At 61.5% G+C, this 230,686-nt stretch carries 207 protein-coding genes and 10 pseudogenes (2 of these 217 only partly in view); 109 read left to right on the top strand and 108 right to left on the bottom strand.

Going from position 1 to position 230,686, the window contains the following annotated elements; all coding sequences use genetic code 11:
• Positions 1-853, bottom strand: partial view of a ferritin-like domain-containing protein gene (locus GRX01_RS04275; protein WP_233740855.1) — the 5' portion only. 89 nt of this gene lie to the left of the window's left edge; the window shows 853 of its 942 coding nt (coding positions 1-853); the start codon lies at positions 851-853; its stop codon lies off the left edge, out of view.
• Between the two features lie 352 nt (positions 854-1,205).
• On the opposite strand from GRX01_RS04275, the gene GRX01_RS04270 reads away from it, so the two are divergent.
• The gene (locus tag GRX01_RS04270) at positions 1,206-2,831 is read left to right on the top strand and encodes a SufS family cysteine desulfurase (protein WP_159663756.1); all 1,626 of its coding nucleotides are present in this window, start codon (positions 1,206-1,208) and stop codon (positions 2,829-2,831) included.
• A gap of 177 nt (positions 2,832-3,008) precedes the next feature.
• On the opposite strand, the gene GRX01_RS04265 is transcribed toward GRX01_RS04270, so the two are convergent.
• The 7 genes from GRX01_RS04265 to GRX01_RS04235 form a co-directional block, all read right to left on the bottom strand.
• On the bottom strand, positions 3,009-3,536 hold the full coding sequence (locus GRX01_RS04265) for a hypothetical protein (RefSeq protein WP_159663754.1): 528 nt from the start codon (positions 3,534-3,536) through the stop codon (positions 3,009-3,011).
• Positions 3,537-3,681: 145 nt separating this feature from the next.
• A complete protein-coding gene (locus GRX01_RS04260; RefSeq protein WP_159663752.1) occupies positions 3,682-4,035 on the bottom strand; it encodes a hypothetical protein in 354 nt (117 codons plus the stop codon).
• 223 nt (positions 4,036-4,258) lie between these two features.
• Positions 4,259-5,257 carry a hypothetical protein gene (locus tag GRX01_RS04255; RefSeq protein WP_201289501.1) on the bottom strand — a complete coding sequence of 333 codons (999 nt, stop codon included), beginning with the start codon at positions 5,255-5,257 and terminating at the stop codon, positions 4,259-4,261.
• A 174-nt stretch (positions 5,258-5,431) separates the two neighbouring features.
• Complete coding sequence (locus GRX01_RS04250) at positions 5,432-5,689, bottom strand: hypothetical protein (RefSeq protein WP_159663750.1); 258 nt, start codon at positions 5,687-5,689, stop codon at positions 5,432-5,434.
• A 12-nt stretch (positions 5,690-5,701) separates the two neighbouring features.
• Complete coding sequence (locus tag GRX01_RS04245; RefSeq protein ID WP_159663748.1) at positions 5,702-6,448, bottom strand: GNAT family N-acetyltransferase; 747 nt, start codon at positions 6,446-6,448, stop codon at positions 5,702-5,704.
• A gap of 108 nt (positions 6,449-6,556) precedes the next feature.
• Entirely contained in the window at positions 6,557-6,799 is a 243-nt protein-coding gene (locus GRX01_RS04240; protein WP_159663746.1) for a PRC-barrel domain containing protein, read from the bottom strand.
• Positions 6,800-6,965: 166 nt separating this feature from the next.
• A complete protein-coding gene (locus GRX01_RS04235) occupies positions 6,966-7,289 on the bottom strand; it encodes a DUF5789 family protein (RefSeq protein WP_159663744.1) in 324 nt (107 codons plus the stop codon).
• Positions 7,290-7,526: 237 nt separating this feature from the next.
• Here GRX01_RS04235 and GRX01_RS04230 point away from each other — a divergent pair, with 237 nt between their 5' ends.
• From GRX01_RS04230 to GRX01_RS04215, 4 genes are all read left to right on the top strand, one after another.
• On the top strand, positions 7,527-7,826 hold the full coding sequence (locus GRX01_RS04230; protein WP_159663742.1) for a DUF7130 family rubredoxin-like protein: 300 nt from the start codon (positions 7,527-7,529) through the stop codon (positions 7,824-7,826).
• Positions 7,827-7,985: 159 nt separating this feature from the next.
• Complete coding sequence (locus GRX01_RS04225) at positions 7,986-8,975, top strand: hypothetical protein (protein ID WP_159663740.1); 990 nt, start codon at positions 7,986-7,988, stop codon at positions 8,973-8,975.
• A 191-nt stretch (positions 8,976-9,166) separates the two neighbouring features.
• Positions 9,167-9,835 carry a helix-turn-helix domain-containing protein gene (locus GRX01_RS04220; protein ID WP_159663738.1) on the top strand — a complete coding sequence of 223 codons (669 nt, stop codon included), beginning with the start codon at positions 9,167-9,169 and terminating at the stop codon, positions 9,833-9,835.
• Positions 9,836-10,057: 222 nt separating this feature from the next.
• Positions 10,058-10,333 carry a hypothetical protein gene (locus GRX01_RS04215; RefSeq protein WP_159663736.1) on the top strand — a complete coding sequence of 92 codons (276 nt, stop codon included), beginning with the start codon at positions 10,058-10,060 and terminating at the stop codon, positions 10,331-10,333.
• Positions 10,334-10,569: 236 nt separating this feature from the next.
• Here the strand turns inward: GRX01_RS04215 and GRX01_RS04210 are convergent, their stop codons facing one another.
• Complete coding sequence (locus GRX01_RS04210; RefSeq protein ID WP_159663734.1) at positions 10,570-11,676, bottom strand: sensor histidine kinase; 1,107 nt, start codon at positions 11,674-11,676, stop codon at positions 10,570-10,572.
• A gap of 250 nt (positions 11,677-11,926) precedes the next feature.
• Here GRX01_RS04210 and GRX01_RS04205 point away from each other — a divergent pair, with 250 nt between their 5' ends.
• Both GRX01_RS04205 and GRX01_RS04200 read left to right on the top strand, forming a co-directional pair.
• Complete coding sequence (locus GRX01_RS04205) at positions 11,927-12,226, top strand: Htur_1727 family rSAM-partnered candidate RiPP (protein WP_159663733.1); 300 nt, start codon at positions 11,927-11,929, stop codon at positions 12,224-12,226.
• Entirely contained in the window at positions 12,223-13,431 is a 1,209-nt protein-coding gene (locus GRX01_RS04200; protein ID WP_159663731.1) for a TIGR04347 family pseudo-SAM/SPASM protein, read from the top strand. Before GRX01_RS04205 ends, GRX01_RS04200 begins: the two co-directional genes overlap by 4 nt.
• 182 nt (positions 13,432-13,613) lie before the next feature.
• On the opposite strand, the gene nirK is transcribed toward GRX01_RS04200, so the two are convergent.
• Positions 13,614-14,702: a copper-containing nitrite reductase gene (gene nirK, locus GRX01_RS04195; protein ID WP_159663729.1), complete on the bottom strand. Its 1,089-nt coding sequence runs from the start codon at positions 14,700-14,702 to the stop codon at positions 13,614-13,616.
• A 114-nt stretch (positions 14,703-14,816) separates the two neighbouring features.
• Here nirK and GRX01_RS04190 point away from each other — a divergent pair, with 114 nt between their 5' ends.
• Positions 14,817-15,845, top strand: coding sequence for a halocyanin domain-containing protein (locus tag GRX01_RS04190; RefSeq protein WP_159663727.1), 1,029 nt, complete (start codon positions 14,817-14,819; stop codon positions 15,843-15,845).
• A gap of 110 nt (positions 15,846-15,955) precedes the next feature.
• Here GRX01_RS04190 and GRX01_RS04185 read toward each other — a convergent pair whose 3' ends face one another.
• Positions 15,956-16,279 (bottom strand): hypothetical protein, encoded by a 324-nt coding sequence (locus GRX01_RS04185; RefSeq protein WP_201289500.1) that lies wholly within the window; start codon positions 16,277-16,279, stop codon positions 15,956-15,958.
• Positions 16,280-16,398: 119 nt separating this feature from the next.
• Complete coding sequence (locus GRX01_RS04180; protein WP_159663725.1) at positions 16,399-18,177, bottom strand: cytochrome c oxidase subunit I; 1,779 nt, start codon at positions 18,175-18,177, stop codon at positions 16,399-16,401.
• Between the two features lie 22 nt (positions 18,178-18,199).
• Between GRX01_RS04180 and GRX01_RS04175 the strand changes: the two genes are divergently transcribed.
• Complete coding sequence (locus GRX01_RS04175; protein ID WP_159663723.1) at positions 18,200-18,562, top strand: hypothetical protein; 363 nt, start codon at positions 18,200-18,202, stop codon at positions 18,560-18,562.
• A 137-nt stretch (positions 18,563-18,699) separates the two neighbouring features.
• On the opposite strand, the gene GRX01_RS04170 is transcribed toward GRX01_RS04175, so the two are convergent.
• Complete coding sequence (locus GRX01_RS04170; RefSeq protein ID WP_159663721.1) at positions 18,700-20,676, bottom strand: S9 family peptidase; 1,977 nt, start codon at positions 20,674-20,676, stop codon at positions 18,700-18,702.
• Positions 20,677-20,812: 136 nt separating this feature from the next.
• Here GRX01_RS04170 and GRX01_RS04165 point away from each other — a divergent pair, with 136 nt between their 5' ends.
• From GRX01_RS04165 to GRX01_RS04140, 6 genes are all read left to right on the top strand, one after another.
• A complete protein-coding gene (locus GRX01_RS04165; protein ID WP_159663719.1) occupies positions 20,813-21,757 on the top strand; it encodes a PfkB family carbohydrate kinase in 945 nt (314 codons plus the stop codon).
• Positions 21,758-22,104: 347 nt separating this feature from the next.
• Entirely contained in the window at positions 22,105-22,314 is a 210-nt protein-coding gene (locus GRX01_RS04160; RefSeq protein ID WP_159663717.1) for a DUF1328 domain-containing protein, read from the top strand.
• 42 nt (positions 22,315-22,356) lie between these two features.
• Complete coding sequence (locus GRX01_RS04155) at positions 22,357-22,911, top strand: metal-dependent hydrolase (protein WP_159663715.1); 555 nt, start codon at positions 22,357-22,359, stop codon at positions 22,909-22,911.
• Between the two features lie 177 nt (positions 22,912-23,088).
• Positions 23,089-24,261: an AI-2E family transporter gene (locus tag GRX01_RS04150; protein ID WP_159663713.1), complete on the top strand. Its 1,173-nt coding sequence runs from the start codon at positions 23,089-23,091 to the stop codon at positions 24,259-24,261.
• 285 nt (positions 24,262-24,546) lie between these two features.
• On the top strand, positions 24,547-25,653 hold the full coding sequence (locus GRX01_RS04145) for a hypothetical protein (protein ID WP_159663711.1): 1,107 nt from the start codon (positions 24,547-24,549) through the stop codon (positions 25,651-25,653).
• Positions 25,654-26,086: 433 nt separating this feature from the next.
• On the top strand, positions 26,087-27,016 hold the full coding sequence (locus GRX01_RS04140) for a methyl-accepting chemotaxis protein (RefSeq protein ID WP_159663709.1): 930 nt from the start codon (positions 26,087-26,089) through the stop codon (positions 27,014-27,016).
• 161 nt (positions 27,017-27,177) lie between these two features.
• Here the strand turns inward: GRX01_RS04140 and GRX01_RS04135 are convergent, their stop codons facing one another.
• Positions 27,178-28,629 (bottom strand): response regulator, encoded by a 1,452-nt coding sequence (locus GRX01_RS04135; RefSeq protein WP_159663707.1) that lies wholly within the window; start codon positions 28,627-28,629, stop codon positions 27,178-27,180.
• Between the two features lie 405 nt (positions 28,630-29,034).
• On the opposite strand from GRX01_RS04135, the gene GRX01_RS04130 reads away from it, so the two are divergent.
• Positions 29,035-29,454 carry a type IV pilin gene (locus GRX01_RS04130; RefSeq protein WP_159663705.1) on the top strand — a complete coding sequence of 140 codons (420 nt, stop codon included), beginning with the start codon at positions 29,035-29,037 and terminating at the stop codon, positions 29,452-29,454.
• Between the two features lie 45 nt (positions 29,455-29,499).
• Here GRX01_RS04130 and GRX01_RS19695 read toward each other — a convergent pair whose 3' ends face one another.
• Positions 29,500-29,646 carry a DUF7563 family protein gene (locus tag GRX01_RS19695; protein ID WP_449271448.1) on the bottom strand — a complete coding sequence of 49 codons (147 nt, stop codon included), beginning with the start codon at positions 29,644-29,646 and terminating at the stop codon, positions 29,500-29,502.
• 167 nt (positions 29,647-29,813) lie between these two features.
• On the opposite strand from GRX01_RS19695, the gene GRX01_RS04125 reads away from it, so the two are divergent.
• The gene (locus GRX01_RS04125; RefSeq protein ID WP_159663703.1) at positions 29,814-31,355 is read left to right on the top strand and encodes a sensor histidine kinase; all 1,542 of its coding nucleotides are present in this window, start codon (positions 29,814-29,816) and stop codon (positions 31,353-31,355) included.
• Positions 31,356-31,463: 108 nt separating this feature from the next.
• Here the strand turns inward: GRX01_RS04125 and GRX01_RS04120 are convergent, their stop codons facing one another.
• From GRX01_RS04120 to GRX01_RS04105, 4 genes are all read right to left on the bottom strand, one after another.
• Entirely contained in the window at positions 31,464-32,705 is a 1,242-nt protein-coding gene (locus GRX01_RS04120) for a glycosyltransferase (RefSeq protein WP_159663701.1), read from the bottom strand.
• A 520-nt stretch (positions 32,706-33,225) separates the two neighbouring features.
• Positions 33,226-34,110 (bottom strand): CPBP family intramembrane glutamic endopeptidase, encoded by an 885-nt coding sequence (locus GRX01_RS04115; RefSeq protein WP_159663699.1) that lies wholly within the window; start codon positions 34,108-34,110, stop codon positions 33,226-33,228.
• Between the two features lie 243 nt (positions 34,111-34,353).
• Positions 34,354-34,704 carry a type II toxin-antitoxin system PemK/MazF family toxin gene (locus tag GRX01_RS04110; protein ID WP_321167900.1) on the bottom strand — a complete coding sequence of 117 codons (351 nt, stop codon included), beginning with the start codon at positions 34,702-34,704 and terminating at the stop codon, positions 34,354-34,356.
• Positions 34,701-35,072 (bottom strand): MarR family transcriptional regulator, encoded by a 372-nt coding sequence (locus tag GRX01_RS04105; protein ID WP_159663697.1) that lies wholly within the window; start codon positions 35,070-35,072, stop codon positions 34,701-34,703. Before GRX01_RS04105 ends, GRX01_RS04110 begins: the two co-directional genes overlap by 4 nt.
• 361 nt (positions 35,073-35,433) lie before the next feature.
• Between GRX01_RS04105 and GRX01_RS04100 the strand changes: the two genes are divergently transcribed.
• The gene (locus GRX01_RS04100) at positions 35,434-35,829 is read left to right on the top strand and encodes a GNAT family N-acetyltransferase (RefSeq protein ID WP_159663695.1); all 396 of its coding nucleotides are present in this window, start codon (positions 35,434-35,436) and stop codon (positions 35,827-35,829) included.
• Between the two features lie 292 nt (positions 35,830-36,121).
• Here GRX01_RS04100 and GRX01_RS19090 read toward each other — a convergent pair.
• Positions 36,122-36,307 (bottom strand): annotated as a pseudogene (locus GRX01_RS19090) (RNA-guided endonuclease TnpB family protein); the annotation flags it as partial.
• A gap of 63 nt (positions 36,308-36,370) precedes the next feature.
• Here GRX01_RS19090 and GRX01_RS18750 point away from each other — a divergent pair.
• The 6 genes from GRX01_RS18750 (at position 36,371) to GRX01_RS04070 (ending at position 46,954) form a co-directional block, all read left to right on the top strand.
• Positions 36,371-36,697 carry a hypothetical protein gene (locus GRX01_RS18750; RefSeq protein WP_201289499.1) on the top strand — a complete coding sequence of 109 codons (327 nt, stop codon included), beginning with the start codon at positions 36,371-36,373 and terminating at the stop codon, positions 36,695-36,697.
• Between the two features lie 68 nt (positions 36,698-36,765).
• Positions 36,766-42,861 (top strand): type IV secretion system DNA-binding domain-containing protein, encoded by a 6,096-nt coding sequence (locus tag GRX01_RS04090; protein ID WP_159663693.1) that lies wholly within the window; start codon positions 36,766-36,768, stop codon positions 42,859-42,861.
• 1,541 nt (positions 42,862-44,402) lie between these two features.
• Positions 44,403-44,636 carry a hypothetical protein gene (locus GRX01_RS04085; protein ID WP_159663691.1) on the top strand — a complete coding sequence of 78 codons (234 nt, stop codon included), beginning with the start codon at positions 44,403-44,405 and terminating at the stop codon, positions 44,634-44,636.
• A gap of 815 nt (positions 44,637-45,451) precedes the next feature.
• Positions 45,452-46,204 (top strand): hypothetical protein, encoded by a 753-nt coding sequence (locus tag GRX01_RS04080; RefSeq protein ID WP_201289498.1) that lies wholly within the window; start codon positions 45,452-45,454, stop codon positions 46,202-46,204.
• Between the two features lie 2 nt (positions 46,205-46,206).
• Positions 46,207-46,479 (top strand): hypothetical protein, encoded by a 273-nt coding sequence (locus GRX01_RS04075; RefSeq protein WP_159663689.1) that lies wholly within the window; start codon positions 46,207-46,209, stop codon positions 46,477-46,479.
• A 115-nt stretch (positions 46,480-46,594) separates the two neighbouring features.
• Entirely contained in the window at positions 46,595-46,954 is a 360-nt protein-coding gene (locus tag GRX01_RS04070) for a MarR family transcriptional regulator (protein WP_159663687.1), read from the top strand.
• 69 nt (positions 46,955-47,023) lie between these two features.
• Here the strand turns inward: GRX01_RS04070 and GRX01_RS04065 are convergent, their stop codons facing one another.
• Positions 47,024-47,518 carry a DUF3368 domain-containing protein gene (locus tag GRX01_RS04065; protein WP_159663685.1) on the bottom strand — a complete coding sequence of 165 codons (495 nt, stop codon included), beginning with the start codon at positions 47,516-47,518 and terminating at the stop codon, positions 47,024-47,026.
• On the bottom strand, positions 47,508-47,753 hold the full coding sequence (locus GRX01_RS04060) for a UPF0175 family protein (protein WP_159663683.1): 246 nt from the start codon (positions 47,751-47,753) through the stop codon (positions 47,508-47,510). The genes GRX01_RS04065 and GRX01_RS04060 overlap by 11 nt, the downstream gene beginning before the upstream one ends.
• A gap of 404 nt (positions 47,754-48,157) precedes the next feature.
• Here GRX01_RS04060 and GRX01_RS04055 point away from each other — a divergent pair, with 404 nt between their 5' ends.
• Positions 48,158-50,365: a type B DNA-directed DNA polymerase gene (locus tag GRX01_RS04055; protein WP_159663681.1), complete on the top strand. Its 2,208-nt coding sequence runs from the start codon at positions 48,158-48,160 to the stop codon at positions 50,363-50,365.
• A gap of 576 nt (positions 50,366-50,941) precedes the next feature.
• Here the strand turns inward: GRX01_RS04055 and GRX01_RS04050 are convergent.
• The 7 genes from GRX01_RS04050 to GRX01_RS04020 all read right to left on the bottom strand — a co-directional run bounded on the left by GRX01_RS04050 (position 50,942) and on the right by GRX01_RS04020 (position 58,753).
• A complete protein-coding gene (locus tag GRX01_RS04050; protein WP_159663679.1) occupies positions 50,942-51,259 on the bottom strand; it encodes an antibiotic biosynthesis monooxygenase family protein in 318 nt (105 codons plus the stop codon).
• A gap of 177 nt (positions 51,260-51,436) precedes the next feature.
• Positions 51,437-52,747 carry an OFA family MFS transporter gene (locus GRX01_RS04045; RefSeq protein ID WP_159664045.1) on the bottom strand — a complete coding sequence of 437 codons (1,311 nt, stop codon included), beginning with the start codon at positions 52,745-52,747 and terminating at the stop codon, positions 51,437-51,439.
• Positions 52,731-53,849: an ABC transporter ATP-binding protein gene (locus GRX01_RS04040; protein WP_321167899.1), complete on the bottom strand. Its 1,119-nt coding sequence runs from the start codon at positions 53,847-53,849 to the stop codon at positions 52,731-52,733. Before GRX01_RS04040 ends, GRX01_RS04045 begins: the two co-directional genes overlap by 17 nt.
• The gene (locus tag GRX01_RS04035; protein WP_233740854.1) at positions 53,846-54,979 is read right to left on the bottom strand and encodes an ABC transporter ATP-binding protein; all 1,134 of its coding nucleotides are present in this window, start codon (positions 54,977-54,979) and stop codon (positions 53,846-53,848) included. The genes GRX01_RS04040 and GRX01_RS04035 overlap by 4 nt, the downstream gene beginning before the upstream one ends.
• An 88-nt stretch (positions 54,980-55,067) precedes the next feature.
• Positions 55,068-55,988, bottom strand: coding sequence for an ABC transporter permease (locus GRX01_RS04030; protein WP_159663675.1), 921 nt, complete (start codon positions 55,986-55,988; stop codon positions 55,068-55,070).
• Positions 55,988-56,941, bottom strand: a complete 954-nt coding sequence (locus tag GRX01_RS04025; protein ID WP_159663673.1) for an ABC transporter permease — start codon at positions 56,939-56,941, stop codon at positions 55,988-55,990. Before GRX01_RS04025 ends, GRX01_RS04030 begins: the two co-directional genes overlap by 1 nt.
• A 63-nt stretch (positions 56,942-57,004) precedes the next feature.
• Entirely contained in the window at positions 57,005-58,753 is a 1,749-nt protein-coding gene (locus GRX01_RS04020) for an ABC transporter substrate-binding protein (protein ID WP_159663671.1), read from the bottom strand.
• 121 nt (positions 58,754-58,874) lie between these two features.
• Between GRX01_RS04020 and GRX01_RS04015 the strand changes: the two genes are divergently transcribed.
• From GRX01_RS04015 to GRX01_RS04000, 4 genes are all read left to right on the top strand, one after another.
• The gene (locus GRX01_RS04015) at positions 58,875-59,633 is read left to right on the top strand and encodes a helix-turn-helix domain-containing protein (protein ID WP_159663669.1); all 759 of its coding nucleotides are present in this window, start codon (positions 58,875-58,877) and stop codon (positions 59,631-59,633) included.
• Positions 59,634-60,077: 444 nt separating this feature from the next.
• A complete protein-coding gene (locus GRX01_RS04010; protein ID WP_159663667.1) occupies positions 60,078-60,587 on the top strand; it encodes a hypothetical protein in 510 nt (169 codons plus the stop codon).
• Between the two features lie 52 nt (positions 60,588-60,639).
• The gene (locus tag GRX01_RS04005) at positions 60,640-60,948 is read left to right on the top strand and encodes a CopG family transcriptional regulator (RefSeq protein WP_159663665.1); all 309 of its coding nucleotides are present in this window, start codon (positions 60,640-60,642) and stop codon (positions 60,946-60,948) included.
• Positions 60,948-61,436, top strand: a complete 489-nt coding sequence (locus tag GRX01_RS04000) for a PIN domain-containing protein (RefSeq protein WP_159663663.1) — start codon at positions 60,948-60,950, stop codon at positions 61,434-61,436. The genes GRX01_RS04005 and GRX01_RS04000 overlap by 1 nt, the downstream gene beginning before the upstream one ends.
• Before the next feature lie 73 nt (positions 61,437-61,509).
• On the opposite strand, the gene GRX01_RS03995 is transcribed toward GRX01_RS04000, so the two are convergent.
• Both GRX01_RS03995 and GRX01_RS19440 read right to left on the bottom strand, forming a co-directional pair.
• Complete coding sequence (locus tag GRX01_RS03995; RefSeq protein ID WP_159663661.1) at positions 61,510-64,404, bottom strand: UvrD-helicase domain-containing protein; 2,895 nt, start codon at positions 64,402-64,404, stop codon at positions 61,510-61,512.
• A complete protein-coding gene (locus tag GRX01_RS19440; protein WP_159663659.1) occupies positions 64,397-66,976 on the bottom strand; it encodes a PD-(D/E)XK nuclease family protein in 2,580 nt (859 codons plus the stop codon). Before GRX01_RS19440 ends, GRX01_RS03995 begins: the two co-directional genes overlap by 8 nt.
• Before the next feature lie 297 nt (positions 66,977-67,273).
• Between GRX01_RS19440 and GRX01_RS03985 the strand changes: the two genes are divergently transcribed.
• Positions 67,274-67,525, top strand: coding sequence for an AbrB/MazE/SpoVT family DNA-binding domain-containing protein (locus GRX01_RS03985; RefSeq protein ID WP_159663657.1), 252 nt, complete (start codon positions 67,274-67,276; stop codon positions 67,523-67,525).
• On the top strand, positions 67,526-67,960 hold the full coding sequence (locus GRX01_RS03980) for a PIN domain-containing protein (protein ID WP_159663655.1): 435 nt from the start codon (positions 67,526-67,528) through the stop codon (positions 67,958-67,960). It abuts the gene before it with no gap.
• Positions 67,961-67,997: 37 nt separating this feature from the next.
• Here the strand turns inward: GRX01_RS03980 and GRX01_RS03975 are convergent.
• Positions 67,998-68,108: pseudogene (locus GRX01_RS03975) on the bottom strand (transcriptional regulator TrmB); the annotation flags it as partial.
• A 318-nt stretch (positions 68,109-68,426) separates the two neighbouring features.
• Between GRX01_RS03975 and GRX01_RS03965 the strand changes: the two are divergent.
• Together GRX01_RS03965 and GRX01_RS03960 are read left to right on the top strand one after the other, a co-directional pair.
• Positions 68,427-68,696, top strand: coding sequence for an AbrB/MazE/SpoVT family DNA-binding domain-containing protein (locus tag GRX01_RS03965; RefSeq protein WP_159663651.1), 270 nt, complete (start codon positions 68,427-68,429; stop codon positions 68,694-68,696).
• A 6-nt stretch (positions 68,697-68,702) separates the two neighbouring features.
• The gene (locus GRX01_RS03960; RefSeq protein ID WP_159663649.1) at positions 68,703-69,101 is read left to right on the top strand and encodes a PIN domain-containing protein; all 399 of its coding nucleotides are present in this window, start codon (positions 68,703-68,705) and stop codon (positions 69,099-69,101) included.
• A gap of 103 nt (positions 69,102-69,204) precedes the next feature.
• Here the strand turns inward: GRX01_RS03960 and GRX01_RS03955 are convergent, their stop codons facing one another.
• The 5 genes and pseudogenes from GRX01_RS03955 to GRX01_RS19080 all read right to left on the bottom strand — a co-directional run.
• The gene (locus GRX01_RS03955) at positions 69,205-69,657 is read right to left on the bottom strand and encodes a hypothetical protein (RefSeq protein WP_159663647.1); all 453 of its coding nucleotides are present in this window, start codon (positions 69,655-69,657) and stop codon (positions 69,205-69,207) included.
• A complete protein-coding gene (locus GRX01_RS03950; RefSeq protein WP_159663645.1) occupies positions 69,654-70,166 on the bottom strand; it encodes a winged helix-turn-helix domain-containing protein in 513 nt (170 codons plus the stop codon). The genes GRX01_RS03955 and GRX01_RS03950 overlap by 4 nt, the downstream gene beginning before the upstream one ends.
• Before the next feature lie 71 nt (positions 70,167-70,237).
• Positions 70,238-70,354, bottom strand: a pseudogene (locus tag GRX01_RS19580) (transcription initiation factor IIB family protein); the annotation flags it as partial.
• Positions 70,355-70,521: 167 nt separating this feature from the next.
• Positions 70,522-70,659: a hypothetical protein gene (locus tag GRX01_RS18745; protein ID WP_201289497.1), complete on the bottom strand. Its 138-nt coding sequence runs from the start codon at positions 70,657-70,659 to the stop codon at positions 70,522-70,524.
• A 119-nt stretch (positions 70,660-70,778) separates the two neighbouring features.
• Positions 70,779-70,892: pseudogene (locus GRX01_RS19080) on the bottom strand (DNA-binding protein); the annotation flags it as partial.
• A 119-nt stretch (positions 70,893-71,011) separates the two neighbouring features.
• On the opposite strand from GRX01_RS19080, the gene GRX01_RS03935 reads away from it, so the two are divergent.
• The 4 genes from GRX01_RS03935 to GRX01_RS03920 all read left to right on the top strand — a co-directional run bounded on the left by GRX01_RS03935 (position 71,012) and on the right by GRX01_RS03920 (position 75,055).
• A complete protein-coding gene (locus tag GRX01_RS03935) occupies positions 71,012-72,304 on the top strand; it encodes an outer membrane protein assembly factor BamB family protein (RefSeq protein WP_159663643.1) in 1,293 nt (430 codons plus the stop codon).
• A 320-nt stretch (positions 72,305-72,624) separates the two neighbouring features.
• Positions 72,625-72,840, top strand: coding sequence for a hypothetical protein (locus tag GRX01_RS03930; protein WP_159663641.1), 216 nt, complete (start codon positions 72,625-72,627; stop codon positions 72,838-72,840).
• A gap of 373 nt (positions 72,841-73,213) precedes the next feature.
• Complete coding sequence (locus tag GRX01_RS03925; RefSeq protein WP_159663639.1) at positions 73,214-73,840, top strand: hypothetical protein; 627 nt, start codon at positions 73,214-73,216, stop codon at positions 73,838-73,840.
• Between the two features lie 213 nt (positions 73,841-74,053).
• Positions 74,054-75,055 (top strand): hypothetical protein, encoded by a 1,002-nt coding sequence (locus tag GRX01_RS03920; protein ID WP_159663637.1) that lies wholly within the window; start codon positions 74,054-74,056, stop codon positions 75,053-75,055.
• A gap of 159 nt (positions 75,056-75,214) precedes the next feature.
• On the opposite strand, the gene GRX01_RS03915 is transcribed toward GRX01_RS03920, so the two are convergent.
• The 5 genes from GRX01_RS03915 to GRX01_RS03895 all read right to left on the bottom strand — a co-directional run bounded on the left by GRX01_RS03915 (position 75,215) and on the right by GRX01_RS03895 (position 80,965).
• Positions 75,215-75,757, bottom strand: a complete 543-nt coding sequence (locus GRX01_RS03915) for an SLATT domain-containing protein (RefSeq protein WP_159663635.1) — start codon at positions 75,755-75,757, stop codon at positions 75,215-75,217.
• Positions 75,754-76,812: a CBASS oligonucleotide cyclase gene (locus GRX01_RS03910; RefSeq protein WP_159663633.1), complete on the bottom strand. Its 1,059-nt coding sequence runs from the start codon at positions 76,810-76,812 to the stop codon at positions 75,754-75,756. The genes GRX01_RS03915 and GRX01_RS03910 overlap by 4 nt, the downstream gene beginning before the upstream one ends.
• Positions 76,809-77,645 carry a hypothetical protein gene (locus GRX01_RS03905; RefSeq protein ID WP_159663631.1) on the bottom strand — a complete coding sequence of 279 codons (837 nt, stop codon included), beginning with the start codon at positions 77,643-77,645 and terminating at the stop codon, positions 76,809-76,811. The genes GRX01_RS03910 and GRX01_RS03905 overlap by 4 nt, the downstream gene beginning before the upstream one ends.
• A gap of 421 nt (positions 77,646-78,066) precedes the next feature.
• The gene (locus GRX01_RS03900) at positions 78,067-79,218 is read right to left on the bottom strand and encodes a hypothetical protein (RefSeq protein ID WP_159663629.1); all 1,152 of its coding nucleotides are present in this window, start codon (positions 79,216-79,218) and stop codon (positions 78,067-78,069) included.
• Complete coding sequence (locus GRX01_RS03895) at positions 79,211-80,965, bottom strand: DEAD/DEAH box helicase (RefSeq protein WP_159663627.1); 1,755 nt, start codon at positions 80,963-80,965, stop codon at positions 79,211-79,213. Before GRX01_RS03895 ends, GRX01_RS03900 begins: the two co-directional genes overlap by 8 nt.
• A gap of 145 nt (positions 80,966-81,110) precedes the next feature.
• Between GRX01_RS03895 and GRX01_RS03890 the strand changes: the two genes are divergently transcribed.
• A complete protein-coding gene (locus tag GRX01_RS03890; RefSeq protein ID WP_159663625.1) occupies positions 81,111-84,326 on the top strand; it encodes a DUF499 domain-containing protein in 3,216 nt (1,071 codons plus the stop codon).
• A 9-nt stretch (positions 84,327-84,335) separates the two neighbouring features.
• On the opposite strand, the gene GRX01_RS03885 is transcribed toward GRX01_RS03890, so the two are convergent.
• Positions 84,336-84,548 carry a hypothetical protein gene (locus tag GRX01_RS03885; RefSeq protein ID WP_159663623.1) on the bottom strand — a complete coding sequence of 71 codons (213 nt, stop codon included), beginning with the start codon at positions 84,546-84,548 and terminating at the stop codon, positions 84,336-84,338.
• An 83-nt stretch (positions 84,549-84,631) separates the two neighbouring features.
• Positions 84,632-86,470, bottom strand: coding sequence for a DUF262 domain-containing protein (locus GRX01_RS03880; protein ID WP_159663621.1), 1,839 nt, complete (start codon positions 86,468-86,470; stop codon positions 84,632-84,634).
• A gap of 442 nt (positions 86,471-86,912) precedes the next feature.
• Between GRX01_RS03880 and GRX01_RS03875 the strand changes: the two genes are divergently transcribed.
• The 3 genes from GRX01_RS03875 (at position 86,913) to GRX01_RS03865 (ending at position 90,936) form a co-directional block, all read left to right on the top strand.
• Complete coding sequence (locus GRX01_RS03875; protein ID WP_233740849.1) at positions 86,913-87,182, top strand: hypothetical protein; 270 nt, start codon at positions 86,913-86,915, stop codon at positions 87,180-87,182.
• A gap of 120 nt (positions 87,183-87,302) precedes the next feature.
• Entirely contained in the window at positions 87,303-89,984 is a 2,682-nt protein-coding gene (locus GRX01_RS03870) for a DUF1156 domain-containing protein (protein ID WP_159663617.1), read from the top strand.
• Positions 89,985-90,363: 379 nt separating this feature from the next.
• The gene (locus GRX01_RS03865) at positions 90,364-90,936 is read left to right on the top strand and encodes a hypothetical protein (protein ID WP_159663615.1); all 573 of its coding nucleotides are present in this window, start codon (positions 90,364-90,366) and stop codon (positions 90,934-90,936) included.
• A 248-nt stretch (positions 90,937-91,184) separates the two neighbouring features.
• Here GRX01_RS03865 and GRX01_RS03860 read toward each other — a convergent pair whose 3' ends face one another.
• Entirely contained in the window at positions 91,185-91,382 is a 198-nt protein-coding gene (locus GRX01_RS03860) for a hypothetical protein (protein ID WP_159663613.1), read from the bottom strand.
• Positions 91,383-91,482: 100 nt separating this feature from the next.
• Between GRX01_RS03860 and GRX01_RS03855 the strand changes: the two genes are divergently transcribed.
• From GRX01_RS03855 to GRX01_RS03845, 3 genes are all read left to right on the top strand, one after another.
• The gene (locus tag GRX01_RS03855) at positions 91,483-91,866 is read left to right on the top strand and encodes a hypothetical protein (protein ID WP_159663611.1); all 384 of its coding nucleotides are present in this window, start codon (positions 91,483-91,485) and stop codon (positions 91,864-91,866) included.
• Positions 91,867-91,940: 74 nt separating this feature from the next.
• Positions 91,941-93,008 (top strand): hypothetical protein, encoded by a 1,068-nt coding sequence (locus tag GRX01_RS03850; RefSeq protein WP_159663609.1) that lies wholly within the window; start codon positions 91,941-91,943, stop codon positions 93,006-93,008.
• 3 nt (positions 93,009-93,011) lie between these two features.
• Positions 93,012-94,157, top strand: coding sequence for a hypothetical protein (locus tag GRX01_RS03845; protein ID WP_159663607.1), 1,146 nt, complete (start codon positions 93,012-93,014; stop codon positions 94,155-94,157).
• 14 nt (positions 94,158-94,171) lie between these two features.
• Here GRX01_RS03845 and GRX01_RS03840 read toward each other — a convergent pair whose 3' ends face one another.
• The 4 genes from GRX01_RS03840 to GRX01_RS19575 form a co-directional block, all read right to left on the bottom strand.
• Positions 94,172-95,932 carry a 5-methylcytosine restriction system specificity protein McrC gene (locus GRX01_RS03840; protein WP_159663605.1) on the bottom strand — a complete coding sequence of 587 codons (1,761 nt, stop codon included), beginning with the start codon at positions 95,930-95,932 and terminating at the stop codon, positions 94,172-94,174.
• Entirely contained in the window at positions 95,932-97,161 is a 1,230-nt protein-coding gene (locus GRX01_RS03835; RefSeq protein WP_159663604.1) for an AAA family ATPase, read from the bottom strand. The genes GRX01_RS03840 and GRX01_RS03835 overlap by 1 nt, the downstream gene beginning before the upstream one ends.
• A 246-nt stretch (positions 97,162-97,407) precedes the next feature.
• Positions 97,408-97,662: a hypothetical protein gene (locus tag GRX01_RS03830; RefSeq protein ID WP_159663602.1), complete on the bottom strand. Its 255-nt coding sequence runs from the start codon at positions 97,660-97,662 to the stop codon at positions 97,408-97,410.
• 562 nt (positions 97,663-98,224) lie between these two features.
• Positions 98,225-98,470: a MarR family transcriptional regulator gene (locus GRX01_RS19575; RefSeq protein WP_394351365.1), complete on the bottom strand. Its 246-nt coding sequence runs from the start codon at positions 98,468-98,470 to the stop codon at positions 98,225-98,227.
• Positions 98,471-98,817: 347 nt separating this feature from the next.
• Between GRX01_RS19575 and GRX01_RS03820 the strand changes: the two genes are divergently transcribed.
• The 5 genes and pseudogenes from GRX01_RS03820 to GRX01_RS19690 form a co-directional block, all read left to right on the top strand.
• Positions 98,818-99,384, top strand: coding sequence for a hypothetical protein (locus tag GRX01_RS03820; RefSeq protein WP_159663598.1), 567 nt, complete (start codon positions 98,818-98,820; stop codon positions 99,382-99,384).
• Positions 99,381-100,067, top strand: a complete 687-nt coding sequence (locus tag GRX01_RS03815; protein WP_159663596.1) for a hypothetical protein — start codon at positions 99,381-99,383, stop codon at positions 100,065-100,067. The genes GRX01_RS03820 and GRX01_RS03815 overlap by 4 nt, the downstream gene beginning before the upstream one ends.
• 143 nt (positions 100,068-100,210) lie before the next feature.
• Positions 100,211-100,963, top strand: coding sequence for a hypothetical protein (locus GRX01_RS03810; protein WP_159663594.1), 753 nt, complete (start codon positions 100,211-100,213; stop codon positions 100,961-100,963).
• A 244-nt stretch (positions 100,964-101,207) separates the two neighbouring features.
• Positions 101,208-101,477, top strand: a complete 270-nt coding sequence (locus GRX01_RS03805; RefSeq protein ID WP_159663592.1) for a hypothetical protein — start codon at positions 101,208-101,210, stop codon at positions 101,475-101,477.
• A pseudogene (locus GRX01_RS19690) lies at positions 101,477-101,616 on the top strand (DUF7558 family protein); the annotation flags it as partial. The gene GRX01_RS03805 and the pseudogene GRX01_RS19690, both read left to right, overlap by 1 nt.
• A 121-nt stretch (positions 101,617-101,737) precedes the next feature.
• On the opposite strand, the gene GRX01_RS03800 reads toward GRX01_RS19690, so the two are convergent.
• The 3 genes from GRX01_RS03800 to GRX01_RS03790 are packed head-to-tail and all read right to left on the bottom strand — an operon-like array spanning position 101,738 to position 104,337.
• Positions 101,738-102,508, bottom strand: coding sequence for an ABC transporter ATP-binding protein (locus GRX01_RS03800; RefSeq protein WP_321167898.1), 771 nt, complete (start codon positions 102,506-102,508; stop codon positions 101,738-101,740).
• A complete protein-coding gene (locus tag GRX01_RS03795; protein ID WP_159663590.1) occupies positions 102,499-103,302 on the bottom strand; it encodes an ABC transporter permease in 804 nt (267 codons plus the stop codon). Before GRX01_RS03795 ends, GRX01_RS03800 begins: the two co-directional genes overlap by 10 nt.
• Positions 103,303-103,326: 24 nt before the next feature.
• Positions 103,327-104,337 carry an ABC transporter substrate-binding protein gene (locus GRX01_RS03790; RefSeq protein ID WP_159663588.1) on the bottom strand — a complete coding sequence of 337 codons (1,011 nt, stop codon included), beginning with the start codon at positions 104,335-104,337 and terminating at the stop codon, positions 103,327-103,329.
• Positions 104,338-104,858: 521 nt separating this feature from the next.
• Between GRX01_RS03790 and GRX01_RS03785 the strand changes: the two genes are divergently transcribed.
• Positions 104,859-105,119 carry a glutathione S-transferase N-terminal domain-containing protein gene (locus tag GRX01_RS03785; RefSeq protein ID WP_159663586.1) on the top strand — a complete coding sequence of 87 codons (261 nt, stop codon included), beginning with the start codon at positions 104,859-104,861 and terminating at the stop codon, positions 105,117-105,119.
• A 412-nt stretch (positions 105,120-105,531) separates the two neighbouring features.
• Here the strand turns inward: GRX01_RS03785 and GRX01_RS19570 are convergent, their stop codons facing one another.
• The 6 genes from GRX01_RS19570 to GRX01_RS18740 all read right to left on the bottom strand — a co-directional run bounded on the left by GRX01_RS19570 (position 105,532) and on the right by GRX01_RS18740 (position 109,238).
• The gene (locus GRX01_RS19570) at positions 105,532-105,744 is read right to left on the bottom strand and encodes an SHOCT domain-containing protein (RefSeq protein WP_394351368.1); all 213 of its coding nucleotides are present in this window, start codon (positions 105,742-105,744) and stop codon (positions 105,532-105,534) included.
• Positions 105,745-105,872: 128 nt separating this feature from the next.
• Positions 105,873-106,919 (bottom strand): NAD(P)/FAD-dependent oxidoreductase, encoded by a 1,047-nt coding sequence (locus GRX01_RS03775; RefSeq protein ID WP_159663582.1) that lies wholly within the window; start codon positions 106,917-106,919, stop codon positions 105,873-105,875.
• Complete coding sequence (gene trxA / locus GRX01_RS03770) at positions 106,920-107,279, bottom strand: thioredoxin (protein WP_159663580.1); 360 nt, start codon at positions 107,277-107,279, stop codon at positions 106,920-106,922.
• Positions 107,280-107,439: 160 nt separating this feature from the next.
• Positions 107,440-107,844, bottom strand: coding sequence for a helix-turn-helix domain-containing protein (locus GRX01_RS03765; protein ID WP_159663578.1), 405 nt, complete (start codon positions 107,842-107,844; stop codon positions 107,440-107,442).
• A 181-nt stretch (positions 107,845-108,025) separates the two neighbouring features.
• Positions 108,026-109,084 carry a sulfite exporter TauE/SafE family protein gene (locus GRX01_RS03760; RefSeq protein WP_159663576.1) on the bottom strand — a complete coding sequence of 353 codons (1,059 nt, stop codon included), beginning with the start codon at positions 109,082-109,084 and terminating at the stop codon, positions 108,026-108,028.
• Entirely contained in the window at positions 109,074-109,238 is a 165-nt protein-coding gene (locus GRX01_RS18740) for a DUF7512 family protein (protein WP_201289496.1), read from the bottom strand. Before GRX01_RS18740 ends, GRX01_RS03760 begins: the two co-directional genes overlap by 11 nt.
• A 261-nt stretch (positions 109,239-109,499) precedes the next feature.
• Here GRX01_RS18740 and GRX01_RS03755 point away from each other — a divergent pair, with 261 nt between their 5' ends.
• Positions 109,500-110,345 carry a universal stress protein gene (locus tag GRX01_RS03755; RefSeq protein WP_159663574.1) on the top strand — a complete coding sequence of 282 codons (846 nt, stop codon included), beginning with the start codon at positions 109,500-109,502 and terminating at the stop codon, positions 110,343-110,345.
• Between the two features lie 98 nt (positions 110,346-110,443).
• On the opposite strand, the gene GRX01_RS03750 is transcribed toward GRX01_RS03755, so the two are convergent.
• Positions 110,444-111,730: an MFS transporter gene (locus GRX01_RS03750; protein WP_159663572.1), complete on the bottom strand. Its 1,287-nt coding sequence runs from the start codon at positions 111,728-111,730 to the stop codon at positions 110,444-110,446.
• A 3-nt stretch (positions 111,731-111,733) separates the two neighbouring features.
• The gene (locus GRX01_RS03745) at positions 111,734-112,849 is read right to left on the bottom strand and encodes an MBL fold metallo-hydrolase (protein ID WP_159663570.1); all 1,116 of its coding nucleotides are present in this window, start codon (positions 112,847-112,849) and stop codon (positions 111,734-111,736) included.
• A gap of 89 nt (positions 112,850-112,938) precedes the next feature.
• On the opposite strand from GRX01_RS03745, the gene GRX01_RS03740 reads away from it, so the two are divergent.
• On the top strand, positions 112,939-113,673 hold the full coding sequence (locus tag GRX01_RS03740) for a helix-turn-helix domain-containing protein (protein ID WP_159664039.1): 735 nt from the start codon (positions 112,939-112,941) through the stop codon (positions 113,671-113,673).
• A gap of 17 nt (positions 113,674-113,690) precedes the next feature.
• On the opposite strand, the gene GRX01_RS03735 is transcribed toward GRX01_RS03740, so the two are convergent.
• The 4 genes from GRX01_RS03735 to GRX01_RS03720 are packed head-to-tail and all read right to left on the bottom strand — an operon-like array spanning position 113,691 to position 117,090.
• Positions 113,691-114,866 (bottom strand): inorganic phosphate transporter, encoded by a 1,176-nt coding sequence (locus GRX01_RS03735; RefSeq protein ID WP_159663568.1) that lies wholly within the window; start codon positions 114,864-114,866, stop codon positions 113,691-113,693.
• A gap of 9 nt (positions 114,867-114,875) precedes the next feature.
• The gene (locus tag GRX01_RS03730) at positions 114,876-115,334 is read right to left on the bottom strand and encodes a YeeE/YedE family protein (RefSeq protein ID WP_159663566.1); all 459 of its coding nucleotides are present in this window, start codon (positions 115,332-115,334) and stop codon (positions 114,876-114,878) included.
• The gene (locus tag GRX01_RS03725) at positions 115,331-115,888 is read right to left on the bottom strand and encodes a YeeE/YedE family protein (RefSeq protein ID WP_159663564.1); all 558 of its coding nucleotides are present in this window, start codon (positions 115,886-115,888) and stop codon (positions 115,331-115,333) included. The genes GRX01_RS03730 and GRX01_RS03725 overlap by 4 nt, the downstream gene beginning before the upstream one ends.
• Positions 115,889-115,896: 8 nt before the next feature.
• Entirely contained in the window at positions 115,897-117,090 is a 1,194-nt protein-coding gene (locus GRX01_RS03720; protein ID WP_159663562.1) for an MBL fold metallo-hydrolase, read from the bottom strand.
• Between the two features lie 248 nt (positions 117,091-117,338).
• Here GRX01_RS03720 and GRX01_RS03715 point away from each other — a divergent pair, with 248 nt between their 5' ends.
• From GRX01_RS03715 to GRX01_RS03705, 3 genes are read left to right on the top strand one after another with little or no spacing between them, the layout of a single operon-like run.
• Positions 117,339-117,584: a sulfurtransferase TusA family protein gene (locus GRX01_RS03715; RefSeq protein WP_159663560.1), complete on the top strand. Its 246-nt coding sequence runs from the start codon at positions 117,339-117,341 to the stop codon at positions 117,582-117,584.
• A gap of 2 nt (positions 117,585-117,586) precedes the next feature.
• Positions 117,587-118,159, top strand: coding sequence for a DsrE/DsrF/DrsH-like family protein (locus GRX01_RS03710; RefSeq protein ID WP_159663558.1), 573 nt, complete (start codon positions 117,587-117,589; stop codon positions 118,157-118,159).
• 6 nt (positions 118,160-118,165) lie between these two features.
• The gene (locus GRX01_RS03705) at positions 118,166-118,387 is read left to right on the top strand and encodes a HalOD1 output domain-containing protein (RefSeq protein ID WP_159663556.1); all 222 of its coding nucleotides are present in this window, start codon (positions 118,166-118,168) and stop codon (positions 118,385-118,387) included.
• 125 nt (positions 118,388-118,512) lie between these two features.
• On the opposite strand, the gene GRX01_RS03700 is transcribed toward GRX01_RS03705, so the two are convergent.
• From GRX01_RS03700 to GRX01_RS03655, 10 genes and pseudogenes are all read right to left on the bottom strand, one after another.
• Positions 118,513-119,631 (bottom strand): aminotransferase class V-fold PLP-dependent enzyme, encoded by a 1,119-nt coding sequence (locus tag GRX01_RS03700; RefSeq protein WP_159663554.1) that lies wholly within the window; start codon positions 119,629-119,631, stop codon positions 118,513-118,515.
• A 15-nt stretch (positions 119,632-119,646) separates the two neighbouring features.
• Positions 119,647-119,985 carry a thioredoxin family protein gene (locus tag GRX01_RS03695; protein WP_159663552.1) on the bottom strand — a complete coding sequence of 113 codons (339 nt, stop codon included), beginning with the start codon at positions 119,983-119,985 and terminating at the stop codon, positions 119,647-119,649.
• 117 nt (positions 119,986-120,102) lie between these two features.
• The gene (locus GRX01_RS03690; RefSeq protein WP_159663550.1) at positions 120,103-120,729 is read right to left on the bottom strand and encodes a DUF1641 domain-containing protein; all 627 of its coding nucleotides are present in this window, start codon (positions 120,727-120,729) and stop codon (positions 120,103-120,105) included.
• Positions 120,730-120,731: 2 nt separating this feature from the next.
• Positions 120,732-121,877 carry an NAD(P)/FAD-dependent oxidoreductase gene (locus GRX01_RS03685; protein WP_159663548.1) on the bottom strand — a complete coding sequence of 382 codons (1,146 nt, stop codon included), beginning with the start codon at positions 121,875-121,877 and terminating at the stop codon, positions 120,732-120,734.
• A complete protein-coding gene (locus GRX01_RS03680) occupies positions 121,874-122,110 on the bottom strand; it encodes a sulfurtransferase TusA family protein (protein ID WP_159663546.1) in 237 nt (78 codons plus the stop codon). The genes GRX01_RS03685 and GRX01_RS03680 overlap by 4 nt, the downstream gene beginning before the upstream one ends.
• A gap of 130 nt (positions 122,111-122,240) precedes the next feature.
• Positions 122,241-122,776 (bottom strand): annotated as a pseudogene (locus tag GRX01_RS03675) (class I SAM-dependent methyltransferase).
• Between the two features lie 58 nt (positions 122,777-122,834).
• Positions 122,835-123,059: a YgaP-like transmembrane domain gene (locus GRX01_RS03670; RefSeq protein WP_159663544.1), complete on the bottom strand. Its 225-nt coding sequence runs from the start codon at positions 123,057-123,059 to the stop codon at positions 122,835-122,837.
• A gap of 89 nt (positions 123,060-123,148) precedes the next feature.
• On the bottom strand, positions 123,149-124,399 hold the full coding sequence (locus GRX01_RS03665) for a M20 family metallopeptidase (protein WP_159663542.1): 1,251 nt from the start codon (positions 124,397-124,399) through the stop codon (positions 123,149-123,151).
• Positions 124,400-124,515: 116 nt separating this feature from the next.
• Positions 124,516-124,860: pseudogene (locus GRX01_RS03660) on the bottom strand (FAD-dependent oxidoreductase); the annotation flags it as partial.
• A gap of 84 nt (positions 124,861-124,944) precedes the next feature.
• Positions 124,945-126,270 carry a hypothetical protein gene (locus GRX01_RS03655; RefSeq protein WP_201289495.1) on the bottom strand — a complete coding sequence of 442 codons (1,326 nt, stop codon included), beginning with the start codon at positions 126,268-126,270 and terminating at the stop codon, positions 124,945-124,947.
• Between the two features lie 61 nt (positions 126,271-126,331).
• On the opposite strand from GRX01_RS03655, the gene GRX01_RS03650 reads away from it, so the two are divergent.
• A complete protein-coding gene (locus tag GRX01_RS03650) occupies positions 126,332-126,976 on the top strand; it encodes a helix-turn-helix domain-containing protein (RefSeq protein WP_159663538.1) in 645 nt (214 codons plus the stop codon).
• Between the two features lie 100 nt (positions 126,977-127,076).
• On the opposite strand, the gene GRX01_RS03645 is transcribed toward GRX01_RS03650, so the two are convergent.
• Positions 127,077-127,493 carry a helix-turn-helix domain-containing protein gene (locus GRX01_RS03645; protein WP_159664035.1) on the bottom strand — a complete coding sequence of 139 codons (417 nt, stop codon included), beginning with the start codon at positions 127,491-127,493 and terminating at the stop codon, positions 127,077-127,079.
• A 161-nt stretch (positions 127,494-127,654) separates the two neighbouring features.
• Between GRX01_RS03645 and GRX01_RS03640 the strand changes: the two genes are divergently transcribed.
• On the top strand, positions 127,655-128,095 hold the full coding sequence (locus GRX01_RS03640; RefSeq protein ID WP_159663536.1) for a DUF302 domain-containing protein: 441 nt from the start codon (positions 127,655-127,657) through the stop codon (positions 128,093-128,095).
• A 1-nt stretch (position 128,096) separates the two neighbouring features.
• Positions 128,097-128,663, top strand: coding sequence for a class I SAM-dependent methyltransferase (locus tag GRX01_RS03635; protein ID WP_159663534.1), 567 nt, complete (start codon positions 128,097-128,099; stop codon positions 128,661-128,663).
• 5 nt (positions 128,664-128,668) lie between these two features.
• Here the strand turns inward: GRX01_RS03635 and GRX01_RS19685 are convergent, their stop codons facing one another.
• Positions 128,669-128,815, bottom strand: coding sequence for a DUF7563 family protein (locus tag GRX01_RS19685; protein ID WP_449271447.1), 147 nt, complete (start codon positions 128,813-128,815; stop codon positions 128,669-128,671).
• Between the two features lie 169 nt (positions 128,816-128,984).
• On the opposite strand from GRX01_RS19685, the gene GRX01_RS03630 reads away from it, so the two are divergent.
• From GRX01_RS03630 to GRX01_RS03605, 6 genes and pseudogenes are all read left to right on the top strand, one after another.
• Positions 128,985-129,950 (top strand): ABC transporter substrate-binding protein, encoded by a 966-nt coding sequence (locus GRX01_RS03630; protein ID WP_159663532.1) that lies wholly within the window; start codon positions 128,985-128,987, stop codon positions 129,948-129,950.
• The gene (locus GRX01_RS03625) at positions 129,943-131,781 is read left to right on the top strand and encodes a HAMP domain-containing protein (protein ID WP_159663530.1); all 1,839 of its coding nucleotides are present in this window, start codon (positions 129,943-129,945) and stop codon (positions 131,779-131,781) included. Before GRX01_RS03630 ends, GRX01_RS03625 begins: the two co-directional genes overlap by 8 nt.
• A 176-nt stretch (positions 131,782-131,957) precedes the next feature.
• A pseudogene (locus GRX01_RS19075) lies at positions 131,958-132,410 on the top strand (hypothetical protein); the annotation flags it as partial.
• A 226-nt stretch (positions 132,411-132,636) separates the two neighbouring features.
• Entirely contained in the window at positions 132,637-137,643 is a 5,007-nt protein-coding gene (locus GRX01_RS03615) for a sacsin N-terminal ATP-binding-like domain-containing protein (RefSeq protein WP_159663528.1), read from the top strand.
• 363 nt (positions 137,644-138,006) lie between these two features.
• On the top strand, positions 138,007-138,258 hold the full coding sequence (locus GRX01_RS03610) for an AbrB/MazE/SpoVT family DNA-binding domain-containing protein (RefSeq protein ID WP_159663526.1): 252 nt from the start codon (positions 138,007-138,009) through the stop codon (positions 138,256-138,258).
• Positions 138,259-138,693 (top strand): PIN domain-containing protein, encoded by a 435-nt coding sequence (locus GRX01_RS03605; protein WP_159663524.1) that lies wholly within the window; start codon positions 138,259-138,261, stop codon positions 138,691-138,693.
• Positions 138,694-138,730: 37 nt separating this feature from the next.
• Here GRX01_RS03605 and GRX01_RS03600 read toward each other — a convergent pair.
• Positions 138,731-138,889: pseudogene (locus tag GRX01_RS03600) on the bottom strand (transcriptional regulator TrmB); the annotation flags it as partial.
• 473 nt (positions 138,890-139,362) lie between these two features.
• On the opposite strand from GRX01_RS03600, the gene GRX01_RS03595 reads away from it, so the two are divergent.
• The 7 genes from GRX01_RS03595 to GRX01_RS03550 all read left to right on the top strand — a co-directional run bounded on the left by GRX01_RS03595 (position 139,363) and on the right by GRX01_RS03550 (position 147,712).
• Positions 139,363-139,731: a hypothetical protein gene (locus GRX01_RS03595; protein WP_159663522.1), complete on the top strand. Its 369-nt coding sequence runs from the start codon at positions 139,363-139,365 to the stop codon at positions 139,729-139,731.
• A complete protein-coding gene (locus tag GRX01_RS03590) occupies positions 139,728-140,297 on the top strand; it encodes a hypothetical protein (RefSeq protein WP_159663520.1) in 570 nt (189 codons plus the stop codon). Before GRX01_RS03595 ends, GRX01_RS03590 begins: the two co-directional genes overlap by 4 nt.
• 605 nt (positions 140,298-140,902) lie before the next feature.
• The gene (locus GRX01_RS19070) at positions 140,903-143,734 is read left to right on the top strand and encodes a PAS domain-containing protein (RefSeq protein ID WP_233740841.1); all 2,832 of its coding nucleotides are present in this window, start codon (positions 140,903-140,905) and stop codon (positions 143,732-143,734) included.
• Between the two features lie 215 nt (positions 143,735-143,949).
• Positions 143,950-145,182, top strand: coding sequence for a glycosyltransferase (locus GRX01_RS03565; RefSeq protein WP_159663518.1), 1,233 nt, complete (start codon positions 143,950-143,952; stop codon positions 145,180-145,182).
• A 380-nt stretch (positions 145,183-145,562) separates the two neighbouring features.
• Positions 145,563-145,955: a cupin domain-containing protein gene (locus GRX01_RS03560; RefSeq protein WP_159663516.1), complete on the top strand. Its 393-nt coding sequence runs from the start codon at positions 145,563-145,565 to the stop codon at positions 145,953-145,955.
• A 106-nt stretch (positions 145,956-146,061) separates the two neighbouring features.
• Entirely contained in the window at positions 146,062-146,946 is an 885-nt protein-coding gene (locus GRX01_RS03555) for an aldo/keto reductase (RefSeq protein ID WP_159663514.1), read from the top strand.
• Positions 146,947-146,953: 7 nt separating this feature from the next.
• Positions 146,954-147,712, top strand: coding sequence for a class I SAM-dependent methyltransferase (locus tag GRX01_RS03550; RefSeq protein ID WP_159663512.1), 759 nt, complete (start codon positions 146,954-146,956; stop codon positions 147,710-147,712).
• A gap of 456 nt (positions 147,713-148,168) precedes the next feature.
• Here GRX01_RS03550 and gdhB read toward each other — a convergent pair whose 3' ends face one another.
• From gdhB to GRX01_RS03530, 4 genes are all read right to left on the bottom strand, one after another.
• The gene (gene gdhB / locus GRX01_RS03545) at positions 148,169-149,464 is read right to left on the bottom strand and encodes a glutamate dehydrogenase GdhB (RefSeq protein ID WP_159664031.1); all 1,296 of its coding nucleotides are present in this window, start codon (positions 149,462-149,464) and stop codon (positions 148,169-148,171) included.
• Positions 149,465-149,466: 2 nt separating this feature from the next.
• Positions 149,467-149,610: a rubrerythrin-like domain-containing protein gene (locus GRX01_RS03540; RefSeq protein WP_159663510.1), complete on the bottom strand. Its 144-nt coding sequence runs from the start codon at positions 149,608-149,610 to the stop codon at positions 149,467-149,469.
• 200 nt (positions 149,611-149,810) lie between these two features.
• Entirely contained in the window at positions 149,811-152,684 is a 2,874-nt protein-coding gene (locus GRX01_RS03535; protein WP_159663508.1) for a bacterio-opsin activator domain-containing protein, read from the bottom strand.
• 203 nt (positions 152,685-152,887) lie between these two features.
• Positions 152,888-153,595 carry a hypothetical protein gene (locus GRX01_RS03530; RefSeq protein WP_233740840.1) on the bottom strand — a complete coding sequence of 236 codons (708 nt, stop codon included), beginning with the start codon at positions 153,593-153,595 and terminating at the stop codon, positions 152,888-152,890.
• Between GRX01_RS03530 and GRX01_RS03525 the strand changes: the two genes are divergently transcribed.
• From GRX01_RS03525 to GRX01_RS03520, 3 genes and pseudogenes are all read left to right on the top strand, one after another.
• Positions 153,594-154,223: a hypothetical protein gene (locus GRX01_RS03525; RefSeq protein WP_159663506.1), complete on the top strand. Its 630-nt coding sequence runs from the start codon at positions 153,594-153,596 to the stop codon at positions 154,221-154,223. The genes GRX01_RS03530 and GRX01_RS03525 overlap by 2 nt on opposite strands.
• A 773-nt stretch (positions 154,224-154,996) precedes the next feature.
• Positions 154,997-155,161 (top strand): annotated as a pseudogene (locus tag GRX01_RS19565) (toxin-antitoxin system TumE family protein); the annotation flags it as partial.
• Positions 155,142-155,579 carry an HVO_A0114 family putative DNA-binding protein gene (locus tag GRX01_RS03520; RefSeq protein ID WP_159663504.1) on the top strand — a complete coding sequence of 146 codons (438 nt, stop codon included), beginning with the start codon at positions 155,142-155,144 and terminating at the stop codon, positions 155,577-155,579. The pseudogene GRX01_RS19565 and the gene GRX01_RS03520, both read left to right, overlap by 20 nt.
• Before the next feature lie 118 nt (positions 155,580-155,697).
• Here GRX01_RS03520 and GRX01_RS03515 read toward each other — a convergent pair whose 3' ends face one another.
• The gene (locus GRX01_RS03515; RefSeq protein ID WP_159663502.1) at positions 155,698-157,452 is read right to left on the bottom strand and encodes a PAS domain-containing protein; all 1,755 of its coding nucleotides are present in this window, start codon (positions 157,450-157,452) and stop codon (positions 155,698-155,700) included.
• A 498-nt stretch (positions 157,453-157,950) separates the two neighbouring features.
• On the opposite strand from GRX01_RS03515, the gene GRX01_RS19065 reads away from it, so the two are divergent.
• On the top strand, positions 157,951-161,820 hold the full coding sequence (locus GRX01_RS19065) for a PAS domain S-box protein (protein ID WP_321167897.1): 3,870 nt from the start codon (positions 157,951-157,953) through the stop codon (positions 161,818-161,820).
• Between the two features lie 193 nt (positions 161,821-162,013).
• On the top strand, positions 162,014-163,417 hold the full coding sequence (locus tag GRX01_RS03495; RefSeq protein ID WP_159663500.1) for a hypothetical protein: 1,404 nt from the start codon (positions 162,014-162,016) through the stop codon (positions 163,415-163,417).
• A 277-nt stretch (positions 163,418-163,694) separates the two neighbouring features.
• On the opposite strand, the gene GRX01_RS03490 is transcribed toward GRX01_RS03495, so the two are convergent.
• The gene (locus GRX01_RS03490) at positions 163,695-164,204 is read right to left on the bottom strand and encodes a GNAT family N-acetyltransferase (protein ID WP_159663498.1); all 510 of its coding nucleotides are present in this window, start codon (positions 164,202-164,204) and stop codon (positions 163,695-163,697) included.
• A 242-nt stretch (positions 164,205-164,446) separates the two neighbouring features.
• On the opposite strand from GRX01_RS03490, the gene GRX01_RS19060 reads away from it, so the two are divergent.
• Positions 164,447-164,905: a HalOD1 output domain-containing protein gene (locus GRX01_RS19060; RefSeq protein WP_233740839.1), complete on the top strand. Its 459-nt coding sequence runs from the start codon at positions 164,447-164,449 to the stop codon at positions 164,903-164,905.
• Here GRX01_RS19060 and GRX01_RS03480 read toward each other — a convergent pair.
• The 3 genes from GRX01_RS03480 to GRX01_RS03470 form a co-directional block, all read right to left on the bottom strand.
• A complete protein-coding gene (locus GRX01_RS03480; RefSeq protein WP_159663496.1) occupies positions 164,864-165,649 on the bottom strand; it encodes an SDR family oxidoreductase in 786 nt (261 codons plus the stop codon). The genes GRX01_RS19060 and GRX01_RS03480 overlap by 42 nt on opposite strands.
• A 287-nt stretch (positions 165,650-165,936) precedes the next feature.
• A complete protein-coding gene (locus tag GRX01_RS03475) occupies positions 165,937-166,743 on the bottom strand; it encodes a hypothetical protein (protein WP_159663494.1) in 807 nt (268 codons plus the stop codon).
• 449 nt (positions 166,744-167,192) lie between these two features.
• Positions 167,193-167,459 (bottom strand): hypothetical protein, encoded by a 267-nt coding sequence (locus GRX01_RS03470; RefSeq protein WP_159663492.1) that lies wholly within the window; start codon positions 167,457-167,459, stop codon positions 167,193-167,195.
• A 146-nt stretch (positions 167,460-167,605) separates the two neighbouring features.
• Between GRX01_RS03470 and GRX01_RS03465 the strand changes: the two genes are divergently transcribed.
• Both GRX01_RS03465 and GRX01_RS03460 read left to right on the top strand, forming a co-directional pair.
• Positions 167,606-168,361, top strand: a complete 756-nt coding sequence (locus GRX01_RS03465) for a class I SAM-dependent DNA methyltransferase (protein WP_159663490.1) — start codon at positions 167,606-167,608, stop codon at positions 168,359-168,361.
• Positions 168,362-168,533: 172 nt separating this feature from the next.
• On the top strand, positions 168,534-169,745 hold the full coding sequence (locus GRX01_RS03460) for an outer membrane protein assembly factor BamB family protein (protein WP_159663489.1): 1,212 nt from the start codon (positions 168,534-168,536) through the stop codon (positions 169,743-169,745).
• 394 nt (positions 169,746-170,139) lie between these two features.
• Here GRX01_RS03460 and GRX01_RS03455 read toward each other — a convergent pair whose 3' ends face one another.
• Complete coding sequence (locus tag GRX01_RS03455) at positions 170,140-170,796, bottom strand: helix-turn-helix domain-containing protein (RefSeq protein WP_159663488.1); 657 nt, start codon at positions 170,794-170,796, stop codon at positions 170,140-170,142.
• Between the two features lie 280 nt (positions 170,797-171,076).
• On the opposite strand from GRX01_RS03455, the gene GRX01_RS03450 reads away from it, so the two are divergent.
• The gene (locus tag GRX01_RS03450; RefSeq protein WP_159663487.1) at positions 171,077-171,319 is read left to right on the top strand and encodes a hypothetical protein; all 243 of its coding nucleotides are present in this window, start codon (positions 171,077-171,079) and stop codon (positions 171,317-171,319) included.
• Positions 171,320-171,429: 110 nt separating this feature from the next.
• Here GRX01_RS03450 and GRX01_RS03445 read toward each other — a convergent pair whose 3' ends face one another.
• The 4 genes from GRX01_RS03445 to GRX01_RS03430 all read right to left on the bottom strand — a co-directional run bounded on the left by GRX01_RS03445 (position 171,430) and on the right by GRX01_RS03430 (position 173,974).
• Positions 171,430-171,768 carry a hypothetical protein gene (locus GRX01_RS03445; RefSeq protein WP_159663486.1) on the bottom strand — a complete coding sequence of 113 codons (339 nt, stop codon included), beginning with the start codon at positions 171,766-171,768 and terminating at the stop codon, positions 171,430-171,432.
• Positions 171,769-171,894: 126 nt separating this feature from the next.
• Positions 171,895-172,671 carry a hypothetical protein gene (locus tag GRX01_RS03440; RefSeq protein WP_159663485.1) on the bottom strand — a complete coding sequence of 259 codons (777 nt, stop codon included), beginning with the start codon at positions 172,669-172,671 and terminating at the stop codon, positions 171,895-171,897.
• 128 nt (positions 172,672-172,799) lie between these two features.
• Positions 172,800-173,432 (bottom strand): phosphoribosyltransferase, encoded by a 633-nt coding sequence (locus tag GRX01_RS03435; protein ID WP_159663484.1) that lies wholly within the window; start codon positions 173,430-173,432, stop codon positions 172,800-172,802.
• Positions 173,433-173,575: 143 nt separating this feature from the next.
• The gene (locus GRX01_RS03430; RefSeq protein WP_159663483.1) at positions 173,576-173,974 is read right to left on the bottom strand and encodes a MaoC family dehydratase; all 399 of its coding nucleotides are present in this window, start codon (positions 173,972-173,974) and stop codon (positions 173,576-173,578) included.
• An 88-nt stretch (positions 173,975-174,062) separates the two neighbouring features.
• On the opposite strand from GRX01_RS03430, the gene GRX01_RS03425 reads away from it, so the two are divergent.
• From GRX01_RS03425 to GRX01_RS03415, 3 genes are all read left to right on the top strand, one after another.
• Positions 174,063-174,872: an alpha/beta fold hydrolase gene (locus GRX01_RS03425; RefSeq protein WP_159663482.1), complete on the top strand. Its 810-nt coding sequence runs from the start codon at positions 174,063-174,065 to the stop codon at positions 174,870-174,872.
• On the top strand, positions 174,865-176,535 hold the full coding sequence (locus tag GRX01_RS03420; protein ID WP_159663481.1) for an AMP-binding protein: 1,671 nt from the start codon (positions 174,865-174,867) through the stop codon (positions 176,533-176,535). Before GRX01_RS03425 ends, GRX01_RS03420 begins: the two co-directional genes overlap by 8 nt.
• Positions 176,536-176,691: 156 nt before the next feature.
• Entirely contained in the window at positions 176,692-177,396 is a 705-nt protein-coding gene (locus tag GRX01_RS03415) for a helix-turn-helix domain-containing protein (protein ID WP_159663480.1), read from the top strand.
• Between the two features lie 72 nt (positions 177,397-177,468).
• Here GRX01_RS03415 and GRX01_RS03410 read toward each other — a convergent pair whose 3' ends face one another.
• Positions 177,469-178,104, bottom strand: a complete 636-nt coding sequence (locus tag GRX01_RS03410) for a type 1 glutamine amidotransferase (protein ID WP_159663479.1) — start codon at positions 178,102-178,104, stop codon at positions 177,469-177,471.
• Positions 178,105-178,324: 220 nt separating this feature from the next.
• Between GRX01_RS03410 and GRX01_RS03405 the strand changes: the two genes are divergently transcribed.
• The 7 genes from GRX01_RS03405 to GRX01_RS03375 all read left to right on the top strand — a co-directional run bounded on the left by GRX01_RS03405 (position 178,325) and on the right by GRX01_RS03375 (position 186,295).
• The gene (locus tag GRX01_RS03405; protein ID WP_159663478.1) at positions 178,325-179,755 is read left to right on the top strand and encodes an ABC transporter substrate-binding protein; all 1,431 of its coding nucleotides are present in this window, start codon (positions 178,325-178,327) and stop codon (positions 179,753-179,755) included.
• A complete protein-coding gene (locus tag GRX01_RS03400; RefSeq protein WP_159663477.1) occupies positions 179,756-180,640 on the top strand; it encodes an ABC transporter ATP-binding protein in 885 nt (294 codons plus the stop codon).
• Between the two features lie 122 nt (positions 180,641-180,762).
• On the top strand, positions 180,763-181,455 hold the full coding sequence (locus GRX01_RS03395; RefSeq protein ID WP_159664023.1) for an ABC transporter ATP-binding protein: 693 nt from the start codon (positions 180,763-180,765) through the stop codon (positions 181,453-181,455).
• Positions 181,452-182,507 (top strand): branched-chain amino acid ABC transporter permease, encoded by a 1,056-nt coding sequence (locus tag GRX01_RS03390; RefSeq protein WP_159663476.1) that lies wholly within the window; start codon positions 181,452-181,454, stop codon positions 182,505-182,507. The genes GRX01_RS03395 and GRX01_RS03390 overlap by 4 nt, the downstream gene beginning before the upstream one ends.
• A gap of 193 nt (positions 182,508-182,700) precedes the next feature.
• On the top strand, positions 182,701-183,900 hold the full coding sequence (locus GRX01_RS03385; RefSeq protein ID WP_321167896.1) for a branched-chain amino acid ABC transporter permease: 1,200 nt from the start codon (positions 182,701-182,703) through the stop codon (positions 183,898-183,900).
• Positions 183,893-184,927, top strand: a complete 1,035-nt coding sequence (locus tag GRX01_RS03380) for a 3-oxoacyl-ACP synthase (protein WP_159663475.1) — start codon at positions 183,893-183,895, stop codon at positions 184,925-184,927. The genes GRX01_RS03385 and GRX01_RS03380 overlap by 8 nt, the downstream gene beginning before the upstream one ends.
• A 207-nt stretch (positions 184,928-185,134) precedes the next feature.
• Positions 185,135-186,295, top strand: a complete 1,161-nt coding sequence (locus tag GRX01_RS03375; protein ID WP_159663474.1) for a hypothetical protein — start codon at positions 185,135-185,137, stop codon at positions 186,293-186,295.
• Positions 186,296-187,174: 879 nt separating this feature from the next.
• Here GRX01_RS03375 and GRX01_RS03370 read toward each other — a convergent pair.
• Positions 187,175-188,170: a hypothetical protein gene (locus GRX01_RS03370; RefSeq protein WP_159663473.1), complete on the bottom strand. Its 996-nt coding sequence runs from the start codon at positions 188,168-188,170 to the stop codon at positions 187,175-187,177.
• A 224-nt stretch (positions 188,171-188,394) separates the two neighbouring features.
• On the opposite strand from GRX01_RS03370, the gene GRX01_RS03365 reads away from it, so the two are divergent.
• The 13 genes from GRX01_RS03365 to fer all read left to right on the top strand — a co-directional run bounded on the left by GRX01_RS03365 (position 188,395) and on the right by fer (position 204,663).
• Positions 188,395-189,600: a PstS family phosphate ABC transporter substrate-binding protein gene (locus GRX01_RS03365; protein ID WP_159663472.1), complete on the top strand. Its 1,206-nt coding sequence runs from the start codon at positions 188,395-188,397 to the stop codon at positions 189,598-189,600.
• Between the two features lie 64 nt (positions 189,601-189,664).
• Positions 189,665-190,798, top strand: coding sequence for a phosphate ABC transporter permease subunit PstC (gene pstC, locus GRX01_RS03360; RefSeq protein WP_159663470.1), 1,134 nt, complete (start codon positions 189,665-189,667; stop codon positions 190,796-190,798).
• Positions 190,798-192,426 carry a phosphate ABC transporter permease PstA gene (gene pstA, locus GRX01_RS03355; RefSeq protein WP_159663468.1) on the top strand — a complete coding sequence of 543 codons (1,629 nt, stop codon included), beginning with the start codon at positions 190,798-190,800 and terminating at the stop codon, positions 192,424-192,426. Before pstC ends, pstA begins: the two co-directional genes overlap by 1 nt.
• A gap of 2 nt (positions 192,427-192,428) precedes the next feature.
• A complete protein-coding gene (gene pstB, locus GRX01_RS03350) occupies positions 192,429-193,370 on the top strand; it encodes a phosphate ABC transporter ATP-binding protein PstB (protein ID WP_159663466.1) in 942 nt (313 codons plus the stop codon).
• Positions 193,371-193,428: 58 nt separating this feature from the next.
• Positions 193,429-194,487: a phosphate signaling complex PhoU family protein gene (locus GRX01_RS03345; protein WP_159663464.1), complete on the top strand. Its 1,059-nt coding sequence runs from the start codon at positions 193,429-193,431 to the stop codon at positions 194,485-194,487.
• A gap of 360 nt (positions 194,488-194,847) precedes the next feature.
• On the top strand, positions 194,848-195,141 hold the full coding sequence (locus tag GRX01_RS19560; protein ID WP_159663462.1) for a UPF0058 family protein: 294 nt from the start codon (positions 194,848-194,850) through the stop codon (positions 195,139-195,141).
• A gap of 358 nt (positions 195,142-195,499) precedes the next feature.
• On the top strand, positions 195,500-195,844 hold the full coding sequence (locus GRX01_RS03335) for a HalOD1 output domain-containing protein (RefSeq protein WP_159663460.1): 345 nt from the start codon (positions 195,500-195,502) through the stop codon (positions 195,842-195,844).
• Between the two features lie 427 nt (positions 195,845-196,271).
• Positions 196,272-198,593, top strand: coding sequence for a hypothetical protein (locus GRX01_RS03330; protein WP_159663458.1), 2,322 nt, complete (start codon positions 196,272-196,274; stop codon positions 198,591-198,593).
• A gap of 436 nt (positions 198,594-199,029) precedes the next feature.
• A complete protein-coding gene (locus GRX01_RS03325; RefSeq protein WP_159663456.1) occupies positions 199,030-200,298 on the top strand; it encodes an acyl-CoA dehydrogenase family protein in 1,269 nt (422 codons plus the stop codon).
• Entirely contained in the window at positions 200,298-201,593 is a 1,296-nt protein-coding gene (locus GRX01_RS03320) for a hypothetical protein (protein ID WP_159663454.1), read from the top strand. Before GRX01_RS03325 ends, GRX01_RS03320 begins: the two co-directional genes overlap by 1 nt.
• On the top strand, positions 201,575-203,017 hold the full coding sequence (locus GRX01_RS03315; RefSeq protein ID WP_159663452.1) for a hypothetical protein: 1,443 nt from the start codon (positions 201,575-201,577) through the stop codon (positions 203,015-203,017). Before GRX01_RS03320 ends, GRX01_RS03315 begins: the two co-directional genes overlap by 19 nt.
• Complete coding sequence (locus tag GRX01_RS03310; protein WP_159663450.1) at positions 203,014-203,622, top strand: adenylyltransferase/cytidyltransferase family protein; 609 nt, start codon at positions 203,014-203,016, stop codon at positions 203,620-203,622. The genes GRX01_RS03315 and GRX01_RS03310 overlap by 4 nt, the downstream gene beginning before the upstream one ends.
• 309 nt (positions 203,623-203,931) lie before the next feature.
• Entirely contained in the window at positions 203,932-204,663 is a 732-nt protein-coding gene (gene fer, locus GRX01_RS03305; RefSeq protein WP_321167895.1) for a ferredoxin Fer, read from the top strand.
• Positions 204,664-204,685: 22 nt separating this feature from the next.
• Here fer and GRX01_RS19315 read toward each other — a convergent pair whose 3' ends face one another.
• The 6 genes from GRX01_RS19315 to glmS form a co-directional block, all read right to left on the bottom strand.
• A complete protein-coding gene (locus GRX01_RS19315; protein ID WP_159663448.1) occupies positions 204,686-205,057 on the bottom strand; it encodes a helix-turn-helix domain-containing protein in 372 nt (123 codons plus the stop codon).
• Between the two features lie 406 nt (positions 205,058-205,463).
• Complete coding sequence (locus GRX01_RS03295; RefSeq protein WP_159663446.1) at positions 205,464-205,607, bottom strand: hypothetical protein; 144 nt, start codon at positions 205,605-205,607, stop codon at positions 205,464-205,466.
• 455 nt (positions 205,608-206,062) lie between these two features.
• Complete coding sequence (locus tag GRX01_RS18735; protein WP_201289494.1) at positions 206,063-206,221, bottom strand: DUF7837 family putative zinc-binding protein; 159 nt, start codon at positions 206,219-206,221, stop codon at positions 206,063-206,065.
• A gap of 364 nt (positions 206,222-206,585) precedes the next feature.
• Complete coding sequence (locus GRX01_RS03290) at positions 206,586-206,864, bottom strand: winged helix-turn-helix domain-containing protein (RefSeq protein WP_321167894.1); 279 nt, start codon at positions 206,862-206,864, stop codon at positions 206,586-206,588.
• 129 nt (positions 206,865-206,993) lie between these two features.
• Entirely contained in the window at positions 206,994-207,512 is a 519-nt protein-coding gene (locus tag GRX01_RS03285; protein ID WP_159663444.1) for a DUF7344 domain-containing protein, read from the bottom strand.
• A 173-nt stretch (positions 207,513-207,685) separates the two neighbouring features.
• Positions 207,686-209,500, bottom strand: coding sequence for a glutamine--fructose-6-phosphate transaminase (isomerizing) (glmS, locus tag GRX01_RS03280; RefSeq protein WP_159663442.1), 1,815 nt, complete (start codon positions 209,498-209,500; stop codon positions 207,686-207,688).
• A 419-nt stretch (positions 209,501-209,919) separates the two neighbouring features.
• On the opposite strand from glmS, the gene GRX01_RS19435 reads away from it, so the two are divergent.
• Together GRX01_RS19435 and GRX01_RS03270 are read left to right on the top strand one after the other, a co-directional pair.
• A complete protein-coding gene (locus GRX01_RS19435; protein ID WP_159663440.1) occupies positions 209,920-210,945 on the top strand; it encodes a glucose-1-phosphate thymidylyltransferase in 1,026 nt (341 codons plus the stop codon).
• Positions 210,946-211,069: 124 nt separating this feature from the next.
• Positions 211,070-211,651, top strand: coding sequence for a DUF7344 domain-containing protein (locus tag GRX01_RS03270; protein ID WP_159663438.1), 582 nt, complete (start codon positions 211,070-211,072; stop codon positions 211,649-211,651).
• 178 nt (positions 211,652-211,829) lie between these two features.
• Here the strand turns inward: GRX01_RS03270 and GRX01_RS03265 are convergent, their stop codons facing one another.
• The 3 genes from GRX01_RS03265 to GRX01_RS03255 all read right to left on the bottom strand — a co-directional run bounded on the left by GRX01_RS03265 (position 211,830) and on the right by GRX01_RS03255 (position 215,897).
• Positions 211,830-212,888: a sugar phosphate nucleotidyltransferase gene (locus tag GRX01_RS03265; RefSeq protein WP_159663436.1), complete on the bottom strand. Its 1,059-nt coding sequence runs from the start codon at positions 212,886-212,888 to the stop codon at positions 211,830-211,832.
• A gap of 312 nt (positions 212,889-213,200) precedes the next feature.
• Positions 213,201-214,541, bottom strand: coding sequence for a phosphoglucosamine mutase (glmM, locus tag GRX01_RS03260; protein WP_159663434.1), 1,341 nt, complete (start codon positions 214,539-214,541; stop codon positions 213,201-213,203).
• Between the two features lie 72 nt (positions 214,542-214,613).
• Complete coding sequence (locus GRX01_RS03255) at positions 214,614-215,897, bottom strand: glycosyltransferase family 2 protein (RefSeq protein WP_159663432.1); 1,284 nt, start codon at positions 215,895-215,897, stop codon at positions 214,614-214,616.
• 164 nt (positions 215,898-216,061) lie between these two features.
• On the opposite strand from GRX01_RS03255, the gene GRX01_RS03250 reads away from it, so the two are divergent.
• Positions 216,062-219,808 (top strand): PKD domain-containing protein, encoded by a 3,747-nt coding sequence (locus GRX01_RS03250; protein WP_159663431.1) that lies wholly within the window; start codon positions 216,062-216,064, stop codon positions 219,806-219,808.
• 316 nt (positions 219,809-220,124) lie between these two features.
• On the opposite strand, the gene GRX01_RS03245 is transcribed toward GRX01_RS03250, so the two are convergent.
• Together GRX01_RS03245 and GRX01_RS03240 are read right to left on the bottom strand one after the other, a co-directional pair.
• Entirely contained in the window at positions 220,125-220,454 is a 330-nt protein-coding gene (locus GRX01_RS03245) for a DUF7344 domain-containing protein (RefSeq protein ID WP_159663429.1), read from the bottom strand.
• A 573-nt stretch (positions 220,455-221,027) separates the two neighbouring features.
• A complete protein-coding gene (locus tag GRX01_RS03240; RefSeq protein ID WP_159663427.1) occupies positions 221,028-222,386 on the bottom strand; it encodes a right-handed parallel beta-helix repeat-containing protein in 1,359 nt (452 codons plus the stop codon).
• Positions 222,387-222,654: 268 nt separating this feature from the next.
• On the opposite strand from GRX01_RS03240, the gene GRX01_RS03235 reads away from it, so the two are divergent.
• The 3 genes from GRX01_RS03235 to GRX01_RS03225 all read left to right on the top strand — a co-directional run bounded on the left by GRX01_RS03235 (position 222,655) and on the right by GRX01_RS03225 (position 225,461).
• The gene (locus GRX01_RS03235; RefSeq protein ID WP_159663425.1) at positions 222,655-223,230 is read left to right on the top strand and encodes a metal-dependent hydrolase; all 576 of its coding nucleotides are present in this window, start codon (positions 222,655-222,657) and stop codon (positions 223,228-223,230) included.
• A gap of 202 nt (positions 223,231-223,432) precedes the next feature.
• Positions 223,433-224,452 (top strand): DUF1616 domain-containing protein, encoded by a 1,020-nt coding sequence (locus GRX01_RS03230; RefSeq protein ID WP_159663423.1) that lies wholly within the window; start codon positions 223,433-223,435, stop codon positions 224,450-224,452.
• A 70-nt stretch (positions 224,453-224,522) separates the two neighbouring features.
• Positions 224,523-225,461, top strand: a complete 939-nt coding sequence (locus GRX01_RS03225) for a hypothetical protein (RefSeq protein WP_159663421.1) — start codon at positions 224,523-224,525, stop codon at positions 225,459-225,461.
• Here the strand turns inward: GRX01_RS03225 and GRX01_RS03220 are convergent.
• The 4 genes from GRX01_RS03220 to GRX01_RS03205 form a co-directional block, all read right to left on the bottom strand.
• The gene (locus tag GRX01_RS03220; RefSeq protein WP_159663419.1) at positions 225,432-226,403 is read right to left on the bottom strand and encodes an NAD-dependent epimerase/dehydratase family protein; all 972 of its coding nucleotides are present in this window, start codon (positions 226,401-226,403) and stop codon (positions 225,432-225,434) included. The genes GRX01_RS03225 and GRX01_RS03220 overlap by 30 nt on opposite strands.
• A 76-nt stretch (positions 226,404-226,479) precedes the next feature.
• A complete protein-coding gene (locus GRX01_RS03215; protein WP_159663417.1) occupies positions 226,480-227,949 on the bottom strand; it encodes a flippase in 1,470 nt (489 codons plus the stop codon).
• Positions 227,950-229,806, bottom strand: coding sequence for a hypothetical protein (locus GRX01_RS03210; protein WP_159663415.1), 1,857 nt, complete (start codon positions 229,804-229,806; stop codon positions 227,950-227,952). It lies immediately after the preceding gene.
• 145 nt (positions 229,807-229,951) lie between these two features.
• Positions 229,952-230,686, bottom strand: partial view of a glycosyltransferase gene (locus GRX01_RS03205; protein WP_159663413.1) — the 3' portion only. 198 nt of this gene lie beyond the right edge of the window; only the last 735 of its 933 coding nucleotides appear in the window; its start codon lies off the right edge, out of view — the gene reads right to left on this strand; the stop codon is at positions 229,952-229,954.

Below are 230,686 nucleotides of genomic sequence, written 5' to 3'. Positions count from 1 at the left end.
CGGAGCCGTTCTCCGTCCCGTTCGGGGTCCCGGTGGGGGTACCGTTCTCCCCCTCGTCGCCGTTCTCGCTGCCCTCGCCTTCCTCCTCCTCTTCCTCTTCCTCCTCTTCCTCTTCCTCCATGTCCTCGCTGACGATGAGCGGGCCGACGGCGGCGAGAACGTCCGATTGGGCGGCCGGATCGTCGACCACGTTCGGGTACGGATCGCCGCCGCCGGCGGCGGCCACGACGGCCGCGTGCCGGGCCTCGACGCTGTGGACGCCCAGGGCGGTCCGCAGGAGGTCCGGACTCTCGATGGCGGGAGCGGCCCCCGCGTACGCGGCGACGCCCGTGTTCTCCAGCGTCGACGCGAGCGACATGAACCCCGCGACGTCCTCGACGCCGAAGTCGTACTCGGCCTCCTCGACGGGTGTTCCGCCGAGTAGCTCGACAACCTGGGTGAGCAGGCTGACGTGGGCCGCCTCGTGTTCGCCGATCGTCTCCAGGTTCTCGTACAGCACCTCCGCGTCCTCCTCGGTGGAGATGATCGTCGCGTCCGACTCGAGGAAGTCCTCCGCGTCGAAGGTCTCGAGCCCCATCCGGTAGAACGCGTTCTCCAGGTGTTCGAGCGTGAGCGCGTAGTTGAGCACGTCCACGTCGGTTCCCTCCTCGTCGTCGAACAGCGGACTCTCCTCCTCGTCGGCGTCCTCGCCGTCCTCCTGTGCCATCGACAGGCCCGCACCGCTGCCCAGCGTCAACAGCGCGCCGCCGGCGATCGCCGACCGACTGAGGAAGCGCCTCCGCGAGCCGTCGTCGTTCTCCGCCACATCGATACTCTCCAACCGCTCGTCCATGTCGTATTCGTCTTCTGTCATTGTGTTTCCTGTCGGAAGTGCCCGACGGATGGGACTACTGACCCCCGACGGTTTGTTACGCACAACGGTGGCGTTCGTAGACCGATCGTACGGATCCGGCTCGAACGGCACCGATCTCGAACGGCCACCATACATCGGGTACGGCGGGTCTACGACGAGTCGACCCGAGGGGACCGGGGACGTCCGGTCCCACGGTGGTGTCCGCCCTCCACGCATCCAGAATGAATGGGAGGCGCTACCCGGGGAATCGACCCTCCATACCGCTGATTCGTCGGCCTCGCCATCCACTTCGGTGTCGAGTACCGATCTCGCAGTCGGTCCATTTATTGGAGAATAATATATCTTTACCAACATGAACCTGGACGCAGCGTCGATACGCGAGGACTTTCCCGTGCTCGATCGGCGTGTGAACGGCCACCCGCTCACCTACCTCGACAACGCCGCCACCACGCACACGCCCGCACAGGTGTACGACGTCTTCGAGGAGTTCTATACGAGGTACAACGCGAACGTCCACCGTGGGATCCACGAACTCAGCCACGAGGCCTCGCTCGCGTACGAGGAGGCACACGACCGTGTCGCTGCGTTCCTCGGAGCGGAGGGCCGCGAGGAGATCGTCTTCACGAAGAACACCACCGAGAGCATCAATCTCGTCGCGTACGGCCTCGGTCGACGCCTCGACGCCGGCGACGAGATCGTCACGACGGAGATGGACCACCACGCCTCGCTGGTGACCTGGCAGCAGATCGCGAAGCGTTCGGGGGCGACCGTCCGCCACGTCCCCGTCACGTCCGATGGACACCTCGATATGGAGGTCGCACACGACCTCGTCACCGACGACACCGCGGTTCTCAGCGTTCCCCACGTCTCGAACGTGCTCGGGACCGTCAACCCGGTCGAGGACCTCGTGGATCTCGCGCACGACCACGACGCATACGCGGTCGTCGACGGGGCTCAGTCCGCGCCCACCCGCCCCGTCGACGTCGGAGCGATGGACGCGGACTTCTTCGCGTTCAGCGGACACAAGCTCGCAGGCCCCACCGGTATCGGCGGGCTGTACGGGAAACGCGAGATACTCGAGGACCTCGATCCGTTCCTGTTCGGGGGAGAGATGATCCGGAACGTCACTCTCAGGAACTCCACGTGGAACGAACTGCCGTGGAAGTTCGAGGCGGGCACCCCGCCCATCGCGGAGGGGATCGCGCTCGGCGCCGCCGTCGACTACCTCGACGACCTCGGCATGGAGAACGTCCGCGCCCACGAGAACGACCTCGCCCAGTACCTCCTCCGCGAACTCGAAGCGCGGGACTTCGTCGAGACGTACGGCCCCGGCGTCGGCGAGGAACGCACCGGACTCGTCTCGTTCAACGTCGAGGGCGTCCACGGCCACGACCTCTCCAGCCTCCTCAACGACCGCGGGATCGCCATCCGCGCGGGGGACCACTGCACTCAGCCCCTCCACGACCGACTGGAGATCCCGGGCTCCGCCCGCGCCTCCGTCTACGTCTACAACACCCGGACGGACGTCGACCGCCTCCTCGAGGTCGTGGACGCCGCCCGCGATGACCTCGACGACTACATCGCCTCGGAGCGCTACCACGACCTCATCAGCGAACACTACCACTCCCCGCGAAATCGGGGGGGTCTCGCGGATCCGACGTTCGTGAAGTCCTCCGAGGAGACGACGTGTGGCGACGACGGCGAGTTCCACGTCGACATCACCGACGGCCGTATCGCGGAGATCGCCTTCGAGAGTCGCAGTTGCGCGGTCAGCCGAGCCGTCGCCAGTCTGCTCTCGGAGCACCTCGAGGGGATGCCGGTCGCCGAGGTCGCCGAGCTCGACGGCTACGTCGCCGACGTCCTCGACGGCCACTATCCGGACCTCCGACGCGAGTGCGTCGAGGGCCCCGAGGACGTCATCCGAGAGGCCGCCATCGAGTACGTCAGGGAGGAACGGCGGGCCGAGTCGTCCGCGTAACCACGGCGGGATGTCTCTGACGGGCGGTCTCACAGCGACGGTTCGGTCCGGTACCGCCCGATCGAGTAGCCTCTCCCACGTGTCGACGATCACCTCGGCGTCGCCGCGTCGCCTGCGAGCCGACGTCGAAGTCCCAGTCCGGGGGATGGGGAACGATCCCCGACGCCCGCCGTGTCCTCACTCGTACACTTCGCCGCTCCGTTCCCCGGAGGTCATCCACGTCCCGAGGGTCAGCCCGAAGACGGCGTGTCCGACATGGAATATCGCAGCCTCGTCCGACTCGAGATCCTCGTCGAGGAGGTATCGGAACAGGACCCGAGTTCCGAAGACGGAGAGCCCGAGCCCGTAGACGAGGGCGAGTCCGATCGTGGCGAGCCGATGTCGCCGTTCGTTCCGGAAGTCCAGCAGATGGACTCCGGCACCAAACAGGCCCCCCGCGGCGCCACCGTACAGGAAGTGGAGGAGGAGTCCCGCCCCGAAATACGATTCGGGGTCGCCGTCCCCGACGTACTTCGCCCAGAACTCGGCGGTCGGCGGCAGCGCGCGAAAGACCGGGTATCGGTACAGGGTCATGAGCACCGTGGCGATCAGGCCACCGACCACGCCCCGACCCGCCCCACGGAGGACGCGTCGCCCGGTGTTGGTGGTGGCATCGCGGCGGGTGTCGGTCCGCCGGTCGATCGAGTCAGATGGCTGATCGGTCATGTCTGGATGTGCGTCCTACGTGGGGATAACCGTGTTCCGGATCGGCGATGGTGGGAACACCCCCGTCGGAACCGGATGTGTCCCGCCGCCGTTCGAACGGTCACCGTGGAAACAGTGGCCGCTCGGTGCCATCACAGCCCCACCGTCACACGCCCGGGACTCCGAAGGCGCCGATGCCCAGTCCGAGGACCGCGTTCAAGACGAAGAGGATGACGAGCGCCGACACCCAAGCGACCAGCCCGACGAGCACGGCCTCGACCCAGCCGCCCGGGTACCGCCAGTTGATGACCGCTATCCACACGATCAGGGCGATGATGGGACCGATAAGCGGGATCCAGGACGTCAGTGCCCAGGCGATCGCCCCGATCAACGCGGTGACGACGGCGTGGCCGTAGTCGTCGACGTCCGCGATCACCCGTGCGCTGACATAGATCGCGAGTCCCCCGATCAGGAGGGCGACGACGAACGTGATCACCGAACCGACGAGTCCTGTTACCATGCGTCCTGTCTGTCGGCTGTCCTTACTATGGTCCCGACGACTTATATTCGGATACCACCGTGTACGGTTCAGGTACCTGTGATAACGCTGTTCTCGAACCGGACTGTCGCTTGTGAATCTCCGATCGGGCTCCCGGATACCTCCGAAGCTCCTCCTGTATCACCTGAGTACCACTCTTCTCCGAACCTCACCACACAGGTGACGAGACGGGGCCCGAGGTCCGCTATTTCAACGAGAAGATCCCGCCGGAGGCAGTCACACGCGAGACGGTCGAGAGCCGAAGCATGTAGGCGGTCAACACGAGGTAGGGAGCGATCGAGACCGTGAACGCGACGGCCACGAACGTCTGAAGCGGGGGGATACCGAGGATCACTCCGTCGGGGAGCACCTGCCCGTTGATCGCGATGATCGTCGAGGCGTTGTAGAGGATCGCGGGGAGCGCGACGAACAGGAGCGTCTGTGACAGCTTCGATACCTCCCGCGTGTAGTACAGCGTCTTGAAGTACTCCTTTCCGACGGCGAACAGTTCGAACGCGTCGACGAGGTCCTCGAACCGCTCGTGGGAGGTGCCGCTCGAGGAGGCTATCGTCCGCGACTGCTCGATGTGTCGGCCGTAGTCGAAGCCGAGCGCCTTCCAGAGGAGGGCGAACTCGGCGCCGGACGTCTCATCGACCTCGCCGAGCTGGTCGGCGGCGGCCGATACCGACTCGGAGAACTCGTCGAGATCCTCCACGAGTTCCTCCTCGACACCGTCCAGATCGTCCGTGAGAGTCTGTGCCCGGATCGAGATGATACGAGACATGACTCCGAGAAACGCGGAGAGGTCCGACGGGTTCTCGCCGCCCTCGGTCAGTTCGCCGAGCTCTCGGCGGAACCGGATCGCGCCCTGAACCCGATTCTCCTGGTTCTGGACGGACGTCATATCGTGTGAGAGAACGATCGAGTTGATCGAGACGACGATGGACACCAGGAGGATCATTCCGCTCAGCAGCGTGTTGAGGATCGTCTGAACGGTGGAGGTGTCCGTCAACAGCGTCTGCATCTCGAAGGTCCACAGCGTCGAGATAGCCATGAACGTACCGAATACCAGGGTGAGCAACGCCCCGGTCACCGCCAGCCGATCCGCCTCCAGTAGTACCCACCGAGTCAGGGCGAACCCCTCGCTCCGGCTCGGAACCGGGAACCAGTTGCGTACGGCTCTGAATCGGTTACTGATGCTCATGTCACGGTCACCCCCGCGGCACGAGTGGTACTCTCGTCCGCGAATCCATCCACTGATCCGACAGCGACTCCATAGCGACAGGACCCTGTAGGCGTGATAGCATATCGCTCGCGCCCCCGATGCGATCGGAGCGTCGGACGCCGCGATCGCGGAACGCGCGGCGTCGGCAGCGAGCTACGGTCGATCACGGAAGATTCCGAGGTGGCGGAGCGCCATTCGGTTCTCGATACCCCCAGCCAGCGTGCCCGACAGCACGCCGAGCGTGCTGATGAAGCCCCAGACGGCGATCTCAGACGCGACGGCGTCGCCGACGCTGTCGCCGCTGGCCGATGAGTCCGACGCTCCGTTCCAGGCACCCCCACGGGCGGCGACCGCTTCGAGGTTCCGGTCGGGGTCGGGATGACCGGAATCGGACGGTCGAGCGTCGGTCATCGCGTGCGGGTATCAGAGGTACGCATCGTCCCACTCGTCGGCCAGGTGCACGTTCCCACAGTTCCCGCACTCGAGGCGGTCGAGGCTGTCGGCGGAGACGTTCGTACTGCCGCACTCCGAACAGAAGTACCCGTACGGCTCCTCCTCGTTCTCCGCGGAGTACACCGTAAAGAACGGGGCGTCCCTCCCCGGAACGCTGTCGTCCTTGTCGAGGAATCGGTCCGCACCGTCGACGGTGACGGACTCGGGGACCGCGACCGTGGGCTCGGTCGCGGTCTCCGTTCCCTCACCCTCGGTGAACACGGTGACACCGAACTCCTCCCCGCCGACCTCCAGTTCCTCGTGGTCGCTCTGTTCGAGGCCGAACTCCTCGAGGAACTCGCCGCCCTCGACGGCGTCCTCGAGGATACGCGCCGTGATCGGCACCCCGGCCTCCTCGCGGACGTGTTCGATCAGCGCCGTGGCGATGCCCTCGCCCCGTGCCTGTGGATCCACGTGGAGCCATCGGATCGTCGCTCCCGTCTCGACCTCGACGGTGACGAACCCGAAGACCTCCCTCCTGTCATCGACCGTCCGCTCGACGACATAGACCGTCGTGTCCGGATCATCGAGCAGGTCGGTCAGCGCGTCGTCGTCGAACTCCTCCTCGAGTATCGTCTCGATCTGTCCCGGACTGAGCGAGTACGACGACCGCAGCGAGTCGTGGGCGATCGCCTCGATCCGTTCCCGGTCGTCCGACTCCGCGGAGCGAACGTTCATACTAGTGAGTATCGTGATGTCGCAGTTCGTTATCCGCGTTCTTCTGCGATCGCAACGGAGCCCACAGGGACGACTGTCGGGCCGAACCGGGGAGTCCGGCGGACGATATCACCTGTTCAGGTGGATCTCGTCGTCGGAGACGCGCTTGATGTTCGAGCTGTCGAGACGGTAGTTCTCCACGTCGTTCTCGCCCCAACCGAGTTTGGACCGGATGGTGTCCGTCAGGCTCGGGTCGGGGTCGACGTGTGCGTTCCCGTGTTCCACCTTGACGACTCGGCCGATCTGGTCGCCGTCGGCGTTCAGTACGGTCTTTCCCTCGTCCTCCTCCGTCAGCGTGATGTTGTCGCGCATGGCGGTCCATTCAACGACGCCTCCCCGACTGAGGCTTCTGCTTGCCTGTGCCGGGTGTATTTCACTGCCCCACGAGATCGACACGTTCGGGCGTCGGGAACCCCGTATCCGGTTGAAACAGCCGATTGATCGGCGCGCACCCGGGGCGCCGGCACGTGGCGGCCGTTCAGACTGACTCGGACTCGCTCGGATCGGTACCGTCGGAGCCGCTCCCCCCGCGGTCGCTGTACCCCTCTCTGCCGACCGCGTCGTCGCTGACCATCGTGAACACCGCCTGTCGGACGCTCTCCACGTCCTCGTACTCCTGTTCCAAATCCGGGGAGAGTACCTCACGCAGCGCGACTTGGTCGTCGCCGAGGCCGAGTTCGTGGTCACCGTACCGGTCCAGGAGGGCCTCGTGGGACAGCGGATACGACTCCCCCTCGAGGTCGGCTGTCAACCCACCGAACTCGATCCCCTGTTCTCGGGTGTCGCCGGGGTCGTTCGCCATGGTACCGCTCGCCGTGACGGGAGCTAATGCCTTCTGCAGGCATATGCAAGTGGGTATGCTCGGGCCGCGAACACGAAAGCCATCCACCGAGCGTCGACCGTCGACCCTGTGGGCGGGCGATATCCGATACTGAACAGCCCCATTCGATCTCGGTATCCGGTCGCATTGTGACATCGAGTTGGGTTCGAAACGGACACTCACATCAAATTGATTATGTGTGAGGGAGAATGCCACATCATGGGAGAACAGAACCCAGTCCACAGTGCGTCGATCGAACCGGGCGAGCTCGTGTACGACAGCGACGGACGATTGGTCGGGCGCGTGAGCGGCATCACCGACGACGGGTTCGAGGCGGAGGAGGTGGAACCGGGCGAAACCGAGGTCGGGGAGTTGCCGGGCAAGGAGTTCGGCGAGGGGTACCTGATGTGGGAGTGTACCGAATGCGGAAAGATGGGCGAACTGGACGGGGGGCTACCCGGATCGTGTCCGAACTGTGACGCTCCTCGCGAGGCGGTCTCCGCTGTACGGGAGGACTGAACGTCGTCCGCCCGCGTTCCGGAATGCGGACTGACATCCACCGGGAGGATGACGCGTCAGCGGAAACGACGCGGAGAAGTGTGCTGACGATCCGTCCGCCGATGTCCGAACGTTGGGACCGTCCCGGGAGTTTATCGGTGCTCTCGTCATGTCATCTGTATGGCATCCGAGCCGCAGACGGCGAGCACCGTCCGCGAACCCGACGGAGTCCTGGAGCGGGTGGCGGAGTGGCTCCTGTTCGGCGGCGACCGACGGGCGGTCGCGGCCTGTCTCGTCGTGGCAGCCGCGGGGACCGTGTGGGCGCTCGTGTCGGTCGGCCTCCTGGCGGTCGGACCCGACAGCTCCGTGGCGGGGGTCTTCGGGAGCGGGCTCACGGCGGGGGTCGTCACGCTCCTGACCATCGCCCTCTCGATCAACCAGCTCGTTCTCTCGCGTGTGTTCGGGTCGATCAACGTCCTGGTCGATCGGCTCGACGGGTCGCGGGAACTCAGGGCGACCGTCGAGTCGATCGCCGGGGTACCGTCGAGTCCCAACGACCCGGGCGAGTTCCTCTCGCTGATCGCAACGACCCTGAGTGAGAGGGCCGCCGGATTGAGAGCGCCCGGCGGCGACGCCGACTGGGATCCCCCGGCGAGAGCCGCGAACACGTTGGACGACATCGCCGCGTACGGGGACAGTATCGACGACCACCTCGAGGCGAACCAGCGCATGAACGACGTCCTCAGCGTCGTCCTCGGGCCCGAGTACGCGCTGAACACGGCCGCGATCCGCCACCTCCGAAACGAGCACGCCGCGACGATCCCCGAGGGAGTCGAGGCGGAGTTCCGAGCCGTCGATGAGCTTCTCGAGTCGATCGCGGTCGTCCGACAGTTCTACAAGACGATCGCCATCCAGCAGGACCTCGCGACGCTCTCTCGGCTGCTGGTCTACACGGGTATCGCGGCGCTGGCGAGCGCGGTCGCGGTGACGCTCGTCTATCGGACGGGATCCGTCACGGTACCGGTGTCGACGCTCCCTCTCGTCGTCAGCGTCGGGATCGGCGTCGTCGTCGCTCCCCTGGCACTGTTCGTCGCCTACATCCTCCGGGCGGCGACAGTCGCCCGAAAGACCGTCTCCGTCGGTCCGTTCGTCCCGCCCAAGGACCGGTGATGTTCGTCACGGACGCGGACGAGGCCGTCGAGCCACCGACACCGAGTTACGATGGGATGATGTCGAAATAGGGCGACAGTATTCGGGTGTACACAGCGGATAGAGCGGCGCTCGGCCGCATATAGTGATCGAAGGGGCCAGAGGCCCCTACGCTGGCTATACCAAAGTCCCCGTGTGGTCACCTGCGGGGCATGGAGACAGTCGTGGACGCCACTATCCCGGACAACAGGTTCGTCCTCGCGGAGACCATCGAACGGGTCCCGGACGTCGAGTTCGAGTTCGTCCGGTTCGCCATCCACAGTTCGTCCCGCACGTCGCCGTTCCTCTGGGGATCGGCCGATCGTCCCGACAGACTGGACGCCGCCCTACGGAGTGACCCCTCGACGGAGCACGTGAGTCGGCTGTCCGAACGTGACGGTCGGGGCCTGTATTCGATCACGTGGAACGCGCGCGCGGCACGTCTCATCGACGGTGTCGCCGAGATCGAGGGCTCGGTTCTCGACGTCCGCAGAACGACCGATCGGTGGGCGCTCCGGTTCCTCTTCCCGGACCGTGCGACGGCGTCGGAGACGTTTCAGGCGTGGCGTGACGAGGGGGTCGACGCGACGCTGTCCCGGATAAGCACGCTCTCCTGCCGCGAGGACACCGCGCTGGGACTGTCGGCGACACAGCACAACACCATCGCCAAGGCGTTCCGAACCGATTACTACAGCGTCCCACGCGGGACGACGCTGGAGGAGTTGGCGAGGGACTTCGACGTCTCACACCAGGCCCTGTCGGAGCGCCTCCGTCGAGGACACTCCCGTCTCGTCGAACGGATGCTCTCCGAGTCGGCGCCCCCGGTGGAACGTCGCCAGTAAGCGTTCCAGTTTCCCGAGAGCGGTCTCGTCGCCGTTGTCACCGATCCGCCCTCGGTTCGTCGAGTGTCCGCTTCGTTGGTTCCGGAGCTATGCGTCATCGAACACGAGGGGTTGATCCGGACCATCTGCACGTCCTCATGGAAACCGGCACCGACCGAGAGTTCCTTGCATTCGAAAGGTCAAACACCATACGTGTTTGACACGTACCTGTGTAGCCCCGTGATGAAGACTCTCGATCAGATCAGCCTCGTTTCCGACGATCACCGGACGAACTTGACCGACGGGAAACTCAAGATCGGCCCCGATTACGCATGCATCTACGTGCCGGAGCTACCCGCACCCGTCCTCCCGGACGGGGACCTCCGTGGGTATACGGTCGTCGGCTCCAGTTCCGGGACTGTCCAGTACACGGGAGAGATCGTGGAGATCTCGGCATACGATACCGCTGACCGGTCCAGAACGACGTTCCGCTGTACGCCGGCCGAATCGTCCGGATGACACGCCCCGCGACCGCCGGTTCAGTCCTCGGCGGGGCTCTCGCGGGGTCACGCTGCGAGCGGTCGTGGTTCGGATGGGGGACCAGCCCGGCGTTTCGGGACAGCGGCATCGAATCGACAGCTCGGTCGCCCCTCCATGAAGCGGAGCGACCTTCCCCCACGGAGTCCGGACGGTCCACCGATTCCGTCGCTCTCAGTGGGGACCTGTTCTGTTCGGTCGAGGCGATCGTCTCGCGGTCACGATTCGGGTGCTGCGACACCGGCGACCTCGAACCGAGCACCGCCAGCAGCGCTCTCCGTGACTGTGAGATCCCAGTCGTGAGCCTCGACGATCTGCACAACGATCGATAGCCCGAAGCCCGTTCCGTCCTCCGCGGACGTGAAACCGGCCGTAAGCACGTCTTCGCTCACATCGGCAGGGATCCCCGGACCGTCGTCGGCCACGTAGAACCCGTCCGCCAGTTCACCGACCGTCACGGTGACGCCGGCGCCACCGTGGTCGACCGCGTTCTTCAGCAGGTTCTCGAGCAGTTGGCGGAGGCGGTCGCGGTCGGCGTGAATCGTCCGTTCGGTGTCCACATCGAGCGTCGCGTCTGTGGGTGCGAGCGGCTCCCAGCACTCCTCAGCCAGCGCGCCGATGTCGACCTCGGTCAGCGTAAGCGTCGCGGCGCCCGCCTGTGCGAACAACAGGAGATCGTCGATGAGGCGCCTCATGCGGCCGTGGGCATCGGCGATCGCATCGACGTGCTCGTTCGAGCACTCCTCCGCGAGCAGGTCCAATCGTCCGGTCGCGACGTTCAGCGGGTTCCGGAGATCGTGACTCACCACGGACGCGAACTGGTCGAGCCGCTCGTTCTGTTGCCGGAGCTCCTGCTCTCGGTCGAGCCGGTCGAGCGCTGTCGCGGTGTGACTGACGAGTAGTTCCGCCAACTCGATGTCGTCGTCGTCGAACGCGTTCGGCGTCGTCTCCACCGCCTGGAAGACACCGTGTTCGCCGACGGGGACGCTGATCCCGGATCGATACGAGGCATCGGCCGGACTGGTCTCGTCCGTCGGAGTGACCTCGTCGACCGTGTAGGACTCGCCGGTGCGGTAGGTTTTCCCGGCCAGTCCCTCGTCGATCCGCATCCGTCGGCTGCCGCCGGGCGGCGCCTCCGCGGACGTGGCGTACGGGACGAGCCACTCGCCCTCGCGGATGACGACGGTACACTGGGTGAAATCGAGGAGGTCCGCCGCCGCTGAGACGGTCCGCTCACAGACACCCGTCGCCGTCTCCTCGGTTTGGATCGTCGTGGCGACGTCATGAAGGGTCTCGATGACGGCTGCTCGTCGACGACGCCCCATGATAGTTTATCACATCCCGACTGTAATGAAGGTCCACACATCGGCCGTTTTTGATCGCACCGCGGCCTCGGCGTGTCAACTGAACCCTCCACCGATGGGTTCAATCCCCCGGACCACCATCCGGACCACTCACGATCTCACATTGGCGGCGATACCACAGCTCTCGACTCGACTCGGATCGCGTGACAGCGGGGGTTCGACTGAACATCATCGGGAGAAGGGTGTTGCGTTCGTCCGTCGTGTTCCGTACATGGTCGAAAAACCGGATCGCTATCGCGTCGGAGAGCACCCGCGAGAGGCGGTCGAACACGAATGGGAGATCTTCGTAAGGGAGGAGGAACGGGACCCGCTCCGTCATGTCGGAAGCGTCTCGGCGCCGTCCGCCGACGTGGCCTACGAACAGGCCACGAAGCTCTTCGCATGGTACGCGAACGATCTCTGGGTCTGTCCGGCGAGGGCAGTGCACCGGTACACGACGGACACGCTCGACGACGACGCCGAGTTGGTCGAACTGGGCTCCGGCGACGAGAAGCGAACGCACGAGCCATGATATCGGTCAGCAAGCTCCTCTGTGATCTGGACGCGGAAGGTGACGGACTCCGCTATGACGCCGCAGACGGGTCCTCGAAACCGCAGATATCTCGCGTGAAGCAACGCCGGCCGGTCGTCGTGTGGAACCTCACCAAGCGGTGTAACCTCCACTGTTCCCACTGTTATGCCGCCGCAGACACGGAGGTCGCACCCGGCGAACTCAGTACGGCCGAGGGAAAGCGTCTCCTCGATGACCTCTCCGACTACGGCGTGCCGGTGGTCCTTTTCTCGGGGGGTGAGCCACTGGTTCGTGACGACCTCTTCGAACTCATCAGGTACGCCGACGACCGCGGCATCCGCCCGGTGCTCTCGACGAATGGGACGTTGATCACGGACGAGAGCGCGGAACGACTCCGTGATGCGGGTCTCAGGTACGCCGGCATCTCGGTCGACGGGCTCCCGGAACGCAACGACGAGTTCCGCGGGAAGTCGGGAGCGTTCGACGCAGCCGTCCGTGGGATCCGAGCCTGTCTGGACGCCGGTCTCAAGACCGGCCTTCGGTATACCATCACCGAGCGGAACGCGAGCGACCTCCGCGGCGTCGTCGAACTCCTCCGAAACGAGGGTGTCGATCGCTTCTGTTTCTACCACCTAGACTACGGTGGACGTGGGGCGGACATCACCGATCTCGATCTCTCGCCCGAGGCGAAACGAGCCGCAGTGAAGGAACTCTGCGATCTCACTCGAACGTATCACCGGCGGGGCGAGGAGATCGAAACACTCCTGGTCGGAAACTATGCGGACGCCGCATATCTTATCGAGTATGCCCGTCGGTACATCGGTTCGGATGCGGCCGACCGCGTACACAGCTACCTCCGTCGGAACGGTGGCGATCCGACCGGTGAGCGGGTCGCGGACGTCGATTACCAAGGAAACGTCCATCTCACGCAGTTCTGGCAGGGGTACAGCCTCGGCAACGTGCGAGATCGGCCGTTCAGCGCGATCTGGGACGCCGAGTCGAACCCGGTACTTCGTCGACTCCGTGAGCGCACGGACCACCTGACCGGTCGGTGTGCGGACTGTCGGTACCAAGATATCTGTCGGGGAGGATCGCGACTCCGGGCACTCACTGTCCATGATGACCTGTTCGCCCCGGACCCTCAGTGCTACCTCCGAGACGAGGAGATCGCGCCGTCCTCACCGCCGGAAACGAGCGCCGACTGAGTGAACGACCCCGTCGAACCCCCGTCGGTTGGACACGGCCCTCCGTGAACCCGTCGCCACGTGAACCGCCTCGGGATCAAAGCCCGAAGCACTCGACGTGATTATCCGTCGAACGGCCGCTGTTCCGTTCGACCGCTGTCCCCGTGTCTCAGCACCCGGCGAACAGCTGACGATCGAACCGACTACGAGCTCGGATTGTAGATCGAGGTGTCCTCGGGTCCGTCGACGGAGACGACCGCGAGCGCACCCTTCCGGGCGACGCGTGAGAGCGCGTGGTCGACGAGTTTGATGTCGCCGGGGACGGGGAACGACATCGTCGCGACGCAGGTGCTCCCCGGAAGGACCGGGGTCGTTTGCACGAACCGGTCGGGCTCGCTGGCGAGGGCGCCCTGCCGCCAGACCTCGTCCCAGACGCTTCCGATGGGGTGGAAGCTCGAGAACAGGTTCGGCCCCCCGACGCCGAAGAACACCCTGGCGGTCTCGTCCGTAGCGACGCTCATCTCGGCGTAGTTGTCCGGCGTGATCGCGTACTTCTCACCGTTCATCAGCACGTACGTCGGATCCTCGAGGGCCATTCGTCCGAAGTCGAACTCATGGTGGCCCTCCTGGCCCGTCGTCCCGCTCGTGTACAGCTCGTGTTGGCCGAGGTAGAACTCGTGATCGACCGCCGGGAGCCCCTCCTCGGGTTCCACGAGAATGATGCCGAACATCCCCGCGGAGATGTGGTAATCGACGTTCGCGACCGCACAGTGGTAGATGAACGCCCCGGGGTAGGTCACCTTGAACTGCAGGCGTTTCTCCTCGCCGGGAGCCACGTTCGTGTCCTCAGCACCCCCGCCGGGCCCGCGGCAGGCGTGGAAGTCGACGTTGTGGACCATCGAACTGCTCTCGTGGTTTCGGATCGTCAGGTCGACCGTGTCGCCGACACGCGTCCGGACGAACGGGCCGGGTACCTGACCGTTGAACGTCATGTACGTGAACGTCACGCCGGGTTCGACTTCCGCGACGAGCTCTCGCGTCTCGAGTTCCACCTCGACGGTCGCGGGCTGTGATCGCGTGATAGGCGCGGGAACGTCGCGTGGGTCCGCGGCGATGCGGTCGACGTCGACCGCCTTGGCGTCGTCGAGAGCGGGCTCCTCCGTCCGAAGGGGTACCGGGCTCGTTTCGACGCTGTCGGTCGTCGGTGCGCCGACCGTGCACCCGGCGAGTGCCATCGCTCCGCCGATCCCGGCCGCCTGCAGTACGTGTCGTCGCGTCGTGTTGTAGGTCATACTCTCGGTCTCCACCTACACGGAGGACGGACTGTACGAACTAGAGGCAATATGGTTCTCAGATTCGAAGACTCAGCGTTTCGGGCTATCTCGTCGTGTCTCCTACACACTACTATGACCACCACACCTTCCACCCCGACGATCGGGCGACGACGGTTCATACAGGCCTCGGCGGCGGTCGCCGTGGGAGGGGCCGCACTATCGACCCCACACCCCGTCAGCGCGCAGTCCGACACCGACTTCGAGGCGTGGTTCGGGAACGTCTCCAACTACGATGGCGTCGTCGACAAACGCGGCATGAATACGGTAACCGTCACGGTCGGTGCGCCAGGTAACGGCGGCGGCTTCGCGTTCGGTCCCGCCGCCGTTCGCGTCGACCCCGGGACCACGGTCGTGTGGGAGTGGACCGGCGAGGGCGGTATGCACAACGTCGCGGCGACCGACGGCGCCTACGAGAGCGCGTTGTCGTCCGATGCGGGAGACACGTTCGAGCGGACCTTCGACGCCGAGGGCATCTCACGATACGTCTGTACCCCCCACGAGCCGATGGGAATGAAGGGTGCCGTCGTCGTCGGCGACATCGAGGTCGGGGCGGAGACGGCGGCACCCGAATTCGTAAGCCGTGAACCCGACTACGACGGGTGGTTCGACGGCGTCGGGGCGTTCGACGGGACGGTCGATATGCGCGGCCGTGAGGAGGTTCGTATCGGGGTCACCACCGACGACGACGCACCCGGTTTCTCGCCGGCAGCGGTCCACGTCGACCCCGGAACACGAGTCATCTGGGAGTGGTCCGGTCACGTCGAACACCGGCTATCAGCCGAGGACGGAGCGTACGAGAGCCCCGAGCAGGCGACCGGGACGTGGGGACTCGTCTTCGACGGTACCGGCATCAGCAAGTACGCGAGTTCCGCGGACGGGGCGACGATGCGCGGCGCGGTCGTCGTCGGCGACGTGTTCGGAAGCGTCCACGAGATCTCGACTGCCCAACTCACCGTGGCGGGAGGGGTCGGACTGGCACTGGTGTCGCCGCTCGCGTTCGGCGCCTTCCTCTGGTCGCGTGGTCGAGAGCACCCCCCGAACGCGGACGCCGCTCTCGAGAGGGAGCCTGTTGACGCTCTACAGTCGAAGCCACGGATGTGACTACGACTGCGAACTTCCTGCTCCTTCTCGCTGGGGAGTGGTTGGATCGGCGCCGTACTCCGTACCTACTGTACAGCGGTTGCTGACAGCCGGTACTGTCCACTCCCGGTCTACTCGACTTCGACGACGTACGATTGGTGCGCCCCTCGCGTCCGCATGTCGAGAAAGTGATGGCGTGTGGTATCGCCGACGCTCCCCGCGAACGACTGCCCCTCGCCGTCCGAATAGACGCCCTCAGCACCGCGGAGATCGTGATCGGCGAGGTGCTCGATCACATCGGCCGGAACCTCGTCGCGCCCCTCGATGTCCACGATCACGAGCCGGTCGGTGAAGCTCTTCGCGATGAACGCGTCCGCGATCGCGTCGCGAGCCCGCAGATCGGAAACCACGTCCTCGAGTTCGTCCCTCCTGTCGCCCATCGGGTCGACGGTCACAACCGACGAGGAAGTCTCTGACCGCGAACGTGTTCGGGCGCTTCCTGATCGATCCAGCTCGGCTTCCCCACCGAAACCAGAAGGACGTCCTGAACGGCGTCGGTGGCGGTCTCCCGGCGTCAGTCGTCAGTGCTTGGCGTCCTGTCGGACGATTCCGCCTCTACCTCCGTCCCGCCATCGACGAGCGCAGTCTCTCGATGCCGCTGGAGCCACCCCCACTCGTTGGTGAGCAGTCCGTGATCGTCCAAGTCCCAGGGGTCGCTGCCCTCGATCGGCCGTCCCTCGATCCACGAGGAGACGAGGTTCCACACGAAGATCAGTTGGCCGATCGCGAGCACGAAGGCGCCGAGCGTGGCGAGTTGGTGGAGGTCGGCGAAGTAGCCGACCGGGCCGACGGTCAGATCGTAGCCGGCGTACCGACGTGGCATGCCGCCGTAGCCGAGCAGGACCATCGGGAAGAACGTGAGGTTCGTCCCGACCATGGTGAGCCAGAAGTGCCACTTCCCGAGCGACCGCTGGTACCATCTCCCGGTCACCAGTGGGAACCAGTAGTAGATCCCGGCGAAGATCGCGAACGCGATCCCGCCCATGATGACGTAGTGGAAGTGGGCGATCACGTGGTACGTGTCGTGGAGTACGAGGTCGACGGGGATCGCCGCCTCGAAGACGCCCGTGACGCCGCCGATGATGAAGTTCGCGATGAACCCGATGCAGAACAGCATCGGCGTCACCAACCGGATCTTCCCGTTCCACATCGTCGCGATCCAGTTGAACGTCTTGACCGCGCTGGGGATCGCGATCGCGATCGAGACCGCCATGAACGACGCGCGGAGTCGCGGGTCGATCCCCGTCGCGAACATGTGGTGTGCCCACACGCCGAAGCTCAACACCCCGAGCGCGAGCGTCGAGTAGACGACGAACTTGAACCCGAAGAGTCGCCGGCTGGCGAACCGGGGGAGGATGTAGCTGATGAGTCCCATCGGAGGAAGCACGAGGATGTACACCTCGGGGTGACCGAAGAACCAGAACAGGTGCTGCCAGAGGATCGGGCCGCCGCCCTCGACCGCGAAGAACGTCGTTCCGAAGTTCCGGTCCAACAGCAGCATCACGAGCGCGCTCCCCAACAGCGGGAACGCGAAGAGGATCTGTCCGGACTGGACGAGGACCGTCCACGAGAAGATATCCAGATTCGCCCAGGTGACGTCCTCACCGCGCTCGGTGAAGATGGTCGCGATGAAGTTGATCGCGCCCATCGTCGCGCTCACGCCCGTCAGATGGAGGCCGAGGATCATCAGGTCGACACCGGCGTTCGTTTGCTGGACCGACAGCGGAGCGTAGAGCGTCCACGCGGTCTGGGCCCCCTCGACGCCGACCGAGAACGGTTCGAGGATCAGTCCACCCCAGATGAGTAGCGCGCCGGGCGGCAACAGCCAGAACGCGATAGCGTTGATCCGTGGGAACGCCATGTCGTCGGCGCCGATCAGCAGCGGGATCAGATAGTTCGAGAACGCGGCCAGTATCGGCGTCCCGAACAGGAACAACATCGTGATCCCGTGGGTCGTCATTAGTGCGTTGTACAGCGGTGCGCTGAGCAGATCGACCGGCGGCGTCGTCAGTTCCGCCCGCATGAGCAGGACGGCGATCCCGCCCCACGCGAACGAGAGCACCCCGAAGACCCCGTACATGAGCCCGATGTCCTTGTGGTCGACAGTGGTGATCCACCGAAGGAGTCCGCTCGGTTTCTCCACGTGCTCCGGTCCGTGATGGCCGGACTCGGATCCACCGGCGGAGACGGAATACGACCGCCAGTTCTCGACGCGGACCAACCATCGAACCACAAGAAGCAGTAGCACGCTCATTACCCCGGTGAGAGCGAGCTGCGTGGTCCCTACGTTCATGAAACGCGGATCCAGGTACTACATGGTAAACGCCACCGCGAACATCTTCGATCGGGGCGGAAAAGGGGACAGTACGGACCCGATCCGGTGTCGTCCGACACTTGTCGGACAGAATACGGCGGGAGAGCTCAATTCGTCTCCGCTCGCCCACACAAACGAAGATGTTCGGGTGAAGGTTCTCCCTGTTATGTACGGGAGCAATGATGTGCCATCACCGCCGTTCGTGCCACGCTATCTCGGACTCGAGCTGGGGATCCTCTCTGCCGTCGTCGGACACTCGCTTCTCGGACTGGAAGGCAGTGTCCTATCAGCTCTCGTCGGGTACTTCGGTGGGAAGACGCTCCAGAGCATGACTCGGGTGTTCAGTGGCGACCACACCTCGTGAACAGACGATCCGTACCGTCGCGCGGATGAAAGCGTTCGAGGAGGCATCTCCCAGGCCCACAGATGCACGGTCGGGACGCGGCTGTAATCCTACAGCTCTCGCCACTTCCCTGTTCGGCAGTACGCCTCCGATATCGATCACTCGCGTTCCGACTCCGTCACGTCGGGGCTCGCGATCGTATCGTCCGGTTCGAACCCGAACACCTCACCGTAGAACGCGAGTTCCAGTTCGTGGGCCATCCGTCGGGTGTCCGCTTGTCGGAACCCGTGTCGTTCGTCCTCGAACACGTGGAGGTCGTGTGGCACGTCGTTCACGGCGAGCGCATCCACCATCGCCTCCGCCTGCGCGATGGGGACGACCCGGTCTGCTTCGCCCTGCAGCAGGAGAACCGGTGCGTCGATGGCCTCCGCATGGTGCACGGGAGACCGTTCCTCGTACGTCTCTGCGGCCTCCGGGTACGGTCCAACGAGTGTATCGAGATACCGGGATTCGAACTTGTGGGTGAGTTCGGCGAGTCGTGCGAGGTCGGCGACACCGAAGAAACTCGTTCCGGCCTCCATCTCGTCGTGGAACGCGAGCGCGGAGAGCGTCGCGAACCCTCCGGCACTGCCGCCGCGGATCGCCATGCGATCGCCGTCGACCCGGTCACCCTCCGCGAGATAGCGAGCGACGTCGAGACAGTCCTGCACGTCGAGTACACCCCATTCGCTGTCGAGCGCGTCCCGATAGGCACGTCCGTATCCGGTCGACCCGCGATAGTTCACGTCCGCGACGGCGAACCCACGGGTGGTGAAGAACTGCTTGCTGAGGTCAAAAGTCGACGACGTCGCGCTCGTGGGGCCACCATGGACGAACACGATGAGGGGTGGACGTTCGCTGGCGGGCGCGGTCACGTCCGGATTGGTCGGCGGATACACGAAGGCATGCGTTTCCGCGCCGTCTCGGGTCGGGATAGTGACGTGCTCAGGTGTCGACGTGTAGGCGGGATCGAGATCGGTTTCGTCGCTCTTGCGGAGAACACTATATCCGACTCCGGGCGTCCATCGAACCAATCGGGACGGTGTCGCCGGGCCGCTTGCGATGAACGAGAGCGCTCTCCCGTCGGACCGTAGCTGCGGGGACCCGCGGACTCCGAACACCGAAAACGGCACCTCGACCTGCTCTCGTGACCCTTCGGGGCAGAGCAACTCGAGGGTTTGTTCACCGTCCCGGGTGACGACTGTCGCGACGCGGCCGTCATCGAGGAACGCGTACGTCGCGAGGCCGAACACCCACTGCGGAACGCCGTACTCGGCTTCCTCCTCCCTGTATGCGATCCACTCGTCGCTCTCTCGACGATAGAGGTTCCACCAGCCGGTCCGATCCGAAACGGCGTGCAGCGTCCCGTCGTCCCGCCAGGCTGGCTGAAACACCGACTCCTCGGACCCACCCAGAACGACGCGGTCGTCGGAGAGCGTCCCATCGTCATCGACGTCTGCGACGTGCAACTCGGTCCCGTCCCACGGCATTCGTGGATGGTCCCACGTGAGCCACGCGATACGGTCGCCGTCGGGAGAGAGAGTGGGAGCTGCGTAGAAGTCGTACCCCGAGGCTACTACTCGTGGATCAGCGCTTCCGTCGGCTGCGAGTTTCACGAGTGTAGTCTCCGGTTCGCCCGTACCGTCGTCGCCGGCGGCGTCATGATCCTCCCGGACACAGTAGATCGATGCTCCGTCCGCCGAGGGTTCGAAGTCGGCGTACCTGAGCCCGCGTTCGGACTCGGGTTCGGGAGTGATGGGGACCGGTTCCTCGCTCGGCGACTGCCGGTAGACTCGTTGGTCGTCGAACCGCGAGAAGATGACGGTACCGTCGATCACGGCGAAGTCACCGCCGCCGTACTGGTGGACGAGGGTCCGGACGTCGAAGTCGTCGCCGGTCACGTCCGTGACGGTGTCGCCGTCGTGGCGAACAACGACACCGCGGCCGTCGTCGTCCGGTCGTTGTTCGCGCCAGTAGACCGTATCATCAGCGACCACCGTATGGCCGAAGTCGATCCCCGAACGAGCAACCGTCTCTGACGAGATCGGGGACGGCCACGTTCCGTACGGGGCGGTCGTCTCGCTGGAGTCGTCCATCGAAACGGGGAACCCCTCAGACTCCGTCGTCTTAAGCATATCCGTGCTGTCGTGACCAGTCCTCCATCGTGACCTTCCATCCGGTAGAAGCATCAAACGAGCTTTGTAGAACGCGGCCGGTTGGAACCGATATCCGATGACGGAGATAGTCAGTCTGGGCAGCATCAACCTCGATCGCGTCCATCGCGTCACGGAGGAGACTCTGACCGAACTCCGCCGGGAGTTCGATCGGTTTCCGGAGTCCGGAGACACGGTTGTTGTCGATGAGATCCCGTCGGCGTTTGCCGATCTCGCTACGACAGTCACACACGGCGGCAAGGGCGCCAATCAAGCTGTCGCCGCAGCAGCAGCGGAGGCGGACGTTACACTCCTCGGAAAGGTCGGTTCCGAACACACTGACCATGATGTGCTCGATAGGCTCCGGCGCTCCGGGGTCCGAGTCGATAGCGTCGGTGTCGCCTCCACGCAGACAGGCACGGCCCATGTCTTCGTCACGGAGGACGGAGAGAACCGGATCGTCGTTCATGCCGGAGCCAACGCCGCTGTCGACGGCGCATACATCGCTGATCAGTATGAAACCGTACGTGCGTCCGACATCCTCCTCCTCCAAAACGAGATCCCCGTCGATCCCGTGTGCGAACTCCTCCAACGGCTCGCGTCAGCTGCCTCACGACCGACCGTGATCGTCGACCCGGCGCCTGTTGCCGGAGCGGAGCGATTGTTGGACTGTCCTGTGGTGGATATCGTGACGCCCAACGAGCGTGAGTACTCGCAGGTGGGCTCCTCGCTCGAGGAGTTCGATGGGACGGTCGTTCGTACGCGAGGCGGACAGCCGGTCCACATCGACGACGGGACGGGATTCAGGGTCGCGCCGCCGGATCGCCAGCCTATCGACACCACTGGTGCAGGTGACGTGTTCGCCGGCTTCCTCGGTGGCCGACTCGCCGCGGGAGACTCGCTCCGGGAGGCAGTCCAGGCGGCGACGGTAGCCGGGACGCTGTCGACACAGGCCGAGGGGGCTCGAGGCGCGGTCCCGTCGTACGCCGCAGTGGAGACATGGCGAACGACTGACCGACACTGAAGGCGCGAGATGCGGCGAGATACGGCGATGTACGGTTTTCAGATGAGACCCCCAGGCGTCCGAGCCTGTCGAACTATCGTGGGAGCTCCCACGGGTGCTCGAACCGCCGAACCGGGTACCAGCGTCGCGACCGCCTCCGACAGAGGGGTCGTCGTTCCGGAACGCTGAGCACTGAGCTCTGGAGCTATGATACGCCGGAGGCGACGTGAATCCCGAGCAGGTCGATCCCGACTGCGGCGGCGGATTCCGAAGGAAGGCGACGGTGGACAGTTCTCCAGACGGCTATAGGTTGGACGTCCATGGAGTATCAGTCGGCTAACTAACTATTCAGCGCCCCTACAGGACGTATGGTATCCGCACAGGTCGTACTCGACAACGTCGCGCTCAGTCTTCTCCAGTTCGGAGGCGACCTCATCGGTCTCGCGATCGTCTTCCTCGTGCTGGCCGTGATCGCGGCCGTGGTGGGAGCAAGCGGCGTGGCCGGGGTCAGTATGGATATCGCGAAATGGCTGGTCATCATCTTCATCGTACTCGCCATTGTCACGTACATCCTGTAGGCTCACGACGATCGCTACCGAGTCCGGTCGGGATCGGGGCCAATGGTAGACATAACGGGCCATGTCGCGTTCGGATTGCTGTTCGCGCTTCCGGCGTGGCAGTTCTGGACCGGCAGGACGAGCGTCGCGTTCGTCGCCATCGCGGCAGTCGCCTCGCTGCTCCCGGATATCGATCTGTGGCTCGCAGTTCTGTTCCCCGGGGTGATCCATCACCACGGGGTGACCCACACAGTGGTGTTCGTGACCTGTGCGGCGCTGGTCGGCGGGGCGATCATCGCGGCGCTGGTCGCCGAGCGATTCGACGACTGGACCGGCGGCGAGCAGTTCGGTCGGCGTCGACTGTTCCTGTTCTCGTTCCTCGGGTTCCTTGCCGGGGGGCTCGCTCACGTGTTCGCGGATATGCTCTCCGCGCCGGACATCTCGACGCCCATCGAACCGCTGTGGCCGTTCCTCGACGGGTCGTGGGGTATCGACCTCGTCTGGTACAACGCCGGATGGATCAACGTCGGCTTTCTCGCGGTGATGGTGGTCGTTCACGTCGCGGTGGCGTATCTCACTACAACGGCTGCCCAACGGCGCCGGCTCTTCCCACGATGATCGTATCACGAGTCAGTACCACGTGTCGGAGTGGGACTGGTCAAGTGCCGGAGGTCCTCGTCGCTCAAAGAGTCCTCGCCCGGCGCTCGTGGAACCGTTGGATCCCGACCTGGGGGCGATCCTCGTGCCGAGCGGCCGCCTCCACCGTGAACGGAAGCGGTCGGAGGTGACTGTCCGATGACGCTATCAGTCCGCAACGACGTGTTCTGGTGGATCTACGTGGCGGCTCTCGCGGCAGCCGCCGTGTTCATCGGGCACTCCTTCGTCGGCGTACTCGTCCTCGGGCTGTTCGGGTACTACGCGACTCGTCCGATATGTAACCGCTTCACGGCGGCCTTCGGGTCCAAGCGGCTCGCGGCGGGAGCGACTGCGCTCGCCGTCCTCCTCCCGATCGTTCTGCTCTCGCTGTACGCGGGGGTTCGAATGGTTCAGCAGATCCGGCGACAGTTCGACGAGACCGTCTTCTCGATGCTCGGCTCGCGTGTCTCGGGGGTCGATATCGAGGGGGACGGTCCGGGTTCGTTGCTCAGAGATCCGCCATCGATCGACCAACTGACCGACCTACTGTTCGGGTCCGCCCTTCAGCAGGGATTGAACGTCCTCGATGCCTTGTTCGGGACGATCCTCCTGTTGTCTCTCGCGGTAACGCTGTCGTATGCCCTGCTCGTACACGACGAGGCGCTCTCGGGGGTGTTCGCGGAACTGGTCGGGGGTCCCGACGAGACGGTTTACTCCTACACGAAGGCCGTCGACGTCGACCTCCAGTCGATCTTCTTCGGCAACTTCCTGTTCGCGCTCATGATGTCCGTGATAGCGATGGCAGCCTACGCGATTACCAACCTCGTCGCGCCGCCCGGGGCGCGGATCCCGATGGTGTTCACGCTCGGGGTACTGACAGGCTTCGCCAGCCTCATCCCGATCATCGTCGGCAAGGTCGTGTACGTCCCCGTCGTCGCGTACCTCGCGGTCGCAACGACACGTGGAGGGGACGGGCAGTACGTCTTCGTCGGGGCCGTCCTCGTCGCGTACGTTCTCGTGCTCGATATCCTCCCCCAGTCGGTGATCCAGCCGTACATCTCGGGCCAGAAACTCGACCCGATCATCCTCCTCTTCGCATACATCCTCGGTCCCATCCTGTTCGGCTGGTACGGGTTCTTCCTCCTCCCGATCGTGTTCGTCCTCATGCTCGAGGCGGCCCGGATCGTCCTTCCCGAGCTCCTACACGGCGACCCCGTCGAGTCGGACCCCGAACTCGCCGAGGGGACCGGCGCCGACGTTGATGAGATACAGGAGGACGATGCCGACACGGCTTCGTCGGATAGCGATACCACGAGCACGGACGAACAGTGACCTCGTATTCAGGGGTCTGGAGCTGGTTGTGAGGAGTTCATTCCATGACGCTGCCCGCCACGATGTCCGGAGGAACCACGTTCGGGAATCCGTCCATGATGGGTTCGGGTGTCGACTCGACTGCCGATCTCACGATCACGACCTCGACCGTGATGACCGGCCTGCCTGTCACGATCGCGGCTCCGACGTGACCCGCTGGAGCGTCGGATACCCGTGAGATCGGCCACTACCTGTCGCGATCGCCGAGCCGAAACGTTATATATTACATTCATTTTAGGGCCGGGTATGCCAGGACGGAGGCGACGATCCCGAGCCGGTGGTGGGGGATCGAGTCGCCGCCGGTTCCTCTATTTGCTCGGCGGTGCGGCCGTTTCGGGCGCGCTCATCTCGTCGTCCGGGGCCTTCTCCACGTCTCGACTCTCGCGGCCGGTCGACGTTCAGTCGGCGTCGGATCCCAACGCGCTGCTGGGTCTCTCAATACCGCCGTTCGTTGACGCGGGTCAGAGCGGTCAGGAACTCGTCACGGTGACGAACAACGCGAGCACACCGCTCACCGTCTCCGTCGAACTCCCGGGAGCCTCGGGCACGGTGTCGCCGGCCAGTCGAACGATACAACCGGAGGAGTCCCGAGCGTTCACCGTCACCCTCTCCGCGGACGCTGCGGGCGGCGAGAACGCCCTCACGTTCGATGTCACCGCGACGGCTGGATCGTCAACGAAGATCTCCCTCAGTCGAAGCCTCGGGGTCCGAAACTTCCTCCGCAACCTGGAGGACCGCACGACGAACAACAACGCGTTCTTCTACCTCTCCTACCGGCTCCAGAACGTCGATACGTTCCAGTCGTTCGAGGTGGTCGTCAGGAACCTCGACCGGGGGTGGATCCCGACGCGGACGTACACGAGCACCGACGTCGAACACGTCTTTCGGATCCCGGAGTCCGGCTCCGACGGCGGAACAGCCGGGTCGACCTACGAGTTCGAGATGCGGGTCTACGACGCGGACGGCCTCGCACTGCAGCGGGTCCTGACGGACGTCGCGGACGGGAATAACCCGCAGGACAACGACGCTATCGGCGGTGGCCCGAACGACCCCGTCGTCGTCGGCTTCACGATCACGGACAACGAGCAGTACACCAACGCCCACTACGTCGTCGATTACGAGGTAGGGAACACGAGCAGTCTGCAGGAGGTCCGCGTCACCTTCGACAACCGATCGAACAGTTGGGCCGACGAGACCGAGACGAGTACCGACACGCCAACTGGAACGGTTACCTACGATCAGGGCGGAGTCGGCGGCGATACGTACGACATCACGGTCGAGGTCGTCAACGAAAACGGTATCGTCACGGACTCACTGACGAAGACCGATGTCGCCGACGGGGCCGATCCCTGAACGGTGAGTACTCTCGGTCAACGACATCTCGAACGCCCCCGCCGAAGAGAAACGGACGAATCTCTCGGGTCGTCCTTCACTCGCTCGCTGTCCCCGGTCACGTTCGAAGCCCCCGTCACTGCGCGACGACGCCTCAAAGAGCCAGATACTGCCTCGGGGGAGCGAACGCGGCCTGTCCGTCATTCTCGATGTGAGCACCATGGCTCACCTGAGGGCTTGGGGTCGCCACATACCACTTTTGCTTACTGGACTAAGCCAAAGTGGTTGTTGGGCCGCAGTGTATTGTCCCGTTTCGTCGTTTGGAGGGAGCCTGACCGGCGTTTTGTGGCGTACATACTCCGGGTAAACTGCATAATGATATATCGAACTGACCGAATGGGCTGTTGAGAACATTCAGGAGATCGTCGAGACCCTGACCGACAACGCCGACGAATTGAGTAGCACAAGCAAATCACTCAGTGCGAATAGTGAGGAGGTTACTGCCTCGATTCAGCAGATCGATGCCTCTTCGGTCGAACTTGCAGGGGGAGCTGAGAATCTCGCTGAGGAAACCCAACAGGCGAACGAGAACGTCGATAATCTCTCCGCGTCAATCGAGGAGATCACCGCGTCTATCCAGCAGATCGACTCACAGTCGGAGGAGGTTGCTGACATCGCCTCAAATGGTGTTGATGATGCGATGGAGACAGTCGATCAGATTCGTGATGCCACCGATGCGACTTCGATGGTTGCACAACGAATTGACTCTCTCGAGGAGAGCATGGAGGAAGTCGGCGAGATTATCGACATGATTGCAGAGATTGCCGACCAGACGAATATGCTAGCGTTAAACGCCAACATCGAAGCGGCTCGTGCTGGCGAAGCTGGCGAGGGATTCGCAGTCGTTGCCAACGAAGTCAAAAACCTCGCCGAGGAGTCACAGAAATCGGCTGACGAGATCGACGGGATCATAACGAACGTACAAGAGCAAACAGCAGATCTCGTCGAGAGTATTACTGAGGCCAACAGTGAGGTCGCAGATGGCGCCGACGAAGTGGAGAGTCTCGTCGAACGCCTCGAACGGATCGATGAACGGGCAAATGAGACGAGTACGGGACTCAAAGAGATCACTGACGCCGTCGAGTCTCAGGCCGAGAATGCCGAAGCGATCAGCGGCGTGATCGATGATACAGCGAGTATGAATGAAGAAATAACAACGTCAATCCAGCAAATCTCTGCTGGGATCGATGAACAGTCTGATGCAATGGAAGAGGTTGCGGCAAACGCCCAGCAACTTAGCATGATGAGCGATCAGATGTATAACCTTGTCGACGTGTTCAAGCTCGCTACTGACGAGAACGCCAATCTGGCAGATGCGAAGTGAAACCGTTACTCATGGGATGATACTTATTTGAATTCCAGTAGTTTCTATCAGATTTTGTTAATGTTTTCTCGGTTCTACTGTATCTGTCGCTCTGAAAGAATGTGAACTATCTGCTGCATATCTTGAACAGGGTTGTCAAATGCCCACCCGGCGTGTGTTTTTTATCCAGACGCCGGTCGCTCTACGTTCGTAAATTCAAATCGCGCCCCACCGTCTGTTCCCTCAATGGCCCGCACTTTCCATCCGTGGGCGAGGGCAATTTGGTGGACGCTCGTAAGACCAGTTCCCGTGCCGCTCTCCTTGGTGGTATATCCTGCCTCAAACACTGTTTGTCGGTCATCTTCGGCGATTCCCGGGCCATCGTCTTCAACGTAGAATCCGTTTGGGAGAACACCAAGGCGGATGGTAACCGTCTCTGTTCCGTGTTCCAAGCTGTTGCGGATCAGGTTCTCGAACAGTCGTACCAACGCGGTTTTGTTTGCGGTGATGTGGATAGGCCCCTGAACGTCTTTTGTAGCCTGTTTCGTCTCTTGTGACTCCCACGCATCAGCGAAGACTGCCGAAGCATCAACCGCGTTCACCTCATCGACGAGTGTGCCTGCTTTGATAGCGGTCGTCAATTCCTTTAACATCGCCACTGCTCTCGTCAGCGACCTCTCTGCCGGTTCGAAGTGTTCATCCTCACCCGTTTCACGTGCTAATGCAAGCCGCCCCTGCGCAATGTTCAGGATATTTCCGAGGTCGTGAGAGAGAACGTCCCCGAAACTTTCCAACTGCCGAATAGTCTGCGCCTGCGCCCGCTCGTGATCCAGTTTTGCCGACTCGTCCGAGAGGACTGCAATCACATGCTCAATGGAATCTGCGTCCTCCCAGAGTGGGGCTGCATTAATTGAGAGCCAGACTATCTCTCCATCGGGGCGACGAATTCCGTGTTCGACGTCATAGACTGGTTCACCAGTGTCTAGCACTTGTTGGAAGGGGAGTGCATCGTCGGGAACTGGATTCCCGTCTGCATCCACGATTTCCCAGTCTGCATCTTTGAAATTGCGGGTCGTGATTATGGCTTCCGAGAGGCCGAGCGTCGTCTCGGCCAATTCGTTCGCACGGATAATGCCCCCATTTCCGTCAAGCACGACGACAGCAGCAGGACTCAGACTCAACACTCGATCGAGGAACTGTCGGCTTCGTTCGAGTTCGTGCTGGGTTCGAAACTGATCGACGCTGTTGCGAATCCGGTTGGCTAACACGTCGTACTGGTCTGTCCCACCACCTTTCTGCAGGTAGTCAGTGACGCCTTTACTGATAGCCTCACTAGCGACCTCTTCGCTACCTTTGCCAGTAAAGAGGATGAACGGTATCTCTGGATATGGCCCTCGAACCGAGTTCAAGAACTCCAACCCGTTCATTTCTGGCATATCATGGTCGCTCACGATACAATCGATGCTATCGGATTGCAGACGGGCAAGCCCATCACGCGCACTTGTCTCGGTGATTACCTCGAAGTCGTCATCTTCGCGTTGGAGAAACGTCTGAACGAGATCGCCAAATTCTGGCTCGTCATCTACGTGTAAAATGCGGATAGCGCTATCCCTACCGCCATCGATGACACTCATACATCGTCACAGGACTCAATTCAGATTAATGATGGTGCTGAATACACCGCCTATCAACTTCCATAAGAGTCCTTATATACTTGAGTTGACTGTAGGATACTGGCGAATAAATTTCGCCTACCCAACACATGATGTGTACCGGACTTCTCCGGTACATCTCGTGGTTAGTATTTCTAATTGACATCCTCTCCGCCCTGAAGGGCAGAGCCTTCTCCTTGAATTTCCGCAATCCACTCAATGAGATGCTGAATCATCTTTTACCAGTACTACCCAGATTGGTATCACTTGTCACTATGGATTTATATACTTACTTCGCATATATCTATATAACATACAAGTCACTGTGAGGCATTATTTGCAGCACTAACGCAGTCTCACTAGGATGTCGTGTGTTGGGTACACAAAATGAACATCAAACAAGTCTTTACAGATGATCGTGCAGTCTCGCCAGTTATTGGTGTGATTCTAATGGTTGCAATTACGGTTATCCTCGCAGCCGTCATCGGATCGTTCGTCCTTGGGTTAGGGAACAGCGTCCAACAGACAGCACCAAATGCGAACTTCCAATTCGACTTCGAAGAGAATAGCGGCGTCTACAACGTCACGGCTACGCATACGGGTGGCAACACGATCGCAGGTGGGTCGACAGTGACATTAAACACCACTGATACCGCTGCCGTCGTAGTCACGCAGTTCGATTCATCGGTTTCAGCAGGCGACTCTGCTGAACTTGGGAATGTCTCCAGTGGATCTACTGTCCGTGTGATCTGGTCTTCGGGATCTGGAGAAACCACTCAGACTCTCGCGGAAAGAACTACGCCCTGACCTGATTAATACTCTGTATTCTTCTAACAGAGCGTTTCAGCCAGATTACGTTCGCTTCTCTCGAATCCCATGTTTTCCGCGTGTCTTGTCCTCGCAACTTGGACAAATCCGTGGCTCAGTGATTCCTTCGGGAGTGAATACCCGGGCATATCGCTCGGTTACGTGAGCCCCACAGTTTTGACATTCAGGCATGGAAACAACCGCGTGGGAACCAGTAATAGATTCTCCGGTCATATCTAAACAATTGATAGAATAATATTGTAGGTGCCTCATGCACTCTATTTCCGACTAGCCCAGAGCTGAATCTCTGAGAAGTATTCGATTACGAGGTCTTATATTTGCCACTACGTAGTTCCCGTATGGTCTCCTCTCCAAGTGCTGATCTTCTAATAACCGCCTTGGATGTATTCCCAGCAGAAGCAGCTGTTCTGGCTTCTGATGGAACGATTCTTTACACAAACGACCAGTGGCGTGCGTTCGGTTTGGAGAATGGGCTCGTTGGTGAGGACGCCGCCATGATCGATGAAAACTATCTCTCAGTGACGACTGGTGCAGATGAAGCACCTGCCCAAGAGGCTGCCGATGGGGTAGAAAAAGTGCTCGCTAACGAGCAGGCCCAGTTCACTCTCGAATATCCGTGTCACTCTCCCTCTGAACGTCGGTGGTTCCTGATGACAGTACAGGGATTTGAGTATCAGGGAAATCGCTTCGCCGTGATGGGCCATCTCAATATCACAAGCCGCAAGCTCGCCGAACTCGAGGTTCACCAGCAGAACACGTACCTCGAAGGACTCCACAGAGCAGTCAAAGACCTGTTACAAACCGACTCGCAGGAGGAGGCCGCTGAGCTTGCCATCCAGTATCTCGACCGTATCCTCGACTTTCCCATCGTCGGGCTTTGGCTCTACGATGACGCCCGCAACGCTCTAACGCCCGCGGCGGCCTCAGAGCAGAGTGACGCCCTCCTCGGTACGATCCCAACGTATCAGGAGGGCGAGGGCCTCTCGTGGGAGGTGTTCACCACGAAGGAATCTCGCGTGATCGATGACCTGACGGACGTTCCGGAGCGGTACAATCCTGAGACACCGCTCCGGAGCGAACTCGTCCTGCCGCTGGGCGAGTATGGCGTGCTCAACATCGCGGCGACCGAACCCAACTCGTTCGACGAGACGGACGTCACGCTGGCTGAAATCTGGGCCGGTACCGTCACGCAGGTGCTCGCCCGAGTTGACCGTGAAGCGCAACTTCGCGAGCGGGAACGGGAGTTAACCCGGGAGCGCGACCGCTTGGAGGAGTTCGCAGGGTTGGTGTCCCACGACCTCAGGAACCCGCTCAACATCGCGACTGGCCACCTCGAACTTGCCGGAGAGGACTGCGAGAGCGACCACCTCGAAACCGCTGCCCGGGCACTGACCCGGATGGAGCGGCTGATCGAGGACATGCTCGTGCTCTCCCGGCAGGGCGAGGTCGTCGGCAGCCGTGACGCGATCCATCTCCCGTCACTTGTCGAGGACTGTTGGGCGGCCGTCGAGACGGGTGCTGCGAGCCTTACCGTGACGACCGACGGCACGGTGGTGGCCGACGAGAGTCGGTTGCAACAGGTGTTCGAGAACCTGTTTCGTAACGCGATCGAACATGGGGGCCCGAGCGTGAGTATCACGGTGGGAGACCTCGCTAACGGATCGGGGTTCTTTGTGGCGGACGACGGTGACGGCATCCCGGATGCCGAACGCGAGGACGTGTTCCAAGCTGGCTACTCAACGACAGCCGAGGGCACGGGCTTCGGGCTCAAAATCGTCCATGACATCGTGACAGGGCACGGCTGGGAAATGTCCATCACCGACAGCACAGAAGGGGGCGCCCGATTTGAGATCACAGATGTTGAATTCCTTGAAATGTAGGTGCTCTACTCAGCGACTTGTGGATCGTTACCGATTAACGCCTCGTAATCTCCTCACTGAGCCACAGATGCATGGCGGCATCAAGACGGAGAAGGCGGTAGTAGGCTGTCAGTCATCAGCTTCTACCTCAGCTTCCGGATCGACTTCGGCATTTTCACCGGGACGGTTCTGACCGCGTCGTTGTCCGGTTTTGGTGTGTTCCGATACATTGTACTCTCGGAGTCGTTCATCGGCTATCTCGAGTGGAGAGACCTTCTTTGTGACTCTGAACGTCTCTGTTGGACTAAGTACGGCCCAGAACGCTCCTGCCGAGTGGATCAGCGCAACGACGGGAATGGTAATAAACAATAGAGCAAGTATCCAAACCCGCTCGGCGAAGTACCAGTACCCGAGAAATGCCCAACCAAACAGCCCCACCAACTGGAAGACGATGATGTACCAATAGTATGTGGGAAAGAACAAGTTCTCGATCGGCGTCACCAGTGGTAATGCGAGGGCGGGCGAGACAAACACGAGCGCCCATGCGGCGTTTCGCATCAACGAGAGAAGTCTATAGCGCAGCGGTAGCAAGTGGGAGTCGCGTGCGGCCCCCGAAATCCAGCGGCGACGCTGGTGAATCATTTCGCGTATTGACGGCGGCGCCTGATTCATCGCTTTCACGTCGAGATACTGAAGGTCGTAGTCGCCTGATCGTGCTGCCCGCCACACGAAATTCGTGTCCTCAGTTACCGTCTCTACGTCCCACGTCAGTACATCCTCAAGTTGCTTCCGAACGGCAAAGCCGCCGCCCCACGCATACAGCGGGTAGCGGAACTTCGGAAACGTCGCCTGCTCCAGTTGGAATCCCATCCGAAACATTTCGGCCAGATACGTGAGCCACGACGCGCTGCGGATCGGCCGCTCCGCCAATTGGATCATATCAGCGTCGGGGAGTCCGTGGAAGTCCCCCAACAGCGTATCCTCGTCGATGTACAAAACGAACTCACCCACACACTCCACCTCACGACGTGCCCACTCCACAGCCCGCGCTTTCCGTATGGCTTCACAAGTGAAGTCATCGGGGACGATGTGGACGCTCGCACCGAGGATGTCGATGTCAGTTTCGGCGACTACCCTTGTCGCCGCGAGGTTGTCGGGGAGTGAATTGACTGTGCCTTGGACGACTGCCTCGGCATCACGAGTCAGAACTCGCACCTCGACTGCAGAAGGGGGGTGCTCGATGGGGCCCTGAGGTGCGCGGCCGACAATCAACATTTCCCCGAGCCAGAAGAGTGTAGCACCGAAAAAAATCAACAGTATCGTCCAGCCAAAGACGGAGAAACCGAGACTGGCATACCAGATCGGCTCCATATAACACCAGAGCGAGGGATGAACGTATAATGGTAACTATCTGGACATAGTAGGTTGAGAATTGATTAAAATATAGTAATATTCTTCGGATAACAATTGTTCAAATAGTGAATTATAGTGGAAGATGTGTACTCAACTCAATCTAAGCACCGAGTTGAACCGTTCCAAAAGAAAGAGGAAAGTCACCGAATTCGTTTTTGTCTCTGTGGTGAGAGCTGTCTTTGCAGTTGCGTTCACTAGGTCAGGGGATTGCGAGTGAAGTCGCTCACCTGTACCTCTCGGAGATGCCTGTTTTTGCGGAACGTTGACCATCTTCGCCTCGGTGTACGCGTTCGAGAGGAATCGCTATCGAACTGGTCTTCCGCGGCTACGAGTTAGTAGGTACAACAGACCGAGAGGCCTAGTTGTGAAACGCGTAGCTCCGTTGAACTCCTCGGCAGCTGATATATTCTGCTCTGGTTCCGATCAATACTGTACATGCATCGAACTTGTTGCTTACTGTAGTTTTCGACAGGCACACTCACTCGAATATCCCCGAATATCCGACTTCCACCCGCTCAACGTTCGGTGTCCGGTCGGGCCCGGACGCCCAATACCGGTATCCGAGCGTCACACCGATGTAAATACACGCGGCGCCGACCCAGAAGGCCACGAGCGCAGTTCCCGCCCAAGACGTCCAGTCGATCACCAATGGCCACGTATTCCCAAGCCCGTGAAATAGGGCCACAAGATACAGGTTGTGGGTCAATTCGTAGAGGACGCCGAACAGAACGGCGGTGATAGCGGGTAACGCTGCGGCCCCGAGAGCTCCCTCGACACCGGCGCCGGCGACCAACGCACCCGGCGTGTGAAGGGCGCCGAACACGACACTGGTGAGCAGAATCCCGAACGCGACGTGGAGGCGAGTATCGTCACCGAGGAGAGCGATCATCTTCGACTGGAAGTACCCCCGAAAGGCAGCCTCCTCGACGAGTCCGATGACAAGGAAATTGAGGAGGACAAAAATCAGCCACGGCGTCGGCAGCGTCCCGAACTCCCGAGTGACTACCTCGGGGAGGTACCAGATCAGAGAGATGTCCCACTGATTGCCGACGACAACAGCGAGCCCGATTCCCAACACGTTCAATGCCACCCAGAGAACCCCGAAGGTGAAGACTGCCGGCACAAACTGGCGACGCGACAACCCCAGCTCGGGCACGCTGACGTTGTCGATATGGAGGAGTACCAGAACGGCAGCTCCGAGAACTGCGAACTTGGCGATCTCGGACACCAGTCCAATCCACGCCGGGGCATCGGAGACGGCCGCAGTGAGCGGCACCCATACCGCAGTGACGACAGCAAACGCGACTGCGAAGCCGAGGATCGTCCGAACACCTCCCCGGAATATGATTTTATTTTGACGCATGACTGCCGCGTGTGATCACAATTATATAAACATCTCGGTGATGCCTAGGCCTTCATATACCCTATCTTGACCGATCCAGTTTGTTCGCGTCTGTAGCGGTTCCGTGCATGATACGCACGGTGGATCTCGGGGGGTACTGGAACATCCACTTGAACCGATAGAACCCTCGATGGTCAATACGCACCAGCTATCTAACGGCTGTTTCATTTAGACAGCAGCCGAACAAAATACCAGAGTCAACCGCTACTGAAGTTCCTCAACCAGTGAGGCAACAGCCTCGTCAACGAGATCGCTGTCAAGGCGACCCTGCCAGAAGTCGATATCCTCGTGGTCAATCGATTGGACTCCCCACGGAGCGATCCGACTCTTGCTCGGAGTCCCACCACGTCGCCAGCTCTCCTCCGGTATCTCGATTAGCCCGTCCATCCAGGATTTCGTTGTCAGTGTCACTGCGATATACTGGTCGCCGTGGAACGGACGCCCTTCGTGATTCGAGAGAATGAGCCAGGGCCGAGCGTCTTCCTCGCTTTTGAACGGATCATCTCCGTAGACGACGTCGCCACGCTCGAAAATCAGGGTCTCTTCGTCGGTCACTGGTCGTCCCCGACACTCGGGTGGGGTTCCTCGGGTGCGTGCTCGCGCCACGCTTCCTTGTCTTCCTCCCCGAATCGTTCGTTGAGCAGAGTGGTCACTCGCTCGTAACCACTATATCTTTCGAGGCGATTGACGTCGTCGGTCACCGCCCAGTACGTCGCCTTGTGCTCGACGAGGTCGCGGTGCTTCAATCGCGAGAGAGCGGTGCTAACCGCGCCCTCGTCGACGCCAATCTGGGAGGCGATTTCGCGGGCTTTGAACGCCCGATCCTCCTTGGCGACGAGGAATCCCAGAACCTGATCTGGGACAGAAAGATCTGCGAGCTCGTCCTCACTTGTGTTATCGAAGGTGTCTCGGTCGATAGACATCGTTGAATGGAGATACGGTATGTACTGTAAAGAGTGTTAGGAGTGAAAGCTACGAAAATACTGGAGTTTAATTCTCTGTTGACCATGAGGCGGTTCGAGGATCGCATGCATTGAGAAGGCCAGCCTCAACTTCTGGACCGAACTCTACACTTGAGACTCGACCAATTCGTAGATCTACTCAACGACAGTTCCACTCCGAGTCCGACCGCGAGAACTCGGCTCAACGTGGTGGACAGCTTCTGTAAGTACGGGACAAGAGCTAATCAGTATGAGATTCAGTGATAATATGAAATTCCGTCAAGCCAGAAGCGACGACGCTACTGCCAGCGTCGATGAGCTCTGAATGCCGTTTGCCAAAGAGATGGAGAATCTGGATGACTACAACACACTCGCGTCTGACATCAGAACGGATGCTATCGATCACCGAGGGAAGAATCTCTCTCAAGCGAACTACTGTGCTCAACTCGCCGTCGAACATGATTCCTTTGTCGGATTCACAACAGGAGTGGTTCGACCCTCAGCACCGGTATTCGAGCGTGGGGCGACCCTCGCTATCAGTGAAGCATATGTTCGGCCAAACTGGCGTCAGCAAGGTATCGCATCCGCGCTCTTGAGGACACTCGAAGCGTGGGCGGATGAACGAGGATATGAAACGGTGTATCTTTCGGTTAACAAGAACAATCACGCCGCGAAAGCCCTCTACGAGCCCTTCGGCTTCGAAGCCAAACGTCTTCAGATGGTGAAAGCCTCCAACTGATGGATCCGCAGTTCTACTGACCGGCTGATTCATCCGAATCGGTGTGAAATTACCGATGGCCCAATGCTGAGTTCACAGCAGTAGAATGTCATCCCTTATCTGAACCCTATGAATGCCGAGGCCTTTCGAAATGGTACCGTCACATTAGAGGGGTTTGAACTACGTTGCGTTCTTTTATTTTATCATCCGTCATGAATTTGAGTAATTAATACCTTTGCTGGTCTGATGGGTCCACTGGATATTCACCAGCAGTACTCATATCAGATCGGCGTCGTAACAGCTTCTTAAATTTGGGTTTGCACCCTCCCTGCTCTCTCGTGTTGAACATCCCGCTCTCGCGGTTGCACAGAAAGACTACGGGTATGCCAACCTGCCGATATTCAATCTCCTAACGGAGGACTCTGAGTTATTTTCGGCGGATATTCACCGCACCGTTCACGTCTGCGTTCATTGTCGTCTCGCACGATAAATCTACGAAGCAATACAACAACGAGCCAAAATCGGGAAAACAACTTATACCAGCGTCAAGCACGAATCGAATATGCTTCCCCTCTCCACGAGTGCCGGTTTTCTTCTCCAGATCGTGACCTCTGGCTTCGGGTGTGACTACTACATCCCGATGGCTTACTCGATCACCACCAACGCGATGGTCACGTTCTTTCCGATGTTCGTGGGCACGCCGTTTCTGTTCCTCATATTCCTTCACAAAGCGAAGATCCCGAAGTGGAAACTTACGTCGTATCGGGTGCTCAAGTGGGGAATCCGAGTAACGGGCTCGCTAAGTGTGGTCTCTGTCATTGCTTTCGCCCTCATTCATCTCTTCGTTGGTCCAACCTGTCGCGGAACATTCTGGATATTCCATTTCTGACAACCGGGCCACCTTTGAAATCGGCGAAGTTTTACAAATGATAGCAGACTCCCTCTGACCAGTCACAGATGAACCTCCCATTTCTAAACAGCGGAGGGTACCAGCCCCTTCAGGTTGACGAGGAGCTCTATAGGTCGCTTCAGGATCGGACTCGCGATGAAGGAAATATCCTCATGCAGACTCGGCCCTACAAGGAAGGGCCCGGTCACGAGTACGCCGTCGAGGTGATCAAAACGTTCCAGCGTGGGGAAATTGATCGAGGGTTCCTGTCGCGGCTCTTGGGCAACGAGGAGTACCCCGGACCATTCTCCTTCGAAATCTGGTACGACGAAGGCCACATCAAGTTCGTCTGGTCCGTTCCCAACGACTACTGGTACAACACCCACCGAGAGATGATGGCCGCGAACTACCCGCGGATCCACATCCAGCGAACCGACAAAGCATTCCCCGGATTCACACCCGGCGACTACGTGAGTGGCGGCTACCTCACTCCTGACCGGAATATCTACCATCCGTTCAAAGGTATGGGACAGGGCGCACACGGGCAATTCGAGGACGACAAGAGCCCGTTCCGTAATATCACCTCGGCACTCATCGGACGGTCGGGAACATCGGCTGTCGCTCAGGTCATCTTCACCCCGGCAAACAGCGACTGGAGAGAGCGTCGTCCCGGATGGAGAAACGCCGGGAAGGTCTCCAGACACCTCAAAGAAGGCAACTTTGTTCACTCGTGGTTCAACCCGAAGATCGAAGATCCCACTCAGAAACAGCTGCGGACGGCCAACGCCATCGAAGATATGGCCGGAGAACCAGCGTTCTACGTCAACATTCGCTACTTCGTCTTTGGGGAAAACGAAGAATTCGTCTCACAGGCAGCAGGGCAAATCGGCAACGCCTACGTCGGCACCTATCACAACCCCGACTACGATCAGCAGTTCAGAGACGTCCCCGTCTCAGGGAAGTCGCTCAAATGGCTTCTCGAGCAAGCGGTCGGCCGCGAGTGGGAACGGGAAACCGGCCGTCCACAAGACGACTTCCAGAACTTCCCCCTTACGCCTCCGGAGCTCGGCGCGATCGCTCACCTCCCGAACAACGCTGTCGAGACACCCAACGTCCAGTTCACTCGGCGTGGGCTTGGCTCGCAGGCGCCAGCGGACGCCCCCCGAAAGGTGAAAGCGGTCGATGCGCTCCCCTTCGAAGACTACACTGTCGGTCAAACTGCCGCCAATGGAGGCCTCTCAGCAACCCGTACTGGACTCCAATCCGGCGATTCAGTTGACCCAGCTCCGGAGGACGCCCCTGCCCTCGACGGCGACGTCGACGAGTCCATTCCAGAACCCGAACAGGGGGCGTGGGAAGAAGGTGGAGCCGCTCAGCGCGTGATGGGCGAAGCCACGTTCGACAAGACCCTACAAGAACCGGCCGAGCAGTTTGAGGGCGAGCGGCGTGAGGGGTTCCTGAAACTCCACGACCGCTATGAGTCGGACAACCTCACAGTCGAAGACCTCCGAGAACACGCTGAAACCGACGAACAGGCAAAGCAGTACATCCGTCTCCTCGAAGCTCAGAGCGAGTATGAGCGACGGTATGACCCGGACAACCCGTATCAGGGAGGGCCGGACAACCTCCCTGCCCCCGCTCGCGAGATGGACGAGTCCGCGATCACGCCTGATAGCGTGGAACGGGAGTGGTGCTTCGACCCTCACACGAACGAGGATCGCGCCTACGAGGTGAAGGTCCACGACGAAGACGGGAACGTCTACATGGGCCAGGACGTGAAGAACGAACTCATCGACGTCCACGAGGAACACCCGGACTCCCCAATCTGGTTGGGCTACCTGAAGGACAACCGCGTCGGCTTCCACGAGATCGGGATCGAGAAGAGCTCCTGGTTCCGCCACATGACGATGTTCGGCATGACGGGGAACGGGAAGTCCACCGCTCAGAAGAACATCCTCAACCAGATCGCCCGGAAGGGCTACGGCTTCTGTTACATCGACCCGAAAGGGGACACCGTCGACGAGTTGATCACGGAGATTCCCGAGAACCGGATGGACGACGTCATCTGGATCGAGCCCGGGTCCGAAGACTTCGATCAGGTCGTCGGGATCAACTTCCTCGAGGCGACGAAGGAGCCGGGCACAGTCGCCTACAACAAGGAGGTATCGTCCATCGTCGACGACCTCGTGGCGATCCTGAAAGGCGGCGACTACTGGGGCCCGAAGATGCAGGGGATCACCACCAACATCGCTCGGGCGATGATCCGGTCGCCGAAGCCCTTCACGCTGACCGACATGTACCACGTCATCATGTCTAAGCAGTCCCGGCGGGCGTTCGCGGACATGATCAAGCGGGAGGGCCGCCGCCTCATGGACGAGGAGGGCCTCGACGAGGACAACAAGGAGGCGATGATGAACATCCACTCCTACACCGAGAAGATCGCGGAGATGGATGACGCCGAAGTGGACGCCGTCGTTCGGCGTATCCAGTCGTGGGTTGAGGACCCGCTGGCCCGCGGCATCGTTGCCCACCGCGAGGGGACGGTTGACCTCGCGGAATCGGTTGAGGAAGGCAAGATCATCCTCGTGAAGATCCCCATCGAGAGTGAAGACCTGAAGCGGGTCGTCTCTACCGCGGTGATGCGCCGGATTTGGTCGGCAATCCAATCCCGCCGCGAGGAAGAGGAGCTTCGCGAGCCCTACTTCACGTTCATCGACGAGTTCGATTGGGTCGAGAGCGAGGAGATGGACGTCGAGGCCATGCTGTCGAAGGCCCGCTCCAAGAAGATGGGTGTTGGGCTGGCGAACCAGAATCCCGGTCAGATCACCGAGGAGACCCGCGACCAGATGTTCGCTAACAGCCGGACAATGGGCACCTTCGGGATCGGCCTCCCGGAAGACGCACGCCTGCTCGCCGAACGACTCGGTGAGCAGGTCGACGGCCCCGATATCGAGGACATCCCGCGGTTCGTGATGTACCTCCGCATCCTCCTGCAAGGAGAACACGAGGAGTACCTCTCGGATCCGATACCCGTCAACACGTTCGCGGACTACCCACCCGAACGGAGTCGTGACGAGGCGAAAGCCAAGCTGGTGAACTCGTTGGACGAGTACGGCGTCCCGCCGCTGGAGGCCAACATCAACGAGACGGCGATGCTCATCCACAACCTCGGGAACGACGAAGCAACCCAACGCCACTTCCTCCAAGCGATCCGGGAAGTGCAGTTGGAACGCGGAGCTGAGGCCGTCGCCCTCCGCCGGGTCGCGGAAGTGTTCGAGGAACGTACCGGCCGCTCCATCGACGACTACCCGAACGGTCTGAAAATCAACCCCGACCACTTCAACCGCTACGTCCAGATCAGCGAGGATGTCCAAGGAGAAGAGCCGGACGACGGCGTCTCCGTTCCGAAGGACGAACTACTCGAGAAGGAGACTCCCCCCGGCACCATCGCCTACACCGACGTGACGGAAGGCGAGGACGAACACCTGATCGCTGACACCGAGGGTGCTGTGACCATCACCGAGGAGGGAATGGCGTTCGTCCTTGCAGCCGACGAAGGCTCATTTGAGATGACGGACGTCCACCGGACGATACTCTCCCACGGGTTCGATTGGTTCTCCCGGGCCGGCTTCCAAGTCTCGATCCTCGCCCAGTCCAAGAAAGACGATATCAGTGACGCCGAGGGTGAGCTGCCCGGTGAACTGGACGAGTCCTCGCCGCGTGCGCTGAAGCAGTCCATCGAGCGGCTTGAAGAAGAGCACGAATTGGCGTACGACCTCGGAGACAGCAAGGACATCACCATCGAGGCGGAGGCATCGCTAACGAAGCCTGCGGGTCCGCTGCATAACCTCCAACGCGGAGTGAATCAGGGCAAGAAAGTGTTCTTCCTCACGCAGGACGGCCGCGTGAACAACCGCAAGCGGGAGCACGACGCAAGTACACTCCACGGGTATCTGACCGATCCGCCGCTCGCCAGCCGTGAGAACGTCTGGGAAGATAACGAGGGCAATGTTCACGAAAGCCTGATCCTCTACAACCGCACCGAATTCCTCGACTTCTCCGACGAAGACGAGGCCGACAAGTTCGCTCTCATCCGCAAGGGGAACCAGACCGTGTGGGAGTGGGACGGGAGCCAACTACGGCTCTACGACGGTAGTGGACCGGAATCCGCCGAGCGTGGTCGCATGGGAGCCGGCAAACTCGATGATCCATCAGTCAATACCGTCGACTCCTGGTGTCGCTACGACACCTACGAGGACGAGTGGGAGGTCTACAGCCACGACAACCGCGAACTCCTCTACGACTCGCTTGAGGAATTGGAAGAAGAGTGGCAGCGCGTCCGCAAGCCGTTCCTCCCCGAGTACGAGTTCGACGACCTGCCCACCGAAGACGACTGGGAGATCGTCATCATGCCGACCGACCCCGAACAGATCGAGAAGCCCGTCGACGCGATGCCGCGTGTCTACGACGGCGAAGAAACGAAGCCCCTCATCGACGAGGACTACTGGGAGCAATCCTTCGGGCAGACGTTCGAGACCGCCTTGCTCAGGGGCTTCGGGGAGTCATCCAGCAGCAACGGCCAGATAGCCAGCAGTCACCACCAGCAACTCTACGACACGGTGTCTCGCAAGTTCATCACCGCAGAGAAAATGCGTGATGAAGACGCCAGTCTTCCGTCGATCGAACGCAACCACACCGCCAGCGTCGATTACGGTGGGAAAGAACCACTGACTCGTCTCTTCTGGGAACAGGTCTGGAAGCGTCACGGCGAGGGTGTCGACCTTGACGCTCCCATGGACGCCAGCACGCTCAAAACCGCGATGAAGGGTGCCCACGCCATGACCAACAACCGCGAGGAGGCCATACAGGATGCTGTTCTCGCGGGTCACTTGATCTACACCGACATCGGATTCTTCCTTGCCCCACCGCGCGGAGACCGTGTGTCGCTGGTCCTCCGTAACAACACCGACGAGTACGTCCAGCGTGAGGCGTGGCGTGCCGTGTGGGAGGCGAATAACATCTCGCCCGGCGAGACGATCACTAGTACAGGCTTTGCCGCGAACGCGCTGAACCGTGGCCCCTTCACTGGCGACGACGCTGTCAGACCCCGCGTCCGAGCAGCGGTCAAAGCGTCACTCTCCAGGGGCACACTCGAAGAAGTCGAGGATGAAGGCCCCGGTGGCAAGACGATCGTGTCGTACCGGCTCCCAGCGCGGGACCCGCCCGAAGAATGGGTCCACGTCTGGAACTTCGCCCGCGTCGATCAGGAGGAAATCTTCCCCCGCCACGAGCTCCCCGGACTCGTCGAAAACGCTCACGATATCCCGCAGGATGTTGCCGAGGAACACATCGAGACAGCTATCCGAGCCAACGTGCTCCTCGAGGCAGAAGGGTTCGTCTCCTTGAACGACCCGCACGACTCGTCGACGTCGTCGATCGATTGGGACCTCTATCTCGAAGAGATGGGGGACGGCAACGATGACTCAGATGGCGGATCTGGTGGTGGACCAGACACCACTACACACGAGGACAGCACCACCGGCCAGCAGGAACAGGCTGGAGAAGCGACCGCCCCGACTGCCGACGAGGCAACTACTGGGCAAGCGTCAGCCAGTGGAGTGTCTGCAAGCGGAGACGCCACAGACTCGTCCACCGAAGCGCCGGCCACCGTGTCAGATGATGGCGACAATCAACAACCTGCCGCAGGTGCGAAGCAGGAAGAGACCGAGGAAGCAGTCGCACCACTCGATGTGGATACCGTAATTGATGCGTCAAGTTCTGTCGGAGCACACGATAACTCGCCCGGTGAGGATGAAGACGTCCAACTGACCGTCGATGACCTTACTCAGGAGGAGTCGATGGAGCGGTTCGCAGACTATCACATTACAGATAGTGCGGAGGTTGCTCCCGAACAAAATGTCGACTACCTACAAGTCCCATCGAGGACTGCGTACCATGCCTACGAGATGTTCTGTGAGAAGAACGACGTGGAGCCGCGAAACGTGCAGAACATCGGAGACATGGTCGATTACCTCGGCTGTAAGAAGGAAGTCCAACGGGTGAATGGAACGGCTGCCACTCGTCTAATCGGGGTAACTCTTGCACAGACTGGTGAAGAGTTAGCCGAGATGCACCCTGACTCAGACGACCAGCTAGAAATCTAAATCGGTCAGAAAATCAGAAACCTATCTGGATTCTGGTATAGTAGTTCGGCTCAATGTGTAGTGGAGCAAACGCTGTTATCGAGAGAGACTGATACTGATTCACTCTGTCCGATCTACACTCGATAATCATGCAGCGACTCAAGCGAAGTCAGCGGTCACTCTCGCCATACGATTCATCGTCGACAGGTTGGATCCTTTTCAATTTGGGTCGTTTGTGAGACTCGAACGACCAGAGATATTGGAATATTAATCATCATAATTTTACTCGAAATATAATATACATCTTTTGAATATGACACAGTAAAACATACTCGAGATTTCTCATTACGCATGACCACTTCGCTGTAGAGATATGACCCGGGTAGAGTCGACGATGTTGGTCCCACAGACTGAATGCTGGGCTGTGAATCTATTTCTGAAAGGTGATATGTGATATTACTAACCAGCGTGGATCGGGGCTTTGAGTCTACTCAGCCCGCCCGTTGTTCACCTCCAAGTCCGGCTCATACTGCCCCGCTAGTGGATAGGGGGTCAGGCCCATCGAGATCCAAGTTGCTCTCACTCTCCTACGTGTTGGGGACAAGGGAATGACTCGACATCACTCTCTGACCCAGCGTGTTAACCCACATATTGGAATGTTATCTCAAACCCAGTATCGCCGCCGGTTGAGAATAGCATCCTCTCAGTCCACATTGAACTACCAATTCTCGTATGAGTGTTAAGGGGTGCCCTGTACTGGTGGTAAGGGTGCTGTTAAAGGGTGGCCGAGGTTCCGAAAACCTGCAAAAAACCATAGTGCGGCGGGTTAAGATGATATTCTGGACCCCTTAACACTGCCATCGAGGCAAAATGTATTATTAATTGCTATACTGATTCTCAAATGGGACCTAGAATTACTGTACGTAGTCGTGTTAGAGGGTGCTGTTAAGGGGTGCTATCAAGGGGTTCACGTCAGACGATATAGCTAGATTTCGAGATTGCTTATTAACTCTCAAATTCTACTCTTAGAGGGCTTCTATCATGCGAAAACCGACGAACAATGGCTATCTGTTAAGGGATAGTTTATTTCAAGATTTGCGCCGAGGGGAGGGGTACATAAAGTCCGTATTGAATAACCCCCTATAAGACGTTACGGAGCACAGCTCCTGTCTCCAAGGCCGACAGGCCAAGTAGAATCGAAGACACCGCCAAGCGGCCAGTGGGGCCTTCGAACTCTCAGGGAGCTGATATAGGAATGAGCGGGTGTGGGTTGGCTATGACGGCAGCCGAAGATGGACGACTGGCCGATCGACTAGCAGGGGAGTGGCCCCGCCACAGCGGATCGGCAGTCGCCGATTGCGACTGAAGATGGAGGGTGAGGGATACTGGAAGTGGTGGAGGATCGGCAGTGATGCAACCGGACCGTGAGGCAATCGCCGCTAGGTGGAAGGGGAAGGGCAGACGAGCCCACCGGCTCTTTCCTGACCGCCAGTCAGAGAGGACCGCACACGCTGGAAGCTCTATCAGTATCTCGATACATCACCGACTCGCAAGCCGAGTAGTTGTCCGACATCCCGTGGGCAGTCGGCCCAGGAGTCACCACCGTCGACGTCGACCGCGACGACTCGAGCCGGGGGGACAACCCGTGGCGATCGGGCCGCACCGACGGCGCCGCGACACGCCGCGTCGACGAGGTCGTCACCCCAGCGCAAGTGGAGCCGATCGGCGCGGCTATCGACCACCCCATCGACCGGGGCTACGCACGGGAGAAGTCTGTCCGTGTGATCGACGAGTGACCATGAGAGCCCCATGGGGATGGACGGACAGTGAGGAGTGACCAGTGGGGGGCGAGTCGGCAGGAGCCCCATAGGGGCAGACGCAGATCGAACCGGTGGGACACCACCTCCAACGAACACCGACCTACCACATACTTGATACAGGAACACGACCGCGACAGCGACCGCTGAGTCGATCGTGGTGCCCCAGCCTGAGCCGGGAGTCGGCACGGTCGACCCGCCGCGCCTCGCTGCGCGCCTCGGCTCACGAAGTTCGCCTTCTGTGCTTGCGTCGGCGGGGCGGGTCGACCGCACCTCCCCCGGCTTCGAACCGTGACTGCGACCGCGCCGCATTCGGTTCCCCCGCCGTTGCTTGCAGTGGATCATGCTCGCTGCATAGTCCACTGCAACGTAGTCATCTCACCGTTAGCCCTTGCGGTCCTATGGCAGTGCCACTGGCTGGGAGCCACCCATAGCGTGGCCAGAATGTCAGCGAGCCGGTTCCAGGTACACGCGCGTTTTCGGACACGACGGTATTGTAGGAGAGGAGGGGATCGACTCGACGATCACACCCCTCGGCTGAGGATCGAATCTGGTGTCTCACTACATCGTAGTTGCTCCACGCCTCGCGACGGGTCCAGTACGGCTGCCTTGATGCCCTTCACTTCCGGTCGCAACTGACGACACCAGGAATAACCGCCCTTACAAGTGGAACCGCAGTTACCGGCCGCAAGCAGCCCTCCAAGCCGCGTTTCGGACTCAATGGGCTGTTCATTTTCACTTCCACTCCACACGCATGGCTGAGCCCCTTATGCGTGCTCTCCGTCCGATCTGATATGCATCGCGACCAGCCGCACGGTGGTGTCGAACTGCCCACCCTCGAGTCGGGCGTGACGCTGCTGGAGATCGACGCCGACCTCGGCGCCGAACCGTTGTGCGCGCTCGTCCTCGACCAGCTCCTGACTTCGGGGGACCACGCCTTCTGGGTCGACGCCGGTGGGCACGTGCAGACCTCTACACTCGCGACACTTGCTCCGCATCCCCAGTTCTTGGAGCGAATCACCGTCGCTCGTGGGTTCACGGCGTATCAGCATGCGTCACTGCTCGATCGCCTCCCGCGGATCGTGTCGAACGCGGCTCTCGAGCGTACCGACCCGGCGCTCGTGGTCGTTCCCGCGATGGACCTGCTCTACCGTGAGGACGATATCGCCCGTGAACACGCCCAGGAGTTGCTGGTCCAGCGGCTGGCGACGCTCGCCGGGCTCGCTCGCGAGCGTGACTTGCCTATCGTGCTCACTCGCACTCGCGACGACGAGCTGTCGGCGCCGCTCGAGGCTGCCGCTGGGGAGACGCTCACTTGCCAGTCAACGCCGTTCGGCCCACGGTTCACCAGCGACGATACCGAGTCCGACGCGGAGACGCTGGTGTATCGCACCGGCGACGGATGGCTGCAGACGACGCTCGCGTTCTGGCGGGAAATTCTCCAGCACCGCGCTCGCGCCGTCGACGCGCCGGTCGATACCGCTGGTGAGACGCCGAGCGCATCGTCGACGTCGACGACGTCGCCGGTCACCCCCGAGAGGTGGTGACCATGGGACGCACGAACCCGACGTTCCGCGATGTGCTCTCGCGGATGGAAGACGAGTGGGGCGACTTCCGGCGAGCGCTGCGCCGGAGGCACCAGCCGCTGTTTGATCGACTGTTCACCTACGCTCACGAGCACGCCGACGCCGCGAGTCATCTGAATCACCCCGATCGCCTTGCGCCGGTACTGGTGAGCATCGACCTCGAGCAAGAGGACCGCATCGACGAACTCGAAGATCGGATCGAGGTACTGGAGTCGCGGCTTGCGGACGACGACTAGTTCCAACAAAGCCTCCACCAATCTCTCTGCGGCCGTGGATACCAACGAAGCCGACGCAATGCCAACATACCAAACAGTCCAAACACCTATTTCACAACACTACCAACAGCAACGCATGTCGAGTGGCACCATCGACATCGATGAGTTTGAGGACGCCGATCCCGACGAATTCGATGAGCGGACCGACACAGCGCGCATCGTGCTATTCCTCGATGAGAACGACGACCGTGCGTGGAAGGCGGCGACAATCGCAGCAGAACTTGAACTGGATGCCGACGCCGTCAGTGCGATTCTCTCACGACTCAAAGAACGCGGGCTCGTCCGACACAAGCGTCCGTACTGGGCGATAACTGACGATGAGGAGCAACTGCAGGCCGCCTATCGGTTGCACCAGCACCACGAGACTGCAGCCGAGCAGTATGGCGAGGAGCACCTTGAGAACCTCCAGACCGACGATATTGAGCAGGTGCAGTAACAGCGTTCGATGACCTCGAACGCGGCGACAGCAATTGGACCAAGAGATCGACGCCTTGTATCGGTCGAGTCACTCCCCTTCGACAGCCGCCAACGCCTGCTCACGGAGATCACTAGAGATCCAAAAGCCAGCTTCTTGGAGCGCGTCAAGTTCGGTTTCGAGGTCGATAGCCCCGTTTTTCGCAGCACGAAGCAAGATCCCGATAGCTCCGGTTACAGAAAGCTCGTGGCGCCGAGCCACCTCACGGCCATCAGCTTCATCGATCAACACCAAGTCCGCATCAGTTTCAACTGCGTGGCAGATCGCAGCTGTTTCTCCGCGGTCCAGTTCATTTGCCAATTCGGTGAACAGGGGCGTCTGTTCGACACTAACCAGCGTGAACAGATCTCCTTTTCGGGCAGTTCGGAGTGACTCAGTTCCAGCCTCACCTGCTGTGAGTTCATCCCAGACCTGCTCTGGGACAAGTAGTGAGGGAAATTGTGTTTCAAGCAGTTCGAGCTGATCGATGAGCGCGAGATTGAGAAGCGGGGAGGTATCGGCGACGACGACCTGTTCAGTCGGCATATTCGAGATCTTCTGCGAGCTCCTCCTCACCGTAATGTCGTGGGATTTGCCGTTCACCGAGGAGTTGCTGGAACTCATGATGTGTCATGTCGGCGAGTGCGCGGGCCTTTCCGAACGAGAGCATGTCCTGCAAATACAACGACACAGCGAGTTCCCGCTTCAGGCGCTCAGATCGTTCTTGTTTCGGCAACTGCAGCGAATCATACACATCGTCGTCGATTTCGATGGAAACCATACACTACGATTGGACAACTCAGGGCTTGAGTGTTCGGGAGGGATGCTACACCCTTCGCAATGGGCGTGACATCGATGTAACGGAGAACATCTCTGGAAAGGTCTCTGTGGAGTTCACTTCCACCCGTCACTGGCACGGCACTACTTAATTGCCTGTTAGTCGGAGTATGCCGAGATAGAGTCTGTTGGACCTGTACATGCGACAATCCGAGACAATTCGGTCCGATGGACCACTTCCACCCTACACGGACGGCTGAGGCATATCCCCAGCCGCATCATGTCTGGACTCGTGACCACCGACACGAGATCACGCACGGATGTGCTTGTGGGTCATGAGCGATGGACCACTTGGACCGACAGTACTGCTACGGTCGCCGAGACGCCGGTCGAGCGTGAGCGATAGCGATGGTGCTCGCGATCGACTACGATGGCACCACGGTCGTCGAGTGGGGCCTCACGGCCTCGGGTGTCGAACGCACCCGCGTCGACGACTACCGACCCACGATGTACGTCGGGGCGCCTGTCACGGAGTTGTACGGCGAGCACGGCGGGCAGACGCCGCGAGTGCAGTTGCCGGCGCGTGGAGCGCTCACTGAGGAGCTTCAGGAGTTGCGCTCGTTCCTCAGGGGGCAGGCAGCCGTCAAGTCGCTCTCAGTGGACGTGTGGCGCCAGACGTTCCGCGCTGATGCCCGACCGGTCCTCCGTATCGAGTGTCGTGAGATCGACGACCTCCGCTCGGTCGCGCGGCGGGTCCAGCAGTTCGGTGCCGCGGACGCCTACACCTGCTACAACGTCGATGTGACGCGGCAGTTCCGCTACACGCTTGAAACCGGGACGGATCCAGCGCCCGATACGGATGTGCGGGCACTTCGAACGCTTGAGGTGGGGTTTCCGGCCCACGAGTCCGGGGTGGAGGCGCTGTCTCAGCTCACCGTCGACGGCGAGTCGGTGGGATCGACGCCGCGTGAAGTGGTTGCGGCCGTCGCGGAGCGCGTCGCGAGCGTCGACCCAGACGTGCTGATCGTCGATACCGCCGAGGTCGTCCCGCTGTTGTTCGAGGCAGCGAAAGAGTACGGTCTGCGGCCGTTCGAGCTTGGGCGAGAGTCGGGCTATACACAGTTGGCGTCGGCCTCGACGTACACGAGCTACGGGAACGTCGGTCACTCGCCGGCGCGGTATTCAGTGCCGGGGAGAGTGCTGCTCGATCGGTCGAACTCGTTCTTTGTGCACGAGGCAGGTCTCGAGGGCTGTCTCGATCTCGTTGAGCGGGCTGGACTGCCGTTGCAGGAGCTCGGGTGGGCGTCGATCGGGCGGGTGTTGACGGCGATGCAGATCCGGGAGGCACGGGCTCGCGGCGTGTTGGTGCCGTGGCAGGCATGGCGCCCAGAGTTCTTCCGCTCGGCGGCGACGCTCGATACCGCCGACCGGGGCGGGACGACGCTCGCGCCCGAAGTGGGGGTGCATGAGGACGTCCACGAACTCGATTTCTCGTCGCTGTATCCGAACATCATTCGGGAGTATAACATCTCACCAGAGACGGTGCGGTGTGGGTGTTGTGACAACGACGCGGTTCCGAACGTGGGGTATAGTATCTGTGAGCGGGATGGGTACCTCCCCGCTGTGTTAGGACCGCTTATTGATGGGCGGGACGCGATTAAGCAGCGGATTCGTGAGTCGGATGATCCAGAGGAGATCGCAGCGTTGGAGTCGCGCTCGGCGGCGATCAAGTGGATTTTGGTGTCCTGTTTCGGGTATCAGGGCTTCTCCAACGCGAAGTACGGCCGCATCGAGTGCCACGAGGCAATCAACGCGTTTGCCCGGGAGATTCTGCTGGATGCGAAGGAAGCGCTTGAGGCCGGCGGGTGGCGCGTGCTGCACGGGATTGTCGATTCGATCTGGGTGGCACCCGCGCCGGATGTGGACGAAAAAGAGCGGCGAGAATTGGATGTGATTGCTCAGGAAGTGAGCTCAGAGGTGGGTATCGAGTTGGAGTACGAGGGCGCCTTCGAGTGGGTCGCGTTCTGTCCACGGCGTGGTGGTGATGGGGGTGCGCTGACGCGGTACTTCGGGCGGCGTCGTGGAGTGGAGTTGCCTGACGAGGGTGTGGGTGAGGCGGTGAAGACGCGCGGGATCGAATGCCGTCAGAACGACACCCCGGCGTGGATCGCGCGGTTGCAGGCGGCGTTGATCCGGACGTTGGACCGAACCCACGATGTGGAGGCCGTCGTCGGGGAGTTACGGCGGTGGCTCAGTCGGTTGGAGGAGGGTGAGGTGGACCCAAGCGAGTTGCTCGTGACGCAACGGGTGTCGAAACGCGCCGAACAGTATCGATACGAGACGGTGACCGTGGCGGCGCTGAAGCGCGCGAAGTGGAAAGACTGCGCACTCGAGCCCGGGCAACGAGTGGAGTACCTTGTGGTAGACGATGCGGCGACTGGGTTGGGGCGAGTTCGGTTGGGGTATGAATCGTTAGGACGGTACGATGTCGAGTGGTATCGTCAGGAGGCGATACGGGCTGCCGAGAGTGTGGTCTCGCCGCTCGGGTGGGATCGCGAACAGATTCAGCGGGTGGTCTCAGGGGTTGTGGAGCCATCGCTGGGAGAGTATGGGTAGTGAGACAGAGTCTATTATCAGTGTCCGCACGACGAGGATTCAGAGACGTGCAAGTACGCACTACGAGCGCGTAAGTAAGTGCCCGTCCTCGGGTCGCCGCATAATATCCGGAAGAGTCGGGTGACGATGTAGCGGGACGACTGGGTGCAACGAGGTGTTGTGTTGGACCATCTCGTTGCGTCTGCGATTGTTCTGGACGAACATCGGATGTCTCTGCGTGAGAAAACAGCTCGTCGATGGAGGCGGATTCAGTGACGAGTCGAATTGCAGCTGGAACACCTGCGTGCGATTAGGCTGGGGTGGCGGCAGGGGCATCATCTAGATCCCTCGCCGATCAACAGGGTCAGCGCCTTCCCCTGCTGGTTTAAGCCCACGAGGGTTCGTCTGAAACCACCTGCAGACCGCCATCAGAGGCTCACCCCGAAGCTTCAACCGCACAGGGGTTCGAGTGTAGGTGGTTTTGGCGGATCTCGTTTAGGAGAGATTCACAGAGCCAACTGGAGTTATCCTGCGGTGTTGCCTCAATGACGCCCCGGGTAGCTCAGTTTCAGGGAGGTGGCGGTGGATTGTCTCTTTCTAGTAGTCTACCTGCTCTCGCACCTCGTAGTGGTGAGCCTGCTCGTCGAATTTCGCGAGTACTTCACGCGCCTCTTCGGGAACGTGAGCATTCTCATAATCTTCGCCTGCGAATTGCTTCACTGATTCAATCGATCTGAACCGCATGATCGTGACGAATTCAACTTCTTGTTGGTCCGAACGACGCAACAATCGAAACCCACGATACCCATCAATATTTTTGTCAGCAAAGCTGGGAATGATCTCTTCTCTCAGAAGCCGCTCATACTCATCCGCGTTCTTCGGGGTCGTCCATCCGTGCCAAATGCGTTCGATCATTGGAATCCCCGTCGTTATTCGATCCACTTCTGTCGGGTAAATATAGGTGTCATGAGAACCGCTTCAATTTGTAGCGGACCATCCAATGCACAGACGCCATTCCAATACCTCCGGACATTTGCATGCTGTACACGGATGACTCTCATGAGTCGTCATGGGAGGACCTGTTGCGGATAATCAGTCTTCACCGGCGGGTGTGACCGCCTCGGAGTGTGACACAGTCGACCGCGTCGGCGCCCGCAACAGGAGGGCGCTCAGGCCTGCGCTTACGGCCAACAGTGCGCCAATGGCGAACGCGACTGTCCAAGACGTGACCGTCACCACCCAGCCGGCGACGGCACCGCCAAAGATCCCGCCCCACATTTTTCCCGAGTATAACAGCGCGTAGTTGGAGGATGAGTGTCGTTCCCCGTAGTACTCGCCGACCAGACTCGGGAACAGCGTGTACTGCGGACTCCAAAAGAAGACCGATAGTACGACGCTTGCGATGAATACGAGCGTCGACCCGACCCTAGCACCAATCACCAGACCGCCGACACCGACGCCACAGAGAATAAACGAGACAGCCATAATGTGGCGACGGTCGAATCGGTCCGAAAGGTCCCCCATTACCAGTCGTCCGACGCCGGCGGCGATCGGGAGGATCGTCGCTGAGAGTGTCGCCGTGTTCGCAGTCATCGACATCGCCTGTGCGAAGGAGATGACCTTCGCAGTCACCATCAGCCCAGCCCCACTGACCGCGACAAACATGGCGTACATCAGCCAGAACTGCCATGTTCGGATTGTCTCCCCCCACGTATACTGCGTGAGGTGCACGTCGGCGTCTGTTGAGGACGTAGTAGTCTCCTCGGTTGTCGAGTCGCGCCAGTCGGCGGGTGGATCCCGCAACACGACCGCGGCCGACAGAACAACGACGAATATCACCACCCCCATGACTCGCAGGACTGTCCCATACGCGTCGACGGCAGCGTTCGCTCGCACGAACGGGACGAACAGCGCCGCCCCGCCGGCAAACGCCATCGTCCCGACACCGGTCGTCAACCCTCGCCGGTCTGGGAACCACTTCAGCGCCGTGTTCACAGCGACTGTATACACGATCCCGACTCCGATGGCTCCTAGCGAGTACAGCACGTAGAGGTGCCAAACCTCACTCGCGTACGTGATCCCGACGTAGCCTCCGCCAGCCAGAATAGCTGCGATGGCGGTCAAGAGCCGAGGTCCGTGTCGGTCTCGCCACCAGCCGACCGGGAATTGGGAGCCAGATTGGAAGATGACGAACAGCGTGAACACCAGCCCCAGCGTCGGGAGGGGAATACCGAGGTCAGCCGCGAGCGGGCCCTCGATCGACGACCAGACGTACTGATACGGGCTGACAACGCCCATGGCCCCGGCAGCGGCGATTACGAGCCACCATCGCGAGAAGCCTAACTGTTCGTGGGCGACACGTCCCGGGTCGTCCGCGGCGTCGTCCTCACCAGTCACCGACATCGCCATCGTATGGGCTTTGAGCACGCTGGTCGGCTTCGTCTCGTTCGACCCAGTGACACGCCGACCGATGGGTGGCTGTGTCCGCCGCAGGGTCGTCAGCGACTGGTTGAAGTTGAGGCTCGGTGGCCTCGCACTCCTCGTCGATGTACTCAGGACACCGCGTGTGGAACGGGCAGCCGGACGGCGGATCGATCGGACTTGGCGGGTTTCCATCGAGATACACCGTACGGCGCCCCATATCGCCGCTTACGCTCGGAATCGCGGCCAGGAGCGAGCGGGTGTAGGGGTGAGCCGGAGAATTGAAGATATCCGTAGTCCGACCCTCCTCAACGATTTTACCGAGGTACATCACAGCAATCCGGTCGCTGACGTGGCGGACTACCGAGAGATCGTGCGCGATGAACACGTACGAGAGGCCGTATTCCTGTTGGAGACGTTTCATCAAGTTGATGATCTGCGCTTGGACGCTGACGTCCAGGGCGCTAACGGGCTCGTCAGCGATGATGAGCTTTGGCTCGACCGCCAGCGCCCGTGCGATGCCGACGCGTTGGCGTTGTCCACCCGAGAGCTCGTGGGGGTACCGACCCCGAAGGTCGGGCGACAGTCCGACTTCTTCGAACAGTTCCATTACACGCTCGTCTTTCTGTGTGTCCGTTGCGATGTCGTGTACGGACAGTGGCTTGCCGACGATCTCGCCGACGGTCTTGCGGGGGTTGAGCGACGACAGCGGATCCTGAAAGATCACTTGGATGTCGGTGCGTAGCTCTTTCAGGCGCTTCCCATCCACAGCCGAGATATCTTCGCCGTCGAAATGGATCGTCCCCGCCGTTGGTTCGTACAGTCGAGACAGCGTCCGCCCGAGCGTCGACTTACCACAGCCCGACTCGCCGACGACACCCAGTGTCTCACGCTCCCCAAGAGAGAGGTCGACACCGTCCACGGCATGGACCCACTCCTCGTCGCCGAACAGTCGATCGAGGATCCCTTGTTCGACCGGGAAATGCTTCTTTAGGCCCATAGCCTGAAGCATCGGTTCCTCAGCCGGGTCGGTCGCTCCCTCTGGCGTTGCATCCTCGGTCGGCGGCGCCGAATGACTGCTCACGCGTACTCACTCCCGAAGTCGGGACGGTACGGCACGCCGTCGGCGGCTGCCGCGTACTCCTCGATGTGTTGTTTTGCCTTCATTTCGTCGACATGGTCGATCTCGTCGCCGTCCCGGGAGACGGCGTCATTATAAAGATGACACCACGTTCGATGACCGGACTTGCCGGCCGGATAGCCAACAAGCGGCTCGCCACACAGCGAGAACGCAGCCCCACAACGGTCGCTGAATGGACACCCGGACGGCTTTGCCGTCGGGTCCGGCACGTTGCCCTCGATGGCATCGAGCCATTCCCGGTCGTCGTCGGTCCTCGGAATCGAGTTGATCAGCCCCCGCGTGTAGGGATGGCGGGGGTCATCGAACAGGGTGCCCGCGTCGGCCGTTTCCATCAACTCGCCAGCATACATGACCGCGACGCGGTCGCAGGTCTCGCGCACGACAGCCAAGTCGTGCGTGATCAGCATGATCGAAACGCCGAACTCGTCGCGCAGGTCCAGCAGTTCATTGAGGATCTGGGCCTCGATGGTCACGTCAAGAGCCGTCGTCGGCTCGTCGGCGATGATCAAGTCTGGGTCACCGGCTAGCGCCTGCGCGATCATGACCCGCTGTTTCATGCCGCCGGACAGTTGGTGTGGGTACTCATGTGCCCGGTCGCCCGGATCCGGAATTCCGACTGTTTCCAGGAGCTCAACGGCCCGCTCCCAAGACGCACTCGACTCGCTGGTTCCCGTCACGTACTTGCGGCGTAGTTCCGCGAACAGCGACCTCGACTCGCCGATATCGTTGTGATGGCGAACCACCTCGGCGATCTGCTCGCCGACGGTCATCACCGGGTTCAGCGATGACATCGGGTCTTGGAAGATCATCGAGATATCGTTGCCCCGGATCGCACGGAGCCCCCGCTCGTCTTTCGCCAGCAGGTCCTCATCGCGGAAACTGACACGGTCGGCCTCCACGCGTGCTCCGTCAGCCAACCCAAGTAGCGACAGGGCGGTGACCGACTTGCCGGAGCCGGACTCGCCAACCACGCCGAACACCTCGCCTTCCTCGATCGCGAAGGAGACGCCGTCGACAGCCGGCACCTCGCCCCGGTCGGTCGAGAAGGTGGTGTGGAGGTCTTCAACTACCAACAGCGGGTCGTCACCTCCGTCCGTTGGTGAGGCTGTCGCGTTCGATTCCTGTTGTGCGTTCGCGTTCGGCGGTAAACTGGAGCTCATATCACGTCTCACCTGTTTCCTTGACGTCGAATGCGTCGCGTAACGCGTCTCCGAAGAGGTTGATTCCCAGCACCGTCACCATGATCGCAATGCCGGGGACGATCGATATCCACCACGCCTGCGTGATGAACCCGCGTCCCTGGCCCAGCAGCGCTCCCCAAGTCGGCGTGGTCGGCTTCACGCCCAACCCGAGGAACGAGAGCGTACTCTCGGCGAGGATGGCGCGGGCTGTGAACACCGTGAACTGGACGATAAGCGGTGCAACCGTGTTGGGGAACACCTCCTCGAAAATGATCTCTCTATCGCCGAGCCCCACGCTCTTGGCGGCCATTGTATACTCCTCCTCGCGAATCGACAGCACTTCCCCGCGGGCGAGCCTCGCGAAGTCGTCGATGTACGCGAAGCCGACTGCGACCATGACGTTCCAGAAGCCTTGTCCGAAGATCGCCACCAGCATGATGGCGATGAGCAGCCACGGGAACGCCCACATTACGTCGACGGCCCGCATCAGCACGTCGTCGACGTAGCCGCCGTAGTAGCCTGACACCAGCCCGATGAGAATACCGAGCACGGCGCCGAAGGTGACGGCTCCGAGCCCGACTGCCAGCGAGATACGAGCACCGAACATGAGCCGCGCCAATAAGTCGCGGCCGAACGAGTCCGTCCCCAACGGGTGGGCGCTGGTCAGATCTGGCGCCATGAGGACGCCGTACTCCTGTGCCATCGGATCGTAGGGAGCTAACATCGGCGCGAACACGGCGGCCAGTCCAAACAGGAGGACCACTGAGAAGCCGATTTTCGCCCGGAGGTCTCGGCTGAGCGTCTGCCCGAATCGCTCGAGGAGATCCGAGCGGACACCGAACGTCTTCCCTCCACCGCCGGACGCGCCGATGGTCCGCTTGAACAGTTCGGACACCGACATCAGTCGCCACCACCGTACTTGATACGCGGGTTGATCGATGTGTACATGATGTCAACGAAGAGGTTCATGAACACGAAGACGAACGAGATGACGATGACGGCTCCCTGAATCACGGGGAAGTCACGTCGCTCGATCGAGGCGATGAGCAATCGACCCAACCCTTGGATCCCGAAGACGATCTCGACGGCGACGACGCCGCCGAGCAGCACCCCCAAGAGGATGCCCGCGATCGTGACAATGGGGATCAACGCGTTCTGGAGCCCGTGTTTGAACAGGATGAGCCGTCCGTTCAGTCCTTTCGCCCGGGCAGTACGCATGTAGTCCTCGTTGAGGACCTCCATCATGGACGAGCGGGTCATCCGCATCAGGATCCCGCCGTAGGGCAGTCCGACCGCAAGCGCTGGCAACGCAATGTGTTCCAGCCACGGGATGATTCCCTGCCGGAACGACACGTAGCCGAACGCCGGGACGACCCCTAGCTGGTCGGCGAACACCATGAGTAAGACGATCCCGATCCAGAAGCCTGGCATGCTAATCCCGAGGAACGACACGCCCGTCGCGACGTAGTCCTCCCACTGGTACCGTTTGACTGCGCTGGTGATCCCCGCGGGGATCGCGATCAACAATGCGATCACCATTCCCAAGCCAGCGATACTCAACGTCGGCTCGGCAACACCCATGAGCATCTGAAGGACACTCTGGTCGCTGAACACCGACGTTCCCAGATCGCCTTGGAAGATACGACTGACCCACCGAAAGTACTGGACATACAATGGTTCAGTCAAGCCCATATCCTCACGGAGAGCGGCAATAGCTTCTGCGCTGGCGTCCCCGCCCAGCAGTACCCGGGCAGGGTCACCGGGAATAGCCCTGACCGCGAAGAACACGATCGTCGCGACGATGTAGATCACAACCGCCGCGTGGGCGACCCGCTTGGCGACGTAGCGTCGCATGCCCACTACGACCCACCCCCATCGGCCAGCGCCCAACGATCCCCAAACTGTCCCAACGCCATCTTACTGTTCGAGGAACGCCCGGTGGAAGTTGCTCAACCCAGTCTGGTTACCGACATTCTGCAGTGCAGAGACACTGCCCTTCGGCGTTAGCGGGAACGTCGTCATCGCGAACGGTGCGTCCTCCAGGAAGTATTGTTCAGCCTGCCGGATGTGTTCGATCCGTTCGTCTTTGTTCGGCGTCATGAACGACTGCGAGAGCGCCTCGTCGAAGTCCTCGTTGGAGTAGAGGTTCTTTTGCCAGGCACCCAAGGAGCCCTCTTCCGTCGGGGTCCCGAGTTGCTTCCACCACGACATCCAAGGGTCGATGTCGCCGCCGCCCCCGTACATCGCGAACATGTGGTTGTAGAGGTAGATGTTGTCCCAGTAGGAGGATTCCTGCTGGACGTCAAGCTCAGCCTCGATACCCACGTTCGACAGCTGCTCCTGAAGGACGGTCATCACCCGCTCATCCGTAGGCGTCCCGAGGATCCGGCCGCTGAACCGCGGTTCCCCGGTGTAGCCGGCCTCATCGAGCAGCTCGCGTGCCCGCTCAGGGTCGTGCATCTGCGCGTTATCCGGCTGTGCTTCGTAGGCCCATGCGATCGCGGGATTGATCAGGCTGTGGGCCGGTTCGGCGAACCCGAAGTACGCCTTCTCGACCAGTTCTTGGCGATCGATCGCCATCGCGACCGCCTTCCTGACCTTCTTGTTCGTCGTCGGGATCTCTTTGTCCTCCCAGTAGTCCGTCGGCTGGTCGTTGCCGCTTGCGTACGACTGGCGCGTGGCCCACTCTTCGGACCCAGGATCGTTGCACAGCATCGCCATACAGGACCACTCGCCGGAACTCACGCCCGCTACGTCGACGCTGCCACCGCCCCCCTGTGCTTGCCTAGCGTTCTGTGGCGGGAGTTCGTCGGCGTACTGGATCCCGTCGGTTGAGATGGCGCTCCACATCGTCGACGGCTCGGGAATGAGGTTGATCGTCACCTCGTCGAGGTATGGCAGGCTATTGCCCTCCTCGTCTGTCTCCCAGTAGTCATCGAACGCCGTCAGCGTCAGCGACTCACCCGTCGAGCGATCGGTGAGCTCGAACGGGCCCGATCCTACCGGGAAGCGACGGTAGGCTTCGGGGTCCTCTTCGACTGCGGTCTTGTTGACGATGGTGCCCGCACGCCCCGGTCCGCGCGTGAGGAAGGTAATGAACGGCGCGACTGGACTCGAAAGGTTGATGCGAAGAGTTGTCGCGTCAGGCGCCTCAACGCTCTCGATGTCGGAGACCTTCCCGATGTGGGGAGAATCATCCAGCCCCATCAGGCGCTCTATCGACCACTTGACAGCCGAAGCATCGAGGGTGTCGCCGTTGTGGAATGTGACTCCCTCACGGATCGTGAACTCGTAGGTCGTGTCGTCCGGGAGCGTCCAGTCGCTTGCTACGTCGCCGACGATCTCACCGTTGCGATCGATCTTCACGATCCCCGAGAAAATGTTCGAGAAGATCGTGATCTGTTGGTATAAGTCGACGTAGTGAGGGTCGAGTACCTCCACGGCGTCGAACGCCCAGCCGGCCTCGATGGAACCTCCTGTACTCTCAGGGGTGACAGTCGTATTCCCCGAGGTACTCATTTCGTCGCCTCCTTGGCTCGTCGACTGATCGCTTTCCCCGCCAGTACAGCCGGCAAGACCGGCCATGCCTGACGCTCCGATAAGTTTCGTCACCGTCCGGCGGTCGATCTGTGGACCTTCGAGGTCCTCCTTGTCAACACCACGCATGTCAATAATTCACTTACGTTCACTGGGAGTAATGGTTCGGCCAGACATATCTGGATTCGCTAGGATCACAGCGGTGACCGGCCTATGGTGTATGTGTGTTAATGACAAACTATATCCCCGAATGGTTAGAGAAAAGTCATGTCCAACGATGTGGGAGGCAGAACTGGCGATAAGACATCACGGCTGCCCGGTTTCGGACGTTTCCGCCGATCATCCGGCCGTACGGCTCGAAAATGTTTCCCGTGTCAGGGTGTCAGATGGCATCGCCAAGCGACTCCTCGCACTCGAGGGGGATGATGAGGCCATCGACGAGTTCGCGTGCGACTATCGCGACCACGAGGCCGCAGTCGGGCTCGAGCGTGTCTCGGCCGCCGACGCTCGACGAACGTACTTCATCAGCGAGATCGACTATTCGGCCGACAACCCCTCGATTCTTAGCTTGATCGACAGAACCGGCTGTTTTCAGTATTCGACCGTTGTTGTGGAACACGGTATCGAACACTGGATGGTGTACATGCAGCGGAAATGTAAACTCAAGAATCTCGTAGACCTGCTCGAGACCCGGAACAACAACGTCGATTTGGTCAGGAACGTGGACGTAGGTCCGATCACTGAGGAACACGCTATCCAGCATGAGGCGCTTCGGTCGGAGCTTACTAATAAACAGCTGGCTGCGTTCGAGACCGCGCTGAAATTGGGATACTATACTTCGGACGAACACGTAACGGTCGACGACATCGCGTCCCTGTTGGGCGTCCACCGGTCGACAGCCGGAGAGCATATTAAGCGCGCCGAGGAGACGCTGCTCTCGGAGATCGGTGCCTACATCTTCCCCGATATTGCTGATAGAGAGCTTCATCCCGACGTACCGTCACAGTAGTAAGCAAGCGCGGCGTGTCGATCACGTAGCAGGCGTGGCGCCCGGAGTTCTTTCGCTCGGCGGCGATCAAGTGGATCCTCGTGTCGTGTTTCGGCTATCAGGGCTTCTCGAACGCGAAGTACGGGCGCATCGAGTGCCACCAAGCAATCAACGCGTTTGCCCGAGAGATCCTGTTAGATGCGAAAGCTGCACTGGAAGCGGGCGGGTGGCGCGTGCTCCACGGAATCGTCGATTCGATCTGGGTGACGCCCACGCCAGAGGTTGCTGAAACCGACCAACGGGCGCTTGATACGATTGCCCAGGAGGTGAGTGCTGAGTGGGTATCGAGTTGGAGTACGAGGGCGCCTCGAGTGGGTCGCGTTTTGTCCGCGCCACGGTGGGGATGGTGGGGCGCTGACGCGGTACTTCGGCCGTCGACGTGGGGAGTCGTATCCGGATGAGGGTGTGGATGAGGCGGTGAAGGCGCGGGGCATCGAGTGCCGCCAAGACGACACGCCGGCGTGGATCGCGCGGTTGCAGGCGGCGTTGATCCGGACGTTGGACCGGACACATGACGTGGAGGCTGTGGTGGGTGAGTTACGGCAGTGGCTTAGGCGGTTAGAAGACGGTGAGGTTGACCCGTCGGAGTTACTTGTGACGCAACGCGTCTCGAAGCGCGCCGAGCAGTATCGCTACGAGACGGTGACGGTGGCGGCGTTGAAGCGTGCAGAATGGAAGGACTGTGCCCTTGAGCCCGGGCAGCGCGTCGAGTATCTAGTCGTGGATGATGACGCGACGGGCTTGGGACGGGTGCGGCTGGAGTTTGAGTCGTTGCGTCGGTACGATGTCGAGTGGTATCGCCGTGAGGCGATTCGGGCTGCCGAGAGTGTGGTCTCGCCGCTGGGGTGGGATCGCGAGCGGATACAGCGGGCGGTGTCAGGTGTTGTGGAGCCGTCGCTGACCGCATTTGAGTAGCGCCCACGTGAGTGGTGATGACGAAGCATCTATGTGTCCGTGCATACAATGTATGTACATGAGTACGAAGCGCGTCAATTTCAGACTTCCTGAGGAGTTAGTCACCCAAGCCGATATCGCGGCGGAAGTGACCCACAAGGATCGGACAGAGATTCTCATCGAAGCGCTTCGGCAGTACCTGACTGAGATGGAGTCTGAAGCGGACTTTCGGGAGGGAGTTATCGAGCTGTATCTTGAGGACCACATCGAGTTCGACGCGCTTGTCGATGTTATCGGGCGCCAAGACGCGGAGTCCGTCCGTGCATCCAAGCAAGTACTCGACCAAGGTGACGAGTTGGCTCAGAAACTCGCGGACCTGTAATGCTCGTTGTCGATACGAGCGCGTTTGTCTCGCTTGGCGTCACGTCAGTATACGGGTCTGTGTTCGCGGAGTTCGACGTTGCGACGACTGACTGTGTCCTCGATGAGCTCGAGCAGACTGCGGAGTATGCTGATCGCCACGGTACTGCCGCAACTGCGATCCTCGATTCTCGCGACTCGTTCGACGTCTTCGACAGGAGCGGAGAAGCCTTCACCACGAGCCGTATCGACGATGGGGAAGCCAGTTGTGTCGCCCTCGCGCGTGCACAGGAGGCCCCATTCCTGATCACGGATGATTATCGGGCGTTACCGGAACTCCGACCGCTCGTACCGGGCGACGTTGCCGTGTCACCGCTGATCCTCCGTGCGCTTACTGACCGTGAGGTACTCACCCAGTCCGAAGCGGAGGCTGCATTCGAGCACATGGCGTCGGAACGCGACTGGCTTGAGGCGCCAATCTACCGGTATGCCCGACGCGTGTTCGAGTGAATTCAGGGCAATGTAGTGTGAAGTACCTCGGGGTCAAGCCCCGAGGCACTCTGCCTTGATCTCTGTAGAGTTGTCAATGGTGTCGCCCTCTCGATAGCCGATCGAGTTCGTCGATCGAAACCGGATCGACAGTAACCGACGTAGCGGTCTGTGTGTAGAAGACAGTCGCCTGAATCGACCGGTCGGGGTACACACTTGCGAGCACGTGGTAGTACACACTCAGCTGCGTTCGGTACTCGTCGTGGGCCAGCCGGTCGGGGTCGGTCTTGTAATCGATGATCTCGACGCTGTCGGCCGTCACGTGGACGAGGTCGATGATCCCCGCGAGCGTCACCTGTGGGTCGCCGGGCAGCGGTAGCAACGCAGGCTCTTCCGGAATGAGTTCCCCATCGAGATCGTCGATGAGCGTCGCGACGGCGCGCTCGTCGTCGTTGCTCGGTTCGACGGGTTCGTCGAGCGCGTACGCCTCGGCGAAGTCGTGTACATCGGTTCCGAAGTCCGTCCCACGACCGCCGTCGCGCTCTTCGTAGACGCTGTCGTCCATGATATCGTGGACACTGAGGCGTCGCGGGACGGTGCTACTGTCGGGGATCGTCGTCTCGAACGGCGTGGCAGCGTCTCGATCGACCGTGACGTGTTCGGGTGCCGGCTCGACTGTCGTCGCGTCGATTGAGAGCCCGTCCATGAAGCGACTTGGGTCGTCCCCAGCGGTGAACAGGAGGTGTCGTTTCGCACGCGTCATCGCGACGTACAGCAGGCGCCGCTCTTCATCGTACGTCGACGGTTGTATCGACTGCAATAGCTTCGTCGGCCAATGCGGGTAGACGTGCGGATGGGCGCCCGCGTCGCTGTATGCCCGCGTTTGGCGAAGTCCCAACTCGTCATCGTAGACGATCGGGCAGCCGGGTGGCTGGCCGTAATGTGGGAACGCGCGGTCGTTGAGGTTTGCGAGCATGACGATCGGGTACTCGAGCCCCTTTGCACCGTGGATGGTCTGCAGGGTGACGGCGTCCTCGCCCGGACTTGTCTCGATCTCGACGGTGGTCCCCGCAGTGAGGTTGGCTTCGATGTACTGGATCGCCTCGCCCCGCGTGAGCGTGCTGGTCTCGTAGAGGCTCGTAAGGTGATCGACGAGCGCATCAGCGTACGCGCTGGTGCGTCCGTAGCGGTCGAAGACGCGTCGAAGGAAGCCCCCGAGCGTGTCGATCGCTGCAAGTTCCTCGCGGAACTGCACCATCGCGTCGGGATACGCTTCGGTATCCAGAATCGTCTCCGTGCGATCGAACGAGTAGCCGGCGCGCTCAAGGACGACGGCCCACCCACGACGGGCGTTTGATTCGGCGATCCGCAACCACGCGAGTGCGAGCTTCGCCTCTGGGGTATCGAACAACTCAACGCCGCCTTCGTAGGCGACCGGAACGCCGTACTCGTCGGCGACGGCGAGGAACTCCCGAGCGAACGCGCGTGTTCGGGTGAACACAGCGATGTCTCCGTACGACGGCGCACCCAGTCGCTCGCGCTCGGCTGCTTCCTGCTGTGCAGCGGTGGCATCGGGGTCCGGTTGCGGGTCGTCGGTGACCTCAACTGCGTAGTCGTCGTTGCCGACGACCAGCTGGATCCGATCGAGGAGAAGTTCGTGTTCGTTCGATGCGTGGTACGCGTCGATCCGTGCGTTGTCGACGTGATTCGTCGCCGCGAGCGAGCGCTCGCCCGCCAGCGGATCATCCACGTCTTCGCTGTACGTCGCCGGGATCGAGAGACTCTGCTCCGCGAACTCAAGGATCGAGGCCGAGGAGCGATAGTTCTCGTACAGCGGAATGGTGGTGACCGACTCGACGGGGTAGTCGATGCGGGTTCGGTCGGCGTTCAACTCGCGGGTGAACCGCTCGAGTCGGTCGTCGAACGCGGTGATGTTCTCGACGCTGGTGTGTTGGAAGCCGTAGATCGACTGTTTCCAGTCCCCGACAACACAGAGGTTGTTCGTGTCCGCAAGCAGCAGCGCGATCTTGAACTGGAGCTCGTTCGTGTCCTGAAACTCGTCAATCATCACGTACTCGTGGGCGACCTGCTCGCGAACTACCGGCCGGTCACACAGCATGACGAACGCCAGCGCCAGCATCAACCCCTGCGTGAGGTAGTCGTTCCGGAGCGCGTAGGCGAGATATTCGTGGTAGACGTCGTGGACGAACGCCACCAGCGCTGTCCGATCCTCGTCGTAGGCGCGTTCGATGACACCGAGATCGACCTGTGGATCGTCGTGGACCTCGGCTTTCGAGGGAGCGTCCGGGGCGTACTCACTCGCGTCCCACCCGCTGACTGACCCTCGTGCGTCGCTGTTGGTCGGACCGGAGGCCCCCTCGCCTGGGGCGTTTGCGTCGGCGACGGTGTCGAAAAACGCCTCGCGGTCTCCGTGGAGTGGCCCAGCAGTCGACCGGAACCAGCCGTCACGGGTGGGGATAACGCCTTTTGCAGCGAGCTCGCCGACGAGCGCGTGGAGCGTGGCGGGGTCACGGAAGATACGCAACATGTCTGCGTGTTCCGGATGGTCGTCGGCGAAGGTGGACATGAACCGTTGGAACAGTTGCCGTTCGCGAACTGGCTCCTCGATGAGGTCGATTGAGTCGGGGATCTGGTCGTCAATGCCCAGCGTCTCGGGGACAGTGTGCCCGTAGCGACGCAGCAGTCGGAAACAGTAGGCGTGGAAGGTGCTGATGGGCGCGCCTTGGAGTTCCCGGAGGTCGTAGTCCGTTTGTTGGACGATACGCTCGCGCATCTCTCGAGCGGCGTTGCGAGTGAACGTGACCAGGAGGATGTCCTCAGGTGTCGCGTCGGTTGAGTCGAGGATGTGGGCGTACCGCCGGGTGATCCCGAACGTCTTGCCGGTCCCGGCGCCGGCGTCGACACGATAGATCCCGTCGGTAGACTCGATGAGTCGCTGCTGGTTCTCGTTCGGAGTCGGCTCAGACATCGTCGATCACCAGATCTTGGGCGTCGACGCGATCCCAGTTGGGGCCGTCTTCGTTGGTGCGGATGGGGAAGCCCTCCTCCCGATAAGCTGCGAGGCGCTCGCGTTGGGCGGTAACGAACGCTTCGAAGGCGTCCAGGTCCTCCGTGAGGTAGCGCTCGCCCACGAGGCCGTCGATATCCTCAATGGCTGAGCGACAGCCGCGTTCGACGTATTTCGTGTCCTTGACCCGGGTTTTGGTGTACTCGATGAACGATTGGATAATGGCCTCCCGTCGCTCCGGGTCGACCCCCTCACGTGGAAGGTCGTGTGACTCGAAGAACTCGCGATATGCGTCGTACCCGAGCGGGTCGAGTGCTTTCACGCGGTCGTTGGAGTCGGCGTAGTCGGTGACCGCGTCGAACGCCTCGCGGCGGGCGGCGAACTCGCCGAACGTACAGGGCAGGTACTCGACCGTGGTGACCAGCTCATCAAGCGGGACAGTGTCGCCACGGGCGAGTTGCGTGTCATGTTCGAGAAGGTGGACGAATCGGATCTCCAGTGGCTGGTCGGGGGTTTCACGGCGATGTTGGGCGAGATACGCCGCCGCTTGGAAATTCGGCTCGTCATGCAGCGGGTCGAGTGCCGCCTGTTGGCGCAGCTTTCCAGCCGACGACTTAGAGCCGGTCTTGTAGTCGATGAGCGCCGTCTCCGAATGGAGCAGGTCGACGAAGCCGTGGAGTCCGATGTCCGGGGCTTGGAACCACCGCTCGGTGAGTGGAGAGTCGACAGTGAGTCCCAGCCGGTCGGCGAGGTTGTTGGACTGCGAGCGGTCGCTGTACGTCTCGTGCGGTGTGTCGGTCGGCGGACGGGCGTCGAGATATCGCTGTATCGTCTTGAGTGCAATCTCACACTGCGTTCGTTCGACTCGTTCGCGGGCCGTCGTCGCGTACGCACGAATCTGGTCGAGCATCGCGTCGACGACCTCAGTGTGCCGCTCGCGAACCGCATCCGGATGCGTGACACACAGCTCTGCGGCCTCGTGGATCACGGTGCCGCGAGCCATCGGGATCGTCGTCGGTGACTCGACCAGTCGGTGGAAGAACTCCTCACGGGGACAGTTGGCGAGGCGTTGGAGGGTGGACTGGCTGATCGTCTCCGGTGGCTCGGGGTCTGTGTCCGGTTTGTCGGGGGCGACGAACGGGGTCCCGACGCTCTCCCGCGTCGCGTCAGCACCGTGGGTCGTGTGCGGCAGGTCACTGAACGACTCGACGGAGTGCTCCACGAGGTCTTGGAAGTACACACACGGGGAGGTGTCTGCGTCGGCCTGCGATGCTTGGACGAGGAAGTGTCGCTCCTGCCCGTTCTGGAGGAGGATCTCGAAGCGGTCGAGGTCTTGCTGGACGTGTTCGACCGGGTCGATCCACGGTTTGTCTGGGGGTTGTTGTGCCCACCCGTCTCCTAAGCCGAGATAGAATACGACCGGACGGTCGACGTAGCTGGTTGCCGCGCCGTCGGTCAATAGTATTCCTTCGTTCGGCTGGTCGACCGGGATGTCGAATGACTCGATATAGTACCGGAGTTGGGTGAGTCGCTGCGGCGTGAACGCTGTCGAGAGGAGACCGAGCTTGGCACACTCCTCGCGAAGGTGGGTGAGTGAGGTCTCGGCGGCCAGTTCGTACGTCGATATTGCGTCGTCGACAGTGCCTGTGTGGAGCGCGTCGGCGAACTGCTCGTAGGCAGAGCCGATGTCGACACGATCGACACGACGGTGATCAGCAGTCCTTGCGAGGTCGATGCCAAGTCGTTCGATGAGCGGGCGTAGTTCGGCAACGCGCAGATCACTGCCGGTGAAGACCGCGTCGGAAAGTCGAAGGAAGGTCCGGACATCGGAGTCGTCGATGAATCCTGGGCCACCTTGATACGGAATGCCGGCGGTCTCGAGTGCGGACTCGACGAGCGGACTGAGGAGACTCGACTCGTCAAGGACGATCCCGACGGCCTCGGCAGTGTGGGCATCGAGTTGCGTGATGAGCGCGTCGACGATCGCCGAGGTGGAGGGGAAAACGTGAAACTGAGGGAGGGAGGTCGTGTCACCGGTGAAGGGGTCGACCTGCTTGTAGGAATTGGGGAGGAGAGTACGGTCGAGAGGGCTCAGTCCCGCCTCGTTGATCACCGCCACATCGGTGCTGTCGGGGAGCTTCGTAGCTTCGAGATCGTGGTAACTCGAATCGGCCGCTTGGAGGATGTCGCGAGTGGTATGGAATTGCGGCGTGTCGAACTCTGGATAGTCGGTGATGCTGTCGAGTGACCCCGTTGCGTCCCAACACTGGAGACACCGGTCGAGCGCCCGGTGGGCCTGCTTCCATGTGAGGCTCGTGTCGTTGATAAGGTGTGTAAACAGCCGTCGGCGGTCGCTGGGGACGAACTCGTTTGCGGCGTAACTTCGCGGTGTTGCACTGGCGCGGCCGAGGCGTGGGGTACTGGTGTGGCGGTCCAGTGCGAGTGTGAGTGGTGGATCCGCAGAGAGTGTGAGCTTGGCCTCGCGTGTGTCCGCAGCGAGGGTGTCGATGGATTTTGCCTCCCGAAGTGGCACGCATTTGCCTCACGGAGGCGCTGTTTCAATGTGTCGTCGTGGTGGACGCGTCGGGTCGACATGAGTCGCTGGGGGGCGGGTAGCAGATCTAGCACGATGTGATCCGGGCTGCCGAGAGTGTGGTCTCGCCGTTGGGGTGGGTTCGCGAGCGGATTCAGCGGGCGGTGTCGGGGGTCGTGGAGCCGTCGCTGGGGGAGGTTGGGTAGATAACCATCCTCTTCGTCGGAATCGCTCTTTTGGGACTGGGTAGTGTTGCGCCACACTAGGCCTTTCACCGTCGGCCACATACCGGGAGGTATGAGCAGCGACAGAATCGACGCCGAAAGCAAGGTGTCTGGAAACCAAGCAAATATCCCTGCCAGGATTCGTCGGGAGCTCGATATCGACGATGGTGATCAACTCCGTTGGCATCTCGAAGACGACGGGAGCATTCGGGTCCAAGTAATCCAACAGCAAACGGGCACGTTCGCCGACTTCGACGGCTACGCTGGTGAGCAGCAGACCGATGCCACAAGCGATCACGACGCCTGGGGCGTCGACGTCGAGTAAATGCCTCGTGCACTCATCGATACGACAGTCCTCTTTGCCGCCGCATACCGACGGGATGGATCCCACGATGCCGCGCTTCCCGTGCTCCACGGCATCGACAATGGAACGCTCCCGGAGGCAGTCGTCCTCGACTACGTACTCGCTGAAACGCTCAACGGCCTCACGACCCATGCCGGCCACGACGCAGCCGTCGATCTCCTCGATCGAACCGAAGAAAACGCCCGCTTCCACATCGACTCACTCACCACTGACGCCCTCGCGACAGCGAAGTCCTTCTTTCGCCAACACGAACTGCTTTCCTTCGTCGATGCCTGCATTATCGCGTATATGCAAACCGAGGGACTCGGCTACCTGTATGCATTCGACGATGATTTTGACGCAGTCGAGGATATCTATCGACTCGATACAGCAACGAATCCCTACGATCCGAACTGACGCTGGCAGACGCCACGTCTGGCGACGATGTTCGGTCTCAAGATAGTCGCATCTCGTAGTTAGCCGCCAGCTCCTGGAACTCATCCCACTCCGGGAGCCGGTCGGCGTCGAGTTCGCCGTGCGTCGCGAGGTAGCAGAGCAAGGCGTCGGATCGACGTGGCTGACCGCGCCACGAGCTAATCCTCCCTCCGCACAGAATGATCTTTCTCGCCGGTTGCAACCGCTACACACAGCGAACCCTCCTCCGCGACATTCACAATCGATTGACGAATCAAGCTGGGTGTGAGGACGTGCGCTATCGTCCGTCTCGACGCCGACCCTGGTACGTCATCGCGGATGTCGATCCGACGGCGTTCGCCCGCGCACCTAGCGGACCGTCAGGGAGGGGAGCACACCGCCGCAACATCGGGGAAAGCCAAGAGAAATACGGGAAAGACCTTTCCCAAGCGTGAACGTACACACACCCATGGCAACGAACACCGACGACCGCGGGCGAATCTACCTACCAAAGGACGTCCGCGAACGGTTCGGCGAGCAATACCGGATCGTCGAACTCCCGACACACGTCGCGTTGTTTCCGATCGCCGACGATCCTCTTGCGGCCGTCGAGGACGCCGTCGGCGACCGCCTAGAGGGAACGCCGTCGGACGAGCTGAAAGCCGAGGCGCGGCGGAAGGCTCGCGGGGAGGTCGCGACTGAACGCGAGGAGATCGACGCCGCGGGACAGACACGGTAACCCGGGATGTACGTCGAAAGCGATTTTCTGTTTGCGCTCGCGAAACCCTCTGATTGGCTGAAAGCGGACGCCGAGGCAGCACTCGACGAGTACGACGTCCACACGTCGATCGCGACCTATGTGGAGTTTCTCGTCTATTTCTACGACGAGAAGGACGCGGAGTACACGCTTCCCGTCACGCAAGTGATTCCGAACCTCCTGGAGCTCATCCCCGTCCAACCGGACGAGCATGAGGACGCACTCCTCGCAGCGACGGCGTTCATCGACGAGGAGGAGCTTACACCATTCGACGCTGTCCACGCCGGAATCGCCCATGTCGAGGGCGAATCCGTCCTTTCAACGGACCGGGCGTACGATTCGGTCGGCGTCGAGCGGATCCCGCTCGACGAGGTCGCCGAGGAGTAAGCGCTCCGAACGCACGCCCAACACAAGCAACGTAATTCGGCGCCGATAGCGCGCGTGTTGCAGAGAATAGACGTGGCTGACCGCGCAATGCGCTAATGCCGCTTCACGGCGGGTTTGATACGCTATTCAGCTGCTCCATGTCGTCGTCCTCGTACGCAGCCCGCCACATCGCATGGACGGCACGCGTCACGAGTGAGACCTCGGTCACGTCGATACAGGACGGTTCGGCGTCCCTTGTCACGGCTTCAGGCGGACGGTGGAAATGGATCTCAGGAGCGTGTGTATTCGGGTGGCGATCAAAGCGCCAGTTGACGTCGTCGCTATCGACGTACTGGAACGAATACATCTCCAGTTCGCTCCACTGGATGTCGAGCCGAGCACTGTCGGCGTCGCAGAGTCCATCTTCGAGATTGATCTGCAGTTCCGTGGGGGCGACGTCGTCGTCGTACGCTGTTTCGTCGACAAGCGGTTCGAGTTCGAGCCAGAGGCCACGAATCCGCTGGAGGGCCGGAAGATAGATCGGCCCGAACTCGCCGGCACGGTCGTCCTTGCTCATACGGCGAGCTGGTGGCTGGCCTCGTCGTAGGCGAGTGCGGCTTGCGCGACGGCAAGATTTTGCCGCGTCGTGCGCCAGGCGGTGAGGTCGTCCCAGCCGTCCGTCTCGTCGGCGTCGAGCTGCTGGGCGAGTCCCTCCGGCGACACCACGTCATAGCGGTCCTCGTAGCGCCGGATCTCGGCTTTCATGTCTTGGATACTGTCGAGTAGCTCCGACCGATCGACTTCCTCGCGCAGCTCACGGATCCGAGACATCAAGATCCGGTCGCTGTTGCGCTTGTACAGCGTTGTTTGGCCGTCTGGTTCCGTCTCGGCGAAGCCCGTGTTCACGAGCGTCTTGCAGTGTCGACGTGCGGTTGGCTCGCTCACGAGTGCGCGATCGGCGATCTCGGCGGCCGACTGCCCGTCGTGGGTCTGTTCGACGATTTCGTAGACCCGCTCGAACGGCGTGGTCTCTGATTTCCAGTCAGATTTGACCTGCTCGTTGACGTCATCCCACGTCTCGGTCATAGGGGAGTTAACGCATGGAGGAGTCAAATAGTTTTCTTGAGAAATTATTCATACTTCATCTTGTGCTTCGATCAGTCTACCTGTTCCTCCAACGTATCTTGCTGTGCCCGAACAGTCGCCGTTGAGGCGTTCGCCACCGCCGCGGCTACGGAATGGGTCAGCCATCGCCCTTCCTCGCGACTGGCCTGTAAACCGCCTCGAAGTCAAGACCCGAAGCCTCTCGCGGATTTGTACATGGACCTCCGGGCGCTGTACCCACTGAACTCTGAGATGTTTTTGTTGAGATAGATCCTGGGAGGGACCAAACAGTAGTATCGAAGAACGAGTGGACGCCGAGAGACTGCCTTCTTCCGTCTTATTCGGTGGCGAGTTCGTCGTAGATTTCCTCATGCTCGTCGAGGTCCTGGTGGCCAAGGAACCGCATGAGGTATTGCCGTGCCTCCTCGGCGGACATCTTGTCGGGAGTCACGGGCTGCTCACTTTCAGCGGCCATTCTTACGCCTCACTATGGGGGTCGTCGTCATAATCATTCGGTTCGTAAGACTCATGATCAACTGTGTCGTGCTCTGTTGGCAGCTGGACTGTGCCGTCAATTCGTGTCAGCCAGAGGTTGATGGTCGCCACGAACGCCGGCGTCTCGTCAACGACCGGGAAGCCATCTCCATCGACCACCTGACCGCCCGCGTTCTCGAATGCCTGTTCATCGACCGAAACGACCTTTCCGCTAAGCGTTTTTGCGAGTCGCGGTCGTCGAGCGCCGGGGGGCTTTTGAGGGGGTCCGAATTGGCGCTACCAGCTGTTTGTCCCTCCAGAAGGGGTTTACCACAGCGCTAGCCACAGGGGGTATGGTCCCGCTGACGCGTCGACAGCTCCTCCAACAGACGGCGGCCGGCGGAGGTGTTCTGTCACTTGCCGGCTGTACCGCACCGAACCTTCCCGGTCGCTCTGGTGGCGAGTCGGTTCCGAAACCGTTCACGAACGACGCATACACTGCGAGTTACAGCACCGCTGGCCGCTGGCTGCAGGACGGTCACGATGGTGGCCGAACTGGAAACGCAACCTCCACAGTCCCCCACGGCGACGTCGATGTCGCCTGGCTTCGCCGTCCGGGGACTGACCCCCATAGCGCAACGGCGCCGATCGCCGGTCCGAACCGGGTCTACATCGCCTATGTCGAATCGCCAGATGATGCCGAGCACTCGGAAGCCTACCTTGCAGGGTTCGGCGCCGAATCCGGCGAGCAGCAACTCGACGTGGAACTCGGAACAGGCCGTGTCGCGGGCCTTGCGCTCGTCAACGAGACGCTATTGGTTGTCACACGAGGGCCCGACTACGAGCAGGCGGTGCTGACGGCACTCGCTCGTATCGACGGATCGACCCACTGGACGGAGACGATTCCGGATGTAACTGGCTCGCCAGCAGTTGTGGACGGCACGTGCTACTTGGCGACACGAGATGAGGATAACGCAGTGTACGCCTACACGCTGGATGGTACCCAACAGTGGCGGACAGCCATTGAGGGGGAGTGCTACACAGCACCCTGCGCCGACAGCGAGGGGGTCTACGTCGGATTAACCGATGGGCGCATTGCCGCACTCGATGCGACGACTGGGGATCGACGGTGGAGCAACCAGATCGCCACCCCAGACGAGTGTTGTCCGGATATTCAGGGCACCCCGACGGTCGCCGACGGCCGCCTGTACGTCCCGGGCATCGCCGAGGAACTCGTTGCCGCCGATACCGCAGATGGAACCGTGCTGTGGCGGACAACCGTCGTCGACGACGACTACGGGAACGCGATTCCGTCACCAGCAGTCACAGGCGAGACGGCGTACGTGACTACCCATCACGGTGGCCTCGTCGCGATCGACATCGCTGATGGATCCATTCGGTGGCAATCAGACGAAACCGGAGACGACCAACCGCCTGCTGCCGGCGACGGTGGTGTGGTCGTCCCACGGAGTGATTCCGTCGTTGCCTACGAGACGAGTGACAGCCGGGCATGGACCATCGAAATCACCGTCCCCGATATCGGAATGGCGGGGTACGTGATGGACACAGAGGTCGCACTAGCGCACGGGATGTGCTATGTCGGGGTTGCCGATGGGCGAATCTACGCAATTGGGAGCCGCGAGTAACAGCACACGCGTGGCTGGCAAGAACCCCGTCTACACCTCGAACCGGCGGGCAACCGTGTAGGACATATCGATACTCAATTGATGAGTCTGCTACTATGCTTTCTGCTCGTGAGATTCCGGAGTCACGTTTGGTCCGCAGATCCACTGAGCGGCTGGTTCACCACAGATAGTATCTGAATCATAGGACCTCAACAGAGCTAGGAGGGTGAGAAGGACACGACAGAGTTCGTGACCGAGCCCCACCCGGCCGGCGTCGCGCTCAACCACGCCGAAGACCACTAATTCCAGACCCTCGAACGGTATCTTAGGAGGTAGGAGAAATGGTACGGGATCCGGAGCCGGTGACGGACGACGAGATCGAGGCCGCCCGCGAGAAGATGGGTGAGCAGCGGGAGGATATCCGTGAGTACCTGGCCGACGAACTCGGTGGCGACCCGAGTGACTACGACAGTCGTGCCTACTTTCAGGACATCGTCGACGATGTCGACGGAAGCGAGGGGCAAGCTGTTCCCGATGGCGGCGAAGGATCCGAGTGACGGCTCTGGTCACTGGCTGCTGAGTCCCTGATACGGATATCGAGCCTGTCACGTTCGTTCTACAGGGTCGTCATCGATCTGTGCCCCCGTGGAATGCGTCGATGTACGAGGTGGATCTCATCAAATCGGTAGTGGCCTTCGTTCCCGTTGTGTGCGTCTAGTTTCCGCAGCGGCGCCGTGCTGAATAGCACCGCGATGGTCGGGTCATCACACTAGTTGATCCGCTCGAAGAGGTCGCGGTGCTCCTCGGCCAGTTCGTATGCAGAACGCGTTTCAAAGTTCCGTCGTGTCGATCAGGGTGACGCCGGCGCCGGATATTGTTGCAACCGACCGGCAGGCGCTCGAAGCGATTGTCTAGGAGGTGGGCATCGAGTTGGAGTACGAGGGCGCCTTCGAGTGGGTCGCCTTCTGTCCACGTCGCGGTGGGGATGGTGGGGCGCTGACGCGGTACTTCGGCCGGCGACGTGGGGAGTCGTATCCGGACGAGGGTGTGGGTGAGGCGGTGAAGACGCGGGGGATCGAGTGCCGCCAGGACGACACGCCGGCGTGGATTGTGCGGTTGCAGGCGTCGTTGATCCGAACGTTGGACCGGACCCACGACGTTGAGGCCGTCGTCGGGGAGCTGCGGCGGTGGCTCAGGCGGCTAGAGGATGGGGACGTTGACCCGTCGGAGTTGCTGGTGACTCAGCGGGTGTCAAAGCGCGCTGAGCAGTACCGCTACGAGACGGTGACGGTGGCGGCGTTGAAGCGCGCGAAGTGGAAGGACTGTGCGCTCGAGCCCGGCCAGCGCGTCGAGTACCTCGTGGTGGATGATGATGCAACTGGGTTGGGGCGGGTGCGGTTAGGGCACGAGTCATTGGGGCGGTACGATGTTGGATGGTATCGTCGGGAGGCGATTCGGGCTACCGAGAGTGTGGTGTCGCCGCTTGGGTGGGATCGAGAACAGATTCAGCGGGCGGTGTCGGGGGTTGTGGAGCCGTCGTTGGGGGAGTTTGGGTAGCTTGCGAAATCCCAACCCATCGACTCTGTTGAAATCTTCAGTAATGGACAAATACAGCGTGTGAGATGCAGGACGCAAGTCGGTGACCGATTACAAATAAAGAACTACAATTCTCAGATTCTCAAACTCCGACCTGGCTAAACCTGACAGTGTCTCTGACCGGCAATAGTTTTAATTAGTACAGTCGTACTACTGTAGTACAGTAGTAGCAATATGGCAAACTACTCACTCCGGCTCGATGACGATCTGCGCGAGGAGATGCGTGAGGTTCCAGACATGGCGGATAGGATCCGGGACTTCATCGAGCGTGAAGTCCGCAACTACAAGCATGATGCGATGACCGAGGTAGAGGAGTTCTGTCATCAAGTCATCGACGAATACGGCGTTGTTGGAGCATACAGTCTCGAACAACTCAACCGACTCAATCAAAACCGCCGGTATGTGGAAAACATCGAAGCAAGGTTCTCCGGTACGGATGTTGACATTCAAGAGGCTCGACTAGCGGCAAAGGAGATTCGAGATGGGTGGGAGAATCTGCCCCGTCCAACAGAGGACGAAGTAGAGGAAATACTCGAAACTCGCGGGTTCTATGACGAGTTCTATGACCATGCTGTAAAGCAGGTTCGTGAGGCCGTTGATTCGGAAGCACCGGTGCGATGGGCCTACTGGACTGTACTACAGTTGGCGCGCACGTATGAGGAGGACTACTCCCGTCAGAGTGCATACAGCATCCAAACCCGGGGTATGTCGAACACGCTGGACTACCACGGCTTCACCGATGAGGATATTGAGGATGCTAAAGAACAACTCGTAGCCGTCGGTGGACTCCGCGACCACTACAACTCTAGAGCCTATTCGTATTGGTACGTGAAAGTTCCCGGATACCTCGTAGAGGCCCTATCTGACGGCCTTGAAAAGATGGAGAGAGGAGTAATGAATCGAGTAGAAGACTACTGCGAGGAAGACCCCTACCTCAATAGGATTTCGGACGTGACCCGAGGAGACAACAACCTGTTCAGAAAACAGGTGGGGGAAGAGATAGAGGAAACAGACCTTGAGAAATTGATTCAGCACGGCACTGTCGTACTGAAATACCGAAGTGGACGGTCCTCTACTGGAAGGCGTTCTTCACTCCCTTCCAGAACTGAAGCAGTTCTCTCGCCATCGGTTCGTCAAATCGTCGGTAACGCCTCCTACAGACGAGAAGTAGAGTAGTCAGGCTCTGCTGAAACCATCTCCATATCTTGCGATTTGCTGTGATACTAGTTTCTACCCGGATCGACGAAAAACCAGCGCGAAGAGCGGCTCTCCGCTATGTCAATTCCGAAGGATTTCAACAGAGCCAACCCACCTACTGTGGCTTAATTAGCGAGACTACCGGTTGAGGAGTCGACGCTTCGCTTCCTCAGTAGTCTCAATCTCGTCGTAGATTGTTGACTCGTCGAGACGATCGTACCATTTCCGATTCAGCTGAGGCATGTCCTCGTTCAAATCCTGCCTCCGCTCAGCAAGTTCTCGATACCTGCGCTCCAACTCCTCGTACTCAGTATCTGCGTTAAATTCAAGCGCGATGTAGTCCTTGATATCGTCTAATAACCGTAAGTACGCCTCACCTGCACGATAGTGCTTGCTCGCGGTCTGATCTGGATTTGTCATCGTTTTGTACGCAGATGCAACGGCAGTGACGACTGCAATCCCGATCGGAACGATGACCGGGGCCTGGTTCCAGATAAGCGCAACCGTAAGGATGGCAGCACCGAACGTCGTGACGAAATCAAGCTGCCTTCCACGGTCGCTGTATGTGTCGGCGGCCTCGAAGTGGCCCTTATACGTGTGCAGTACATTGTCCGCACAGTTCACAACACGGTCTTCTAGGTCTGTAGTGAGTCCAGAGTCCCCCTCAATCTCACCGGTCACTGGAATCCCTCCCCATACTCAGTTTTCAGACGCTGTTTTGCCGTTGCAGTATCCCCACGTTCTTTCGCCGCCGCAGCCTCGTCAAGCGTGTCTGCTGCAGACTCTGCCTTACGGGCAGCGGCCTCACGCTCTTCACGTGACATACCCCCATCGACCGCTTCGTCGTAGATTGGCTCTCGTGTCGTCGAACGGACTCGGTCAGGAAGCGACTGCATGAAGTCCATTGCGAGATCATGGTAGTTGCTGGGGACGCGTTCGCCGGTCCGGGCCTTCTCAGCGAAGTAGTTGTGGACCATGATCTCCATGTGGTACGACCGAACGGGGACCTCATTGTTGTCGGACCACTTTTTCATCATCCGCGTGAGGCCAGAGACACGACCATCGTGAGCTTGGTCACGCGCTTCGAATTCGTTCTTATAGGCACGAGGATTCGTCCCCATCCACGAATCGGACCCGTGTGTATCGGGGATCGCATAGCCATCGCTGGCGTCGTTGAATAGGTTGAACCCATCTCGTGGGTGCTCTGCGTGCGGGACCTCGGAGTAGTCAAACGCTGGGGCGATCTCCAGTGTCGAGTCGTGGTAGCGTACCTTCACCACGTTCTGGTCAATGGTCACCTCAGTATCGGCGAACCGCGGGTCGTTCTCGATACGCCGTTTGACAGCCCGCAGTGCGTTCGTGGCACCGTTGCGCTGAGTAGTCCATTGTCGATGCTCATCCGCGTCGAGCACGATCATGATATCTGCGTCGGAGTCCTGCTTCAGCGGCCCCACCATTGTCCCGCGAGTGAACGAGCCGATAAGTTGTGACTCTTTGATCGAGAGGTCCTCCTCAAGGATTGCGACGATGACATCCCGTCGGGCAGATATTGTCTCTCCTTGCCGGTCGGTGATTGTGGTGTCCTCAGCAAACTCATCGTACGCGTCGTCGACAGTATCGCCTTCGTCGACGAACGTGTCGATCCTCGTTCCAGATCCAGCGCCGGAACCTTGCCCGGACACTCCGCGGCCCCGAGTCTGGTACTCGTGACCGGTGGAGAAGCCACCGCCCATCATGCGGTGACCCCCGTATCCTCAACCCACGTCGAAAGCGGCATCTGACTCTCACCGAGGGTGGCGTTGACCTCCGATTTGAGTCGGCCATACTCTTCGTGAGTCTGTTTGATGGAGCCCTCACGAAGATCGCAGCGGGTCCGCCACTGATGCAACCCGCTGGCTGCGATGACCTGTGGAGGAAGCTGCTCGAGGTACGGTGGATACAGCAACCCGAGTAGGATGACTTCGAGATCCGGCATGATCGAGACTATCGTCATGATATCCTCCCTGAGAGGCCGCAGCCCCGCGCCGCTGCTGAAGTATTGGGTACCGTATATGGCGGTAACGTGGATGTCGTTGTGTTGGAGGAAGCGATGGTAGATTTGCCACTCCTCCTTGCAGGTGCCTTTTATCAATGGGAGGAGGCTGATATCCGTGTCAGCCAGTTCCGTTGCCACGCGGGCAGTCCCCCTGAGTTGCTGGCGGATCCGCTCGCGACGCTCCACACGCGATGTAGAGCGATACACAGGCACATCAAACGGGATGTGTACCGTGGGATCGAACGCCCGGATCAGAGCTGCCTCTCGTTGTACTGTAAGTTCGCTTAAGTATTCATCGCGGCACGTTGATGTCGTGATAACCGCAATGGAGTCTGGGAAGTACGAGTCAGCAGTCTCTCCCTGGTTTACGAGCCGCTCAACGTGTGGGAGTTTGAGCACGACCGAGTGGACGTTCGGATTATTTGTGAGGAACGCTTGATGTGCTGCCTGCGGCTCAACCAGCGGCAGGGCTCCACGAGGAGCGGAGTCAGGAGTAACGGTACAGCTGTCGATCGGGTGGGTCGCGGCGGTCATGTCGGACTCTCTGTCTCCTGCTTGTGTTCCAACGAGGCGGGTGTGTATTCAGGAGCCTCGGGTTTGACGGGAGACAGATTATCAGAGAGACACTATCCCAATAAATCTAGGGCTAGCTTCGCTCTGAATGCCGACTTTAAGCTGCTTAGCCGGTGGTATAGTGGATGAAAGGACACACGAAATCCAGGGTGATATACGGGGAACAAGCTCGTTTCACTTAGGAAGGCAGATTTCTCGAGCTATTAATCTATAGTACTGAATGTGCTCAGTCACAAGTAATTGAAGTGGTACAATATTAATCCGACGAGTCTTAGAAACAACAGTATACTGCCCTCTGATACGTGTATCACTACATTTACGCCAATGGCTAATACGATAGTTTCATCGAGTATATACTTAAATTAGTAGAAGTATCTTAGCGTCATTCAGTACAACTCCGGCATTCGAGACCGTTCGAAATCGTTTGAATCGGGTTGTGTTCAGAGAGCTCCTGTTCACACGCCGAACATCGGACAGTATCGGCTACACCGATCCCACTCCCGTATCCAAGAGTAACGGTTTGATTTATGTTACCGTCAATGAGTTCGAAATCGACCTCACCTCGCTCGTACTCGATTTCAGTCAGAGTAAGCGGCGTGACCTTCACGTCGAGTGAGTGCCTCTCTCGGATTTCTCGTTGTCGCTCGGGGAACCCACTATCACGACGCTCCCACAACTCGTCGAGCGTCTCGTCAAGTTCCTCGTACTCCGATTTGAGTTCTTTACGTTCTCGAAGTGCTTGAACGCGTGAGTCCTCGTCTCCAGTGTTGATCTTCTCACTTAGGTCGTCGATCTTCGACGACAAGTTCGAGTGTTCCTCCTGTAGTTCCTGGATACGCTGTTGTTGCATCTGGCGGTACTCTTCAACTTCTGAATCTGCAGCACGCGAGGCTTCCTGATGGATCTCGTCGAGTCGGTGTTGTATTCCGTCAAGTAGCAGATCACGAGCCGCATCGAGAAGTGGTCGTGCCTCCTCCTTTGCCAATTGTGAGTTGCCAGCGAAGACTTCGTTGGCCTCTATCGATGTTCGTTCGAGGAAACTCTCCGCCAATCTCGGCAGGTGCTCTTCCGACCGTGCGTCCACAGCGACGGCGCGGAGAAGCTCTTGCTGGTATTCACTGACGGTCTCGATACCGACACGAAAGAGAATTACGATAGCTGTACGGTCGTAGTACGGAGTGAACTGAGCGCCCTGTACCTCGACAGCGCCGTTTTGGATCCACCCCGGGATCTCGATGTCGGATTCACTCTCTATCGACAGCTTGCCAGAAGGTGACCGTTCACCCGCCTCACGGAGTAGCCGTTGAAAGAACGCACTCTCCGGATTCAGCCGTTTCGTGCTGTCATCCTCTGGAGTACCCTCCCCACGGACAAGTGTGTGTCTCCCGTGGGTGATCTCGGTGTCCGTATCATCGGGTACCGACACCACCCAGTGATCGTCACTTCGCTCGATGGAACAGCCGATAGAGCGGAGATACCGTTCTGTGAACTGCTCTACCACAGATTGCGTGACAGTAATCGAAGCGTCAGTCATCGCTCTCCCCCAGGTCAAACCCTTCGAACACGCCGCTATTGAACTCCTCAAGTTTGTCGGCGAGCTCGCGCTGTTCCTGGAGGTTAACAGCCATCGCATCGAAGTCGTTCTCAAGCTCGACTTCGGAATCAGCGTTCATTAGCCGCTCGAAAATTTGGTCTTCGAAACTTGTGCCCGATTCCTCCAAGCGACTCAAGATCGAGCTCAGTTCTCCAACACTCTGCTGAAATAGATCAATTTTATGATACAATCGCTCAAGTACGTACTCCTCGATCGTATCTTTCAACGCCATATTGAAGATGAAGACGTCCCGCTTCTGCCCGATTCGATGTATCCGACCGATACGCTGTTCGACACGCATCGGATTCCACGGCAAGTCCAAATTTACCAACATGTTGCAAAATTGTAAGTTTCGCCCCTCGCTCATCGCGTCGGTTGAAACGAGGATTCCACCCTCTTCTTCGAAATCCTCGACAATCTGTTCTTTCTCACTGCTGGAGTGACCGCCGTGGAAGGCGTGTACTGTGTATCCCTCTGAGACGAGTCTGTCGAGGATCTGCTGTTGGGTTGCTCGGAATTGAGTGAAGACGATGACTCTCCCCATCTCGACGTTGTCGCGGGCTTCTTCGACGATATCCAAGAGCCGCTCCTGTTTTGTCACCGTATCGATCTCATCGATCAGATCCAAGATGGTCTCCAGTTCGTCCGCGTGCGTGAGCTCCGACTGTTCGTAGAGTCGCTTCTCGATGGTCCGCTTAAGCGCGACCGGGCTGCTGACGACCTCCTTCTGAAGGAGCATCAGTACGAGCTTCTGTCCCTGGTCTTGACTGTACGCGCCTTTGACGTAGTCAGAGACTGCTTGGTAGAGTTCGCGTTCCTTTGGGGTAGGCTCGAACGTCCGTGTGTCGATAGTCCGGTCCGTGAAGTCGATGTCCGTGTCTTCCCGTCGGTTCCGGATCATCACTTTGTTCAGCCGATCCTGTAGCTCGTCTCGGTTGACGAGCGTCTCCTGATTGCTGTTCACGAAGTACTGGTGGAAGACATCGCGTGTGCCGAACAGTCCGGGGCGGAGTAGCGAGACGACGTTGTACAGGTCAGTCAGTTCGTTCTGAATCGGCGTCGCAGTCAGGAAGAACGCGTAGTTGTATGCGAGCCGGTCAATCAGGTCGTAGCGGTCCGTCTCTTCGTTCTTGACGTAGTGTGCCTCATCAAGTACCAGAACATCCCAATCGCGGTCGAGAACCGTCTGGCGGTGTCGCTCGCTCTTCGCAGTATCGATGCTCGCAATGATGTAGTCATGGGCGTCGAAGTCCTCGAATTCGTCGTCGTAGTTGCAGATGAAGTCGAGTCCGAACTTCTCACGGAGCTCTGCCTGCCACTGCTTGGCCAGTTGTGCGGGCGTGAGGATGAGGACGGACTCGTCCGTTTCACGGAAGTGCATCTCCTTGAGAATCATCCCGACCTCAATTGTCTTCCCGAGGCCGACTTCGTCAGCCAGGAGTGCTTTTCCGTCCATCTCGAAGAGGGCCCGATAAGCCGCATCCACTTGGTGTTCCAGTAGCTTGACGGAGTTTTCGTCCAGCTCTTTCAACGACCGAAGTTCGGAGTCCGGTTGGCCGGCTTGGAGACGCACAGCTTGGATACTCTGTAGATGGTCTCCCTCAGCACCGTCTTCAGACAGCGAATCCAGGAGATCGTCTGCAGACTCGTGTGTGACCTCGATATCGACGAGGTCGTACCCGCTCATACGTTCGTAGAAACAGGTGTGCGTAAAATACGTTTTGTGACCGACAATCGTGGATCGGTACGCAGTACTGTTGTTGAGCCTCCGGCTCTGTTCATTGGGACCATAGTGTTTATTGGGTGCCACTGAACTTTGTTTAAGTATCAAGATGGCACAGACGGGATCCTTATCAAACACTCTCGAAGACACGGTGACCCTCAGCCGTGAGCTTCGAGAAGAAGGGCAGATCGATGGACAGGTAAAACTCTACAACGTTGACGACGACGAGGAGTTCGAGTCTGATGCGGACCTCTTCTTCGAGCGGACGCTGATGACACAGGGCCTTCGAGAGGCCCTCGCCATCCTTCGTGATTCGCTCACTGGCGACGATCCACGCGGGACACACATTCTCTACGGCCCGTACGGCAGTGGGAAGTCTCACCAGATGGTGGCGCTGTACCACTGTTTCGATGATCCCGCGGCGGCAGGAACGTGGGCGAATGACTCGGTCGAAGGGTTCGACGCTGCACTTCCGGAGTCGGCGACGCCGATCACGGTTGCGATGCAGAACGAACAGTACGAGTACCTCTGGGAGCCGTTCTTCGAGGCGCTCGACTACGACCCTGGAACGTTCAACTCGGGTGGGTATCCCGATATGCAGACTATTCAGGAGGCCGTCGGCGACGACACAGTCGCATTTTTCGTGGACGAGCTGGAGGATTGGTTCGACACGCTGCAGGGCGACCGCAAGAGCGCAAACAAAGCGTTCCTCCAGTCGCTGCTCGAATCGACGGCGCTCTCTGATCTCGAACTCTACACCATTGTCTCGGTGCTTCGCGAAGGGTCCGAGGTTCACGACATTCTGAATCGGGAACAGGCGGTCGAGGTCAACATGAATAACCAGGTGGACAAGCGCGAGGTCCTCCGCCACCGCCTGATCGATTCCGTAGACGAGAGTGCTGCCCGCGAGATCGTCAATGGGTACTTCGACGCGTACGATCAGGCAGAGGGGCACGTCGATCTGCCTGACGACCTGCTGTCGGAGATGCACGACCTCTACCCGTTCCATCCCGTGCTTCTGGATGCGCTTGAGACGCGCTACTACGCCGACGAGGGGAACCAGAACACGCGCGGGATGATCTACCTCTTCTCGAAGGTCCTCTTGCAGATGCAGGATCAGACGGACCTGATCACGCACGGCGACATCGACGCCATCGAGTTCGAAGACGAACTGGCGAAGATCAACTACGAACGGCTGAACGCCGCCACCGGGGACATCAAAAGCCGTATTGACACCGATGAAGTGCCTCACGGTCGGCGCATACTGAACACGATTCTGCTGTACTCACTGAAGCCGAGCGAAGGTGAGGGCGCGGAGGTATCAGAGATCGTGATGGGTGCTTACCAGACTGGTGACCTCGTCTCCGACGTCGTCCTCAACCTCGAACGATTGCACGGCGTCGCGTGGCACCTCCATAAGCTCAACGGGAAGTACGCCATCCGGGACCGACAGAACCCCAACGCGCTCATCCGGAACGCAGCCGTGGACGTGTCGGAGACATCGGCAAAAGCCGAGATTGCGGACTTCATCACGGATATTTTCGGCTCGAACGCGTACCCGGTCGGGTTCCGGACAAACGACATGCGAGACATCCCGGACGACCGCGACGTCAAAATCGTCGTAAAGGACAGCCAGTGGAGCCAGGAGGAAGTGAAGAAGGTCATCACCAACGATGGCCGCGGACGCGAGTGGCGCAACACGCTCGTGTTCGTCCAACCTTCGGGCGACAAGGCCATCGAGTCAGGCACACGCTACATCGACAAGGCGCGGTATATCGAGGGTGCGCGGCAGGTACTCGCGGACGAGTCGCTCGATGACGAAATCCGGACGTCGATTCAGAGTATGAAGGAGCAGGAGGAGAACGAACTCCGTGAAGAGCTTCAACTCCTGTACGGCGAGGTGCTCGATGGGGATAACCTGTTGGATGACGACGAGTGGGCGAAAGTGGAGCCGATGGATCTCGATGTCTTCGTCCTCGTCGACGCCGAACTCGACGCGACGAACATCGGGAATTCAGCGGCTGCTGACCCGTTCGATCTTCAGTCACACGTCTGGGAGATCGCTGAAGACCTCTTGGATCGACGCGGAGAGATCTCGGTCGAAGACATCTACGAACAGTTCCTCCGTGACCCGGAGTTCCCGATCCCCGGAAGCGCGAACGACGTGTTGAACGCGACAGTCGAAGCGCTCGATGGGAAGCCGGTACTGGCGCGTGACTCGGGCGGGTTCCGTGACGATCTCTCCGGAAGCTCGCTCGACACCGTGCTCGTCCAGCAGGACGACGTGGACGTGTGGGGCGTCGATGACGTTGAACAGGAACTCCGACAGCGCTTCGGGAGCGGGACGACCGCGCTCGATATCGGAGACTTTGAACTGGAACTCGTTGAAGACGGCGAGATCTGGATCGACGGCGACAGCCACGACGTCGTAATGCGAGCTATCGGTCGCCTGAACCGCGAGGATCAGTACGTCATCGTGCGCGGCAATGAGATCCTCGACAAGCCGCAGTCCGACGCCACGGTCCGTGATGTCGGGAGCGCGACGGTCATCGGCGCGTCCTCTCTCGTGGACCGAATCGAAGCGCACATCGACGACGACGGCTACGCGAACCTTGACACGATCATCGGCGAAATACGTGCGGACGAAGCGGTATTCCTCCCACCGGACGAGACCGAGTCCGTCGCCCGCGAGGCGGTCAACGAGTTCCTCGTTGACGACTACGTACTGGAGGCGGGCGGCAGGTATCTGGCATCGCTGGGCGACCGTGAGCCGACGACGGTGAAGATCGTCCCGACAGTATCGGACCGGATCGGTGACCAGATACTCTCGTACATCGAGGATCTGGATCCGGGTGACCAGTTTACCGTGAACAAGGTCACCGACCGCTTCGACGACAGCGTTACTGAGTACATGGTGCGGACGTACCTGCTGGAGAACATCGGGAAGGACGAGGAGCCGGAGTACGTGGTTAACACGACCGGGTCGGACAAGGCCTCGGACTGGGTGCCTGGCTACCCGTTCCGGAAGGCCGACACGGAGGCTGACACGTGGCGCTTCGAGTACAACGGCGACGACGTCGCCGCGATGCGGAGCAAGTGGCGGAACGACCACCAGACGGGGAGCGTCGAATACGGCGACGTCACGTTCATGCTGCCCGACAGGGAGGGTGTTCCCGGTGCTCTTCAGGGGACCGCCGACGTCGAGCGCACACAGGTCAGCTTGACGTTGCGATCCGAACAGGACTACACGAAGGTGCAAGACCTCTTCGAGCGAATGCCGGAAGAGGCGTCAAGTCTGAAGATCGAGATCAGCTTCCAGAAGTAGCCGCGTCTTCTACGGTTCAGTATCGCCGTTTCTGACTAACGCCTCGACGAGGATCTCGTCACCGTCCGCCTCATCCAGCATATCCCTCAGAACAGTTTTCAGTCGTCTATCGAACAAACTGCGCGGATTCAGCGGTGTCAGTTCCGCCTCAAGCTCATCTCGACTCACCGTTCCAGAAATCACGAACTCTCCGTCGTCTCGTATTTCGAGCAAGTCAGTCATACTGGATCATCCGCAGCATACCGAATAGCCTGTTCGGTTACTTGCTAACTCGACGATATCGGTGGGAAATGGTCTGTCGGAGTCTACCTGTCCCAGTACTCTGCGTCTGGTTCCGGCCAAACGTCACTCGCTTGCGCAGCGAGCCACTCGCCACGCTCGGCAATCGTCTCCTCGTTCCATTCGTCGGGCCAGTCCGTAACCAAGTGCTTGTTCAGACGCAGGACGGTGTGTTCCTGAATCGCTTCTCGTTTGTCGTCCCAGGCTGCATTCGAGATAGAGGGGTTCAGCTTGTCGGTGAGGATCGTCAGGTTCCCGATTCGGTTCTTCGCCTCGTCGCGCTCGATTCGTTCGACTTCGGCAGGTCGTTCACCCGGAAGCGACCAGTGTGTGGACCACTTTTGCGGAAGGATATGTTCAATCTCCAGGTCCTGCGTGAACTCCACCGTTTCGCTGTATCCGGTGTTCCGTAACTCACGTTCGATGGCTGCGAACACCATCTTGAGGCGTCGCTGGTTAATGACGGCCCAGTATTCCATACTGACCATCGAGTCCGTCAGCTTCTCGTCACCAGGCCAATAGTCGCTCTCGCCCTCTTTGCTCCGGAAGAACTGGACGACAACGTCTCCGACGGGCTCGTCGTCTCGCTCCTTAAGCTCGTCCAGTAGTTCGATGAATATCTTGTTGTAGTTCTTCGACGTCAGTCGAGAAAGCATCCGACGCATCAGCCAGCTTTCGATGGCTTCGACGGCTTTCACGCGTTGTTGCTTCGGGATATCCTCGTGGCCGAAGATCCAGAGCAGAACCGGATACGGTGTCGTTGTGTCGAGGATGTCCAGCCGATGGAAGAAGATCCCCTCCCGAGACCCACGGTCTGGCTCAGAGATGGTCTCGTAGATGGACGCGTAGTAGTCGATGTCCTTGACGATCTCCTCGACAGAGTGGTCGGTCCTGTCGAGGTACTTTCGGAACGCCGGGAAGAGCTTCTTCGCGCGAACCTGCTGGCTCATCTCCATCGTGAGCCAGTGCATGATGAACACGTCTATCTTCGGACGGTCAAGACGCCCTTGAGAGACATCGACGCGCCACTCGTCCTCGTCGAACTGCTTCCAGTACTTGTCGTGCAGTTCACCTGGGTCGTTGTGCTGAACGGAGGCCTCCCGGAAGAGGTAGTTCTTGATCAGATCGGCTGCGAGTAGCGGTGTTCCACGAGCATTCAGCGTCTCGAAGATCACCTGTGCATCGTCGTTGGATTCGAGGTCGATGACGACGACGCGGAGCAGATGCCACATCGTCGTGACGAGCGCTTCCAGGTGTTCCTCGGTGGATTCGTTTCCGGACTCAGCCCACTCTCGAATTTCATCCCTGAAGTACCGGAAGCACTCCTCCAAGTTGTCGTCGCCGTCGAGTTCGGCGTGCTCAGACTCCGGGTCAGAAAGAGTCATCACGTCTATGAACGCGTCCTGATCGGCTTCGATGGGCCAGACCTTCAGTCGGTCTGTCTCCGTCCTCGTGAGGTCCTTGTCATTGTACATCAGCTTCTCGACCAAGGACGCCGATCCGTCGTCTTCGAAGTCCTTCGCTACGGAATGTGTAGCCGCCAACAAGACTTGGAGCGTAATCAGCCGCTGTTGCCCATCGATGATCTCCCGTGTCTCCAGCTTCTGCGTCGGCGTCGATTGTTGGTCGAGGACGATGGCACCCAAGAAATGCGGAGAGGTGTCCTGTTGGGCCTCTTGTCGTTCGAGATCGGTATCTGCATCCGCCTGCCGATCCATCAGCTCGTTCACGACGAGCTGGAGGTCCTCCCACAGGGGCTGCCAGTGTTCCTCCTCCTTCCACACGTACGGCCGCTGGAATCGTGGAACGACGTACCGCGTGTCTTTCCGAAAGATGTCCTTTAGATCGAGTGTGTCCGCTTTCATCGATAGCCAGATCTTCCAGCGATGGTATGATAAATGGTGTCCAGTAGCGGACAGCAGCATCCGTTTTGATCGCTACGCGTGGCGCGACCACCGTTTTCGAGCGATTGCCAGTGGGTGTCGGGTCTGGACTGAATGGTATCTCTGATGCACTCCTATCCCGAACGCACGTCGTTCACGATTCCCTGGGGCTATTACGAATCATTCATCGAAATCGATTCCTCTCGACTAGGAGGTATGTTGCCTGACGCGGGGTTTCGGGTATCTTTGCCACGTCGGGTTCGCTCGAATTCCAGTCGTCTCCGGAGTAGCAAATCGCTAAATTCTGGCGATTTAAACCCCGACCACGCATTTAAGCAAACTCCTGTGGGGAACATAAGCTAGCTGACTTCAAGGTTTAAAAGGGGTGGCGGTTGTAGTTGTTCGGGTTCAACCCATGCAAACAATGGCAATCGACCGAGCGAAGAAGATCGACGAATCGCTAGAGATTATCAGTGAGATTGAGGAAGTGACCGAAGTACCGTTGACAAAGAGCCGGCGAGCACTACAGGTGGCTGGAGAGTACGTCACGGATGACTCGCTGTTCGTGGAACGAGTGGTCCAAGCGATGACTGAAGCAGCCGGCTACGCCATCGAGACAGGTCACGATGACTTGGCGTCCACCGCCATCCAGAACGTGACTGACCTCGAAACGCTCGTCTCTGAAGAGGAGTAGGCGACTTCCTCGACGTTCGTTCCCCTTTCGAGACACCCCATGAAGATCGCTCACTGAGACGTTACTGCGAAGAACGTACACTTATGAGGCTGCTGGGTTATCGCTTCTACATACTGAATAATGTCTGAGCAATCTGGATCTTCACAGGGCCAGCAGGAGCGGACGGAACTCCCTATTGAGCGTGGATTCCCCATTGAGCGTGTCAACGAACTCGCTGAGAAAGAAGGTCGGGCAAAAATGTACTACCGACCGAACTACACGATGCACAAGTGGTGGGCACGAAGACTCGGTTGCGTCTTCCGTGCCATCTCTCTTTACAGCCTGCTTGACGATCCGGAAAAGGTCTCGGTGTTTGAACCCGGTCATGAGAGTGGGACACTAGCAGATTACGGCGACAAAGCCGAGAACGAAACCGTCGATATCGCATCGGTCATTGACGGAGTCAATATGTCGGATCCAGAGAGTCTGTGGGAACTCTACTCAAAAGACGTTCGCGTTGAGGACAAGAAGATTCTGGACCCATTTATGGGTGGCGGCACATCACTCATCGAAGCTTCTCGTTTTGGTGTTGAATGCCACGGTAATGATTTGAACCCAGTCGCATGGTATATAACAAGCAAAGAAATTGATGCAGGGACAACAAATGTTGAAGATCTAAACGAAGCTTTTGATAGAGTGAAAGACGAAGTCGCTGACGATATACAAGGTTACTATAAAACCGAATGTCCGAATGGGGATCATAAAGCAGATGTTATGTATTTCTTTTGGGTCCGTCAATTAGATTGTGTTTCTTGTCAAAATACTGTATCACTTTTTAAAGATTACCGGTTGGGGAAATCAAGATATGGGCAAGACGGTTATCAAGTACTCTGTCCAGACTGTCATTCAATAGTACATACGGAGGACTGGAGAAGCCAGACCTCATGTAACGACTGTGCGGCTAGTTTTGTGCCGCAAGAAGGAAATTATAATAGAGGTAATTATAGCTGTCCTGACTGTGGTCAAAAGTATCGGGTTACAGACGCAATTCAAGAACAAGGAGGGTATAATCAACAGCTGTGTGCTATCGAATATTATTGTAGTACCTGTGATGAAGAGGGGCTAGATAGACGCGATTATAAAAATTATAAGAGTGTAGATGATTTCGATTTGAAGTTGGTACAAGAAGCAAATCAGGAATGGAAAAGATCTGAAGTGCTAAAAGAATATGTCCCCAAAGAATCTATCCCTGAGGGGGCTATTACTGCAACTGTTGATGGAAGCCAGTCTTCGTCTGTGACCGGCAATAACGTCTTCCAACATAATTTCAATAACTGGACAGATATGTTTAATTCTCGCCAGTTATTGTCGCTAGCAAAAATAATGAAATCTATAGATGAAATTGAAAATCAAAATACATCTGAATTTCTCCTGCTCGCCCTGACAGAATCTTTGAACTATAACAATATGATGAGTGGATACCAAGCATCGTATAACAAAGCAACAAATCTGTTTAAATCAAACTCTTTTGAACCACCGGTTCTTCCAGTTGAAATAAATGTATGGGGATCAGAATATGGTGCTGGTAGCTTTTCAGCGATGTGGGATATGGTAGTGTCTGGAGTTGAATATTCGAATGCTCCCACTGAAAGGTATATTGAAAACGGTGAAACTCACGAGACTGAACCGTTCAGTCAGCCTCTTGGTAATAATTGCAAGGTTACATGTGGAGATATGAGGGAAATGTCTACAGATTCAGACTATGATGCGATAATCACAGATCCACCGTATTACGATAATGTTATTTACTCGGAACTGTCAAATTTCTTTTATGTGTGGCAAAGAGTCCTTCTAAAGGACGAGTACAAAGAATTTGAGCCAGAGATGACGCCACGACAAGAGAGTATTGTTGCTAATCCTGCTCTAAACAAAGGGGCAGAAGAGTTCGAGACCGAACTGGGGCAGGCATTTAGTGTTCTCAGAGACAGTTTGAAAGAAGATGGGGTATTGACATTCACATACCACCACAGTGATTCCGATTCTTGGGGAGAACTACTTACTTCTGTCTGTAACTCTGGTTTCATAGTTACTGCAACGTACCCGATTAGTGCAGACATTCAAAAGTTCATAAAAGGTGAGGCTGTTTCATTCGATATTGTAGTTGTGGCGCGTCCAATTAATGAAACAGAACCGGTATCTTGGAACTCCCTCAGGCGTGACATCTACCGCACAGCCCGGCGGACACGTCAACAACTCGAAGAGACACGTGACCTCTCACGGGGCGATATCGGCGTGATGGAGATGGGCGCGTGTTTCCGCGAGTACTCCAAACACCATGAGAAGGTGCAGCGCGATGGCGACATCATGAGCGCGAAGGAGGTCGTCCAGGAAATCTACGGCATCATTCAGGAGGCCAGCGACATCGGCGTCGAGGACGTCTTCATCGACCTGCTCGACACCGCGAACGTCTCCTACGACGACGTCAACAAGCTCTGCCGCGGGACGAACGCCACGCCAGAGGAACTCAAGGAGATGCGCCTGTACAATCAGGACGACGGCTTCGAACTCGGCACCTGGGACAACGAGAAGCGACAGGCGTACATCCAGGAGCGCGTCAACGGCGACGGCGGCGACCACCTCTCGAATCTCGACAAGCTTCAGTTCCTCCGCTACCGCTACGAGAAGGGACAGGCCGTCCAGAACTACGTCGAAAAGTGGGACGTCGATGACGACCTGCGCGAACTCGCGGGACGGCTCGCCGATGTGACCGGCGACGACACGTACACGCGGGTGCTCGGGGACCGAGACATCACGAGCTACTGACGACGGTTGTAGCTCAGTATCTCCGGTTCGGGCACGACCGAAGGTTTTTGAGCCGGGACTAAGTACACGGTACTGTAGAGGGCTTGAGCATGAGTAAGGAACTAGCCGACCGATTCGAACGCGATCTGTCCGCATCCGATGAGACAGCGGAGCGTGCACGTCGGGCACGCAGCCGCGGTGCAGCTCTCGACATAGATTGGGCGCGAGCGTTCGAGGTCTACTATGCTCAGGCAAATCTGGATCCGAAGAAGTTCATTCGATTTCCCGATAGGGAAGTCGATTTTCCGAATCCAGTCGTAACTGGTCGAGACTTCGGTGACGTTTCGTCGGACGATGACGAGCGGTACGAATCCGCCACACCCCGATAGCTCGCTTTTCGATGGAGGCTACGCTGGACGTTCTGGATACACAACTACTGGTCTATATGGCCAACGAGGCCGAGCCGTGGGCCGTTGAAATTCACGAAGAAATTCTGCAGGGTGAACGTATCGTGTTTCTCCCTCGGTACGTCGCAACCGAATTCTATCAGGTGATGGAACGAAACCGAGGGGAGGAGGGCGCTGACATCGCTTGGGAACATCTGACCACGTTGAGCGAGACTCCTGCTGCGGTTGTTCCTCATCCGAATCGGTTCCGAGTAGATGTACACGCAATTCGGAACCACGCGACGACGAGGACGCTCGCAGCTGTCTGTGATATGGAACCGAAAGACGCGCCGATCCTCGCCACAGCGTACCGCCTAACAGAATTTATTGAAGCATATGACCCACCGAACCACTCGCAGGAAGCGATCCCGAACGATCCTGAGGAGTTCCGACTGAAGCGGCTTCTCAACGAAGTTGGTGTCGATACCATCACCGCACGCATCTTAACCAACGAAACCAACTTCATCGGTGTTGATCCTGATTCAGTCGGCATTGATACTGTAACAGTAAAACAGATACCCGAGTAGCGACCCTCAGTTATTGACTAAGGACCTCAACGAACTGCCGAGGATCGTCTCCTCCCGAAATGTCCGCCGAGGAGGCCCGGTGGTATCTCATCCGATTCCTCGGGAGGCCGGACTTCGAAGACTACGAGAAGATCTACGATGAACTCGCTCACGAGTGATTCAGACAGACGGTACCGCCGATGTCACGTTCGATAAATTTCGTTTTCACCAATGCCTTCCCGTGAACCGACAGGTGTGCCTACGGAAAGTCAGAGTGCGTTTATGAGCGCAGCACCGGCCGCGAGAAGCAGACCGACGACGATTGCGGGTAGGGCGAGAGCCTGAACCACGTTAGAGATCCAGCTGACATCGCCGCCGTTACCGCCAATCCAGACAGCAGCGACGAGTGCAATGCCGACCACGATGATGAACGGGAGTGCGATCAGTTCCTCGGGCTCTGCCAACATACGATGACAAACGTCAGTTCGCGTTGAATACTTTCTCCCCCAGTTCGTGCGTCTGACAGCACAGTTACTTAATGAGCCGACGAGAAACGTATTTTAACGAATGGCAGGACCAGGCCAGATACCCGGACGATACAACATCATTGTCGAAGGCGAGTATGACGTGTTCGACCACCAGATGCCGGTCGAGGAGTTCGTCAAGCGCCTAGAAGATGACGACGTACCAGACAAGGTCAGCGTCGTCGGACTGGGTGACGCGTTCGAGGACGGCGACGTGGCAGAAGAGCTCGCTCGTGCAATGGATCGACGAGCGAACGACTTGGAATATCAAAGCCCGACCGTCCAGTTTGTCGTCGAAGGGACGTTCCACCGAAGCGGGAAGACCTACGACCTCCGCTATAACGATGCGCTGCACTCCCTACAGCAGGTCTTCGGTCCACAACTCGAACGGAAAGAAGAGGGTGACTGGCTCGTCGCACCGTTCTAGTCGGTAATCAGATTTGAGACACAACTGTTATTTTACCGGTACTGATTAGACGCTCCAGATAAGAGACGAAACAAATGGGTGTCTTCGAAGTCGAACCGCAGGAGTTCCCCGACCGGGTGAGCTTCAATCACTACCTGGCGGAACATTACGACACCCTCATCGAGAACGATCTCTACGTAATCGCCGGTCTGACTGAATACTCCCGAGAAGATTTCCTCAACCTTCTCAGGAATAACGGCTACGATATCGTTGAGAACTACGGAGGAATTCAAAAGATTCGCTGTGACTACGGCGGTGACCGGCCAGCGGAATTCTACCTCTCTTACGACGTTGAGGATAACGTCATTTTATTCTACACGGACATGCGGAAGACCGAGGAGGTAGAGAATACTATCGAACCATTCCTTGAGAACAAGCCCGGTGTCCACTACCTGTACATCAGTCCTAGCCTCCTCCAAGATATCCGGGAGAAGATCGTTTCCGAGGACCCCGCTACTGAGATCACCGAGTTCGTAGCCAAGCGGACAGAGCGCACTGATACAAGTGCACGATTCCGACCCGAGGAGTGGCGCACGATCAATTACTACGGCAGAGATGGGCTTGAGAGCCTTCGTGAGATGGAAGAACACTACGGGGTGCTCCCCCGTATTATGGAGTTCAACGTCCCCGGTGATCTTTGCTTCCGGATCAATCACGAGGGCGTGTTCAAGCTCAAGAACGGGAGCCTGAAGCGCCTCTTCAAGCACATCGAAACCTGCATCGAAGAAGCGCTCAAGGTGAAGCAGGCGTACGAGCGCACCGACTTCGAGATGATTACAGCTTCTGCCCAGCTCGAAGTCCCTACCTCCGAGCCAGCAGCAATCACACTAAACAATCGGATCCGATATCACGAACTTGACGGATTGAAGGATAGCATGCAGGATCGGGACTACGTGCTTGTTGGATCTTACTCCGAAGAGGGTTCGCTGTATTTCACCACCGAGGTTATCGACCAAGTCAAAAACAGCACGTTCCGAATCAAAGCAAACGAGGACCAAATCAGGATCTTCCCACAGGATGAAAGCGACCTCGGCACCTTCTACCGGTTTTACGAGTTCATCCAAGACAGCGTCGATGAGAGCGCCGAACTAGCACCAGCATAGCGTATGACGGTCGGTGAGTTGGACGATGAAGAGGTCCGCGAGCAATACGCGATTATCATCGACCGCGTTCCCTCTTACAAGGAACGAAAGGCAGAGTACGAAGATGAACTCCAGAGTGATGACGAGGTAGTTGAGAACGCGAGAAAGGAGGTTGAGGCAGGGATTCGAAACGCTCGAAAGCACGACAATCTCCTTACGTCTACAATCTCGGCGTTCCTCCCGAACGGTACTGTTCAACAACAGACGGGCTGGACGTTTCACGGAGCAGAACCACTGTCTGAGTATAATGAGCCGAATGCTGATGCCATCTTCTGTAATCCTGATCGGAACCTCGCGCTCATTGTCGAATGTAAGACCAGCCTCTCCTCACCGGGGAACGCTCTAACCCAAATCTATGACGCAGCTGACGCGGTCCGGGAATACCGTGATGAACTTTCAGAGAACATCGGGATGGAGATCGAGCAGCTCGAAACAGCAATTTGTGTTCCCGGTTACCTTGACGAACAATTAGCGCAACGAATTGAGCACGAGGAGCAGAACGGTGACGCTCGGGAACAGGTCTACGTGTGGAGGTGGCACTACCTCAAGGAGGGTGAACGGATTGATCTCTTCACCAGTTTTGACAACCGAACTCGTTCCGAGGCTACGCACGACAGTGAACTCACTCATGTTCTGAACTCGGGTGTCGAAATCACAAAGGAGAGGCAGGCGACACCATCGTTCTTCCCGTCTTCGCACACCTTCCACATTATGGAAGCGGCGCTCTCGCAGCTTCTAAAGAAGCGAATCAGAAACGAAAATCCGCTGAGAGAATTCACTGACACAGAGTTACACAACATCCTAACATCTCAGCGGCATCTCCCCCATTACAACGCAAACGAGATTGGTACACGGATTTACGATGGCCTGATGGACCGACTAGAGTCGGATAATCTGGTCACGACCATCGACCAGGAAGAAACCGAACTCACGGCGGGTGAGCAGTTCTATCGTTACCGGGTACGAGGCCGTTCCGTCGAAACAGTACTGAAGAATCTGCAGGAGAAATACCGAACAAAAGCGATTGACCGGAAGATCGAGATCAAGGCTATGAGGAAGGTCATCGAAGAGTTCGACGAAGACCAGAGTTCATTAGGCGACTTCGGATGAGCTGAGTTGAGTCACTACAGTAGCTTTAGAGGCCCTTCTTTTTCTACCTCACCGGATCCGTTCTGGAGGAAGTACAGGTCGATCCACTCTTGCCCGTACTCACGGCAGAACACGGGCACACACGTCGTCGTGTGTTCGTAGCGCTGTTCACAGCGCGTTTCGATCTGTTCTCGCGTCCAGTCGCCGTCTTGCTCTAAGTCGTACCGATTGCGGACCTCCCACGAATGCTCGTCGGCGGCAGCCTTGAGGACGCGGAGCGAGAAGTCCCGAGCGTCCTTGAACGTGAACGGACCACCCATCGACTTCGCGTCGTTCAGATCCGTCTCTTCGACGCCGTCGAGGCACAGCCGGTTCTCGGCAACAGCGCGAAAGGCTTCGAGTTCGGGTGACCTCGTGACGAGTACCTCGTGTAGATAGTTCTGGACGACGTCGCCGTATCCGTCCAGAGTGAACTCCTGCTCGGGTGAGACGATCTGCAGTTCGGCTCCAGTTTGGGTGACTCGGCGACGCTTCGGTTCGAGAAGCGGACACAGGAACGCAAGCCGATCAGAATGGAGGAGATAGGCGTAGCTGAACAGCCGTGACCGGGACGGCGATTCTTTCACCGGGTCGTGGCCTTCCGCGTAGTACTTCGAGTCCAACACTGCCAGCGTCTCGTCGCCCTCCTGTAGCGCGTGGTCCGGTTCGTGGTAGATCTGTCCCTCACCCTCGAACGGATTCACGGACGGTGACCGGACAGGAGTCACGTCGTCAAGGTCACCGAGGTGGTCGTAAGACTTGATGTACGAGAGTTCGCGCTCGATGACGACCTGGGAGTACTGCTCGAACAGCGACTCCATATTCAGGACGTAGTCCACGACCAGTTCTCGCGGGCCGTCGCGGAGTTGCTGGCCGAGCGACGACGACATCACCGCCTTGGCGACGTCGAACGCCTTCTGGTAGTACCGTCGTTGCTTCGGAAGGTCGCTGAGCGAGAGACGGCGATACGCGTCCATCCGGTCTAACCCGCTACTGACACCCATACTCTCCAGGCGCTCCACCTCTCGGTGAACTTCCGAGAAGATGCGGTCGTACGCGGGGTGATCGTTCTCGTGGGAGTTCTGCCGGAAGAGCCGAAGCAACGTCTTACCAGCGAAGTGGAGCAGCGAGTTCGCAGCGTTGTCGTACTCGGTCTCGTTGCGGATCCAATGTGGTTCCAGCGTCCCGCGCGCGTGGTTGAGGAGTGTCTGTTCGACGTCGATCTCTCCACGCCCGTCGAGACTGTCGAGCCGGCGGATGACCAAGTCACGGATGTACCCCTGCCGGTGAATCGTCTCTAACCCGTCGAGGTAGTTGATCGCCAGCACTACGAAGACATCGTCGAGATGGATGTCGTCGGAGAGGAAGTCCTGGAGCGGAATCCCGTGGTACTCGATGGACCGATTCTGGTCGTAGACGGCCAGCAGCATATCGAAGATGTACTCCCAGTCGATCTTCGGATCGACCTGGACCTTCGACGACGGTGTGAGGCTCACGACGCCGATGATGTCCGTCGCTTCGACGTGGAGTACCTCATTCTCGTCGCCGTCTATGGTAACCGTGACGACCTCGTACTCCTGTTCACCGTCGAGTGCTGCCTGGCTCTTCGTGAAGACGCCGGGACTCTCTTGTGTGAAGGACGCGCGACGAAGCTGGTCCCCGATGGACGACGGGCAGCCCTCTATCCGGATCTCCCCGCGCTCGGGGACGTTGAAGGTGTCCTGCCCGTACTCGTAGACTTCGTCAACGGTGCTCATTACTCGTAGGAGCCCATCTGGCGTCGTTCCTGTTCGAGTTCTCGTTCGGCCAGCTCAGCAGCAGGGGAAAGATCGAACTCCTCGAACTCGCCGTTCATCGCGCGGTAGTGCTCCGCGATTCGCTCGATTTGTGGGAACGCGGCGGCGTTCAGGAGTCGCGGAACGATGTACGTCCGGAACGCCTGTCCGACGGCGTCTGTCTGGTCGTACTCGTACTCCCCGCCTTCTCGACAGCCGACTCCAAGGAAGACAGCGATGTCGCGGTAATGCATCGGGCCGAAGCGCATAATCGATCCCTGCGACGTCGATTCGTGGCCGTGATTGATCCCCTGATAGTCTCGCTCGAACAGACGGAGAATCTGGGTTTCGCCGAGATCTGTGTGGTCGGTGATGTGCGTAGTGATCCAGTCTTTGAACAGTTGTCGGCGCTTATCTTCCTCGTACTCGTCCAGTTCGATCATAGCGAACCGACGGGTGATCGCGTTGTCGAGTTCGTTCACTGTCCGATCGGACATATTCATCGTACAGATGATGTTCACCCGTTCGTCAAGTTCGATTGTCTCCCCCTCGTCAGTCTCGAAAATGGTCTGGTGTGGATTCTCGATAGCGGTGTAGAGGGGACCGAAGATCTTCGAAATGTCCGCCCGAGTGATCTCGTCGAGGATGACGCCGTACTCAACGTCGAACCGGCGAGCACGCTGAACGGCTTCGGACACGCAACCGAGTTTCGTCCGGTAGCTTAGCGAGTCTCCAGTGTAGTCCGGGCTGATTCCTCCAATAATGTCCGACGGCGTCCACGACGGTGTCGCGGTGTTGAGGGTGTACCCGATGCCGGTCTCACGCGCGAGCTGCTTGGCGAATGTCGTCTTCCCTGTGCCGGTTGGTCCGTACAGGACGACCGGCTTACCGGATTTAAGCGCGACTTTTGCGTTGCGCTCCACGTCTTTCGGTACGAGTATCTCTCCGGGCGTTTCGTCACCGCGGAGACTCACGACGCGCTTAAGCCGGTCTGAGGCCAGCGACGACTCAAGCACGGCACGTCGTACCTGTCCTAGACCACGCTCCCCGTCGTGGATCACGTCGAGTTTCTCGTCCTCGATTAGGAACTCTAGTACGTCTTCGTTCTCTGCACTCCGGATCGCTTCGACGACGTCGTCGGTTACACGGCGAAGAATTCCGACTTCGTCTTTCGCATCCTCAAGTGTATAGTCGTCCGACGAGTCACTCATTATCGAATACAGGTAGTGGGGAGTATATAAAATCCCGTTCAGACATCGACAGCAAGAACTTCACCCCAAAGCTTGTCCACAAGACTATAATATCATCACCGATATCTAAGACACTAGTCAACAGGGCCGTCTCCGTAGTCCACTCTAGTCCTGAATTCACCGGTCAGATTCACCCTGTTCCCCGTCACCAGCAGTCGTTGTTTCGTTGTACTCAAAAGACCAGCAAAAATCGAATCAGCACCCGACTCAGATCGTTGCCGTCACGATCATATTCTCCGGCCCCTGCGGACTCGCATCCACCACAATCGCGCCGCCAGCTGCCAGCGTCCGCAACACACCGGTCGGAATCGACGCGCGATCCAACATCGCCTCGACGACCCAGCCATCGCGAGCACCGACACCAGGAGCGAGCACGTCGACGGCGACGACTGACTGATTCAACGCGAGCGTGTCGGCGAGTCGATCGGCCTGCCGGCGCTGCTCAACGCGGCAGTTACTCATCGGTCTGCAGGAACTGCGTGCTCGATCTCGCAACGCGAGCAGAACTGGGCATCGCCCTTCCCGCGAAGCATCATGGAGCCGCAGCCCACGCAGGTGACGCCGTAGACGCGAGCACTCACACCGACCACCTCGCTGCCATTGGGATGTGGTAGTCGTCGGTACCGTTTTCACCGCTGGAAGTCGTATCTGACATCGGTTGGTTCTCTCCTGAGAACAACCATCGCCCGCGTGTTGCAGCACGCGGGTACCTACGCCGTCAAGGCACCAATCTGGGATGGAAGTTCTCGTTGCGAAGTTGTTTCGGCACATCCATAAATCCTTTGTCCCGGAACAATCAATAGGCATGTATGAGTACTGTGGAAACCACCAGCTCAGACAAAACCAGCGTAGAAGAATTGTTTCGGAGACTCGACTGTCCAGTGATGACTACCTCAGATCTCATGGACGAATTCGAGATCTCTCAGCAAGCGAGCTACAAGCGACTGAACCGCCTATACCAGCAAGGCGTAGTGAAGAAACGGAAAGTAGGTGCCAACGCAGTCGTTTGGTGGTTTGTAGACGATTAGCTTCCAAGAGGAGGCAACTCACTTCGACCCGTATCAGTGATCCACCATACTCGGGCGCTCGCACCGACCTTTCTGCTTCGTACGAATCCTTTCTCTTCCAGCGAGGAAAGCCGGTTGTAGGCTCCCTGCTGGGACATGTCCAGAGCCTCCGCAAGCTCACTCGACGTAACTACAGGGTCTGGGGCCGAAGCTATCATTCGAAGCACTTCTTGATCGGGAACGTCAGGCTTCGGACCCGGCATTTGCTACTGATTTCTCACACGTTTGCAAAAAGAAGGGCGAATTTATAGCCCTGTCCCGGAACTATAGTAGTGCCGGAACAACTATAAGTAGGGGCTATCTTGAAATCAACATGCGACGCTACGCGGGTTACACATCGCCCACGGTTTGTGGCGATCCGGTGCTAGACCCACCGAACCGCCGCGTGGGGTCGCAACCACGGTAGAACGGTCAATTCCGCTCCAGCAAGCGACATGAGCACAACACGCCTCGCCCGGCTTCAACGTGCCGGACACGACGACGAACAACCTGCACATGACCCCGTCAGCGCCAGCCACGACACCCATAACCCGCTCACGGAGGCCGATCAATGACCAACTCACACGACGTCGACCCCGAAGACATCGCTTGGACCGACCTCACCGCCACCGAACGCACGACGCTGTCGCTCATCGACCGGCTTGAACGCGACCGCAGTGAGCAACCCGAGCACTCGTTCACACGGGGCAGCAGCCACCTTCCTACTGAGACGGACCCTGAGCCCGATCCCGACGAGGAGGCACTCACCGCCCTTACTGAGAAGGGCCTGCTCAGACAGACCGACACGAAGTACGTCCTCACCGACGCTGGCCAACAGCTCCTCCACGTGGAGTACACCCACATCGAAAGTATCCCCGATTCCTCGATTCACGACGTCGATGACTCCGCCCCGAGTTGCCCCAACTGCGGCGACCCAGTCAGGTCTCTGTCGGTCGCTGGCCCGGGCACCGTCCGGGCCGGCCCCTGTGACTGTCAACTCCCTGGGCCACTCGCTGCAGACCCACTCACAGATTGCCTCGGGAAGGCCCTCCACCTGACCGCAGACGCCGACGCACGGTATCACATCCGTCAAGCCATGCAACTCGCGTTCGCGCGCGCCCACCACTCGACCCAATGACCACACCCGCCGCACCCTATGCGATCGCCCCACTCACCTTCGAGGACCTCTGTGAGAGCTACGTCCTCACGTGGGACGGTCGCGACGACCCGGTCACTGTCGTTGCGATTCGCGGCGGCGACGTGATCGTCGAAACGCAAGCTGGAGACCGCATCCGGCTCACCAGCACCCCTGATGGCCTCATGTGCCCCGATGAAGACACCCCACTCGACTCGTTGACGATTCATGGAACTCGCAGCTGGCAGGACAAACGAGAGATCTGGAAGTACCTCACCGACACCTTCGAGTTCCCGACCGAGTTCTCGGCGGTCACCTGCGCAGCCGACCTAGACATGAGCGTCGAGGAGGTGAACCGCCGCCTCAGCGAACTTGTCCGGGAGCCGCGGTCGTCGCTAGTGCTGGTGCGCGAAAGCTATGATCGGTGGACCGCCTATCAGGTCGTCAATGAAACGCTATCCACCCAAGAATTCACAGCTGTCCTCGAATCCCAGACCCCGGTCACCGATGCAGACGGTGATGACGACGAGATCGTCTGCACGCTGCCCCAGGAAACGACTGTGGTACCAAAGTCTCTCGTCGATATCGCGTCGCACGCCCGCTGGGCGATCGGGCGCTTCGAGCCTGGAGACGGCGAACAGCCCGCTGAGTGCACACTGACGCCGCAGTGGGGTAACTACGAGTAGCCGCGCGACACCACCGCGTCCGCCGTTCGCCTGCTAACAAACCACCGTACACCGACACCATGAGTGACAACACTGATCAGATCGACACCGACGCACAGCCCACGAGTGAGGAGCTGGCCGACCTCGTCCGCGAGCAACGGGCCGTGATCGAGGAGCAACGCGAGACCATCGACGAGCAGCACCAGCTAATCGACGACCTCACTGACCGCGTCGAAGAACTCGAAGCACGCACGACTCCCACAGCCGACCTCGAGGAACGCGTCAGTAGCCTCGAGCGCACGGTCGACATCAAACACGACCGCCACCTCTCATGGGTCGACGAACTCCTTGTCGGCGACGAGAGCGGCTACCTCACCGATGATCAAGATGCGTTCCTCGAGGAACACGGCTCGCTCATCGACTGTCTCCAAGCCCACCCCACCGAAGCCGACGAAACGCAAGCAACCGATGGACGCCAGCGTCATGAGACGACCCGTCTCCGTCGGATCGTCGAATCCGTCGCCGATTCCGTCGGCATCGACACTGACGACACCCTCGGCGGTGCAGACGAAGACCGCATCACACGCCTGCTCAAGTATGGTCCACGCGACATCACCGATCGCGTGTACGCAGTGCACCATCGCTGTCGAGACCTCCTCAGTCATCTCGGCAAGTGGGGCAAGACTGCAACCGATGCCTACGGGCGGCGGATCACCATCACCGCAGCCACCGTCAAAGAGAAGCTCGGACTGAAACGCGACGAACAGCTCACCTCGACGGAAGTCCGACGTGTCTTCGAGAAGCTCGAATCGCTCGCGAGTGACTCAGCGCGGAAGGTGGTTGCTGACACAGGTGGCCGGGGACGCAACCGACTTGTGGTGTATCTCACAGACGAGGAAGCACCCCAGAGTGGCTGACAGTTGGTGGTAGCCCGCCTCCGCGACTCCCCTGTCAGCCGAGCCCGCTGACACTGACACAGACGGCTCCAACACACCTCACACTCGCTCGTCGATGCAGTTGCTCGCACTCCCCGTCCCACTTGCGTGGGTCGATTACTCGTGAGTGTACCTCGCGAGCGACGGATCGCGGCGACGATCGGGACGCCTGGTCACGGACCGCGCCACACACCAACTGTCAGGTTACCAGGGCAGGACGCCACCGATGACGTGTACCGCACGTGATCGACTCCTTGGATCATCCGTAGTTGCACGAGGATCGGATGGCAGCTTCTATATCCTCATCGACGACGACCTCTCGCTCGTAGTCCTCTGGCTCGAGTCCTGTTTGCTCAGCAACATCGTCACTCCGATTCCCGAGGATCAAGTTCTGGTTCGCGAGCCGAGCGGCAACACATTCGACTCGACGACACAACTGGCCGTCTTCCACCGTGGCTGGACGGCCGGCCGCGACGCCGACGCGGAAGGCGAGTGATGCAGCAGACCCCCGTCGGCTACGCGTTCTGCGACGCGCCGCCGGCACTGAGACTGGCGAGGCCCACACCTAGGGACAGGGCGAACGGGTCACCCATCCGATCTGCGTGGACTGCGCGATCCGGATGGAACCGGTCCCGACGAGCGCAATCCCATTACGCGGCACAGTTATTCGATCATGGTTCGAGCTCAGTTGATGTCCGTAAGGAGCGCAGTCTCCACAGCCCTGGTTCGGACGTCCCTCGCACCGATGCGGCGCTCCTAGGCCCGAATGAGCTTCATGATCCGTTCGTAGTACTCGCCGAACGACGTGTCCGACCGGGAGCGCGGGCGCTCTGTCTCGATCTCGACGATCTCTCGGACCCGTCCTGGGTCCGTGGCCATGACGACCACTCGGTCGGCGAGCTTGACTGCCTCCTCGACGTCGTGAGTGACGAACAGGATCGTCTTGCCAGTTTCCGACCAGATGTCGAGTAGTTCGTTCTGGAGCATTCGCTTGGTCTGTGCGTCGACGGCGCCGAACGGCTCGTCCATCAGGAGGAGCTCCGGGTCGACAGCGAGTGCGCGTGCCAGCGCCACTCGCTGTTTCATGCCGCCGGAGAGGTCACGCGGATAGCTGTCGGCGAAGCCGTCAAGTCCGACCAACTCCAGTAGTTCGCGTACTCGCCGCTCCTGTTCCTCGTGGTCGACGCCCTGCTTCTCCAAACCAAAGCCGACGTTGCCTGCGACAGTGCGCCACGGGAACAGGTGGTACTCCTGAAAGACGAGACCAAGGTTCGGTCCGGGCCCCTCGACAGGGTCGCCGCCGAGATACACCGTCCCCGAAGTGGCGTCTTCCAGCCCCGCGATGATGCGGAACAGCGTGGTCTTCCCGCTACCGGACTGGCCGACGATACAGACGAATTCGCCGGCCTCGACGCCGAAACTGACTCCCTCAAGCGCCTGGACAACTCCCTGCGGGCTATCGTACTGTCGCCCGACGCCCTCGATGCTGACCCGCGGACGCCGCCGACTGGAGTCTGTCAGCGCCACGCTAGCACCCTCCGTTGGATCGCTCGAAAGCCAGTGTCGACAATCAGAAACATGATGCTCAATACCAGGATGTACGTGATGACGACATCGACCCGGAGGTTGTTGGAGGCTCGGAGGATCTCCCGACCGATCCCCGGGACGCCGAAGATCTCGGAGGCGACGACCAGCATCCAACACCGGCCGATCCCCGTCCGGATCCCGGTGGTGATCTCCGGGAGCGATGCTGGGAGGACCACCGACCGGATCAGCTCAAGGTCACCCTGTACCCCAAGGCTGCGAGCCACGTCGAGGAGATCGTCGGAGACGCCCTCCACCCCGCCGTAGGCCGCGTAGAAGTTGATCCAGAACGCGCCGACGGCGATAATGAACGCGGCGCCCGTGTGGTTGATCCCCAGCCACGCGATTGCGAAGCCGATGAGCGCCAACGGCGGCACTGGCCGGAGCACGCGCACGACCGGGGCCGAGACGTCGTCGAGGTACGAGTTCCATCCAAGCGCGACCCCCGCTGCGATGCCGAGTCCGGTTCCGATCACAGCGCCGGGGAACCAGTGGACGATACTACTGCCGAGCGCCGTCAGCATGGCGCCGGAGGCGGCTTCGACGACGAACGTTTCGGCGACGATCAGCGGCGTCGGTAACACGTAGGTCGGCTGGGTCAGGGCGACGAGCCACCATAGGGCCAAGAACACGGCGACTCCGACGGCCCCACGGATCGCCCGCCGTGGGTCGACGTCGAACAGTGACAACCCGACGTCGTCCCCGTGGTTGACCTCGTCGCCGACGTCAATAGCCATCGTCGATTACCCTCGTCACACCGGTCATAGGTTGTCGTAGACGCTGTAGTCGAAGATCTGGTCGAGCGAGAGTTGCTCGTCGATCTGGCCGTTCTCGTTCGCGAACTGCGAGAAGATCTCGGTGCCGCTCTCGATTCCTCGCGGATCAGTGACGAAGTTCGATAGCGGCCCGTCAAGCGCTGCCCGCGCTTGGTCGGCTGCCATCCCGATCCCCGACTCGACGATGTTGGCGGTCGCGTCGGGATCGGATTCGATGAACTCCGTCGCCCGGACGTGCTGTTCGAGGAACTGCCCAGCGACGTCCGACGACCGGACCTCGTCGCTCATCAGCGTCACCGCGGCCGGCTGGCCGGGCATCACCTCGGCGGCAGTTCTGAACGTCCTAACGGGGACATCCGCTTGCGCCGCGCGGGTCGGCACCGGTTCCATAATCGAGGTGCCGTCGACTTCGTCGTTCGCGATCGCCTGCCATACCGCGTTTGCGCCGCCGATCTCGGTGATCTCGACGGTCGACTCGTCGATATCCTCTTGCTGGAGCCAGTAGCGCAGGAGTACGTCTGGGACCGATCCTTGCGGGAAGGTGCCGAAGCGGAACTTCCGGCCGCGCTCCTCCGCCCAGACCGCAAACGCGTCGCTGCCGTGTTCGTCCCACATGGCGCGGAGATCGTCGTGGACCATGATCGCCATCGGCTCCTTGATGTTTGCTGCAGTCACCTTCGCTGGGATCCCCCTGTCGATGACGATCATCGATGGAACGATTCCGAACATCGCCACGTCGAGCTCGCCGCTGGCGTACGCCTGGACGATCGCCGGCCCGTCGGTGAATTCGCGCCCGGTGATCTCTGCGTCGATCTCGTCAAGATAGCCCTCCTCTTCCATCACGTACCACTGGAGGTCTGGGAAGATCGGCATATGGGCGACAGTAAGCTCGTCGCCGCTGCCGAGGCCGAGACAGCCACTGAAGCCAAGTGTCGCTGCGGTGCCGGCTCCTGCCAGATAGTCGCGTCGTGAGACGCCGGAGCTGTCTACATTCATTGGCGCTTTTAGCCGCTCTGGCGTGATATATCATCCACCGTTGGCAAGCAGGACGTCTTTCAGTGAGGACCCGATCCGATGCTAGTTGACAGAATAGCCCTGTGGCACCCGTTTTTCTCGCAAACGAGCCGAAACAGCGCCGTCAGGGATAGCAGCAAATATTGCTCGGCGATGTGGCGTATTGATCTCTCCGTAGGACGTACACGCTGGTGCGAGACGGTCGTACGACTACCGCCCGATTTCATCCGTCGACCGCCAGTGTTGATACGTATCTGAGTATTCCCACTGTCGATTCGGGCGTCGATCAGGTACTCATAATGTTCCGCCAGCGCTGGGCGCATTCCATAGTCGCGCCAGCGCACGCTTCTGTGTCGAGGAGTAATATTATATCCACTCCGACACTCGCGATAGGCATCCTTATTCCGTTTACAAAGGCAAACTGCCGTTCTGGCATCGCTACGCTCTGCAGTACCCCCGTTGGGAGCCACACATTAGCGCGCTCACATCAATTGTTCTAATCGATGCTCGAACTCTACCAGTCCGAAGGCTGTCCGCACTCCGGCAAGGTCCGCGAGAAGCTCTCCGAGTTCGGCGTCTCGTATGTCATCCACAACCCGCGACTCCCTGGAGACCAAGGTGGCGACGTGACCAACGAACTCACACACGACGAGTTGGTGGCCGGCGGAAACGACCAAATTCCGTACCTCGTAGACATCGACCACGCTGTTACTGTGTACGGTAGCGACGACATCGTCAACCACCTCGAACAGCACTACCAGTAGCACCCTGGAGCTGTGCTCCCGGCATCGAGCCGCTAACTCGGCGTCCAACCGCTCCTCGCGGTTCGTAATCGTAAGAACAGTGCCGACCTTGCGCGGACGCGGATCCAGGAGAACACGCACGCCCTGCTTTATTTCGGCGTTGGCGATGACACCGAGCGGTCGAACGCGACGCCGAGGCAGAGGCATCTAACAACGTCGTTGGTCACTTTTGCGAGCTCGATAGCAGTGGGTCAACGCTCTATCCCGCCGCGTAGGAGTCAGGTGATTCGGGGGTGGTTCGTGACCGTTTGAGGTGCAGCAATCGAACGCCAAAAGAACTCGTCGACGTCGTCAAAGGCTACTCATCGCGTCATTCGAATAAGGAACAGTAGTCATCACAAGAGGCGGATCTGGGCGAACGGTTGTCCGCAAATTACTCCTCAAGTCGGCGACGACGCTCTTCGAATTCCTCTTCGGAGATCTCTCCACGAGCGTACCGGGAACGTAGCGTCGACAGTGCAGTATCCGTGTGAGTTTGCTCATTAGCCGGGGGACGCCCGTGTGTGTAAATCCCGTAGCCGACAATGAGAAGCACACTCAGTAGGATGAGTGACCAGAGAAGTGGCCACCAGCCGAAGCCACCCATTCCGCCGCTCATTCCACCCATCCCACCGGAGTGACCACTGCCGGCCTGTGCTGTGGCGATCCCAGTAAATGCACTCACTAAGATGGAACCAACAGTACCGCGAGCGATTGTGGTTGTGAGCTTGGATATCAAGGTGCAGATTGTTCCGGACGGGAATTCGCAGTAGCGGTCGACTCGCCTGCGTTATCGAGTGTCTCGAGGAACTCCTCGGCGTCGAGGGCAGCCATACTTCCGGTGCCGGCGGACGTGATCGCCTGCCGATAGCGGGGGTCAGCGACGTCGCCAGCAGCGAACACCCCATCGACGGCCGTCTGGGCTGTGGGCCGCCCAGCGTCGTCGGTCTGCGTGAAGATGTAGCCGCTCTCGTCCCGTTCGACGCCGGTGCTATCGAGGAACTGCGTGTTCGGCGTGTGGCCGACGCCGTAGAACACGCCGCCTACGTCGACCGTTTCTCGCTCAACGTCGACACCAGACTCGGCCTTCTTTCGAGGGTATCCGTCGGGATGAGAGACGAGCGTCGCACCGGTAACACCCTCCTCTTGTGAGCCGTGGATAGCTTCGAGTTCTGTGTTCCAGCGGAACTGAATGTCATCGTGTTCACGAGCACGCTCGGCCATGATCTCGGACGCACGCAGCTCCTCGCGGCGGTGAACGATCGTCACGGAGTCGGCGAACTTCGTGAGGAACAACGCCTCCTCCATCGCGCTGTCGCCGCCACCGACGACGAGGACGTCGTCGCCGCGGTGGAATGCGCCGTCACAGGTCGCACACGTCGACAGCCCGTGACCCATCAGTTCGTCCTCGTTCTCAGCGCCGACCCAGCGGGCGCTCGCGCCGGTCGCGACGATCAGCGACCGCGTGTAGATTGTGTCGCCGGTCGACAGCGATAGCTCCAGCGGCTGGCCGTCCAGGTCCGCGTCCTCGATGCGACCGTGTTCGAACCGTGCGCCAAACTGCTTAGCTTGCTCTTTGCCGCGCTGGACGAGCTCCATGCCGCCAACACCGTCGGGGAAGCCGAGGTAGTTCTCGACGTCGGTTGTCAGCGTGAGCTGGCCGCCAGGCTCGTCGCCTTCGAGGACGAGAGGGTCGAGATCGGCCCGCGCAGCATAGACCGCCGCCGAAAGGCCAGCTACTCCCGACCCGGCGATAACGAGGTCGTGGGTATCCTGAGTCATTTACTCGGTGTAGGTCTCGATGAGCGTTCGGAGTTGGTCTTCGCCCTGGAGACCGACAATTTCCTCGACCTGTTCGCCGCCGGCGAACAGGACAAGGGTGGGAACCCCTCGGACGCCGTACGCGGAGGCGAGTTGCTGGTTGGCGTCGACGTCGACTTTCGCCACAGTCGCGTCGGTCTCGGCGGCAAGCGTCTCGACAATCGGTTCGAGCATCTGGCACGGCCCACACCAGTCGGCGTAGAAGTCCGTAAGGACGACATCGTTCTCTGCGACGATGTCGTCGAGTTGGGACTGCCCGTCGACGTACAGCGGTTCAGTCGCGGACGCGGTGCCAGCGTCGGATGCAGTATCAGTTGCCATCACCAGTACGTATGCACCGGTGCTAATTAAGGGTTTTGGGGAATATATACAATACTATCCAATACAGGTAGTCGGCAGAAATACCGTTCGGAACCCGAGATCGCGCAAAATTCCGCTCCCGAGTAGAGTCTTAGAACCAGAGGTACGGAGAAATAGAGCGTTAGCTTTCGGCTGCAGGAGCCGCAGTTTCGGACTGCTCGTACTTGGTTTCGAACTCCTGGATGAGCTGGCCCATCTTCGCGTACCAGTCGTTGAGCAGGCGCTGCATGTCGTCGGCGATCTTGGAGGGGTCAGTCGGCGAGTAGACGTGGTAGTAGCCACCCTGGTCGTAGTTGATCTGGTCTTTCTCGATGAAGCCGGTCTGCAGCAGTCGTTGGACGGCACGGTAGGCCGTCGAGCGCTCACGATCGACTGCGTCGGCGATTTCGTCGACGGTCAGCGGTTCTTCCGACTCAACGAGCGCTTGGAAGCACTGCTTATCGAGTTCTTTGAGGCCGTGGAAACACTCCAGCAGCCCCTCACACTCCATGTCCCGACGGAGCTGTTCAGACATCGAATCTGGCATTGTTATCAAAACTACGTACGTACTGAGCCATTAAAAGACTTTTGCACGGTTCGCACAATTTCGCGGTGACCCTGGAGAGGTACACAGGAAAAGGCGGGAACAGTTACTCGACCTTTGGAGAGATCTAGAGAGTAAACAATCAAATTAACCCGACCGGGTAGCGGGTTGGCGGAAAACCAGATCAGTCGGTAACCGTGGTCCCCTGATGACGCTCCTGCCGGAGCGACGAAATCGTCGTGTACAGAATCGCGAAGGCGACGACGACCGCCGCGCCAATAACCAGTACCAGCCCGAGCAGTTCGAGAGTTGGGTTACCGAGGTAAGAACCGATCTCGCCGATACCCACGGCAACGGCACCGATCAGAAGCATCCCCCCGAAGTAGATCTTGATGCCGTCAGCGTCGACAACGGCGGTCGCAGCAGATCCAATCCGCGCCCCGAGTGCGCTCCCGAACAACAGCGGGGCAACAATACCGAGGTTCACGCCGCCTCCCTGTCCGTAGAGGTAACTCCCGAGACCGCCGGAGAAGACGATCTCGAAGAGGTCGGTCCCGACGGCGACGGGTACCGGGACGCCGATGGCGTAGATCATCGCCGGCATCCGGATGAACCCGCCACCGACGCCGAGGAAGCCGGACAGAAGACCAGTCGCGAACGCGACGGCCGTGATAACCCACACGGAGACACGGACGTCGCCGCGGAGCGTCACCATCGGCGGAATTCGAACGGTCTGCTGAATCGTTTTGGCGATTTCTGGGATCTCGTACTCGTCGAGATCCTTGTCTGCAGCCTCGTGATCGATACCACCGCCGCCATTACTCTTCAACGCGTCACGGGTTACCATCGCGCCGACACCGCCGAGCAGGACCACGTAGGCGACGCTGATGATGCCGCCCGCGAGCCCCAGCGACTCGAGGTAGTAGACGCTAGCGCGCCCGGCCTCGATTCCGATCGTCGTCCCGGTGATCATAATCGCGCCGAGCTTGTAATCGACCTGCCCGAGATCGTGGTGCTTCAGGGTCGCGATGACGGCCGTCCCGAACACGAACGCCATCCCACTCCCAACGGCGACCGACGGTTCGTAGTCCAGCATCAGCAGGGCCGGGGTGACGAGGAACGACCCGCCCATGCCGAAGAAGCCGAACAGAACCCCGACGACGAGGCCGAAGCCGACGAACAGCGCCAGCATCTCGGGACTCGTCCCCAGGATTCCTGCGCCGCCGAGGAGACTATCGAGCATCCGCGTCACCCCCGACGAGGAGCTTCATCAGATAGGGCCCGAAGAGCCGTTCGAGGCCACCGTAGCCCACGTACAGCACGATCGCTTCCAGTAGAATCGTGCCAATAAGCAAGGCTGTCTCCGGATCCCATGTGGGAATCTCTAGTCCTGCCATCGGTTCTCCCTCTGAGTTTCGAACGCGGGAATTCGCTGTTTGCACATTTCTGCTCGGTAGCCCCTACCCGCCTCGTGCCTATAACGGTTTTGGGATTACTATACAAGACTATATTCCAATAACCTCGACCAGAGTATCGATAACTTATACAAAACATACAGACGTTGGCAGCTCACATGACAGCTCAGCGGGAATTCCGTTATTGACTATTTTTACAAAATCGAACAAAACCATTTGTGGATACTGGACTAAAGTGTCGCTATGAGGGCCCTGTGCGCGACCGACCTGTCGGCTGCAAGTGAGGCCGCAATAGAGAACGAAACCTGCCTCGAGTGCTTGGGCCGTATCGGCGTCGATACGATTCACCTCGTGACGGTCGTTCTGGCGAACGTCCACTCCGGGATGCCCGGTGTGAATTTCGAAGAGCAACGTCGACGAGCGCTCGACCAGTATCGGACGGTCATCGAGGCCTCCGGATTCGACGTCGAGACTCACGTCGTCCGTGGGACCCCCTATCGACGTATCAACGGCATCGCTGAGGCCGTCCATGCCGATCTATCGGTCATCAGCTCACGGGGACAAAGCCCGTTAGAGAACCGGATCATCGGCTCGACAGCCCGCAACCTCGCACGGACGACTGTCGTTCCGTTATTGGTCAACCGCGTCGAACGAGGGACCGACGACCCTGAGGTTCTCCGGGAACACCTCTTTCAGCGAGTTCTCTTCGCGACGGACTTCTCTGAGAACGCCGACCGAGCGTTCGACGCCTTCTCGTACCTCCGTCACGCGAGCGAGGAGGTTACGCTCGTTCACGTTCGGTCGCCGAAAGACGAGGACGTCGACGACGATGCCAGCCCACAGGACCAATTGGCCAAGCGTGCGAGCACGCTGGAAAACTGGGGCATCGAGACGCAGGTCGAGGTCCGACACGGCGATCCCGCCAACGAAATCCTCGCCGTCGAATCTGAGGTGACACCGTCGACGGTCCTTGTCGGGTCGAAAGGGAGAAGCCGTATCCGACGGCTCCTGTTAGGGAGTGTCTCCGAGGAGATCGTCGCACAGGCAACGGGTAACGTCTTTCTCGTCCCGCCACCCCGGGCAGTCTGAGAGAGACAACGCCAGGGCTGCGATATCGTTGGGCGTCGTCAGCCCTTGCCAGCTCTCAGGGTGCGTGGGGGCCCACAAGACGGGTCCCCACGAAGCATTCAGTCATCAGTGACGCTTCTCCTTCCGGCCCTCGCAGGCGCGGGTGGCTCGTGAGTACCGAACTCGGGATGCGTCTCCTCCATCCAGAGGTATACCACCGCGCCGGAAACAAACATTAGACCAGCGGTCAGATAAAACGCGGCCTCAACGTTCACGAACTCCATTGAGAGTCCGATCAGGACCGCGCCGACAGCGTACCCGGAGTCACGCCACATCCGGTAGACGCCCATCCCAGCCGAGCGCCACGTCGGGTGGGCCGCATCGCTCGGGACCGTCATTAGGTTCGGGTACAGCAGCGCCATCCCCAGACCAGAGACGCCAGCCAGCACGGCCCACGGGAGGTAGCCATCGACGAGCACCATTCCGAGTACGCCCGCGCCCGCGAGGAACATCCCGGCGATGACGGGGGGACGGCGACCTATGCGGTCCGCGAGCCCGCCGGTCGCAATCTGGAGGAAGTACATCGCGCTGTGGACGCCGATGACGACCCCGACCGCCGCGATACCGAGCCCTTGGCTCACCAGATAAAGCGGGACGGCGATCCAGAACAGTGTATCGACGAAGTTCTCGATGTGGCCGGCCTGCGCCGCCGCGAACAGCGTCCGGTCGCCGTACGTCGCGCGCTTCAGCACCTCATTGAACGGGAGGTTCGCGTCGTGATCGTCGTCATCACCCTCGGCCTGCGCGTACTGAACGGTTTCCTTGATCAGGAAGATCGAGATGAGGAACGCCAGCACGACGACGACGCCGAGGAAGTAGAACGGCTCGGGCCGTAGACTCCACTGGCCGGCGATGACGCCCGTGACCCAAGCGCCGACGGCGACGCCAGTGTAGCCGAACGCCTCGTCGATGCCGACCGCGAGACCGCGCTGATCGGGACTTGCGAGGTCGATCTTCGCGTTAATCGCCATGCTCCAAGTCAACGCCTGGTTGACCCCTAGCAGAATATTCCCCACTGTGATCCAGCCCCAACTCGGGGCAAAGATGAGGATGATCGGCAGGGGGAGCGCTGTCGCCCACCCGGCGATGAGGACGGGCTTGCGGCCGTACTCCTCGCCCCACTTGCCGGCGTAGAGATTGAGAATCGACTTCACGACGCCGAACGAGACGACGAACGATCCGATCACGAGGAACGACTCAACGCCGAGGACGTCCTCCCCCAGCACGGGAACGACGGTCCGTTCGGAGCCGATGGTCAGGCCAGTCGCGAAGACGAGCAGGACGTGCAGCGAGAACTGCCCGAGGTGTTCGCGGATCCCTTGGCGGAGTTCAGTTGTCGTACTCATGGATTATTCGGCCGCACAGTTGTTCGGGCCCAGTTCCAGCTCTGCTAGTTCGTCTGCCGGGACTGATTCTTGCCCGACGTTCGTCATTTTGACGCGCTCGAAGTTCGGCGGATGATCCGGGATGTCCGACGCGAGCTCCTCGATGAACGCCTCACGATCGCGGTCGAGGTCGTCGTTCTGGTTCTTTACTTCCGCGAGGGTTTCAGTCACCGGCGGTTCCGGCGAGCCTGGATCGTGCGCCGGCAGGACCAACACGTCGTCAGAATGGTCCAGCAACCGCTGGAGGCTCTCGTAGAGCGTCGCGGCGTTCCCTTCCACGTCTGATTCCTCAATCCCGGCCTCAACGCCGAGTTCCACACGGCCGACGCTCTGGTGGAACAGCGTGTCCCCCGTGAGCAGCGCCGATCCGTCGACGGCGAACGAGAGGCTCCCCTCGCTGTGTCCAGGGGTGTGGATTGCTTCGACGTCGAGTTGGCCGGCCGTCAGGGTCTCGCCGTCCTCGATAGGCGTTGCGTCGATGGCGAGGGCGTCCTTCGGGTGGAGATAGTAGGGGACGTCGTGTCGGTCGGCGAGCTCCGCGCCGCCCGAGATGTGATCCGCGTGGGCGTGTGTGTCGAAGACGCCGACGAGTTCGCTGTCGTACTCGTCGAGAATCGCCTCGTACTCGTCGAGGTAGTGTGACGGATCGAAGACGACTGCTTCACCGTCGGAGACGAGGACGTGCGAGAGACAGCCCTTCCCTGGGCGCGCGACTTGGACGAGTGTACCGTCGATGTCAGCTGGCACTTCTGCGTGCCGGTGGACACGACTCCAGCCGTTCATCCCGTCCGTCAGTGTCACCGCGTCGTAGCCAAGCTCTCGGAGGACTTCTGTCGCAGTCTGTGAGACGACGCCTGCGGCACAGACGGTCACGAGTTGTCTGTCAGCGGGCAGATCGGAGAGCGGTTCTACGGCCTGTTCCGGGTCGTCAGACAATTCGTCGTAGACGTCGATGTTGCGGCTGCCCGGGATGTGCCACTCTTCGAAATCCCCCTGATGGCGGATGTCGAGGACGAGTGGTGCCTCCTCGTCTTCGTCCTGTAACTGTTCGCCCAGTTTCTCTGCCGAGATCTCCTGCATCGGTATTCACGAATAGCGGATATACCTGCATATGAGTACTGCCGGTCATGACCGGCACCGCTAATTACATCGAGTTCGAAACCATGCGTATGGGACTGTACGAGGCGTCGATTCGGGTCAAACACGAGTGCCCGTACCGGAAGATATCGGAGCGATACCCGGACTTGACGATACGTGAATGGCCGTTGAGCGATTGCCAAGTGCTCGAAATCACGACGGAGACAACTCCCACCGACGAATTACTCGACGATATTGACGAGATCGGGACCGTCCTGCACGAATCGGCGGACGATGATGGGTACCACGTCGTCACCCAGTCCTGTCTCTGTTCGCTCGAAGAGTCCATCATCGACCGTTTTGAGGAGCACAACTGTCTGTATCAATCACCGACGATCTACCGCCAAGGATGGGAGCACTACACGGTGGTTGCGTTCGACGGTGCAGATATTCGAGAACTGCTCGGGGACCTACGCTCCGACAGGGATATTGAACTGCTCTCGAAAACATCGATCTCGGACACACAGATCCCCCACAGCATGCTGGCACCGGCAGGTCAACTATTCGAGAACATCACTGACCGGCAGCTGGCAGCACTCCAGCTGGCCCTCGAAAGCGGGTACTACGAACAGCCCCGAAAGACCTCCCTTCGTGACCTCGCCGAGCAGACGGCCGTCGCCCGCTCGACGTACGAAGAACACCTCCGGAAGGCAGAGAACAAACTACTCAGAAACGCTGGCCAGTATCTGCGGCTGGTCACCGCGACATCGACGACCGATCCACTTGGAGTCGCGAGTCCACGACAGACGAAAGAGACTGCGGATTAGTTCACAAACCGGCGCAGCTACAACAGGAGTGATCCAGTAGCGTACGCGAGCGCGAACGAGAGGAAGAACGATCCTGCCCACGCCCCAACTGTCAGGAGAATTTTTCTGGCATCCACAGCTTCCCGACCACCAACGGCGGCACCGCTTCCGATGATAGCGCTGACGACGATCTCGTTGAACGAGACCGGGACGCCTAGCAGCACTGCCAGCTGTGCGATCAGGAACGACGGCACGAGCGCCGAGATGGAACGCCGCGGGCCGAGCGACGAGTAGTCTTGGGCAAGCGACTTAATCATTCGCGGCGCTCCCGTCCAAGAGCCAACGAGCATTCCGAGGCCGCCACCGACGAGCACGGCGAACGTCGAAACCATCCCGACCTCGTCGAGCAGCGGCAGCAACGGCCCGACGGCGAGCCCGACCTGGCTCCCGCCCGCGGAGAACGCCACGAGTGACCCGAGCGCCAGCAGCACCCGACGCAGACCGCCGCGTTCGTCGTGACTGACGTCCCACCAGACGACAGCCGCGACGGCTAGCGCTGCGAAGCCGGTAATACTGACTGCCGAGGCGGGCCCGTCAAATGCGAGCACCTGCTGTCCGAAACCGCGGAGTGTTCCTGACGTTCCCCCCTCACCCAGGAAGCTGAACTGGACGTTCATGAGGACGGCTCCAACAAGGCCGGCGAGGACAGGAATGCTGTACCGCTCGGGGACATCGGGACGCGGGAGGAGGCTCGCGATGCCGAACGCGATGCCGCCGCCGGCAAACGGCGTCAGTACCCAGACCGCGGCGATCTGGCGGTACTTCGGCCAGACCGGCGTGCCACCGAGAGCGAGGCCGACACCGATGACGGCGCCAGTCACGGTGAACGCCGTCGCAATCGGATAGCCGGTCGTGATACCAACGGCCATCAGCCCCGCGCCCAATATGAGCACGAGGATGACGCCGGCGATCGGCAGGCTGATACCGCCGACGAGGCCGTTCCCGACGGCTTCCGAGACGTTCCCCCCCTGCGTGACGGCACCAGCAAAGCCGAAGATGCCGACGAGGAACGCAGCCCGCATCGTTCCGATGGCGTTCGCGCCGACAGCAGGGGCGTACGGCGTCGCGCCGCTCGACCCGGCGCCGATGACCCACGCCATGAACAGGCTGGCGAGCGCTGCACCGACGAAGAGGGCGATGAGAGCGGGGTCCATAGAGGTGAGTTAGTCTGCGCCCGTTACGCCGGTGTCACCCGACCGGGTACGGCTCCGCCAGTAGCCCTGAGCGTACGCGCCGAGGAACATCCCGGCGAGCGCCCAGAGAATCGTAATGTTGCCGACGCCGAGGCTCGCGTACGCGGCGCCCGGGCAGATGCCGGACAGTCCCCAGCCGACGCCAAAGACGGCGCCGCCGACCAGGACGTTCCGATCGAACGGCTTCAGCCGGCGCTCGTATGGGTCGCCCGTGAGGGGGGCGGCATCTCGGATCCGTGGCAGCAGCGCGAACGCGACCCCGGAGACGATAGCGGCCCCGAACATGACGAACGGGAGGCCGAGGTCGTCGAACTGGAGGAAGTTCAGAACGACCTCCGGCCGCGCCATGTGACTGAACCCGAGCCCGAACCCGAACACGATGCCGCCGACGAAGATCAGCGGCTTGAACAGCGGGTGGCGGTCGCTCATGGACTCACCCCCAGCGCGGCGACAACCTGCGCGGTCCCGATGGCGACGGTCAGGAACGTCAGCACGCCGACCAGGGAGGTCTTCGACGCCGAGCCGACGCCACAGACGCCGTGTCCGGACGTGCAGCCCTTGCCGATCCGGGTCCCGATGCCAACGAGGATGCCGCCGACGAACAGCCGCCACGGCTGGACATCGGTCATCCAAAGCGTCACACCGGCGACCTCGTACAGCTGCCCGGTGGTCCCGGGTTTGTACAGCGAGCTCGTGACCACTCCAGACTGGAACGTCGCGGCGAAGGCCAGTGCGCCGAGGATGATGCCGGCCGTGAACACGAGCCGCCAGTCCCGAGAGCCGACGTACTGCTGGAACCGCGACCGATTGGAGACGTACGACAGCGTCGACTCCAGGAACGTGCTCGCTCCGGCAGAGATACCAGTCCCGATATAGATCAGGACGGTTCCGAGGCCGACGAGCAGTCCGCCAACGGCGTACCGGCTGATCCCGTTCGGGAACAGCTCGGCAGCCGCTTGGAGCAGTACTGGGTCAGTGACCATCGGCGTCGTTAGTCACCCGCAAGCGAGTCCTGGCTGGCGGCACAGTTGTTCGGCCCAAGCTCCAGCGTGAATGCTTCGTCGTCGTCGACGACGTTCTGGCCGAGGTTCGTCGCGATGATGTCCTCGTAGTTAGCCGGCCGCGGCGGCATGTCCGAGAGGATCAGGTCGACGAAGTCGTCCTCGTCCATCGTGAGCGCGTCCATCTCCTCGACGAGCTCGCCAATCGGGGCGGTGTAGGTACCGTCCGCGGCGGGCTCGGCGGCATCGCTGAAGTGCGCACCCCCCACGAGTGTATCGTCGGGCAGCGTTAGCACGCGCTCCTGCAGGGATTCGTAGAGCATGCGGGCCGCGTCCGGTGCCCCATCGTCACCTTCCTCGAGGTCGGGGCGGGCCACACTCTCGATGAACAGCCCGTCACCGGTCGCGAGCAGGCTGCCGTCGACCAAGTACGAGGTCATTCCGGTCGTGTGGCCAGGTGTGTAGACGGCCTCGATGGTGGCGTCGCCGACCTGGAAGGTGTCGCCGTCCCCGGCCGTGGTCAGCTCGTCCGCATACGTGACGCCGCGGTCGACGGCCGCTTCGGGGATGACGCCCTCGACGCCCGCAGCGTCGAGGTCGCGAACGCCCGAGATGTGGTCGGCGTGGACGTGCGTATCCAGCGCGTACTGCAGGTCGACGCCGAGATCGTCGGCGTCCGTGAGGTAGCGTTCGGTGAACGCGCGGAGGGGGTCGATGATCGCGGCTTCGCCGTCGTCGTAGAGGAGGTAGCCGAGGCAGCCCGAGGACGGCCGCTGGTACTGGAGGAGCGTACCCGCGCCGTCGTAGTCGGTGATTTCGACGGTCTCGTAGATGCTCGCCCAGCCGTTCATGCCGTCCTCGAGGTGGTTCACGTCGTAGCCGCGCTCCGCGAGCGTGCCCGCGACGTACTCGCTGGCGCCGCCTTTCGCACACAGGACGGTCACCTCGCGGTCGTCGGGAATCTGATCGAGGACGTCCTCATCGATGTCGTCCTCAAGGAACTCGAAGTACGGGATGTTGATCGACGTGACGTTGTCGCCGTCGATGTGCCACTCCTCGTAATCGGATTGCATGCGCGCGTCGAGGAGGGTAATGTCCTCGCCGGCGTCGATGCGGTCCTTCAGCGTTTCCGGCTCGACCGACGCGACTTCGACATCGGGAGTCGGGAAGTCATCAGCGTTCATGTTGTGCAATCACTTCTACCGGCCGGATGTACAAAAGCATTTTCATAGTATTTCCTCAACTCTACAATACCGCGTGGGAGAATATGCGTCAGATATGCTCAATACCCCCGATTGAACGTTATCAGGACTATTAGCGGGAGTCAACCCCCGTTTAGTAGTTTGTAGTAAGCACAAGAACCGACAATCTTTTAGTTGGGCAGGGGATATTGTGCGGTAGCTCCAATACAGACTAACGGAGCAGATAACCAATGAGTGCAGAATATGACATCGCGGAGACGCTTGACGTGAAGGGTGCATCGTGTCCCATGCCTGTGGTGAAGACGAAAGGCGCAATCGACGACCTCGCCGCCGGTGATATCCTCGAAGTACTGGCGACGGATTCCGGCAGCATGAGCGACATCGACGGCTGGGCGGCCGGCACTGAAGGCGTCGAGCTCGTCGACCAGGAGGAAGGCGACGACGTGTACAAACACTACGTCCGCAAGACGGAGTAAGAATGAGCACGGACACACCCGACGCGCCGACCGACGACCCGCCCTCACGTGTGGAGCTGGCCGCACGCGTCGACGAACTCGAGGAGGCGCTCGCCGAAGCCACGACCGACGACGAGAGCAAGAAGATGAGCATCATCGCGACGAAGGGCACGCTGGACATGGCGTACCCGCCGCTCATCCTCGCCAGCACCGCCGCCGCCTTCGGCTACGACGTGACAGTCTTCCACACGTTCTGGGGACTCGACATTCTCCACGAGGAACGCTCGAAGAACCTCAAGCTGAGTTCGGTCGGCAACCCCAACATGCCCGTTCCGAACGCCGTTGCCGCGCTCCCCGGCATGGACCGGGTGACGACGAAGATGATGGAGAATAAGATCGCGGACAACGACACCGCCACCATCGAGGAGCTCATCGAGACGAGCCTCGACATGGGTGTGGAGTTCCAGGCCTGTCAGATGACCATCGACCTGATGGACTACGATGAGGATGACTTCTACGATGGCGTCACCACGGGTGTCGGCGCCGCCACCGCCCTCCAAGACATGGCCGACTCCGACATCCAGCTCCTCGTCTAATCTCCGATGAACAAACTCGAGAATCCGATTCCCCAGATTGTCGAGGCCGTCGCGAAGGCGGAGGACGTCGAGCCAGTCACGCTTGAGCCACCGCTAGCCGAGGTTGTCGATCCGGATGCAGTAGAAACGTTAGTCGAGGATTCGACAGCGTCTGACCTCAAGATCCGATTCGAGTATCGTGGTCACGACATCCTCGTCGACGACAGCGGTCGCGTACAGGTCGATTGAAGCAGACAGAACTTCTCTTCGATAGCGGTATCCCACCGACTGTCACTCCAGCAGCGGCGTTTGATCTCAACGAGTAGGCCCGGAGAGACTGTCGTAGTGGGAGTCAGCGGAAAACAATAATTGCGTCAGTTCCACTCCGATGCGAGGACATCCAGCAGCCGCTCGATCTCAGCGCGAGTGTTGACCGCGTGGACCGACGCGCGGACGGCATCCGGCGTCGGCAAGGCCCGAACGACGATTCCCTCCGACGCGAGTCGGTCAACCGTCCCTTCAGGGTCATCCACGTCGATAGTCACGAGTCCCGAGTCGGGGTCCGCTGGACTGAGAACCCGGTTGTCTGGAATTCCATCGGCCAGCTCGCTGGCCAATTCCTGAATCCGACCAGCGATACGGTCAACTCCAACTTCATCTATCGCCTCGATGGCTTCCGCTAGGGCGACGTGTGGAGCCGGGTTCGCCGAGCCGACCTCGAATCGGCGGGCGCCAGCTGCGAACTCGTAGGGATCTGCAGTCGGCGTCTCGACGCTTCGGTACCCAACTGTGGTGGGTAGGAGGGAGTCAGCAACTGTCCGGTCGACGTAGAGGAAGCCGCCGCCCCACAGCCCCAGCAGCCACTTGTGACCGGCCGCCGCGACGGCGTCCGCACCCCAATCGCCGACATCCATCGGAAGCTGTCCCGGCACTTGCACAGCGTCAACGAGCGCGAACGCGCCAGCCTCGTGGGCGATATCGACGAGATCGCTGACGGGCAACTGAGTGCCGTGCGTCCACGTCACCGCGCTGAAACAGGCCAGGCGCGCGTCCTCGACGGCCTCGGTGAAGGCGTCGAGATCGACGCGACCGTTCTCCGTCTCGACGACGCGAACATCGATGCCTTTCTGTTCCAAGCGTTGCCACGGGAGCGTCCCAGCTGGGTGTTCAAGATCGGTTCGGACGACGGTGTCGCCGGGCTCCCAGTCAATAGAGGTCGCGACGGCGTTGATGCCCGCGGTCGTGCTCTCCGTGAGCGCGATCTCGTCGTCGTCCGCACCGACGAAGGTGGCGACGCGCTCTCGCACGCGGTCATAGGTGTCGAATGCAACCTCGTAGGGATCGTTTCGCGTGCTCGTCTCGTACTCGTGTGACCGTACGAACTCGTCAGCAGCCTCGACAACGTACTGTGGACTCGGCCCGTGAGCGCCGAAATTCAGGTAGACGTCCTCATGCAGGGCGGGCGTGTCGGCGCGGAGTTCTCTCGGGTTCATCTCGTTGGCGGTGAGTTAGTCGTGGTACTGGGCGATCAGGTCCCGGAGCGTCTGTTCGTTCTGGCCTCCACGGAGTCGCTTCACTGGTTTACCGTCGACGAACAGGACGAACGAGGGTGTACTCTGGGCACCGAATTCGATTGCCGTTTCGAGATTCGATTCGATGTCTATCGTCAGGATCGTCGCGTCAGTGTCTTCCGCGAGGGCTTCGAGAACCGGCTCCATCCGCTTGCAGGTGCCACACCACTCCGTGTAGAACTCCACGAGCGCGACGCTACTGTCTTCGACGACCGTTTCGATGTCGTCGTCACCAAGCGAAACCACGCTGTCCGTCCTCGCTATCTGTGTTTCCATTGCCAGACTCTACGCACCGAGCGTTTAATAGTCTTGGGTTTACTGTACAATACAATACGGTGCGATCACTCCCCCGTCTACATCGTCTGGGAGAGTGGTCCGACTCGGTGAGAGCGGTTAGTGTGACTTCTTGGTGGATTGTGCACGGCCGAGCGCGCCTGCAAGCGCCAGCAGGTAGCCCAACCCGTACTGGACATCCGGATCACGTAATCCGCGAAGCAGACCAACGGCTCCGACCTGCTCGGGGGAGCTCTGCTCCGCCTCACCGACGCTCTCCAGCAGCGTTTGGATGCCACCACGAGTATCGTCGTCAGCGGCCGTCTGCGCTACCTCGCCGACTGCAGCACCGGTACCGGCCAGTGACGTGACCATCTCGTCGTCGAGCGCCGCGGTCGCCAACGACCCTACCTCCGCGAGTTCGGCCAAGTCATCGAGCGTCCCGCTTTGGTGGAGCGCGAGCAACGTGTCAAGGGCCTCCCGCAGGTCGTCGCCGTTCTCCCCAACCGCCTCGGCCAGCGCCACGGTCTCGTCGGTCGCCAGCCCGTCTGCGGACTCTGCCAGTGTCGATCCCGTAGCCGATAGCTCCCGGACCATCTCGTCGTCGAGCGCGCTCTCACCGAGCGAGAGCACGTCCAGTAGCTCGTTGACGGCGTTGAGGTGCTCCACGAACTCGGCGACCGCCTCGGGGTTCCGTTCAATCGCCGCCTCCAACTCAGACGGCTCAGGATTCTGCGGTTCAGACATAATCAGAGCAGCCCTCGTGCAGTCAGCCAGTAGGATTCGTTGTACGCCAGCTTCGACCAGTGGAGTTTCTCCGAGGGCGGCGCCGGCGACGGCGGATTCTCGTAGTCGAACTCGACGAAGGACGCCGCGTCCATCCCCGTCTCGATGAAGCACAGCGTCTTCCCGTCGTAGGTCGCCGTCGCCGGGCGGCCGCGGATCTCGCTGGCGAGGCGCTGGCCGACGACGCCGGCCTGGTAGTGGGCGACGCTGCCCGCGTTCGGGACGCCGGTGTCGGCGGTGTCACCGAGCGCGTAGACGTTCTCGGCAGCCTCAGCTTCGAGCGTGTGTTTGTCGACGTCGACCCAGCCGTCGTCGCCGAGCCCCGCCTCTTCGATCAGGTCGATCCCGCCGTGAGGTGGAATCGTCACGAGGAGGTCGTAATCGAGTTCGGTCCCCTCCATCGACGTGATGGTCTCCGCGTCGGGGTCGACCGACTCGGCGTTGAAGAACGTCTCGACGTTGATGTCCCGTTCCTCCATGATGGGGCGGGCCCACTCGGCGATGTGGGGGTTGCCGTGGACGCGTTGGATCGGATACGTGTACGTGATATCGACGTCCTCGCGGAAACCGCGCTCACGGAGCCAGTCGTCGGCCATGAAGACGAATTCGAGTGGTGCCGCCGGACACATGTGGGGCGTCCCGATGACGCTCAACACCAGATCGCCCTCGGTGAACTCCAACAGTTCGTCACGCAGATCAGTCGCGCCCGACTCGCTGTAGTAGTTGTATCCGCCCTCCGTGAGTCCGGGGATCTGGTCGGGCTCCAGCATCGACCCCGTCGCCAACACAAGATGGTCGTAGTCGATCGACGGAACGCCGTCGTGAAACTGGAGCCGCTGGGCGTCAGTGTCGATATCGGTCACGCGGTCAATCCGGAGGTCGATAGCATCGTCGACGAGGTCGTCGAACGAACGGCGGCCGTCGTCCGGTTCCCGCTGGCCGAACGGCACGTACAGCCAGACAGGTTTGTAGACGTGATCGGGGTCGTCGTTGACCAGCGTGACGCGCACGTCGCCGGCGTCGAGTTCCGGTTCGAGCCGGTCAGCGAGATCGTTCGCGAGGACGGTGCCACCAGTCCCGCCGCCGACAATAACGACGTGCTCGGTCATGCTTTCTCTACGTAGAACGCGTTGTGATCGTCGAACTCCTCGACGACGAGCAGTTCGTTGCCAGCCTCCTCGGCCCATTCAGGTACATCTGTGAGCGACTGGTCGTTGTCACTCAGGAGTCGGATCACGTCCCCCGACTCGGCGCTCCGAATCTTTCCAATGAGGTCCATCAGCGGACCGGGGCAGGCTGCGCCCCTTGCATCGACGGTTTCGTCAGGTTCGATATCGGTCATAGACATCTCACAAACGGGAGTTGAGGGTGGGATCCACTTGTATTGTATAGTAATTCCAAGATTCTGAAAGTCAGCGAAATCGGAGCTAGTTGCTGGACAACGGTCACAGAACTGCGGGAAGTCCGCTTGTCTACCGATCGAACATGAGTGCGTAGTGATACGGCGGCAGATGACCTGCCGGTCCAGATCGAACACTACCGTTGAGAGTACCACATCCTCAGTTTCTCTGGGTGTCATTCGAAGTTCCGTCGGGGGTCCTCGGGGTACACCTCCGACAGTCGTCATCTCACGTGGACGTTCGCGCCAGTTGACTACTATCAGCCTCCCGTCGGGTTCAGTCGCTTGGTACACCTGATCGAGAAACTTCGGTTGGCTCTCCACGCCTTGGAACGTGTTCGCAACTACGAGCGTGTCAACACGTTCGGGGATTTCCCCGATCAAGTTCCTAGCGACACCTTGAATTGAGACGATGTTTTCGATATTCTGCTGTCCGGCAAGGCGATCGGGTTCCTCGAGAAGCGCCTCATCTAAGTCGATCGCGTATACTGGCTCAGAGTCGACGATACGGGCTCCTGGAAGCGTAAAGTAGCCGTTTCCACAACCGATCTCAGCGACTGAGTTGCCGGACTCGAGACCAAGTTTTCGGAGCGTCGCGCCAGGGGTCAGTCAGAGCTTGCTCCATCAGTCCCAGTCAGGCTGGTCAGTATTCTGGAACCGCTCCATCCTAATGGGAGCGTGACGTGTCGATCCCAAACAGACGGTAGAGGAGACAGACCCGGGCGAGTCCAGTCCCCACGAGAACAAGGCCCAGCAGCGTCACGACCGCGCCGACCATCATCCCGAGTCCCAATAGGCCACCGAGCGTCGCCAGTCCGACGACAGCCATCCCTAGCCCGATAACAATGCGAGTTTGTTTATCAGTTGCACCAATATTGCCCTTCATGCCCATAAGTATACAATACAGATACCTAAGTCTTTCTCGACAATCTGCCACCTGCCAGAACAGACAATCCGGAAACATCACTAGGTTTGCAGCTGCTACTGGTCGATCTGGGACTGCCACCTCGCTGGAAGTTGGGCGTAGACGACCGCGTTGTCGACGAGTACGTCCACTGGAACGTACTCATCCGGCGCATGGACGGTGTCGGTTCCGAGCGCAAACTCGACGGTCGAGATGCCCGCGTTCCGGAGTTTCTTGGCGTCACCGCCGCCCGTGGCACTCCGCCTGAAGACGCGATTACCCGTGATCTCCTCCGCGGTCGACGCAACTGCCTCGACGAGTGGGCTGGCGGGAGCTTCGGCCGTACCGACGCTCCAAGAGACGTCGGCTATTGTGATACCGTTACAGTCGGCAACGCACTCGCGAATCTCATCGATCACATCGGGCGTGTGGATACCTGCGGTCAGTCGCACGTCAACATCGGCGTGCGCAGACTGCGGGACGGTGTTTATCGCGTCCCCGCCCTCGAGGATGCCAAGATTGATCGAGGGATACCAGAACAGCTCTCGAGCGGCAGCCTCACCCATCGAGGGGGCGTAGTATTCAACTGACTCCTCGACGATCGGTGCCATGTCATCGTCGATTTCGAGTCGCTTGGTGCCGAACCGTTCGCGTAGAGTCTCGATGGCGTCGTAGAGTCGGTCGATAGCATTGACGCCGAGTACCGGCCGGGAGCCGTGGGCCCCCTCACCGCTGGCTTCAAGCGTCAGCCAGATGCTGCCCCGGTCCGCGACTGTGACCGAGTGGCGGCCTTCCTCACAGGTCGGTTCGTCAATCACGCATGCGTCAGCGTGGAGGTTTCCAGCGTCCAGTACCGCTGGCAAGCCGGCGTCACCACCCACTTCCTCGTCGCTCACGAACGCGAATTGAAGATCGACAGGTGGTTCTGTGTCGGTGGCTGCGAAGGCCTGAATTGCGAACAGCATCGACGCCACGGCACCTTTCATGTCGGTTGCACCGCGGCCGTAGACGTGTTCATCGACGCGCTCGCCGAGTGGATCGTGGGACCAGGCATCTGCGTCGAAGGGCACCGTATCGAGGTGGCCATTGTATAGCAGTGTGTGGTCAGACCCACCCGGTAGTCGAACGAGCAGATTCGGTTTTGCTGGATCAGCCGCAAAACGCTCCACGTCGACCGGAATCGGGTCGAGGAATTGTTCGATTTTGGCGACGATTTCGCGCGTGTCGCCGGGCGGGTTCGACGTCTCAATCGCGAGGAGGTCGAGGGCGAGCGCTACTAGTTCCTCTCGGTGTGCTCGCACGTACTCGGATGGCGTAGCGTCGCTCATTCGCCCGCTACCTTCCCCCCGAGGACTTTCGCCGCCGGGAGTATCGAGTCCCAGACGGGGCTAAACGGCGGGGCGTACGCCAGATCGGTGTTCCGGAGTCCAATCTCGGTCATACCAGCCGTGAACGCCGTCGCGACGAGTAGATGGTCGTAGGGCTGGTCGAACGTTTCGCCATCAGCCTCGACGGTGACGGATCCGGCCTCGGGATCGATGCCGACGACCTCGTGACCCGTCCAGAGGTCGATATCGCGCTCGTTGCGGAACTCCTCGGGCGTCACGGCGACTAGGTCCTGCAGGTCCTCGACCTCGCCTTTGACATAGTACGGCATCCCGCAGGCGGCGTAGGACACCCACTCGCCCTTCTCGAAGCCGACGTCCAGATCCGGGTCCTCGCGCTTGGCCTCGCTCGCGGCGCTCATCCCCGCGGCGTCACCGCCGGTGACCACGAACGTGTCGCTCATGACTCGGCGTTGGTGCGGTAGCGTCAAAAATATTTCGCGGAATTCACAATATTGCTAGATTCTCTTCGGTGGCCCAGAGCGACCTCACTCGGAGAGAGATTCCGTGGCAGGGCCAGTCACGGGGGTTCGCGGGGTCAGTGCGGTCCATAGGTCGACAACCAGGAACGCCCAAGCGACGGCGATCAGCAGGTAGCCGACGAGCGTCAGCAGGTCCGCGAGTCTCGCAAGTGGCGGCATCGCCGTGCCCCAGAGTGCGAGCATTCCGACATTAACGCTTACAATCTGAACCCATGATGGCCGACCGACGGTCTCGACGCCCACATCCAGCAGTGAGACGACGTCCTGCGTCTCATTCCCAAGGGAAACCACAACGGCGGGCAAGAACGCCATCGCTAGCTGGAGCATCCACCCGAACACCAGGCCGTCAATCGCCGCTAACTCGATTGCCGTCCCGGGAACGGTCTCCGGGAACAGCAACACGAGCGGCGCCCACGGGACCGGGAACGCTAGCCAGAGATACGCCCCGAGAACGAGCGCGAGTCTGCGAGTGTGAGTCCGGTCACCGGCTCGGTACGTCCCGATGAGGTTCGCCAGCAGCGCTACGGTTCCAATGACGTACACAGCCAGTCCGCCCATCGTGAGTTCGTGGCGCGCGAGCCACGGCCCGGCGACGAGTCCCGCCGCCCCAATAGTGACCCCCCAGTAGGTGACGCTACGGAGCCGTGGGTACCGGAGGTCGGCTCCGAACAGGTTCGGGATCGACGTGAGGAGTGCGCCAGCGGCGACGAGCGCGAGGAAGCCCCAGACGTTGGCGTGGACGTGTGCCTCGATCGACCCGAAGTATCCGCCGGGACCTTGGAGGTTCAACAACATCCCGAACGCGGCGAGGATCCCGACGACTAGGAACCAAGGTGCGGTTCTGAAGAACCGAGTCCCTCGGTCGCCGGACGTACTCGTCCGGAAAACCGTCACCAGCAGCCCGCCGAGGGCCGTGAGGACTAGCGTCGCACCGACCGTAGCGGTCGTCGTGTCGCCGGTCGCCATCCCAATCAGAACGAGCGGGTATCCCGCGTTCAGTGTCAGCCACTGGAACCACCTGTTCCGGGTGGTCACGGCTGTCGTCGCGGACGCGGAACCCGCGAGGGCCGGGAGTACGCCGAACAGCGCCTGTGTTAGCCCCCCAATGGTAACGAAGTGGATCGTCAACCAACGGAGCCGGGGCAACGCGTCGATTACTCCGAATTCGACACCCAGCTTTCCGATGACGGCCAGTAAGCCGACGGATAGATACAGACCGGCCATGAGAAGGAACGGGTTGTTTCGTGTTTGCATCGTCGTGAACACCTGCCCGAGAATTATCATCCGGTCCGTGTACCAGTTCGGACGAACCTGTCGGGTGTATACGAACATGTGAGTATAGCTCGAATATGTAAGGGGATAGTGCAAGGGATTCCAGTGATGACATTCCAGTATGCCCCGAGCCAAGCTCTCTATTTCCCTGCCGTCGGATGTCTGGATTCGCGATTTGTCGACGTCCTACGACGCCACGACGTTCGAAGTCGTTACAGCGCTTGCAGGTGAGGACGCAGGAATCGCACTCCTCCGGATTGAGAGTGCCGAGCTCCTCGACATCCTCGCGGACGTTCGGGGCCAACCGGACGTTGTCGATGTCGACTTGCTCTGGAAGCGTGAGCGGACTGCGCTCGTGCAAGTCGAAACGACGAGTCCGCCGCTCCTCTTTCCTCTATGGCAGGCAGGCGTCCCCGTCGAGTTACCGTTCACCGTCCTTGCCGGACGCGCGACGTGGGAACTGACGACATCGTCGGATCGACTGTCCGAACTCGGCAAGCACCTCAACGAGGCGAGCATCGAGTACGACATCGAGTCCATCGTCGAAATAGGCTCTTTGGAAGCCGACCGACTGCTGACACCTCGACAGCACGAGGTGCTGGCCGTCGCAATCAACGGGGGGTACTACGCCGTTCCACGCGAAGCCACGCTCACCGACGTTGCAGAGACGTTGGGCGTCTCGAAATCGACGTGCAGCGACATCCTCCACCGCAGTGAGAGCAGCATCATCACCTGGTTCGCCGCAGAAGAGTTTACGCAGTTCTGACGCGTGCCGACCGATATGCCTCAGGGTTCACTGTCGTCCTGCGTGCTACACGCACAGCCAGATGAGCGGACTCGATAGACGGCACCGAACACATCGACCGTTAGGGACAGGACTGCAGCGGCTGGTTCTCTTTGTCATCCGAGTCCCGACTATATCGATCTTCGAACTCATGGATGAGTTGTCCGATGTCCGCATACCAGTCGTTGAGTAGTCGCTGCATGTCGTGAGCAACTTCCTCGGGGGTTCGCGGACAATACACGTAGTAGTACCCGCCACTGTCGTAGTTTATTTGCTCCTGTACGACAACACCAGCCTCGTGAAGCCGGGAAACCGAACGATACGCCGTCGATCTCTCACAATCCAGTCGGTCTGCTATGTCATCGACGGTGAGTCCCCTTTCTGCCTGTTGTAGCAGCTGAAAGGCCATCTGATCCCGCTCGTTGAATCCGTGAACGCATCCTAAGAGATCGAGACACCCCAGATCGCGTTCAAGATCCTCACGCACTGAAGTGGCCATCATATCGGAAGATAGGGTGACAGAGAAGATTAAAGCTATTCCCGAACACCACAATACTATTTTAGCCAAGACTGTGGCATGGCGATTCAATTCCTGTTGCAGTGCTTTTTCGGGGACGTATCCGAAGAGTCTTTGTTCTGTAGGCCCAATATAATACACGAATGACGCTCCCAATCGACCCGAGCAAGATCGATCCGGAAGAAATCGGCGAAGAACAGGCGACCCTCGAGATGAGTCATGAAGATGCCATCGAACACGTCCGTGATGTGTTCACGGACGCCGGCTTCGGCGTCCCCGTAGAGTTCTCGCCCTCCGAGATGCTCAACGAGAAGGTCAACGCGGGCCGCGACCCCTACTACGTGTTGGGCGCGTGCAACCCAGAGGTAGCCGACCGTGCACTTGACGCAACCGACAACAAGCTCGGCGCACTCATGGCCTGCAACGTCGTTATCTGGGAGGAGGAGCCCGACAAGCAGGTCGTCTACCACGTCTCAATCATGCGCATCGCCCGCCTTGTCGGCATGGCGCCTGACAACGAGGAGATGTCGGACATTGTCACCGACACTGGCGAACTTGTCGACGAGGCGTTCGCCAACCTCTAAGATGGGACATCACACCTTCGACGCCGACCGCGCCGACAAACTCGAGGACGCACAGCGACGCTACCGCTTCCTCTCTGCAGAGGAACTCCTCTGGGCACTATCACCAGACGGCGCTGAGACAGTCGCAGACCTTGGTAGCGGAACCGGGTTCTACACCGACGACGTCGCGCCGGCTGTCGATCAGGTGTACGCTGTCGACATCCAGGATGCGATGCACGACTACTACCGGGAGAAAGGTGTCCCCGAGAACGTCGACCTCGTGACGAATGGCATCGACGACCTCCCACTCGATACCGACAGCCTCGATGCCGCATTCTCGACGATGACCTACCACGAGTTCGCGACCGAACAGGCACTATGCGAAATCAGTCGCGTACTCAGGTCTCAGGGGACGTTCGTTATCGTGGACTGGGCAGCTTCCGGGAGTGGAAACCACGGACCACCCGTCGATGAACGGTATTCCGCCACTGAGACAGCGAGTACGCTCCGTCAGCACGGATTCACAGTCGAGTTCGAAGCGGTACGACCAGAAACGTTTCTGATTACGGCAACCGCTGAGATAAGTTAATGGAGTTACGTTCGTTTTTCGCGGACGCCATTTCGGTCCCGAGTTTTATCCTCGCAGTTCGGACAGACGCGCGGGTTCTCAGCCGCGTCCGGCGTGAATACGCGCACGTAGACTTCAGTCACGTGGCTTCCACAATTCTGACACTCTGCCATATCTGTAGGACCATCTCCACCGGTCATAGGCTTTCTGTCGCCACTATACGACACCGATAGAACCGTCAGTGCGGCCATCATGGGATGTTATTGGCGTTTTTACCGCTTTTTAGGCGGTTTGGGGTAGTCCCAGTAATTATATGTCATTCGCCGGTACAGGTATGTTTATATGTCGCTCACACGCCGGCAGTATCTCGGCCGGGTCGGTCGTGCCGGCGGGGTGAGCGCTGCTGCAATCCTCGGTGGCTGCGCCAGCAATCAGCAGCCTGACTCAGAGTCCGTATCCGTTCGGATAGGATCGAAGCCATTCACCGAGCAGAAAATTCTCGGGTATCTAGCGTACCAGCGCCTACAATCAGTCGATTGGGTTCGAGCAGTCGACGAAATTGGCTCCGGGAATTCACTATCGAACTGGGAGGCGACGGCAGCGGGCGAGCAACACCTGTACTGGGAGTATACGGGCACGGCGTGGATGCAGCTCCCGCCGCGTCACGAGACACGAATCACGGACCCCAACTCACTCTATGAGCGCGTGCAGTCGGATGCTCACTCTCAGCAGCTCCAGCTGGCGGAACCGGCCTCGTTTTCGAACGGGTACGTTATTGTCGCCGACGCGACGTGGGCGGAACAGACGGGAGTATCGACCATCAGTGAACTGGCAACCCACCTCCGCAACGGAGATCGAATCCCGGGAATAGCGGTTAACGAGGAATTCTTCCACCGGCAAGACGGATGGCCTGGTCTTGCCTCGTATTATGATGTCAGTACGGAAGATAGAGAGAAACTTGAGGCAGAGACGTTCATTGTGACATCCATCGGACTGACTTACGAGCTACTTGAGCAAGGTCGAGTCCAGATTGCAAGCGGGTTCGCAACCGACCCCCAGCTAGACCGGTCCACGATTACAGTCCTCGAAGACGACCGCGACTACTTCCTTCCGTACCAACCGGCGCCAACTGCATACGCACCACTCATCGACAACCATCCGGAAATCTTCGAGGAGCTCGCGCCGGTGGCTTCAGCACTCAATAAACCGACGATGCGCGATCTCAACAAGCAAGTGCTAATCAATGGAGACCATCCGTTTGCGGTCGCGACACAATTTTTAGATGAGGAGGTAGCCGTCGATGCGTAGGTCACTGTCGGATGTTCCGGTTCTTGGTACGCTTCTCGACATCGGTCGGTCGTCGTTTCGGCGAAAGCTTGCAACGGCATTGCTCCTCGTGTTTCTGGTCATCAGTATCGGCACAGTCGGCTTATATGTCCAAGTCGGCGGATTGCTCGAAGAGAACGTCGAGCAATCGATGACGGCGGCGGCCGAAACCGAAGCCAACGAATTGAGGGAGTGGTGTGAAAAGAATCGACTCGTTGTCCGACTCCTCTCCGAGCATCCTGTTTACGAGGAGGGTGATCAAGCCGAAGTTCGAACGTATCTACAGGCCCAGAAAAATGAACGGCCAGACGCAGCGATCGTCCGCGCTTACGTGATTGACCGGCGGAACCAATCAGTCGCGACGAGCACCGACCCGGCGTTAGAGGGGACGACGATCGAAAATCTCAGTTGGAATGAACGGTTTTCCTTCCGAGATTTTGACGATGTCCAAGTCACCGAGCCGTACGCAGTAGCCAACGAAACGGTCATCGGCTTCATTTCCCCAATCCGCCGGACACCGGAACAGTTGCTCGTCGTGGAGGTGGATACTGCAAGCGTCTTCGAGCGATTCGAGCATCCTGTCGACAACGGGTTTACGCGAGTCGTCAATTCGAACGGGACTGTCGTATTTAGTGATGAGGCGGCGGCGACACTCACCCAATACCGAGATGGGAGTCGTCGCGCCCCAGTTGTCAGTAGTGGTCTCCGTGGGAGTTCCGGGTTCACCGAGTCACCAGCGTACGAAAATCGAGCAGACACGGACGGTGAGTATGTTGTGGCGTATGCTTCGGTCCCGAACACTGACTGGGTCGTTATTGAGCATGCACCGGCCAGCGACGCGTACGTGATTACTCAACAGGCGTTCCGGTGGATCGGCGTGATTGCAGTATTCACGCTATTCGCACTCGTGAGTGTCGTCAGCGTGCTCGGTCGGAATGTGACTGGTGCGCTTTCCCGACTAACTGATCGAGCAGAGCGGATCGAAGACGGCCAGTACGATGTCGAGTTCGATACTGATCGCCCGGACGAATTCGGCGATCTCAACCGGACGGTAGCGTCGACACGGGACGCCCTGCAACAGCGCATCGAGGAGATTCGCGAAACCAAGGCACAACTCGAAGCCTCGAATACCGCCCTCGAAGAACGGTCTGAGATGGTGGACGTCCTGAACCGTATCTTACGGCATAATGTTCGAAACGAAGTGAACATCATCACTGGACGTGCAGAATTGGCCGCATCCCGTGTCGACGATAAGGAGGCACAGGCAGATCTGGAAGCCGTACAGAATGCTGCGTGGGAACTCAGTACGATTTCGACACGTACACAGCGCATCAAACAACTGCTCGCTGAAGGGAAAGCGGACCCTGAACCAATTCATCTGAGCAAAGCATTACCATCGAAGCTCACAGACGTCGAGGCAGATAATCCAGGTGTGAGCGTCGAATTTGACCAGTGTACTAGCGACCCAATAGTCGAAGCGCCACAGACCTTTCCGACAGCGGTCGCTGACGTCGTCGACCAGATCGCGACACACAATGATGGGAATGTCGATATCACTGTTTCAGTAACCACCAAGAACACTAATTCAGATGGAGAATTGGTCGTTCTCCGGGTCGATGATGATGCCAACGGGCTTCCAGCATTAGATGTTGAGGCCGTCAAGTCAGGAGAAGAGACACCGCTCAATCACGCTGAGGGACTAGCGCTCTGGTGCCTGGAGTGGGCGGTGACGAAATCTGATGGGGAACTACTAGTCGCACCCAATAACGCGACTCTCGAAGTCCAACTGACCCGCTCCTCGGCAGCCGCGTAGCCTAGGTTGAGACCTACACTCGTTGCTTCTAGCTACAGTCCACCATCAGCAGGAGTGAAGGTGTGATTAAAACCCCTCAAAGATTAACCAACATTCTACGATTAGAGAGCGGCTCGTTGGTTAAGTTTGTGTGCGCCCGCTGAGGGGCGGAGGCGCGTTCTGACCTCCGTCGAACCATGACTGACGACTATCTCACAACGGTCCTCAAGGAAGCCGAGCACGTTGCCGAGCAGCATGACTAGGTCGCTCGAACGACAGACAACCAAGCCCACGAATACCTCCAATACGCCGTCCTCCGGTTGCTAGAAGGCGAGGCGGAACATCTCCCAGCAGACTGGACGCCGATCGACGGTGTGACGGTTGGCTACGGGAGCGGCGAGGCGATGTTCGATAGCTGGGGCTCCAAGGAAGACTGGTGAGAGACCGTCCCACCGCAGGAAGCGTGTACACGCTTCCGGGTGTTCTTCCCGGACGACCTCCAAACGGTTCCCCGTGACATCGTCCACGTGATCGCTGCGCTGGGCGCCTAGCGAGTCTGGACTGGGAGCGTAGCCGCCTACAGCTCCTACGACCATTGCGAGTACCGCGAAGTCCTGTACCTCTGGCTGGAAGGCTATCCGGTCGAAGAACGACATAACACTCACCCAGAGCTACAAACAGCGAGCACAGGATTCGGCCCCCGATAGTAGAGCTGTCATCGGAACAGGACGGCGACGTGTGCACCGTCTCCATTCGCGATGAGGGAGGATCGACGTTCTTTGTGACGCTGTCCGTCGAGGGTGGCGCCTGAGCGCGATGTCGTAACCGTGCGGTGGTAGTCAGACCGTATTTAGGTCCGGGAAGATACGTCAACCCATGAACGACGACGTCCCGGAATCGATAGCCGACATCCAGTCGCTTCACGTCGGGACCTACGAGAGCAACCCGGACCGCATTGAGTCCGACGCCGGGACCGAGCGGCAGGACCGCGCGGACTACGAGGGGCGGTTCATCTTCGAACTCCTGCAGAACGCTGTCGACGAGATGGACGAGACGGCGACGCCGGCGGTCAAGATCCGCCTCACCGACGACCGGCTGCTGGTCGCCAACAACGGCGCTCCGTTTACGATGGGGGACCTCTATGCGCTGACGCTGACGACGCGGACGACGAAAGCCGGGGACACTACGATCGGCCACAAAGGGCGGGGGTTCACCTCAGTGCTGGGTGTCACCGACAACCCCCGCGCCTTCTCGGAGTCGGTACAGGCCCAGTTCCACCGGGGGCGCTCAGCCGAAACCCTGACCCAGAATCGTGTGATCGCCGACGCGTTCGACGGGGAGGTCGAGGCGGAGCAGGTCCCACTGCTTTCACTCCCTCATTCGGCGGAGCCGCCCGCGGACGTCCAATCGCTTCTCTCGGAGGGATTCACGACCGTGTTCGAACTCCCACTCCGGGACACAGCACAGCACCACGGCGCCATCCAGCGGAAGCTCCAGTCGCTGAGCGCCAACACCGTCGCGCTCCTGCCGGAACTGGAGCAGATCGATATTGAGTGTCCGACCTGGGAACGGAGCTGGCGCCTCTCGCGGCAGGAGTTTCGCGACGCAGAGAACGCAACGCTCATCGAAGTGTCACGGGAGACCGTCGACGGTGGGTCGACGTCGGCAACGACTGACTGGTACTGTCTCTTCGAGCGCACGGAGATCGACAGCGACCACATCGCCGCGCGATCAGATCTCACCGACCCGGAGATCGACGCGATGGGACAGTTACGCGTCGGTGTGGCGTTTCGCGCGACGCCGGCGGTCGATGCACCGGGAGCCGAGGTGAGCGACTGGGCGCTCGAGCCCATCTACGGAGAGTCCCGGGACCGCCCGCCGATGGTCCACGTCTTCCTCCCCACGAAAGAGCGGAGTCCGATCCCGGCGCTAGTCACGGGGACGTTCCAGTCGGATACGTCACGGCGGAACCTGACACTCGATCACGATGGCAAACGGGGCTACGAGGGACAATTCAACGGCTACCTCTTCGAGGAAGTTGGGACGCTGTTCGCCCAGCGAGTACTGCCATTCATCCGCACGTCGGCGACCGCGCCCGAGACATTCGTCGACGCGCTCGATCCCTCGCTCGGTCAGCGCCGGGAGTGGTCGTTCACGCCCGGTGACGTCGACCACTGTCTCTTCGAGCAAGTGAACGATGCCGTCAGTTCGGTCCCGTTCCTTCCGAGCGCGTTCGGCGACGATCGGGTGAGTATCGACGCCGTCCGTCTCCCGCCGACGTCGACGGATTTGCCGACGCTGGGCGAGCAGTTCGTCCAACTCCTCCAGACCGGAGCCACCGTCCCGCAAGGGCTGGAGGCGCTCCCCGATGCGGTGCTGCTAGACCACCCGAAGACACGAGCGCTCGAAGCGTACGGCGCGAGCCGATACGACACTGCGTCAGTCCCCGAACTGCTCGCGGACGCGTCCGTCGATCCCTCACTCCGGCTGATCAGCGAGGAGGAGTGGGAGATTGCGGTCCCAGAGGACGCCGAGCCGTGTCGGCTCCTGATAGACCCTGTACTCGAGTATCTCGTCGCGGTGCGAAAACCCCTCGAGAGCGATGACGACCGCGCAGCGTTCGACGATGCTTGCCGTCGCGTGCCGCTGTTGCCGACGGCCGTCGAGTTCGACGACGAGACGGCGCGGGCGATCCGGCGTGCCAACCGGGACGGCACCGTCTTCATGCCGCCCGAGAACGACATCGCAGGCGGAGTACTCCCGAATATCCAGTTCTTCGCGAGCGAACTCTACCACGGCAGCGACCCGAACCGGGCCAAGCCGCTCAGGGAGGCAGCGCTCCCGGCGGAGTTCGCGGCGGACATCCGGACCGTCTGGAACATCAAGGAGTACCAGTTCACGCAGGTGTTCGACACAGCCATCAGCCCCCAGCTCCCCGGGCCGAACTCCCCTGATGCAGACCCGTCGACGCTGTATCAGCTCGAAACACTCGATACGATCCGTCGGATGGCCGCGGTTCAGTCGCCCGAAAACCCTCGGTCGCCGGACGCCCCGCTGCTCTATCAGTCCTCGCGGAAGCCGTTCTCCGCGCTCGCCAGCCTCCCGGTCCCGACAGTCGGCCCGGACGACTCCGTCGACTGGCAACCCGCTCACCGCGTCTACTTCAGTTCGGCGTGGCAGACCGCTCTCGGCCGGCCGGAGGAGGCGCACATCGAGGAGCTGCTCCGGGCGGTCGGCGACGTCACAGACTCAAATCGGTTCGAACCACGCTTCCTCGCACCGCCCGAGTGGTTCGGCCTCGACCCAACCGAGAGCGAGTCTCCCGACGAAGAGCATCTCGCCTGGGCAGCGTTCCTGCAGTGGCTCGGTGTCGCCGAACACGTCCGGCCGCTGCCGCTGTTTGCCCCGGACCCCGCAACCCGACACCGCTACCGTGAGACACAGGGACTCAGCCGTCCGCCGCGGTCGACGATCAGCTCGCGCTCGGCCCTCGAGACCGAGTCACCGCCGGTCGACCACCGCTATCGCGGGTTGACCGAGTCAGACTGGACGGCCTACCGCGAACAGCTCGCATCCCAGGTTGACCCGGAGATCCCTGACAGTAGCCAGCAGTACCTCTCTCAGGTCAACGCACTCGAATACGCCCACGAGCTGACGAGTGCGGCACGCGAGGAATCGGCAGTTGGCGTTCGGCTCCTGCGCCATCTGGTGTGCTGGTGGAACAGCGGGCTCTCGGCCCACCGCCACGCCGAGGTTGCGGCGTTCACCAACAAACAGTGGCGGGGGAGCAACCGCAGCTATTTCTTCACCACGGACGAGCGCGAGCGTCTAGGACAGAACCTCTGGGTCTGGCAGCTCCGGCAGACAGCATGGGTCCCGACGACGTTCGGCGCGGTCCGGCCGCCCGACGCCTGGCGGCTCCCCGACGCCGACGAGGAGCGGTTCACCCTCGATGTCTCAGGGAAACGCCCGTTGCTCCCGTTCGTCACGGCGGGGTTCCCGGCCAGGGAGACGGACGAACCCGAGGTAGTGTCGACACTCGCGGAAACGCTGGGCATCGGCCGGCGCCTCGATCAGGAGTCGTTCTCACCACAAGATGCCTACAACGCTGTCAATCGTATCGGAGAGCTGCTCGAGAGCTCCGAAGACCCTGCCCAGTTCGCTAGCGCCGTCGAGCTACTGTACACCCGCATCGCGGAACTGCTTCCTGGGCTCGAGCAGAGTGAGCCGCTCCCGGCAGCGTGGCGCCCAGACAACACCGGGCTGGGGGACGTCGACCTCCTCTGCCGGGTCGGCCAGGGGTACGAACTCGTCCCCGCGAGCGATTCGTACTACGTTCGGTCCCGCAGCAGCCGTGACCGGTACGCGAACCTCGGTGTTCCCATCCTGGCGCTGTTCAAGCCGGAGGCAGCGAGTTTCGGCAGCTACTGTGGGGCAAGGGACCTGCGAACGGCCGTCCGCAGGGAGCCGGCGTTCGAGGACTGTCCGCCGCTCCCTCTCTCGATCGGTGGCGCCGAGGTCGACCAAGTGTGGCTTGAGACGTTGCTGGCTGCGCTTTTGCTCCGGCTCCGGACAAACCGGCAGTCGGCGTTTCTGGTCGACCAAGACCGCAGCGCCACCCGAACGTTCTACGAGCAGCTGACGTTCGTCAAGAACCTCGACCTCCGGATCTCGTTGGCCGATGGGAGCTGGGACGAGAATCGGCCGCCGGAGTCACAAGCGTATCACCTCGAGCGTGATGGTGACCGTATCGTCCGGGTACTGGTGGACCAGACGCTGGACCGAGATGCGTTCGTCGACGCTCTGACTGGTGCGTTCACAGAACGGCTCGACATTCCCCAGTACTACGAAGCAGTGAATATGCTCGTCGACCACGCACTGGGTGAGCCAGAGCCCGGGGCGACGCTCGAGGCCCGCCTGCGGACCGTAGGGAGTGATGTTCCCTCCGGACAGGTCGAAGCGACTCGGAAGGAGCTGTTTGCCGACGAACGGGACGAGGCAGTCAACGAGGCGGAGGAAGCAGAGCCCGTTCCCCCTGAGCCGTACAGCCCGGAGGAAACCGAGGAAGACGACCAGTCGGAACACGAACCTGCGGAGCGGACTGGGAGCACAGGAACCAGTGGAACTGCCCACTCCGCGCAGGTGCCGGCTATCGAATCGGTGACGAGCATCGGAGACCGGCGCGTCGCGGAGTCGTTGCTTGAAGCCACTCCCACGACCGGTTCGTCCAGCGACTCTACAGGGCGACGGGCACAGACGAATGGAGGAGGTGGTGGCGGAGGGGCCGGCCACGGAACATCGCAGGAGTACCGGACCGAGATCGATGCGTTCGGGATGGAGCTGACGATGAAGGCCGAACGGGAGCGGCTCCGTGAGGCGGGTGAACGCAATCCGGCCGAGCAGGTGTTCGACGTTCACACGCCCGAGATCTACGAGCAGATGCGGAAGGAACACGCATCACTCGACGACGCCATCGAACGGTTCGGCGACGAACGAGGACTTTCCAGTGCGGAGAACCCACTAAATAGAGGGTTCCCCGGGTTTGACGTTCTCACGCTCCGCACAGACGCCGACGGGCGGGCGATCGTTGACCGCTGTATCGAGCTCAAAACGTCCGGCGTGAACACACGCAAACCTTCTCTCTCGTGGAACGAATGGAAGGCTGCCGGCGGTCCGCTCAGTGAGCACTACTATCTCTACGTCGCCCGGAACATCCGGACCGGCAACAGCGGTGACGCGGAGCTCCTCGAGATCCCCCGACCCTTCGAACGGCTCCGGAACCGGACCAAAGAAAAGAGGGAGCGGAACGTGCAGGTCGACCTGCGGAGCTTCGACTTTGACGCAGACCCGATTATCCGGCAGCCCATCGAGTGGGAAGAGTGAACGGTGACCCGGAATGCTCACCGACAGCTCTGTCAGGAAGCAAGATGGTCACCCCGCCGCGGCAACTACTCATAAGCCCGGACCCGGCTGGATCAGCGTCTGTCCGGTGAAAAATCGTGACAGCGTCGATATCGACGACGAGTCGTGTACTTGCCCGACTGGCAGCAGCGTTCACCAGAAGGTGGCTGCAAGCATCTGCGTCGCGTCGATCACGATATCAAACGAGGCCACGTTCCCCGACCAGACGGCTCCTTCCCACGATCTTAGAATAGATGTAGGTCCTCTTCTGGGATATTTCTCTTGTAGCACTAAGTAGTGTGGCGGCACACTAGACTTTTCCCGGCGGGTGACCTACCGTGGGATATGAGTAGCGACAGAATCGACGCCGAAAGCAAGGTGTCGGGGAACCAAGCAAACATCCCCGCCCGAATTCGACGCGAACTCGATATCGACGACGGTGATCAGCTCCGCTGGCATCTCGAAGATGACGGGAGTATCCGGGTCCAAGTCATCCAACAGCAGACGGGCACGTTCGCCGACTTCGACGGTTATGATGGTGACGAGCCGACCGATGTAACTAGCGACCACGACGCCTGGGGCGTCAACGTCGAGTAAATGCCACGCGCACTCATCGACACGTCTGTCCTGTTTGCAGCCGCGTACAAGCGAGATACTTCACACGATGCCGCACTCCCGATCCTCCGCGGTGTCGACAATGGAACGCTCCCGGAGGCAGTCGTCCTCGACTACGTGCTCGCGGAAACACTCAACGGCCTCATGACCCATGTCGGCCACGATGCAGCCGTCGATCTCCTCGATCGCATCGAAGAAAACGCCCGCTTCCACATCGACTCACTCACCACCGACGCCCTCGCGACAGGGAAAGCCCTCTTTCGCCAACACGAACCCCTCTCTTTCGTCGATGCTTGCATTGTCGCGTATATGCAAACCGAGGGACTCGGCTACCTGTATGCATTCGACGATGATTTTGACGCAGTCGAGGATATCTATCGGCTCGATACAGCAACGAATCCCTACGATCCGAACTGACGGTGGCAGACGCCACGTTTGGCGACGAAATTCAGTCTCAAGATAGTCGCACCTCGTAGTCAGCCGCCAGATCCAAGAACTCGTCCCACTCCGGGAGCCGGTCGGCGTCGACCTCGCCGTGCGTCTCGAGGTAGCGGAGCAAGGCGGCGATTTCGTCTTCGAGGCCATACTTCGCTGCCTGCGCTCGGAGGTCCTCTCTCCTCCGTGAAGTCTGCAACCATGCGTAGATCCTCGGGTTCGTCGCCGCCCGGTAGGTCTGCAGCCGTTACATCAGGGTCGAAGCCTCCGGGACCACTGCGATCAACTACGGTTCCACCGCCGTCAGTGAACCAGATGTAGTCGCCGTCGAACAGGTCACCGTCGTCGGCACCGCGCAGGTCTTCGACGTCCTGTTCGAGCGACCGTCGCGAGCGGCGGGTCATCGCTGTGCCTCCGTGGCAGCGTGGGTCAGCGACCGGAGAACAGCCCGACGCATCGGTGTCTCGCCCCATGCATCGATATCAACACCGGCTGCCGTGAGCCGCTCAGTCTCTTCATCGGTGAACGGGCGACTGAATTCGTTGTGGTCATCGCAGAGGTTGGCGGGACAGTCACCTCAGGCCTCCGATGTGCAAGCTCTGTGCAAACGCCGAAACGGTTATCACTCTATATGCAGAACTTGCACATAGAATGAGCGCAAGCGACGATCCCCGACGGGTCCACTTCCAGTCACCGGAGTACCTCGTCGACCGGCTCGACGCGATCGCGGAGCTCTTCGACAAGGATCGGACGGATCTGCTTGTCGAGGCCATTCGCGAGTACATCGAAGACACAGCCGACAGCGAGACGTTCCAGGAACTCGTCGCGACGAAGTACTACGACGACCAGCTTGAGTTCGAGACAGTCAAACAGCTGGTCGGCGCCGAGACTGCCCAGCGCCTCCGCCTTCTCAAAGCGGATCTCGAGGACGAGCCACTCGATCTCGCTGCGCCCGACGACATCGACGTCTACGATGGTGATGCGACGGCGGTCGAGCCCGCAGCCGACGACGATCGATGAGCGGCCGACAACTGCGAGCGGTTGTCGCCGACACCAGCGCGCTCGTCAGTCTCGCAGTCCCCCGAGCTGATGCGGCTGTCGACACTGACACCCCCGACCCATTCCAGTATCTCCTCACCTCGTGTGAGGTGTTCGTGCCGCCAGAGGTGGTCGCGGAGCTCCGTGATATCACACAGTATCAAGATATCCACGGGGCAGCCGCGAGTAACGTCCTCGCAGCCCGTGGCCACTACACGGTCGCAGACCCCTACGAACGCGAGGATACACCAGACTCGCAGCCAACGTTCGGGCTCGACGACGGCGAAACCGACGGTATCGTCCTCGCGAACGCGCTTGATGTCGACGGATTTCTCACCGACGAATTCGGTGGGACGAACTTCCCGCTGATTCACGCCGTGCTGCAAGGCCCGCGGATCGTCCCGACGCCGCGGCTCATCGTCGACTACGCCCGGAACGGACATCTCAGCCACGAGGAGGCTCGAACACTGATCACGACGATCAGTCCGCATCGGAGCTGGGAGAACAGTCCCTACGTCTCGCAATTGCTCCACCGTCTTGACGAGTAACCGGCCGCCGAGTGGCGACGCAAAGCAGCCAGCACCGGTGACGACTCCTGAAAGTCCTCAGCCGCTTGACGGCCCGCGACCGCCGCTGCGCGCCTCGTGCCTGCGGTGCTTGCGGGGTCGGGGGACGACCGAGACGGCCTCGCTCTTTCTGAGTCCACCCGGAGTGTTGATGGCCCACCGAGCGACGTGGCCGGCTGGATAGGTGTGTGCGTACCGGCCCGCCCCACACGCCGCTGCCGCCCTCCGCGTCGCTCGCGACCACCCATTCCGGGCGGTCTGGCTGCAGTAGCGGCCGGACTGCCAGGTTAAAGTGTATGTGCCCTCGCAACCGACGCGCTGTGGCAGTTACTGGACAGCGAGCCGATGACGCCGACCGTGACCGTCAATATTGCTGATCTGAACCTCTCAATTCAGCACTGATCGACCACATATCTGAACCGTAACGGCAGATCAACGAGTTACCGAATCCTGTCAACCATGACTGACTATCGATAGAACTTGTCTACTGAATACATAGCGCGAGTCTTACAGACTCGTTTTATTGACAATCTCTTGTGTATGAATACCTACCAGTTTTAAATCCTGTGGACGATTATGTCCCACATATGCGGGAGTCGGTAAGCGAGACGACTGGCACTATCCGGGTTCTTCATGTGGATGACGAGCCGGATTTCGCAGACCTGGCTGCGACGTTTCTCGAACGTGAGGACGAGCGGTTTGAAGTCGAGACAGCCACAAGTCCCAGCGACGGTCTTGATCGTCTCAGCGAGACTCCCTACGACTGTGTCGTATCTGACTATGACATGCCCGGCCAGAACGGGATTGAATTCCTTGAAGCTGTCCGTGAGAACAACCCAGAGATCCCATTTATTCTGTTCACAGGCAAGGGGAGCGAAGAGATCGCTAGCGATGCCATCTCCGCCGGTGTGAGTGATTATCTTCAAAAGGGTTCGGGTACTGAGCGGTATTCGTTACTGGCAAACCGGATCGGCAATCTCATTTCGCAGTATCGGGCGAAATCCCAACTCGAAACCCGCGCCAAACAACAACGACGCGTCGCTGAACTCGGCAACGAAGCTCTGGCTGGCGCATCGCTTGAAACGCTGTTCAATCGCGCAGCTGAACTCGTCGCCGACACCCTCGACAACGAATACGCCAAAGTCCTCGATTATCCACCCGAACACGAAGACCTCCTCTTGCGGGCGGGCGTCGGCTGGCGTGACGATCTCGTCGGTGAGGCGACTGTCGGAACGGATGAGGATTCACAGGCCGGCCACACGATCCGCTCAGAACAACCCATCGTCGTCGAAGATCTTCGAACTGAGGAGCGGTTCTGCGGTCCGCCGTTGCTGGTCGAACACAATGTCGTTAGCGGGATCAGCGTGATCATCGGCTCAGTCGACGATCCCTGGGGTGTCCTGGGCACCCATACAACCGAACACACCATCTTTACCGACGATGACATCACCTTCGTCCAGAGCGTGGCGAATATTCTGGCGAACGCTATCGAACGCAGAGACCACGAGCGGGAACTCGAACGCAAAGATCGGGCCATGGACGAGGCCCCAGTTGGCATCACGATTACTGACCCATCACAAGAAGATAATCCGCTGATCTATGCGAACGACCGATTCACAGAGCTCACGGGGTACGCCGAAGACGAGGCTGTCGGCTCGAATTGTCGCTTCCTTCAGGGCGAGCACACGGATCCGGACCCGGTTGCCCAGATGCGAGAGGCCATCGACGCCGAAGAACCCGTGACGGTCGAACTCCGGAACTACAGCAAGGACGGCACCGAGTTCTGGAACCGCGTGTCGATTGCGCCCGTCCGTAATGACGAGGGAGCGGTCACCAACTACGTCGGCTTCCAGCGGGACGTGACCAACGACAAAGAGCGTAACCGCGAACTCGAAGAGATAAACGCGATCCTCACGAGGCTGTTCGAGACCCTTCCTGTTGGTATCCTCGTCGAAGACGCCTCTCGAAATATCCTCACCGCAAACAAGCGACTGTTCGAGTTGTTCGAGATGCCCGGCACCCCGGATGAAGTGGTAGGTGCGGACTGTGAACGGATGGCCGACCAAGTCAGCGACATGTTCACCGACCCTGAGGGCTTCATCGAATGCATCAACAGGCTGGTAGTGAATCGTGAGACGACCGACAACGAGGAACTCGCACTTACCGACGGTCGGACGTTTGAACGGAGTCACCGACCGATCGAATTCCCCGGTGGAGGGGGTCACTTGTGGGTCTATCAGGACAGTACAGAGCGCAAGAGACAGGAACAGGAGCGCGTGACGACCATCGAGTTTCTCCAGACGCTCTACGGGATCGCAACCGATCGGGAGCTGACCGCAGACGAGAAAATCACGCGGGTGCTGGAACTCGGCCCGGAGAAACTTGGACTTCCACATGGGCACCTGACTCGCATCGACCGTTCCGGAGATGGAGAGGAGGACGGAACCCAGACCGTGATCGAAGCAAGCGGTGATCATGAGCTGTTACAGCCGGGGGCGACGTGTCCGCTCTCGCAGTCGTACTGTCGGAAAACAATCGAGCAGGAAGGGTTGCTGGAGATTCAGGACGCCCTTGCGGCGGGTTGGGCTGATGATCCAGCCTATGGGACATTCGAACTGGGGTGTTACATCGGTACTGCGGTCACTGTCAACGATGAGTTATATGGGACGGTCTTTTTCGCGTCGGACAGCCCCCGTGAAGACCCATTTACTGACGCCGAGCGAACGTTCGTCCAACTCATGAGCCAGTTGGTGAGCTACGAACTCGAACACAGACAGGCAACGAGTGAACTGGAACGTCAGAACGAACAGCTCGAAGAGTTCGCCAGTGTCGTGTCCCACGATCTCCTGAATCCATTGCAGGTCGCCGAAGGGCGGTTAGAACTGGCTCGGGAGGAACATGATAGCGAGCATCTCGACGCAGTAGCCCGTGCACACGAGCGCATAGACGCTCTCATCGATGATCTCCTGACGCTCGCCCGTGAAGGGAAGCAGGTGAACGAGCTGGAACCAGTTGATATGGGGATCCTCACTGAGAACTGCTGGCAAAACGTCGCCACCACCGACGGGACACTCATGGCCGATGTCGAACGGACGTTCCAAGCCGACCGGAGTCGCCTTCAGCAACTCCTTGAGAATCTCATGCACAACGCCGTCGAACACGGCGGCGGGGACGTAACGATCACTGTCGGGGAGTTAGACGGCGGCTTCTACGTCGAAGACGACGGTCCCGGTATCCCCGACGACAAACGCGACGACATATTCGAGGCGGGCTATTCCACCGCTGAGGACGGGACAGGTTTCGGACTGAGTATCGTCAAACAGGTGGCGGAAGCCCACGACTGGCACGTTCGCGTGACCGACGGCTCCGACGGCGGCGCACGGTTCGAGATCACCGGCGTCGAGTCTACTGCTGAATAGACGCTCTGTATCTATCACCAGCCACGATCTTAGAGATTACGACACTGAAAACGCTGTTAGATAGGTACTGCAAATGTACCGATGAGATTTCTGCCAGATTACGTTGATGTTCATAACAGCTTGCTGAATGCAGAGCGCGTATCTTGCACTGGTATCCACATACTAATAAAAAAGAAACCAAACAATTAGTAATAGATACTCACGTAAAGCGGGTCATGATAGAATCTGTTTCAGCTCAACTTGTACTTTCTATACTACTCTGGACTGCTCTCGCCGTGTATGGATTTTCATCTCTCTGGTGGCTTGTAGAAACGTTCATTCTTTCCCGTGGGTGGAAGCCAAATGACACTGAAGTATGGGGGCTAGATGATATTCAGGTTCGTATCCTCACGATTGACTCAGAGCCGGTCGTCCAACAGACCGTCAACGCGATACCGGACGAACTAGCCGATATTCGAGTCATTGCTGAAGGGGAGATTGCTATCGACGGGGCGACAGTCCATGTCGTGCCAGATGAGTTTAGTTGTGACGCAACGAACAAAGGGCGTGCCGTTGAATGGGCGCGGCGAAATGTGGGTTGTGACAAGGAGTATGTTCTCTATCTCGACGAGGATACCCTCGTCACGGATCTCACCGGACTTCCGGACGCCGACTTCATTCAATTCACGGAGAAACCGATATACACCGGCTCTCGACTTACGTACCTCTGTGAGGTGTTCCGGACTGGCTACCAGTTCGAGCAACTTGGGTTTCATCGACTGTCCTATCCGCTCTACGCGTGGGGCGGTGGCTTCGCAATCCGCCAGCAAATCGAACAGGGAATCGGATGGGACGTAGCGACGATTACCGAAGATACGAATCTGATATGGCGTGCCGCGAAAGAGTACGACCTGACATACCAAGTTGTTGATAAGCGCTTCCGAAATCAGGCCCCGCCCTCGGTCAAATCAATGCTCAAACAGCGGCGTCGATGGATGAGTGGGACTGTCAAAGACGACTATCTCCTTCCGTTATTGTACCGCCCGCTTTATTTCACTCGTGTCGTTGCGTGGGCGTTCTCCCCGTTCGTGCCGCTGTTGGCTATCGCTTCGTATCTGCTTCCCGGTACAGCCCCCGGCGTTGAACTCTACAGCCTGCTTTCGACGGCTTTGCTTGGTATCTTGTTCGTGTATATGTTCCTAGGCGTTATTGCGTATCGGAAACATCCGATACTCTGGCCCATCTTCTTGCTTCTGACACCGTTGGCTGTCGTCTTGCACGCTGTTGGGGCGCTGTGGGGCGTCGTTCGACCTATTGAAGAATTCGAGGTAACGGAGAAGGTAGCGGCTGATACCATCGAAGAAGTCAACCAGAGTCTCGAAGAAGGAGATCTTCAGAGCCACGACGGGACAGGACGGTTGCTCCGTGAATCGAGCAACGAGTACGAGACACACCTGTTCGACGATTGAACAGCCGTGCTGAATTCATCCTCTGTACTGCACGTTAGCTGAGTCCTCTATTCTCAGCACTTCATGGGTCCCTGAGTCTATTGCAACTGTGTGATTTCACAGAGATGCACGAGCGTAAAACCGCTTAGTAGATCTGCGCATGGAAAACCCGGTGTCGGCGTCGTAGCGGCCCGCTAACAATCCGGGATCGTCGTGTCCCTCAGAGCGACCGCGGCGAACTCCGGACCCACAGCCCTGGCATGAACTGATGTCCCGCCGCGGTCACTCCAGTCTGTGGAGGTTCCTTCCAAGTCGATAGCGGCGGAAGTCTTTCCAACAGGATCTCAGCATTTGGACCATCCAGCGGAGGTGTTTTGTCGTTCACCTAATATGGGACTGCTATGGGATATCACCTCCTGGACCCTGAGGAGCTTGACCAGTGGGATGACAGACCGACGGATGTCCGATCGCTTAGCGTCGCGGCCGGGTACGACTATCAGGACTCGAAGCTTGGCCTCCGCGTATACGAACTTGCACCCGGTGAGCAGTCCGGGCTGAGTTACCACTATCACGACGACCAGGTCGAGGCGTTCTACGTGCTTGAGGGGTCACTGCACGTCGAAACCCCAGACCAAGAGTACGTAGTCGAATCCGACCAAGTATTCTTCGTCGATCCAGGGAGCCCCCAGCGGGCGTTCAATCCCGAGACTGCCGATACATCGACACGGGTTCTCGCTATCGGGGCACCCTCGGTTGATGACGCACATCCCTACGAACCGACCAAGGACGACTGAGTCACTGTCCGAGAAGGGGATTGACCGCTCAAGCCCATGCGAAGCGGTCAAACGCAGCCAAGACGGGGCGCAAATCATTATGTTCGGCTCGGTCAAAAATTGATGTATGGAGACGCGTCCGCTCGGGAACACCGGTCACGACAGCACCGTCATGACGTTCGGGACGATCGCACTCAACTGGCTCGAACAGGAGGGTGCGAACCAGATGGTCGAGCACGTCCTCGATTATGGCGTCAATCACTTCGACGTGGCTCCGACGTACGGTGATGCAGAGCTGAAACTTGAGCCAAAGCTCCGTCAGCACCGCGAGGAGATCTTCCTCGGGTGTAAGACCGGGGAACGCGACTACGAAGGCGCGTGGCAGCGCCTCGAACAGTCGCTCGATCGCCTTGGCGTTGAGAAGATCGACCTCTATCAGGTCCACGGGCTCGAATACGACGAGGAGCTCGACGAGATCACTGGCGACGGCGGCGCGCTGGAAGCCTTCCGCGAGGCGAAAGCGGAGGGGCTGATCGACTACATTGGCCTGACGAGCCACAGCCGGCCGAGTCTCATCCTCAATGCTATCGACCGCATCGACGATCTGGAATCGGTGATGTTCCCGCTCAATCCCGTGGTCGCCGGGAAGGACGACGAGGAGCACGACTACGAGGCCGTGCTCCGGCGGGCCAACGAAGAGAATATCGGCACGCTGGGGATCAAAGCCTTCGCCGCAGAATCGTGGCCCGACACGGATGAGTTACCCGAGCGAGACCGTCCCTTCTGTAACTGGTACCGGCCGGTCTGTTCACCCGACGCGATCCGCGATCGGTTCGACTTCGCCGCCTCACAGGGGCTAACCAGCGTCGTCAGTGCCGGTGACCCAAAACTGGTAACGATGATCCTGGAAGCTGCCGCCGACTACGATGGCTTAGACGAGGCCGCTCAGCGCTCGCTGATCGAGGCCGCACGTCACGACGACAGTCCAGTCCCCGAACAGCTCCACCACTGACACCGGGATGGATATTCCTCGGACGGTCTCCGTAGCGCTCGCAGACCGGCCCGTCGAGGGGTCACGCTGTCTGGAGGCTGGTGCTGGTGTCGGAGCGACAACCGCGGGTCTGGTTGACGCGGGTGCGAGTCGCGTCTACGCGATCACGAACGACCGCGGGCACGCACTATCGACTCGAGAACGAGTCGGAGATGAGAGTGGACTCTCTGCTGCGCCCAACGGGAAGCGATCCGGGGCGGCCGACCGACTGGCCGTCCTTGAAGCCGACCTCCGTGCGATCCCCTTACCCGATGGGTCGGTCGACCTGATCACCGCCCACGGACTCTGTAACGTCCTTGACCCGCCAGCGCTGTCACGGATCGTCGACGAACTCCACCGCGTGGCAGCCCCCGGATCGCACCTCGTCGTCGACGACTACGATCCGCTCCCCAACGACGCCGCGGTTCGTGACCTGTTTGCCGTCGAAAACGCCGCGTCCGAACTAGCGACCGGACGCTCCGCGCTGACGTTCTACCCGTCGTCGGTCCTCCGGGATCTGTTTGTGGGCAAGGGATGGGCCTTCGATCGCGAGCGAACGCTACTCGATCCCGTCCCCTGGACAGCGAGTCACCTCTCGGCCCACGCAGACGCGGCCGCTTCATTCGCCGTCAACTGCCCTGATGTCGTTGGGGATTTGCTTGCCGCAAGAGCCGAGCGCCTCGCTGCCGAAATCGGTAACGAGTCGGTAGGTCGGATGTACAGTCTCGCCTTCCGGTTTCCAACCTGACGCTGCGGCGGGCTTTGGTCTACATCTCGTCCAGAAGGTCACCGAGGCCCACGGCTGGCAAAGTACGCCTTGTGACAGCGAGTGGTTTGACTCCGATTCAGTAGCCACTGATCTACGCTACAGATCTGCCTTCACATCCGGTCAACCATCCGATCTGCGTGGACTGCGACTTCGTCACGAGTCGGGGTCTCCCGACTGCCTCTCGGAGTTGCCTGAGAGACAAGTCCAGCCCCACAGCGAGCATCGTCGAGAGGTCGAAGACGGTCGTTCCGAGGTTGACAACCGTGTTAATCGTATCTCCTACCATCTATCTATTACCACAGTGTCAGTCGGTTCCAGATGCCCCGTGGGGCCCTTTCGGAGCATTCGATTTTGTTTGGGACGACAGATACCCGTGCAAGTACCTCGAATGGCGGTGCACACAACGCCACGGGCTAGAACCCAGCGCTACCGAAGCTAGGGCCACAGCCCACGCGCCTCGTGGGCCTCCGCAATCCGGGAGAGTGCGACGATGTACGCTGCATCACGCCAGGTCACATCCCGCGCTTCGAACTCCTCTCGGACGTCCTCCCAGGCGGCCAGCATCTCCGTCTCCAGCTCGTTATTGACGCGCTCCAGCGACCACGACCGCCGGTTGATGTCCTGCAACCACTCGAAGTAGCTCACCGTCACCCCGCCGGCGTTCGCGAGGATGTCCGGAATCACGGGAACGCCGCGTTCGGCAAAGATCTTGCTCGCCACAGTCGTCGTCGGACCGTTCGCACCCTCGACGACGATATCCGCGACAACTTCGTCGGCGTTCTCGGCCGACAGCACGTTCCCGATAGCAGCTGGAATCACGACATCCACATTCAGTTCCAGCAGTTCATCGTTGCTCACCGTCTGGGGTGCCTCGTGGCCCATGACGGCTTCCGGCTGTTCGTGATGCGAGGGAATCGAATGCGTGTCTAGACCGTTCGGGTCGTAGATGCCGCCGTTGACGTCGCTGACGGCGACCACGTTCGCCCCCCAGTCGTCAAGCAGGCGGGCGGCGTTCGACCCGACGCTGCCGTACCCCTGGATGGCGACCGAAGTCTCCTTGATGTCTTTGTCGTAGTAGTCGATCACCTCCCGTGTGATGATGGCGACGCTCCGTCCCGGTGCCCCATCACGGCCTTTGCTGCCGCCGACGATTGGCGGTTTGCCGGTGACGACGCCGGGGATGGTCTCGCCTTCCTGCATCGAGTAGGCGTCCATCAGCCACGCCATCGTCTGTGGATCCGTCCCCATGTCCGGGGCTGGGATGTCCTTCGTCGGGCCGATGACCGCCCGAAGCTCGTCGGTGAACCGCCGGGTCAACTGCTCCTTTTCGTCGTCAGTCAGTTCCTTCGGGTTCACGGCGATTCCGCCCTTCGCGCCGCCGAACGGGATGTCCATCACAGCGCATTTCCAGGTCATCCACATCCCGAGGCCGACACACTCCTCACGGGTGACGTCGGGATGGTAGCGGAGCCCGCCCTTGAACGGACCGCGGACGCTGTCGTGTTGCGCTCGATAGCCAGTATAGACCTCGACGTCGCCGCTCTCCCGCTCGATGGGGACAGTAACTTCGTGGACCTTCTTGGGGTGTTTGAGGCGTTCGACGATGTTCTGGTCGATATTGAGGTGGTCGGCGGCGTGCTGGAGTTGGCGGCGTGCGGTCTCCAGCGCGGACTCCTCCTTGGTCGGTTCCTCCGGCGGCTCGTCGTGGTGCGTCGTGGATGTCGAAGCCATAGTTATTCGATCGGCGTCCGTCGGTTCCGCATCTCTCCGCCACAGTCCGAACACAGTCCGGGATTGTCCTCAGCGAGCACGACATTCCCGCACTCGAAACACTCGTACGGCGATTCCTCGGTCGGGGTCTGGTCGACGTCTCTCATTGCTAATCGAAAGTCCCAGCTGAGTTGCGCGGGGTACTCTACCTCCCCATAATGAGGATATACAGGAGTATTCGGTAGTTGAACTCCGAACTCGATACCCAACGACGCGGTTTACTATACAACCAACGCCGAGGTACCGGCAGCAATGCTCGTTTCAGTTCCTCTCACGTACAATCCGTCTTCCGTGTCTGGGGGCGAAGTCAGTCAGCGTGTTGAGCGGCCACAGGCGTGTGGTCGTCGACGAGTGCCCCGAACAATTTGCGCTGGGCGGTTCTGATGTGCTGGTAGTACGCCTGTGGCGAAATCCCCAGCGAGTCCGCGACCGTTTCGCCGGTCACTTTCCGCGGCGATTCGAAGAATCCGCTGTAGTAGGCCGTTTCCAAGACTTCGAGCTGTCGGTCCGTCAGGCGGTCGAGGACGGACGCGTAGAACCCGTGTTCGGAGGCCTGCTTGCGGGTCTGCTTCGACGTGAGATTGACGGTGTTGAACTTGTCGGTGAGGAACTGCGTGACGTGCCTGACCTCGACGCTCGACGGCAGGTCGACGACAACCGTCGTGTCCCCGCCAGTCGCTGTCGCATTCCAGAGGACGGCGCCGTGGTCAGCCAGTTCAGTCGCGAGGAACGGCTCAGACAGTCGAAGACGCAACACGCCGCCGGTGTCACCACCCCGAATCTGCTGGACATCCTCAACGACCGTGAGGCCGTCCGTCGCGTCCACGACGGTATCGAGTGGCGCATCATCGACGGTGACGAACACGTAGTTGCCGCTGGCGGTCTGCTGGACGCCACCCTCGTAGGTCAGCGTGCAGTCAGCAGCGGCCGCCAGCTGCGTGAGCACGAACGAGGAATCCTCGATAACGTACTCGACTCGCGTCATCGACGTAGTGAGCAACGCCTGCTTGCGCTCGCTGGCGCTGATTGCGGCCGCAATCGTCTCACCCAGCTCCGCAAGCACCGTCTGGACCGTCTCGTCGAAGGCGTCCGGCGTCTCCGCGTACACGGTCAAAACGCCGTACGAGAGATCATTGTACATCAGCGGGACGCTCAACACCGAGAGGAGGTCCCGCGAGATGGCGTCCGACCGCCACGGAGCCGCCCGGAGGTCGGCCGCCACGTTCGAAACGTGAGTCACCTCGCCCGTGTCCGCAGTCTGGCCAGCCGGCTCCACGTTTGCCCCGGACGTCGCGAACGATTGCGTATCGAGGTAGCCTTGGCCGGTTCCGGCCCACGCCCGCGGTGTCACTGCCTCCTCCGAGTCGTCGCGCGTGCCGATCCACGCGAACCGGAACCGACCATCAGCGGTGAGCCGTTCACAGACCGTGTGGTCGATCTCCTCGCGGGTCTCAGCCGCCACGACAGCCTGGTCGATCTCGCGAATCGTCTCGTTGATGCGGTTGAGCGTACTGAGCTGGTCGTTCTGTCGCTGCAACTCGCGGTCCTGTTCACGGAGCTGTGACTCGCGGCTGACCCGGTCAAGTGCCGCCTCCGCGGTTGCCGCAAGCAAATCGGCGAGCTCTCGAGTGACATCGTCGAAGGCGCCAACAGCGGTCGACCCGGCGATAAACACGCCGTGATTCCCGAGCGGGATGTACGCGGCACTCCGAATATCGGTGGCAGGATTCGTGAGGCGGTCCGAGTTGTGTACATCATCGAAGAACAGTGCTTCATTTTCGACGAAACTGTGGCTGACAAGGTCGCGACCATCGGCGTGGACATCCGGAAGTGGGCCGTGTGCCTCCCGCATCCCCTGCGAGTGCGCGGCAGGCTGGAGGTGGTTGGCGTCAGTATCGAAGAGGTAGACGGCACTGGCGTCGAGCCCGAGTACGTCCGGCGTGTCGTCGACGATGTGCTGGGCGATCTCTTGGTGGGTCTCGGCGTATAGGAAGTCCCGAGCGGTCTCCTGGAGCGTCGCCAGGGCCTGCTCGCGCTGCTTGCGCTTCGTGATGTCCCGACAGCTATAGAGGACCGTCCCGTCTTGGATGTCGACCTCGCGGACGTTCACCAGTAGGGTGTGTTCGCGGCCGGCCTTGTCCGTCGCTGTCGTCTCGATGTTCTTCAGGACACCTTCTGTGGCGAGTTCCTCGCGGTCGAAGAGGTCCTCACCGAGTAGGTCCTTTATCGTGCCCAAGTCGCGGATCTCATCAGCGGTGTAGCCGAAAATGAAGTGGACGTTCGGACAGACGTACGTGTACTCGCCATCCTCGTCGGTCATCAGGACGGTATCCGTCATGTTGTTGAGCGTGACGCGGTGTAGCTCCTCGGACTGTCGGAGTTCCCGCTCGAGGTCGACGCGGTCGGTAATATCGACGCTGTCAGCGATGATGGAAACAAGCTCACCGCGTTCGTTCGTGACTGGCTGGACGGAGAGCTCGAGTACACGCTCGCCGGTTACGCCGTCCTCAGTGACGACAGCGTGTCCGAACGCGCCCTGTCGCGCCGTCTCGACGAGTTGGCGGACATCGTCGCTAGTCTGCGTGTCATCAGGCCACCAGGGGAGCGTCCAGAACGGGTCGCCGACGACCGCGTCGGCGTCCGCGTCGATCATGTCCCGGGCAGCTTGGTTGACGCGCGTGAGCGTACCGTCGGGATCGAGTACCCACGTTGCCGATCTGGTGTCATGGAATGTGGCATCGAACTGGCGAGCGCGCTCGCGCTGGGTGTCCGTTCGCTGTGCGTCCCGGAGTGCCTGTTCGGTTCGCCAAAGCGCGTCATCGACAGTCTCCTCGAGTGGGTCCCTGACTGCGATGTAGTCCGTAACGCCGGCTTCGATAGCCTCACTGGCGATTGTTTCACTCCCGTCGGCCGTCCCTAAGATGACTGGAAGCGTTGTCGTCGTCTCGCGGATATGGCGAACGAGATCGACGCCGTTCTGTTCGGGAAGTCTGTAGTCGGTGACGAGACAATCAACTGCGGTGTGTTGGAGCAGTTCACTCGCCGTGTCTACTGTTGAGGCCGTCTGGACCGTCACGTCGAACTGCTCTCGAAGTGCAGCAGTATACACTTCAATCCACTCAGTGTCGCCGACAACGACGATGGTTGACGCGTCGAGAATGGTCTTAGATGTGGAAGTCATATGAGGGGTGAAAATACACCAATCACGAATTTGACGGGCATCCGGCGTCCGCTGGTCATACTATCAACTACCCGCTAGATAGTGAAGACCTCTGTTGTTTACCATTCAACCATGGTATGATGGGAGCCTTATAGTCCAACTAGAATGGGATCCGACTGGATAATTGAGCAGCAAGCAATGATTGCGATTGTCTACTCTACCGGCTAGATTGTCCCGTCCTCTCGACGAACCCGGTCGAACGTTGTGAGATACGCAATCCGGGCCCAAACCTCGTCAGTATCCAGCTCCAGTTCGGCGGCCAGTTCGTCGACGGTCATCGACTCGTCGAGTGTCTGGAGGACTTCAAGCCCCCGGTAGTACCTGTTCGTGAGCTCCTGGACGCGCCCCTCGATCGGCGTGGTCCCCCCGTACCGCTCCTCGAGTTCGACCAAGGCTTCGTTCGCGAACGTGGCGAACTGATCGTCCCCCAGGCGTTCGATCTGGGCTTCGAGTTCTTCTCCGACGACGTCGTAATCGAGGCCGGCCTGCACCAGCATGTTCATGTCCTCGATGTCGTCGTCGCGGCCAGCGATCGCCTTGAACAGGAAGATATCCTCGTTGCTGACTAGCCGAACCGTCAGTCGATTTGTATCAAGGAACGGTTCGCTGCGCTCTTGCATCCCGTCGGTGAGCATGAGCTTGTTCGTGACCTGTTGGTTGAAGATGTCGAGGCGACACCCATCGTCGTTCTCGACGCAGCTTGTCGCCCCCAGCGCCCGGTAATCTGGATCCAGCGATTGAACCTCCGCATACCCGAGGTTCATCAGGACGGCCCACAGCTGGCCGTACGCGTCGCCATCTGGGACGACCAGGTTGGCAATGGTAGAGTCAATAGATATTTTTGAGATCCTAAACATATTCTCGGGCGTCATGTACGCTGCCCTCCAGCGCGTCCTCGCTGGCGCGTGTGCATTCGTACTGACCTACCTTGTCGTCGCCTTCGTCGCCGCATCCCGAATCGCTCGCTATCTCACCCCCGACTCCGGAAACGGCCCCACAGTCCTCGATGCCTACCGAGCAGCGGGTGAACCACTCTGGCAGGCCATCGGATGGCTGGCTCTCAACACGCTCGGCGTCCCCATCGGCGTCTCCGTTGAGTCCGGGTACGTAATCAGACACGCCAATCTCGTTTATGACGGGTCGCTGTGGTTCGGCGTCGTTCCGGGTGTGTTTGGCCTTGTACCGATGGTCACTTGCATACTGGCTGGTGCGGGCGTTGTCGTCCTGAGTCCCACACCTTCGCACGTCCCACTGGCCGTCGGCACGTACATGATTCCAGGCCACCTATCGGCCGTTCTAGTGGCGACGATCCTGTTCTCGGGTGCGGTCGGACCCGTTGAGGCGTCGTTCACGCTGACAACCCTCTACCCGCCGACAAAGTGGCTCATTCCCACTGTGGTCTCCCCGCTCCTGTTCGGTTCTGCCGGCGCATTTGTGGTCCAATCGCCCTTCGTCCAGTCGATTCTGAATCGGCTCCGGACGGTGTCAACTGGTCGATGAAGAACTTCGGCTATTGAATCTCTGTAAAACACTCAATGAATTATAGCTCTCAGCTGTGATGCTGAATACAGCCACTGTATCTACCAGTACGTCTCTCATCGATACAGCGATACACGGCTGAAGTAGGCGATAAGAGAGTGTTGTATATCTGTTATCCTCAAGTTTGCTGCACACACCCGCCAGGACCGGCGACCAGTACAGACCTGCGGCTACGGCTACCGTGCCGGCTCACCGCGAGTCCTACCATGGACCGAGAGAAGAATTGAGGGTCCAGATTTGGGGTGGCATCGACCACCCTATGTCTCCCGACGTGCTTCGTTCGTGTGCTGTCTCTGTGTCTAGTCACTGGCAGTTACCAGCGGCGAAAAGCCGAAGCACTGACTCGATGTGTGACAGCGACGGTATCCTGTGGTCTGTCGCTGGCTACGTCGCTACTACTGGTCGATACCGGCTTCCTGAGGAGTCGGCGACTCTTCGGCGTGGCGAAACGATCCTGTCCACAGCCGCAGCGGTTTCCGCGAGCGTCGAGACGGTCTTCCCCTCACCGTTGTGGATGGTAACAACGCCTTTGCTGTTGGAGGTTGTAGCAACAGTCGGTGACGGGGGATGAGGACAATAGTGCAACGCAAGTCCTCGACGTCCGCGAGCGCTTCTCTGCGAACGCGACGTACGTACAGATCAGCGCTCACCGCGTCCCCGCTTCAGACCGCTACCCCGATAACGTCAAGTATTCGATGTAGTATGGGCGCACGGACGTCTCTGAGGAGGACAACGGGACGGTCATCCGGTACGACAACTTCCCGGACCATCCCGACGCACCGCTGCATCACAAGCAAACAGAGGGCGGCAAGATCGACACAGTCGAGTTCGGCGGCTTGCGCGACCTCTACTGCGAGTTCAAACACGAGGTGAGAGAGTATGGAGAACCCTGGGACTGATCCCGACGAGACGACCGAGTACCGCATCATGCACATCCGATTCGGCACGGGCAACGCCGACCGAGTCGAAGAAACGCTGGCGGCGGTCGACCGTGGCGAGGAGCCGGCGCCGTACCTCGAGCGCGTCTACCGCGACGTTGAGAACCTCCATCGGGTGACGCGTCCGAAGAACCTCGAACTGCTCCGCGCCCTCGCGACCGAGCGACCGGAGAGCATCCGCGAAACGGCGCGCCTCGTTGACCGTGACGTCCGCCAAGTCCATCGCAACCTCGAGGAACTCGAGGAGTTAGACCTGATTACCCTCGAGAGCGAAGGACTAGGGAAGCCGACGCGACCACAGGTGTGGTACGACGAGATCGCCGTCGAGCTCCCGTTGACCACTGGTGACGGTGCGAACGAGGACTCCGTCGAGGGGTGAGCGGCGCTGACCTGAAAGCTGGAGAGCTCGACTTCTCAGGGGATGTGGGTACCGAGACTGCGTGGGGAACACCAGTGGTCGCAGGTGGCAGTTCTCACCGTAGTAGTCGACAGCGAATTTATACTTCTTCTTCGTTGCTCGTTCCTAGAGGGATGTGATACGTGATGACACATCCTCGGGGCTCGTTGTCGGACCGCTCGATCGTGCCACCTAACGCTGTGATCGTCCAGTACATCATCCAGAGACCGATACCAGTTCCGTGAGCGAGTTGTGTCTCTTGTCCGTCGAATATCACGTCCCATTCTTGATCGGGAATTCCGGGACCGTCATCCGCGATCTCGATACAGAGTCTATCAGCGGTTGCTGCTTCTGTGACTGTTACCGCAACGTGTGGTCGCTCATGATCACTATGGACGACTGCATTTTCGAGGGCCTCATCGATAGCTATCTGGAGTAGACTGCCGTTTTGAATTTCGCGGTCGTCTGCGACCTCCATCGAGAGATCGATCTGTGCCTCAGGGTGGCGTACCCGCTGTTGTTCCACGAACCCTACGATTGTTCCGACTTTTAGCGTGTGATGTTCGTGCCGCCGTCGAAAGAGTTCGCGTATATCTTGTGACCGCTGGCTGATCGTCTCCAAGTTCTTAGCTTGGCTTTGAATCACTTGGAGTACGGCCCTATCGTTTGGATCCTCCATCTTTTCTTCAAGCAGTTCAGCGTAGCCCTGAATCGCATTAACCGAATTACGAACGTTGTGTCTAAGGACGCGACTCATTACAGCAAGCACTTCTTCTGTGAACGCTTGTTCCGTAACGTCGTCTTCAATCGAGACAAAGTGCGTGATCTCTCCGGTATCATCGACAACGGGGACGATCTTTTGTTCGACCGTGTACCGCTCTCCGGATTTGCGCTCGTTCGTGATTGTCGCTTCCCACACCTCACCAGCTGTGATCGTCTCCCACAACTCCTGATAAAATGCTTCGTCCTGCGCGCCGGATTTGAGAATCCGTGGTGTCTGACCGAGTACTTCGTCGGCGCTATATCCCGTAGTCTGTTCGAACTGCGTATTGACGTACTCGATTCTACCAACCGCGTCCGTAATAAACAGCGATTTTTCGACGGCGTCGGCTTGCATCTCAAACAGCGCCTGTTCCTGTTCGTAGGTCTTCTGCGCTGAGATGTCCTCTTGGTATCCGAGGAAGTGGGTCACGTCGCCCTCGTCGCTGGTAACGGGTTGAATTGAGAGCCGGTTCCAGAACATCGATCCGTCTTTCCGATAGTTCCGGAGTTCGACTGTAACGGCTTCTTCATTCTTGATCGCGGACCGTATCTTCGCTACAGGCTCTGGTCTGGTGTTGTCTCCTTGCAGAAACCGACAGTTTCGACCGAGTACCTCCTCGCGAGAGTAGCCGGTTATCTCGACAAATCCATCGTTGACATAGATGAGTGGTAGATCATCTCGCTGAGCGTCTGCGATGGAGATCCCGATCGGCGATGTCTCCATCGTATTCGTCACCAGTTCGGAGGCAGCGAGTTTTGAATCAACATCGATACACAGAGTCTGTATGTGGTCTTGTCCGTCCCATTTGACAGGAGAACTGAGTGTGACCACTTCACGGGAGTACCCTGTTGAATCCGTAATCGTGATGGTGAGACCTAGCGCAGACGTGGAGCCAGCCTCGATCCGGTTGAACTGGTCAGCAAGAGCCTCATAGTCGCTAGTTGCGACATAGTCTCGTATCGATGTCCCCCTGAGTGACTCACGGGAATCGGTATTGAAAAGCGAGATGGCTGCATCAGTAACGTGGAGTATCTCGTCGTTGCTATGGACGATAACTGCCCCATTGGGAGCAGATATTGCTGAGGGAAGCATATATCGTCTTAGTTACTAACTGCGTTCGGTATGTATTATACCTTGAGACTCACAGAGGGTATCGGATAATGGGCTCGTCTCGGCCACGACACTCACTGTGGGAAATGACCGCTTGGGCCGGTTGATACAGGGGATCAGTTCATCATAGCACCGTGCTTTCTTTCATCACCTCACTTCTGAATCAGTTGCTCACTGAGCGTGCAGAAATATCTCCTTGAGAAGTCCGTAACGCAGATGTGAAGACCTTCAATGTAGCAATCTCTACCCACTAAAGTACACCACGTATCTCAAACCTTGCACGGCTAGTTGAACTCTCTATAGCCGTAATCTCTCATCTGTGTGTGCTGACGATCTCGGACACAATACTGAGAACAAATACCGTACTTCTTTTTCCTGATGAATACACGCAGTATGGATTATTGGATTCCGTCCGAGGGTAACAGCTACGTCCGGATACCTTATCCGTCTTCATGAAGTCAAAAACGGCAACAACTAGCAATGAGTCCTCAAACAAACTCAATCCATATCCTCCACGTAGATGACGAGCCGGGGTTCGCGGACATGGCCGCGACCTTCCTCGAACGGGAGGACGAGCGGTTCACGATTAAAACCGCTCCCAATCCAGAGGAAGCGATGAATCGCCTCGCTGACAATGAGTTCGATTGTATCGTCTCCGACTACGACATGCCGGGGCAGAATGGCATCGAGTTTCTTGAAGCAGTCCGCGAGGAAAACCCGAATCTCCCATTCATTCTCTATACGGGCAAGGGTAGTGAGGAAGTTGCCAGTGACGCGATATCGGCTGGTGTCACAGACTACCTCCAGAAAGAAAGCGGAACTAGCCAGTATACGGTGCTCGAAAACCGCATCAAGAATGCGGTTGAACAATACCATACCCAGACAGCTCTTACCGAGAGGGAACAACGACTCAATCTGTTTTTTGAGCAGTCCCCTCTCGGAGTTATTGAGTGGGATGACAACTTCAAACTCCGTCGTATGAACGATGCCGCTGAGGAGATCCTCGGGTATGAACAAAAGACATTGGCTGGTGGATCATGGGAGGTTATTGTTCCCGAATCTGACCGAGAGGCGGTACATGACGTTGTCTCTGAACTACTCGAAAACGCAGGCGGATATCTCAGCATCAATGAGAATGTTCGAGAAGACGGCGAACGGATCATCTGTGAATGGCACAACCGCGTTATTACCAACGACGATGGCGAGGTTGTTGCCGTATTCTCACTGTTTCAGGACATTACTGACCAACAGCAACTCAAACAGAAACGCGAAGAAATTATCGAACGAGTAACCGATGCAATCGTTGAGGTCGATGCTGATTGGCGGTTCACGCTCATCAACAAACAGGCCGAAGACTTCTACGACATGGCCGAAGAAGACTTGCTCGGTCGGAACTTTTGGAACGTCTTCGAGGCCGCGAAAGATACCCGTCTCGAGGAGGAGTATCGAGAAGTCATGGAGACTAGGGAATCGACTTCGTTCGTCGAGTATTTCACCCAACTCGATGGCTGGTTCGACATTGAGGTCTATCCGAAAGACGATGGTGGCATCGCGTTCTACTTTGTCGAAGTTACAGAACAACGCGAGCGAAAGGAAGAACTCAAACAGACAAACACTTTGCTCTCAACACTATTTGAGACACTTCCTGTGGGTGTACTTGCCGAAGATGCCTCCCGGAATGTGCTCGCGGTCAACGACCGACTGTTCGAGTTGTTTGGGTTCTCTGGCGCTCCTGAGGAAGTTATCGGCGCGGATTGTGAAGAGGTGGCTGAGCAGGCCAGCAGCATGTTCGTTGAGCCCGATGGATTCCTCAAGCGGATCAACGAGCTGGTAGCGAACCAGGAGCCGACGGACAACGAGGAACTCACATCGGCCGACGGACGGACGTTTGAACGGAGTTACCGACCGATCCAACTCCCAAACGGAGATGGACACCTGTGGGTCTATCAAGATATTACCACACGTACGGAACGAGAACAGGAACGCAAGGCGACGATTGAATTTCTCCAAAGCCTCTACGATGTGGCGACCGAGCGAAAGCTGACCACCAACGAGAAAATCACGCGGCTCCTGGAACTCGGACCTGAGAAACTTGGTCTCCCCTATGGTCACCTGACTCGGATCGAACGTACTGAGAACGAGTATGGGGAGGGAACGCAAACCGTCATCGAAGCAAGCGGTGATCACGACCTCTTACAACCGGGTGACTCGTGCCCGCTGTCACGCTCATACTGTCGGAAAACTATCGAACAGGACGGAGTGCTGGAGATTCAGGACGCGCTCGAAGCGGGATGGGCTGACGACCCGGCGTATGAGACGTTCGATCTGGGGAGTTATATCGGGACCCCGATCACTGTCGACGACGAGTTGTATGGGACAGTCTTTTTCGCCTCGGATAGTCCACGTCAGGAACCATTTGATGAATCGGAACGAACATTCGTCCGTCTAGTCAGTCAGTTGATCAACTACGAACTTGACCGCCGGGAACGGGAACGTCAGCTACTGGAGATTCGGGAACGATTTGAACTCGCCATCGAGGAGGCGGATGCAGGTATTTGGGAATTAAACTTGGAGACGGACGAGCTGTATTGGGACGAGCGGTTGCTGAATCAATTAGGCCTTACCCCTGAGGAGTTCTCCGGAACCATCGATGGCTTCAAGAATCGACTGCATCCCGACGACGAACAGCGGATCTCAGAGCAGCTTGAACATACATTAGAGACTGGGGAGCCCTATCACGTCGAACAACGAATACGACATACGGACGGCGGTTGGGTCTGGTTCGATGTTCGAGGGCAGGTGGCCGGTGAGCAGGACACAGATCGAATGGTTGGGGTTGGGTTTGACATCACCGAACGCAAAGAGCGTGAAGCCCGTCTCAGTGGCCTCAATGAGACGATGCAGCGGTTGATGACTGCTGACACGCGTGAGCAAATCAGCGAGATCGGCATCGAAGCGGCGCGTGACGTGCTGGGACTTGAACTGAACGCGATTCATCTGTACGACGATGAAGAATCGGCTCTCGTTCCGGTCGCAGCAACAGATTTCGTAGCCGATCTCATTGGAGATATTCCAATATTTACCGGTGGAGATAGTATCGCATGGCGTGCCTACGAGCAGGGTGAACCACTCGTTGTTGACGATGTACATGCTGATCCGGACGCATACAATTCAGAGTCACCAATCAAGAGCGAATTACATCTACCGCTAGGCGATTACGGGATCCTGATGGCGGGCTCAGAGGCATCGGAAGCGTTCGACTATCAAGACATCGTCTTCGGAGAGATCTTGGCTGGAGGGATTACTACGGCGCTGGAGCAAGTCGAACAGAGCGAACAACTCCGGATTCGTGAGCAGGAACTCAGCGAGACGAAGCGACGGCTCGAACTTGTGCTTGAAGGGACAGACACAGGGATTTGGGAGTGGGAGATAGGTACAGACGAAATTGGGTGGAACAACACGGTCGAACAAGTGTTGGGACTTGAGCCCGGCTCGTTTGAAGGTACATACGAAGCATTCGCTAAGCGTGTCCATCCGGATGACCTTGCCCGGGTCGAAGAAGCACTCGATCACGCCATCGAAACGGAGGAACTGTATCACTTGGAGTTCAGAATGTTACATGAAGATGGGGGCACAGTCTGGGTGGAGTGTCCGGGAGTCGTTGTCGACCGAGAAACCGAGTCTGATTGGATGGTTGGTCTCTATCGCGACATCACCGAGCGCAAACGACGCGAGGAACAATTAGAGAGGTTTGCTTCTATCGTGAGCCACGATTTACGGAATCCGCTTAATGTGGCAAGCGGGAACCTAGAACTCGCTCGGGATAACTGTGAGAGTGAGTACCTCGATAACGTCGAGAATGCTCATAATCGGATGGAGACTCTGATTGAGAATCTTCTCACCCTAGCACGTGAAGGCAACAAAGTTGGTGAGACCGAACGGGTTGCCTTGTCAGACATCACCAAAAATTGCTGGGAGAACGTAGCGACAGCAGAGGCGGTACTCACAATCGAGATTGATTGTGAGATACGAGCGGATCGAAGTCGGCTTCAACAACTCCTTGAGAATCTTATGCGGAACGCAGTTGAACATGGTGGTGAACTTGTGACGGTCACCGTTGGAAAGTTGGAGGATGGCTTCTACGTCGAAGACGACGGCCTTGGCATCCCCACAGAAGATCGTGACGAGGTGTTTGAGGCAGGCTACTCAACCTCGGAGGGCGGAACAGGATTCGGGCTAAGCATCGTCAAACAAGTGGCTGAAGCCCATGACTGGAAGATTCGCGCAATCGAGGGATCCAAAGGTGGCGCTCGGTTTGAGATAACAGGCGTTGAGTTTGCGGCTGAATAAAACAATATACTAATCGAGTTAGATAGATTTTGAATCACTGGCTCAGTTGAAATCTTCGTCACCGAAGGTTCTCAAACCCCGTGTTAAATACAGATGAAATAGTTAGCACTCCGTCGAACTGGTATCAAATTCGTTGTAGCACGCGGTCGTCCCACCAGTAGTTCTATCAAATAGTCGTCGTAAAACGGGGGTAATGAGACGCCGAGGTTTTCTCCGTACAGGCCTGGTAACCGGTCTTTCCATCGGACTTGCTGGCTGCAACGCGAACACAGACGATCCTTCAGACTCAGCTACCAGCACCCCGCCGACACAGGAGTCTGACGAACAGATATCTCAAGAGACTGTAACGCAGCAGGAAGACGGTACCGAGGAACAGCCGACTGAGGAAGCTCCCACAACATCGAACAGGTACTTCTTCAAGGACGAAACCGGCGCTCTCGGCCACCTCGCAGACGACAATATCCCGGACAACTCCAACCACGTCATCACCAACGAGATGACCGACGCCGAATTCCGGGAAATGCAACGCAACGACCGCCAGTACCCCGAAGGTCTTGAACAAGGCCAGATCACCATGTCGGTTGACAAGATGATAACGCGGGCCGAAGAAATCTATCAGAAGCCCACAGAACATCTGGACACAGAGCGCGCCGAGACACTCGGAGTCAACCTGACGGACGAAGATGACGAAATAACGTTCACACGTGCCCTGATCAAAGCCTCACAAGAGGCTGGAGTTGATTCATCTGGACTCGCAAATATCGTCGTCGCAAACATCGCGGAAGACGCCATCAACCAGATACAGCCCGGATTCAATGGATACAAGCTCTCAACACTTCCCGCCACAGAGGCGATTGACCCCGCCAGTCAGGGCCATGCGGGAGGAGTTAGAGAAACAGAGTTCGGCGACGAATATGGTAATTCAGGCTTTCGTCACATGCCCGCACTCCTCCAGTATCAGAAAAACGGCGAGACACAGCTCAAATACGCTGAACAAACCGACGCTATAGACGTCCGGCCAATACTCAAACATGCTATCAGAGACCCAGAAAACAGTATCTACAGAGCAAGCCTTGACCAAGAAACAGTGAACACCACCGGCGGGGGGAGAGGGATACGATTCCCGGAACACTACGTCACAGCACTTGACTATACCAAAGCCCGAGAATTAGAAGCAAGTGAAGAAAATGTCCTTGGATTCGAAAAAAATGGAAGCGGCACTCTAGTCGGATTAGGGGATCAGATAGATGAGGCACTTAGGCATCTCATCGATGACATGGGTGTTACAGGATACAATAACAATGAAGATCTTGACCTAGAGACCGCAAGACCTGATTGGGGAGGAACAATTGTTTCTGAAGAATTTGGTGATTCACTCGAAAATCATATTACTAATCCAGACTCTAAGGTTAGACAGTATACAGAAAACGTAGGAAGAGGACTTTATTTGATCAGGAATGAAATGGGGATGAGTACTTCACTAGCACTCATAGGTACCTTGGCAAATCCAGAATTTCTGCCGACAGATCAGGATACAGTAAACCAGATAAGACGAAAGCAGGCCTATGACGAAGTCAGAGAAAGAATTGTTGGGTGAATCCCGGGGCATACCCATATCGACTGGAGCACAACGGCCAGTTCGCTACTCTCTGCGACACCCCCATTACCTTGAGCTACCATCCTGCCAGAGTCGCAGAACCATCCTATCGCCTACTTCAGTCATGTATCGATGGATCGAAGACGGGCGTGCCGATCGATACAGATGGAGAGTTCAGCACAAGGGCCGATTGCTCTTGACGACGAAAGAGTGGAATTCGCTGTTCGAACGTCGTTGCGTCTCAACTCGGGGCCGGGGCCGAGATTGGGCTTGTCCACTACAGTTCTTTTTTCATCTCGACAACACGCCCCGTCACGTTGGTATCTTCGTGGCTGGAGAACTCGTGATTGTACTCAGTGACGCGGTCATACCCGTGTGCCTCGTAGAACGAAACCGCAGGTAGTGAGGCTGAGAGGCCCAATACTTCGACGTTCTGTTCACGAGCACGTCGTTCGAGTTCCGTGTAGAGTTCTGTCCCAATGCCCCTGCGGGCGATCGATGGGAGTACGTAGACGGCAGTAACCTCCGCGTCAACATCAGCCTCGTAGTCGTCCGGTACCTCCCATTTGAGAGATCCGAACCCCACAACGACACCATCGTGGTCGGCGACAACATAGTCGAGTCCATCATCGCCGATCGCTGCCGTGTAATCGGCAACGGCACACCCGCTGGCCCACGCCTTTACCTGTCGTTGATCGTACGCCTCGGGCCCAAGACCGATGATCGACGCATAGTGGACTGTCCGCACCGCTTCGGCGTCCACCGGCTTTGCATCACGAACGCTCATCCGTGGAAGGTAGCATGAGTGAAAGCTAATAACTTCGGTCGCCCAAACCCCAACGACAAAATCTGAGTTTACGTCGTACGGCACGACAGACTGACCCCCCCTATCTGACGACCTCTATCTTCCTGATCGAAAACCCGAACCCGCTGCATACGCAGCACCTTCCTATCGGCTACTTCAGCCGAGTATCGCTGGATCGATGAGAGACGTACTGGTAGATACAGATGTTATAGACACATCTCTACATGGGATTCACAATTTGTAAATATAGTATTGCTAGTCACGCCCGAGTACTCAGGAATGGCAGAGACACAGGATTTCTACTACGAACAGACCCGACTGAGCCGTTGAGTACTGAGGTTGTGGAGGCGATTGCACAGGCTCACGACGAGGATATAATTGAACAAAAGTGGATAATTAGTGAAGACATTAACACAGATTCCCTCGATGAACTGTCTCAAGATAATAATCTCGGCATGACTCTCCGGTTTGAAGCGGATACGACGACTGTTACTATCACCGCAGATGTAAACGGAACCCCCGAATCAAAGTTGAGTCACACCGGTAGGTATGCAACGCTCTTTGTGTACGCACTGCAACGTAACAGTACATTTCTAGAATTTCAACCGAGGCTGGGTCTCTTGACCAACTCGGTAGAACAATCAGATATCCGACCACTCAGGCGCGAGATCAGCCTGCTGTGATCCCGAGAGACTCACGCTCCTTCCAGCGTCAACGGGTATCGACACGCCAGTCACATAGCCTGCGTCGTCGCTGGCGAGAAATGCCGCGACGCCGGCTATATCTTCGGGTCTGCCCCACCGACCGAGCGGATCGATCTCCGGGTTCTGGTCTAACTCTTCCTCGTCGGGGTTGTCCGTGAGGATTGCCCCAGGTTGAATTGCGTTCGCCGTGATCCCAAGCGGCCCCAACTCGACCGCCATCGCTCTCGTCAGGCCGTCGACACCAGCTTTCGCAACGTTGTACGGGAAAAAGGAGGGCACCGTCATCTCGGCGTTCGTTGAAGAAGTGTTGACGATGCTTGATCCCTCTGGCATGTGAGGTAGCGCGTACTTTGTCATCAGCCACGCGCCTCGGAGTGACGCCGTGAAAACGGAGTCCCATTCATCGAGATCGGTGTCGAACAAGTATCCCTGACTGTTCACGCCGACATTGTTGACTAACACGTCGATCTGACCGTACTCACTAACTGCACTGTCCACAAGTCGTCGGATCGCCGTGGCGTTGCTCACGTCGGCTTCGACGTACAACGCGTCACCCGGTGCGTCAATCGCTCGGAGGTCTTCAGCGATCGCTTCCCCATCGTAGGCACCCTGGTCGTTGACGACGACCGACGCACCCTCATGTCGAAGGCGCCGCGCGATTCCAAGACCGATCCCATGTGTAGAACCGGTGATGAGTGCTGTCTGGCCCTCGAATCGTCTCACAGCGAGGCCTCCAGCGCGGACACTATTTCTCTTCTCACGTCTACACCGAACGATGGTATTAAAATAAATGTGAGAGAACTATGTTGACTGTTCAGCCATATCTGTATTTAGGATTCAAGACTTTTCGAGTTGAATATACAGGACCCACGTACCAGTGGTTTTCCAGATTTCTAACTCTGTAAAACAGTGTCTGGTGATAGATGCAGTGAGAAGATCTATCACCATATCCACCGTGTTTCTAAATTTATATTTATAGATCATTTGAAAGAATAGAATGGATATGGCGGTCAAATAGTAGCCTGTAATGTTAATTGTAAAATCTGTGGAAGCAGCACGCTTATTCCGATTTGGGTCCACATGGTAAACGTCGTTGGATACTCACTAGTCGCCTGGATCTGTCCAAGCCGATACTCCAGAGCGTCAAGTTGGTCCTGATCGGGTATCTCCGCGTTACTAATATCGTGTGGATTATCGATTAGGTCGTGGATTTCACGCTCTATCGTACGCAGCTGTGCTTTCCGCTCTGATTTCATTATTTTATGTATTTTATACATTGAATACGAAATTGTGAGTAACCCGAATAGCCAGAGACCAGAAAACATCGTTGCCTCAGCCACACCAGGGGCATTAGAGACACTTCCCTGAATTGGAGTGACGAATAGACCATAAAAGAATATCAAATAAAGCAACAAACCACCAGTATAGAAGTAGTACGAATTTTTTAACAAATTTCCAATAGGTTGGAACCCACCCATATTCTGTGGATCAAAAAAGAATAAACCGACATCTCCTCTGCTTAGCCAGTGCGGAATCAGAATGTGGAGAGTCATATACTCACTGATGAAGTCGATGGCAACCGGAAGATAGCAACCAGGTAATAACAAGAAAGTAAAAGCAACTCCAGCAATACCTTGGACTTGAAGAACTGTATCAACTCCAATCACGAATATTTGGTAAGAAAAAAACCCAACAAGCCCAACTGCATAGAACAGCAACTTGGAGCGGAGTGTCAGTGCATAATCATCTGCTTGTTCTGTATCGCAGACGCCTCGTTCTACTAGAACAGACATCGCGTCTGCGTGTCCGTCGTGCATATATTTGGCACCGACTGTTGCTAATAGGATACTCAAATACAGCGCAATGTGAAACGGATTCCGTACAACTGCGTGGGTTCCACCCGTCAAATGTGTATATGTATTCAGTATAACTGCATCAAGCAAAATGAAGACTGATACGTATAGGTACGATGGAGAATCGATAGATATTGGTAGTTTTTCAATAAGCCGATCGAATCGACTCGCCTCTGTAAGTCGCTCGAGGAGAGTTACCGAGGTATTTAATTGTGGGTCTCTCATTCATGTACCGGAAACATTTCAAATATCCATAAAGTCTTTGATCGACAGGTTTTGTTCGATACGTATTCCCCTGACTCCTGTCAGATAGCGATTCTCCCGTGACCGATTCGCAGATCTTTCCTGTCGGCTACCTCAGCCGTGTATCCCTGGATCGAAAAGAGACGTACTGGTAGATACAAACGCTCTCGTTACTGGTCTTCGGTCGAGGTTTTAATTGTGGCTCTGAGTGCCTGAGAAATCGCGCCAGAGCTACCGAAAAGAATCAACCCTGTTCCGAGAGTCAACACGATGAGTGGGGAGAAGAGTTCGGTGATAACCCAGTAGGCGTCGGTGAACGCCGAAGCAAGTTCTAAGACACCCCAGCTCAGGAGAACGAATCCGCCAGCAATTGGGAAAGTATAGGGCAGCGTTTGAATTGCGACACGGTATGATGGTGGCGGTGTTTCGGAGGGCACGGGTCGGATAGCTTCTTCAGAGAGTAATAATTCTGTTCAACCACCGACAGATACAGAGCAGCTACTAAATGACGGAGTTGATGGGAGAAATGTCGAATAAATAGGAACGTAATTAATCCATCAGACAGAACCAATTACTTAGATAAATGAATAGCGACCGGCTGCAGGCAGAATTCATGGATACCGTGTTCAAGTCTGCTGACCGCGATGATGTGGACTACTATGTAGACCGCGCGACGGCAGTCGACGGCCCTGTGCTTGAGCTGGGCTGTGGTACTGGTCGGATTTACCTCGAACTACTTGCAGAGGGCGTCAACGCTGATGGAATAGATCTCTCGTCGGACTCACTCACTGTTCTCCGGGAGAAAGCGAATGAGAGGGGCCTCGAACCAAGAGTCTGGCAGGGGGACATGACTGAGTTCACCAGTAACAAGGAGTACGCACTCGTGACCTGTCCATTCAACGCCATCCAGGAACTGACAACGATCGAACAGCAACAGGCACTCTTAGAATCGGTGTACGATGCTCTTGCTCCGGGAGGAACGTTCATTTTCGATACGTTTGTGCCCGACTTCCAATATATCGCAGAGGCATGGGACGAGTGGCAGCAGCGGACAATTGAGTTTCAAGACGAACCCATCGAGTACCACACCCGGACGCGTATTGTCGATGAAGTAGCCCAAGAGTACATCTCTGAAAAGAAAGCCCATACACAGGATGGCGACCAATTGTTCTCTTTTCAGGGTCGGGCAACCCTGCTCCCTTTCCGAGAGATCGAATTACTTGCACGTCTATCGCCGTTTGACGCCTGGGAAGTGACCGGCGACTACACAGACGAGCCACTTTCCGATGAGCATTCAGCGCAGGTATGGACGCTCGAACGAACGTCCCCATGTGAGTGAGTTCACGAGAAATCAACGGTAAATTCGCAGCAGGTATTTACCAGAACGGGTTCTCAGCGACATTCACTCTCAAGGATCGTAATAGGGAGTATCTCGGGGGCTGCTGTTACGCTGGCGAGTCGGGCATCCCCGAAGCAGAAAACACTTACCGAAATTGACGAAGTTCCAGACCATGCCCTCCAGACGGTCGGTTCTCACTACCCTATCCAGCGCCGTGTTTGCCGGATGTGCCTCAGAGCAAACATCCCCAACCTCAACAGAGACAGCGACCCCAACAACCACTCCTGCCTCCACCGCCTCAACAGGAACAGCGACCCCAGCAACCACTCCGCCCGCCGATCTCACGGGAGCGTGGACCCACCCCGACGCCGATCCACGCGGCACAAGATCGGTCTCCACTCGTGCTCCAGACTCTACGCCCGAGCGGGTCTGGTCGGCGGAACTGGGACAAGGCGCGACGCCCGTGCTGTTCTCCAATGGCGCGGTCTACACGGCTATCGCTGGGCAACTTACGAAACGTGACGCCCGGACGGGCAAGGTCACTTGGCGGACCACCTTTGGGGAAATTGACCTCGTCGCTGTCAGCGAAGACACACTCTATGTCACCACTGGCAAGAACACCCCAACGACCCGTGCGCTCTCCACCGCCGGCCCCGGGGAGGGGTTTGAGCGCTGGCGGGCGGAAGGAGTCAGAGTCCACCGTGCAACCAGCGACCTCATCGTCACCACCGCCAGCAAAACCCTCCGGGCGTACGCTCCCGACGGCACCGAACGCTGGCGCGTTCATGTGGACCATCTTGAGGGGCCAGCCGAACGGTTCGGGTCGATCGCTGTCGGCCCTGACCACGTCTTCACGACCGTCGAAAGCGGCGGATCGGTTGGGTGGGTCTATGGTTTCGACCGGGCGACGGGCGAACCGCAGTGGCACGACATTGGCCCGAATCACGCCGGGTTGTTGACTGTCACGCCCGACCTCGTCCTTTCAGGCGGCTTTCACGGCCAAATCCAGGCGTGGGGCCATGACGGAAGCTCCCGCTGGAAAGTCGGAACCACACCGCCCGTCGGCGATATCGCGTTTGCGAGCGACCGCGTCTACGTCTCCGCGAACACTCGGGGCAGCACATCGGACCCGGCGTTGGCCGTTCTCGATACGACCGGAAGCCAGGTGTGGACTCGAAAACAAGGGAAATTTACGGCGCTCGCGGACGATGTCGTACTCGTTGATACTAGTGACGGTCTATCTGCGCTAGACTCGCAATCGGGGAATGAGCGGTGGACGTGGAGTCATACGGATGCCATCGGCCGGGTCGTTCCCGCAACGGGTGCCCTCTTCCTCCAAACCGGAAAAGAAGGAACCGAAAAGAAACTACACATGCTCGTGTGATTCGGTCCGAGTTTTGTTGCATTCGTGCCCTCCCCTTTTGACGGCGTTCAGAAACCATGCGAAAGTTGTTAGCACTTTCGGTGGTCAAGTCGCATCACTTTCTCAGCCGTTACAAGAAGTACAGACTGTAATAAAATTAGGAGCAAACTTTCCAATTAGTCTATGTTCTATGCATTGAGACGACCGGCCTCAACTACTAGACTAAGCTGAGGTCGAAAGTGGTCGAGTCTCGGCGTTAGTCGTCGACCGGGCGATCACGACATGGGTCGATCAGGAGCGACGATTACGTGGCCGCGGATCATCCGAGCGACTGCCTTACAACTCTCTCCGACGATATCATTGGAACGAATCTAACTCCGTCTCCGTCGAACGCCGAGTGTGAGAACGTTCAATGTTACCGGTCGAGCGTACCGGCGGCGAGAGCGTCCTCGAGCAGGTTCTCCACCCCGCGTCGGATCCGCTGTGAGGCCGCGGTGTCGGAGATCCCGAGACGGTCGGCGAGCCCGACGAGCGTCACCTCCCGCGGCACCGCGAAGTACCCCGACTCGTATGCGGTCGCGAGCGCCTCGCGCTGTGCCGTCGTGAGTGCACGAGACTCGAGTGCGTCCCTCCCGTCGTCGTCTCGAACCCGTTCCACGGTCGGTCGAACGCCCCGATCGAGACAGCGGTGATAGCAGTCGGCCAACCTCTCGTGGCTGTGAAACCGGAGCGTGAGGTGCCACGTTCCATGCGTCGCGACCGCTCCGAGACAAGCGGCGTCCGCGTCGGAGAGCGCAGCGAGCAACGACGAACGGTGTTCCCCCCAACGGACACACAGAATCCACTCGTCGTCTCCCCGGTGAACCGCCTCGGTCTCGACGACGGTCGGCTCCGCGGCGACGAGATCACACACCGTCGCCGGGTCGTCGTCGGCCACCGTGAGGTACGGTGCGAGTCCGTTCCCCAGCGGCACCACCGGTTCGAGCGATATCCGCGCGTCGCCCGCGACGGTCAGCGTCCGACCGAGGACGAAATCGCGGGGCGCGACTCTCACCGTCGCGTGGACGCTCATTCGCGCGGACGTGAGTTCGCCACAGCGACTCAAATAATCACCCAGTGCCGGCCACGTTTCGGATGCGAAGGCGCCACAACGAGGAACGTACCTGGACCGAACAACACGACGAACCCTCCCCACCGAGCCGACGACTCCACGATAAACCCGTTGGATGTCGATAGTCAGCGTTCATGTGATGTGAACTCGATGATAGATCCGTGGGGTCGGTCGAAGGTCCGTTCGGTCTGCCGGTTCCCGCATGTGGGATCGACCGAGACCACAACCAGCGACAGCACTCATGACACGAAACTTCAAGAACGAGGACGAGGGGAAACGCGTTGTAACCGCCGATGGCGACGAGATCGGAACGATAGAGATGGCCTCGGGGTCGATGGCACAGGTGAAACCGTCGTCGAACCTCTCACAGAGCGTCCGACGCCGCCTCGGCTGGGCCGAGGACGGCGAGGACACGTACGAACTCCAGACCTCGAAGGTCGACAGCATCGAGTCCGACGAGGTCCGACTGAAGCAGAACCTCTGAGCGACGGCGCCCCTCCCGGTCGGGGGGTTCTTTTCCGCCGGGGAGTTGTCGCCTACCACCGAGTTGTCGAGAACCGAACCGTATCCGACTCTCGAGGCCGTGCCGCGGTATCAGAAACGGGTATCCGACCGTTGTGGCGTGTCGTCCGTCAGTTCTCCGTCGTCGACGCGTTCGTCGTCGGCTGCGCCCTCACCCGACGTGTCCGGAATCGTCTCCGCCGCGAGCACGACGGTCGCGTTCCCCTCCCCGACGATCGCGGATGTGTCGAGCGTGAGCCGGTCCCGTTCACGCCACGAGGGGGCGATCCACGAGTCACATCCACGCAACAGCCCCGGTTTCGGCCTGACCTGCCACTCGTCGTTGCTCCCGCGGCGAACCCAGCCGACCGGAAGCCCCTCGGTCGTCACCAGCCGCTTCCATTCTTCGGTCTTCCCGTGTTCGGTGGTCATTGATCCATCGTTATTGGCAGGCTCTCTCCGCACTGACGTCGTCTGTTGTCGGTTCGGGTCCGTCGATCGACCGCGTCGACCGTACGGTTCTCCGGCAGGTGCCGTAAGGGCGCGGCATGGACAGTCCTACCGTTTATCAGTCACGCCGTCTCTCGAGGTGAGCCGTCGCACCAATCCGTCGAGGTGGCTCATTCCGACGACCACCGCGACGTCACCCTCACGTCGAATCGATGCGACCCGAGCGGCCATCGTGGTCTCCCGAGTGGCATCGACGAGCGCCGTCACGGGAGGCGGGTCGACGACGCCGACGAACGCACGGTGCTGTGCGAGGTGTGTCGCCTCGTGTTCGGCCTGAGTCTCGGGATCGTCGAGCAGGGTGGCCTCGTAGGCGATGTGCGTGTACACCCGCGGCGTGTACGGAGTGAGCGCGGCGACGACGGCGCCGACCCGGCTCGCAACGGCCTGCATTACCCCACGCGCGAGGTCCGTGAGAACCGTCCGTCTGAGCGATCGGTCGTCCGGTCGATCGCGGAGCTCCCGGAACAACGACCGCACGTACGGCAAGTCGGGGGCGTCGATGCCGACCACTCGAGCATCCCCCGCGGCCCGGATCGCGGCGCTCATTTCCCCGCCGAGACGCGGCGGCGTGTCGGGACCGTGGGCGTAGCGGCGAAACAGCGGAACCGACAACGACGGGAGTTCCAGCGCGAGCGTGTGTGGCGGGAACCGCCGAAGGAGGTGGGACACGCGGAACACGCTCGCGGGGTGATCGTGGACGACACCGATGATCAGGACGGATCCGCCACCGTTGGCTCCCGCGAGACAGCGTACATACTTCGAGTCGACGCGTGGATCCGTGTCCGGCGAATTGACGTGCTCGGCTATCTCGTCACAGTCGTACATTGGCAGTCGTGTCGATCCCTCGGCGCGGAAACCGCCGCGGATACGTCCGAGGCGTCTCACAGCAAGGTGTAGCTGTCGACGATTCCAGTCCCCTGACGCCGCCGGGAGCGCCCGAGTCTCGATTCGGTTCAGGCCGCGTCGTCCGCGAGATACGACCGGGCCTGCTCGTCGGTGACCTGATCGAAGGTCCGGTAGAAGCGTCCGACCGCGCCGAACTGCGACGGCGCCTCCACACACACGACCTCGTCAGCCTTCCTCCCCAGTTCCGAGAGGGTATCCGGGGGCGCGACCGGAACCGCCAGCACGACTCGTGCGACGCCGCCGGCCGCGATCCGTTCGAGGCAGGCGTGCATCGTCGCGCCCGTCGCAACGCCGTCGTCGACGACGATCACCCGTTTGCCTGCCAACTCCAAGGGCGGCCGGTCGCCGCGGTAGCTGTCGACGCGTCCGCGGGCGGCCTCCCGCTCTCGCTCGCGATGCTCCTCGACGTACTCGTCGTCGATACCCGAGGTCGATAGCAGCTCGTCGTTGAGCCAGACGCTGCCGTCGCTGGCGACGGCACCGATCGCGAGCTCAGCGTTCCACGGCGCGCCGATCTTGCGTGCGGAGACGATGTCGAGCGGAAGCCCGAGCCGATCGGCGACGACGCGACCGACCGGGAGCCCCCCTCTCGGCGCCGCGAGCACAAGGTCGGCGTCGACGCCGCGCGCCTCGAGGAGATCGGCCAGTCGCTCGCCGGCGTCGGTTCTGTTCTCGAACATCTGTCGCAACACGGGCTGTCGAGCCACATTTCGGTTCGTGAGCCGATATATTGAACCTTCGCACGTAACCCCCGGCCCGTGCCGCGACGGCGCGGCTCGAACGAGAGCGGGTCACACGTCGGGGGCGTTCGATCGTCCCCCGATCACTGATCGTGTGGGAGCGACAGCACCGTCGCTTCCCCCTCGATGACGGATTCGCCGCCGACGGACGCGACGGTCTCGACCCGCAGTCGGTCGTCGCCGAGGTCCTCGCGAACGGTCGCGCGGGCCTCGATCGTGTCACCCGGACGGACGGGCGCCTCGAACGAACAGGTCTGATCGAGGTAGACGATGTCGCCCGGGAGCGATGCGAGCGCGGCGCTAACGACCCCGGCGCCGAGCATTCCGTGGGCGATCCGCCCCTGGAACATCGTCTCGCTCGCGTACGCCTCGTCGAGATGGATCGGGTTCTCGTCGCCGGTGAGGTCGGCGTACGCGTCGATCGTCTCGGTCGTCACGTCGATGCTCGCCGTCGCCTCGTCGCCGACAGTCGCGACTGCCATGCCCGTATCGGTGGGGGCGCGACCGAAAGCCTCGGGGGTTAACATGTGAAGCGCCCGCTTGAAGGTGGCCCGTGGACAGGCATCCTCCATGCAAACGGCGGATCACGACGGCGTCGCGATCGCCTACGAGGAGCGCGGCCGCGACCCCGCCGAGGCGGAGACGGTCGTCCTGTGTGAGGGGCTCGGCTACGGCCGCTGGATGTGGAACTGGCAGGCCGACGCGCTCGCGGAGTCGTACCACGTGGTGCTGTGGGACAATCGCGGGACCGGCGAGTCGGGCGTGCCGGAGGGGCCGTACACGATAGGGCAACTGGCCGGCGATCTGGAGGCCGTGCTCGTCGACGCCGGGGTCGACGCGGCGCACGTCGTCGGCGCGTCAATGGGAGGAATGGTCGCCCAACGGTACGCACTGACGTACGACCGGGCGCGGTCGCTCGCCCTGTTGTGTACCTCTCCGGGCGGTCCCGACGCGATCCCGACGCCCGAGTCCACGCTCGAGCGGATGTTCTCCGTTCCCGACGACGCCGACGAGCGCGAGGCGATCCGGTACAAGATGGCGCCCGCCGTCAGCGACGGCTTCTTCGAGGACAACCCGGATCTCGTCGAGCGGATCGTCGACTGGCGGCTGGAGTCGGACGCGCCGCCGAGCGCGCGGGAGGCACAAGGTGCAGCCGTGGAGGCGTTCGACGCCAGCGATGAACTCGGCGCGGTCTCGGTCCCGACGCTCGTCGCCCACGGCACCGACGATCGGGTGCTTCCCGTCGGGAACGGCGAACTGCTCGCCGAGGCGATCCCCGACGCCGAGGCCGAGTTCGTCGAGGGAGGCTCACACCTGTTCTTCATCGAGGAGTCCGAGCGCGTGAACGACCGACTTACCGCGTTCCTCGACGATGTCTGAGGGATCCGGGCGCCAGTCCGGAACCACAGGGGGCGCGCGACCGGCGGGTCCGGACTGGGTCGGCGACTGGTCGGGTCGTCGCGCGGCGCTGTCGCCCGAACGCGTCGGGCTCGTCGACGGGAGCTCCGGCCGGGAGTACACGTACGCCGAGCTAAACGACCGGGCGGTCCGGACGGCCCGGCTGCTGCGCTCTGCGGACGTGGGGAAGGGCGACCGTGTGGTGACGCTCTCGCGGAACCGACCGGCGCTCGTTGACCTGTTCTTCGCCACGGGGAAGATCGGCGCCGTGCTCGCGCCGCTGTCGCACCGGCTGGCGCCCCCGGAGGTGTCCGAACTCGTCGCCGACACCGACCCGACTGCGGTCGTCGTCGAACCGGGATCGGCCGATCTCGTTACCGACGCCCTCAGCGACGCCGACGTCGATATCGACGACACGCGGGTGTTCGTCGTCGGCGACGACACGGGCGCCGTCGAGACTGCGGCCGACGACCTCGACGGCGAACCGTTCGAGGAGGCCAGGTCGCGGGTCGGGACCGGAAGGGACACGACCGAGAACGGCGCAACCGAGGCCGACGCGTGCCCGGGGGAAGGCGACCTCGATCGACCCGAGGTGTCGCTGTCGGATCCACACCTGTTCCTTCACACCGGCGGGTCGACCGGGACGCCGAAGCAGACGGTGATCCCCCACCGCGCGGTGTACTGGAACTCGATGACGACGATCGCCGCGTGGAACCTGCGCGGGGACGATGTGACGCCGATGCCGTTCCCGCTGTTCCACACCGGCGGGTGGAACGTCCTCACCGTTCCGCTGTTCCACGTCGGCGGCACCGTCGTCATCGCGCGGGAGTTCGACCCCGGGCGAGTCCTCGACGTCGTCGACGACCGCGAGGCGACCGTGCTCGTGGCGGTGCCGGCGGTCCTGCGGATGATGTCCGAGCACGACGCGTGGGCCGACACGGACCTCTCGTCGCTCCGGTTCGCCAAGTCCGGCGGCGGCCCCTGCCGGCGGTCGGTGCTGGAGACGTGGTGGGACCGCGGCGTGGACCTCTCACAGGGGTACGGTCTCACCGAGTGTGGCCCGAACAACTTCGCGATGCCGGACGACTGGCCCCGCGAGAAGGCGGACGCCGTCGGCGTGCCCGCACCACACGTCTCCGCGCGGATCGTCGACGCCGACGGCGAACCCGTCGATCGGGGAGCGGTGGGCGAGCTCGAACTGTCGAGCCCCGCGGCGGCCGACCGCTACTGGAACGCGCCCGCGGAGACTGCCGAGACCTTCGGCGACGGATGGGTCTCGACGGGCGATCTCGCGCGCGTCGACGACGACGGCTACTACCACATCGAGGGGCGCAAGAAGAACATGTACGTCAGCGGCGGCGAGAACGTCTTCCCCGCCGAGATCGAGAACGCGCTCACCGACCACCCGAAGGTCAGGGAGGCGGTCGTCATCGGCGTGCCCGACGACACCTGGGGCACCGTCGGGAAAGCCGTCGTGCAGGGGGACGACTCGCTCACGCTGACCGAACTGCGAGCGTTTCTCGACGGTCGGCTGGCGGGCTTCAAACATCCCCGTCATCTCGCGTTCGTCGAGGAGTTCCCCCACTCCGGACCGTCGAAGATCGACCGAGAGGCGGTGCGCGAACGGTTCGGCGGACAGCGGTGATCGCTCAGTGGCGGGAGAGGGCGCTCCGTCGACTGAACAGTCGTCGCCCCCGGAATCGCGATCGGCGAACTCGGCGCCCGGAGTATTCGGCGGTCGCCACCAACACAAACAATTATGTAGGTATCGGCCAATCGTGCACCGATCGGAGGGAGCACCATGATCGATGTCACCCTGGACATGGAGCAGTACGACTGCCCGTTCATCCACGCCACCGAGGAGCACGACCTCGCGTTCTCGGCGGTGCACTGGGAGTTCGATACGGCGACCGAGTCACTGGAGACGCGGATGGTCGTCGAGGGCGACGACCGGGAGTCGCTCGGCCGGGGGTTGACGGAACTGCGCGAACACGACGGCCTCCGGGAGTACTCGCTCATCTCGAAGACGGGTGGCGTCGGCCACATCCGGACCGTCATCGACGAGACGGCCGCGATGTCGACCGTCCGCGACGGCGGCGGCTACATCACCGGTCCCTTCTACATCGCCGACGGCTCGGAGCTGTGGCACGTGGGCTTCGACGACCGCGGGGAGGCCGACGGGACGCTCTCCCGGCTCGACCGCGACAACGAGTACGAGGTGCTCGAACGCGATGAGCCGGAGCTGCCGGAGCTACAGAGCTTCATCCAGAACGCCGGCGCCGCGATGACGCTCATCGAGGGCTGTAAGGACCTCTCGGACGTCGAACGCGAGACGCTGGAGACGGCCGCCACCGAGGGGTACTTCGAGAGCCCACGTTCGGCCACGCTGGGCACACTCGCGGAGGAGTTCGACGTGTCCAAGCCCGCCGTCTCGAAGAACCTCCGGCGCGGGCAACGGAAGATGCTCCAGCGCGTCGTCGACGCGATGGGGGAGTTGGAGGAGTGACCTGTCCAGCGATCCCGTCGACCGATCCCCCGTCGCGTACGGACACCCCGTGACTCGGTGTGTGTTCCGGACTCAGTCGTTCGCGTACGACTCCACGAGGTCCGCGAAGTTCGCGAGCGTTCGAGTGGCGGTCGACTCCTCGAAGGAGCGGGCGGACTCCTCCCAACCGTCGTACTCGTCGACGATCCGGGGAGTGAACTCGGGGTGGTACTGGACGGACCAGACGGGACTGTCGCGGTGTCGGGTGGCGAAGTACTCGTAGTAGTCCGCGCGCCCGATGACCTCCATCCCGTCGCCGAGTTCGGTCACCACGTCGGAGTGGAGGACGGGCACGGTCGGTTCGACCCCGTTGAACAGGGGTTCGTCGTCGAACTCGGCGTCACGGAGGTGGAGACGAGTCGTCCCGCTGTCCTCGACCGCCCCGCCGAGCGCGGCGTTCAGGATCTGGTGGCCGAAGCAGATGCCGAGCGTCGGCACTCCCTCCTCGACGAGACGACGCGCCAACCGCTTCTGATCGGCGATCCACGGTTGGTCCGGTTCGTCGTAGACGCCGGCGCCGCTCCCACCGATCACGACGCCGTCAACATCATCGAGGTTCGGGTCGCCGTCCTCGTTGGGGTAGTTGTAGGCGCGGGCTTCGGGAAGGAAGTGTACGATCTCGCCGGCCATGTAGCCGCCGTCGACCGCGTTGTCGAGTACCAGTATCATGGACGCGTCATTGATGAAGTCATGCTGTCCGGACCGAGATATGGTCTTCGACGCGGGGCAGGGGCGTCTGTGTGAGGGCCACTCATGGGACCGATCGAGCGTTGTGAGCCACCGACCGGACCAATGGACCCGTACCTGTCGAAGTCAGTGTGTGCGAGCGCCCGCTCGTTCACATGTTAACCACGCAGTTCTTGCCGGATACCTCATAGTATCGCAGTGTATGAGTGAGCGTATCACACGGCGGCGAACGCTGGCGGCGCTGGGAGCGACCGGTATCGCCGGCCTCGCCGGGTGTTCGGGCGGTAACGGCGACGGAACAGAGACCGACGGGGATACCATGGAGACGGACACTGAAGCCAGCGAAGACATGGACGGTACGACAACAGACGGTTCGAGCGGAGCGTCGGGAACGGTGAAGATCGGCGTGCTCCAGCCCATCTCCGGGGACCTCCAGTACTACGGGCAGCAGGCCCTGTGGGGGTTCTCCTCCGGGATGGCGTACAAGGCGGGCGGGGAGCCGCAGGTGTCCGCGGAGACGGGGACCCAGACGGTCACGGTCGGCGACGTGGACTACGAACTCCTGATCCGCGACACGCAGTTCTCGGCTGACACCGCGCAGTCGCTCGCGACGAACCTCGTCACCGACGAGGACGTGGACATGCTGTTCGGGCTCACCTCCTCGGGGGCGGCCACGCGCGTGAGCCAGACGGTCGCCAAGCAGGCGGGCGTCCCGCTGATGATCGGTCCCGCGGCGTCCGCCTCCGTCACCTCCGAGTCGGAAGCCTGCGGGGAGCAGGTGTTCCGTGCCTCGGAGAACACCGCGATGGACGCGCGTTCGGGCGGCCGGTACGTCGCCCGGGAGTCGGACGTCTCGCGGGTGTACCTGTTCGGCGCCGACTACTCGTTCGGCCGCGCCGTCGTCAACAACTACGAGGAGGTCCTCACCGCCGAGGGCGTCGAGATCGTCGGCAAGCGCTTCGTTCCGCAGGGGTACAGCGAGTGGGAGGGCCTACTCGACAACGCCGCCGAGGCGGGCGCCGAGGGGATCGTCGGCGGCTTCACCGTCGCCACGCTCCCGGCGCTGTTCACGTCGTACCTCAACGGCGACTACGACTACACGGTGTTCGGCGGCTTCGCGACCGAGATCACCAACAACGTCGTCGGCGGACTCCTCCAGAACCAACTGGGCGAGCCGCTCACCCAGGAGAAGCTGGACGGCGCCGGCATCGGCCCGTTCACGACGCGCTACCACTGGAACCAGTACGACAACGAGATCAACTCCGCGTTCGTCGAGGGGTACGTGAACGCTTATGGGAAGGTTCCGGACCTGTTCACCTCCGGAACCTTCACCGCCGCCTCCGCCATCGTGCAGGCGGTCGAGGAGAGCGGCTCCACCGAGGGCGCCGACATCGCGTCGGCGCTGCGCGGGATGACCGTCGCGGACACGCCGAAGGGCGCCGACGCGTACACCTTCCAGGAGTACAACAACCAGGCGCGTTCGGAGATGACCGTCGCGAACGTCGCTCCGACTGCCGACGAGTGGAGCGATTCGTGGGGCGCGCCGATCCAGCCGAGCGACCCCGTCGCGCGCATCTCGGCCGACGAGACGACGATCCCGGCCGACAGCGACAGCATGAACTGCTCGCTGTAGATGCTCCGCACGAGCGGTCTCACGAAGCGGTTCGGCGGGCTCACCGCGGTCGACGACGTCGACTTCGCGCTCGAGAGCGACGAGCTGTGCTCGCTGATCGGCCCCAACGGCGCCGGAAAGACGACGTTCTTCAACCTCCTCACGGGGGTGCTGGAACCCACCGAGGGATCCGTCGAGCTCCGAACGGGAGCGGGGCGCGTCGAGGGCGACGACGGCGAAGGGGGTGCGAGCACGGGGGACGACGGGAACGGCGCCGACGGTTGGCGCGACATCACCGGCGCGGAGCCGCACGAGGTCGCCTCGCTGGGGGTCCACCGGTCGTACCAGGTGACCAATGTGTTCCCCAACTCGACCGTGCTGGAGAACGTCCGTGTCGCCGCGCAGGCCGCCGGCGGCGACGGGATGAACTTCTGGCGAAACGCCGGGCAGCTCGAGGAGTACATCGAGGAGGCGTACGCCATCCTCGATCGTGTCGACCTCGCCGATCGCGCCGACGAGCCCGCCAGCGCGCTGTCGCACGGAGCCAAGCGTCAGCTGGAGGTCGGCGTCGCGCTCGCGGGCGACCCGGACGTCCTCCTCCTCGACGAACCGAACGCCGGCGTCTCCTCGGAGAGCGTCGACCGCGTCGTCGACCTGATCGAGGACGTCGCCACCGACCACGCCGTACTGCTCGTCGAGCACAACATGGACATCGTGATGGAGGTGTCCGACCGTGTCGTCGTGTTGAATCAGGGCGCGGTGATCGCTGACGACGAGCCCGCGGCCGTCAGGGACGACCCCGCGGTCCAGCGGGCGTACCTCGGCGGGTACGAGCCCGGGAGCGCCGACGACGGCGCGTCGTCCGACGCGTCCACCGGCTCGAACGACGGAGGTGAACCGGCGTGAGCTCGGACGCGGGTCCGGATTCGAATTCTGATGCGAGCGTCGATCCGTCACAGGACACCGGCGAGAGCGCCGCCGACCAGTCGTCGGGCGACGGGCCATCGAGCGAGGAACGCGACGAGCCACTGCTCTCGCTGTCGGGCGTCGAGACGTACTACGGCGACAGCCACGTGCTCGAGGGCGTCGACCTCGACGTGTACGAGGGCGAGGTGGTCGCGCTGATGGGTCGAAACGGCGTCGGCAAGACGACGACGCTGCGCTCGGTGCTGCAGCTGACGCCTCCCCGCGAGGGATCGGTCCGCTACCGCGGCGAGGAGTTGGTCGGCCGCGACACGCACGAGGTCGCCGCCCGCGGTCTCGGGTGGATCCCGGAGGACAGGCGGATGTTCGGACAGCTCACCGTCGAGGAGAACGTCCGCGTGGCCGTCCCGGACGCCGACGACGCCGACGCGGCGTTGGAGCTCGCGTTCGAGACGTTCCCGGACCTCCGGGAGCGGCGCGAGGCGAAGGCGGGAGACCTCTCGGGCGGCCAACAGCAGATGCTCTCGATCGCCCGCGGACTCGTCGGCGACAACGACCTGCTGCTCGTGGACGAGCCCAGCGAGGGGCTGGCGCCGCTCATCGTAGAGGCGGTCGCGGAGGCGCTGACCGAGGCGGCCTCCGACACGACTATGCTGCTGGTCGAACAGAACCTCCCGCTCGCGCTCGACGTGGCCGACCGGTTCTACGTGCTCGACCACGGCACCGTCGTCGACGAGGGCGACACCGACGCCGTCAGCGCCGAGGGCGAACGACTCCGGAGGTACCTCTCGGCATGAGCGCCGGTGTCGCGCTCGCGTCGCTGGCATCGCTTGCACCCGCCGGACCGTCGATCCCGCTGCAGTTCGCGGACGCGTTGATCGAGTTCCTCTCGCCGACGACGCTCGTGGACGTGATCCTCCGCGGGATCGCTGAGGCGAGCCTCTACGTCATGATCGCCGCCGGGCTGACGCTCGTGTTCGGTCTGATGGGAGTCCTCAACTTCGCCCACGGTTCACTGACGATGCTCGGCGCGTACCTCGGCGGGCTGGTACTCGTAGTTGCGGTCGCACAATCGACCGGCGGGGTCGGGCGACTGCTGGCGTTCGGCGTCGCCGTCGTCGTCGCCTTCGGCGCGCTTGCAGCGTTAGGTGGTGGGATAGAAGTCGGACTCGTCAGACCGATCTACGACCGGCCGCCGCTGTATCAGATCCTGCTTACCTTCGGCGTGACGCTGGTCCTCGACGAACTGGCGCGCATCGTCGTCCTGTTCTACGGCCTGCAGCCGACGACCGTGTGGCAGGACGTGCTCGGGACGAAGCCGGTCGTTCTCGCCGAGTCGGTCGGCGCCGCCGGGGTCTCCGTGAGCGGGCTGGAGCTGTTCCAGATCCTGTTCGGTGTCGCGACCGTCGTCGGGGTGCACCTGTTCCTCACCCGGACGCGGTACGGGCTGTACGTGCGCGCCGGCGGCGAGGACAGCGAGATGCTGTCGGCGCTTGGCGTCGACGTGAACCGCGTGTTCACCGTCGTGTTCGCGCTCGGGACCGGCATCGCCGGGGCCGCCGGCGTGCTGCTTGCGTGGGACCCCTCGTGGGGCGCGTCGGTGCCGCTGGCCGCGGAGACGCTGCTGCCGGCGTTCGTCGTCGTGATCGTCGGCGGCCTCGGGACGTTCCGCGGCACCGTCGTGGCGGCGCTGATCGTCGGCCTCGTCGACTCGTCGATGACGTGGTGGTTCCAGAACTTCGTCGACTTCACCGGCCTGCCGGAGATGGTGGTGTTCCTCGTGCTCGTGATCACGCTGATCGTGAAGCCGCAGGGGCTGTACGGCGTCTCGGAGGTGGGGGGCCATTAGCTCCCCCGACGACGGCGCCGTCGACGGGGCCGGTTCATCCGAGACGGCTATCTGCGACGGCGGGGAAGCCGTAGACGCGACGGCAGACACCGAGGCCGGCGGCGACGCCGCGGCCGCGATCGAGCGGTACGGCGGCGGGACTGAGGCCGCGTGGTACCGGCAGTACGCGGAGGATCACCTCGTTCACCTCGTCGTGGTGCTCGCGTTCGCGCTGTACCCCGGCGTCTACGCCCTGCTCGCGGACTCCGGCCTGTCGACAGAGGTCGTCGCGGTGCTCCCGCGGATCGAGACGCTCGTCGTCGTGCTGTTCTTCGGGCTGTTCGCGATGTCGTTCGACTTCATCAGCGGCTACACCGGCTACCTCTCTTTCGGCCACGCGGCGTTCTACGGCACCGGCGCGTACGTCGTCGCGCTCGGAGCCAACGGGAAGCTGCCGGCGCTCGGCCCGGAGACGCCGTTCATGCTGCTGCTCGTCCTCGCGGGGGTCGCCGCCGCGGTGCTGGCGCTCGCCATCGGCAGCGTGTCGTTCCGACTGTCGGGCGTCTACTTCGCGATGATCACGCTCGGTTTCTCGCAGGTGCTGTACGTGTTCGTCCGCGACTGGGACTTCGTCTCCTCGGCGCCCCGCGACGGCGTGGCCGTGACGGGGACGCTGGAGGGGTTCCGGATCGGCGTCCCCGGCGTCGACGGCCTGAACGTGGCAATCGGGCAGCTGACCGGCGACTCGATCGAGGGGCTGTTCGGCTTCATCAACCTGTCGCCGACCGAGGTGTCGTTCTACGCGATCGGCGCGGTCGTGCTCGTCTGTTACCTCGCGATGCAGCGGCTCGTCCACTCGCCGTTCGGCCGGACGCTGATAGCGATCCGGGAGAACGAGGAGCGCGCCCGGGCGATCGGCTACAACACCTACGCGTACAAGCTCGGCGCGTTCGTCGCCTCCGGATTCTTCGCGGGGATCGCAGGCGCGCTGTTCGTCGGGTTCCGGCGCTCGGTGACGCCCGAGAACGGCTTCTACTTCCTCGTCGCCGGCGACGCGCTGCTGGTGTCGATCATCGGCGGCTTCGGCACGCTCGCCGGGCCGCTGTACGGAGAGCTGTTCGACGCCAGCGTCCGGGAGTTCCTCTCCAAGGAGGGAGGGGGCGGCGGCCTGCTCCCGTACCTCCGCGCGAACGTCGGCGACGCCACGCTCGCGACGGAACTCTACAACGGGCTCACAGTCGCCGAAGCGATCGACACGTTCCTGAACGGGCACGCCGCGCTGTACGTCGGCCTGCTGTTCGTGCTGTTCGTGTTGTACGTGCCCAACGGCCTGCTCGGCACCGCCCGCGACCGGATGGACGGGACGCTGGCGAAGGCCGTCCCGCGGCGAGTGCGGCGGTGGTTCGATGGCTGAGGGTCGGACCGTCGGCCTCACCGGCCTCGGCACGTACGTCCCCGAGGAGGTGCTCACCGGGGAGGAGATCGCCGAGGTCAGCGGGATCCCCGAGGAGGTCGTGGTCGAGAAGATGGGCATGCGCGAGAAGCACGTCTGCGAGCCCGACGCAGACCACGTCTCGGACATGTGCGTCGCCGCCGGGCGGGATGCGCTGGCGGACGCCGACGTCGACGCCGACGACCTCGACCTCGTCCTGTTCCACGGCAGCGAGTACAAGGACCACGTCGTTTGGTCGGCCGCCGCGGACGTGGCCGAGCGCCTCGGGGCGGACGACGCCTACGCCCACGAGTCGTATGCACTGTGTGCGGGAGCGCCGATCGCGATCCGTCACACGGCCGCACAGCTCCGCGTCGGCGACATCGACCGCGCGCTGTTGGTCACCGCGAGCCGCGAGGAGGACCTCGTCGACTACCGCGACGGGGACGCGAGCTTCATGTTCAACTTCGGCTCGGGCGCGGCCGCGACGGTGCTTGAGGCCGACCCGGCAGCCGACCGCACCCGCGCCGTCGTCCGTGAGTCGGCGGCGACGACCGACGGGAGCTTCTCACGGGACGTGGTGATGCCCGCGGGCGGGTCGGGGAGGCCGCCGAGCCGCGAGACCGTCGAGGCGGGCGAGCACACACTCACCGTCCCGGATCCGGACGACATGAAGGAACGACTCGCGGACGTGTCCGCGCCGTCGTTCCTCGCGGTCGCCGACGACGCGCTGGCCGATTCGGGGTACGAGCGCGAGGACGTGGACTTCCTCGCGCTCACGCACATGAAGCGATCGTTCCACGAGTACCTGTGTGGAGAACTCGGCGTCGACGAGGACGAGAGCTACTACCTCGACGACTACGGCCACGTCCAGAGCGCCGACCAGGCGCTCGCACTCCGGGAAGGACTCGACCGCGACCGCGTCGACGACGGCGACGTGGTGCTGTTCCTCGCGGCCGGTACCGGCTACACGTGGGCGGCGACCGTGGTGGAGTGGGCCGATAGCTGACTCGCCGAGTTCTGTTGAGAGGTATCGGCTGGACACGAACCGCGGTGAAACAGGTGGAGAGTCGATCGTTCGGATCCACCTCGGGGACAGAGGTGCGAGAACAAGTCGCTGCACAGCGAACGGACACATACCGTTGTGGTTGGAGATCGACGAGGGTCCCGCAAGCGATGCAGGGTTTATTTGAGCAGCCTCGCGGTGGGTAGACCAGTGACTGACGCGTTCGCAGACAGGAGCCTCGCTGAGCACCGGCGTGTTTTCGAGAAGATATGGTGGCAAAACCCCGAGCGTCAGAACGCGACTTCCTCGTCTTGGTGGTTCTTTCTCCTGTTCCCGGATGGCGAGGAAGGCTACGGCCCGAGACAGCTCATGTTTTCGATAGCCGCCTGTGTCGGTAACGAGTGCCGTGTGAACGACCTCCCGCCACGGGGGATGGACTCCGATCGTTCCGTCGTCGACGGCGTGGACAGGTTCAACGCGACAACGGTCGGCTGGAGCGGAGATGACGACGTGGTCCACGACCATGTCGTCAGGCAGCCGGCCGAGGCGGTACTCTCTCGCGAGGACCAGCGTCTCGAGGCCTGGGCGGACCGCGAGGACGGGAGCAGACGCGGGAGTGAGATGGCGGCGCTCTCGGACCGCCCTCTCGGGCTGCGAGCCCACGTCATCGGCGACGACGCCGAGGCGGAGTTCGAGGCGTGGGGAGCCCTGGACTCGAAGATGACCTCGCCACAGCTCTCTCTGGATATCGACACACCACTGGGTGGCGCCGAGGTCGTTGCGTGGCGCCGGATGGAGTTCGAAGGGGAGTTCGACCTGCCCGACGGGCCCGAGACGCTGTCCGGATCGTGTTACTTCCAGCGCGTGTGTTTCGACGTACCGCTGATGCCCTGGAAGTGGATCTGGGCGATCTTCCCGGACGGAACCTCGTTTTCGGTGTTGATCCCGTTCATCGGGCCGCAACTGTTCCGGCGGGGGTACGGATTCCTCTCCTCGAACAGACTGGAACGGTTGACGATACCCCTTCGACAGTCCGGGTTCTGGAACTGGGGCTCGAAGGACGGGCACGTCGAGTTCGATACGCTCAGTGTCGAGCCGCTACTGGGAACCGGCGAGCACCCTGATTTCGACGTTCGCGTCGAGAACGAGGACGGCGATCACGTGCGGTTCGTCGCCCGGACCTATGGCCATGCGCGAAACTGGCTCGACCGACCGAGACTTGGGGGCCGGTTCACGTCCCACTGGAGTTACAACGAGTACATGTTCCGGATGGCCGGACTCGCCGGACGCATCGGAAGCACGTCGATCGACGCCGAGTCGATGGGTACCGGATTCGGAACGTTGGAATACAGTACCGGGCTGGGTCTGTGAGCCACCAGGCGTTCCACTAGTTCGACAAGCGGCTCTGTTGTCCATGCAAGAGACAGATGACTCACTTACCGCAATAGCAGCTAGCAGAATTGGGGAAATTTTTAGCAATCTTACGCTTGGCTATTTTTTATTCGACGTCGGTCAGCGGTACGATTATATAGTGTTGGAACTTTCCGCGTTGTATGGATTCTGATAAGTTCGCTGAGATCCTCAGGGAGCAGCGAACCTCTAGGACCGCCAAAAGGTCGGACGGGCACAATAACACAATTATGAAAGAGATCAAACACAAGCCATACATTGAGTGTCCTAGGTGTTCGAATTGGAAACTTGCGGCTCACATTCGTAAAGAACGTGAAACAAAAGGAATCACGAAAACCGCTACCCGGTGGGAAGTCGTCAAACGGTGGTGGGAATGTGGTGAGTGTGCTGCGACGTTCGACGTAAATTCCTCTTAAGAGCAGGATGCTGACGACGCCAGTGACGACCAAGAACTATCGAAACCATAATTTCAGATCCATTAATGGAAATCGGCTGAGAATATTAATCATTATATAAGATGCATTAATCAGTATCATTATTTAAGATGTTAATTCAGGAGATGATTCCGTACGAGATACACGCATTGTATTCAGTAGAACCGTGTGAATAGCAACGAGATCTTGCAGAATCTACAGCGATGCAATTGCAGTACCTTCCTATCGGCTACTTCAGCCGTGTATCGCTGAATCGATGAAAGACGTACTGGTAGATGCAGGGCACGTGGCTCACACGCCTCTCGATTGATAGAAACAGTTCACCTACAAATCGCTCAGTAGTGAATGCCTCCCATTCTGCGGCTGAGCTATGAACGTGCACGCCACCACCACTCGAAAGGAGTATTCACTTGACAGTGTCGCGGATCTCTTTCAGAGCTGTTAGTACGGCGCTCCATTCGACAGGCGGTTCGAAAGTGGACAGTTCCTCGTCGAACACCGCCACGTTTTGATCGAACCGATCACGCCATTCCGGCCGGGAGAGCGTGTCGAGGCGGTCGGCCGCGGCGGCGAGTCGCTCGTCCAGTTCGTCGGTCCGCTCGCGCACCTCACGGTCCACTGGGTCGTCAGGATCGGCGTCCCTGCGGTCGTCGACCGTGGCGATGTCAGTGGCGGCGGCACGGATGTCGGCCGACTGAAGCGCCAACACGCGGCGGCGAATCGCGCAGTCGGACCACTGTTCGGCGTCGTCGGCTCCAGTCCCGGCGAGATTCGAAACGTCGTCCTCCAGTGCCGCGACGGCGGCGGCCAACTCCTCGGTGTCGGCCCGGAGTTCGTCGTGTCGAACCGACGGCCGCGTGAGCCACCGACCGAACGACTCGATTTCCTCCGTGAGTTGGTCAGCCTCGTTCTGGAGGCGGGTCGCTTCCGTGTGGATCCGTCCGTATTCGGCGGCGATCTCGTAGAGAATGACCGCCTCGTCTGCTGTCGGGGGCACCGCGACGTCGACGGCCTCCGTCCGATCGACGAGGGCGCGCAGGTCGTCGTCGAGGGTCTCGACCGCCGACTTAACCCGTTCGACGTCGGCGGTGTATCCGTCGAGGCGGGCCGCAACGCTCGGCACGTCGGCGACCCCGCTCGCGTCAGTTCTCGCCGATTCGAGTTCCAGTCCGGAGAACTCGATCCGTGTCGCGGGCGTCGAGACGACCTTCGAGAGCTGCGCCATCGCGGCGGTCACGCTCGCTCCGGTGACGACTCCCTCCGACGCGATCCCGCGCAGGGTCGCCGCGACCGCCTCGGTCTCATCGGCGTCGATCCCGTCGGCGGCAACGACCTCTTCGGCGATCGCCTCGACGGACTGGCCTCCGTCTCGGTCGCCGTCGACTCCCTCGGCGCGTTCCATCGTGGTCGGTACTCGCCGTGCGCTCGACAAATAGTTTCGGTAGTTGACGTGTATATATTCGGATACGTACGCGTCGCTACCGGACGGATGTCCTATATATCACACCGGAACTGGCACGAGCGGTACCGGGAATTCTGACTACGATGGTACGCTCGGTGGGAGTATCCCGGTCCCGGTACCCCTATTATAAACCCCTTTTTGTCAATTCGATGTCCGTCCAGGTGATGTCACAGGATACGGCGCAGGCCGGGCACGTCTCGCGGAGAAAGTTCCTCGTCGCCACGGGGGCGGCCGGCGCGACGGGGCTTGCGGGCTGTTCCGCGTCGAGCGACGACGCGAGCAACGACGCCTCCGGCGGCTCGGGTGGCTCTGGCGGCAGCGACGGTGGATCCAACGACGACAGCGGATCGGCCGATGGCGACGGAATGAACACATCCCTGCTCAACGCTGAAGGGTCCTCGACGGTGTACCCCATCTCGAACAAGGGAAGCTCCTACTGGAACTCCAACGCACCCCCGAGCGACGGCGAGTACTGGGGGTCCAACTCCGAGAGCACCGTCCCGGGCTGGGAGGAGCTGGGCCAGCCGGACATGATGATCGCGGACTACTTCGCGAGCCTGGCCGGCTTCGAGCCAACCGAACAGCGGTCGGATCCGCCGTTCCCGACGACAGTCGGACTCTCGCACTCGGGGACCGGCTGTGAGGCGGTCGTCGACGGCCTCGTCGACATCGGCAACTCTTCTGGCCCCATCACGGCCGAACTGGACTGGAGCGAGGAGCGTAGGGACGAGGAGGTCGTCGACCACGTCGTCGGCCGCGACGGCCAGCCCGTCGTCGTCAGTTCGGACGTGTCCGACGCCGGCGTCACCCAGCTCACCGGCGAGCAGATCCGGCAGATCTTCCAGGGCGAGGTCGACAACTGGAGCGACCTCGACGGCGTCGACTACGACCAGGAAATCTACGTCATCGGCCGCGCTGAGGGCTCCGGTACCGACACGGCATTCCGGCTCAACATGCTCGGCGACGCCGACGCGCCGATGGAGGTCGACACTCGGCAGGGCCAGAACCAGCAGGTCGCCCAGCTCGTCTCGCAGAACGACGGGGCCATCGCGTACATGGCGCTCGCGTTCACCAGCGAGGAGGTCACGCCCATCGGGATCGACTTCAACGGCACGCTGTACGAGCCGGACCCGGACGCGGAGAACACGATCTTCGACAGCGAGTACCCCCTGAACCGCGACCTCCACATGTACACGAAGATCACCGAGGACACCCCCAGCGGCACCGACCGCCGCGAGGCCGCGTTCCTCAACATGTTCCTGACCGACTTCGGACAGAAGCTGTTCGTGGAGGACGTGAACTACATCCCGCTGCCGACCGCCGACATCGAGTCCGAGCGCGAGAAGCTGAGCGACTGGATCGACTACTGAGTCGGCGGCGGTCGGCTCCGCACTCCCGCAACAGCGCGGAAGCGAACGACATTATTTAATTGAAATGACAGCAGACACGGAACGGGTAGCATCGGGCGTTCGGGGGGGCCTCCAGCGGCGGGTTCGCCAGGGGAGAGACTTCGTCGACGAGACCGAACCGGCGGCGCTCGCGGCCGTCGTCGTCGCGGTCGGGTCGATGGGCGCCACGTTCGTCGGGTTCCTGCTGGTCTCGTCGCTGACCGTCCTCCCGTTCATGGTCGCCATCGCGGCGATCGGCTACGGCTGGATCAGACATCAGGACGTCACCGCGCGCGTCGTGACGCTGATGATGACCGTCTCGACGATCCTCGTCCTCGCGCTCATCATCGTCTTCATCTTCATGGAGTCGATCCCGGTGATCGCCTACGAGAGCGCCACCGTGTTCGGCGTGAGCGTCCCCGGGCTCCGGATGTTCATCGAGCCGCGGTGGGACGCGGTGTCGGAGCCGGTCCGGTATTCGATGGTGCCGATGATCCACGGGACGGTGATGGTGACGGTCATCGCCACGGCGGTGGCCGCGCCACTGGGGGTCGCCGCGGCGCTGTTCCTCTCGGAGATCGCGCCCCCGATGGTACGGGAGGTGGTCAAGCCCGGCGTGGAGATCCTCGCCGGGATCCCCTCCATCGTCTACGGGTTCATCGGGTTCACCATCTTGAGCCCCTGGGCGTCGACCCAGTTCGACATCAACGGGCAGGGGACGTACCTCTTCGTCGGCATCGTCGTCGGGCTGATGGCGCTGCCGACGGTCGTTTCGGTCGCCGAGGACGCCCTCTCGAGCGTCCCCGAGTCGATGAAGAGCGGGTCGCTCGCGATCGGCACGACCGACTGGCAGACGATGACCTCGATCACCCTTCCGGCGGCGTTCTCGGGGGTCTCCGCGGCCGTGCTGCTCGGCGTCGGCCGGGCCATCGGCGAGACGATGGCGGCGACGGTGATGTTGCGCGGGGTACCCCGTCTCACGGACCCGCTGTACAACGTCTTCTACGGGCAGGAGACCCTCACGTCGATCATCGCGCGCAACTACGGCGACGCCGACGGCCTCCAGATGGACGCGCTGTTCGTCGCCGGCGTCATCCTCTTCGTCACCGTCCTCATCATCTCGATCGGCTCGCAGTACATCGAGTGGCGGATGAGGGAGAAGTTCGGGGGTGAGATCTGATGGCGGGCGCGACGCGAACCGAACTCGTCAGGCAGGACACCTCCGGAACCGACGCGGTCGCCGCCGTGGCCGTCGCGATCTCGGCGCTGCTGTTCGGGCTGTCGATCGTGGCGCTCGCGGACCTGGTGTCGATCACCGGTTCGGTCGCGGGCGTCCCGACCGTGTCGCTGCTGGGGGCCATGCTGGTCCTGCTCGGCGGGGCCGTGATGGCCTTCGGCGTCGGCTCTCGCCTCGAAGCGGTGTCGACGACCCCGGACACGACCGCCGGGCTGGTCGCCGGAGTCGCCGCCGGCGGCCTGTGGTTCGCCGTCGGCAGCGGTATCGGGAACGTGCTGGTCGGCGGTCTCGGAGCCGCCGTCGTCGGACTCCTCGTGGGTGCCGTCGCCTTCGCTGCGACGGTCATCCCCCGCGAGGACATCGGCTCGACGGTTCCGATCGGGGCGTTGCCCGTGCTGACCGGACTGGTGTTCCTGACCGGGACGCTCGGCCCGGAGTGGGTGTTCGATCTCGGCTGGGAGCAGGGCGCGTCGCTGACCGCCGAGTTCGTCATCCCGGTCGCGACCCTGTTCAGCGCGATGATCGCCGGCTGGGCGGCCGCGAAGGCGTACGGCGGCTTCGGCGCCCGCGGTCGACACTTGGGCGCGTACACGCTCGTCTACCTGAACGCGCTCTCGATCGTCGCGTTCCTGTTCGTCCTCGTCGCGTTCACCGTCGTTAAGGGGGTCCCCGGACTGCTCACGGGCGCCCAGTTCGGTCCCGGCGCCGGGCCGTCGACGACGCTCGGGCTGTTCGGGCTGGAGCTGAGCGTTCGGTTGCCGTTCTCCGTCCCCTTCGTGATGAACGGCGTCGCGCTGTTGAACGACTACCAGGGCGTGCTCCCGGCGATAGTCGGGACCGTCTGGCTCGTCGTGGGCGCGGTGCTGTTCGCGGTGCCACTCGGGGTCGGGGCGGCCGTCTTCCTCACCGAGTACGCCGAGCGCGGCCGCTTCACGCAAGCCGTCGAGGTCGCGACCAACGGGCTGTGGTCGACGCCGAGCATCGTCTTCGGGCTGTTCGGCTTCGCGTTCCTCGTTCCGCGGTTCGGGAACGGCAAGTCGCTGCTGTCGGGGATGATCACGCTCGGGTTCATGCTGCTCCCGCTGGTGTTGATCACCAGCCGCGAGGCGATGCTCTCGGTGCCCGACGAGTACCGCGACGCCAGCGCCGCCCTGGGTGTGAACAAGTGGCAGACGGTCCGCAGCGTCGTGCTGCCGGCGGCGTTGCCCGGCGTCGTCACCGGGGTCATTCTCGGCGTCGGCCGCATCGCCGGCGAGACGGCCCCGATCCTGCTGACGATGGCGGGTGGGACGTTCATCCCCGGCAGTCAGACCGTCGACGTGATCGGCGGCTTCGAGTTCACGGCGTCGCCACCGTTCGTCGCGAACCCCGAGCTGCTCCAGGCGACCTCCGCGCTCCCGTACCAACTGTTCGCGCTCATCACGGCGGGCGTCGGCCTCGGCGAGAACGTCGCGAACCCAGACGAGTTCCGGTGGGCGACCGCGCTCGTCCTCTTGATGGTCGTCCTGTCGTTCTACGCCATCGGCATCGCCGCGCGATACTACTTCCGGCGGAAGCTGCGGTACGAGTGACCATGAGTGACACACCACAGACACGACAGGCGAGTGAGGTCGACGAACCGGCTGAAACGGCGCCGACGACAACGACGACGACACGGACAACGACGACCGGCGAGAGCGACGAACGCGTCCGCGAGGAGTGGCGCGATCACGAGTTCGCCGGCCCGGCGAAGCTATCGGTCGAGGACCTGAACGTCCACTACGGCGACGACCACGCATTGAAGGACGTCTCGATCGACATCCCCGAGCGGAGCGTCACCGCGCTGATCGGGCCCTCCGGCTGCGGGAAGTCGACGTTCCTCCGGTGCCTCAACCGGATGAACGACCGGGTCAGTTCCGCCCGGATCGAGGGCTCGGTGACGCTCGACGACGAGGAGATCTACCAGGAGGGCGTGAACCTCGTCGAGTTGCGCAAGCGCGTCGGCATGGTGTTCCAGTCGCCGAACCCGTTCCCGAAGTCGATCCGCGACAACATCTCGTACGGCCCGCGCAAGCATGGCGACCTCGAAACGGGCCTGCTCGCTCGGCTGCTCGGCCGGGCTGATGAGGACGAGCGCGAGGAACTCGTCGAACGGTGCCTGCGCGACGCCGCGCTGTGGGACGAAGTGAACGACCGTCTCGACGACAACGCGCTCGGGCTCTCGGGCGGGCAACAGCAGCGACTCTGCATCGCTCGGTGCCTGTCGGTCGACCCGGAGGTCATCCTGATGGACGAGCCGGCGTCGGCGCTGGACCCGATCGCGACCGCGAAGATCGAGGACCTCATCGACGAACTGAGCGAGGAGTACACGGTCGTCATCGTCACGCACAACATGCAGCAGGCGGCCCGGATCTCCGACCAGACTGCCGTCTTCCTTACCGGCGGCGAACTCGTCGAGTACGACGCCACCGGCAAGATCTTCGAGAACCCCGAGTCCCAGCGCGTCGAGGAGTACATCAGCGGAAAGTTCGGGTGATCTGCATGGCAACCAAACACGGAAGAGCGATGGAGGGGTTGTGGGGGAAGCGCCGGCGATGACACGACGCAAGATCCAGCTCGTCGGCGGCGGCACCTACAGCGTCTCGCTCCCGAAAGAATGGGCCGAGACTCGAGGAATCGAGCCCGGCGACGAGGTGGGGCTGCACACCCATCTCGACGGCGTACTGGTCATCGAGCCTCAAGACGGCGACGGCCTGGACGGAGTTCCGGAACAGGTCGTCCTCGATGCCGACGACCTCGACGCAGCCCGCGTCCAACGGCTACTGATTGCGGCCTATGCCGCCGGTATCGATCGAATCACTGTCCGATTCGACGCCGGCGTCTCGTCCGCCCAGCGTCATGCGGTCGGGAGTGCCGCAGCGGAGCTGACCGGCATGACCGTCGTCGACGAATCCGATACGGCGATCACTGCCACCGTCCCGGTGGACCCTGCAGAGGTGTCGATCAGGCAGTCAGTCAGGCACTTTCTGTTCGTCGCCACGTCGATGCATCGCGACGGGACGGCGGCGGTGTTCGGGGAAACCAGTCCCGAGTCGGTGCTCGAGCGCACCGAGCAGGCGAACCGGCTGCATGCGCTCGTCGATCGACACTTCCGTCGGAGCCTCTCGAAGCTCGACGAGGTCGACGCGCTCGGGATCACGCGCGAGGAACTGTTTCGCCTCTGGACGGCGAGCCGGGAACTGAAACGAGTCGCAGAAAGCGCCGAAACGCTCGCAGAGACTGCACGAGACCTCGATTCCCCGCCGGAAAGGCCGCTCACCGCCGATCTCCGTGACGCGGCACAGACCGCGCGTAACTGCGTCGAGACGGCGACACCGGCCGTGGTCGATGGCGGGAAAGTCGATCCAGTCCGGGAGTCTATCGAGGCAGGGGAGCGGGTCCGCGGGCTGGTCGATGACCTCGATGCCCGGCTGTTCGATGAGGATGCAGGGGATCCTCGACTCACGCGAGCGACCAAAGCGATCGAACGGACGGCCGACAGCGGCACGGCGATCGCCGAGATCGGTCTCCGTCAGGTTATTTCTCGACAAGATTGCGCTGGAGGTGACGCCGACGCTATCGGTGGTATCCGGGTCGCCGAAAGTACCGACTGAACGTGGACCCCTCTCCGATCCGGCCGCAGTATATGCAGTACCTTCGTATCGCTTTGTTCAACCGTGTATCGCTGGATCGATGAGGGACGTACTGATAGATACAGGGGGCACAGTAAGCAATGGTCTGTACATACGGACTGGTCTGCGCTATCAGCTGCTCGGTGAGTAAGCAGTTCTTTTGCGCAGATATGTGCCGGTGCTTGGTGATCGGTTGGATCGGGTACGTTCGTACACCCTGTGAGTAAGCTGACCCCCCAGTTCGAGGAGTGGAGCATAACAAAGAGGCTGACGACTGTTCTATGGGGACGGAACGATCTGTGGGTACCAGATTGAGTTACGAGCAGAGAATGGTTCCAGCACATGAGAAAGATAGAACTCGTACATCTTCACGAACTTCTCTTATTAGTCCGCCATGAGTACGAACAGGAACTCGAACACGCTATCGACTGCGAAGAGTACGACCAACTGGAAACACATCCACACGCAATCGCTCAGGTGAAAGAAAAACACAACGAGGCCATCCGTACACTAGCATACGATCTTACGACGGACGCCGCAGCGCAATCTTCACCGGATACGGACACCGCTGCCGGAGCGCCCGCCTCGCCACGAGACATTAAAAGATTAGAAAGTCAGTTCCATCGCCGACAGTAGCACCAGAACATATACGCAGAAGATCTGCCCACCATATACGGTGAGGGGAGGCAAGCATGACGCTATGGATCTTCACCATCGCAAATCAAGCCGAACCCCTATTAGTTCAGACTAAGTAACACTTTATGGAGAGGTGCGGTTCCCCAACCGCCGTTCGAGCCAGGGAGCCAATCCATAGAGGGAGGGAACTTCCGACTTCATTCCCCCGGCACACAAATCCTCTCCACCCCTCTATGAAGCACACCTCACAGACAGATTCATCTTCAGATGAATCACTTACCACTACGTACGGACAGGGTATCTACTGTCACTCAGATTCTCACGACAACGCTTTACAGGGTGGGGTGTTGGTGGAGATATGAACATGCAGGGAAAAATGTCTGTCTACCGTGGATGTACACCAGTCGTTGATGCGGAATACGACTCTGAGAGTGAGCGTTCCGCTACAGAGGCTATTGTCTGGGCTCTGGCAGACGCTGTCGGTGTTGATCCAACTGATCTCCCTCCGCTGTTTGATTACGTTGACCCGGACGCTCTCAATGCGCTGTTTGAGTCTTCTGACAGAGGGACGAACGGTGATACCCTCCTCAGTTTTCAGGTAGACACGTGGAACGTGTTCGTCCGCTCTGACGGCTGCATCCGCGTCTGTGACGCGACTCGACCAACCGATCCAGAACCCGTTTTTGAGTCCACCACTGCCTAACACGGTTGCCGTGTGCCGCCAGCGGTACTGATTCATTCGCAGTACCTTCTTATCGCCTAATTCAGCCGTGCATCGACGGATCGAAGAGGGATATGCTGGTAGATACAGACGAACGCTCTATCACGAATGCAAACGAACTGATCGTGCTGGTCATCAGAGAGTTCGGCTAGTATACTTTCACGCGGATCGTCGTTTTTAAATGTTGGAACACACCGCGTCGACGCCACCAACATCGCGGACCACGCCAGGGAGGCACGATCGACCGTGTGGAACGGTACATCAGTCCGTCGCCGCGACTTCGACGCCGGCGGACACCCCACAGCCGCCGCACAATTCCGGGACAGTTCGGGTCCGCGTTCGCCGGAAGGGATCCAAACGAGAGGGCCCCGACAGAACACCCATGTACCCGCGTCCACAGGGGGAAGGCGTGGATCGAGAACGACGCCGGGTTCTCCGCGCTGTCGGCGCGGGTGCCGCCGCGGCGACGCTCGCCGGCTGCGGCGGGGCGAACGGGTCCGACGACGCTCCCGACGACTCCTCCGCCGCGACGGGAACGATTGACTCACCCACAACCGACCCCGGCGACCACGGCGGTTCCCCGCCCGGAGCGCGGTTCCGCCTTCGGGACGGGGCGTTTCAGGTCCGGAATGACGACGGCTGGAGCGACAGACTCCTCCGCGGGGTGAATCTCGGGATGGGCAAGCCGGGGACATTCCCCGGGGAGGCGGCGATCACGCGCTCGGAGTACGACCGCTGGCTCGCCCGGATACACGAGATGAACGCCAACGCGGTTCGGGTGTACACCGTCCACCCGCCGGCGTTTTACGAGGCGCTCTCGGCGCTCAACGAGCGGGTCGAGGACCCGCTGTACCTGTTTCACGGCAACTGGCTGCCCGCGCATCTCACCGAGGGGGAAACAACCGCGTTCGACGACGAACTCACCGCGGTGTTCGACCGGGGGCTTCGCGAGGCGATCGACGTGGTCCACGGGAACGCGACACTCCCCGACCGTCCGGGCCACGCCGCCGGGGCGTTCACCGCGGACGTCTCGCCGTACACGATGGGCTACGTAGCCGGGGTCGAGTGGGAGCCACAGTTCGTCCTCCGGACGAACGAGCACCACGACGGCGGCGCTACCGACGGCCGGTACGTCGAGGCGACGGCCGACGCCGCGGCGTTCGAGCGTTGGCTCGCCCGCCGACTCGACCGTGCGCTCACACACGAGGCGGAGGCGTACGGGACGACCCGGCCTGCGAGCATCTCGAACTGGCCCACGACTGACCACCTCGATCACCCGGCCGAACCGCTGGCGTGGGAGGACCGCGCGTCGGTGAACCCGAACGCGCTGGCGAGCACGCGGGCCCACTCGCCCGGGCTGTTCGCCACCTACCACGCGTACCCGTACTACCCAGACTTCCTCAACTTCAGCGAGGAGTACCTGCGCGAGGGCGAGGGCGCCGCCGGGTCGCGCAGCTACCGCGCGTACCTCGAGGACCTCCGCGAGAACCTCCGGCACCCGCTGGTGATCGGCGAGTTCGGTGTCCCCGCCTCGCGTGGCACCGCCCACGAGCAGGTCGACGGGTTCGATCAAGGACACCACACGGAGACGCGACAGGGTGAACTCGACGCCGCACTGTTCGCGGATATCGTCGAATCCGGGGCCGCCGGCGGGATCGTGTTCGCCTGGCAGGACGAGTGGTTCAAGCGGACGTGGAACACGATGCGGTACACCGACCCGAACCGTCGGCCGGAGTGGCTCAACGACCAGTCGCCCGAGGAGCGGTTCGGATTGCTATCGTTCGATCCCGCGGGACGCGTCACGCTGTCGGGCGACGCCGAAGAGTGGGCTGGCGCGACCATCGTCTCGACGGGCGGCCGGGAGCCGCGAGTCGCGCTCGACGACGGCTACGATGCGGGCCGGAGCCTCCGCGAGGTCCGCGCGACGGCCGACCCAGCAGCGCTGTCGGTCCGAATCGAGTACGAGGAGCTCGGCGAGACCGTCGACTGGGATCGGATGCGGACGGTGCTCGGGTTCGATCTCGTCCCCGATCGTGGGAACACCGCTCTCCCACGGGGACTGATTTTGGATCACGCGGGCCGAGCGGACGTCGTCGTCGAGTTGGCGGGTCCGGACGCCTCGCGGGCCTGGGTCGCGAGCCACGCTGATCGCTTCTACTACGAGTACGGCGAGACCGGGGGATACCTTCCGACGCGCCCGTACGCGTCGACCCCGGACAACGGCGTCTACCATCCGATACGGCTCGCGGTGTCCTACCCGCTTGATCTTCCGACACAGGGCCGGACTGTCTCGTTCCGATCCGTCGAGACCGGGCAGCTGCGGTACGGCATCGGAGACCCGGACTCATCCAAGTACGACTCCCTAACGGACGTCCATGTCGACGCCGCGGCGAACACAATCGAGCTCCGGCTGCCGTGGTGTCTCCTCGGCTTTCGTGACCCGAGCTCGGCCGTCATGACCGGTGACATCTGGACGGACGGACTGGGCGCGACCCGTCCCGTTGACGACGTGGGGATCGCGGCGCTCACGTACGCTCCGGACGCCGACGGCGACGCGCGAACGCTCTCGGGGAGACCGAACGCAACGGACACGCTCCCAGCAGCGGTGTCGGGGACGATCCCCGCTGACGCGGGGCGCTTCTCGCTCGACACCTGGAACGACCCGGAGACCGAGGAACGGCTGAAGGAGTCGTACGACGTGCTGCAGGACGCATTCGAGCGGTATGGCTGACTCTTCGGTTTGAAGCGGATGCGACGACGGTCACTATCACCGCAGATTTGAACGGAAACCCCCGGATCAAAATTGGGTCATATCGGTAGGTATGCAGCATCTTCCTATCGGGCAATTCAGACGGCTATCAGTGAACCGAAGATTATTGCGCTACTGCATACACTCGCTATATTCAACACCCAATTCCTGACAGTTCTGGAATACATCTGCGTTCGGCGTGAGACGGCGTTCGTTTGTCTCTGACCAACAAACCTCATAGGACCGGTAGCTTTCAACGATTTTAAACGAGTCTGTTTACCACCCCGGGTCGAATTGCGGCTGCCCATGGGGACCAAGCGCCACCACGTACGTACCCCGACCGACCGTCGCACCGGCGATCCGGCAATCGGCCGCGACCGAGCCAATACTTAACCACTGGAATGAGAATCGGTATCACATGACGATGTTCCCCGAGGACGAGGCGCTGGCGGGAGAGTTCACCGTCCCCGACGACGTGCGGCCGGTCGTCGATCGGGTGATCGACTTCATCGAAGACGAGGTGTTGCCCTACGAGGAGGCGCACGCCGAGCACGTCGGCGGGCCGCTGGACTATCTCGACGACGACGGCCTCATGAAGCCCGAGACGCGGGCGATGCAGGAGGAGATCCGGAAGCGAAGCGCCGACGAGGGGCTGTACGCGCTCCACCTGCCCGAGGAGGTAGGCGGCGGCGGGCTCTCGAACCGCGAGCACTTCTACGTGCAGGAGGCGGTGTTCCGCTACGGGACGGGCCACGGGTCGAGCGTCGCCCGCGCGATGATGGCGTGGACGGAGGGGCCATCGCCCGCGCTGTTGCACCTCGACGAGGACCAGCGCGAGGAGTGGCTCCGGCCGCTCGTCGAGGGACGGGAGACGGCCTGCATCGGCATCACGGAGCCGGGCGCCGGGTCGGACGTGACGGCGATCTCGACGACCGCCGAGCGCGACGGCGACGGCTGGGTTCTCAACGGCGACAAGCGCTACATCACGAACGGCCCGTTCGCGGACACCGCGCAGATCCTCGCGAAGGTCGAGGGCGCCGAGGGGCCGGCCCACGAGACGATGGGGATGTTCCTCGTCGACACCGACAACCCGGGCTACGAGGTCGGCGAGCCGAACCTGAACATCATGATGGACGGCATCACCTCGGACGTGCACCTCCGCGACTGCCGCGTCGACGGCGACCAACTCGTCGGCGAGGTGGGCGACGGGCTCCCGCTGGCGCTGTCGTGGGTGAACTGGCGACGGGCCGGGCGCGCCGGGATGTGCGCCGGGATGGGCCGATACCTCCTCGACAGAATGCTCACGTACGCGAAGGATCGGGAGTCGTTCGGGGAGCCCATCGGCAGCAACCAGGCCGTACAGTGGCCCATCGTCGAGACGGCGACGGAGATCCACGCCCTCCGCGAGTTCGGGACGTCCCTGTTGGGCGCCTATGACGCGGAGGCCAACCTCCACGACCTCGACCAGCCGGCGACCGCTCGACGGAAGCTCTCGATGCTGAAGTACTACCCCGAGGACCGTCTGTTCGACTGGGCCGACCGCGCGATCCAGGTGCTCGGCGGCTACGGGCTGATGCGCGCCGGCGGCGTCGAGCGCGTGTTCCGGGTCGCTCGAAACCTCCGCATCCCCGCGGGAACGACCGAGGTGCAGAAACGGACCATCGCGAAGACGCTCGGGCTGGACTGATGCGCGGGAGGGACCGCTCGATCCTCCTGTTGCTGCTCGACGGCGCGGCCGACCGGCCGGCGCGGGAGCTGGACGGCAGAACGCCGTTAGAGGCGGCAGAGACTCCGAACCTCGACCGGCTCGCGGCGGCGGGGATCAACGGCACGATGCACGTCGCCGACCCGGGCGTCCCGCTGTCGAGCGACCTCGCGCACACTCGCCTGTTCGGCTACGACCCCGAGGAGGTCCCGGGGCGGGGCGTGCTCGAGGCGCGAGGCTTCGGAACCGAGCCGCCGCCGGGCAGCGTCGTCTGCTCGGCGTCGTTCGCGTCGCTCGATGCCGAGACCGGGACGCGGGTGGCGAACCGACACCTCGGGAGCGAGGACGACGACTTCCCCGCGCTCGCAGAGCGCCCCGGCGTCGCCGCGGTCGACGTGCCGGTCGTCGACGGCTGTTCGGTCGAGTTCGAGTACACGTGGAAGAACCGGGGAACGGTGACGGTTACTGCGGACACGGTGGTGTCGCCGGCGGTCACGGACGTCGACCCGTTCGAGTCCGGACTGCCGGTCGTCGCGAGCGAGCCGACCCGCGACGCCACCGACAGGGGGGCCGCCCGTCGGACGGCGGACGCGCTGCGGACGTACACCCGGTCGACCCGGTCGACGATGGCGGACGAGCCGGGACCGGCCGACGTGGTGCTCTCGAAGTGGGCCGCGACGCCCACTCGGGTCGAGTCGTTCCGCGCGCGGCACGGGCTGGACGCGGCGAGCGTGACGCCCAAGCCGGTGTTGACCGGGCTCGCACGGACGCTCGGGATGGCCCACGTCGACCCGCCGGACGGCTACGACGCCCGCGCGGGCCGCGCGCTCGATGCGGTCGCGGACCACGAGTTCGTGCACGTCCACTACCCGGAGCCCGACGAGGTGTCACACGCGGCCGGGCCGGCGGAGAAGCGCGACGAACTGGCGGCGATCGACGCGTCGCTCGCGCCGGTGGTCGAGCGCGCGCTGACGGACCCCGAACTCGTCACGCTGGTCACGGCAGACCACACGACCCCGAGCACCGAGGACGTTGTCCACTCCGGTGAGCCCGTCCCGGTCACGATGGTCGCCGAGCCCGTCCGCACCGACGACGTGGAGGCCGTCGGCGAGCGGCCGGCCGCACGCGGCGGATTCAGGGACGTTCGCGGTCGGGAGCTGCTGAAGACCGCTCGGGCGGCGGCCGATCGGGTGATGCTGGACGGGCTCCGGCGGACCCCCGCGGTTCACGACTACCCGACGAGGGAGGTGAAGCCGTTGTGGCCGGGCGAAGAGTGATCCGCGGCCGCGCCGTCGCCGACGGCGGCAGCGATCGCGAGCGATCGGCGGGGAGACCTGGCCCCACGCCCGGTTTCGGCGCCGACCCGAGACGGTGCGGCTGTTCGGGGAAGACGCCGCTGGACAGGGTAGTGTTCCCCGCCCGTGACCGCGTCCACGAGGCGCTCGACGGGACGAGCGTCCGACTGGGTTCCGACGCCGACGCGGCGATCCTCGCGGACGCGGCCGACGACGGTGGGACCGAGCGAGCGGTCGACGTTGTCGCCCTCGGGGAGGAGCGGCCGACGGTCCCGTTCGACGGCGACGCGGGCGGGAACCCCATCGTGACGCTCGCGTGCGCGTTCGTCGGCGACGACCTCGCGGATGCCGAGCGCTTTGGCGACGCGCTCGCGACCGCGTACGCCGGGCTCGACGGACCGGAGGTGACGATCGGAAAGGGCCACGCCGTGCAGGTCCCCGGACTCTCGGGCGGACTCCTCTGGCTGGAACACTTCCGATCGACCGCAGACCCCGACTCCGCCGGAGCGGCCCGCCGTTCGTCGATCGCCGACCACCTCGCGGCGAACGTCGACGTCGTCCACGCGTTTCCGGGCCTCGATCCCCCCGAACAAGCACGGATCGCCGCACTAAACGCCTGCAACGACGTGTACGCCGCGGGAACGACCGCCGACCGCGTCGTCCATCCCGTCGTCGCCGCACCCGCCGGTGTCGACCCCTCCCCGTCGCGGGCGACCGACTGGTATCGCGCGGGGCTTCCGTCGGACGTGAGCGTGAGGCGGGGGTCAGTGCTTGCACACGGCGGGGAGGGGTGGCTCCTCGGCGCGAGCGTCACCGCCCGCGGCGGCGTCGGCTCGACCGAACCCCCGATCCCCGACGACTGCGGCGTGCTCGTGACCCGGCCGTTCGGCGGGCTGGCGGCGTTCGCGCTCGGTACCCTCGACGGCGATCGTGGCCTCCGCGAGTTGGGACGCGACCGGCTCACACGTGACGCCCGCCCCGTGGCGGAGGCGCTGGCCACGTGTCGGCCGGACCCGGGCGAGTCGTTCGACCCCGCACGGCACCTCGCTCGGGTCACGGACGTGTCCGGCGAGGGTATCGGTGGCATCGGCCGACTCGTCGCACGCGACGGGCGATCGCTTCGGCTCGAACGACTTCCGATCCTGTCTGGGGTCGCCGAGGCGTCCGTCGGCCACTGGAGGCTCCCCGACGTGACCGTCGAGACGAACGGGTCGTTCGCCGCGGTCGGAACGCCGAGCGCGCTGGCGCGGGCGACCGACCGCCTCCGGAGCGTCGAGCGCGCGGACCCGGTTCGGATCGGCGCGGTAGACGGCGGCGACGCGCCGATCCGGGACGCCGCCGACGGCGACCCGTCTCGGCTCGTCGAATCGGCCGCACGCTGGCCGACGGCGGAGGGCGAACGATGACGGTGGGCCACGTTCACGGCCGGTTTCAGCCGTTCCACGAGGGCCACCTCGCGTACTGTGAGTGGGCCGCCGGCGAGTGCGACGAGCTGATCGTGGGGATCACGAACGCCGACCCCGCCCACGTCGCTCCCGAGGTCGCCGACCCCGACCGCGACGACCCGCGAAACAACCCCTTCCGCTACCACGAGCGCCACCGGATGATCACGGCGGCGCTGTCGGACGCGGAACTGGGCGTTCCGGTCCGAGTCCTCCCCTTCCCGATCAACCGCCCCGACCTGTGGGAACACTACGCGCCGGCGGACGCGCTGCACCTCCTTCGGGTGCTGGAGGAGTGGCACGAGGTGAAGGCCGACCGGCTCCGCGAGCACGGCCGTCGTGTGACCACGATCGAGGCCGAGCGGACGGTGAGCGGGACCGCTATCCGCGAGGCGATGGCCGTGGAATCGGCGTCGACACGCCGCGAGACGTCGGACGTCGGGATCGGGTGTGGACGAGCGAGCGACCGCGGAGTCGACGGGTGGCGAACATCGGTTCCGTCGCCGGTCGTCGCCGTGATAGACGAGATCGGCGGCGTCGAGCGCGTGCGATCGCTGTATGGGGAGTGAACAGGTCGCGAGAGTCGGACGGACATCGGAGTCGGACGGGGGTGTCCTCCGCGTCTGGATCACCCGTGATCCGAAAGGGTCACATCCTCGTCCATCGCACGAGTTGTCAACACAGACCGAGTCGCCAGGCGCGATTACGACTCGGGAGCAGTCGGCGGAGCCCTCTGACGTTTCACCCGCTCCGCTCCCGCTCCCATGAGAGATTTCATCCGAACGGGCATATCCCCGTCGCGGTAGTGTGTCGGCCACGCGACATCCGATCCCCCGACGACGAAAGGGCATATAACCCGCACGCCCCTATCGACGTCCGTGGATTCTCCGTACGCCGTACTGGGAGTTGAGGCCGACGCCGACGACACGGAGATCGAACGGGCCTACCGCCGGCGGGTGAAGGAGGCCCACCCGGACCGCGGCGGGTCCGCCGAGGAGTTTCAACGCGTCAGGGCGGCGTACGAGGCGGCGACCTCGGGGACGGCCATCCCGCAGAGCGACGTGGAGAACGGAGCCTCCGGGTCACGGGAGGAGTCGCCACCGGAGGCCGACGACGAGAGTCACGGCGACCGGACCGACCGGAGCGACGGCGAACGCGACGGCACAGGGGGAGAGCGAACGCCCACGAACACCCGCGTCGAGTATCTGAACTACGACGCCGTCGCCGACCACGGCTGGGAGATCGACGACCCGGACCTCTTCGAGGCGGCGTCGAGCGCCGACCTCGACCACGCCGACTACGGGGTGTTCCTCGCGGAACCCGGGGAGACGCTGCTCGAGGCCGCCGAACACCGCGGGTTCGCGTGGCCGTTCGCCTGCCGCGGCGGGGCCTGCGCGAACTGCGCCGTCGCGGTCGTCGAGGGCGAGCTCGACAGCACCGTCGACAACGTGCTCACCGACGACCTGGTCGAACGCGGCTTCCGCCTCTCGTGTATCGGTCGTCCGGTCTCGGAGACGCTCCGGGTCATCTACAACGTCAAACACCTACCGGGGCTCGACGACCTCCGGCTTCCGGCCGACCGATTCGAGCGCGCACGAGCGGACGACTGACACCGCGCGTCGTCCGGCGGCGTCACAGGGTCAGCTTCAACACCGGAGCGTCATCGGCGTGCAGCGTCTGTTCCATCCCGAAGCTGACGACCAGCGTCTCGACCGGCCGGGAGTACTCGCTGGCGTGGTGGCCACCCTCGCTGACGCGGGTCGTCTCCTCGACGAGGGGGGTGTCGACCAGCTCGTTCACGCACCGGTACACCGTCGACAGCGGGATGTCCCCTGCTGCCTGCAGTTCCTTCGCGGTCATCGGACCGTCCTCCAACGCCTGTACGACCGCGCGACAGGCCTCGCTGTCGAGCGCATCGAACAGCCGAGCCGTCTCCGCGGGCGACGCGTGGACCACCGGGGTCTCGAGGCCGGCCGCCGGATCGGACGTGGTCGATCGGGTCACGGCGCACCCCGCTGGCGCGGGTGCTCGGAGCCGGTTCGTCGGGCCGGAGTCGGTCGACGACTGGTCGTGACCTGTGTGACACGCCACATACCACGGAATCAACCGAGCGCCCCGTTAGTTATACACCCGTACAACGTCGGTATCGTCTCGTTTCGACCGACTCTCGAACCGCGTTCGCCCCTGACGTCGTTGGAGAGGCGGTCTACGAGGGGCCGCCGTGATCGCGATCGGACGCGGACGGGACCCGGCACCTGTGGTTCTGCGACTGCATCACGCGTCAAAAGAGACGGCTGTTCGGGACGTTCATGTCGCGAGGGCCCGCACGAACGACTCTGCCGGTCGTCCGCGTGTGGTCCCCATCGAACGTCGTCCCAGTCGGTCGGTCGGTTTCCTGTCGGTCGGTCAGTCAGCGCCGCGCGAGCTCCTCCTCCTGATCGTCGGCGTCCTCCTCGGCCTCAGGTTCGAGGAAGTGCGGCCCGCGCCGGTGGCGCGGCGTGGCGGCGAACTTCCGAATCCGTTCCTGCTCTTCGTCGGTGATCCAGTTCGGCACACCCCGTGATACCACCATCTCCGATAAAGTAATACTCAGGGTAGACGTGAGTACCCCGCCATTAATCGGCGGAGAGAGGTAGTGTACCGCGTTCAGACGCCCGTTCCAAGCCCACGAAAACGATTCCCGTGGCGTTGTCGAGCCCCGTCGGGGGCGAGTGTCGAGCGGCGGGGTGTAGCAGTCCCTTACCCCTCGGGTACGGGCGACACCCGCGGCCGAGCACCGGCCGCTCAGTCCCCGTACTCGTCCGCCGATTCCGGTCGGGTGCGTCGCTCGACCACCCGAGCGAACAACAGTACGACTGCCGCGACGACCACGAACGCGATCGATCTCTTGCGCATTGCGGTCGGTTCGAGTACGGCGACTGCAATCGTTATACGCTGGCTAGAGATACGAGCCGCCGAACGAGGCGTGCGTACTGGGAGTACCAGCGAGCCGCCGGTCCGCGGGATCGGTCACTCCGGCCGGACGACCTCGTCGCAGGCGGTACAGGTCGCGAACATCGTCGGCCAGTCCCCGTTCCGGTAGCTGATCAGATGGGTACCCCGCGGGAGCGACCGCCCGCATCGCGGGCACGCGCCGAGCGCGTCGGCGCCGGGAGCAGCAGGTGCCATGGTGGTACACGATCCGGCACGTGCTTTGTTAGTTAACGACGAACCGTCCGATCGAGGTACCCGGTTCCGCCCGAACGGGTCCGGAGCGGCGAGCCAATTCGAGAAGCGAATCGATTCGAGAAGCGACCCACTCCGGACGTGGCGATCCGAGACGGACGCGCCTTGGGGACGACTCCGACGGAGCGGTTCGGCCGGTCGCTGCGATACGATCGACCGGAGTCCGCCCTCGAGACACACCGATCGACAACGACGCCGTCTGCCGTCCCCTCGTCAGGGAGAGTCACAGCACGGCCCCGATCCCGTTCCCCCGGCATCCGACACCTGCTCCTCACCACCCCCAGTTCTGACGGGCGGGGGGAGACGGTCACTCCGCCAGATCCTTCGTGCTGATGTCCGCCCACACCTCCTCTCCAGCGGAGGTGACACCGTAGACGCGTCCCTTCCGTCGGTCCTCGGGAACCAGGAGCTCGACGAGGTCCCGCTCTCGCAGCGAGCCCAGCGCGCGGGAGACGTGCGACACGGACAGCTCCACGTCCTCGGCGATGCGCGTGGGCGTCGCCGGCCCCTCCGCGAGGCGGCCCAGAACGACCACCCGGTGGTCCGAGCTGATCACGTACCCGATGACGTCCCAGTCGGTCGTCACGGCGTCTCACCCGAGTACGGTTCATCCCCGGCGTTCCGCGACGTGGTCGCGGCGCTCGTGGGCTGCACATCGGCGGTCGATGGACGCGCGTCGACGGTGCTGGCGTGTGTGTTCACAGTTGGTAAGTGGTTATCCGCGGGAGTGTTCGTACAGGTACTGTGCAGCGACGGCGACGCCGAACGCGGCGAACACGAGCAGTCCGACGACGTTGAGCGTCGCCTGCGGGATCGCGCCGGCGGCCAAGGTCGCGACGCCGTACACGACGAGCCCGACGACGGCGAGTCCGAGATAGATCGTCTGCCACGGTATCTCGCGTCGGTCCTCCTCCGGAAGGTAGGCGTCGAGCGACGAGACGTTCGACGTGAGCGACACCGAGCCGGAGTCCGAGTCGTACTCGACGATGCCCGACTCCTCGAGCTTCGGGATGTGCGTCTGGTACAGCGAGACGTACACCCGCTTGATCTGCTGGTCGGTCAACTCGTCCACGGGGAGGTCGTTCTCCCAGGCTGCGACGCGATCCGAGAGTTCGCTGAGTTGTATCGGCTCCCCCTCGTCCCGAAGCAGGTGGATGACGAACCGACGTCTGCCGTTGCTCAGGATGTCGTAGACCTCGTCCCTGCTGAGTGCGTCCGTGTGTGTGCTCGACATCTACGTGGGGGTCTCCGATGTTCACCACTCCGACCCGCTCGGGTCGACGAGCCCGGGGAGTCGCGACGGAACGCGTCCGACTCCCCGACTGTCGGGGGGCGGTCGGGATCGCCCTCGTCGTCGTTCGTGGGGGCCGATGCGTGTCGCGTTCACAGGTCCGCAGTCGCCTCCCGTCACTCTACCGTCACGCTCTTTGCCAGATTGCGCGGTTTATCGATCGATCGATTCAACGCGTTCGCCACGTAGTAGGAGACGAGCTGGAGCTGGACGTTCGCGAGGACTCCCGCGACGTCCGGATGGGTCTCCGGGACGGGCAGGAACTCGTCGACCGCGGCGGCGACGTGGTCCGCCGACTCCGGCGCGACGCCGATGACCGACGCGCCGCGCGAGCGGACCTCCTCGACGTTGTTCAGCGTCTTCGTGTCGTGTTTCCCGGTGAACACCGCGACGACCGGGGTGTCGGGGGTCACCAGCGCGAGGGGCCCGTGTTTGAGTTCGCCCGCCGAGAACCCCTCGGCCTGTTCGTAGGAGATCTCCTTGAGCTTCAGCGCCCCCTCGCAGGCGACCGGGTACGCGGCCCCCCGGCCGATGAAGAAGTGCTGGTCGCTGCCGGCGTACCCGTTCGCCAGCGACGACGCCGTCGAACGCTGGATAACTCGGTCGACCGCGTCCGGCAGTTCCCGCAGGGCCGACAGCACCGCCTCGCCCTCCTCGGTCGGTTCACCAGTCACGTCGGCTGCGATCCGCTCGCTCAGAAGCGTCAGCGCGGCGACCTGCGAGGAGAACGTCTTGGTCGCGGCGACCCCGATCTCCGGGCCCGCGCGGATGAACAGCGCCTCGTCCGCCTCGCGGGCGGCCGTCGATCCGACGACGTTCGTCACCGCGAGCGTCCGCGCCCCGCGCGCGTTCGCGCTCCGCAGCGACGCGAGGGTGTCCGCCGTCTCCCCGCTCTGAGTGACCGCGATGACGAGCGTGTCCGTCGAGACCGGCGCGGGCGTCGTCGCGTACTCCCCGGCGGTGAACGCGAACGCCGGGACACCGCGATCGCGGAGCAGCGCCTGAGCGTACATCGACGCGTGATGTGAGGTCCCACACGAGAGGAAGTGCACCGCCGAGACGTCGGCGAACGACCCCTCGGGGAACTCCTCCAGGTCGACCCGCCCGTCGTCCGTTATCCGGCCGTTGATCGTCCGCCGCAGCGCGTCGGGCTGCTCGTGGATCTCCTTGAGCATGTAGTGGTCGAAGCCGCCGCGCTCGGCGTCCTCCGATCCCCAGTCGACGGTGTCGATCGGCCGGGACACCGGATCGCCGTCCGTGTCGGTGATCGAGTGCTCCCCGGGCGTGAGCCGGACGAAGTCACCGTCGTGAAGATACACCACCCGCGAGGTGAACTCGACGAACGACGGGACGTCGCTGGCGAGGAAGCGCCGATCCCCGTCGACTCCGAGCACGAGCGGCGAGCCCTGCCGCGTCGCGAGGATCCCCTCGAACCCGTCGATCAGGACCGCGATGGCGTAGCTCCCCTCGAGGCGGTCCGCGGCCGCCCGAAACGCCGCTTCGGGGGATCTCCCCGCGGACAGTTCCTCCTCGATGAGGTGGGGGATCACCTCGGTGTCGGTCTCGCTGGTGAACAGGTGTCCCGCCGCCGAGAGCTCGCTCCGGAGTTCAACGTAGTTCTCGATGATCCCGTTGTGGACCACCGCGACCGAACCGGTGCAGTCGGTGTGTGGGTGCGCGTTCTCGTCCGTCGGGGCCCCGTGGGTGCTCCAGCGGGTGTGACCGACGCCGAACTGTCCGCGCAGTTCGACCCCGTCGATCTCCCGGACGAGCTCGTCGATCCCACCCTCGCGCTTGGTGACGCGAACGCCGTCGCCGTCCAGCGTGGCGATCCCGGCGGAGTCGTATCCGCGGTATTCGAGGTTTTCCAGCCCGGTAAGCACGGTATCGACGACGTCGCCGTCGGCGACGCAGGCGGTGATCCCGCACATCAGCGATCGCGCGCTCCCCGGCGGCGTACTCCGGTATTCTCGTGATTATTCGACGCGTGCTCCTCTCGAGGTCGTGCCGTCAGTTCGGCGGGATTGCGTGTGTGGATCATGTATCGGGCCGGACGGATGGCGTCCGGGGTAACATGCGCCAATCCCGTCATGCGGGCATTGTTATTAGGCTGTTATGTTCCAATACCGGATGTTAAACGCCTCTATCCCCGAAATATGTCGATTTCCGATCGGGTGTTGACTCCAGCGTCGACAGCGACCTCCGCGGGGAGGCCGGGTGGGTTGGCACCTAACCACACATATAAGCTCTATAACAATGCGAGTAGGTCCGTCAGTACCAGCCGGGTATGCTCGGGGTACTCGCATCGAAGGGAGCGGGTGAAACCGCCTACGCGCCGTCGACACCGGCGGTGGAAGTCTCGGTCGCCGGGGCGTCCGTCGCCGTTCGCGCCGCGGAGACGCTGGTTCGCGCCGGCGTCGACGAACTCCTCGTTGCGGGTGTCACGCCGGCTGTTCGGCGGATGCTACTCGATCGGTATCCGGAGATCGGCACCGCCACGGACCGGGCTGACGCGACGACCACGCACGACCGCGTGGTCCTGATGCCCGCGACGGCTGTCGTCTCTCCGGCCGCGCTCGGTGCGACCGCAAGTCGAACGGCGGCGGTCCTCCGGCGACCCACGGAGCCGTTCTCCCCGCTGGACGGGCCTGAGGTACGTCCGTTAGTCGTTCCCGGGGACGCGTTCGACGGACGCCGGCCGACGGCCGCGCTCGCGGTCGCCCGCGAGCTCGCGGCCGAGGGGTCGCTCGAGACGGTCGAACACGAACGGGTCGCCGACGTCCGTCGGCCGTGGGAGTACCTCGACGCTACCGAGTGGGTCCTCGCGGGGACGGACGACTCGGACGGGTTCCAGGGACTCGAACCCGGTCGCTCCGGCGACGTCCACCCGGACGCTGAGCTCACCGGACCGGTCGCGGTCCGGGAGGGAGCGACCGTCCGCTCGGGCGCAGTCATCGAGGGACCGGCCCTCCTGATGCCCGGCACGACCGTCGGTCCAAACTGTTACGTACGGGCAAACAGTTTTATTTCAGGTGACACGAAGATAGGAGCAGCCGTGGAACTCAAGAACAGCGTCGTCATGGACGGGGCGAGCGTCCCCCACCAGAGTTACGTGGGTGACAGCGTCGTCGGCCCGCGTGCGAACGTGGGCGCCGGCTCGATCGTGGCGAACCTGCGTCACGACGGGAGCCCCGTGACGCTGACCCACGCCGGCCGACGCGTGGGAACGGGGAGACGAAAGTTCGGCGCGGCGATCGGCGAGGGGGCGAACCTTGGGATCGGAACCCGCCTGAACGTGGGAACCGTCGTGGCGGCGAACGCGTCGACGGCGCCCGGAGAGATCGTCCGGAGGGACGTCGAGGAGGAGAGACCGTGACCGGTCGTTCGGAGATCGAAGCCGCACGAGGGGTTGGGACGTATCGAGGAGGAGCCGAGAACGGAACACGTCACGAGAAATGGCCAACACAACCAACACGACAGCGACGACAGGAGAATCGACGGTGACTGCAGAGTCGACGCCGCGGCCGGAGATCGACTCCGAGCACGCCGCCGCGGACGAAGACGGCGTGGAGCCGGACTCCGAGCCGGAGCCGTTGCCGCTGGATCTGACGTTCGAGATCCTGAAGAACCAACGGCGGCGGCTCGTGTTGAGCCACCTCCGAACGGTCGACGGCGAGTCGACGATCGGCGACCTCGCCGAACACATCGCCGCGATCGAGAACGACTGCGACGTCCAGGCGCTGGGGGCCCAACAGCGCAAGCGCGTGTACATCGGCCTGTATCAGTGTCACCTGCCGAAGATGGACGACGCGGGGGTCATCTCGTTCAACCAGAGCCGGGGAAACGTCGAGATCGAACCGGAGGCTGAACCGCTGTACCAGTACCTCGTCGACGACGACGCGGAGGCGGACCCCGAGGACGGCTCCGTCGATCCGCGACGGTACGGCGCGGCGACGTTCGGGATCGGCGCGCTCTTCGGCGTCACGCAGTTCATGGGGTATCACCTCCTCGCCAGCGTGTTGGTGTTCGCGTTCCTGGGTGCCGTGCTCTACCTCAGCAGGCGAGAGCTGACCGCCGAATAGTCCACGAGGACGGTACCGGCTTGTCGGCGGGGAGCGAGCGACGGACGGCTCGATCGTCACATCGTCGCCTTCTCGAACGACCGCGAACCGTCGAGCGACCGCGCCGCCCGCTGACCGACTTGCTGGGTCAACCGGCGACGAACTCGGGTCAGGTGCTCAGAAGAGGTACAGTGGATCCTCAGTAGCCGAGCGCCGACTCCAGCGAGGCCCGGGTGGCGACGACCGACGTGGCCTCGTCCGACCCACGGCTTCCCGAGACGCACGCGCCCGCCGAGAGGTCACAGCGCGGGCCGAGGACGACGCCGTCGAGCGTGACGCGAGGCCCGACCCGCGCGTCCGGGAACACCACTGACCGCGTCAGATCCGCCTCGGAACCGACGATCGCGTCCGCGCCGACGACGGTCGGACCCCGGATCACCGCACCGGATTCGACGGCAGCGTTCGCGCCGATCATCGCCGGCCCGTGGACGGTCGCGTCGCCGTCGACGGTGGCGCCGGGTGCGATGTGAACGTCGTCGCCCCTGCCGCCCCGGTCGCCGCCGTCCGTGACCGCGACCCCGTCGGCGAGCACGAGCTCGTTCGCGCGAACGAAGTCCTCCGGCCGCGCGACGTCGAGCCACCGGGCGGTCTCGACGGCCGCGACGTCGAACTCCGCGAGGAGGGCCTCGACCGCGTCGGTGATCTCGTGTTCCCCGCGGCTGCTGCGCGGGACGTCGAACGCGTCGCGCATCGATCCGGGGAAGACGTACGCTCCCGCGTTGGCGAGGTCCGTCGGCGGGTCGTCGGGCTTCTCGACGACGCCCGTGACGCGCGAGCCGTCCGTCGTGAGGACGCCGTACTCGCGGGGGTCGTCGACGCGGTGAGCCAGCACCGCGGCCTCGTGCTCGAACAGCCGGCCGATCGCGGCGGGCTCGAACAGGTTGTCCCCGTTGAGGACCGCGAAGCGTCCCTCGATGGACGGCGCCGCACAGCGGACCGCGTCGGCGGTTCCGGCGGGCGGATCCTGGACGGCGTACGTCACCGGGAGTCCGCGGTAGCTGTCGCCGAAGTACTCCCGGAGGTGTCCGTCGCCCTCGCCGACGACGAAGATCAGGTCGTCCGCGCCGCCGGCGACGGCCGCGTCCGCGACGTGCGCGACGAGCGGTCTGTCCCCGACGGGAAGCATCGGTTTCGGCGTGATCCGCGAGAGTGGCCGCATTCGGGTGCCGCGTCCGGCGGCCAGTACGACTGCGTGCATGTCGACCGATCGCTGGACTCCGTCACCCCTTGTTATGGGCAGACAACCATCCCGGGGCAGTCGACCGACGGGATTTCGGCACCGAGACGGTCGTGCGACTGGATGTCGGGATGTCGAGATCGTCGACAGGCATCGATCACGAACGCGACCGGATGGGCCGACTGTCGTCCCGACGGCCCCCGTCGCTCACCGATTTCGGGGCGGATCGAGCGTACGAACGAAGCCGGAGAGGACCGGAGCGCCGATCGGTGCCCGACGGTCCGTCCGGGCCGGGTGGCGGACTCGCGAGGAGCCGAACGAGCGAGCCGCGGATCAGTCGGACGCCGGAGCCGCGACGGCCCGCTCCGCCTCCGCGACGAGGTCGGTCGCCGTCTCGAACAGCGACTCCATCTCCGACTCGACGCCGGCCTCCGCGGTGACGCGGACGAGCGGTTGCGTCCCGCTCGCACGAACGAGGAACCAGCCGGCGTCGACGTCGACCCGGACTCCGTCGACGGTGGTGACGTTCGCGTAGCGGTCTGCGACGCGGTCGGCCACGTGCGCGACGAGGTCGTGTTTCGCGTCCGTCTCGACGTTCGCGCGGCGAAGCGGGACCGTCTCGACCTGCGCCACGAGCTCGTCGAGGGGACCGCGGCGCGCGACCAGCTCGGCGAGCTTCGCGGCCGCGAGCGGGCCGTCCGGGCAGCGAGCGAGGTCCGGCCAGATCCACGCGCCGCTGGGCTCGCCGCCGAAGACCACGTCCGTCTCGCGGGTCCGCTCGGCGACGTGGCCGTCGCCCACCCTCGTGTGATCGGTGGAGGCGCCGATCGCCTCAAGCGTCGTGTCGACGGCGATGCTGGTGTCTATCGGCACGGCGACCCGGTCGCCCGCAGTGGCGATGTCGCGCGCAAACAGCGCGAGGAGCACGTCCCCGGACGGGAACTCCCCCGAGGCCGTCGCCGCGCGCATCCGGTCGGCGTCGCCATCGTGTGCGATGCCGAGATCGGCGTCGGTCGCGGCGACGACCTCCCGAAGCGTCTCGCAGTTCTCTGCGGTGGGCTCGCTCGGTCTGCTCGGGAACGAGCCGTCCGGTTCGGCCGCCAGCGTCTGGACGGTGCAGTCGAGTCGACGCAGCACGTCCGCGGTGATCCGGCCGCTGCCGTTGCCGACGTCGAGCACCACGTCGAGGCCGAGGTCGCCGTCGACGGCGTCGACGACGGCGTCGACATGCCGGGACCGTGCGCGTCGGCTCCGCATGCGGCTGCCGTAGTCGTTCCAGCCGACGAGATCGAACGCGTTCTCGCGGATGCGCTCGGCGATCGCCTCCTGTGCGGTGCCGACGTACGCGGCGCCGTCGTCCGTCCACAGTTTGAGGCCGTTGTCGCTCGGTGGGTTGTGTGAGGCGGTCACCGAGACCCCCGCGTCGGCGTCGTACCACTCGACCGCCCGCGCGACCGTCGGCGTCGGCACCTCGCCCAGCGAGACGGCGTCGGCGCCGCACTCGCGCAGGCCGGCGGTCAGCGCGTCGACGAGCGCCGGGCCGGTCGATCGCGGGTCGCGGCCGACGATGACCCGCCGTGCGCCCTCGGAGGCGACGGCGCGGCCGACGTCGAGCGCGACCGAGGCGGTGACCTCGTCCCCGACGGTTCCCCTGATTCCACTCGTTCCGAACATACGTCGGCTACGCGCGACGAACCGGGTTTGTTACGACCCGGCTATCCGGGTGTCGGATCCCCCGTGCCGTGGCTACTCGACCGCGTCCTCTGCCGGGGCGCCCTCGGCGGGGGCGTCGCGGTCGGAACCGGACGGGGCGGCCTCCCGACCGCCGTCGGACTCGAGCGCCGAGCCGGCCTCCCGTGCCCGCCCGGATCCGTTCAGCCTCGCGTCGTCGGCGACGCTCGACGCGTCACCCGGCCCCGGTCCGGCCGCCGGTCCCACGGGATCGCCGCGATCGGGGAGGATCACCTCGTCCAAGTGGTCGTTGTCGCGCATGTCCATCGCCATCGCACCGATGAACGCGCACGCGCCGACGACGAACGCCAGCGAGGAGACGAGCCCGCCGAGCAGTCGAACGGAGGTCGCCGCGCCGCCGAGGCCCCCGAGCGCCGAGAGCGTCCCCAGCGCGCCAACCGCGATCGATCCCGCTCCGACCCCGTACGCGAGCACGAGCGGGTGGAAGTCGTACGCGAGGTAGTTCGTCCGGAGCCGCCACAGGAAGTTCCGGAACAGCATCCACGAGACGCGGGGGACGTAGGTTCGGTAGCGGATGTGGCTCTCCTCGTCTCCGTAGATGATCGGGTTCGGGAGGTCGACCACGCGCAGTCGCGCCACGTTGAGCTTCACGAGGAGGTCGTTGCAGTAGCCGTAGAACTCGTACATGTTCTCGATGTCGGCCTCGTGGAGGGCGCGACGGGAGATGGCCGTGTAGCCGCTCTGTGGGTCGCCCGTGGACCAGTAGCCGCTCGCGATCTTCGTCAGGGCGCCCAACACCGCGTTCCCGACGAAGCGGAGCCGCGGCATGTCACCGCGGTCGCGTCGCCCGGCGAAGCGGTTCCCCTTGACGTAGTCCGCCTCGCCGTCGACGATCGGGTCGAACAGCGTCTCGAGCACGTCGGGGTCCATCTGTCCGTCGCCGCCCATCACGGCCGTCGCGGCGACCTCGTCGTCGCGTGCGCGGAGATAGCCCGTCTTGATCGCCCCGCCGACTCCCCTGTTCTCCTCGTGTTGGATCGCGACGATACGATCGTCGAACGAGTCGTCCGCCCGCGGGCGTTCGGGGTCCTCGCGGGCCGGGCCGTCCTCACCGTTTCGTCGGATACGGGATCGTTCCCCGGCCGGTTCACCGCGATCGGATCGTCTGCGATCGAGCGCTTTCGCCCGCCGGATCTCCGCCCACGTGTCGTCGGTGGAGGAGTCGTCGACGACGTATATCCGGTCGACGAACGCGGGGACCGTCAGGATCGTCTCGCGGACGAACGGTTCCTCGTTGTACGCCGGGATGACGACCCCGACCGTATGTCCTCGATACATTGTGTAGGGCAACCGTGACCGTCGGCTGGTCCAACCAACCGACGGGACCCGTTTTGTTACACAGCGCCTGCCAGCTGACCGGCTGATCGTCTCGTGGCTCGGGACCGACTGGATGACCGAAACCGCTCCATAACAAAGCCGGATCTGACGGGAGTTGGCACGTAATGAGAGCGTACTCCGATCCGGCGGCGCGTCGTGTGGTGGTCGTCGTCCTGCTCCTCGTCGTCGCCCCCGCGGCGGGACCGCTCGCGGACACCGCGCGGGCGGCCGCCGGCGACAACCAGACGTACGCCGTCGCACAGGGGGACTCGTGTTACGTCGTACCGACCTACGAGAACGAGACACAGAACGTGACGACCTTCTACGACTACCGGAACCCGTATCCCTCGATAACCGGGCGACCGAACGCGTCGACGTTCAGCTCGTATGGCACCGGTGAGTTCCAGGAGACGCGACAGAGCGCCCTCCTGTTCTACGCCGGCCCGGACGACACCAGCATGGTGATCGTCCACGGGCGGCTCGGCGATGACGCCGGCGGGAGCACGACCAGGTACACGATGACGGGACTCCCCGCCGGGTCGTGGGTGGTGCGCGACGACGAGTACCCGAACCAGGACGACGACTGGTTTATCGGCGACACGACCGCCACGGTCGACTGGAAGTGGGCCTCGAACAGAACCGACGGCGGCGCCTACCGCGGGTTCGACTCGCTGTCGGGGACGGTCGTGATCGACCCGCAGTACAACGAGGACGCGCCCTCGTGGGGGAACTGGAATTACTCCGGAAGCGAGGAGCACCGGATAACCGACTGGGTCGTCTACGGCAGCGACGGCGCCGAACACTCCCTCGCGCTCGATCGCCGCGTGTTCGTCCACGCCGGCGGGTGTGTCGACGCCGATGTCTCGGCGTCCTTGACGCCGCCGAGCGACCCGTCGCCCGGCGAGAACGTCACGCTCGACGCGAGCGGCTCGACGGTCGCCGGCGACGTGGGCGGATACGAGTGGGACTTCGATGCGGACGGCGAGGTCGACGCAGTCACCCGGGATCCGACCGTGAGCCACGCGTTCGAGGAGGAGCGCGAGCACACGGTTCGCGTGACGGCGTTCGACACGTACGGGAACGCGGACTCCACGAACGCGACGTTCGTCGTGGGCGAGCCGGACGCGCCGGACGCGACGGTGACGGCGTCGCCGTCGACGGTCACGGTGAACCGGACGGTGACGCTGGACGCGAGTGAGTCGACCGACAACGGAACGATCGTTCGCTACGACTGGGACCTCGACGGCGACGGCGAGATCGACGCCAACACCACCGATCCGACGATCGAGACCGCCTATCCGACCGCCGGCGAGCGGGAGGTGAGCGTCACCGCGGTCGACGACACGAACGAGACCGGAACCGCGACGACAGTCGTCACGGTCACCCCGGACGAGCCGCCGGACGCGTCGCTGACCGCGCCGGGAGACGTGGCGGTCGGCGAGGAGGTCACGCTCGACGCGAGCGCGTCGACCGACGACGTCGGGATCGTTCGCTACGAGTGGGACCTCGACGGCGACGGGACGGCGGACGCGAACACGACCGATCCCGTCCTCGACACGACATACGAGGAGACGGGGACCGTGGAGACGACCGTCACCGCGGTCGACGAGGCGGGTCAGACGGCGACCGCGAGCGCCACCGTCAGAGTGGGGGTCACCGCCGCGCTCTCGGCTCCACCTGACGCCCTCGTGACCCAGACAGTCACCCTCGACGCGAGCGAGTCGACGATCGACGGGGAGAGCGTGACCTACCGCTGGGACGTTGACGGCGACGGCACCGTCGACGAGAACACCACCGAGCCGACGTACACGTTCGCTTACGACGCCGTGGGGGAGTACACCCCACGGGTCGTCGTCACCGACGGCACGAACGTCACCGACGAGGCGACCGCGAGGATCGCGGTCGAGGCGCGGGCCAACCTCTCGGTGCCTGAGACGGTTCCGGTCGGCGAGGGGGTCACGCTCGACGCGGGGGAGAGCGCCATCGGCGGTTCGAACGTCACCTACGAGTGGGACGTGAACGGCGACGGCGAGTTCGAGAGCGAGACCGCCGCGGCCACGTTCACACACACCTACGAACGCGGTGGCTCGTACTCGCCGACCGTCCGCGTAAGTAACGACGCGGGAACGACGCGGACCGCGTCGACGACCGTAATGGTCGAGTCTGGGGCGGCGCTTACGGCTCCCGAAAGCGCACTGGTCAGCGAGCAGATCACGCTCGATGCGAGCGACACCCGCATCGGCGGCGAGAACGTCACCTTCGAGTGGGACGTGAACGGCGACGGCGAGGTCGACGCGAATACGACCGACCCGACGCTCACGCACACCTACGAGCGGAGCGGCTCGTACGCGCCGACCGTCCGGGTGACCAGCACCGCGGGCGAGACGCTGACGGCGACCGCGACCGTGAGCGTCGAGTCGAGCGCGTCGCTTACGGCGCCGGACTCGGCGCTGGTCGGGGAGACAGTCACCCTCGACGCGAGCGGGAGCGTGATCGGTGGCGAGAACGTGACCTACGACTGGGACCTCAACGGCGACGGCGAGGTCGACGCCAACACGACCGAGCCGACGATCACACACGCGTACAACGAGACGGCGACGTACGCGCCGACGGTCCGTGTGACCAGCACCGCGGGCGAGGCGTTGACGGCGACCGCGAACGTCTCGGTGACGGAGCCGAACCCCTCGATCGACGCTGACACGACCGAGGCCGAGGCGAACAGCGCGATCACGTTCAACGCCGACGCGGGTGCCGGGAGCGACTCGTCGGTCTCGTACAGCTGGAAGTTCGGCGACGGGGCGACGGCGAGCGGTCAGTCCGTTCAGCACGCTTACGCGGGATCCGGGCAGTACACCGTGACGCTGAGCGTGCTGCTGGGCGGGAGTTCGATCGCGAGCACGAGCCTGCCGATGAACGTCACCGATCCGCCGGGGGATCCCGGCGGGGGCGGCTCAGGTGGGTCCTCCGGCGGGAGTTCCGGCGGTTCCTCGGGTGGTACCGCCGGCGGCAGCTCCGGTGGGTCCACCGGCGGGGGTTCCGGCGGGTCCTCGGGTGGTACCGCCGGCGGCAGCTCCGGTGGGTCCTCGGGAGGGGCATCCGGCGGCGCAGCGGGAGGATCCGCCGGCGACACCGCCGACAACGACGCGGGGAACCAGCCCCCGGCGGACCTCGAACCGGAGTACACGAACGTGACGGTGAACATCAGCGACACGGAACTCGTGACCGGCGACACCCTCGTCGCGACGGCGACGGTTGGAAACGTCGGGAACGGCTCCGGGACGAAGACGATCGAGTTCGAGATCGACGGCGAGCAGGTCGACTCCCGCCAGTTCACCCTCGAGCCCAACCAGACCCGGACGGTTCGGTTCACCTGGACGTTCGACGAGCCCGACGTGTACTCGGTCGAGATCGACAGGAACCACCGGTTCCTGGTGAACGTGACGCCGCCGCAGCCGAACCTCTCGGTCTCCGATCTGGACGCGAGCGCCGACGAGATCGACGCCGGCGAGGAGGTCACGTTCACGGCGACGGTACGAAACGACGGGCGCGCGGCCGGGTCGACGGCGGTCGCGTTGCGGCTGTTCAACGAGACCGTCGCGACCCGCAACGTGACGGTTCAGCCGGGGTCGAGCACGCGGGTGTCGTTCACGAGACGGATCGTCGCCACGGGCGAGCACGACGCGAGCGTCGGCGATCGAACGGTTTCGGTGTCCGTCCGCCCCGCGGACACGGCCACCGAGAGCGGGGACACCGCCACCGGCGAGGGCACCCTAGTGAACGCGCCGGGATTCGGGCCGCTCGCGGCGATACTGGCGATCGCCGGCGTCGCCGCGCTGCTGGCTCGGCAGCGGCGCCGCACCCGACGGCGCTGAGGCGGGAGCGCGCTCGGCGGTCGGGAGGGGTGTGGAGCCCCGATAGCTCCAGTGGCTGACGCGGATCGGAAGTAGCTGGGTCGATCGCTTCGCGGTACTCGTGGACGGTGATCGCGTCCCGGGCGACACGGGACCGTTCCCGTCGCAGCCGCCGGGCGATGCCGTGGAGACACGGGCAGGGCGCCGCTATGGGGACACGTTCATACCGATGCCGTCAGTTCGCGTCGCCGTCGCTGGTTCTCACTCGGGCGTTCGCTCGCCACGGATGACGACGCCACACGTCCGGGAAGAGATTGACCGTTGATAGGGGTGGCCGTCAGAGCCATCCCTCGGGGAGTTCCTCCTCGTGGTCCGCGAGCACCTCCAGGAGCGGGCGGATCTCGTCGAAGTCGGGACCCTTCGAGACCTCGCTTGTGTCCCGATCCCACGAGATGAAGCCGTACTCCTCCAGTTTCGGGAGGTGGACGTGCTTCATCGCGATGAGCCGCTCGAGCTCCTCGTCGTTCGATTCGTTCGGGTCGATCCTCGTCGGGTCGTCGTCCTGTGGGTTGTGGACGAGTAACGCACGGAGCAACTTCCGGCGCTGAACGTGCCCCAGCGCGTCGAGACAGTCGTCGAGCGTTCGCGTGGCGTGGACACTATCCATACCGTTCGAAGACGCCCCAAGCGGAAGTAGTCGGTCAGTCTTTACTCTCGCTCGGTGTGAGGACCAAGTGAGTGACACAGTACGGTGGCGGGGACGATCGAACAGCGCGATCGGTCGCCACGGACGTGTATCCGTACGACGGCTGATCGATGTCACGGTACACCGGGGCTCCGTGAGAACGTGAACACCACCCGGAGTTCGCTCGTGCATGTGACAACGGCTATTCCGGGACCCGGGGAGGCCGCTGACACTCCGGAACGTGCCCACGCAGTTCCGAACGTTCCCCGCTCTCACATCGGTCAGAGGTACCGAGCCACCGCCGTGCCGTGGGGTATCGTTGTCGGCCGACGCGAGGATCGGACACGCCGATGGAGCCGTCCGGCGTGAGCGCAGTGGTGTCGAAACCGCGTCGACCTGAGCGACCGTTGGCGACTCCCGGAGGACCGAACGCGGCCGGCACGGCGACGGCGATCGCGTCGGTTCACAGGCGATCGACGGCGCTCCGACGGTCGTCATCGCGGGCGACGGCCCGAGGGGAGTCGAGGGGGGACCGAAGGTGGAGGGCCGAGCGCGTCAGCAGGAGTTGTCGCGAACGTCGTTGCCGACGACGCCGAGCCGGACCTGCATGTCGCGGTTGGCGTTCCGACACACCGAGTTGTTGTGGACGACGTTGTCGGTCGACCCCCTGATGTCGAAGCCGTCGTCCCCGTTGTCGTGGAGTCGGTTCTCGGCGACGACGTTCCCGTCGGACTCCCTGAGGAAGAGCCCGTCGTCGAAGTTGTCGCGGGCCTCGTTCCCGGCGATCCGACTTCGGTTGCTGTCGTGGAGGTCGATCCCGTCGTCGCCGTTGTCGACGAGCGTGTTGTTCGTCACGGTGGTCTCCGATCCGCTCACGTACAGGCCGTCGTCGCCGTTGCCGGTGACGGCGTTCCTGGAGACGTTCGTCCCCCGGACGGCGGAGACCGCGATCCCGTCGTCGACGCTCCCGGTCACGACGTTGTCGGCGACCGACGCCCCGGAGAGGTTGAACAGGCGGATCCCGTCGGTCGCTCCGACGACCGTGTTGCCGGCGATCCGGCTCCCGTGGGCTCCGTCAACGAGCACCCCTTCGTAGCGGTTGTCCGCGAGCCGGTTGTCCGCGATGACCGTCCGCTCCCGGTCGTCCGCACCGTCAGCCGAGGCGAACAGTTCTGCGATGTCGCCGAGGCCGCCGCCGCCGAACAGCGGGAGCAACCACGCCGGGACGTTCGGGCGATCGACCGCCGGCCTCGACTCCGCGGCGACGGCGACACCGACCCCGCCGTTCTCGACGATCTCGCTGGCCCGTACCGTGGTTCCCGTCGAGCGCCGAACCGCCACGCCGTCGCCGGTGTTGTTCGCGAGTCGCATCCCGTCGACGGTCACGGTCTCGCTCTCGAGCACGGCGACGCCGTGCCCGCCGACGGCGACGACGCTGCCGTGGGAGAGCGTGACGCCGGTCGAGTCGCTCACCCGGACGCCGTCCGCGCTCGCGTTCCGCACGCTCACGTCGGTGACCGTGACGTCCTCGGCATCGACGACCCTGACGCCGTGCCACCAGCCGTCCACGTCGAACCCCTCGACGTGGACGTCGGACGCGCCGTCGACGGCGACCGCCGATCCGTTCCTGTTCGTTCCGACGACCGCGTGTCCGGCTCCCAGCAGCCGCACGTCGTCCGCCGTCACCGTGAAGCAGGCGTCCGCGCTCGTGCGCACGTCGCGATCGAGGATGTACGTGCCGGGGTCGTCGATCGTCGTACAGTGGTCGAGGTAGGTAGTCGGTCCCGGTTCGTGATCGTCGGCCGCGAACGCGCCCGCCGCGCTCGCCGCAGGGGCGGCCGTCGCGACCACCATCGCGGCGACGAGCGCAACGATGGCGCCCCGTCGGATCTCGCTCCGCCAGTTTGCTCTCATATCCACGACGTACCCAGGCGGTAGTCCCCTATTGTAAACGACAAGCTTCCATTACCGGTGTGCGACCGGGAGAGCGAGGAAGCGAACCGATCGGTGTGCGATCGCCGTCGCCACCCGGTATGGAGGGTGTAACAAAGCGTCGCCTGTGCCACCGAGCCACCACTCGATGCACGTGGATCGACGTGGGGCGAGCGACGGCGACGTACTGGGGCGGCGTGAACATGGCGAGGGCACTCCCGAACTCCCTGACGAATGGGAGGAGTGACGAATGTGGCCATGGGACCACGTCGCTGTCGCGTACATCGCGTACTCGGCGTACGCCCGGGCACGGGGGCGACGGCCGTCCGCGACGACCGCCGTCGTGGTGGTGATAGCCGCGATCGCGCCGGACATGATCGACAAGCCGTTGTCGTGGTGGCTCGCGGTCCTCCCGTCCAGTCGGTCCCTCGGCCACTCTGCGTTCACGGCCGCGGGCGTCGTCGCCGTCACTGGCGCCGTCCAACGGCGCGTCGGCCCGGCCGGTCTCACCCCTGCGGTCGCTATCGGCTATGCCTCACATCTCCTCGGCGACGTGGCGTACCCACTCGTGGTGAAGGGCTCGCTCAGGGTCGAGTTCCTACTGTGGCCGCTGGTGCCGGCAGTGGCCGACTCCACACCGGACCCATTCACACACGTGTCCGAGCTGTTCGCCGCCTTCCTCGGGTACCTCTCGACACCGGCAGGCACGGCGTACCTGGTGCTGGATCTCGTGCTGCTGCTCGGAGCCGCGGCGCTGTGGTTCAGCGATGGCGCCCCCGGTGTCGGACCGCTCCGGTACTGGACCGCCAGTTCCGGCGAGCGGTGACACCTCTCGACCGGGGTCCTGTCGGGCTATCGACGGGGGTACCCACCGCAGACCGGGCGGGTGCGTATCGCTGGCGTCCAAGCGACCTCGCGACATCCCGTCCTGCGACTAGCGTCTCCATAACAATCCACGGAACGGGGCAAACCGAGCCCATGGGATCGATCCACCATCTATCGGGACGGCCACGGCGGGGTGCGGGGAGATGAGTGACGGTGAGGGGAGCCGGCACGGCTGGCAGGGCTCCCTCACCCGACTCCCGGTCGACATGTTCCTCACCGCCACATACGCTGTTCTCGTCGGTTTGGCCGCCCTTACGGGGGCGATAGGGGGACCCGGGATGGTCATTCTGGTCGGACCGTTAGTGCTGTTCCTCCCGGGGTATGCGATGCTGTCGATATTGTTTCCGGGGACGGGCAAGTCACGGGCGGACCCCATTGACTCCCGGCCACTCGGGGGGGCGGGGATCGATTGGTTCGAGCGGGTGTCCCTGTCCGTCGGGATCAGTGTCGCCGTTCTCCCCCTTCTCATGGTGCTGCTGGCGGCGGTCGGCACGCAACCGACACGGGTGACCGTCTCCGTAACGGTGGTCGGGTTCGTCGTTCTCGCGTCGGCGCTGGGGGCGTATCGGCGGGTCGCGCTCCCCGAGGAGCGTCGCTACGAACTCCCGGTCCACCGGTGGCTGAGCGAAGTGCGGACGCTGAACGAGTCCTCCGGAGTCACGCGAGTCGATAGGGCCGGAGCCGTCGTGCTCGGTGTGGTGGTGATACTCGCGCTGGCGGGGCTGTCGGTGGGACTCGCCGCGCCTCCGGACGGGGAGTCATACACCGAGGTCGCGCTGTTGACTCCGGGCGAGGACGGCCCAGTCGCCGAGGGATACCCCAACGCCGTCGCGAGCGACGAACCGCTCGAGTTGGTGTTGTCGATCGAGAACAACCTCGGTCGTGCAACGGAGTACGAGTACGTTGTCGTCCTGGATCGCGTGTCGTCGGCGGCGAACGGCACGGAACTGACGGTACTCGAGCGGGATGTTCTCGAACGGCGGAACGTCAGCCTCGCCGACGGTGAGACGGCGACGCAGCCGCTATCGTTAGTGCCGTCGATGCTCGGCCGTGATCTCCGGCTGAGCGTGTTCGTCTACGAGGAAGCGGCGCCGGAGTTCCCGTCGCGCTCCAACGCTGATGAACACCTGTACATCTGGCTCGACGTCGAGGACCGTGGATAACGACGAAACACAGTCACGAAGCGAGCGCTCGTGTGAACACAGGGGGCCATGGGAACATTCGGAGGAGGAATTGAGACAGTCCGCGGCGACAGCTGAAAACGGATCGGACGACGCGGCGTCGGTCGTCGACCCGGTCGCGGAGTCGGACCCGACCCGAGTGGGCGGCTCATCGTCGGACGGCGCGGTCGGCGACGTGTTTCGAGCGATCGGCGCCTCGCTGTTCCGTCGCGTACCATCACTCCAGCTGCCACTCGTGATCGCTCGGGACCGCTACGCGAGGGCAGTCGTCCGACTTCGGACGCTCGCGCACTCGCGCCGGTACGCTGCACCGCCGGAGCCGTACAGGCTGATCGATGTCGAGCCGGCGGCGGTCACGCACGTCAGGCAGTTCAACCGGGCAAAGTACGTCCAGGCGGCGGTCATCGAGGACGGCGACTGGGACACTCCGCAGTGCGAGTTCACGGACCTGGATGTGTATCGGGCCTACCGCGCGCACTTCCGCGAGGGGGTCGACTGGAGCGACACGCCGTTCTACCGGCGGGTCGTCGACGAGATCGAAGCCGGAGCGGAGTTGTGGAACTGCCACAGCGAGACGGACTTCCGAAGGCGGTGTGAGGGCATCGACGAGCTGTACGAGCGTATCAGGGACGACGGCTACCGGACACAGGCGGAGCTGATCGACGGGGAGAACGACCCCATCGACCTCGACAGGCGGTCCCGTCTGCTCACCGAGCGTATGAAGGACGAGATCGCCGTTCACATCGGCGGAGACGGCGAGGTCCTGTTCGCGGACGGCCGCAACCGACTGTCGATCCTCAAACTGCTCGACCCGGGGGCCGTCCCGATGCGGGTTCTCAAGCGCCACGCGGACTGGCAGACGGTGCGCGACGCGTACGTCCGAGGCGAGCCTTGGGCTCGCTCGTACGACGATCACCCCGATATCAGCTATCTCAAGTTCGACAGCGTTCCTGAGGAGCCATTATCGCGCGAGGTTCCGACGCCGCGCTAACTCACCGAGTCCGGTCGTGAGTTCGACGCTCGGCTCGAAGTCAAGCAGACGGCGCGCCTTCGAGATGTCGGCACGGCTACGCTCCACATCGCCCACTCGGGGGTCGGTGTGGACGATACCTGCTGTGGTCCCTGCCACGTCGGTGATCAGCTCCGCGAGTTCACGGATCGTGACGCTGTCGCCGGTGCCGATGTTGAACGCCTCCCCGACGTGCGCTGTAGTCGCGGCCGCTAGGTTCGCCCGGACCACGTCTGCGACGTGGACGAAGTCGCGCGTCTGGGAGCCGTCGCCGTCGACGGTGAGCGCCTGCCCCGAGCGCGCCTGTTCGAGGAACGTGCTCACGACGCCGGCGTAATTGCCCGCCGACTGACCGGGGCCGTACACGTTGAAGTAGCGGAGCGCGACCGTCTCCAGCCCGTACAGTTCGTGATACACGCGTGCGTAGTGGTCGATCGCGAGCTTATCGGTCGCGTACGGGGAGGTCGGTCGCGTCGGGTGCGACTCGTCGATCGGAACCACCTCCGGGTCGCCGTAGATGGCGACGCTCGAGGCGAGCACGACCCGAGCGTCGACGGCGCGGGCGGCATCAAGTACCGCGAGCGTGCCGGCGACGTTCACCCGGTTACTCTCGGCCGGGCGTTCGACGGACTTCGGCACGCTGACCAGCCCGGCCTGGTGGAACACGATGTCGACGCCGTCGATCGCTTCGCGCAACACCGACTCGTCGAGCAGGTCGCCCTCGTACAACGTCGCCCCGTCCGGGACGTTGCGCGGTTGGCCGGTCGAGAGGTCGTCGAGCACGCGCACCTCGTTGTCTCGAACGAGCGCCCGCGCGATGTGGCTTCCCACGAAGCCGGCGCCGCCGGTGACCAGAACGGTTTCTCCCGCGATGTCGGCATCGATCGCCGCTGACCTCGTCGACCGGCTGGAGTCCGTACGCATGGTCGGAGGGTACCCTGCAGCGGGGTTTGTTATGGATCGGCATACGGGCCGGAGGAGGGCGGTTCAGGGATCTCGACTACCCCAGCAGCCGGGCGACTTCGTTCGGATCAAGCACGCCGCCGGCGATCGATAACGCGGCCCACGTCACCACCCCGAGCACGACCGCCCCGATCAGCGTCGGTATTCCGGACACGTACGGGAGCGTCAGCCAGACGACGATCGACATGCCGAGCGTGACCGCCACGGCGTTCCCGAGGGCACCGACGAGATCGCGGGGGTGCAGCGGGAGTTCCTGATGGATGATATAGAGGTTGGCGAGCGTGTAGAAGCTGAACGTGATCACGGTGGCCACCGCGGCGCCGACCACGCCCATGGTCGGGATGAGTAACAGGTTGAGCAGGACGTTGCTCAGCGCCATGATCGTCTTCACGATCGCCCGGGAGCGTGCTCGTCCGAGATAGTCGAGTCCATCGCTCGTCACCTTGTTGACTGCGTTTGCGAGGACGAACAGGCCGAAGATCTGGACGACAGGGGCGGCGCCGTCGTATCCCGAACCGAACACGTACTGGACCATCGGTTCGGCCACGAGGATCAGTCCCGCAACGGCAGGGACGTACGCCAGCAGGACGTAGTGGAGCGTCGTCTCGTAGATCCGTGCAGCCCTGTCCTCGCTCCCTTTGGACCGTTGTTCGCTCAGGGCCGGCGAGATCGTGTAGCCGAGCGAGGACGCCGGCATCGACACGAAGTCGGAGACGGCCTTCCCGATCGTGTAGAACCCGACGGCCGTCATGTCGACGATGACGCCGACGAGCACGGTGTCGACCTTCTTGTCGATGACGTTCGCGCTCCGGGTCGCCGTGAGCGGCACGCTGTACTCCAGGATCCGACGGGAGATGGACGCGTCCGGGTTGACGTCGGGCTCGTACGCGGAGTAGAAGCGCCGGTAGAGGACGACGCCCCCGACGAGAACGCCTACTGCCAGTGCGACGACGTAGCCGAACAGCGCCCCCGCCACGCCGTACCCCAGCCAGACGAACAACGCGACGAACAGTAGCCGGGAGAGACCCGAGATGATTCCGACGACCCCGCTCCACTCGACGCTGTTGAACGCCTGAAACAGCTGCCGAGTGTACGCCGACAGCGCGGTGGCGGCGATGAACAGCGCGCCGACCCCGACCACCGGCGCGAACGAGGGGGCCCCGAACCGCACGGCCACCTCGCCCCCGAAGAGGGCGGTTCCCCCCGCGATGAGCAGTGTGAAGAACAGGAGGAACCCGAGCGACCTGACGATGACGTGCGGCACCATCCCCGGCCGCTGCTCGGCGAACTCCGTGACGTATCGGGCCGCCGACTTCGGAAGCCCCAGCGTCGCGAGGATCGCGAGGCCGCCGAGCACCGACAGCGCGAAGTTCAACTCGCCGTACTGCTCGGGTGTCAACAGCACACGCGTCAACAGCAGGAGTAGGCCGGCTTTCGCCAGCATCGTGACGAGGTTGGCCGCGAAGATCGCCTGAATCCCGCGACTCAGTCTTCTCGCTAGGTCCATTCAGTCCGTGCCTCCAACGTCGGCCGCCGGATCGGCCGCGTCGGACGAGAGGTAGTACAACGAGAACCCCGAACTCGTGCGGACGCGGCCGACCCTCGGTGTGGTCTCCAACTGTTCGAACCCCTGCCGCGTGTAGCGGAGTCCGTCGTAGAGGAGGACCTCGCGCTCATACTCCGACTGGGTGATACCGAGGTACCGCGGCTCGTCATATGTCGACGTGTACGCCCCCGCGTTGAACACCTCCGGCGTGACTCTGTCGCTGTACCCGGGGAACTCCAGCGTCGTGCGGGCGTTCTGGGACCCGTAGTAGTAGTCGACGTACCGTTCAGGGCCGCCTCGCAGTCCCGTGAACTCGATCCCCTCACCTCGATGCTCGAACGAGGCCGCGTACCCGTCGAGTTGACTCTCGGTGACGTGGGACGTGGGCTGAAATATGTACGGCGAACTGTGGTACCCCATCGCGGCGACGGGCGACACCACCAACAACAACACGAGCGCGAGTGCCCGTCCGGTGCCCGGTTTGACCGACGCGTCGAGGCGGTCGACGGCGAGGGAGATCCCGGCGGCGCCCAGCACGGTGATGAACACCATGATGAACCCCTGATACCGCATGTACATGTCGCCGGCACCGATGGTGAATACGAGCAGGAACACGAGGAACGGTGGAACCAGCGCCACCGCCAGATACCGTACCGAGGTGTCGGTGAGGCCCCGCTCAACCCGTCCGAGGAGCACAGCGACCACGAGCAAACCGGCGATCAGCGAGAGGACAGCCCCAGCGAGGAACAGTCTCACTGACAGCGTAAGCAGGCTGCCACCCAACGAGAGCAGGGAGGCAGACTTCGCCGCGACCACAGTCCCGGTGGCCGTCTCGCCGGTGAGGAAACTGCCGAGCGTGAACGTGATCGTTCCGACCGTGCGCTCGAATCGAGGCGCCCACAGGAGGAACATCACGACGACGATCACGGCCTGGACGCCGAGCCAGCGATGACCGGTAACTGCCAAGCCGGGACGGAGCCAACTGAGGGCCAATTGCACCACGGCGATCGCTGCCAGCACCAGCGCGACGTTGAGCGCCTGTTGAGGGTGATACAACACGAGTGCCCCGGAGACCACAGCCATCACGACGCCGATCGCCGTCGGGCCGCTCCGCCAGCCACCGTCCGGGATCGCGCGCTTCGGGGACGGCGTTCCCTCGCTCGACGGGGACGGGACGGAGTCGGTACTGAGCCCGTACGTGTACGTGAGCGTGACCAGGATCCACAGCGGGACGAGCAGGATCGCCTGGCTGGTGGGATGCGCGACCGGGTGGACGCTGATGTTGTTGATCGGCACGAACAGCGCCGCTGCGGCGAGCCCGAAGGTGTACGCCCACGGCGTACCGGCGATCAGCCTCACGATCAGCGGGACGGTGACGAGGAACACCAGCGGGAAGACCACGAGTGTCACGTACAGCATCGCCTGTGCGAGCGGGATCCCGGTCAACGTCGCAACGGCGACCGAGAACGTGTGGATTCCCGGATACAGGAGGTCCGTCGCCGGGAGGGACCCGGCGGCGATCTCCCGAGCCCAGCCGAGGTGTGTGAGCGAGTCCCCGGCGCCGTAGAAGCGGTAGCCACGAAGGATCGGCATCGCGGTGAGCATGATCGCCGACATGCCGACGAGTCCGAGGCCGGCATGGTGGAGCCGGGTCGCCGGCCGTGTCGACAGCGCGGTCAGCAGCCCAGCCAGGGCGGCAACACCGAGGCCGGCCCAGACCACCGCAGGCGTCGCGGCGTACAGCGATAGCTCGTAGCCGGAGGCTGGCGACCGGTTGGCGATGACGATGGCCACGAGCAACGCGACGTAGCCGATCAACAGTCCGAACCCGACGGAACGGCGGTGCAGAGGTCTCATTGATGGGGGTACCGATTGGCGGAGGTCCGGAGCCTCCGGTGATTGTTATAGGCCGGGTACGGTTCGACGGGGCAGTTCGTCCGGCGGTTTCCGGGTGGCATCGCGCTCACGAGAGCACCTCCTCGTACACGCCCAACAGGCGAGCCCCGGTCTCCTCGGCGGACACCTCCTCGGCGGCCCCGCGGCCGTTCGAGCGCTCGCCCGCCCGAAGCGCCGCGACGACGCCGTCGACGAGCTCGGCGTCGCTTCGAGCGACTCGCGAGTGGGAGACCCCGTCGAGCCGTTCGGGCACGTCCCCGACGTCGGTGGCGACGACGGGGAGGTTGCACGCGAGCGCCTCCTTCACCGCGTTGGGCGACCCCTCGCGGCGGGACGTGAGCAGGAGCACGTCGGCGGCGTTCATGTACAGCGGCATCCGCTCGTGGGGCTCGCCGTTGACGGTGTGGAACACGACCTCGTCGTCGATCCGGTCGCGGACGCGCTCGACCACCCGCTCGGCGCGCGGGTAATCCTTCACCCCGCGGCCCGGCGGGTACGGGAACAGCACGTGGCTCGCGTCGGCGCCCCATCCCAACTCGGCGCGGGCGTCACCGGTCGGCATCGGCTCGAAGAGGTCGAGGTCGACGCCGTGGGGGATGACGTGACACGGCTGGTCGAGCTCTTCGGCCATGCGCCGTGACATTACGACGACGGCGTCAGCGTGACGGGCGCACGCCTTCACGACCGGACCGAACCTGCCCATCAGGTCTGTCCCCCACAGCGAGAGCACCACCGGAAGGCGAACCTGCGCGAGCGCGTGCGGCGCCGTCAGACCGTAGTTCGCGTGGACGATGTCGAACCC

Origin of the sequence: Halobaculum saliterrae (genome assembly GCF_009831625.1) — an archaeon.
Lineage (GTDB): Archaea > Halobacteriota > Halobacteria > Halobacteriales > Haloferacaceae > Halobaculum > Halobaculum saliterrae.
Note: the sequence above shows the minus strand (reverse complement) of the source record. Positions and strands in the feature narration are given on the sequence as shown.

Bases quoted from the DNA above. Each gene is read 5' to 3' on its own strand.
- GRX01_RS04270 (WP_159663756.1), top strand. From the start codon at position 1,206: ATGAACCTGGACGCAGCGTCGATACGCGAGGACTTTCCCGTGCTCGAT.
- GRX01_RS04265 (WP_159663754.1), bottom strand. From the start codon at position 3,536: ATGACCGATCAGCCATCTGACTCGATCGACCGGCGGACCGACACCCGC.
- GRX01_RS04260 (WP_159663752.1), bottom strand. From the start codon at position 4,035: ATGGTAACAGGACTCGTCGGTTCGGTGATCACGTTCGTCGTCGCCCTC.
- GRX01_RS04255 (WP_201289501.1), bottom strand. From the start codon at position 5,257: ATGAGCATCAGTAACCGATTCAGAGCCGTACGCAACTGGTTCCCGGTT.
- GRX01_RS04250 (WP_159663750.1), bottom strand. From the start codon at position 5,689: ATGACCGACGCTCGACCGTCCGATTCCGGTCATCCCGACCCCGACCGG.
- GRX01_RS04245 (WP_159663748.1), bottom strand. From the start codon at position 6,448: ATGAACGTTCGCTCCGCGGAGTCGGACGACCGGGAACGGATCGAGGCG.
- GRX01_RS04240 (WP_159663746.1), bottom strand. From the start codon at position 6,799: ATGCGCGACAACATCACGCTGACGGAGGAGGACGAGGGAAAGACCGTA.
- GRX01_RS04235 (WP_159663744.1), bottom strand. From the start codon at position 7,289: ATGGCGAACGACCCCGGCGACACCCGAGAACAGGGGATCGAGTTCGGT.
- GRX01_RS04230 (WP_159663742.1), top strand. From the start codon at position 7,527: ATGGGAGAACAGAACCCAGTCCACAGTGCGTCGATCGAACCGGGCGAG.
- GRX01_RS04225 (WP_159663740.1), top strand. From the start codon at position 7,986: ATGGCATCCGAGCCGCAGACGGCGAGCACCGTCCGCGAACCCGACGGA.
- GRX01_RS04220 (WP_159663738.1), top strand. From the start codon at position 9,167: ATGGAGACAGTCGTGGACGCCACTATCCCGGACAACAGGTTCGTCCTC.
- GRX01_RS04215 (WP_159663736.1), top strand. From the start codon at position 10,058: ATGAAGACTCTCGATCAGATCAGCCTCGTTTCCGACGATCACCGGACG.
- GRX01_RS04210 (WP_159663734.1), bottom strand. From the start codon at position 11,676: ATGGGGCGTCGTCGACGAGCAGCCGTCATCGAGACCCTTCATGACGTC.
- GRX01_RS04205 (WP_159663733.1), top strand. From the start codon at position 11,927: ATGGTCGAAAAACCGGATCGCTATCGCGTCGGAGAGCACCCGCGAGAG.
- GRX01_RS04200 (WP_159663731.1), top strand. From the start codon at position 12,223: ATGATATCGGTCAGCAAGCTCCTCTGTGATCTGGACGCGGAAGGTGAC.
- nirK (WP_159663729.1), bottom strand. From the start codon at position 14,702: ATGACCTACAACACGACGCGACGACACGTACTGCAGGCGGCCGGGATC.
- GRX01_RS04190 (WP_159663727.1), top strand. From the start codon at position 14,817: ATGACCACCACACCTTCCACCCCGACGATCGGGCGACGACGGTTCATA.
- GRX01_RS04180 (WP_159663725.1), bottom strand. From the start codon at position 18,177: ATGAACGTAGGGACCACGCAGCTCGCTCTCACCGGGGTAATGAGCGTG.
- GRX01_RS04175 (WP_159663723.1), top strand. From the start codon at position 18,200: ATGGTAAACGCCACCGCGAACATCTTCGATCGGGGCGGAAAAGGGGAC.
- GRX01_RS04170 (WP_159663721.1), bottom strand. From the start codon at position 20,676: ATGGACGACTCCAGCGAGACGACCGCCCCGTACGGAACGTGGCCGTCC.
- GRX01_RS04165 (WP_159663719.1), top strand. From the start codon at position 20,813: ATGACGGAGATAGTCAGTCTGGGCAGCATCAACCTCGATCGCGTCCAT.
- GRX01_RS04160 (WP_159663717.1), top strand. From the start codon at position 22,105: ATGGTATCCGCACAGGTCGTACTCGACAACGTCGCGCTCAGTCTTCTC.
- GRX01_RS04155 (WP_159663715.1), top strand. From the start codon at position 22,357: ATGGTAGACATAACGGGCCATGTCGCGTTCGGATTGCTGTTCGCGCTT.
- GRX01_RS04150 (WP_159663713.1), top strand. From the start codon at position 23,089: ATGACGCTATCAGTCCGCAACGACGTGTTCTGGTGGATCTACGTGGCG.
- GRX01_RS04145 (WP_159663711.1), top strand. From the start codon at position 24,547: ATGCCAGGACGGAGGCGACGATCCCGAGCCGGTGGTGGGGGATCGAGT.
- GRX01_RS04135 (WP_159663707.1), bottom strand. From the start codon at position 28,629: ATGAGTGTCATCGATGGCGGTAGGGATAGCGCTATCCGCATTTTACAC.
- GRX01_RS04130 (WP_159663705.1), top strand. From the start codon at position 29,035: ATGAACATCAAACAAGTCTTTACAGATGATCGTGCAGTCTCGCCAGTT.
- GRX01_RS19695 (WP_449271448.1), bottom strand. From the start codon at position 29,646: ATGCCTGAATGTCAAAACTGTGGGGCTCACGTAACCGAGCGATATGCC.
- GRX01_RS04125 (WP_159663703.1), top strand. From the start codon at position 29,814: ATGGTCTCCTCTCCAAGTGCTGATCTTCTAATAACCGCCTTGGATGTA.
- GRX01_RS04120 (WP_159663701.1), bottom strand. From the start codon at position 32,705: ATGGAGCCGATCTGGTATGCCAGTCTCGGTTTCTCCGTCTTTGGCTGG.
- GRX01_RS04115 (WP_159663699.1), bottom strand. From the start codon at position 34,110: ATGCGTCAAAATAAAATCATATTCCGGGGAGGTGTTCGGACGATCCTC.
- GRX01_RS04105 (WP_159663697.1), bottom strand. From the start codon at position 35,072: ATGTCTATCGACCGAGACACCTTCGATAACACAAGTGAGGACGAGCTC.
- GRX01_RS04100 (WP_159663695.1), top strand. From the start codon at position 35,434: ATGGAGAATCTGGATGACTACAACACACTCGCGTCTGACATCAGAACG.
- GRX01_RS18750 (WP_201289499.1), top strand. From the start codon at position 36,371: ATGCTTCCCCTCTCCACGAGTGCCGGTTTTCTTCTCCAGATCGTGACC.
- GRX01_RS04090 (WP_159663693.1), top strand. From the start codon at position 36,766: ATGAACCTCCCATTTCTAAACAGCGGAGGGTACCAGCCCCTTCAGGTT.
- GRX01_RS04080 (WP_201289498.1), top strand. From the start codon at position 45,452: ATGCATCGCGACCAGCCGCACGGTGGTGTCGAACTGCCCACCCTCGAG.
- GRX01_RS04075 (WP_159663689.1), top strand. From the start codon at position 46,207: ATGGGACGCACGAACCCGACGTTCCGCGATGTGCTCTCGCGGATGGAA.
- GRX01_RS04070 (WP_159663687.1), top strand. From the start codon at position 46,595: ATGTCGAGTGGCACCATCGACATCGATGAGTTTGAGGACGCCGATCCC.
- GRX01_RS04065 (WP_159663685.1), bottom strand. From the start codon at position 47,518: ATGCCGACTGAACAGGTCGTCGTCGCCGATACCTCCCCGCTTCTCAAT.
- GRX01_RS04060 (WP_159663683.1), bottom strand. From the start codon at position 47,753: ATGGTTTCCATCGAAATCGACGACGATGTGTATGATTCGCTGCAGTTG.
- GRX01_RS04055 (WP_159663681.1), top strand. From the start codon at position 48,158: ATGGTGCTCGCGATCGACTACGATGGCACCACGGTCGTCGAGTGGGGC.
- GRX01_RS04050 (WP_159663679.1), bottom strand. From the start codon at position 51,259: ATGATCGAACGCATTTGGCACGGATGGACGACCCCGAAGAACGCGGAT.
- GRX01_RS04045 (WP_159664045.1), bottom strand. From the start codon at position 52,747: ATGTCGGTGACTGGTGAGGACGACGCCGCGGACGACCCGGGACGTGTC.
- GRX01_RS04030 (WP_159663675.1), bottom strand. From the start codon at position 55,988: ATGTCGGTGTCCGAACTGTTCAAGCGGACCATCGGCGCGTCCGGCGGT.
- GRX01_RS04025 (WP_159663673.1), bottom strand. From the start codon at position 56,941: ATGCGACGCTACGTCGCCAAGCGGGTCGCCCACGCGGCGGTTGTGATC.
- GRX01_RS04020 (WP_159663671.1), bottom strand. From the start codon at position 58,753: ATGCGTGGTGTTGACAAGGAGGACCTCGAAGGTCCACAGATCGACCGC.
- GRX01_RS04015 (WP_159663669.1), top strand. From the start codon at position 58,875: ATGGTTAGAGAAAAGTCATGTCCAACGATGTGGGAGGCAGAACTGGCG.
- GRX01_RS04005 (WP_159663665.1), top strand. From the start codon at position 60,640: ATGTACATGAGTACGAAGCGCGTCAATTTCAGACTTCCTGAGGAGTTA.
- GRX01_RS04000 (WP_159663663.1), top strand. From the start codon at position 60,948: ATGCTCGTTGTCGATACGAGCGCGTTTGTCTCGCTTGGCGTCACGTCA.
- GRX01_RS03995 (WP_159663661.1), bottom strand. From the start codon at position 64,404: ATGTCTGAGCCGACTCCGAACGAGAACCAGCAGCGACTCATCGAGTCT.
- GRX01_RS03985 (WP_159663657.1), top strand. From the start codon at position 67,274: ATGAGCAGCGACAGAATCGACGCCGAAAGCAAGGTGTCTGGAAACCAA.
- GRX01_RS03980 (WP_159663655.1), top strand. From the start codon at position 67,526: ATGCCTCGTGCACTCATCGATACGACAGTCCTCTTTGCCGCCGCATAC.
- GRX01_RS03965 (WP_159663651.1), top strand. From the start codon at position 68,427: ATGGCAACGAACACCGACGACCGCGGGCGAATCTACCTACCAAAGGAC.
- GRX01_RS03960 (WP_159663649.1), top strand. From the start codon at position 68,703: ATGTACGTCGAAAGCGATTTTCTGTTTGCGCTCGCGAAACCCTCTGAT.
- GRX01_RS03955 (WP_159663647.1), bottom strand. From the start codon at position 69,657: ATGAGCAAGGACGACCGTGCCGGCGAGTTCGGGCCGATCTATCTTCCG.
- GRX01_RS03950 (WP_159663645.1), bottom strand. From the start codon at position 70,166: ATGACCGAGACGTGGGATGACGTCAACGAGCAGGTCAAATCTGACTGG.
- GRX01_RS18745 (WP_201289497.1), bottom strand. From the start codon at position 70,659: ATGGCCGCTGAAAGTGAGCAGCCCGTGACTCCCGACAAGATGTCCGCC.
- GRX01_RS03935 (WP_159663643.1), top strand. From the start codon at position 71,012: ATGGTCCCGCTGACGCGTCGACAGCTCCTCCAACAGACGGCGGCCGGC.
- GRX01_RS03930 (WP_159663641.1), top strand. From the start codon at position 72,625: ATGGTACGGGATCCGGAGCCGGTGACGGACGACGAGATCGAGGCCGCC.
- GRX01_RS03920 (WP_159663637.1), top strand. From the start codon at position 74,054: ATGGCAAACTACTCACTCCGGCTCGATGACGATCTGCGCGAGGAGATG.
- GRX01_RS03910 (WP_159663633.1), bottom strand. From the start codon at position 76,812: ATGATGGGCGGTGGCTTCTCCACCGGTCACGAGTACCAGACTCGGGGC.
- GRX01_RS03905 (WP_159663631.1), bottom strand. From the start codon at position 77,645: ATGACCGCCGCGACCCACCCGATCGACAGCTGTACCGTTACTCCTGAC.
- GRX01_RS03900 (WP_159663629.1), bottom strand. From the start codon at position 79,218: ATGACTGACGCTTCGATTACTGTCACGCAATCTGTGGTAGAGCAGTTC.
- GRX01_RS03895 (WP_159663627.1), bottom strand. From the start codon at position 80,965: ATGAGCGGGTACGACCTCGTCGATATCGAGGTCACACACGAGTCTGCA.
- GRX01_RS03890 (WP_159663625.1), top strand. From the start codon at position 81,111: ATGGCACAGACGGGATCCTTATCAAACACTCTCGAAGACACGGTGACC.
- GRX01_RS03885 (WP_159663623.1), bottom strand. From the start codon at position 84,548: ATGACTGACTTGCTCGAAATACGAGACGACGGAGAGTTCGTGATTTCT.
- GRX01_RS03880 (WP_159663621.1), bottom strand. From the start codon at position 86,470: ATGAAAGCGGACACACTCGATCTAAAGGACATCTTTCGGAAAGACACG.
- GRX01_RS03875 (WP_233740849.1), top strand. From the start codon at position 86,913: ATGGCAATCGACCGAGCGAAGAAGATCGACGAATCGCTAGAGATTATC.
- GRX01_RS03870 (WP_159663617.1), top strand. From the start codon at position 87,303: ATGTCTGAGCAATCTGGATCTTCACAGGGCCAGCAGGAGCGGACGGAA.
- GRX01_RS03865 (WP_159663615.1), top strand. From the start codon at position 90,364: ATGGAGGCTACGCTGGACGTTCTGGATACACAACTACTGGTCTATATG.
- GRX01_RS03860 (WP_159663613.1), bottom strand. From the start codon at position 91,382: ATGTTGGCAGAGCCCGAGGAACTGATCGCACTCCCGTTCATCATCGTG.
- GRX01_RS03855 (WP_159663611.1), top strand. From the start codon at position 91,483: ATGGCAGGACCAGGCCAGATACCCGGACGATACAACATCATTGTCGAA.
- GRX01_RS03850 (WP_159663609.1), top strand. From the start codon at position 91,941: ATGGGTGTCTTCGAAGTCGAACCGCAGGAGTTCCCCGACCGGGTGAGC.
- GRX01_RS03845 (WP_159663607.1), top strand. From the start codon at position 93,012: ATGACGGTCGGTGAGTTGGACGATGAAGAGGTCCGCGAGCAATACGCG.
- GRX01_RS03840 (WP_159663605.1), bottom strand. From the start codon at position 95,932: ATGAGCACCGTTGACGAAGTCTACGAGTACGGGCAGGACACCTTCAAC.
- GRX01_RS03835 (WP_159663604.1), bottom strand. From the start codon at position 97,161: ATGAGTGACTCGTCGGACGACTATACACTTGAGGATGCGAAAGACGAA.
- GRX01_RS03830 (WP_159663602.1), bottom strand. From the start codon at position 97,662: ATGAGTAACTGCCGCGTTGAGCAGCGCCGGCAGGCCGATCGACTCGCC.
- GRX01_RS19575 (WP_394351365.1), bottom strand. From the start codon at position 98,470: ATGCCGGGTCCGAAGCCTGACGTTCCCGATCAAGAAGTGCTTCGAATG.
- GRX01_RS03820 (WP_159663598.1), top strand. From the start codon at position 98,818: ATGACCAACTCACACGACGTCGACCCCGAAGACATCGCTTGGACCGAC.
- GRX01_RS03815 (WP_159663596.1), top strand. From the start codon at position 99,381: ATGACCACACCCGCCGCACCCTATGCGATCGCCCCACTCACCTTCGAG.
- GRX01_RS03805 (WP_159663592.1), top strand. From the start codon at position 101,208: ATGACGTGTACCGCACGTGATCGACTCCTTGGATCATCCGTAGTTGCA.
- GRX01_RS03795 (WP_159663590.1), bottom strand. From the start codon at position 103,302: ATGGCTATTGACGTCGGCGACGAGGTCAACCACGGGGACGACGTCGGG.
- GRX01_RS03790 (WP_159663588.1), bottom strand. From the start codon at position 104,337: ATGAATGTAGACAGCTCCGGCGTCTCACGACGCGACTATCTGGCAGGA.
- GRX01_RS03785 (WP_159663586.1), top strand. From the start codon at position 104,859: ATGCTCGAACTCTACCAGTCCGAAGGCTGTCCGCACTCCGGCAAGGTC.
- GRX01_RS19570 (WP_394351368.1), bottom strand. From the start codon at position 105,744: ATGGGTGGCTTCGGCTGGTGGCCACTTCTCTGGTCACTCATCCTACTG.
- GRX01_RS03775 (WP_159663582.1), bottom strand. From the start codon at position 106,919: ATGACTCAGGATACCCACGACCTCGTTATCGCCGGGTCGGGAGTAGCT.
- trxA (WP_159663580.1), bottom strand. From the start codon at position 107,279: ATGGCAACTGATACTGCATCCGACGCTGGCACCGCGTCCGCGACTGAA.
- GRX01_RS03765 (WP_159663578.1), bottom strand. From the start codon at position 107,844: ATGCCAGATTCGATGTCTGAACAGCTCCGTCGGGACATGGAGTGTGAG.
- GRX01_RS03760 (WP_159663576.1), bottom strand. From the start codon at position 109,084: ATGCTCGATAGTCTCCTCGGCGGCGCAGGAATCCTGGGGACGAGTCCC.
- GRX01_RS18740 (WP_201289496.1), bottom strand. From the start codon at position 109,238: ATGGCAGGACTAGAGATTCCCACATGGGATCCGGAGACAGCCTTGCTT.
- GRX01_RS03755 (WP_159663574.1), top strand. From the start codon at position 109,500: ATGAGGGCCCTGTGCGCGACCGACCTGTCGGCTGCAAGTGAGGCCGCA.
- GRX01_RS03750 (WP_159663572.1), bottom strand. From the start codon at position 111,730: ATGAGTACGACAACTGAACTCCGCCAAGGGATCCGCGAACACCTCGGG.
- GRX01_RS03745 (WP_159663570.1), bottom strand. From the start codon at position 112,849: ATGCAGGAGATCTCGGCAGAGAAACTGGGCGAACAGTTACAGGACGAA.
- GRX01_RS03740 (WP_159664039.1), top strand. From the start codon at position 112,939: ATGGGACTGTACGAGGCGTCGATTCGGGTCAAACACGAGTGCCCGTAC.
- GRX01_RS03735 (WP_159663568.1), bottom strand. From the start codon at position 114,866: ATGGACCCCGCTCTCATCGCCCTCTTCGTCGGTGCAGCGCTCGCCAGC.
- GRX01_RS03730 (WP_159663566.1), bottom strand. From the start codon at position 115,334: ATGAGCGACCGCCACCCGCTGTTCAAGCCGCTGATCTTCGTCGGCGGC.
- GRX01_RS03725 (WP_159663564.1), bottom strand. From the start codon at position 115,888: ATGGTCACTGACCCAGTACTGCTCCAAGCGGCTGCCGAGCTGTTCCCG.
- GRX01_RS03720 (WP_159663562.1), bottom strand. From the start codon at position 117,090: ATGAACGCTGATGACTTCCCGACTCCCGATGTCGAAGTCGCGTCGGTC.
- GRX01_RS03715 (WP_159663560.1), top strand. From the start codon at position 117,339: ATGAGTGCAGAATATGACATCGCGGAGACGCTTGACGTGAAGGGTGCA.
- GRX01_RS03710 (WP_159663558.1), top strand. From the start codon at position 117,587: ATGAGCACGGACACACCCGACGCGCCGACCGACGACCCGCCCTCACGT.
- GRX01_RS03705 (WP_159663556.1), top strand. From the start codon at position 118,166: ATGAACAAACTCGAGAATCCGATTCCCCAGATTGTCGAGGCCGTCGCG.
- GRX01_RS03700 (WP_159663554.1), bottom strand. From the start codon at position 119,631: ATGAACCCGAGAGAACTCCGCGCCGACACGCCCGCCCTGCATGAGGAC.
- GRX01_RS03695 (WP_159663552.1), bottom strand. From the start codon at position 119,985: ATGGAAACACAGATAGCGAGGACGGACAGCGTGGTTTCGCTTGGTGAC.
- GRX01_RS03690 (WP_159663550.1), bottom strand. From the start codon at position 120,729: ATGTCTGAACCGCAGAATCCTGAGCCGTCTGAGTTGGAGGCGGCGATT.
- GRX01_RS03685 (WP_159663548.1), bottom strand. From the start codon at position 121,877: ATGACCGAGCACGTCGTTATTGTCGGCGGCGGGACTGGTGGCACCGTC.
- GRX01_RS03680 (WP_159663546.1), bottom strand. From the start codon at position 122,110: ATGACCGATATCGAACCTGACGAAACCGTCGATGCAAGGGGCGCAGCC.
- GRX01_RS03670 (WP_159663544.1), bottom strand. From the start codon at position 123,059: ATGGGCATGAAGGGCAATATTGGTGCAACTGATAAACAAACTCGCATT.
- GRX01_RS03665 (WP_159663542.1), bottom strand. From the start codon at position 124,399: ATGAGCGACGCTACGCCATCCGAGTACGTGCGAGCACACCGAGAGGAA.
- GRX01_RS03655 (WP_201289495.1), bottom strand. From the start codon at position 126,270: ATGTTCGTATACACCCGACAGGTTCGTCCGAACTGGTACACGGACCGG.
- GRX01_RS03650 (WP_159663538.1), top strand. From the start codon at position 126,332: ATGCCCCGAGCCAAGCTCTCTATTTCCCTGCCGTCGGATGTCTGGATT.
- GRX01_RS03645 (WP_159664035.1), bottom strand. From the start codon at position 127,493: ATGGCCACTTCAGTGCGTGAGGATCTTGAACGCGATCTGGGGTGTCTC.
- GRX01_RS03640 (WP_159663536.1), top strand. From the start codon at position 127,655: ATGACGCTCCCAATCGACCCGAGCAAGATCGATCCGGAAGAAATCGGC.
- GRX01_RS03635 (WP_159663534.1), top strand. From the start codon at position 128,097: ATGGGACATCACACCTTCGACGCCGACCGCGCCGACAAACTCGAGGAC.
- GRX01_RS19685 (WP_449271447.1), bottom strand. From the start codon at position 128,815: ATGGCAGAGTGTCAGAATTGTGGAAGCCACGTGACTGAAGTCTACGTG.
- GRX01_RS03630 (WP_159663532.1), top strand. From the start codon at position 128,985: ATGTCGCTCACACGCCGGCAGTATCTCGGCCGGGTCGGTCGTGCCGGC.
- GRX01_RS03625 (WP_159663530.1), top strand. From the start codon at position 129,943: ATGCGTAGGTCACTGTCGGATGTTCCGGTTCTTGGTACGCTTCTCGAC.
- GRX01_RS03615 (WP_159663528.1), top strand. From the start codon at position 132,637: ATGAACGACGACGTCCCGGAATCGATAGCCGACATCCAGTCGCTTCAC.
- GRX01_RS03610 (WP_159663526.1), top strand. From the start codon at position 138,007: ATGAGTAGCGACAGAATCGACGCCGAAAGCAAGGTGTCGGGGAACCAA.
- GRX01_RS03605 (WP_159663524.1), top strand. From the start codon at position 138,259: ATGCCACGCGCACTCATCGACACGTCTGTCCTGTTTGCAGCCGCGTAC.
- GRX01_RS03595 (WP_159663522.1), top strand. From the start codon at position 139,363: ATGAGCGCAAGCGACGATCCCCGACGGGTCCACTTCCAGTCACCGGAG.
- GRX01_RS03590 (WP_159663520.1), top strand. From the start codon at position 139,728: ATGAGCGGCCGACAACTGCGAGCGGTTGTCGCCGACACCAGCGCGCTC.
- GRX01_RS19070 (WP_233740841.1), top strand. From the start codon at position 140,903: ATGCGGGAGTCGGTAAGCGAGACGACTGGCACTATCCGGGTTCTTCAT.
- GRX01_RS03565 (WP_159663518.1), top strand. From the start codon at position 143,950: ATGATAGAATCTGTTTCAGCTCAACTTGTACTTTCTATACTACTCTGG.
- GRX01_RS03560 (WP_159663516.1), top strand. From the start codon at position 145,563: ATGGGATATCACCTCCTGGACCCTGAGGAGCTTGACCAGTGGGATGAC.
- GRX01_RS03555 (WP_159663514.1), top strand. From the start codon at position 146,062: ATGGAGACGCGTCCGCTCGGGAACACCGGTCACGACAGCACCGTCATG.
- GRX01_RS03550 (WP_159663512.1), top strand. From the start codon at position 146,954: ATGGATATTCCTCGGACGGTCTCCGTAGCGCTCGCAGACCGGCCCGTC.
- gdhB (WP_159664031.1), bottom strand. From the start codon at position 149,464: ATGGCTTCGACATCCACGACGCACCACGACGAGCCGCCGGAGGAACCG.
- GRX01_RS03540 (WP_159663510.1), bottom strand. From the start codon at position 149,610: ATGAGAGACGTCGACCAGACCCCGACCGAGGAATCGCCGTACGAGTGT.
- GRX01_RS03535 (WP_159663508.1), bottom strand. From the start codon at position 152,684: ATGACTTCCACATCTAAGACCATTCTCGACGCGTCAACCATCGTCGTT.
- GRX01_RS03525 (WP_159663506.1), top strand. From the start codon at position 153,594: ATGTACGCTGCCCTCCAGCGCGTCCTCGCTGGCGCGTGTGCATTCGTA.
- GRX01_RS03530 (WP_233740840.1), bottom strand. From the start codon at position 153,595: ATGACGCCCGAGAATATGTTTAGGATCTCAAAAATATCTATTGACTCT.
- GRX01_RS03520 (WP_159663504.1), top strand. From the start codon at position 155,142: ATGGAGAACCCTGGGACTGATCCCGACGAGACGACCGAGTACCGCATC.
- GRX01_RS03515 (WP_159663502.1), bottom strand. From the start codon at position 157,452: ATGCTTCCCTCAGCAATATCTGCTCCCAATGGGGCAGTTATCGTCCAT.
- GRX01_RS19065 (WP_321167897.1), top strand. From the start codon at position 157,951: ATGAGTCCTCAAACAAACTCAATCCATATCCTCCACGTAGATGACGAG.
- GRX01_RS03495 (WP_159663500.1), top strand. From the start codon at position 162,014: ATGAGACGCCGAGGTTTTCTCCGTACAGGCCTGGTAACCGGTCTTTCC.
- GRX01_RS03490 (WP_159663498.1), bottom strand. From the start codon at position 164,204: ATGAGCGTTCGTGATGCAAAGCCGGTGGACGCCGAAGCGGTGCGGACA.
- GRX01_RS19060 (WP_233740839.1), top strand. From the start codon at position 164,447: ATGGGATTCACAATTTGTAAATATAGTATTGCTAGTCACGCCCGAGTA.
- GRX01_RS03475 (WP_159663494.1), bottom strand. From the start codon at position 166,743: ATGCACGACGGACACGCAGACGCGATGTCTGTTCTAGTAGAACGAGGC.
- GRX01_RS03465 (WP_159663490.1), top strand. From the start codon at position 167,606: ATGAATAGCGACCGGCTGCAGGCAGAATTCATGGATACCGTGTTCAAG.
- GRX01_RS03460 (WP_159663489.1), top strand. From the start codon at position 168,534: ATGCCCTCCAGACGGTCGGTTCTCACTACCCTATCCAGCGCCGTGTTT.
- GRX01_RS03455 (WP_159663488.1), bottom strand. From the start codon at position 170,796: ATGAGCGTCCACGCGACGGTGAGAGTCGCGCCCCGCGATTTCGTCCTC.
- GRX01_RS03450 (WP_159663487.1), top strand. From the start codon at position 171,077: ATGACACGAAACTTCAAGAACGAGGACGAGGGGAAACGCGTTGTAACC.
- GRX01_RS03445 (WP_159663486.1), bottom strand. From the start codon at position 171,768: ATGACCACCGAACACGGGAAGACCGAAGAATGGAAGCGGCTGGTGACG.
- GRX01_RS03440 (WP_159663485.1), bottom strand. From the start codon at position 172,671: ATGTACGACTGTGACGAGATAGCCGAGCACGTCAATTCGCCGGACACG.
- GRX01_RS03435 (WP_159663484.1), bottom strand. From the start codon at position 173,432: ATGTTCGAGAACAGAACCGACGCCGGCGAGCGACTGGCCGATCTCCTC.
- GRX01_RS03430 (WP_159663483.1), bottom strand. From the start codon at position 173,974: ATGGCAGTCGCGACTGTCGGCGACGAGGCGACGGCGAGCATCGACGTG.
- GRX01_RS03425 (WP_159663482.1), top strand. From the start codon at position 174,063: ATGCAAACGGCGGATCACGACGGCGTCGCGATCGCCTACGAGGAGCGC.
- GRX01_RS03420 (WP_159663481.1), top strand. From the start codon at position 174,865: ATGTCTGAGGGATCCGGGCGCCAGTCCGGAACCACAGGGGGCGCGCGA.
- GRX01_RS03415 (WP_159663480.1), top strand. From the start codon at position 176,692: ATGATCGATGTCACCCTGGACATGGAGCAGTACGACTGCCCGTTCATC.
- GRX01_RS03410 (WP_159663479.1), bottom strand. From the start codon at position 178,104: ATGATACTGGTACTCGACAACGCGGTCGACGGCGGCTACATGGCCGGC.
- GRX01_RS03405 (WP_159663478.1), top strand. From the start codon at position 178,325: ATGAGTGAGCGTATCACACGGCGGCGAACGCTGGCGGCGCTGGGAGCG.
- GRX01_RS03400 (WP_159663477.1), top strand. From the start codon at position 179,756: ATGCTCCGCACGAGCGGTCTCACGAAGCGGTTCGGCGGGCTCACCGCG.
- GRX01_RS03390 (WP_159663476.1), top strand. From the start codon at position 181,452: ATGAGCGCCGGTGTCGCGCTCGCGTCGCTGGCATCGCTTGCACCCGCC.
- GRX01_RS03380 (WP_159663475.1), top strand. From the start codon at position 183,893: ATGGCTGAGGGTCGGACCGTCGGCCTCACCGGCCTCGGCACGTACGTC.
- GRX01_RS03370 (WP_159663473.1), bottom strand. From the start codon at position 188,170: ATGGAACGCGCCGAGGGAGTCGACGGCGACCGAGACGGAGGCCAGTCC.
- GRX01_RS03365 (WP_159663472.1), top strand. From the start codon at position 188,395: ATGTCACAGGATACGGCGCAGGCCGGGCACGTCTCGCGGAGAAAGTTC.
- pstC (WP_159663470.1), top strand. From the start codon at position 189,665: ATGACAGCAGACACGGAACGGGTAGCATCGGGCGTTCGGGGGGGCCTC.
- pstA (WP_159663468.1), top strand. From the start codon at position 190,798: ATGGCGGGCGCGACGCGAACCGAACTCGTCAGGCAGGACACCTCCGGA.
- pstB (WP_159663466.1), top strand. From the start codon at position 192,429: ATGAGTGACACACCACAGACACGACAGGCGAGTGAGGTCGACGAACCG.
- GRX01_RS03345 (WP_159663464.1), top strand. From the start codon at position 193,429: ATGACACGACGCAAGATCCAGCTCGTCGGCGGCGGCACCTACAGCGTC.
- GRX01_RS19560 (WP_159663462.1), top strand. From the start codon at position 194,848: ATGAGAAAGATAGAACTCGTACATCTTCACGAACTTCTCTTATTAGTC.
- GRX01_RS03335 (WP_159663460.1), top strand. From the start codon at position 195,500: ATGAACATGCAGGGAAAAATGTCTGTCTACCGTGGATGTACACCAGTC.
- GRX01_RS03325 (WP_159663456.1), top strand. From the start codon at position 199,030: ATGACGATGTTCCCCGAGGACGAGGCGCTGGCGGGAGAGTTCACCGTC.
- GRX01_RS03320 (WP_159663454.1), top strand. From the start codon at position 200,298: ATGCGCGGGAGGGACCGCTCGATCCTCCTGTTGCTGCTCGACGGCGCG.
- GRX01_RS03310 (WP_159663450.1), top strand. From the start codon at position 203,014: ATGACGGTGGGCCACGTTCACGGCCGGTTTCAGCCGTTCCACGAGGGC.
- GRX01_RS18735 (WP_201289494.1), bottom strand. From the start codon at position 206,221: ATGGCACCTGCTGCTCCCGGCGCCGACGCGCTCGGCGCGTGCCCGCGA.
- GRX01_RS03285 (WP_159663444.1), bottom strand. From the start codon at position 207,512: ATGTCGAGCACACACACGGACGCACTCAGCAGGGACGAGGTCTACGAC.
- glmS (WP_159663442.1), bottom strand. From the start codon at position 209,500: ATGTGCGGGATCACCGCCTGCGTCGCCGACGGCGACGTCGTCGATACC.
- GRX01_RS03265 (WP_159663436.1), bottom strand. From the start codon at position 212,888: ATGCACGCAGTCGTACTGGCCGCCGGACGCGGCACCCGAATGCGGCCA.
- glmM (WP_159663434.1), bottom strand. From the start codon at position 214,541: ATGTTCGGAACGAGTGGAATCAGGGGAACCGTCGGGGACGAGGTCACC.
- GRX01_RS03255 (WP_159663432.1), bottom strand. From the start codon at position 215,897: ATGTATCGAGGACATACGGTCGGGGTCGTCATCCCGGCGTACAACGAG.
- GRX01_RS03250 (WP_159663431.1), top strand. From the start codon at position 216,062: ATGAGAGCGTACTCCGATCCGGCGGCGCGTCGTGTGGTGGTCGTCGTC.
- GRX01_RS03245 (WP_159663429.1), bottom strand. From the start codon at position 220,454: ATGGATAGTGTCCACGCCACGCGAACGCTCGACGACTGTCTCGACGCG.
- GRX01_RS03240 (WP_159663427.1), bottom strand. From the start codon at position 222,386: ATGAGAGCAAACTGGCGGAGCGAGATCCGACGGGGCGCCATCGTTGCG.
- GRX01_RS03235 (WP_159663425.1), top strand. From the start codon at position 222,655: ATGTGGCCATGGGACCACGTCGCTGTCGCGTACATCGCGTACTCGGCG.
- GRX01_RS03230 (WP_159663423.1), top strand. From the start codon at position 223,433: ATGAGTGACGGTGAGGGGAGCCGGCACGGCTGGCAGGGCTCCCTCACC.
- GRX01_RS03220 (WP_159663419.1), bottom strand. From the start codon at position 226,403: ATGCGTACGGACTCCAGCCGGTCGACGAGGTCAGCGGCGATCGATGCC.
- GRX01_RS03215 (WP_159663417.1), bottom strand. From the start codon at position 227,949: ATGGACCTAGCGAGAAGACTGAGTCGCGGGATTCAGGCGATCTTCGCG.